At 55.3% G+C, this 230686-nt stretch carries 182 protein-coding genes, 2 tRNA genes, 1 pseudogene and 1 riboswitch (2 of these 186 only partly in view); of the genes and pseudogenes, 119 read left to right on the plus strand and 66 right to left on the minus strand.

Annotated elements, in window-relative coordinates:
* Together TMES_RS02360 and thpR are read left to right on the plus strand one after the other, a co-directional pair.
* Nucleotides 1-652: the 3' portion of a pirin family protein gene (locus tag TMES_RS02360; protein WP_085579046.1), read on the plus strand. It extends 236 nt beyond the left edge of the window; only the last 652 of its 888 coding nucleotides appear in the window; its start codon lies beyond the left edge, outside the window; it ends in the stop codon at nucleotides 650-652.
* An 81-nt stretch (nucleotides 653-733) separates the two neighbouring features.
* The gene (gene thpR, locus TMES_RS02365) at nucleotides 734-1369 is read left to right on the plus strand and encodes an RNA 2',3'-cyclic phosphodiesterase (RefSeq protein ID WP_085579048.1); all 636 of its coding nucleotides are present in this window, start codon (nucleotides 734-736) and stop codon (nucleotides 1367-1369) included.
* A gap of 85 nt (nucleotides 1370-1454) precedes the next feature.
* Here the strand turns inward: thpR and TMES_RS02370 are convergent, their stop codons facing one another.
* Complete coding sequence (locus tag TMES_RS02370) at nucleotides 1455-2015, minus strand: type 1 glutamine amidotransferase domain-containing protein (RefSeq protein ID WP_085579049.1); 561 nt, start codon at nucleotides 2013-2015, stop codon at nucleotides 1455-1457.
* A 325-nt stretch (nucleotides 2016-2340) separates the two neighbouring features.
* On the opposite strand from TMES_RS02370, the gene TMES_RS02375 reads away from it, so the two are divergent.
* Nucleotides 2341-3294 (plus strand): TQO small subunit DoxD, encoded by a 954-nt coding sequence (locus TMES_RS02375; RefSeq protein WP_158091174.1) that lies wholly within the window; start codon nucleotides 2341-2343, stop codon nucleotides 3292-3294.
* A 420-nt stretch (nucleotides 3295-3714) separates the two neighbouring features.
* Here TMES_RS02375 and TMES_RS02380 read toward each other — a convergent pair.
* Nucleotides 3715-3804 (minus strand) — tRNA-Ser (locus tag TMES_RS02380).
* Between the two features lie 320 nt (nucleotides 3805-4124).
* On the opposite strand from TMES_RS02380, the gene TMES_RS02385 reads away from it, so the two are divergent.
* The 3 genes from TMES_RS02385 to TMES_RS02395 all read left to right on the plus strand — a co-directional run bounded on the left by TMES_RS02385 (nucleotide 4125) and on the right by TMES_RS02395 (nucleotide 7050).
* Entirely contained in the window at nucleotides 4125-4430 is a 306-nt protein-coding gene (locus tag TMES_RS02385) for a hypothetical protein (protein WP_085579806.1), read from the plus strand.
* A gap of 97 nt (nucleotides 4431-4527) precedes the next feature.
* Complete coding sequence (locus TMES_RS02390; RefSeq protein WP_245835172.1) at nucleotides 4528-5526, plus strand: NADPH:quinone oxidoreductase family protein; 999 nt, start codon at nucleotides 4528-4530, stop codon at nucleotides 5524-5526.
* Nucleotides 5527-5751: 225 nt separating this feature from the next.
* Nucleotides 5752-7050: a class I SAM-dependent methyltransferase gene (locus TMES_RS02395; RefSeq protein WP_085579053.1), complete on the plus strand. Its 1299-nt coding sequence runs from the start codon at nucleotides 5752-5754 to the stop codon at nucleotides 7048-7050.
* 296 nt (nucleotides 7051-7346) lie between these two features.
* Here TMES_RS02395 and TMES_RS02400 read toward each other — a convergent pair whose 3' ends face one another.
* Complete coding sequence (locus TMES_RS02400; RefSeq protein ID WP_085579055.1) at nucleotides 7347-7562, minus strand: DUF1127 domain-containing protein; 216 nt, start codon at nucleotides 7560-7562, stop codon at nucleotides 7347-7349.
* Nucleotides 7563-7713: 151 nt separating this feature from the next.
* On the opposite strand from TMES_RS02400, the gene TMES_RS02405 reads away from it, so the two are divergent.
* The 7 genes from TMES_RS02405 (at nucleotide 7714) to TMES_RS02435 (ending at nucleotide 16081) form a co-directional block, all read left to right on the plus strand.
* On the plus strand, nucleotides 7714-8631 hold the full coding sequence (locus tag TMES_RS02405) for a LysR substrate-binding domain-containing protein (protein ID WP_085579057.1): 918 nt from the start codon (nucleotides 7714-7716) through the stop codon (nucleotides 8629-8631).
* Nucleotides 8632-8745: 114 nt separating this feature from the next.
* Entirely contained in the window at nucleotides 8746-10683 is a 1938-nt protein-coding gene (locus tag TMES_RS02410) for an extracellular solute-binding protein (RefSeq protein WP_245835173.1), read from the plus strand.
* Between the two features lie 3 nt (nucleotides 10684-10686).
* The gene (locus TMES_RS02415; protein WP_085579059.1) at nucleotides 10687-11790 is read left to right on the plus strand and encodes a microcin C ABC transporter permease YejB; all 1104 of its coding nucleotides are present in this window, start codon (nucleotides 10687-10689) and stop codon (nucleotides 11788-11790) included.
* A 4-nt stretch (nucleotides 11791-11794) separates the two neighbouring features.
* Complete coding sequence (locus TMES_RS02420; RefSeq protein WP_085579061.1) at nucleotides 11795-12829, plus strand: ABC transporter permease; 1035 nt, start codon at nucleotides 11795-11797, stop codon at nucleotides 12827-12829.
* Nucleotides 12830-12838: 9 nt separating this feature from the next.
* Nucleotides 12839-14473 carry an ABC transporter ATP-binding protein gene (locus tag TMES_RS02425; RefSeq protein WP_085579063.1) on the plus strand — a complete coding sequence of 545 codons (1635 nt, stop codon included), beginning with the start codon at nucleotides 12839-12841 and terminating at the stop codon, nucleotides 14471-14473.
* A gap of 40 nt (nucleotides 14474-14513) precedes the next feature.
* Complete coding sequence (locus tag TMES_RS02430; RefSeq protein WP_085579065.1) at nucleotides 14514-15179, plus strand: hypothetical protein; 666 nt, start codon at nucleotides 14514-14516, stop codon at nucleotides 15177-15179.
* 233 nt (nucleotides 15180-15412) lie between these two features.
* Entirely contained in the window at nucleotides 15413-16081 is a 669-nt protein-coding gene (locus tag TMES_RS02435; RefSeq protein ID WP_085579067.1) for a LysE family translocator, read from the plus strand.
* Nucleotides 16082-16725: 644 nt separating this feature from the next.
* Here TMES_RS02435 and TMES_RS02440 read toward each other — a convergent pair.
* Both TMES_RS02440 and TMES_RS02445 read right to left on the minus strand, forming a co-directional pair.
* The gene (locus tag TMES_RS02440; RefSeq protein WP_085579069.1) at nucleotides 16726-17073 is read right to left on the minus strand and encodes a MarR family transcriptional regulator; all 348 of its coding nucleotides are present in this window, start codon (nucleotides 17071-17073) and stop codon (nucleotides 16726-16728) included.
* Between the two features lie 86 nt (nucleotides 17074-17159).
* Complete coding sequence (locus TMES_RS02445) at nucleotides 17160-18560, minus strand: leucyl aminopeptidase family protein (protein ID WP_085579071.1); 1401 nt, start codon at nucleotides 18558-18560, stop codon at nucleotides 17160-17162.
* Between the two features lie 300 nt (nucleotides 18561-18860).
* Between TMES_RS02445 and TMES_RS02450 the strand changes: the two genes are divergently transcribed.
* The 3 genes from TMES_RS02450 (at nucleotide 18861) to TMES_RS02460 (ending at nucleotide 20613) form a co-directional block, all read left to right on the plus strand.
* A complete protein-coding gene (locus TMES_RS02450; RefSeq protein ID WP_085579073.1) occupies nucleotides 18861-19529 on the plus strand; it encodes a glutathione S-transferase family protein in 669 nt (222 codons plus the stop codon).
* A gap of 55 nt (nucleotides 19530-19584) precedes the next feature.
* On the plus strand, nucleotides 19585-20223 hold the full coding sequence (locus TMES_RS02455) for a uracil-DNA glycosylase family protein (RefSeq protein ID WP_425444035.1): 639 nt from the start codon (nucleotides 19585-19587) through the stop codon (nucleotides 20221-20223).
* A gap of 105 nt (nucleotides 20224-20328) precedes the next feature.
* Nucleotides 20329-20613 (plus strand): 4a-hydroxytetrahydrobiopterin dehydratase, encoded by a 285-nt coding sequence (locus TMES_RS02460; protein ID WP_085579077.1) that lies wholly within the window; start codon nucleotides 20329-20331, stop codon nucleotides 20611-20613.
* Nucleotides 20614-20703: 90 nt separating this feature from the next.
* On the opposite strand, the gene TMES_RS02465 is transcribed toward TMES_RS02460, so the two are convergent.
* Together TMES_RS02465 and TMES_RS02470 are read right to left on the minus strand one after the other, a co-directional pair.
* Nucleotides 20704-21465: an SDR family NAD(P)-dependent oxidoreductase gene (locus tag TMES_RS02465; RefSeq protein ID WP_085579079.1), complete on the minus strand. Its 762-nt coding sequence runs from the start codon at nucleotides 21463-21465 to the stop codon at nucleotides 20704-20706.
* A 231-nt stretch (nucleotides 21466-21696) separates the two neighbouring features.
* Nucleotides 21697-22788, minus strand: coding sequence for a DMT family transporter (locus TMES_RS02470; RefSeq protein ID WP_085579081.1), 1092 nt, complete (start codon nucleotides 22786-22788; stop codon nucleotides 21697-21699).
* A gap of 404 nt (nucleotides 22789-23192) precedes the next feature.
* Between TMES_RS02470 and TMES_RS02475 the strand changes: the two genes are divergently transcribed.
* Both TMES_RS02475 and TMES_RS02480 read left to right on the plus strand, forming a co-directional pair.
* Nucleotides 23193-23657, plus strand: coding sequence for an Lrp/AsnC family transcriptional regulator (locus tag TMES_RS02475; RefSeq protein WP_085579083.1), 465 nt, complete (start codon nucleotides 23193-23195; stop codon nucleotides 23655-23657).
* 203 nt (nucleotides 23658-23860) lie between these two features.
* Nucleotides 23861-26053, plus strand: coding sequence for a potassium/proton antiporter (locus tag TMES_RS02480; RefSeq protein WP_245835174.1), 2193 nt, complete (start codon nucleotides 23861-23863; stop codon nucleotides 26051-26053).
* A 72-nt stretch (nucleotides 26054-26125) separates the two neighbouring features.
* On the opposite strand, the gene TMES_RS02485 is transcribed toward TMES_RS02480, so the two are convergent.
* A complete protein-coding gene (locus TMES_RS02485) occupies nucleotides 26126-27031 on the minus strand; it encodes a LysR substrate-binding domain-containing protein (RefSeq protein ID WP_085579085.1) in 906 nt (301 codons plus the stop codon).
* Between the two features lie 249 nt (nucleotides 27032-27280).
* On the opposite strand from TMES_RS02485, the gene TMES_RS02490 reads away from it, so the two are divergent.
* The 5 genes from TMES_RS02490 to TMES_RS02510 all read left to right on the plus strand — a co-directional run bounded on the left by TMES_RS02490 (nucleotide 27281) and on the right by TMES_RS02510 (nucleotide 31148).
* Nucleotides 27281-27685: a (R)-mandelonitrile lyase gene (locus TMES_RS02490; RefSeq protein WP_085579086.1), complete on the plus strand. Its 405-nt coding sequence runs from the start codon at nucleotides 27281-27283 to the stop codon at nucleotides 27683-27685.
* A 67-nt stretch (nucleotides 27686-27752) separates the two neighbouring features.
* Nucleotides 27753-28742: an aldo/keto reductase gene (locus TMES_RS02495; protein ID WP_085579088.1), complete on the plus strand. Its 990-nt coding sequence runs from the start codon at nucleotides 27753-27755 to the stop codon at nucleotides 28740-28742.
* A 117-nt stretch (nucleotides 28743-28859) separates the two neighbouring features.
* Nucleotides 28860-29885 carry a DMT family transporter gene (locus tag TMES_RS02500; RefSeq protein ID WP_245835175.1) on the plus strand — a complete coding sequence of 342 codons (1026 nt, stop codon included), beginning with the start codon at nucleotides 28860-28862 and terminating at the stop codon, nucleotides 29883-29885.
* A 31-nt stretch (nucleotides 29886-29916) separates the two neighbouring features.
* Nucleotides 29917-30423 (plus strand): DinB family protein, encoded by a 507-nt coding sequence (locus TMES_RS02505; protein ID WP_085579090.1) that lies wholly within the window; start codon nucleotides 29917-29919, stop codon nucleotides 30421-30423.
* Entirely contained in the window at nucleotides 30420-31148 is a 729-nt protein-coding gene (locus TMES_RS02510) for a LysE family translocator (protein ID WP_245835176.1), read from the plus strand. Before TMES_RS02505 ends, TMES_RS02510 begins: the two co-directional genes overlap by 4 nt.
* Before the next feature lie 165 nt (nucleotides 31149-31313).
* Here the strand turns inward: TMES_RS02510 and TMES_RS02515 are convergent, their stop codons facing one another.
* The 3 genes from TMES_RS02515 to TMES_RS02525 all read right to left on the minus strand — a co-directional run bounded on the left by TMES_RS02515 (nucleotide 31314) and on the right by TMES_RS02525 (nucleotide 34229).
* Nucleotides 31314-32540: a cation:proton antiporter gene (locus TMES_RS02515; protein ID WP_085579092.1), complete on the minus strand. Its 1227-nt coding sequence runs from the start codon at nucleotides 32538-32540 to the stop codon at nucleotides 31314-31316.
* 18 nt (nucleotides 32541-32558) lie between these two features.
* Nucleotides 32559-33341 carry a histidinol-phosphatase gene (gene hisN / locus TMES_RS02520; protein WP_085579094.1) on the minus strand — a complete coding sequence of 261 codons (783 nt, stop codon included), beginning with the start codon at nucleotides 33339-33341 and terminating at the stop codon, nucleotides 32559-32561.
* Nucleotides 33342-33443: 102 nt separating this feature from the next.
* Nucleotides 33444-34229 carry a c-type cytochrome gene (locus TMES_RS02525; protein WP_085579096.1) on the minus strand — a complete coding sequence of 262 codons (786 nt, stop codon included), beginning with the start codon at nucleotides 34227-34229 and terminating at the stop codon, nucleotides 33444-33446.
* A 343-nt stretch (nucleotides 34230-34572) separates the two neighbouring features.
* On the opposite strand from TMES_RS02525, the gene TMES_RS02530 reads away from it, so the two are divergent.
* Nucleotides 34573-35319 carry a 3-deoxy-manno-octulosonate cytidylyltransferase gene (locus tag TMES_RS02530; RefSeq protein WP_085579098.1) on the plus strand — a complete coding sequence of 249 codons (747 nt, stop codon included), beginning with the start codon at nucleotides 34573-34575 and terminating at the stop codon, nucleotides 35317-35319.
* 274 nt (nucleotides 35320-35593) lie between these two features.
* Entirely contained in the window at nucleotides 35594-36454 is an 861-nt protein-coding gene (locus tag TMES_RS02540) for a prephenate dehydratase (RefSeq protein ID WP_085579102.1), read from the plus strand.
* Nucleotides 36455-36572: 118 nt separating this feature from the next.
* On the opposite strand, the gene TMES_RS02545 is transcribed toward TMES_RS02540, so the two are convergent.
* Entirely contained in the window at nucleotides 36573-38243 is a 1671-nt protein-coding gene (locus TMES_RS02545; protein WP_085579104.1) for a methyl-accepting chemotaxis protein, read from the minus strand.
* A 379-nt stretch (nucleotides 38244-38622) separates the two neighbouring features.
* On the opposite strand from TMES_RS02545, the gene TMES_RS23385 reads away from it, so the two are divergent.
* The 10 genes from TMES_RS23385 (at nucleotide 38623) to TMES_RS02595 (ending at nucleotide 50508) form a co-directional block, all read left to right on the plus strand.
* Nucleotides 38623-40503: a DEAD/DEAH box helicase gene (locus TMES_RS23385; RefSeq protein WP_085579106.1), complete on the plus strand. Its 1881-nt coding sequence runs from the start codon at nucleotides 38623-38625 to the stop codon at nucleotides 40501-40503.
* A 659-nt stretch (nucleotides 40504-41162) separates the two neighbouring features.
* Entirely contained in the window at nucleotides 41163-42008 is an 846-nt protein-coding gene (locus tag TMES_RS02555; protein ID WP_085579108.1) for a substrate-binding periplasmic protein, read from the plus strand.
* A gap of 337 nt (nucleotides 42009-42345) precedes the next feature.
* The gene (locus TMES_RS02560) at nucleotides 42346-43368 is read left to right on the plus strand and encodes a DctP family TRAP transporter solute-binding subunit (RefSeq protein ID WP_085579110.1); all 1023 of its coding nucleotides are present in this window, start codon (nucleotides 42346-42348) and stop codon (nucleotides 43366-43368) included.
* Nucleotides 43369-43494: 126 nt separating this feature from the next.
* Nucleotides 43495-44073, plus strand: coding sequence for a TRAP transporter small permease (locus TMES_RS02565; protein WP_245835177.1), 579 nt, complete (start codon nucleotides 43495-43497; stop codon nucleotides 44071-44073).
* Nucleotides 44070-45365, plus strand: a complete 1296-nt coding sequence (locus tag TMES_RS02570) for a TRAP transporter large permease (protein WP_085579112.1) — start codon at nucleotides 44070-44072, stop codon at nucleotides 45363-45365. The genes TMES_RS02565 and TMES_RS02570 overlap by 4 nt, the downstream gene beginning before the upstream one ends.
* Before the next feature lie 215 nt (nucleotides 45366-45580).
* Entirely contained in the window at nucleotides 45581-46045 is a 465-nt protein-coding gene (locus TMES_RS02575; RefSeq protein ID WP_085579113.1) for a PaaI family thioesterase, read from the plus strand.
* A gap of 108 nt (nucleotides 46046-46153) precedes the next feature.
* Nucleotides 46154-47326: an isovaleryl-CoA dehydrogenase gene (locus TMES_RS02580; protein ID WP_085579115.1), complete on the plus strand. Its 1173-nt coding sequence runs from the start codon at nucleotides 46154-46156 to the stop codon at nucleotides 47324-47326.
* A gap of 54 nt (nucleotides 47327-47380) precedes the next feature.
* The gene (locus tag TMES_RS02585; RefSeq protein WP_085579117.1) at nucleotides 47381-48565 is read left to right on the plus strand and encodes an acetyl-CoA C-acyltransferase; all 1185 of its coding nucleotides are present in this window, start codon (nucleotides 47381-47383) and stop codon (nucleotides 48563-48565) included.
* Nucleotides 48566-48679: 114 nt separating this feature from the next.
* Nucleotides 48680-49303, plus strand: a complete 624-nt coding sequence (locus TMES_RS02590) for a carbonic anhydrase (protein WP_085579817.1) — start codon at nucleotides 48680-48682, stop codon at nucleotides 49301-49303.
* A 71-nt stretch (nucleotides 49304-49374) separates the two neighbouring features.
* On the plus strand, nucleotides 49375-50508 hold the full coding sequence (locus TMES_RS02595; RefSeq protein ID WP_085579819.1) for an acyl-CoA dehydrogenase: 1134 nt from the start codon (nucleotides 49375-49377) through the stop codon (nucleotides 50506-50508).
* 31 nt (nucleotides 50509-50539) lie between these two features.
* Here the strand turns inward: TMES_RS02595 and TMES_RS02600 are convergent, their stop codons facing one another.
* Genes TMES_RS02600 through pspF form a run of 3 tightly spaced genes read right to left on the minus strand, consistent with a single transcriptional unit; the run spans nucleotide 50540 to nucleotide 53231 of the window.
* The gene (locus tag TMES_RS02600; RefSeq protein WP_085579119.1) at nucleotides 50540-51685 is read right to left on the minus strand and encodes a 2-methylaconitate cis-trans isomerase PrpF family protein; all 1146 of its coding nucleotides are present in this window, start codon (nucleotides 51683-51685) and stop codon (nucleotides 50540-50542) included.
* Nucleotides 51678-52166: a hypothetical protein gene (locus tag TMES_RS02605; protein WP_085579120.1), complete on the minus strand. Its 489-nt coding sequence runs from the start codon at nucleotides 52164-52166 to the stop codon at nucleotides 51678-51680. The genes TMES_RS02600 and TMES_RS02605 overlap by 8 nt, the downstream gene beginning before the upstream one ends.
* 6 nt (nucleotides 52167-52172) lie before the next feature.
* Entirely contained in the window at nucleotides 52173-53231 is a 1059-nt protein-coding gene (pspF, locus tag TMES_RS02610; RefSeq protein WP_085579821.1) for a phage shock protein operon transcriptional activator, read from the minus strand.
* Between the two features lie 164 nt (nucleotides 53232-53395).
* On the opposite strand from pspF, the gene pspA reads away from it, so the two are divergent.
* The 12 genes from pspA to TMES_RS02670 all read left to right on the plus strand — a co-directional run bounded on the left by pspA (nucleotide 53396) and on the right by TMES_RS02670 (nucleotide 63277).
* Entirely contained in the window at nucleotides 53396-54061 is a 666-nt protein-coding gene (gene pspA, locus TMES_RS02615; protein ID WP_085579122.1) for a phage shock protein PspA, read from the plus strand.
* A gap of 87 nt (nucleotides 54062-54148) precedes the next feature.
* Nucleotides 54149-54397: an envelope stress response membrane protein PspB gene (pspB, locus tag TMES_RS02620; RefSeq protein ID WP_085579124.1), complete on the plus strand. Its 249-nt coding sequence runs from the start codon at nucleotides 54149-54151 to the stop codon at nucleotides 54395-54397.
* Nucleotides 54394-55050, plus strand: a complete 657-nt coding sequence (locus tag TMES_RS02625; protein WP_143589506.1) for a hypothetical protein — start codon at nucleotides 54394-54396, stop codon at nucleotides 55048-55050. The genes pspB and TMES_RS02625 overlap by 4 nt, the downstream gene beginning before the upstream one ends.
* A gap of 15 nt (nucleotides 55051-55065) precedes the next feature.
* Nucleotides 55066-55344, plus strand: a complete 279-nt coding sequence (locus tag TMES_RS02630; RefSeq protein ID WP_143589507.1) for a hypothetical protein — start codon at nucleotides 55066-55068, stop codon at nucleotides 55342-55344.
* Between the two features lie 75 nt (nucleotides 55345-55419).
* Complete coding sequence (locus TMES_RS02635) at nucleotides 55420-56796, plus strand: ATP-binding protein (protein WP_085579128.1); 1377 nt, start codon at nucleotides 55420-55422, stop codon at nucleotides 56794-56796.
* Between the two features lie 70 nt (nucleotides 56797-56866).
* Nucleotides 56867-57472, plus strand: a complete 606-nt coding sequence (locus TMES_RS02640; protein WP_085579130.1) for an EndoU domain-containing protein — start codon at nucleotides 56867-56869, stop codon at nucleotides 57470-57472.
* 116 nt (nucleotides 57473-57588) lie between these two features.
* On the plus strand, nucleotides 57589-57948 hold the full coding sequence (locus TMES_RS02645; RefSeq protein WP_085579132.1) for a hypothetical protein: 360 nt from the start codon (nucleotides 57589-57591) through the stop codon (nucleotides 57946-57948).
* A gap of 108 nt (nucleotides 57949-58056) precedes the next feature.
* Entirely contained in the window at nucleotides 58057-59220 is a 1164-nt protein-coding gene (locus tag TMES_RS02650) for a serine hydrolase domain-containing protein (RefSeq protein WP_245835178.1), read from the plus strand.
* Nucleotides 59221-59441: 221 nt separating this feature from the next.
* On the plus strand, nucleotides 59442-59918 hold the full coding sequence (locus tag TMES_RS02655) for a MarR family winged helix-turn-helix transcriptional regulator (protein ID WP_085579134.1): 477 nt from the start codon (nucleotides 59442-59444) through the stop codon (nucleotides 59916-59918).
* An 8-nt stretch (nucleotides 59919-59926) separates the two neighbouring features.
* Nucleotides 59927-62137, plus strand: coding sequence for an FUSC family protein (locus tag TMES_RS02660; protein WP_085579136.1), 2211 nt, complete (start codon nucleotides 59927-59929; stop codon nucleotides 62135-62137).
* Complete coding sequence (locus TMES_RS02665) at nucleotides 62134-62346, plus strand: DUF1656 domain-containing protein (RefSeq protein ID WP_245835179.1); 213 nt, start codon at nucleotides 62134-62136, stop codon at nucleotides 62344-62346. Before TMES_RS02660 ends, TMES_RS02665 begins: the two co-directional genes overlap by 4 nt.
* A 7-nt stretch (nucleotides 62347-62353) precedes the next feature.
* Nucleotides 62354-63277 carry an efflux RND transporter periplasmic adaptor subunit gene (locus TMES_RS02670; RefSeq protein WP_085579138.1) on the plus strand — a complete coding sequence of 308 codons (924 nt, stop codon included), beginning with the start codon at nucleotides 62354-62356 and terminating at the stop codon, nucleotides 63275-63277.
* Between the two features lie 111 nt (nucleotides 63278-63388).
* Here the strand turns inward: TMES_RS02670 and TMES_RS02675 are convergent, their stop codons facing one another.
* The 3 genes from TMES_RS02675 to TMES_RS02685 are packed head-to-tail and all read right to left on the minus strand — an operon-like array spanning nucleotide 63389 to nucleotide 67450.
* Nucleotides 63389-64246, minus strand: a complete 858-nt coding sequence (locus tag TMES_RS02675) for a hypothetical protein (RefSeq protein ID WP_085579140.1) — start codon at nucleotides 64244-64246, stop codon at nucleotides 63389-63391.
* Nucleotides 64247-64271: 25 nt separating this feature from the next.
* On the minus strand, nucleotides 64272-65858 hold the full coding sequence (locus TMES_RS02680; protein ID WP_085579142.1) for a hypothetical protein: 1587 nt from the start codon (nucleotides 65856-65858) through the stop codon (nucleotides 64272-64274).
* Between the two features lie 26 nt (nucleotides 65859-65884).
* On the minus strand, nucleotides 65885-67450 hold the full coding sequence (locus TMES_RS02685) for an OmpA family protein (RefSeq protein ID WP_158091175.1): 1566 nt from the start codon (nucleotides 67448-67450) through the stop codon (nucleotides 65885-65887).
* A gap of 316 nt (nucleotides 67451-67766) precedes the next feature.
* On the opposite strand from TMES_RS02685, the gene TMES_RS02690 reads away from it, so the two are divergent.
* The 6 genes from TMES_RS02690 to TMES_RS02715 all read left to right on the plus strand — a co-directional run bounded on the left by TMES_RS02690 (nucleotide 67767) and on the right by TMES_RS02715 (nucleotide 73441).
* Complete coding sequence (locus tag TMES_RS02690; RefSeq protein ID WP_085579146.1) at nucleotides 67767-68645, plus strand: HpcH/HpaI aldolase/citrate lyase family protein; 879 nt, start codon at nucleotides 67767-67769, stop codon at nucleotides 68643-68645.
* A 99-nt stretch (nucleotides 68646-68744) separates the two neighbouring features.
* Complete coding sequence (locus tag TMES_RS02695) at nucleotides 68745-69812, plus strand: MaoC family dehydratase (protein WP_211275860.1); 1068 nt, start codon at nucleotides 68745-68747, stop codon at nucleotides 69810-69812.
* Between the two features lie 230 nt (nucleotides 69813-70042).
* A complete protein-coding gene (gene sdhC, locus TMES_RS02700) occupies nucleotides 70043-70423 on the plus strand; it encodes a succinate dehydrogenase, cytochrome b556 subunit (RefSeq protein ID WP_085579150.1) in 381 nt (126 codons plus the stop codon).
* A gap of 26 nt (nucleotides 70424-70449) precedes the next feature.
* Nucleotides 70450-70833: a succinate dehydrogenase, hydrophobic membrane anchor protein gene (gene sdhD / locus TMES_RS02705; RefSeq protein WP_085579152.1), complete on the plus strand. Its 384-nt coding sequence runs from the start codon at nucleotides 70450-70452 to the stop codon at nucleotides 70831-70833.
* 3 nt (nucleotides 70834-70836) lie between these two features.
* Nucleotides 70837-72633, plus strand: coding sequence for a succinate dehydrogenase flavoprotein subunit (gene sdhA, locus TMES_RS02710; RefSeq protein ID WP_085579153.1), 1797 nt, complete (start codon nucleotides 70837-70839; stop codon nucleotides 72631-72633).
* 25 nt (nucleotides 72634-72658) lie between these two features.
* Entirely contained in the window at nucleotides 72659-73441 is a 783-nt protein-coding gene (locus TMES_RS02715) for a succinate dehydrogenase iron-sulfur subunit (protein ID WP_085579155.1), read from the plus strand.
* Between the two features lie 127 nt (nucleotides 73442-73568).
* Here TMES_RS02715 and TMES_RS02720 read toward each other — a convergent pair whose 3' ends face one another.
* Nucleotides 73569-74120 (minus strand): NADPH-dependent FMN reductase, encoded by a 552-nt coding sequence (locus TMES_RS02720; protein ID WP_085579157.1) that lies wholly within the window; start codon nucleotides 74118-74120, stop codon nucleotides 73569-73571.
* A gap of 407 nt (nucleotides 74121-74527) precedes the next feature.
* On the minus strand, nucleotides 74528-76033 hold the full coding sequence (locus TMES_RS02725) for a jacalin-like lectin (protein ID WP_085579159.1): 1506 nt from the start codon (nucleotides 76031-76033) through the stop codon (nucleotides 74528-74530).
* Nucleotides 76034-76452: 419 nt separating this feature from the next.
* Between TMES_RS02725 and TMES_RS02730 the strand changes: the two genes are divergently transcribed.
* Complete coding sequence (locus tag TMES_RS02730) at nucleotides 76453-77223, plus strand: tetratricopeptide repeat protein (protein WP_085579830.1); 771 nt, start codon at nucleotides 76453-76455, stop codon at nucleotides 77221-77223.
* A gap of 94 nt (nucleotides 77224-77317) precedes the next feature.
* Here TMES_RS02730 and TMES_RS02735 read toward each other — a convergent pair whose 3' ends face one another.
* The 4 genes from TMES_RS02735 to puuE form a co-directional block, all read right to left on the minus strand.
* A complete protein-coding gene (locus tag TMES_RS02735; RefSeq protein ID WP_085579161.1) occupies nucleotides 77318-77839 on the minus strand; it encodes an ureidoglycolate lyase in 522 nt (173 codons plus the stop codon).
* Nucleotides 77840-78021: 182 nt separating this feature from the next.
* A complete protein-coding gene (gene alc / locus TMES_RS02740) occupies nucleotides 78022-79041 on the minus strand; it encodes an allantoicase (protein WP_085579163.1) in 1020 nt (339 codons plus the stop codon).
* 37 nt (nucleotides 79042-79078) lie between these two features.
* A complete protein-coding gene (gene uraD, locus TMES_RS02745) occupies nucleotides 79079-79636 on the minus strand; it encodes a 2-oxo-4-hydroxy-4-carboxy-5-ureidoimidazoline decarboxylase (RefSeq protein ID WP_085579165.1) in 558 nt (185 codons plus the stop codon).
* A 56-nt stretch (nucleotides 79637-79692) separates the two neighbouring features.
* Nucleotides 79693-80607: an allantoinase PuuE gene (gene puuE / locus TMES_RS02750; protein WP_085579167.1), complete on the minus strand. Its 915-nt coding sequence runs from the start codon at nucleotides 80605-80607 to the stop codon at nucleotides 79693-79695.
* A 402-nt stretch (nucleotides 80608-81009) separates the two neighbouring features.
* On the opposite strand from puuE, the gene uraH reads away from it, so the two are divergent.
* From uraH to TMES_RS02795, 9 genes are all read left to right on the plus strand, one after another.
* Nucleotides 81010-81363 carry a hydroxyisourate hydrolase gene (gene uraH, locus TMES_RS02755; RefSeq protein ID WP_085579169.1) on the plus strand — a complete coding sequence of 118 codons (354 nt, stop codon included), beginning with the start codon at nucleotides 81010-81012 and terminating at the stop codon, nucleotides 81361-81363.
* A gap of 8 nt (nucleotides 81364-81371) precedes the next feature.
* Nucleotides 81372-82859, plus strand: coding sequence for a xanthine dehydrogenase small subunit (gene xdhA / locus TMES_RS02760; protein WP_342746301.1), 1488 nt, complete (start codon nucleotides 81372-81374; stop codon nucleotides 82857-82859).
* Nucleotides 82852-85293 (plus strand): xanthine dehydrogenase molybdopterin binding subunit, encoded by a 2442-nt coding sequence (gene xdhB / locus TMES_RS02765; protein WP_085579173.1) that lies wholly within the window; start codon nucleotides 82852-82854, stop codon nucleotides 85291-85293. The genes xdhA and xdhB overlap by 8 nt, the downstream gene beginning before the upstream one ends.
* A 5-nt stretch (nucleotides 85294-85298) precedes the next feature.
* On the plus strand, nucleotides 85299-86432 hold the full coding sequence (xdhC, locus tag TMES_RS02770) for a xanthine dehydrogenase accessory protein XdhC (RefSeq protein WP_085579174.1): 1134 nt from the start codon (nucleotides 85299-85301) through the stop codon (nucleotides 86430-86432).
* Nucleotides 86433-86532: 100 nt separating this feature from the next.
* Complete coding sequence (locus tag TMES_RS02775; RefSeq protein ID WP_245835180.1) at nucleotides 86533-87012, plus strand: nucleoside deaminase; 480 nt, start codon at nucleotides 86533-86535, stop codon at nucleotides 87010-87012.
* A gap of 131 nt (nucleotides 87013-87143) precedes the next feature.
* Nucleotides 87144-88736 (plus strand): ABC transporter ATP-binding protein, encoded by a 1593-nt coding sequence (locus TMES_RS02780; protein WP_085579176.1) that lies wholly within the window; start codon nucleotides 87144-87146, stop codon nucleotides 88734-88736.
* A complete protein-coding gene (locus TMES_RS02785) occupies nucleotides 88733-89812 on the plus strand; it encodes an ABC transporter permease (protein ID WP_085579178.1) in 1080 nt (359 codons plus the stop codon). The genes TMES_RS02780 and TMES_RS02785 overlap by 4 nt, the downstream gene beginning before the upstream one ends.
* On the plus strand, nucleotides 89812-90732 hold the full coding sequence (locus TMES_RS02790; protein ID WP_085579180.1) for an ABC transporter permease: 921 nt from the start codon (nucleotides 89812-89814) through the stop codon (nucleotides 90730-90732). The genes TMES_RS02785 and TMES_RS02790 overlap by 1 nt, the downstream gene beginning before the upstream one ends.
* Before the next feature lie 122 nt (nucleotides 90733-90854).
* Nucleotides 90855-91925 carry a BMP family ABC transporter substrate-binding protein gene (locus TMES_RS02795; protein WP_085579834.1) on the plus strand — a complete coding sequence of 357 codons (1071 nt, stop codon included), beginning with the start codon at nucleotides 90855-90857 and terminating at the stop codon, nucleotides 91923-91925.
* Nucleotides 91926-92013: 88 nt separating this feature from the next.
* On the opposite strand, the gene TMES_RS22915 is transcribed toward TMES_RS02795, so the two are convergent.
* On the minus strand, nucleotides 92014-92520 hold the full coding sequence (locus TMES_RS22915) for a hypothetical protein (protein WP_211275855.1): 507 nt from the start codon (nucleotides 92518-92520) through the stop codon (nucleotides 92014-92016).
* 174 nt (nucleotides 92521-92694) lie between these two features.
* On the opposite strand from TMES_RS22915, the gene TMES_RS02805 reads away from it, so the two are divergent.
* Complete coding sequence (locus TMES_RS02805) at nucleotides 92695-93858, plus strand: helix-turn-helix transcriptional regulator (RefSeq protein ID WP_158091176.1); 1164 nt, start codon at nucleotides 92695-92697, stop codon at nucleotides 93856-93858.
* An 88-nt stretch (nucleotides 93859-93946) separates the two neighbouring features.
* Here TMES_RS02805 and TMES_RS02810 read toward each other — a convergent pair whose 3' ends face one another.
* Nucleotides 93947-94558, minus strand: coding sequence for a membrane lipoprotein lipid attachment site-containing protein (locus tag TMES_RS02810; protein WP_085579184.1), 612 nt, complete (start codon nucleotides 94556-94558; stop codon nucleotides 93947-93949).
* Nucleotides 94559-94903: 345 nt separating this feature from the next.
* Between TMES_RS02810 and TMES_RS02820 the strand changes: the two genes are divergently transcribed.
* From TMES_RS02820 to TMES_RS02830, 3 genes are all read left to right on the plus strand, one after another.
* The gene (locus TMES_RS02820) at nucleotides 94904-95437 is read left to right on the plus strand and encodes a PAS domain-containing protein (RefSeq protein ID WP_085579188.1); all 534 of its coding nucleotides are present in this window, start codon (nucleotides 94904-94906) and stop codon (nucleotides 95435-95437) included.
* A 24-nt stretch (nucleotides 95438-95461) separates the two neighbouring features.
* Nucleotides 95462-96640, plus strand: a complete 1179-nt coding sequence (locus TMES_RS02825) for a methyl-accepting chemotaxis protein (protein ID WP_085579190.1) — start codon at nucleotides 95462-95464, stop codon at nucleotides 96638-96640.
* Between the two features lie 69 nt (nucleotides 96641-96709).
* Nucleotides 96710-97855 (plus strand): histone deacetylase family protein, encoded by a 1146-nt coding sequence (locus TMES_RS02830; RefSeq protein ID WP_143589508.1) that lies wholly within the window; start codon nucleotides 96710-96712, stop codon nucleotides 97853-97855.
* 76 nt (nucleotides 97856-97931) lie between these two features.
* Here TMES_RS02830 and TMES_RS02835 read toward each other — a convergent pair whose 3' ends face one another.
* On the minus strand, nucleotides 97932-98846 hold the full coding sequence (locus TMES_RS02835) for a LysR family transcriptional regulator (protein ID WP_085579192.1): 915 nt from the start codon (nucleotides 98844-98846) through the stop codon (nucleotides 97932-97934).
* A gap of 317 nt (nucleotides 98847-99163) precedes the next feature.
* On the opposite strand from TMES_RS02835, the gene TMES_RS02840 reads away from it, so the two are divergent.
* The 16 genes from TMES_RS02840 (at nucleotide 99164) to TMES_RS02915 (ending at nucleotide 114394) form a co-directional block, all read left to right on the plus strand.
* The gene (locus TMES_RS02840) at nucleotides 99164-100354 is read left to right on the plus strand and encodes a urate hydroxylase PuuD (RefSeq protein WP_085579194.1); all 1191 of its coding nucleotides are present in this window, start codon (nucleotides 99164-99166) and stop codon (nucleotides 100352-100354) included.
* 455 nt (nucleotides 100355-100809) lie between these two features.
* Nucleotides 100810-102087, plus strand: a complete 1278-nt coding sequence (urtA, locus tag TMES_RS02845; protein WP_085579195.1) for an urea ABC transporter substrate-binding protein — start codon at nucleotides 100810-100812, stop codon at nucleotides 102085-102087.
* A gap of 129 nt (nucleotides 102088-102216) precedes the next feature.
* Nucleotides 102217-103911 carry an urea ABC transporter permease subunit UrtB gene (gene urtB / locus TMES_RS02850; RefSeq protein ID WP_245835181.1) on the plus strand — a complete coding sequence of 565 codons (1695 nt, stop codon included), beginning with the start codon at nucleotides 102217-102219 and terminating at the stop codon, nucleotides 103909-103911.
* 3 nt (nucleotides 103912-103914) lie between these two features.
* On the plus strand, nucleotides 103915-105105 hold the full coding sequence (gene urtC / locus TMES_RS02855) for an urea ABC transporter permease subunit UrtC (protein ID WP_211275856.1): 1191 nt from the start codon (nucleotides 103915-103917) through the stop codon (nucleotides 105103-105105).
* Nucleotides 105106-105140: 35 nt separating this feature from the next.
* Nucleotides 105141-105896 carry an urea ABC transporter ATP-binding protein UrtD gene (urtD, locus tag TMES_RS02860; RefSeq protein ID WP_085579841.1) on the plus strand — a complete coding sequence of 252 codons (756 nt, stop codon included), beginning with the start codon at nucleotides 105141-105143 and terminating at the stop codon, nucleotides 105894-105896.
* Nucleotides 105897-105898: 2 nt separating this feature from the next.
* Nucleotides 105899-106594, plus strand: a complete 696-nt coding sequence (gene urtE, locus TMES_RS02865) for an urea ABC transporter ATP-binding subunit UrtE (protein WP_085579196.1) — start codon at nucleotides 105899-105901, stop codon at nucleotides 106592-106594.
* 170 nt (nucleotides 106595-106764) lie between these two features.
* Nucleotides 106765-107715, plus strand: a complete 951-nt coding sequence (locus TMES_RS02870) for an urease accessory protein UreD (protein WP_085579843.1) — start codon at nucleotides 106765-106767, stop codon at nucleotides 107713-107715.
* A gap of 38 nt (nucleotides 107716-107753) precedes the next feature.
* Nucleotides 107754-108056 (plus strand): urease subunit gamma, encoded by a 303-nt coding sequence (locus TMES_RS02875; protein ID WP_085579198.1) that lies wholly within the window; start codon nucleotides 107754-107756, stop codon nucleotides 108054-108056.
* Between the two features lie 15 nt (nucleotides 108057-108071).
* Complete coding sequence (locus TMES_RS02880) at nucleotides 108072-108383, plus strand: urease subunit beta (protein ID WP_085579200.1); 312 nt, start codon at nucleotides 108072-108074, stop codon at nucleotides 108381-108383.
* A 2-nt stretch (nucleotides 108384-108385) separates the two neighbouring features.
* Entirely contained in the window at nucleotides 108386-110095 is a 1710-nt protein-coding gene (gene ureC, locus TMES_RS02885; protein ID WP_085579202.1) for an urease subunit alpha, read from the plus strand.
* Nucleotides 110096-110106: 11 nt separating this feature from the next.
* The gene (locus TMES_RS02890) at nucleotides 110107-110751 is read left to right on the plus strand and encodes an urease accessory protein UreE (RefSeq protein ID WP_085579204.1); all 645 of its coding nucleotides are present in this window, start codon (nucleotides 110107-110109) and stop codon (nucleotides 110749-110751) included.
* Nucleotides 110741-111460 carry an urease accessory protein UreF gene (locus tag TMES_RS02895; RefSeq protein WP_085579206.1) on the plus strand — a complete coding sequence of 240 codons (720 nt, stop codon included), beginning with the start codon at nucleotides 110741-110743 and terminating at the stop codon, nucleotides 111458-111460. Before TMES_RS02890 ends, TMES_RS02895 begins: the two co-directional genes overlap by 11 nt.
* On the plus strand, nucleotides 111457-112074 hold the full coding sequence (ureG, locus tag TMES_RS02900) for an urease accessory protein UreG (RefSeq protein WP_085579208.1): 618 nt from the start codon (nucleotides 111457-111459) through the stop codon (nucleotides 112072-112074). Before TMES_RS02895 ends, ureG begins: the two co-directional genes overlap by 4 nt.
* Before the next feature lie 405 nt (nucleotides 112075-112479).
* Nucleotides 112480-113025 (plus strand): biotin transporter BioY, encoded by a 546-nt coding sequence (locus tag TMES_RS02905; RefSeq protein WP_085579210.1) that lies wholly within the window; start codon nucleotides 112480-112482, stop codon nucleotides 113023-113025.
* Between the two features lie 80 nt (nucleotides 113026-113105).
* On the plus strand, nucleotides 113106-113780 hold the full coding sequence (locus TMES_RS02910; RefSeq protein WP_085579212.1) for an energy-coupling factor ABC transporter ATP-binding protein: 675 nt from the start codon (nucleotides 113106-113108) through the stop codon (nucleotides 113778-113780).
* On the plus strand, nucleotides 113777-114394 hold the full coding sequence (locus tag TMES_RS02915) for an energy-coupling factor transporter transmembrane component T family protein (RefSeq protein ID WP_085579214.1): 618 nt from the start codon (nucleotides 113777-113779) through the stop codon (nucleotides 114392-114394). The genes TMES_RS02910 and TMES_RS02915 overlap by 4 nt, the downstream gene beginning before the upstream one ends.
* Nucleotides 114395-114451: 57 nt before the next feature.
* Here TMES_RS02915 and fghA read toward each other — a convergent pair whose 3' ends face one another.
* Nucleotides 114452-115303: an S-formylglutathione hydrolase gene (gene fghA / locus TMES_RS02920; protein ID WP_085579216.1), complete on the minus strand. Its 852-nt coding sequence runs from the start codon at nucleotides 115301-115303 to the stop codon at nucleotides 114452-114454.
* 62 nt (nucleotides 115304-115365) lie between these two features.
* Complete coding sequence (locus TMES_RS02925) at nucleotides 115366-116490, minus strand: S-(hydroxymethyl)glutathione dehydrogenase/class III alcohol dehydrogenase (protein WP_211275861.1); 1125 nt, start codon at nucleotides 116488-116490, stop codon at nucleotides 115366-115368.
* Nucleotides 116491-116629: 139 nt separating this feature from the next.
* On the opposite strand from TMES_RS02925, the gene TMES_RS02930 reads away from it, so the two are divergent.
* Nucleotides 116630-117505 carry a LysR family transcriptional regulator gene (locus TMES_RS02930; protein WP_085579220.1) on the plus strand — a complete coding sequence of 292 codons (876 nt, stop codon included), beginning with the start codon at nucleotides 116630-116632 and terminating at the stop codon, nucleotides 117503-117505.
* A gap of 68 nt (nucleotides 117506-117573) precedes the next feature.
* Here TMES_RS02930 and TMES_RS02935 read toward each other — a convergent pair whose 3' ends face one another.
* The 4 genes from TMES_RS02935 to TMES_RS02950 all read right to left on the minus strand — a co-directional run bounded on the left by TMES_RS02935 (nucleotide 117574) and on the right by TMES_RS02950 (nucleotide 121881).
* On the minus strand, nucleotides 117574-118875 hold the full coding sequence (locus tag TMES_RS02935; RefSeq protein WP_085579222.1) for a type II toxin-antitoxin system HipA family toxin: 1302 nt from the start codon (nucleotides 118873-118875) through the stop codon (nucleotides 117574-117576).
* 1 nt (nucleotide 118876) lies between these two features.
* Complete coding sequence (locus TMES_RS02940; protein WP_085579224.1) at nucleotides 118877-119161, minus strand: helix-turn-helix transcriptional regulator; 285 nt, start codon at nucleotides 119159-119161, stop codon at nucleotides 118877-118879.
* Nucleotides 119162-119270: 109 nt separating this feature from the next.
* Nucleotides 119271-120053, minus strand: a complete 783-nt coding sequence (locus TMES_RS02945) for a 3-hydroxybutyrate dehydrogenase (protein WP_085579226.1) — start codon at nucleotides 120051-120053, stop codon at nucleotides 119271-119273.
* A gap of 154 nt (nucleotides 120054-120207) precedes the next feature.
* Nucleotides 120208-121881 (minus strand): sigma 54-interacting transcriptional regulator, encoded by a 1674-nt coding sequence (locus tag TMES_RS02950; protein ID WP_085579228.1) that lies wholly within the window; start codon nucleotides 121879-121881, stop codon nucleotides 120208-120210.
* Nucleotides 121882-122104: 223 nt separating this feature from the next.
* Between TMES_RS02950 and TMES_RS02955 the strand changes: the two genes are divergently transcribed.
* Entirely contained in the window at nucleotides 122105-123334 is a 1230-nt protein-coding gene (locus TMES_RS02955) for a methionine gamma-lyase (protein ID WP_085579230.1), read from the plus strand.
* A gap of 30 nt (nucleotides 123335-123364) precedes the next feature.
* Here TMES_RS02955 and TMES_RS02960 read toward each other — a convergent pair whose 3' ends face one another.
* The gene (locus TMES_RS02960) at nucleotides 123365-124369 is read right to left on the minus strand and encodes a hypothetical protein (protein ID WP_143589509.1); all 1005 of its coding nucleotides are present in this window, start codon (nucleotides 124367-124369) and stop codon (nucleotides 123365-123367) included.
* A gap of 494 nt (nucleotides 124370-124863) precedes the next feature.
* Between TMES_RS02960 and TMES_RS02970 the strand changes: the two genes are divergently transcribed.
* Entirely contained in the window at nucleotides 124864-127242 is a 2379-nt protein-coding gene (locus TMES_RS02970; RefSeq protein ID WP_425444041.1) for a transketolase, read from the plus strand.
* Nucleotides 127243-127590: 348 nt separating this feature from the next.
* Nucleotides 127591-127860: pseudogene (locus TMES_RS23450) on the plus strand (type II toxin-antitoxin system RelE/ParE family toxin); the annotation flags it as partial.
* A 15-nt stretch (nucleotides 127861-127875) separates the two neighbouring features.
* On the opposite strand, the gene TMES_RS02985 reads toward TMES_RS23450, so the two are convergent.
* The 3 genes from TMES_RS02985 to TMES_RS02995 form a co-directional block, all read right to left on the minus strand.
* Nucleotides 127876-128688: a MarC family protein gene (locus TMES_RS02985; RefSeq protein ID WP_245835182.1), complete on the minus strand. Its 813-nt coding sequence runs from the start codon at nucleotides 128686-128688 to the stop codon at nucleotides 127876-127878.
* Between the two features lie 221 nt (nucleotides 128689-128909).
* Nucleotides 128910-129782, minus strand: a complete 873-nt coding sequence (locus TMES_RS02990; protein ID WP_085579239.1) for a M48 family metalloprotease — start codon at nucleotides 129780-129782, stop codon at nucleotides 128910-128912.
* Between the two features lie 187 nt (nucleotides 129783-129969).
* Nucleotides 129970-130188, minus strand: a complete 219-nt coding sequence (locus tag TMES_RS02995) for a hypothetical protein (RefSeq protein ID WP_085579241.1) — start codon at nucleotides 130186-130188, stop codon at nucleotides 129970-129972.
* Between the two features lie 232 nt (nucleotides 130189-130420).
* Here TMES_RS02995 and TMES_RS03000 point away from each other — a divergent pair, with 232 nt between their 5' ends.
* From TMES_RS03000 to TMES_RS23245, 3 genes are all read left to right on the plus strand, one after another.
* Complete coding sequence (locus TMES_RS03000) at nucleotides 130421-132751, plus strand: type I secretion system permease/ATPase (protein ID WP_085579243.1); 2331 nt, start codon at nucleotides 130421-130423, stop codon at nucleotides 132749-132751.
* Complete coding sequence (locus TMES_RS03005) at nucleotides 132748-134052, plus strand: HlyD family type I secretion periplasmic adaptor subunit (protein ID WP_085579244.1); 1305 nt, start codon at nucleotides 132748-132750, stop codon at nucleotides 134050-134052. Before TMES_RS03000 ends, TMES_RS03005 begins: the two co-directional genes overlap by 4 nt.
* Nucleotides 134053-134290: 238 nt before the next feature.
* Complete coding sequence (locus TMES_RS23245; protein WP_085579246.1) at nucleotides 134291-160573, plus strand: hypothetical protein; 26283 nt, start codon at nucleotides 134291-134293, stop codon at nucleotides 160571-160573.
* Between the two features lie 241 nt (nucleotides 160574-160814).
* Here TMES_RS23245 and TMES_RS03015 read toward each other — a convergent pair whose 3' ends face one another.
* Together TMES_RS03015 and TMES_RS23455 are read right to left on the minus strand one after the other, a co-directional pair.
* Nucleotides 160815-161813: a tRNA dihydrouridine synthase gene (locus tag TMES_RS03015; protein WP_085579248.1), complete on the minus strand. Its 999-nt coding sequence runs from the start codon at nucleotides 161811-161813 to the stop codon at nucleotides 160815-160817.
* A gap of 172 nt (nucleotides 161814-161985) precedes the next feature.
* Nucleotides 161986-162207, minus strand: a complete 222-nt coding sequence (locus TMES_RS23455) for a VOC family protein (protein ID WP_425444036.1) — start codon at nucleotides 162205-162207, stop codon at nucleotides 161986-161988.
* 130 nt (nucleotides 162208-162337) lie between these two features.
* Between TMES_RS23455 and TMES_RS22740 the strand changes: the two genes are divergently transcribed.
* The gene (locus TMES_RS22740; protein WP_158091177.1) at nucleotides 162338-162490 is read left to right on the plus strand and encodes a hypothetical protein; all 153 of its coding nucleotides are present in this window, start codon (nucleotides 162338-162340) and stop codon (nucleotides 162488-162490) included.
* 18 nt (nucleotides 162491-162508) lie between these two features.
* On the opposite strand, the gene meaB is transcribed toward TMES_RS22740, so the two are convergent.
* The 4 genes from meaB to TMES_RS03040 form a co-directional block, all read right to left on the minus strand.
* Nucleotides 162509-163594, minus strand: a complete 1086-nt coding sequence (gene meaB, locus TMES_RS03025) for a methylmalonyl Co-A mutase-associated GTPase MeaB (RefSeq protein ID WP_085579250.1) — start codon at nucleotides 163592-163594, stop codon at nucleotides 162509-162511.
* A 114-nt stretch (nucleotides 163595-163708) separates the two neighbouring features.
* Nucleotides 163709-165865, minus strand: coding sequence for a methylmalonyl-CoA mutase (scpA, locus tag TMES_RS03030; RefSeq protein ID WP_085579252.1), 2157 nt, complete (start codon nucleotides 165863-165865; stop codon nucleotides 163709-163711).
* A gap of 2 nt (nucleotides 165866-165867) precedes the next feature.
* Nucleotides 165868-167958, minus strand: a complete 2091-nt coding sequence (locus tag TMES_RS03035; RefSeq protein ID WP_085579254.1) for a methylmalonyl-CoA mutase family protein — start codon at nucleotides 167956-167958, stop codon at nucleotides 165868-165870.
* A gap of 89 nt (nucleotides 167959-168047) precedes the next feature.
* Nucleotides 168048-168220, minus strand: a riboswitch (cobalamin riboswitch).
* Between the two features lie 309 nt (nucleotides 168221-168529).
* Nucleotides 168530-169399, minus strand: coding sequence for an NmrA family NAD(P)-binding protein (locus TMES_RS03040; protein WP_085579256.1), 870 nt, complete (start codon nucleotides 169397-169399; stop codon nucleotides 168530-168532).
* A gap of 106 nt (nucleotides 169400-169505) precedes the next feature.
* On the opposite strand from TMES_RS03040, the gene TMES_RS03045 reads away from it, so the two are divergent.
* Together TMES_RS03045 and TMES_RS03050 are read left to right on the plus strand one after the other, a co-directional pair.
* Nucleotides 169506-170420, plus strand: a complete 915-nt coding sequence (locus tag TMES_RS03045; RefSeq protein ID WP_085579258.1) for a LysR family transcriptional regulator — start codon at nucleotides 169506-169508, stop codon at nucleotides 170418-170420.
* A gap of 85 nt (nucleotides 170421-170505) precedes the next feature.
* Complete coding sequence (locus TMES_RS03050) at nucleotides 170506-170925, plus strand: response regulator (protein ID WP_085579260.1); 420 nt, start codon at nucleotides 170506-170508, stop codon at nucleotides 170923-170925.
* Nucleotides 170926-171059: 134 nt separating this feature from the next.
* On the opposite strand, the gene phhA is transcribed toward TMES_RS03050, so the two are convergent.
* Nucleotides 171060-172016: a phenylalanine 4-monooxygenase gene (phhA, locus tag TMES_RS03055; protein WP_085579262.1), complete on the minus strand. Its 957-nt coding sequence runs from the start codon at nucleotides 172014-172016 to the stop codon at nucleotides 171060-171062.
* 165 nt (nucleotides 172017-172181) lie between these two features.
* Here phhA and TMES_RS03060 point away from each other — a divergent pair, with 165 nt between their 5' ends.
* Nucleotides 172182-172673: an Lrp/AsnC family transcriptional regulator gene (locus tag TMES_RS03060; RefSeq protein ID WP_085579264.1), complete on the plus strand. Its 492-nt coding sequence runs from the start codon at nucleotides 172182-172184 to the stop codon at nucleotides 172671-172673.
* A 97-nt stretch (nucleotides 172674-172770) separates the two neighbouring features.
* On the opposite strand, the gene TMES_RS03065 is transcribed toward TMES_RS03060, so the two are convergent.
* A complete protein-coding gene (locus tag TMES_RS03065) occupies nucleotides 172771-173625 on the minus strand; it encodes a hypothetical protein (protein WP_085579266.1) in 855 nt (284 codons plus the stop codon).
* 240 nt (nucleotides 173626-173865) lie between these two features.
* On the opposite strand from TMES_RS03065, the gene TMES_RS03070 reads away from it, so the two are divergent.
* On the plus strand, nucleotides 173866-174870 hold the full coding sequence (locus tag TMES_RS03070; RefSeq protein ID WP_085579268.1) for an asparaginase: 1005 nt from the start codon (nucleotides 173866-173868) through the stop codon (nucleotides 174868-174870).
* Between the two features lie 43 nt (nucleotides 174871-174913).
* Nucleotides 174914-175231, plus strand: a complete 318-nt coding sequence (locus TMES_RS03075) for a YnfA family protein (RefSeq protein ID WP_085579269.1) — start codon at nucleotides 174914-174916, stop codon at nucleotides 175229-175231.
* A gap of 277 nt (nucleotides 175232-175508) precedes the next feature.
* Here the strand turns inward: TMES_RS03075 and TMES_RS03080 are convergent, their stop codons facing one another.
* The 3 genes from TMES_RS03080 to TMES_RS03090 are packed head-to-tail and all read right to left on the minus strand — an operon-like array spanning nucleotide 175509 to nucleotide 179466.
* On the minus strand, nucleotides 175509-176927 hold the full coding sequence (locus tag TMES_RS03080) for a two-component system sensor histidine kinase NtrB (protein WP_085579271.1): 1419 nt from the start codon (nucleotides 176925-176927) through the stop codon (nucleotides 175509-175511).
* A 16-nt stretch (nucleotides 176928-176943) separates the two neighbouring features.
* Nucleotides 176944-178227: an HD domain-containing phosphohydrolase gene (locus TMES_RS03085; RefSeq protein ID WP_085579273.1), complete on the minus strand. Its 1284-nt coding sequence runs from the start codon at nucleotides 178225-178227 to the stop codon at nucleotides 176944-176946.
* Nucleotides 178228-178245: 18 nt separating this feature from the next.
* On the minus strand, nucleotides 178246-179466 hold the full coding sequence (locus TMES_RS03090) for a response regulator (RefSeq protein WP_085579275.1): 1221 nt from the start codon (nucleotides 179464-179466) through the stop codon (nucleotides 178246-178248).
* Between the two features lie 428 nt (nucleotides 179467-179894).
* Between TMES_RS03090 and TMES_RS03095 the strand changes: the two genes are divergently transcribed.
* Entirely contained in the window at nucleotides 179895-181166 is a 1272-nt protein-coding gene (locus tag TMES_RS03095) for a pentapeptide repeat-containing protein (RefSeq protein ID WP_085579277.1), read from the plus strand.
* Nucleotides 181167-181341: 175 nt separating this feature from the next.
* Here TMES_RS03095 and argJ read toward each other — a convergent pair whose 3' ends face one another.
* From argJ to TMES_RS03120, 4 genes are all read right to left on the minus strand, one after another.
* Nucleotides 181342-182571 carry a bifunctional glutamate N-acetyltransferase/amino-acid acetyltransferase ArgJ gene (gene argJ / locus TMES_RS03100; protein ID WP_085579279.1) on the minus strand — a complete coding sequence of 410 codons (1230 nt, stop codon included), beginning with the start codon at nucleotides 182569-182571 and terminating at the stop codon, nucleotides 181342-181344.
* 161 nt (nucleotides 182572-182732) lie between these two features.
* Complete coding sequence (locus TMES_RS03105; RefSeq protein ID WP_085579281.1) at nucleotides 182733-183572, minus strand: peptidylprolyl isomerase; 840 nt, start codon at nucleotides 183570-183572, stop codon at nucleotides 182733-182735.
* 498 nt (nucleotides 183573-184070) lie between these two features.
* Nucleotides 184071-185198 (minus strand): hypothetical protein, encoded by a 1128-nt coding sequence (locus tag TMES_RS03115; RefSeq protein WP_085579285.1) that lies wholly within the window; start codon nucleotides 185196-185198, stop codon nucleotides 184071-184073.
* A 40-nt stretch (nucleotides 185199-185238) separates the two neighbouring features.
* Nucleotides 185239-186369: a hypothetical protein gene (locus TMES_RS03120; RefSeq protein WP_085579287.1), complete on the minus strand. Its 1131-nt coding sequence runs from the start codon at nucleotides 186367-186369 to the stop codon at nucleotides 185239-185241.
* 303 nt (nucleotides 186370-186672) lie between these two features.
* Here TMES_RS03120 and secA point away from each other — a divergent pair, with 303 nt between their 5' ends.
* Nucleotides 186673-189381 carry a preprotein translocase subunit SecA gene (secA, locus tag TMES_RS03125; protein WP_085579847.1) on the plus strand — a complete coding sequence of 903 codons (2709 nt, stop codon included), beginning with the start codon at nucleotides 186673-186675 and terminating at the stop codon, nucleotides 189379-189381.
* Nucleotides 189382-189498: 117 nt separating this feature from the next.
* Here secA and TMES_RS03130 read toward each other — a convergent pair whose 3' ends face one another.
* Nucleotides 189499-190401: an alpha/beta hydrolase gene (locus TMES_RS03130; protein ID WP_085579289.1), complete on the minus strand. Its 903-nt coding sequence runs from the start codon at nucleotides 190399-190401 to the stop codon at nucleotides 189499-189501.
* A gap of 134 nt (nucleotides 190402-190535) precedes the next feature.
* Here TMES_RS03130 and mutT point away from each other — a divergent pair, with 134 nt between their 5' ends.
* The 3 genes from mutT (at nucleotide 190536) to TMES_RS03145 (ending at nucleotide 192299) form a co-directional block, all read left to right on the plus strand.
* Complete coding sequence (gene mutT / locus TMES_RS03135) at nucleotides 190536-190967, plus strand: 8-oxo-dGTP diphosphatase MutT (protein ID WP_085579291.1); 432 nt, start codon at nucleotides 190536-190538, stop codon at nucleotides 190965-190967.
* A gap of 185 nt (nucleotides 190968-191152) precedes the next feature.
* Complete coding sequence (locus TMES_RS03140; RefSeq protein WP_085579293.1) at nucleotides 191153-191914, plus strand: competence/damage-inducible protein A; 762 nt, start codon at nucleotides 191153-191155, stop codon at nucleotides 191912-191914.
* A gap of 49 nt (nucleotides 191915-191963) precedes the next feature.
* Nucleotides 191964-192299 (plus strand): hypothetical protein, encoded by a 336-nt coding sequence (locus TMES_RS03145; protein WP_143589511.1) that lies wholly within the window; start codon nucleotides 191964-191966, stop codon nucleotides 192297-192299.
* A 39-nt stretch (nucleotides 192300-192338) separates the two neighbouring features.
* Here the strand turns inward: TMES_RS03145 and TMES_RS03150 are convergent, their stop codons facing one another.
* From TMES_RS03150 to TMES_RS03160, 3 genes are all read right to left on the minus strand, one after another.
* Nucleotides 192339-192587, minus strand: a complete 249-nt coding sequence (locus tag TMES_RS03150) for a hypothetical protein (RefSeq protein WP_085579295.1) — start codon at nucleotides 192585-192587, stop codon at nucleotides 192339-192341.
* Nucleotides 192588-192636: 49 nt separating this feature from the next.
* On the minus strand, nucleotides 192637-193347 hold the full coding sequence (gene bluB / locus TMES_RS03155) for a 5,6-dimethylbenzimidazole synthase (RefSeq protein WP_085579297.1): 711 nt from the start codon (nucleotides 193345-193347) through the stop codon (nucleotides 192637-192639).
* A 198-nt stretch (nucleotides 193348-193545) separates the two neighbouring features.
* Entirely contained in the window at nucleotides 193546-194937 is a 1392-nt protein-coding gene (locus TMES_RS03160) for an autotransporter domain-containing protein (RefSeq protein WP_085579299.1), read from the minus strand.
* 261 nt (nucleotides 194938-195198) lie between these two features.
* Between TMES_RS03160 and TMES_RS03165 the strand changes: the two genes are divergently transcribed.
* From TMES_RS03165 to TMES_RS03175, 3 genes are all read left to right on the plus strand, one after another.
* Nucleotides 195199-195287, plus strand: a tRNA-Leu gene (locus TMES_RS03165).
* Nucleotides 195288-195875: 588 nt separating this feature from the next.
* Complete coding sequence (locus TMES_RS03170; RefSeq protein ID WP_085579301.1) at nucleotides 195876-196268, plus strand: hypothetical protein; 393 nt, start codon at nucleotides 195876-195878, stop codon at nucleotides 196266-196268.
* A gap of 6 nt (nucleotides 196269-196274) precedes the next feature.
* Entirely contained in the window at nucleotides 196275-196553 is a 279-nt protein-coding gene (locus tag TMES_RS03175; RefSeq protein WP_245835183.1) for a DUF3572 domain-containing protein, read from the plus strand.
* Nucleotides 196554-196650: 97 nt separating this feature from the next.
* Here TMES_RS03175 and TMES_RS23460 read toward each other — a convergent pair whose 3' ends face one another.
* Together TMES_RS23460 and TMES_RS03185 are read right to left on the minus strand one after the other, a co-directional pair.
* Nucleotides 196651-196824, minus strand: coding sequence for an ATP-dependent Clp protease proteolytic subunit (locus TMES_RS23460; RefSeq protein ID WP_211275857.1), 174 nt, complete (start codon nucleotides 196822-196824; stop codon nucleotides 196651-196653).
* A 60-nt stretch (nucleotides 196825-196884) separates the two neighbouring features.
* The gene (locus tag TMES_RS03185; protein WP_085579303.1) at nucleotides 196885-197715 is read right to left on the minus strand and encodes an undecaprenyl-diphosphate phosphatase; all 831 of its coding nucleotides are present in this window, start codon (nucleotides 197713-197715) and stop codon (nucleotides 196885-196887) included.
* A 265-nt stretch (nucleotides 197716-197980) separates the two neighbouring features.
* On the opposite strand from TMES_RS03185, the gene TMES_RS03190 reads away from it, so the two are divergent.
* The gene (locus TMES_RS03190) at nucleotides 197981-199411 is read left to right on the plus strand and encodes an NAD(P)-dependent oxidoreductase (RefSeq protein WP_085579850.1); all 1431 of its coding nucleotides are present in this window, start codon (nucleotides 197981-197983) and stop codon (nucleotides 199409-199411) included.
* Between the two features lie 30 nt (nucleotides 199412-199441).
* Nucleotides 199442-203992 (plus strand): glutamate synthase large subunit, encoded by a 4551-nt coding sequence (gene gltB, locus TMES_RS03195; RefSeq protein WP_085579305.1) that lies wholly within the window; start codon nucleotides 199442-199444, stop codon nucleotides 203990-203992.
* Between the two features lie 251 nt (nucleotides 203993-204243).
* On the opposite strand, the gene TMES_RS03200 is transcribed toward gltB, so the two are convergent.
* From TMES_RS03200 to TMES_RS03215, 4 genes are all read right to left on the minus strand, one after another.
* Nucleotides 204244-204477 (minus strand): hypothetical protein, encoded by a 234-nt coding sequence (locus TMES_RS03200; RefSeq protein ID WP_085579307.1) that lies wholly within the window; start codon nucleotides 204475-204477, stop codon nucleotides 204244-204246.
* Between the two features lie 192 nt (nucleotides 204478-204669).
* Complete coding sequence (locus tag TMES_RS03205; RefSeq protein ID WP_085579309.1) at nucleotides 204670-204885, minus strand: hypothetical protein; 216 nt, start codon at nucleotides 204883-204885, stop codon at nucleotides 204670-204672.
* Nucleotides 204886-205164: 279 nt separating this feature from the next.
* Nucleotides 205165-207522 carry an ATP-binding protein gene (locus tag TMES_RS03210; protein ID WP_085579311.1) on the minus strand — a complete coding sequence of 786 codons (2358 nt, stop codon included), beginning with the start codon at nucleotides 207520-207522 and terminating at the stop codon, nucleotides 205165-205167.
* A gap of 46 nt (nucleotides 207523-207568) precedes the next feature.
* Nucleotides 207569-209311 carry an ABC transporter substrate-binding protein gene (locus TMES_RS03215; protein WP_245835184.1) on the minus strand — a complete coding sequence of 581 codons (1743 nt, stop codon included), beginning with the start codon at nucleotides 209309-209311 and terminating at the stop codon, nucleotides 207569-207571.
* Between the two features lie 533 nt (nucleotides 209312-209844).
* Between TMES_RS03215 and TMES_RS03220 the strand changes: the two genes are divergently transcribed.
* The 3 genes from TMES_RS03220 to TMES_RS03230 all read left to right on the plus strand — a co-directional run bounded on the left by TMES_RS03220 (nucleotide 209845) and on the right by TMES_RS03230 (nucleotide 212685).
* The gene (locus tag TMES_RS03220) at nucleotides 209845-210948 is read left to right on the plus strand and encodes a hypothetical protein (protein WP_245835185.1); all 1104 of its coding nucleotides are present in this window, start codon (nucleotides 209845-209847) and stop codon (nucleotides 210946-210948) included.
* A 150-nt stretch (nucleotides 210949-211098) separates the two neighbouring features.
* Nucleotides 211099-211401 carry a hypothetical protein gene (locus TMES_RS03225; RefSeq protein ID WP_143589512.1) on the plus strand — a complete coding sequence of 101 codons (303 nt, stop codon included), beginning with the start codon at nucleotides 211099-211101 and terminating at the stop codon, nucleotides 211399-211401.
* 597 nt (nucleotides 211402-211998) lie between these two features.
* Nucleotides 211999-212685 (plus strand): hypothetical protein, encoded by a 687-nt coding sequence (locus TMES_RS03230; protein WP_143589513.1) that lies wholly within the window; start codon nucleotides 211999-212001, stop codon nucleotides 212683-212685.
* Nucleotides 212686-212775: 90 nt separating this feature from the next.
* On the opposite strand, the gene TMES_RS03235 is transcribed toward TMES_RS03230, so the two are convergent.
* The 3 genes from TMES_RS03235 to TMES_RS03245 all read right to left on the minus strand — a co-directional run bounded on the left by TMES_RS03235 (nucleotide 212776) and on the right by TMES_RS03245 (nucleotide 215873).
* Nucleotides 212776-213498 carry a Crp/Fnr family transcriptional regulator gene (locus TMES_RS03235; RefSeq protein WP_245835186.1) on the minus strand — a complete coding sequence of 241 codons (723 nt, stop codon included), beginning with the start codon at nucleotides 213496-213498 and terminating at the stop codon, nucleotides 212776-212778.
* 176 nt (nucleotides 213499-213674) lie between these two features.
* Nucleotides 213675-214349, minus strand: coding sequence for a response regulator transcription factor (locus tag TMES_RS03240; RefSeq protein WP_085579319.1), 675 nt, complete (start codon nucleotides 214347-214349; stop codon nucleotides 213675-213677).
* 120 nt (nucleotides 214350-214469) lie between these two features.
* Nucleotides 214470-215873, minus strand: a complete 1404-nt coding sequence (locus TMES_RS03245) for a cache domain-containing protein (protein ID WP_085579320.1) — start codon at nucleotides 215871-215873, stop codon at nucleotides 214470-214472.
* A gap of 456 nt (nucleotides 215874-216329) precedes the next feature.
* On the opposite strand from TMES_RS03245, the gene TMES_RS03250 reads away from it, so the two are divergent.
* From TMES_RS03250 to TMES_RS23250, 4 genes are all read left to right on the plus strand, one after another.
* A complete protein-coding gene (locus TMES_RS03250; RefSeq protein ID WP_085579322.1) occupies nucleotides 216330-219797 on the plus strand; it encodes a pyruvate carboxylase in 3468 nt (1155 codons plus the stop codon).
* A 13-nt stretch (nucleotides 219798-219810) separates the two neighbouring features.
* Entirely contained in the window at nucleotides 219811-221295 is a 1485-nt protein-coding gene (locus tag TMES_RS03255; protein ID WP_085579856.1) for an FAD-linked oxidase C-terminal domain-containing protein, read from the plus strand.
* A gap of 94 nt (nucleotides 221296-221389) precedes the next feature.
* Nucleotides 221390-222700, plus strand: a complete 1311-nt coding sequence (locus tag TMES_RS03260; protein WP_085579324.1) for an FAD-binding protein — start codon at nucleotides 221390-221392, stop codon at nucleotides 222698-222700.
* Nucleotides 222701-224191, plus strand: coding sequence for a heterodisulfide reductase-related iron-sulfur binding cluster (locus TMES_RS23250; RefSeq protein WP_085579325.1), 1491 nt, complete (start codon nucleotides 222701-222703; stop codon nucleotides 224189-224191). It abuts the gene before it with no gap.
* Between the two features lie 62 nt (nucleotides 224192-224253).
* Here TMES_RS23250 and TMES_RS03270 read toward each other — a convergent pair whose 3' ends face one another.
* A complete protein-coding gene (locus tag TMES_RS03270) occupies nucleotides 224254-224550 on the minus strand; it encodes a hypothetical protein (RefSeq protein ID WP_085579858.1) in 297 nt (98 codons plus the stop codon).
* A gap of 594 nt (nucleotides 224551-225144) precedes the next feature.
* Here TMES_RS03270 and TMES_RS03275 point away from each other — a divergent pair.
* The 6 genes from TMES_RS03275 to phoB form a co-directional block, all read left to right on the plus strand.
* On the plus strand, nucleotides 225145-226176 hold the full coding sequence (locus TMES_RS03275) for a PstS family phosphate ABC transporter substrate-binding protein (RefSeq protein WP_085579860.1): 1032 nt from the start codon (nucleotides 225145-225147) through the stop codon (nucleotides 226174-226176).
* 141 nt (nucleotides 226177-226317) lie between these two features.
* Nucleotides 226318-227697 (plus strand): phosphate ABC transporter permease subunit PstC, encoded by a 1380-nt coding sequence (gene pstC / locus TMES_RS03280; protein WP_085579327.1) that lies wholly within the window; start codon nucleotides 226318-226320, stop codon nucleotides 227695-227697.
* The gene (gene pstA, locus TMES_RS03285; RefSeq protein WP_085579329.1) at nucleotides 227690-229039 is read left to right on the plus strand and encodes a phosphate ABC transporter permease PstA; all 1350 of its coding nucleotides are present in this window, start codon (nucleotides 227690-227692) and stop codon (nucleotides 229037-229039) included. The genes pstC and pstA overlap by 8 nt, the downstream gene beginning before the upstream one ends.
* Nucleotide 229040: 1 nt before the next feature.
* Entirely contained in the window at nucleotides 229041-229847 is an 807-nt protein-coding gene (gene pstB, locus TMES_RS03290) for a phosphate ABC transporter ATP-binding protein PstB (RefSeq protein WP_211275858.1), read from the plus strand.
* Nucleotides 229848-229866: 19 nt separating this feature from the next.
* Nucleotides 229867-230598, plus strand: a complete 732-nt coding sequence (gene phoU, locus TMES_RS03295) for a phosphate signaling complex protein PhoU (RefSeq protein ID WP_085579331.1) — start codon at nucleotides 229867-229869, stop codon at nucleotides 230596-230598.
* A gap of 4 nt (nucleotides 230599-230602) precedes the next feature.
* Nucleotides 230603-230686 carry the beginning of a phosphate regulon transcriptional regulator PhoB gene (phoB, locus tag TMES_RS03300; RefSeq protein WP_085579332.1) on the plus strand. The gene runs 615 nt beyond the window's last position, so the window shows 84 of its 699 coding nt (coding positions 1-84); its start codon is at nucleotides 230603-230605; its stop codon lies beyond the right edge, outside the window.

Raw genomic sequence — 230686 nt, forward strand, 5'->3', positions numbered from 1 at the left:
TCTGGAGATCACACCGGGTGATTTGAACTGGATGACAGCCGGGCGCGGCATTGTGCATTCGGAACGTGAAACATCGGATTTACGCCATTCAGACCATAATTTGCACGGTTTGCAATTATGGGTCGCCTTGCCCGAGGCAGACGAGGACTGCCCGCCTGATTTTACCCATGTCCGCAAGGACGATTTACCGGTCATTCATGACTCCGGTCTGCATATGCGCCTGATCGCGGGCGAAGCGTTTGGCCAAACCGCGCCGGTGCCGGTGAAATCAAAGCTGTTTTACCTTGATGTGCATATGGATGGCGGGGCGCAATTGTTACTGCCCGGTGAAAACCAGCAGGCAGCACTTTATATTATCGATGGGGCGTTGCGGGTGGACGGGGTGCGTTATGAAGCCTTTAGCTTCATTTATATCGCGCCAGAGGAAATCCCCGATATTGTGGCGGAAAACCATTGTCGGGTGATGTTGCTAGGCGGGTTGCCGCTGGGTCATCGCCATATCTGGTGGAATTTCGTTGCCACCAGCAAGGATAAAATCGAACAGGCCAAATCGGACTGGCGTGAGGGCCGGTTTGTCCCGGTGCCCGGCGAAAATGACTTGGTGCCGCTGCCGGGGACATCGAAAAAGGTTAATCCGCCGCCAGCATCCTGATCCTGTGAACGGTGGGCTTGCCCGGCTTCATGGCCTTGCCGGGCGGGCGATAATTCCCCAATCTGTTATGCGAGACTGAAAATGCGCTTGTTTGTCGGTATTCCCATCCCGGCCGATATCGCCGAAGACCTGTATCCTATTGCCCGCGCCATGCGCGGGCTGGATGCCCAAACCCCAAAAAACATGCACTTAACCCTTAAATTCATTGGCAATGTGGATAACGGGTTAACTGCCGCTGTCATTGATGATGTGTTACACCATACCCGCTTTACCCCGTTCGATTTGCAAATTGCCGGGTTGGGTATGTTTGGTACAGCTCGCAAAGCCCGCATTTTGTGGGCCGGGGTGCAGCCCCAACCCTTGTTAACCCAATTGGCGCACCGGGTGGAAGCGGCCCTGTTTCGCTGTGATGATATTTCAAACCAGCTCGACCGGCGTAAATTTGCCCCGCATATCACATTGGGCCGCAATCGCTCGGCCAGCCGGGCCGCCGTCGGGCAGGCGGTGGTGGACCATGCCGGTCTGCCAAGCCGGTCGTTCCGGGTGGAGACGTTTTGTCTCTATCAGTCCATTTCAACGGGCGAGGGTCCGGTTTATCAGGTGATGGCGCATTATGGCGCGGGCATCACGCGGCGGCCTGCCGCATCGGAAAAACCCTCTGTCTCAGATGTCGATGCCTTTGCTGATATCGATTTTACCGTTGGGTCGGAACGCTAACAAAAAGGCCCCGGCCTTGCTAAAACGCGCAGGACCGGGGCCTTGAATTTTTTTTATAAATCCCGGGCTTTGTTCGCCAAGCTGATCAGGCGGCGCGACGGCTATGTTTACCTTCGCTGACTTCCTCGACAATCTTGCTGACAAACGCGTCCAGATCATTGGGGGTGCGCGAGGTAATAATCGCCTGGTCACACACCACTTCCTTGTCCTGCCATGTGGCACCGGCATTTAGCAGGTCGGTTTTAATCGACGGATAGGAAGTTGCCTTGCGACCGCGCAGGGCATCGGCCTCGACCAGCAACCATGGGCCATGGCAAACAGCGGCCACCGGCTTGCCCGATGCGACAAATTCACGCACCAGCGATACTGCACCTTCGTTATTGCGCAACAGGTCGGGGTTGATCTGGCCGCCGGGAATAACCAGCGCATCATAATCCTTGATGTCGACATCCTTGACTTCAAGGTCGACATCAACGCTGTCACCCCAGTCGCTTTCATCCCAGCTTTTGATGCTGCCACTTTTCAGCGAGGCGATTTTAACGTCCGCCCCGTGTGTGGACAATTTGTCACGTGGCACCATCAGTTCAGACCGTTCATAACCGTCGGTGGCCAAAATCAAAATCTTTGCGGTATCAATAGCAGGCATAACGTCTCTCCTTTCATGTGATGTTCGAGCGTTACATCAGGGTAACGATCACGCGAAAGAAACGTTCCAGACTTTTTTGGTTAATGGCGCGTCTGTAGTTAACACGCGCCAACGAAATTTCCCCACACGAAAATTTCCATCTCATACGTCTTATTTCACATTTTTTTCTTGTATTTGATTCGTGTCAACGTTTCGCGGCCTTGAAGTTTCTATGCCCAATCTCAGCGACAGCATCGCGTCTTTTCTGCGGTCTCCTCCCCTGTCGGATTCCCGTCATCTCATTGGAAAATTGCTCGACCAGCGAGCGTTTACAAGGAATTACGAAATGTCACACGACCTAAGCCCGGAAAACCCGGATACATTGGACGGTGTTAAGGATATTGCCCTGCGCGCATCCGCGATTTCCATGGGATTTGTTTTCCTGATGGGAGGATGGCGGCGCTTTTATAACGTCCCGGCCAAACATGACATTACCAGCCCGGGCCACCTGGCCAACAAGCTGGTCGAAGCCGCCCCGGGCTCGCCGGTGGAAGGGGCCATTCATTGGGTTCTCTACAATCCGTTTATTGCGGAATGGTCGGTCTATTTGATGTCGACAGTTGAAGTTCTGGTCGGGTTGGCCCTGATTTTCGGCCTGCTAACCCGCTTGGCGGCAACGGGGTCGGCTTTGATTAATGTCGCGCTGATGCTGATTTTTGGCTGGATGGGTTTTGAATGCCTTGATGAATGGACCATGGCCGCCCTTGGTTTTGCGATTTCGGTCAGCGTTATCATGTTCGGGCCCGGCAGCTTCTCGCTTGACCAGCGTTTTGGTCTCGACATTTTTGCACGTTATATCACCCGGCCGGTGGCGATCAGCCTGACTGCCTTCTCCATTCTGATGACGGGCGGGTTCTATTCGTACTATTTCGGGATTTTCGATTTCCACAAATTGACCAGCACCGGGGCCTATAATATTGTCGCTAATGAAGTACCCGGTCATCCCGATCAGACGACGCTTTATGTTAATGCCGGGGGCTCATCAACGGCTGCTTATGTCAAATCCATCACATTTACGCTGCAAAACGGCGCAAAATTTACACAGAAAGCGGCAGAAATAAACGTTATTCACAGCCACTTTGCGCCATGGTCCCACTCGGGAAAAGTTGTGGATGGTGTTTTGAAACTGCGCCTTGGCTCGCAAACCGATATTCAATTGCCGACGGGCGCACAATCGGCCGTCATTGATCTGATCGATAACAAAGATCCGGTTGTTCATTTCGCGCCGACCACAAACTAACCTCACAGGCTGTGTCGCAAGCGCCATCTTTGCGCCAGGTTTTGGCCTTCACCATAAAGGTAATCCGTTCCTCCGGCCTTGAATGCGGTGTATTTTTGGGCAGCATTGCCTGAAAATCCCGCCTCAAGCGGGGGAATGTAGCGGGTATCGTTTGACCGGGTTTTTGACCCCGCCAAAGAACGTGGAAACGTTCGTTGCGAGGATGGCATATCGTGAAAGGCATGTTTCCAGCGATAGGGGTCACAACAGAAATAACCAGAGGCTCAACTGCAATTATGTTGTGGGATTACAGTCGGCGATGATCGTTTGTCGTTTGCGAAGACGATGGGGATTGGATGGTTTGGGCTGCTGCCTTGGTCAATTGGTATCGTTTTGTTACGTGTATTCTTATGAATAATACCAATATCCGGGCAGGGCTTGTGGCAGAGAGAAGGGGATTCGAACCCCTGAGGGGCTTACACCCCAACACGCTTTCCAGGCGTGCGCCTTAAACCACTCGGCCATCTCTCCACATGCGATTTATATATCGCGAAAGCGGGCGGACATTAGCCGACAGGGTCCGGGATGACAAGGCCAAATTCAGCGCTGTGTGACTATTTTTGTTCGCCGGGCATTTAAGCGCCCGACAGGGCGAGAAAACAGGCTGATATGGTTAATTGCTAACACTTTTGGTCTATCCTGTTCCCCGTAATCAAATGTTTGCCGTATTTTTATGCGATGGGAAACATTCGGTTTTGTACGGACCCTTTACGACGGGGGTCAAAAACCGTTACGGTATCGGAAATTATATCGAAACCGAAAAGTTTGAAGCCGAAAAGGCGGAGAAGAGTATGTGGTTTTTCAGGGTGCTGGGCTGGCTGCTGTTATTTGCCTGTCTGGCCGTACTGGTTGGGGATGGGGTTAGCGCGCTGCAAACAGGAAGCCTTCGGTTCGTTGCTGGCGGCGAGCTGTGGTACCGGCTGGATGCGGGAAGCCTGAACTTGTTGCAGGCCCTGATCGAACGGTATGTCTCGCCCTGGCTGTGGGACAAGGTGTTTGTGCCCGGGTTGCTGTTGCCCGCGTTTTTATTGCTGCTGGCCCCCGGTTTGCTGTTGAGCTTTCTTGCCCGGCGCAAACGGCGGCAAAAGTTTTTCTGAGTGTTAAGCTGGCGCACCTTTCGGGCTTTTTGCCCGTTTGTCTGGCATCAGCCCTGCTGGCGATGACAGACCTTACCCAACCAACCGGCGGAGAACCATGATGCGGGCCATGATGTGTGAAAAGCTTGGTTCAGAGCCGGTCATGCGCACAGTTGATGATCCAGTTGCCGGTCCCGATCAGGTGGTGATCGACATTTATGCCTGTGGCGTTAATTTTGCCGATACCCTGATCATTGCGGGTAAATATCAGCATCGCCCTGATGTGCCGTTTATTCCCGGTTTTGAAATTGCCGGTATTGTGTGTGCCGTTGGCGACGGTGTTGACCCGGCAATAATCGGCCAACGGGTGATGGCGATGGCGGCTCACGGCGGCTTTGCCGAAAAAATAGCCCTGCCTGCGGATCGTATTATTCCCATACCCGATGGCGTAAGTTTTGCCGATGCGGCGGCATTTCAAATCACCTATGGCACATCGTGGTTCGCCTTGAAATATCGCGCCGCCGTGCGGGCGGGCGAGGTTGTGCTGGTGCATGGGGCAGCCGGGGGCGTTGGGGTAACGGCGGTTGAATGTGCCAAGGTGTTAGGCGCCAGCGTTATTGCCACGGCAGGCGGCCCGGAAAAATGCGAAATCGCCCGTCAACATGGGGCCGATTTTGTGATTGATTATAAAGCCGAAAATATCGCCGATGCAGTGCGCGATATTTGCCAGCGTCACGATTGGCACGCCGGGGTGGATGTGGTTTATGACCCGGTGGGCGGCGATGTGTTTAACCAGTCCCTGCGCTGTGTTGCGCCCGGCGCGCGCTTGCTGGTGATTGGTTTTGCCAGTGGTGATATCCCGCAAATACCGGCCAATATTTTGCTGGTGAAAAACATTTCGGTGCTGGGGTTTTATTTTGGCGCCTATCTGGACCAGAACCCGGAAACCGCGCGCGATGGCATGGCCGATCTGTTGCATAATCTGGCGATGGGGCATATCACTCCGTCGGTATCGCGCCGGTTTGATCTGGCCGATGTACCACAGGCCTTTGCCGCCCTGCGCAACCGTAGTGCGACAAACAAAATGGTTGTGATGTGCCGTGACGCGGCGGATTAACACTGCTTGCCAGGATCGCGGGTGTGGTGCGGGGCGCGCAAAGCGAAGATGCGGGCAGGCGATAAATGCCGCAAAGGCTTGCCAGGATTATAAAAACCGTGGAATTTACCGGCTGGGCTGCAAATAACATGGTGCCTGCAACGCTTTGCCCGGTTAACCGCAAAGACGGGTGCAGGCCATATTTGTGGCCTTTAATATGATGGCAGCCTCTAAGAAAGCATATGCATGAGCCGGTCGAAACCCCGCAAGCCCATCCTCAGCCGTACGCGCGAGCAGTATGAAACATTTCCCTATCCCGCGCGCCGGGCCGAGGAAGAGGATCAACGCCTGATCACCGGTTCGCCCGGCGATTGGGGCGAAGTGGTGCATTATGTTTTTGGCGGACGTGACCCCGGGGCCAAAGATGCGCCTTTGCGCATTCTGGTGGCAGGCGGTGGCACGGGCGATGCGGTGGTGATGCTGGCCCAGCAAGCCCATGATCGCGGCGCAAATGCCGAAATTGTGTATATCGATCTGTCGGCGGCCTCGCGCGAAATTGCCGAAGGCCGGATCAGGCGACGCGGGCTTGAAAATGTTACCTTTGTCACCGGCTCGTTTGTTGATCTGGCGGCGCAATATGGCCCGTATGACTATATTGATTGTTGCGGTGTGCTGCATCATTTACCCGACCCCGATGCCGGGTTGCGCGCCCTGGCGGGCAGTTTGAAACCGGGCGGCGGCATGGGATTAATGGTTTATGCCACCATTGGCCGAACTGGCGTTTATCATATGCAGGAAATGATGCAGCGCCTGTCGGCCGAGGCGGAAGGGCGTGCGCGGCTTGAAACCGGCAAGGCATTGTTCGCGGGTCTGCCGCCGACCAACTGGCTTAAACGTAATCCGTTTGTGAATGATCATATTTCGGGCGGTGATGCCGGGTTTTATGATTTGCTGTTGCATCAGCAAGACCGCGCGTATCGCGTTGACGAAGTATATGATTTTGTCGAACAGGCGGGGTTGCGGCTGCAAAATTTTGTTGAACCGTTGCGTTATGACCCGGCGATTTACACCACCAGTGACGATATCGGGGCAAAGCTGGCGGTTTTGCCGCCGCGTCAACGCCATGCCATGGCCGAGTTGCTGGCGGGCAATATTACCAAGCATATTTTTTATGTTGTAAAGACCGACAATAAAACGCGCCCGGTCGAGATTGCACAACCGGCCAAGGCTGGCATGCCGCGTGTTGGCGGACAGGATATTGGTGCGATGGTGCCGTATCTGGGCCGGGTGGATGGGGCAAAACTGGCGGCATCGGTTGCCAAATCGGCGCAAATCAAAATCAATTTCAGCGGATTTGCGCTGATCCGCAAATTGCCCCCGGCCAGTGCGGCCATTTTGGCGCGGGTCGATGGGCAGAGAAGCCTGGAAAATATTCGCCAATCATTTGATCCCGTGCCGGAATCCTGGCCGTTTTACGCGCAGGTTGCGGCCCTTTTTGCCGTGTTATCGGCGGCAAACCTGCTGTTTTTGCGCCATCCAGCCTGAGGGGGCGCGGGTGCCGGCGGTGTGTTGGCCCGCGCGATGCTTGCTTGAGGCAAAAGAAAAGCCGGACATCCTGCGATGACCGGCCAAGTCAGCAACACGTCAGTTACGAACGTGTGGCTGTGTTTGGGAGAATGCACGAAGAAGGGCATCAAGCACCTGCAGGGGGAATGAAAGGCGTCCCTGCAAGCTGAAAAATCGGGGAGACATAATGAATATCCGGGTTGGGCAGTGTAACGGACCGGAATGCGACCCGGCCCGGTCGGCGGCAAAATATTTTGCCGCTACAGGCGGGCCGATCAGGCCTGCCAGAAATGTTTGCCAGCTTCGATCCGCGCATCGTAAACGTCCCAGCCAATATCGCGCAGCAAATGTGCGTCCATGTCGGCAAGGCGGTTGCGCAGGGTAAAGCGAGCGGCCCATTGGCGCGGCAGAGCAAGCAGACGATCAACTGTGTCGGTGTTGGCTGTGCGCGGGGCGGTGAATGCGGCGGTGTTCCTGGTGATCGCGACCATAATTGTATTCCTTCAATTTGCTGGCGGCTCTCTCAAGGGATGCGGCCATGAATTTCGTTTCGTTAAACCCAGAGTTACGCTGTTTTTTACTTGCTCTCAAACCATATTTTAGCATCATACTATGAGATAAACTCATGCAAAAAGGCCTGCTATGAAACGTCGCCCCTTGCCGTTGAATGCTTTGCGGGCCTTTGAGGTCGCAGGCCGTCTTGAAAGTTTTACCAAAGCGTCACAAGAACTTAACGTTACCCAGGGGGCTGTCAGTCGTCAGGTTCAGCATCTGGAGGACGTGTTGGGACGGCGGCTTTTTGAGCGCCATCACAGGCGACTAAAACTCACGCGGCCGGGGCGTATTTTGCTTATGTCGTTGAGCGACGCGTTTGATGCGATAGAATCTGCGGTCGGGCGAATCGAGGATCGGCCCGATGATACGCAATTGCGCGTCATTGCCCCGTTGACCTTTGCCATGCGCTGGATCGTGCCGCGACTGGGCCGGTTTCAGTCGGAATACCCTGATTTGCAGGTGCAACTTGGCACCTTTAATGACGATAGCCTGCCGGTTGATTTTTCCGAAACCGACATTGCCATTCGCTTTGCCGATACTCCGGGCGATCAGCTGGTCCATGAATTTTTAACCGGCGAACGGTTGTTGCCGGTGTGCCATCCCAGTCTGGTCGCGCAATTGTCCTGCCCCGAAGATCTGGCAAAGGTGCCGTTGTTGCATTGTTCGGCCCAGCGCGAAGACTGGCGCATCTGGCTTAACGGTACCGGTATAAAAGGGGTGGATCCCGACCGGGGCCCGGTTTTTGCCACCCTTGATATGGCCATGGAGGCGGCTGCCAGCGGTTTTGGCGTGGTTATTTCCGATCCCGCGATGATTGGCGAATATGTGGTCACCAACCGTTTGACCGTGCCGTTTGATTTGCCGGTCGATAGCCCCTACGCCTATTCGCTGTGTTATCCTGAAGGGCGATTGGAGCGGCGCAAGGTGCGGTCTTTTCGCGATTGGTTGATGAGTGAAATCACCCTTGAAACCACAAAGCGCAAATCGGTTCAAAAACAGGTGTAATGCTTTATGATGCCTTGAAATTGAACCACTTTGTTCCCCATTATGAATATGCAGACAAAGGGCGTATCAGCCTTGCATCACCAACCGCGATCATTGGAAAAGACGGCTATTTTGATGAATATGAGTACAGGTGGGGTGGTTCGGTTGGGTCGTATGCGGCGTAAAACGCGTATGATCGGGGCATGGGTCGCAGGCTGCATGGCGCTGGCATGGCCGATGATCAGTCAGGCCGAGGAAGCCAAACCCAACATTACGCCTGCCCCGACCGTCGCGGTCAGCGAGGAACCCCTTGCCAGTCTGGCGCGGCCCGAATACGCGATATCGCTATATGGCGATTTAAAATACGGGCCGGAATTTACCCATTTTGACTATGTTAACCCCGATGCGCCCAAGGGCGGCACCTTGCTTGACAGCTCTACCGGGTCGTTTGATACGTTAAATCCCTTTATTTTAAAGGGGGACGCGGCGATTGGCTTGGGCCTGATGTATGACACGCTGCTGGTTCAAAGTATGGACGAGCCCTTTTCCGAATACGGGCTGGTCGCGCAAAAGGTTGAAGTGCCGCAAGACCGGTCCTATGCGACGTTTTTTATCAATCCTGCCGCCCGTTTTTCAGACGATACCCGGATCACGGCTGATGACGTTATTTTCTCGTTCAACACACTGATTGAAAAAGGAAACCCAACCTATCGGCAATATTATGCCTCGGTCGATCATTTGGAAAAACTCGATGATTTGACGGTCAAGTTTGTGTTCAAGCCCGGTGATAATCTGGAATTGCCGCTGATTTTGGGCGATATTCCGGTTCTGCCGGCGCATTATTGGAAAGATAAGGATTTTTCCAAAACCACCTTTGATATCCCGGTCGGCAGCGGACCTTATATGATCAAGGATTTTGAACCGGGCCGCCATATTACCTATGTACGGAACAAAAATTATTGGGCGAAAGACGTGCCGTCGGTAAAGGGCATGTATAATTTTGATACCATTCGTTATGACTATTACCGCGACCTTGATGTGGAACGACAGGCGTTTTTTGCCGGTGAATATTATTATCGCGGCGAATTTTCATCGCGTGAATGGGCCACCGGATATGACAAACCCCCGGTGCGCAACGGCAACATCAAAAAGGATCTGATCCCCAATCATCAGCCGCGCGGCATGCAGGGCTTTATCATGAATGCGCGCCGCCCGCTTTTTGCCGATCATCGGGTGCGCCGGGCCTTGCAATATGCAATGGATTTTCAGTGGCTGAACCGGGCGATGTTTTATGGCGCCTATCAGCGTACCGACAGTTATTTTGTCAATTCCGAACTGGCCGCAACCGGCCTGCCCCATGGCGAGGAACTCGACATCCTCAACAAGTTTCGCGACAAGCTGCCGCCCGACCTGTTTACCAAACCCTATAGCCTGCCCGATTACGATCAGGAAAATGGTCGCCGCAAGGCGCTGCGCGAAGCCATGACATTGTTAAACGATGCCGGATGGGAATTGCGCGATCAGAAACTGGTCAACAAAAAAACCGGCGAACCGTTTCGCTTTAGCCTGATGTTGCGCCAGCCCGGGTTCGAGAAAATCGCCCTGATGATGCAAACCCGCCTGCGCCAGTTGGGCATTGAAATGGATTTTCGCCTGATCGATAGCGGCCAGTGGATCAACCGGTTGCAATCATATGATTTTGATATGACCAGCTTCTGGTGGCAGCAAAGCCTGTCGCCCGGCAATGAACAGCGGTTTTACTGGTCCTCGGCTGCGGCCGACCAGCCCGGCAGTCGCAATTTTGCCGGGATCAAGGACCCGGTGGTCGATCAGATCATTGATCTGGTGATCTCGGCCAGCAACCGTGACAGCCTGGTGCAGCGGACGCGTGCGCTGGACCGTGTTTTGTTGTGGGGCGATTATACCATTCCGCAATGGTATCAACCCGCTGACCGGCTTGCTTATTGGAACATTTTTGGTCGTCCATCGGTGGTGCCCACCAAAGGCAATTCAATGATGACATGGTGGATCGATCCGGATAAATCGAAAAAACTGGGCAAGGGGGGGTATTAAGCCATGCTGAATTATATTCTGCGGCGTATTTTGCTGATCCCGGTAACCCTGTTTGGCATCATGGTTTTAAACTTTGCCATTGTGCAGTTTGCCCCCGGCGGCCCGGTAGAACAGATGGTCGCCCAGCTTCAGGGTGCCGATGTTTCGACCACGGCCCGCATTTCCAACACCGGTGCCGATAGCGGCGGTGGTGCCAAGGCAGGCAACAATTTCTCTACCGATTCCAGCTATCGTGGCGCGCAGGGGTTAGACCCCGAAGTGATCGCCCAGCTTGAAAAGCAATTCGGGTTTGATAAACCGGCCTATGAACGGTTCTGGATGATGATGAAAAATTATCTGACCTTCGATTTTGGCCAAAGCTATTTTCAGGACCGCGATGTCGTCGATATCGTGATCGACAAATTGCCGGTGTCGATCTCGCTGGGTCTATGGTCCACGCTGATTATTTATCTGATTTCGGTGCCACTGGGGGTGGCCAAGGCCGTGCGCGATGGCAGCAACTTTGATGTCTGGACATCGGTTGCGATTATTACCGGTTATGCGATACCGGGTTTTTTGTTTGCCGTGCTGCTGATTGTGTTGTTCGCGGGCGGGACTTATTTCGATATTTTTCCGCTACGCGGTCTGACCTCGCCGGGGTGGAGCGAGATGTCGCTTTTGGGGAAAGTTGGCGATTATTTCTGGCATTTAACCCTGCCGATTATCGCGCTGACCATTGGCGGTTTCACCACGCTGACCATGCTGACCAAAAATTCGTTTCTGGATGAAATTAACAAACAATATGTGGTGACGGCAAAGGCCAAGGGCCTAAGCGAAAAACAGGTGTTGTACGGGCATGTGTTTCGCAATGCCATGCTGCTGGTAATTGCCGGTTTCCCCAGTGCATTGATCGGCTTGCTGTTTACCGGCTCGGTCCTGATCGAGGTGATTTTCTCGCTCGACGGGGTCGGGCTTTTGGGGTTTGAATCGGTCATGCGGCGCGATTACCCGGTGATGTTTGCCACCCTTTATATGTTCACACTGGCCGGGCTGGTTTTAAACCTGATCAGCGATCTGACCTATCATTTCGTCGATCCGCGCATCGACTTTGACGCGCGGAAGGATTGATAACATGGCAAATTCATTGCATCTTTCCCCGCTTAATCAACGCCGCATCGAAAGTTTTCGCGCCAACCGCCGTGGGTATTGGTCGCTGATGATTTTTGCGGTGCTGTTTTTGGTCTGTCTGGTGGCCGAAGGCATTGCCAACGACCGGCCCATGGTCGTGAAATATGATGGCAACTGGTATTTCCCCATCGTCAAGGATTACCCCGAAACCACTTTTGGCGGCGATTTTGATGTCGCGACCGATTTTTATGATCCGTATTTGTTAGGTAAAATCCAGAATAACGGCTTTGCCGTCTGGCCGATCATTCCGTTTTCGTACGACACTATCGATTTTAACATGCGCGCCCCCTTGCCCGCGGCCCCGTCGGCCCGGCACTGGCTGGGCACCGATGACCTGGGCCGCGATGTGCTGGCCCGGCTGATTTACGGCTTTCGTATTTCGGTGCTGTTTGGCATAGCGTTGACCCTGATCAGCTCGGTGATTGGTATCGGGGCGGGGGCGGTGCAGGGCTATTTTGGTGGCTGGGTTGATCTGACGTTTCAGCGGGTGATTGAAATCTGGGGCGGGTTGCCGCAGCTTTTTATCCTGATCATTCTGGCCAGCCTGTTTGCACCGGGTTTTTGGACATTGCTGTTCATTATGGTGCTGTTTAGCTGGATGAGCCTGACCGGCCTTGTCCGTGCCGAATTTTTGCGTGCCCGTAATTTTGAATATGTTCGAGCCGCCAAGGCGCTGGGTGTTGGCGATTTTCGCATTATGGCGCGCCATGTGTTGCCCAATGCGATGGTCGCCACCATTACGTTTTTGCCCTTTGTGTTAAACGGTTCCATCGTCGCCCTGACGTCGCTTGATTTTCTTGGGCTGGGCATGCCGCCCGGTTCACCGTCGCTGGGTGAATTGCTGTCGCAGGGGAAAAATAACCTTCAGGCACCGTGGCTGGGGATTACCGCCTTTTTCGCCATCGCCATCATGCTGAGCTTGCTGATTTTTATTGGCGAAGCCGTGCGCGATGCCTTTGATCCGCGCAAGACGTTCTAGGAAAATGTGATGTCAGAACAGGGCAACGACGAATATCTTTTGGATGTCAGCAATCTTGCTGTGCGCTTTGGCAATGTCGATGCGGTGCGCGGCGTGTCGTTTCGCATGCAGCGCGGCGAAACGCTGGCGCTGGTGGGCGAAAGCGGGTCGGGCAAATCGGTGACGGCAATGTCGATTTTGCAATTGCTGCCTTATCCGCGTGCCGCGCATCCGTCCGGGTCGATCCTGTTTGACGGACAGGAAATGGTTGGTGCGCCCGAACGCACCTTGCGCCAAATTCGCGGCAATCGCATTGCGATGATTTTTCAGGAACCGATGACCTCGCTTAACCCGCTGCATAATGTGGAAAAGCAGGTCGGCGAGGTTTTACTGCTTCATAAAGGCCTGCGCGGGGCCAAGGCGCGCGAACGGGTGATCGAACTTCTGGAGCTTGTCGGCATTCCCGACCCCAAGTCACGTTTGCGTTCATTGCCGCACGAACTTTCAGGCGGGCAACGCCAACGTGTGATGATCGCGATGGCCCTTGCCAATGACCCGGAACTGTTAATTGCCGACGAACCGACAACTGCGCTCGATGTGACCATTCAGGCGCAGATATTGCAGTTATTGCGCGATTTGCAAAACCGGCTGGGCATGGCGTTGCTGCTGATTACCCATGACTTGCAAATCGTTAAAAAAATGGCCGATCAGGTTTGTGTGATGAAAGACGGCGAAATTGTTGAATTTGGTGACAATGTCCGCCTGTTCGAACAACCCCGCCATCCTTATACCAAACGCTTGCTAGATGCTGTGCCATCGGGGCAGGCGCGGCCGTTGCCCGATGATGCCTGCCAGCTTTTGCAAACCGGCGAAATTCATGTCCGTTTTCCGATTGGTAAAAAAGGTATACTGGGCCGCCCGGAATATTATCTCGATGCGGTAGATGGTGTTTCGATTGCAGTGCGGCAGGGCGAAACGCTGGGCATTGTCGGCGAAAGTGGTTCGGGCAAGACGACACTGGCGCTGGCAATTTTGCGGCTGTTGCAGTCAACCGGTGCGATCACTTTTGACGGGGTCGATGTGCGTGCGCGTGATGGCGCACAAATGCGCGCCCTGCGCCGCGACATGCAGGTGGTGTTTCAGGACCCGTTCGGCTCGCTTAGCCCGCGGATGTCGGTGGCGCAGATTGTTGGCGAAGGGCTTGAAATTCATCAGCCCGAACTGAGCCGGGCCGAGCGCGAAGAACGCATCGCCGAGGCCCTGGTCGAGGTCGATTTACCCGAAAGTGCCCTGCATCGGTATCCGCACGAATTTTCCGGCGGGCAACGCCAGCGTATCTCGATTGCGCGCGCTCTGGTGCTAAAACCGCGTTTCATGGTCCTTGACGAACCGACATCGGCACTCGATATGTCCGTACAGGCGCAGATCGTGGAATTGCTGCGTGATTTGCAGGCGCGTCATAACATGGCGTATCTGTTTATCAGTCACGATTTGAAAGTGGTTCGTGCCCTGTCGCACCGTGTGATGGTGATGAAGGGCGGAAAAATGGTCGAAAGCGGCAGCGCTGACGAGATTTTTGACCACCCGCAGCACGCCTATACCAAAGAGCTTCTGGCGGCGGCACTTGACATGAATGCTCCCCGTGGGCCTGTTGATGCGCTATAGCGTAAAAAGAAGCGTATAAAAGGATAGTAGGTTGGAAATAATGGGTAAACCCCGGAAGACAGCACAGGCAAAACCTGTGTCGCTGGCGGCCCGTATATGTGTGTTTTTTGGCATTGCTGTTTTTGCCCTGATGGCATTTTCTGTTTCAGGTGCGTTTGCATCATCGGGCGAAGGCAAGGAAGCCGGGGCTGAAGGGCAATCAGCCGGTGTGGCATTGCCTGGCAATGTGTTTGAACTTGAAAAAGTCGTCACCACAATCGTGCTGCCACGGCAGGGCATGATCCGTCAGTTCGCAGCGGGAATTTGGCTGGAGCTTTCATCGGTCGAGCATCGTGCGCTTGTGACGCGGATACAGCCAAAACTGTTGAATGCCTTTATGACCGATATTCAGCGTTATTTTTACCGCGATACCAAATACCGCGCGGAAAAAGTGGCAAAGGGCAAACGCGGCTACCATTATCAGGCTCCGGCATTGCTGTTGCCGCCCAAACCGAAACTTGACGAAGACGGCAAGGAAATTCACGAAGAACCCGCCGAAAATGATGCGCCAAAGGCACATTTTTCGCCCTTTAAACCGACGACGGACCCGATCATTGTTGGCTTGCAGCGGCGTTTTCTGGCGACCTGTAACAAGGTGCTGGGCCCCGATGTTGTGACATCGGTGCAGGTGCGTGGCCTGTTCGATCAATGGCCAAACGAACGTTAGGGTTTTCGGCGCGGGTTGTGGTGGCAAGGATAAGACATTTTGCCGCTAGTCGACGATGTGATATCGGACCATAGCCTGCTTGCGGGCGGATACGAAGGCAGTCCGTTGAGCGGGCTGTCTTTTTGTTTTCAGCGCTCATTGGCGCAGGCATGGTTGCTCTGCCCTGAATGCACTTGTTGTGGCGAAAGGGTGTGGTACATCCCGATCATTATTGCTGTCGTTCGGGGTGTTAGATGTCGTTGCATATATGGATCAGTTTTTGTGCGCTGGTGGCTTTGATGGTGTCAACGCCGGGGCCAAGTGTGCTGATCGGCATGTCGCATTCCATGCGTTACGGGCCGGTGCCCACCTTGCTAACCGCGTTGGGCGATGTTACCGCCAATATGATCCAGATGATAATTGCCGCCGTGGGCCTTGGGGCTATTCTGGCAACATCGGCAACTGCGTTTCAGGCGGTTAAATGGGTGGGTGTTGCGTTTTTGCTTGCGATGGGGCTGGTTGCATTTTTTCGCAAGCCCGCAGCAGGTAATCCTAAAAACGATATCGAAACAAATAAAGTTGCCGGTCGTGAACCTGCGCGCCCGTTTAAAATGTTCAGCCAGGGCTTTTTGGTCGCCGCAGGTAACCCCAAGGCAATTGCCTTTTTCGGGGCGCTGTTTCCCCAGTTTATTGATGCGACCCACCCCCTGATGCCGCAGCTTGTGGTGTTGGGTGTAACCTTTGTGATTTTTGATTACACTGCCGTAATGGTCTATGCTGCGGCGGCGTCGCGCATCACCCCGTGGGTCACCCGCCATGGCGGCAACCGCGCCATTGGCCGTTTTAGTGGCGGCGTGTTGATCATTGCCGCAATGTTGCTGTCGCTGATCGATGCGCCGGGCAGCTTTGCCGGTGAAAAATAACCAATCCTTTTTGGCTAATGCAGCGCCGCAAGGATGATGTTTTGCCAAATATGCTGTCTGGTTCCCCCTAAGGCATTTTCGCCCGGGGGCACCTTTCATGTTTTGGCATTTGCATGATGACATCGGGGCTTTCATTTCCCCGGAATCAGACCTGGCGGGGCGCAGGCCGTGTGATGTGACGGCGAATTCTATCCGCTTGCATTCTGATGAGCGACAGCAAGGGTTAAATTCGGCCTTGTGGGTGCAAGACTGGTCGTGCGGGCCTTTTCCGCATATGCACGTCATGCAGCGTCACCCACCCGAAAACTGGCGTGAAGCCCGTGTTTCCACTGTATTGCGCGGCGAGGGGGGCGGCAGGGCCAATGTGGATGGCGTATATTTGTTTTCGTGGCACGGCCAAGCGGCATTGCATACCAACCAGTCGGTATGCAATGCGTGTCGGTATGCACATCATACCGTTTGGTCGGTAGCAGAGATGCGGCAGGGAAAAGGCGGGGATCAGATTGGTGAATTTGTGCTGCAATCGCAATCAATGCCATGGGCGCAGCGGTATCTGGTGTCTTTTATCCCCGGTGGTCTGCCATTTTATGACATGTCAGCGGATGTGAAAAAGCGAGAAACAAGCGCTTCGGGCCGGCCGCAAATTACTGGGTGGTTTTGCCTGCACTGCCAACAATGTCCCCAAATTCGCGCAAAAAGACCGAGCCTTTAACCGTTCGCTGGATCAAAACAGACCGGCGGTCATCCTCGTCGACCTTGCGTTTCACCATGCCAAGCGAACTTAGCCGGTCAAGCGCGCGGGTAATGGCGGGTTTGGAAATGTTCAGGGCTTCGGCAAGGCCACGAACCGTATGAGGGGCCGGGGTCAGATAAACAGTAAGGACAAGGGCCATCTGCCGGGCGGATAAATCGGGGGAATCCCGACGTACACTTTCGACAGTCGCGATACGCCAAAGGTCAAGCGCTTGTGACGGTTTGATCTCGATGGGCATATTTATGTCCAACAGCCTGTTTGTTACGAATACGTAATCTGTTTACCTGACCCCTGACGTTAAGTCAAAGGTTGATTTGTCTTAATTTACTTACCGTAACGATCACTAATCACCTTGAACGCCGCGCGGATACCCTGGGCTTCGCCGCCTTCGGGGCGACCAGGTGTTCCTGCCGGGTTCCATGCCATCAAATCGATATGCGCCCATGCTTTGGCACCTTTGGCGAAACGGTCCAAAAACAGGGCCGCAATAATCGCCCCGCCAAATGGCCCGGACGAGATATTGTTGGTATCGGCGATCTTGCTTTCAAGCATCGGGCGGTAATCGTCCCACAGTGGCAAGCGCCACATCGGGTCGCCCATTTCGATGCCGGTATTTTGCAAGGCGTTTGCCAGATCATCATTGTTGGAAAACAAAGCCGGCAAACCAAGGCCAAGGGCAACACGGGCCGCCCCGGTCAGGGTTGCGAAATCAAGCAGGATTTCCGGGTCTTCGCTGGCCGCTTCGGTTAAGGCATCAGACAGCACCAAACGCCCTTCGGCATCGGTATTGCCCACTTCCACCGTCACGCCCTTGCGGGTGTTGATAATGTCGCTGGGGCGAAAGGCATTGCCCGATACCATGTTTTCCACAGCCGGGATCAGCACGCGCAACCGCACCGGCAATTGTGCCGCCATAATCATGCGTGCCAGACCCAGCACCTGGGCCGCACCGCCCATGTCTTTTTTCATTAAAAGCATGTTGCTGGCCGGTTTTAAATCATAGCCGCCGGTATCAAAACACACACCCTTGCCAACCAGTGTGACACGCGGCGCATTTTCATCGCCCCAATGCATGTCAATCAGGCGCGGTGCGCGGTCGCTGCCTTTGCCCACGGCATAAATGGACGGATAATTTTGCGTTTCCAGATCATCGCCGACAATGGTTGTTATCGTGGCGGAAAACTCATCGGCCAATGTTTGGGCCGCTGCGGCCAGTTCGACCGGGCCCATGTCATTGGCGGGCACGTTGATCAGATCGCGGGTCAGGGCAATGCCGCGCGCGGTGTTTTCGGCACGGTCAGCGGCTTTATTGGCCGGGCGCACAAAGGATGCTTGCGGTGCATCAATTTTGCGATAACGATCAAACCGGTACCCGCCAAGGTAAAGACCCAGCATGGCGCGTTCGCACAGCTCATCATCGCTGGTTACGGTTGCGTCAAACTGATAGGTGCCTTTGGGCAGGGCGCTGACAAGGGCGGCAAAATCCCACACCGATTTGGCATCGTTTTCAAACCCCAAAACCACCGATGCGGCTTTGCCATCGTTAGATGGCAACAAAAGACTGGTGCCGCGTTTGCCTTCAAAGCGGTTGGCCTCAATCCATGATTTATGGATGTCAGACTGGCTTTCCAGCCATTTGCCAAATCCCGCCGGGGTGACGGCGTGAATTGTCAGGGCCGTTTGGGCATCGGCCGTGGTGGTTGTGGGGATAATATGGTCGAACAATTGATCCGTCCTTGTTTGTTTTGGGTGGCGCAACCCGCATGGATAAAGCCGGTGCGGGCTGTGGCATGCACATGATGATGGGTGACATGGCATCATGTTTCGCATTGTTATGGTCATTATGCGGCGATTGACACAAAAACAACAAGGGGATTGGCGCGCAAAATGCGGGCTGGCAGATGCGGTTTAGGGTATGGTTGGCATTACGGGTTTCAGGGGCGGGTTGCGGGTTGTAAAAAACGGCACATGTGTGTCGTTACAGGTAGCGCGTCACGCTCTTATTAATGATGGTGCAGTGGTAAAATGGAAAATCTTCCGGTTCTTTATATTGGCAATAAAAACTATTCGTCCTGGTCGTTGCGTGCGTGGCTGGGGTTAAGGGCGACCGGCGTTGAATTTGAGGAAAAGCTGGTTTCGCTTTACACCGACGAATGGTTTGCCAAGGCCCCGGTCATTTCGCCTACTGGCAAAGTCCCGGCTTATTTTGATGGCACAAAAACCATTTGGGAGGCCTTGGGGATATTAGAATATATCGCCGATACCCGGCCCGATACCCTGTTATGGCCGCTTGATATGGATGTGCGCGCCATTGCGCGGTCGGTCGCGCTGGAAATGCATGGCGGCTTTGTTGCCCTGCGCACCAATATGCCAATGAATTTGCGCAAGGATTATAGCGGTCGGGGCCGCCAACCCGGTGTGGAAAAAGACATCGAACGGATTGGCGACATTTTCAACATGTGCCGCAGCCGCTATGGTCAAAGCGGTGATTTTCTGTTTGGCCACTTCACCATAGCCGATGCCATGTTTGCCCCCGTGATCACGCGGTTTAAAACCTATGGCGTCACGCTTGATCCGGTCGGCGAGGCCTATAAAAATGCCGTGCTTGCCTTGCCTGCCATGCGCGAATGGTACCGCGATGCTTTAAATGAAAACTGGGTGATTGAAGGTGCGGAATTGCCCGATCAGGGATAATCCGCGGCCAAACCCTTGTTAAAACCACATGGTCAAAAATCCGCCAGAGGCTTCCTTGCCCGTTTTGCCATCTTATGTGCCCGAAGTTGATCCCCCCGGCCAAGACCCGGCCCTTGACCGGATTTTGGCCGATGTGCGGGCCTGCCGCCTGTGCGCGGCCCATTTGCCATTGGGCCCGCGCCCGGTGGTGCGCATGGCGGTGTCGGCCCCGGTTTTGGTGATCGGGCAGGCACCGGGAACAAAGGTGCATCAAACCGGCTTGCCGTGGAACGATGCCTCGGGTGATCGTTTGCGCGACTGGTTGCAAATGTCACACGCCGAATTTTATGACCCTGCCAAACTGGCGATTATGCCAATGGGGTTTTGTTACCCTGGCCGGTTTGCGCGCGGCGGCGATTTGCCACCCCGGCCCGAATGCGCGCCAACATGGCATGATGTATTATTGCGCCATTTGCCCCATGTGCGGTTAACCTTGCTGATCGGCCAATATGCGCAGGCGCGTTATCTGGGCATTCAACGTGCCAAAACCATGACCGAAACTGTGCATCGGTTTGAGCAGTTCCTGGCCGATGGTTTGCTGCCCATGCCCCATCCCAGTTGGCGCAACACAGCATGGATTCGTAAAAATCCGTGGTTTGAAAGCGAGTTACTGCCGGTTTTGCGCGACAGGGTCAAAGACGCGCTGGCAGGATGAAAACACGGTGCTTTCAAATTCCTGACATGTTTTCATGGCTTTATATGACGATCATTTCAAAACGATAAGTTGAACCTGATTTTGAACCGGCTACAGGAGGCTGAGATGAGCAAACTTTCCCCCGCCGAAATTGACGTGGCCTTAAAAGAAGTTAGCGGCTGGACCCTGGCGGATGATGGCCTGTCTATTCAGAAAACCTTCAAATTCAAGGATTTCAACCAAGCGTTCGGCTTTATGACCCGTATCGCGCTTAAGGCCGACAAAATGGACCATCATCCTGAATGGTTTAATGTTTATAACAAGGTCGAAATCGCCCTGACGACCCATGATGTCGGCGGTGTGTCGCAAAAGGATATCAAGTTGGCCGCCTTTGCCGATGATGTAGCTTAGGACGCCTTGCTGGTTTGGAATATTTAAAAGCCGGTGGCGCAATGTGCGCCCACCGGCTTTTGTGGTTGAAAGGTGAATCTGGCGCGATTATTATTTTGGTTCCAGCCTTACAGCACCGTCAAGGCGAATCGTTTCGCCGTTCATCATTTCATTTTCGCAAATATGCAGGGCGAGGCGGCCATATTCCTCGGGCCAGCCCAAGCGTTTGGGAAAGGGGGTGTTGGCCGCAAGGCTGTCTTGCACTTCATCAGGCAGGTTTGACAGCATCGGTGTGCCAAACAGGCCCGGCGCAATTGACATGACCCGAATGCCGTGGCGGGCCAGTTCGCGCGCCGCAGGCAGGGTTAATGAATGCACAGCCCCCTTGGACGCGGCATAGGCCGCCTGGCCGATTTGCCCTTCAAAGGCGGCAATCGATGCGGTGTTAATAATAATGCCGCGCTCGCCGCTTTCCACCGGTTCGGTCTTGCTCATGGCATCGGCAACAACGCGCATCATGTTAAACGTGCCGATCAGGTTCACATTGATCACGCGGCTAAAGGCATCAAGGCTGGCCGGGCCATCGCGGCCAACAATGCGTTCCCCATGTACAATCCCGGCACAACTGACCAGAATGCGCGGTGCGCCTAAATCGGCAATAACGCGGGCAACCGCGTCTTCAACGCTTTGCGCATTGGTGACATCAACGCCATATCCTTTGCCGCCCAGTTTTTCTGCCGTGGCATCGGCCCCGTCACCATTTAAATCAAAAGTGGCAACCTTCGCCCCGGCAGCCGCCAGGACCCGCGCTGTTGCGGCACCCAACCCGGACGCCGCCCCGGTTACAATGGCAACTTTTCCTGAAACCTGCATCGGGTTCTCCTGATTTGAAATATAATAGGTATTTCTATACCAAATTATTGGTTTTTGAGGCAAGCAAAACGCGCGAGAGCCGGTTTACCCGCAAAAGTCGCAGTATTTTTACAAAATAGCGGGTGGAAATACGACCAATCATAGCTGACATAAACCAGAGAGCTTATTCAGATTTGGATGTGCGCAACAGTGCCGCCCGCATTGCAGCGGGCAGGTTTTGCCAGGCTGGCGTCATTTTGGCGCAGGCTTGCTGTCCTGATTTTTCGCGCCGTCTGTTGTGTCGCGATCATTGTTGGTTTTGCCCTGATCGCCATCTTTGGTCTCGACCGGTTTTTGCACATCAAACGCCATGCTGGCGCTGGGCCGTGTATCGGGTGCAGGGCGCTGGCGGGGCGGCGGGTCCAGGTCGGTTGCGGGGGATGAATGTTCGCGGTCAAACCGTTTGGCCTCGCGCGCCAGAATGGCTTCGCGCCGGGCAATGTAAATGGCCGAACCGACGATTAATCCGGCACCGGGTAACAGCCAGATTTCGGGGATTTCCCCAAACATCACCAGCGCCACGACGACGACAAACGGCAGGCGTAAATAGTTGAAACCAATGACAAAGCTGTAATCAAACAGGCGAAAGGCGCTGGTATTGCAAAGCTGGGTAATGTTGGCCATGGTGGTGCCAATCAGCAAAATCATGATCACGTGCCAACTGGGTGTTTCCCACACAAACAGGGCTGGAATCAGCGTCATTGGTGTCATCAGCAGCATGGTGTATAGCACCACATTGGGGCTGCTGTCTGTTCGCGCCAGTGACTTGATCGTCATGCCGGCACTGGCCATACACACGGCGGCGACCACCGGTAAAATGCTGGCAAGCTGCATGGTGTCGCTGCCGGGGCGAATGATAATGGCAACCCCGGCGAACCCGGCCACCAGGGCAATGATGCGATGATGGCGGATTTGTTCTTTCAGGAAAATCGCGGCCAGCACGGTGCCAAACAGGGGCACCGTGAAATTAAGGGTCGTTGCCTCGGCCAGGGGTAAATAGGCCAGGGCTGAAAACCAGAAGCTCATCGCGCCCATTGAAAAAATGGCACGCAGAAAAAACATGCGCCAGCGTGTGGTGTGGATTGATGATATGCCCGCGCGTAAAGATACTGGCACAATCAGCAAAAAACCAAACAGGTTGCGGAAGAAAACAACTTCAAGCGGGGGCAATTCCTGTGTTGCCAAACGCACAGTGACCGAAAATCCGGCGGCGGTGATGGCGGCAATGGTGGCAAAAATCGCTGCCTGAACATAATTTGGAAGTTGTTGAAACCATTGCTTCATTTTTATGGCAGCCTGTCGTTGTGGGGCGTCAAATGTTGGTCAGCTCGGGTGACCTTGCGCGTGGTGGGCGCGGTATTGTTTGTTGTGGCAATTGGTTATCAAAGGTGTGCAAGGACACCTAAAGTGTGATGGCAATCAGGGAATGTTGTGGCCCTGTAATATCGTTGGCGCGTTTCGGACCATTGAAAAAGCCATGCCCGAAAGGTGCCAGATGTGAGCATAAAACTCAAAAAACTGAATGTTATCAAAATGAATATACCGGATTTTATAAAAAATCCAGTATCGCGACTTCGGGTTGCAGGGGCAAAGGGGGCATTGTTTTTATTAAAACGGTGTTTCTTCGCAACTGGCTGATTTTCGTGTATTATTGCCCCTTGGCCAAGTCTTGGGACCGGGGGAAGATTATGGATGCCATCGACGCAAAGTTGCTAGATATTTTACAAGAAGATGCTTCGCAATCCTATGCAGTGCTGGGGGGCAAGGTAGGGTTGTCGGTTTCAGCGGTGAATGACCGGGTGCGCAAATTGCGTGATCAGGGGATTATTCGCGCTTACCGGATTGAAATTGATCCGCTGGCGGTGGGGCGCGCGCTGATGGCGATGGTGTGGTTGCGTAGTGATCCGGGTAAGAGCAGTCGCAAAATGATCAAGTCACTGATCAAGGCCGATGAAGTGATGGAATGCCATCACATGACCGGGCGATTTGATTTTTTGTTGAAATTGCGTTTGCGCGATACCGCCCATCTCGAAAGCTTTGTCACCGACGTGATCAAGGAACTTCCCGGCATTTTGGAAGTTTTGCCGGAAATTGCCTTGTCGACAGCAAAAGAAACAGCTTTTATTCCCGCGCAGGTCCCCGAGGCAGGTTAAGTTTAATCTTATGACGTTATGGCAAATGCGCCATGGCGGTACCATATGCTGTAAAAATATTGGATCGACGATATTTTCGCCGCAATTTTGTGGTCGATATGTGCCGTATTATAGATAGATACGCGACTGTCCCGGCTGTGATGTGATGTCACACTGGTTGGGGCTGTATGTAAGGCTGGGTCACAAAAACAGGGAGAACGCCCATGATTGAATCGATGAATCTGGTTATCCTGATTGCATCGATTTTGGTTGTGGTTGCCGTTTTCACCAGCCTGATCAGCTTTCGTGTTGGCGCCCCCTTGCTGCTGGTGTTTTTGTTTGTCGGCCTTGCTGCGGGCGAAGATGGCATTGGCGGCATTCATTTTGATAATGCCCCGCTGGCCTATTTTATTGGCAGCATTGCGCTGGCCCTTATCTTGTTTGACAGCGGCTTTGAAACCCCGACACGGGCGTTGCGCATTGCATCGGCCCCCGCCCTTACCTTGGCGACCTTTGGCGTTTTAATGACCACGGGCGTGGTCGGCGTGGCGGCGCATTTTTTGCTGGGCGTTCCGTGGCTGGTCGGTTTTTTGTTTGGCGCTATTGTCAGTTCGACCGATGCGGCGGCAGTGTTTTTCCTGTTGCGGGTTGGTGGCATTAACCTGCGTGATCGAACACGATCAACGCTGGAGGTCGAGTCGGGAAGCAACGACCCGATGGCGGTGTTTTTAACCATTACGCTGGTTGAACTGATCGTGCAGGGCACGGGCGACAACCTGGCGCTGGAACTGGCCGAACGGTTTGTTTTCCAAATTGGCCTTGGGGCGGTTCTGGGGTTTGTGGGCGGCGTTTTGATTGTTCAGGGCATGAACCGGATCAAGCTGGAACCGGGGCTGGTGCCCATTGTGGTTCTGGCCTGCGCGCTGACATTGTTTGGGGCCACCAGCATTGTTGGCGGCAGCGGCTTTTTGGCGGTTTATGTTGCCGGGCTTTATGCCGGTAACAGCAAAATGCGCATGAGTGCCAGTGTCCGCCGGTTTCAGCATGTCATAACCTGGCTGGCGCAAATTGCCATGTTTGTTACCCTTGGCTTGCTGGCAACCCCGTCGGAATTTGGCGATGTGTTGATCCCGGGCTTTTTGCTGGCGTTAATTTTGGTGTTTGTGGCCCGGCCGATTGCGATCTGGCTGTGCCTGATGTTTTTCAATTTTTCACGTAATGATACCGCCTTTATTTCGTGGGTCGGCTTGCGCGGTGCGGTCTCGATTTTGCTGGCGATTGTGCCAATGGTCGAGGGGGTCGAGCAGGGCCAGTTGCTGTTTAATACCGCCTTTATTGTCGTGATAACGTCGCTGTTGCTACAAGGCTGGACCATCAAACCGATTGCCCGCTGGCTGGGCATTATTGTGCCCGCACGACGTGGCCCGGTTGACAGGATCGATCTGGAATTGCCCGGCAACGCCAATCAGGAAGTGGTGGTTTACCGCGTCCATCCCGATAGTGCGGTGGCAACCGGGCATCGTATTCCGCGTTGGGCGCGCCCGTCGCTTATTTTGCGCGATGGTAAATCGCTGCGTCCGCACAATGCCGGGCGGCTTTTGGGCGATGACCAGATCTATATTTTCACCCCGCCACAATATGTCGAACTGCTTGACCAGCTTTTCGCCGGTCCCGCCGAAGGGGCCAATGACCGCGATATGTTTGGTGATTTCAGCTTCCCGCCCGATACCGGCATTTTGGATGTGGGTCGATTATATGGTTTTCCGGTTGCGCCGGGCGATGGTGATTTGACACTGGCGGAATTGCTGGAACGGGAATTGTCGGGCGATATCGAACCCGCCGACCGCATTGCCTATGGCCCGGTCGAGCTGATTGTGCGGCGTATTGATGATGGCCATGGCATTCGCGAAGTCGGCATGTCGGTTGAGCTTAACCCCGAAAACCGGCGTCATTTGCCCCTTTTCCATTCCCGCAGCGAATTGCTGGCCTTGTGGCGGTTAAACCGTCGCAAAAGACTGCGGCGTAAATTGCGTACCAGGCTGACCAACCGGCGCAAGAAAATGTCGGCACTGGCTCCGGCGGATTTGGACGTGGCGGCGGATGTGGCCGCGCAAACCGACGCGATTGCCCTTTCCAGTGCGGACCCGTTACCGGTAACCGAAGCTGATTTGGCATCAACCGCCCCGACAGATGAAAGTGCGCCGGAGGACAGGTCGTCTGGTGATAACGGGGTCAAGGAAGGCGGGCCCGACCGCAAGCCCGATCCCTTTTCGAGGGCGCAAGAATTATCTGAACCTGATGCCGATACTGAAACCGAAGTCGTACCTGAAGCTAAAACTGATGCTGATGTTGACGCCATACAGAATGTTGCTCCCCATCAGGTAACGGACACCGGTGAAGACAAACCGGTTCGTTAGCCATGGGCGACGGGGGATATGGTTTGGCGGTGACGTCCCCATGATGACCGTGATTTCACCCCTTAGGGCGGGCTATGCACCTGTTTTGGGCGGATAACGCAGGGCTTCCATCACAACCTTGAACGCCGGGGAATGTTGCCGACGACTGGGGTAATATAAATGATACCCGGGAAAAGGCGGGCACCAGTCGAGCAACACGCGCTGTAACCGGCCTTGTTTGACATGCTCGAGAATCTGGTCTTCGGGGATACAAGCCAGACCATGGCCGTTGATCGTGGCCTCAACCATGATCGCGGCATCGTTAAAGACCAGGCGGCCTTCGATACGGGCGTTCAACGGGCGGCCGTCTTTTTCAAATTCCCAGATATAAAGTCCGCCCAGGGTTGGCAATCGCAAATTTATGCAATCATGTTGCAACAAATCATGCGGTGTTCGGGGGATGGCGCGGGTTTGGAAATAAGCCGGGGCGCCCACAACCGCCATTCTGATATCGGGGCCAATGCGGGTGGCAATCATGTCTTTGTCAACCTGTTCGCCCAGCCGCACCCCGGCGTCATATCGTTCGGCGACAATGTCGGTCAGTTTCTGATCGATATTGAGTTCAACATTCAAGTCCGGATAGACGGGCAGCAATTTTTCAATAGCCGGCCAGATAATGCTGCGCGCGGCATATGCGCTGGTGGAAATACGCACGGTACCGGCAGGTTTGTCGCGAAATTCGCTTAAGGCGGCGATCTGGTCGCTAATCGTGCCAAATGCCGGGCGCAAGGTTTGGGCAAGGCGGTCGCCTGCGTCGGTGGGTTCTACCCGCCGTGTGGTCCGGGTTAACAAGCGTAAACCCAGCCGTTCTTCCAGCCGCCGAACCGTGTGGCTTAACGCCGATTGCGATGTGCCAAGCCGCGCTGCCGCCCGGGTAAAGCTGCGTTCTTCAACCACGGATAAAAAGGCGGCAAGGTCGCCAAGCTCTTCGCGCTTCATTCATGAATCCTCAATATGAGTTCATGCAAGATTTAGCGTCTAATTAAAATAAAACAAGTCTGTATGGTGAAAGCCACATCTCTTGATAAGGGTATGTCATGGGACGGCGGAATTGGCGCGACGGGTTGATATCTGTGTCACCCCCTTTGCCTTGTTTGGGCAGCTAAATTCGTGTGCTAATTGCCCGTCAATCTGTCCCTGGCGGCATCTTTATCATCTCATTTTTCGTACAAATCGGAGGTTTCCCAGATGAATATCGTGCGCAATGCCAGCAAAGGCTCGGTTGCGGGGTCTGCTGATTATTTTACCGGAACGGTTCGGATCGACAGCCCGTTTCAAACCTCCGAGCCGGCCCGTGTGGGCGGGGCCATTGTAACGTTTGAACCCGGTGCGCGTACAGCGTGGCACACCCATCCGTTGGGGCAAACCCTGATTGTCACAAGCGGTCTGGGCTGGGTGCAACGCGAAGGTGAGCTAAAACAGGAAATTAGCCCCGGTGATATTGTGTGGTTTGAGCCCGGTGAACGCCATTGGCACGGGGCAACGAATGCCTCGGCCATGACCCACATTGCCATTGCCGAGGCGGTTAACGGCTCACCCGTTAACTGGCTCGAAAAGGTCGAAGACGCCGATTATCTTTCCAGCCTGGCATAACACTGCCATTGCACAACCAAACCGGACCAAACGTGACCGTGCCGGGTGCCAACAAGGAATATCCATCATGCAGAAACGTTTTCTGGGAAATAGCGGACTTGAGGTTTCGGCAATCGGTTTTGGCTGCATGGGCATTAACTTTGCCTATGGCCAGCCGATGGATACGGAAAATGCCGTGACCCTTTTGCGCAAGGCGCACGAGATTGGCATTACCTTTTTCGATACCGCCGAGGCCTATGGCCCGTTTACCAATGAAAAAATTGTTGGCGAAGCATTGGCCCCGGTGCGTGACGACGTTGTTATCGCCACCAAATTCGGCTTTAAAATAGACGATAATGGCGGCCAGTCGGGCATGGATAGCCGCCCCCAAAATATTCGCGCCGTGGCCGAAGCATCGCTTAAACGGCTGGGCACGGACCGGATTGATCTGTTGTATCAACACCGCGTTGATCCCGATGTGCCGATTGAAGAAGTTGCCGGGACGGTGGGCCGCCTGATTGCCGAAGGCAAAGTTAAACACTTTGGCTTGTCCGAAGCAGGTGCCGAGACCATTCGCCGTGCCCATGCCGAGTACCCGGTGGCCGCCGTGCAAAGCGAATATTCACTTTGGTGGCGCGAACCCGAAGACGATATTTTGCCGGTTCTTGAAGAACTGGGCATTGGTTTTGTGCCGTTTAGCCCGCTGGGCAAAGGGTTTTTAACCGGTGCCATCGATGATCAGACCCAATTTGACGACGGTGATTTTCGCAATATCGTGCCGCGGTTTAGCGCCGATGCTCGCAAGGCCAATCAGGGGCTTGTTACGTTGCTGGGTAAAATTGCCGGTCAGAAAGAAGCAACACCGGCCCAAATCGCCCTGGCGTGGCTTCTGGCGCAAAAACCGTGGATCGTGCCCATTCCCGGCACCACGAAATTGCATCGACTGGCAGAAAATACCAAAGCCGACGATATCGATTTAAGTGCCAGTGACCTTGGCGAAATTGCCGATGCCCTGTCCGAGATCAAGGTGGTTGGCGACCGGTATCCGGCCCATTTGCAGCAGCGCATCAATCGTTAAGGGATATCCAAGGTGGCGTTAAAAGGCATTTGGCATTAGGACACCTAATGATTTGATCAAATTTGATGGTTTGAGAATTCCTCAGGAATGATCATAAATTCGCCAGATCATACCAGCATGGGAGTCTGTCGCGTGGGGCCGTTAGGATTATATGCCGCTGTTGTTTTGATCTGGGGCAGCACCTGGATCGCGATCAAATATCAGTTAACGGTCTCGCCGGAGCTGGCTGTGGCTTATCGCTTTGTTTTAGCAGCGGTAATCCTGATGGTTTATTGCAAAATTCGTAAATTGCCGATGCGCTATTCCCGCCGCGACCATGCCTTTATGGCGCTGATGGGGCTGTGCCTGTTTTCGTTAAATTACGTCATGGTCTATATGGCCGAAATCTGGCTGACATCGGGTTTGCTGGCCGTCGTGTTTTCGGCCATCGTCATCATGAACATGGTTAATGGCGCGATTTTTTTTAAACGCCGCCCCGAAACCCGCACCATCATTGGGGCGGTTATTGGCCTTGGCGGTATTTGCGTTATTTTTGCCCCCGATCTGGCCCGGTTTGACCTTGCCGCAGGCGGCAGCTTCGGGCTGATCATCGCCCTTGTGTCGTGCTATGTTGCGTCCCTGGGCAATATGGCCTCGGCGCGTAATCAGGCCAGCGGTATTCCGGTTATGCAGGCCAATGCCTATGGCATGATGTATGGGTCGATCATGCTGGTGGCTTATATTCTGGTCTCGGGCCAGCCGATTATTTTTGATACCAGCCCGTCGTTTCTGATTGCGCTGGTTTATTTGTCGGTTCTTGGCTCGGTGCTGGCATTCGGGTTTTATCTCACCCTGTTAGGGCGGATCGGGCCAGACCGCGCGGCCTATAGCTCGGTTATGTTCCCGGTGGTGGCCTTGGCCATTTCAACCTTTGCCGAGGGGTTCGTCTGGCATGCCAATATCATTTTGGGGGTCGGTTTAACGCTGGTGGGCAATGTGGTGATTTTATCGCGGCGAAAACGCATCGCCACAGTCGCGATCACGCCGGTAATGCCGGTTGGTACAGCATCGACAGCATCACGCCCGCCACGTAACATCGATATGCCAACAAACCCGCCAGCGGCGATGGTTGGTGCCTTGCCTTGCAAGGGTGATGTGTCCTAAGGGCGATAAACGGTTTTTAAAGCGGGGGAAGATGATGAACGCCGAATATTTTCAAATGTTTGCACGTTATAACCAATGGGCGAACAACCATGTTATTGCGGCATGCGAAACGCTTGATCAGGTTGATCTGGATGCCCCGCGCGAGGCGTTTTTTCCATCAATCATGAAAACCCTGAACCATCTTCTGGTCGCCGATACTTTGTGGATGGCGCGCCTGCGCGGCGAGATTTTAAAAATGGGGCTGGGCGATGTGCCGTGGCCCGAATTTGCCGATTATAAAGCCACGCGTACGCAGTACGACGCCGCCCTGATTGAGTATGTCGACCGGCTGGACGATGCCGCTCTGGCGGGAATTTTATCTTATAAAAATGTTGCCGGGGTAGCCTATGCCACACCGCGCAATATTGTTATTGGCCATGTTTTCAACCACCAGACCCATCATCGCGGGCAGCTTCACAGCCAGTTACTTTCGGCGGGCTGCCCGTCGCTGGAAATCGATATGATTTATTTTGCCCGCCTCAAAGGCTATTCGCAGTGATCGACTTTCTGGCAACGCACCTGGTCTCATACGGCCCGTTTTTACTCGCCGCTTTGGTGCTTAACATTGCACCTGGGCCTGATCTGACCTTTGTTTTGGCTCAGGCGGCAACGCATGGTCGTAAAATCGGCCTCATGTCCAGTGTCGGGGTGTGTTCGGGGGCGTTTGTGCATGTGATTTTTGCCGCTCTGGGCCTTTCGGCCATTCTGATGACATCGGCGCTGGCCTTTGCCGTGGTGAAATGGGTGGGGGTTCTTTATCTGGCGTGGCTGGGAGCAAGTGCCATTTACGCAACCTTCAAGCAGCCTGCGGCGGGCAAAAATACCGTGCGAAATGTCACGCGAAATACCATGCATACGGGCGATGGTTTTGCACCTGATATGCCTGCAAAAACAGCCCCGGCGGCGTTTCGCGCCTGGCGGCAGGGTGTGTTGATTGATGTGTTTAACCCCAAGGTGGCGCTGTTTTTCATGGCGTTTTTGCCGCAATTTGTGAGCCCGGCTTTGGGCCATCCATCGGTACAGTTTTTTATCCTCGGAACCGTCGTTAACATGATCGGGTTTATTGTTGAAACCGTTGTTGTGCTGGCGGTTGTCGCGGCAGCCACCCGCTTTGAGCGGTATTTTTCCGGGCAGGTAATGTTGGGCAAATGGCTGCAACGGGCTTTGGGTGCCGTGTTTCTGGCATTGGGAGTTCGGCTGGCGCTAAGCGACCGGGGTATGTGACACACCGCCATGATATTCCTGATCATGCAGGGCGAAACAAACCGGTTTTCACCACGTATGTTCGGGTAAAGCGGGCCCCTTTCAGGTGGGGTTCTGTTGCCATATGGGATGTTGCCCCGCCAGATCGTGCTGGTTGGGGATGACCGATATGGATATGCGCCCGGCTTAGGCCGGGCGTTTCTTTTTGCTGTAATTTGCAAGGGCGGTGGTAAGCGGGGTGGCGCTAATGCCATGGGTGATCACGCTGATGGTCACAATTAACGCAACACACGCCACCAGCGCCTCATAGCCCGAAATGCCCAGCATGGTGACCATGATCAAAAGATAAATGATGGATGCAATGCCGCGTGGCCCAAACCAGCCGATAAACAGCTTTTCCGCCAGGTTATAGGGCGATCCGAGCATGCATATCCAGACACAGGCCGGCCGCAGGATCAGCAGACTGACCACAGAAAACAGCAACATTTCCCCGGTCCAAAGTTCGTAAACCGAGGGTAAAATCAGCAACCCGAAAACAAAAAACGTCAGCATGGTTAAAAGTTCGGCTTCGGCTTCTCCAAAACTTTCAATCACATCGGCGACCTTGGAACTGGCAATGTTCAGGGCAAGGCCGCCCGCAAAGGCGGCGACAAAACCATTGCCCCCGGCCTTTTCTGCCAGCAGAAAAATCAGCAACGCCGATAACACGCCAAACAGCCGTTCAAAGCGGTCGATCATAAGGTTGCGGGCCACAGCATGGTTAACCAGCATGCCCAAAATTGCCCCGCAGGCCACGCCAACCCCGGCACCAATCGCAATTTCCAAAATGGCTTCGCTGATCCAGCCATTGGCATTTTGCCCGGTCAGGGCCGCTTCAATTGCAAGGGCGGTGGTAAAAACCGGCAAAACCAGCCCGTCATTCAGCCCGCTTTCAATATTAATGCCCTGGCGCACCGGCGATGAAATAAGCCGGTTTTCCAGAACCGGGCGGCTAAGGGCGGCATCGGTTGGCGATACCATCAACGCAATCAGCAAGGCCGGGACAATGCCTATGCCCGGCGCGATGCCATAATATGCCGCCACCCACGTCACCACGACGGTTAAGGGCAGGCCAACCATCAATAACCGGGTCGCCAGCCGCAGGGCAGGGCGTTCCTTGCGGTAATCCAATATGGCAGCATCAAGAAACAGAATAATCGCCAGTGTCAGTTCGGAAAATACCCGCGCGAAATGGAAATTATCCTTAAGCGGCTCCAGCGGCGGCTGCGCCCATAACCCCAGCGGAATGGCGACAATGCCCCCGGCCAGCACCATCATCATCGGCGATGAGATGTTGAATTTTTGCATCCTGCGCGACCACAGGCCGTAAACCAGCCCCGATGCGACAAATAAAATCGCGATCCATTCCAGCATGACACCGGCCCTTGTGCGTTAAGGCATTGCTGCTTTGGTAATTGTCAGAACCTGTTCATGACATTGCCGGTCGCCGGTCGCAACCAAACAGCCATCGCTGTGGAGGGTCAAAGGGTTGCCTTGCCAATCGCTCATTTTGCCACCGGCCCCTTCCACAACAGGAACAAGGGCGCAAAAATCATAGGCCTGTGTGTTGGCTTCGACCACCACATCGGCCAGCCCCAGTGCGGTGAGGCCAAAGGCATAGGCATCCACCCCGTACATCGGCTGGCGGCAGCGGTTGCGAATTGTCTCATAGGCCAGAATTTGCGGCCCGCGAAACAGTTCGGGGGCGGTGGTAAAAAATATCGCCTGATCAAGGGCGGGGCAGGGCCGGGTTGCAATTGGGCTGCCGTTAAAGGTTGTTTGCTGGCCGGTAACGCCGACCCAGCGTTCGTCGGTGATGGCCTGATCAATAATGCCCAATACCGGCGTGCCGTTGTGGCACAGCGCGATCAGGGTGGCAAAGCTGGGCTTGCCGACAATAAACGATTTGGTGCCGTCGATCGGGTCTAGAACCCAGACATATTCGGCATCAATGTTTTGGCGGCCATGTTCTTCCCCTAAAATACCGTGGTCGGGGCATTCCTCGGCCAGAATGGCACGCATTACGGTTTCAACCTCGCGGTCCGCAATGGTGACCGGGCTGGCATCGGCCTTAACATCCACCGCCACAGCGGTACGGTAATATTTGCGAACCACCGGGCGGGCGGCATCGGCAAGGCGATGGGCGATTTTTACAAATTGATCATACGGGTCCAAGGCGGGCTCCTGTGCGCAAGGGAGAACTGCTTTATGCCATAAAAAAGCAGGGGACGGAAAACCGTCCCCTGCAAAATATGCGTTTTATTGTTTTGGTCCGGTTTACTGACCGGCAGCCGGCGCTTCTTCGGTGGCGGGTTTGCCATTATCATTGGCAGCATCGCCGTCCTTGGCCGGGCCTTCTTCGGGCATGGCAATATCACCGGCGGCATTATCCGTTGCTTCGGCATTGCCGTTGCTTTCGTCACTACCTTCGGGTTTTGCCGCACCGTCTTCGGCCGGGGTTTCACCGGTTTCCGCAGCGGCCTTGTCGCCACCTTCTTCGGCGGCAATTTCATCCGCACCTGGTGCGGGCAACGGATTGTCCGACATGCTGTTAAGAAACGCAATGACATTGGCACGGTCCGATGCCTTTTTCAGACCGGCAAACGTCATTTTGGTGCCCGGGATGTAATCCTTGGGCGAATACAGGAAATGGTTCAACTGGGTATATCCCCAATTGCCGCCATGGTTGGCGACAGCATCGGAATAGCTGAAATCATCCTTGTGGGCGACCACATTGCCAACGATACCATACAGGTTCGGACCCACTTTATTGGGGCCGCCATTGGTATTGTCATGGCAGGTGCCACATTTTTTAAAGACCTTTTCGCCCGCAGCAACATCGGCATCGGCCAGCATTGCCAGGATCGGTTCAGGTCCTGCAGGTTTCTCAGGTGCGGCAGCAGGTTTGTTTGCTGCAGCCATCAGGTCATCCGAAAACGGATAAACTGCTTCTTCCAGTTCCTTGGGGTGTACAAGCGCACCCCCGATTTTGCCGACCACGACCACCAAAAGTACGGCAACGATAATTCCGGCGACGATCTTGTTGATTTCCATCGTTTTCATGACGGGATCCCGTAACAGCCAATATAACTCTCAGGTTTTATTCTTTTGACGCGGCTGACCCATGCGTCCCTGACGCCCCCACGCAAATACGCATGCGACAACAGGCCAGACTGCTGATCGGAAACTATACGTTTCATAGTTTTTCATCAACCTTTCTTCACAGTTATGGGAAAACTTGCCAAAAATCGGCTGTTATGGTCGGATTCGTGCTTTTGCCTCGGGGCCGAAACCGGTTATTGTCGCGTCGTTTCAACTTCTTCCCGGCAAAAAGTCATCGCGTTTACGTTGATGAATGCTTCGCCGGGCGGACCGCATACTGTTTTCGGATCGGAGACCCACACCCATGTCCGCCCCCCGCAATCCTGTTGTTGTTATTCCGGCCCGTATGGCATCCACCCGATTGCCCAACAAGCCGCTGGCCGAGATTCACGGCGAAGCGATGATTGTGCATGTCTGGCGTCGCGCGGTCGAAGCCGAGATTGGCCCCGTGATTGTGGCCTGTGCTGAACAGGAAATTGCCGATGCCATCACCCATGCCGGTGGTATCGCCGTTTTAACCGATCCCGACCTGCCCAGCGGCTCAGACCGGGTGCATCAGGCGCTTGGCAGTTTTGATCCGCTTAAAAAGCATGACGCGGTGGTAAATGTGCAGGGCGATTTGCCCACCATCAGTGCGGATGATATTCGGGCTGTTTTTAACCCGCTGTCTGATCCTGCTGTCGATATTGCCACCCTGGCGGCGGTTATTCGCCGCGACGAAGAACGCAATAATCCCAACGTGGTCAAGGCTGTGGCGGCATTCGGCAATTTACGGGTGGCGCGCGCGCTTTATTTCACCCGCGCAACCGCACCGCATGGCGATGGGCCGCTTTATCACCATATCGGGCTGTACACCTATCGCCGTGCCGCGCTGGACCGCTTTGTCAGCCTGCCGCCCGCCGAACTGGAAATGCGCGAACGGCTGGAACAGTTACGGGCCCTTGAAAACGGTATGGTGATTGCGGTGGCACTGGTCGATGGTGTGCCGTTAGGCGTTGATACCCCCGAAGATCTGGAACGGGCGCGTGAAATTCTGGCAAAGCGCACCTGATTGCAACGCCGGGCAAACCCGTAAATGAACACACGGGCAGGGCAATGTTTTGCCTGTGGGTGTTACGTGGTTGTTAATTGGCATCTTGGCGGGGTCTGGTGTTGATAAGAAAAAGCGGCTCGGGCGGGCAAAAAAAATCGATGGTTTTATCCCGGTGCCAATTGTCGCTATAACAAAATGGCTTGTCGTTATGGGCAGGATGGCCCTGCCACGGGGCGTTATACTTAATTCTATGTGTTAAGGGCTGCGGCCCTGATTGAACGGGAATGATCCAATGACCGACCAAATGCGAATTGCTTTTCAGGGGATGCACGGTGCCTATTCCGATCAGGCGGCACGGCGGGCGTTTCCGGGCGCGGTAACCGTACCTTGCCCGACCTTTGAAGGCGCATTTGGGGCGTTGCGGGACGGCGAAGTCGATCTGGCGGTTATTCCGATTGATAATACTTTGGCGGGCCGGGTCGCCGATGTGCATCACCTGTTGCCCGATTCGGGCGTGCATATCATTGGTGAAACCTTTCTGCGCATCAATCATGCGCTTTTGGGCGTCAAAGGTACGCAAATTTCCGATATTCGCGAAATTCGCAGCCATGTTCACGCGCTTGGCCAATGTCGCAAAATTCGCAAGGAACTGGGTGTTCCCGCTGTTGTCGGCTCTGATACCGCGGGCTGTGCCAAGGAAGTTGCCGATCTGGGTGATAAATCCATCGCCGCCATTGCCCCGGTGCTGGCGGCCGAAATTTACGGGCTGGATGTGTTGCGCACCGATGTCGAAGACGCGGCCCATAACACCACCCGGTTCATTATTTTATCGCGCGAAGCCAAAACCGCACCCGATAACGGCAGCCCGGTTGTGACCAGCTTTGTGTTCCGGGTGCGCAACGTGGCCGCCGCCCTTTACAAGGCGCTGGGCGGCTTTGCCACCAACGGCATTAACATGACCAAGCTCGAAAGCTATATGGTTGAAGGGCATTTCACCGCGACCCAGTTTTTCGCCGAGGTGGAAGCCCATCCCGACCAGCTTGGCCTGCGTCATGCGCTGGAAGAATTGCAGTTCTTTTCGCACGAGGTTCTGATTTTGGGGGTTTACCCCGCCCATCCGTTTCGCCGCGACAATGTTTTGCCCGCTGAATAAATATCTGCCAGATCAAAAAAACGGGCCGTCACATTAATTTGTGACGGCCCGTTTTGCGTCGTGGTTTTAGTTCTGGTTCGGATCTGCGTTTGCCAGTCTGGCGCGCAGAACCCGAAAATCAGGCGTCGGCCTGTTTGCCGAGATCCTTGGCAAAGCGGCCAATAATCTGGTTTAGTTCGGCGGATCGTTGGGAAAGTTCCTGTGCGGCTGCCTTGATCTGTTCTGCATCACCGGTTGTTCCCTGGGCGTCGCGCATGGTCTGATCCGACGTGTCGGAAATCTGTTTGACGCCGCTGGCACTGCGGTGCGCATTCCCGGCAATTTCGCGGGTGGCGGCACCTTGTTCTTCGATGGCGCTGGCGATGGTGGTGGAAACCTCGCGCAGGATACCGATGGTGTCAGATACCCGGCTGATGCCGCTGACCGCGCGGTTGGTGCCATCGACAACCGAATTGATCTGGTTGGCAATTTCCTCGGTGGCACGCGCGGTTTGGGTGGCCAGGTTTTTAACCTCGCTGGCGACCACGGCAAAGCCTTTGCCTGCATCTCCGGCACGGGCGGCTTCGATGGTGGCGTTCAGGGCCAAAAGGTTGGTCTGACCGGCAATATCGTTAATCAGGTTGACGATTTCCTGAATTTTATCCACCGATTGCGACAGCCCGCCGACATCGTTGCGCGCATTGTTGCTTTCATCGGTCGCCTGAATCACGGTTTGCGCCATCTGGTCGATCTGGCCGCTGATTTCATGGATCGACGATGAAAGTTCTTCGGTGGCGGCGGCAACAGCATCGACATTGGCCGATACGTCCCCGGCGGTGGCCGCAACTTCCCGGCTATGAACCAGAATGCCACTGGCATTACGGGCCATATTTTCCGAAAGTTTAAGCGATTTGCCAGCCGAACCATCAACCGCATGGGCGATTGAGCCAACTTCGCTTTCCAGTTTGACGGCAATATCGCGAATGTGACTGCGTCGTGCCTGTTCGGCCTGCTGTTTCTGGTTCAGGGCGTCGGTTTCAAGTTTTTTGGCCGATGCCGACGAATCGCGCAACGCCAGAACGCCTTCTGCCATATCGGCAATTTCAACGAATCGCGAGTCGGTATCGACATCGGCATCATAATTGCCATCGGCAATGGTGCTGATATTGCGGCTCAAACCAACGATGCTGCGCGCAATCTGCTTGCTGACAATCCATGAAAGAGTGCCGGCAACAATAATTGCAGCCAGCGATATCAAGCCGAGCTGCCACAAGACCGACTGGAACTGTTTGGCAACGTCATCCATATAAACACCGGTGCCAAGTGCCCATTTCCATTGGGGAATCGGGCGTACATAGGCGGCCTTTTCAATCAGGCGGTCGCCTTCGCCAGGCTTTTTGGTGTCATAGGTGATCACCCCGCCGCCCGATTTCGCTGTGCTGACAATCATTTTGCGCACGCTGCTGTCGGGTTTGCATTGCCCTTCATCTTCCGGGCTAAGCGGGTCAAGCACCATGCAATGGCTGAAATCTGAGATATAAACGTAATTGCCCGACGCAAAGCGATATTCACGCAACAAAGCCAAAACCTGTGCCTTGGCCGTTGCTTCGTCAAGATCGCCTGCTTTGACCTTATTGACATACTGATCAATGATTTTGACAGCGCCTTCGGTCAGGTGGCTGATTTCGTTATATTTTTCCGTGCGGATACTGTTTTGATAACTAAAGGCAACCGTGGTGACGATGGCAATTAGTGTAATCAGGCATATCGCCGGAATGGCGAAAATACCGGTCATGACGCGAAAGCGCATGGCATTTGCCCCCTGCAAATGAAATAGGCTTACTGGAATAATTCAAAAGGAGAAGTTCGTCCATTATAGATCGTCGCAGGGTTGTTCATGTGCTTTTGCCGCATGGCTGCCCGGCGTCCAGATAATTTGACAACCCTCCAACATATCTGTATCAACCGGGTCATTCCTTCGCTTGTAGGGCAGATAGTGCTGTCAGGAACTGTGTAGATAGGCGGGGGCAGGCATGACGTGATGACGTCATCGCCTCATCATTGCCTTCTCATGCAGGGTCCGTGGCTGCGGTATATCGCCGAGCACCGGGAAGCTTGCGTTCGGGCAGGCTTGTTTTTTTTCAGGCGTGAACATGACGCCACCGGTGTTTTGAAGGACTTTACCTTTTATGACGAATTTTGAAGGGCTCAACCTTATTGAGCCTCTGCTGCGCAATGTCGAAGCTTCAGGTTATACTGCCCCGACGGAAATCCAGTCCGCAACCATTCCGGCTTTGCTGGAAGGTAAGGATCTGATGGGTATTTCCCAGACGGGTGGCGGTAAAACCGCAGCATTCTGCTTGCCCCTTATTCAGCGTTTGGCTGAAAATCCGAAACGTCCTGCCCCTGGTCAGCCGCGTGCCCTTATTCTGGCACCGACCCGCGAACTGGCAAACCAGATCGGCCAGTGCCTGCGCGATTTCAAAAAAGGCATTCGCCTGTTTTCAACTGTTGTCTACGGTGGTTCACCGATGGGCCCGCAGATTCAGGAACTGCGTCGTGGTTGTGATATTCTTGTCGCAACGCCGGGCCGCCTGCTTGACCATATGTCACGCAACACGGTTCGTTTTGACGATGTTGAAGTCTTCGTTCTTGATGAAGCCGACCGTATGCTTGATATGGGCTTCTCCGAAGATGTTCTGACTGTTGCTGAATTGCTGCCTTACAAACATCAGACCGTTATGTTTTCGGCAACCATGCCTGATGCCGTCCGTCATTTGACCGACCGTCTGTTGCGCGATCCGATCAAGGTTCAGACAGCACCGCAGGCCAGTGTGACCGAACGTGTGACCCAGCGTGGCATGTTTGTGACCCGCCAGAACAAAACCGCTTTGCTGTTGCAGCTTCTCAAGCGCGAAGGCAGCGACCGGGTTCTGGTTTTCACCAAAACCAAACTTGATGCCGACGAACTGGCTTTCCAGCTTCAGGATGCCGGTGTGCAGTCTGACGCCATTCATGGCGACAAACAGCAGCGCATCCGTCAGAAGATCCTGCGCAATTTCCGCGATGGCCGTTTCCCGGTTCTGGTTGCAACCGACGTTGCTGCCCGTGGTATCGACGTTCCCGGTATTTCGCATGTCGTAAACTACGACCTGCCGACCGACCCGGAAAACTATGTCCACCGTATCGGCCGTACCGGTCGTGGTGGTGCAGATGGCATTGCGATTTCGTTCTGCGAACCGCGTGATGTCCGTCATCTTCGCAATATCGAACGCACCATCCGTCAGGATGTCACCATCGATGAAGATCACGAATTCCACGTTTCACCCCCGGCAGCACGCCGTGGCGGTGCCGCTGGTGGCCGTGAAGATCGTAATGGCGGCGGCGCAGGTCGTGGTCGTGGCGGTTATGCCGGTCGTGGCGGTAATGGTGGCGGCGCTGGCGCCGGTGCTGGTCGCGGCGGTTATGCCGGTCGTGGTGGTAATGGCGGCGGCGGTGGCTTTGGCGGCCGCAGCGAAGGCGAAGGTGGCCGTCGTTTTGCCCGTGGCAATGATCAGGGTGGCGGTTTCGCACGCCGTGATGAAGGTGCAGTTGCCAATGACCGTGGTGGCGATTTCGCCGCACGCAAGCCGCGTTTTGAAGGTGAAGATCGTGGTGGCAACCGCGGTGGTTTTGCCGGTCGTCCGAACCGTGACCGTTTTGCCCCCCGTGGTGGCGAACGTGATGGTGGTTATGCACCGCGTGGTGATCGCGCTGAACGTGGCGAACGCCCGGTTCAGGCTGATCGTCCCGCACGCAGTGATCGTTCGGATCGTGGTGATCGCAATGATCGTCCGTCTTCGTTCCGGGGCCGTGATGATCGTAACGACCGTGGTTCAGACCGCAATGACCGCGCCCCGCGTGAAGATCGTGCAGCAGCCGGTGCTGGTACTGGCGAGCGTCGTTTTGCTGGCAAGCCGCGTGACGCAGGTCGTACCGAAGGCTTTAAATTCCGCGAAGGCGGCGATCGTCCGCGCAGTCAGGGCGGTGCCCGCACGGGTCAGGCTGGCCTGAAGCGTCGTTCGGCTTAATTGCCAACCGATTGATTTGACTTTGCTAAACAGGCGGCGAACCCTCACAGGTTCGCCGCCTGTTGCTTTTCCGGCTGCCAATATACCAGTCGTCAAGGCGTTCCATCATTAACCGTGCCCTCAAGACTGCAAGGCATCACGCCAGCACCATTCGCCTGCGATGGTAATATGCCCGAATACCGGTTGGTCTGGCCGGGAACGTCGGCATTTCAAAGTGGGTAATTCAATTAAAACACGGCGCAACATTCCGGCCCCCATTTATTTTGAATGGCCTTTTTCTGTTGTTTGATGGCGCCTTGTTGAAGACCATGAATTTTCTGGTTTTCCTTGTTGTGCCTTGTCTTAACAAAATTCGTATTCAGCTGTTGAAAATTTCAAAGATGCTTGCTCAATATTTGAATTTGTACATAAGAGTTAAATAATGTTTGGTTTTATTTGTGGATAGGGTCTGTTTGACTCCGCTTAAAACACCCTCCCAAACATCGTCTTGGGACTCCATTTGATTTGTGGTAATGTTCTTGCGGGTCAGACTGCGAATTTTCTGGCGACCATATGAAAGATGACCAGTGCCGTACGGGCAAATTGCCTGCTGGTCTTTGTCTGTTTTGGGTGTTTCTTTTAAAAGCAGTCTGGCATTTTACAGGAGCGGGGGATCGAACATGGTCTCAAGCCTTTATTTGGCGGCGTTCGAACGGGTCAGTCCCTGTATGGCGGGGACTTGTGCCCTGTTATTGCTATTATTAACCGGATCAGCCACGTCTTTGCACGCGGCGGATGCTGATGCCACTTGTCAGCGATTGCTGGTATCGGGAAACCCCGATTATCCTCCGTATTTATGGCCCAATCCCGATAATCCGGCAGAACTGATCGGGGCAAATGCGCAATTTATCATCGAGGTTGGCAAGGAAGCCGGCATTGCCATTTCGGTGGTCAATGATGGTCCATGGGGGCGGGTACAGGAAGAAATGCGGCGCGGTCATCTCGACCTTATCGCCGGGGCATTTTTTACCCCGCAACGCACCCTTTATATGGATTATTTGCAGCCGGCCTTTCAGGGCACGCGCACCAAGGTGTGGACGCGCAATAATTTCCCGCGCGATATTACCCGTTGGCAGGATCTGATCGGGCTGGAGGGGGTGACAGTTATCAATAACAGCTTTGGTACGAAATTTGACAGCTTCGCCCAGGATAAACTCACCCTGCGCGAAAGCCCGACTTTGGCGCAAAGCTTGCGTCTGGTTGAATTGGGGCGGGCGGATTATCTGGTCTATGAAGATTTTCCTGCCGCGGCCTTTATTGCCAAAAACAATTTAAGCGAAATTGTTGCCAGCCCGGTCGATATCAGTTCCGAAGACCTGTTTATTACCATGTCACGCAGTTCGCCCTGTAACACCGAAACCCTGCGTGTGCGCCTGTCCGCCGCCATTCGCAAACTGGTCGATGATGGCTTGATGAAAAAATTGCTGGCCAGCAATATCGAGCAATGGGGCCGGTTAACCAACTGAGACCCGAATTTTCACCTTTTGTGTGCAGGCGGCTTTTACGGGCCGCCTTTTTTATGATGCAGTAATGCTTGGGCGTTGGGGCGCGCGCGAATGTTTGGTGGGCATTGCGCATTTGTGATGCGCAAGTGGCGCGGAACCGTCATGGCCATTGAAATTATTATGAGCAGGATGCCTGCGGGGAAATACGTAGGTCATCAATCGGCCTGGCGGGCCTCGCGGTGCGAAAGGGGCGAATTTGTGCCTTTGCAGTTGTTTTTACGACACATTCCATATTAACTTCGGCCCTTAACAAAATTAAGTTACCAAAAACACACCCGTTCTGGGAGGAACGAACATCATGAACTTTCTCAAAAGCCTGCCCGCGCTGGTTGTTGGCGCGGCTCTGGCCCTGAGTGCCAGTGCCCATGCCGCCGATTACAAAGGCGAATACAAGGTGTCGACCGTTCTGGGCAAACCGTTCCCGTGGGGGGAAGCTGCCGAAAAATGGGCGGCACTGGTGTCCGAGCGCACCGATGGCCGCATTAACATGAAGGTCTATCCCAATGCGCAGCTGGTGGCTGGCGATCAGACCAAAGAATTCACCGCCATGCGCCAGGGCATTATCGATATGGCCGTTGGCTCGACCATTAACTGGTCGCCACAGGTCAAGGAACTTAACCTGTTTTCGCTGCCGTTTCTGATGCCTGATTTCGCCTCGATGGATGCCCTGACTCAGGGCCCGGTTGGCGAGAAAATTTTTGATGCGATCCGCAAACAGGGGATCGAGCCGATTGGCTGGGCCGAAAACGGTTTCCGTGAAGTCACCAACTCCAAACATCCGATCACCTCACCGGCCGATCTTGATGGTTTGAAAATGCGTGTTGTCGGATCCCCGCTTTATAACGATATTTTCACAGCCCTTGGCGCCAACCCGACGCAAATGAGCTGGGCCGATGCCAAACCGGCCCTGACCACCGGTGCGGTTGACGGGCAGGAAAACCCGCTGACGGTTTATGACGTGGCGCAAATGGAAACCGCCGGGCAAACCTATGTCACCTTGTGGCATTATGTGGCTGACCCGCTGATTTTTGCTGTGAACAAACGTGTTTGGGGCTCGTTTAGCGACGACGACAAAGCGATTGTTAAAAAGGCCGCCGATGATGCCGGTGCCTATGGCATTGGTCTTGCGCGCAAGGGCATGACCGAGGATGACCAGTCCCTGATCAAGGCACTGGAAGCACGCGGTGCCAAAATCACCACCCTGACCGACGAACAGCGTCAAAAATTTGTTGATGCCACCCGCGATGTTTACAACAAGTGGAAAGACCGCATCGGTGCCGATCTGGTCGATATGGCTGAAAAATCGATTTCTGAGCGTTAAAATTGTCGTGCCTGCAAAATATTGATCTCACGGCCTTCACAGCGGCAAATTGCCAATGTGGGGGCCGGTTTTCCGTCTTCTGCTTATTCCCGTAAAATTATGCGCTATGTTTGAAAGGTCTCGACCGTGTCGGATCGTGACGGAATCCCTATTGAATTTGATGCCGAACCCCATGGCACTGCGCCCTCTAAAACAGAGGGCAGCGACGCCGGTGGCCCGTGGCTGAAAATTGAAGAAGCCATTGCAGCTCTGGCCATGGGGCTGATCTGTCTGATCAGCCTTGCCAATGTGGTGGTGCGCTATCTGACCGACATTTCCTTTGCCTTCACCGAAGAATTTTCGGTGTTTTTGCTGGTTGTGATGACCCTGGTGGGGGCATCGATTGCCTTTGCACGCAACGAACATATTCGTATTACCTTTTTCCTCGAACGCTTTCCGCGTCCGGTGCGTTTGATTGTCGAATTGCTGATTTTGGCCATCACGACCATGCTGTTTGCCATGATCATGTATTACGGGGCGACCTTTGCCCTTGATCAGTACGAATATGGCGAGGTTTCGGCCGGTCTGGGCTATCCCAGCTGGATCTATTCGGTGTGGTTGCCGTTGCTGTCGCTGGTTATTTTGTTTCGCGTTGTCGAACATGCCTGGCGGCTGGCACGCGCGCGCCGTAATGCTGGTAACGGTCGCGATGGAGGGGTAAAATGACCCCCAGTCTCGCCCTTCTTGCTTCTTTTGCCGTGCTGCTCGTCATGGGGGCGCCCATTGCGGTGGCGCTTGGTTTTGCCGGGGTTGTCGGCATTTATTTCGGCCTTGATGTTTATGCATTGGCGACCGTGGGCACCAATACCTATAATGGCCTCGCCAAATATCCGCTGATCGCGATTCCCCTGTTTATTTTAACTGGCATGATTTTCGAGCGATCCGGGGTCGCTCGGGGGCTGGTTGAATTTGCCGGGGCCATTGTGGGGCCGCGTCGCGGCGGGTTGGCCGTGGTTGCGGTGCTGGTCTGTATGATGATGGGCGGCATGTCGGGGTCCGGCCCGGCCGATGCGGCGGCGGTTGCCATGGTGATGATCCCCTCGATGATGCGTGCGGGGTATCCGCGCGAATTTTCCGCCAGCGTGATTGCGGCCGGGGCCTCAACCGCCATTCTTATCCCGCCATCGGTCGCGTTGATTATTTATTCCATCATCGTGCCGGGCGTTGACCTGCGCGCTTTGTTCGCCGGTGGCATTATCCCCGGTATTCTGGCCGGTGCGGCGATTATCATTCCCGTGCTGTTGCTGTCGCGCAAACATGACTTTGGCGCCCTGGAAACCCGCAGCCAGTCGGCCCTTTTGCCCGCCTTCATGCATGCTCTGCCGGGTCTTTTGGCCCCGGTTATCATTCTGGGTGGCTTGCGCTCCGGCCTGTTCACCCCGACCGAGGCTGCCGTGGTGGCCGTGGCCTATGGTTTGGTGATTGGCATGTTTGTTTATCGCACCATTCGCCTGCGCGATCTGTATCGCCTGTTTGTCGATTCCGCCGTTACCTCGGGCGTGATCATGTTGATCATTACGCTGGCGGGCATTTTTGCCTGGGCCGGGGCCACATTAGGCACGTTCGATCTGGCCGCCAACGCCATTTTGGGCCTGTCGGGCAACGAACATGTGGTGCTGGCCCTGATCATGGTGGTGTTGCTACTGGCCGGTATGGTGCTTGATGGCGTGTCGATCTATCTGATCATGCTGCCTATTTTAATGCCGATCATGCAGGAATTTGGCTGGAGCCCAGTCTGGTTCGGCGTGGTGATGGCCATGAACATCGCCATTGGCCAGTTCACGCCCCCCGTTGCTGTGAACCTGATGGTCACCACCCGCATCGCCGGTATTCCGCTGGAAAAATCGGTGGGATGGAGCCTGTGGCTGGTGCTTTCAATGGCCATCGCCATGACGCTGGTAATTGCCTTTCCGTCACTGGTGACCTGGCTGCCGGAATTGCTGGGCTACCGGACGTAATGATTTAACCGACATGCGTGTCCTGTTTCTGGCCGCATAAACTGGTTTTAAGGCGGTATCCTGCGAAGGGTGCCGCCTTTTTCATTTTGTCGGGCCGGGCATGATGCCGGGTAAGCTATTAATTCGGTAGTCTCTTGCCGATTTAATTTGACGTTAACGTAAACGTTAACTACAAGGGAATTCTCTTTTCCGACTTTCAGGATGGCCCGCCCGTCATGACCGCATTTGAACCACAAAACCCCGACTATGAAGCGGAAGTGCGCCGCCGTTTTGCCCAGCAGCCTTACAATCTGGCGCTGGGTGCGCGGGTGGAGAAGGTGACGCCGGGCCGGGTGGAACTGGTGATGCCAGCGCGGGCGGATCTGGTGCAGCATAACGGCTATTTCCACGGCGGGGCGATTGCCGGGCTGGCCGATATTGCCGGTGGTTTTGCCGGATGGAGCCTTGTCGCCGCCGATCAGGGTATGCTGACGGTGGAATATAAACTTAACATCGTTGCGCCGGGGCTGGGTGAGCAGTTGCGTGCCGTGGGCGAGGTTATATCGCGCGGGCGCTCTATCATTGTTACCCGAATAGACATTTTTGGCCATGACGGCACGCGCGACGTTTTATGCACAACCGCCCTGCAAACCCTGAAAATCATGCGCCTGCCGCCCGAATTGCTGGTCGGGGCGGCGTGATGTGGTGATGCAGGCGGGTTAAGGGCGTTCGCATTTTAAATACAGGGTGTCGCGATAAGGACACCGGATTTTCGTTTATAACAGTCGATCTAGGGCAGGAATTATCCCATGGCATTTGTTGATTTTCCCGGTTTGAAATTTGATCTTGGCGAAACCGCCGAAGCCATCCGCGACAGCGTTTCGTCCTTTGCCGCGGCCGAAATCGCCCCGCGTGCGGCCGAGATCGACGCCAAAAACGAATTCCCCAATGATTTATGGCGCAAATTCGGCGATCTGGGCCTGTTGGGCATTACCGTGCCCGAGGAAGATGGTGGCACTGGCCTTGGCTATCTCGAACATGTGGTGGCGATGGAAGAAATCAGCCGGGCTTCGGCCTCGGTTGCGCTATCCTATGGCGCGCATTCCAATTTATGCGTCAACCAGTTGAAGCGGAATGGCACGGCGGAGCAAAAGGCCCGTTACCTGCCCAAGCTGCTGAGCGGTGAACATATTGGCGCATTGGCCATGAGCGAACCCGGTGCCGGGTCTGACGTGGTGTCGATGAAATTGCGGGCCGAGAAAAAGGGCGATCGCTACATCCTTAATGGCAATAAAATGTGGATCACCAATGGCCCCGATGCCAGCACTCTGGTGGTTTATGCCAAAACCGATGCCAGTGCAGGGGCCAAGGGCATTACCGCCTTTATCATTGAAAAAGGCTTCAAGGGCTTTTCAACGGCGCAAAAGCTCGACAAGTTGGGCATGCGCGGGTCCAACACCTGCGAACTGGTGTTTCAGGATTGCGAAGTACCCGAGGAAAACGTACTGGGCACCCTGCATGGCGGCGTGCGCGTGCTGATGAGTGGCCTTGACTACGAACGTGCTGTTCTGGCCGCTGGGCCCACCGGTATTATGCGGGCCTGCATGGATGTGGTGGTGCCCTATATTCATGAACGCAAACAGTTTGGTCAGGCGATTGGCGAATTTCAGCTGATGCAGGGCAAAATGGCCGACATGTACACCACCATGAACGCGTGCCGTGCTTATGTGTATGAAGTTGCCAAGGCCTGTGATCGCGGCGAAACATCGCGCAAGGACGCTGCTGGCGTCATTTTATATGCCGCCGAAAAGGCAACATGGATGGCGCTGGAAGCGATTCAGACCTTGGGTGGCAATGGCTATATCAACGAATATCCCACCGGTCGCTTGCTGCGCGATGCCAAGCTTTATGAAATTGGCGCGGGGACCAGCGAAATCCGCCGGATGCTGATTGGGCGTGAATTGTTTGGTGAAACGGCATAAAAGCCCGTATTTTTCCGATCTGAATGTTATTTTCCCACAAAAAGGGGATGCGTTATGAATAATGATCCTGTTGTAATTGTTGCCTGTGCCCGCACCCCGATGGGTGGATTTCAGGGCGATCTGGCCCCGTTAACCGCATCCGAACTGGGCGGTGCCGCGATTAAGGCGGCACTGGAACGTGCCGGGGTTTCGGCCGATGACGTTGAAGAAGTCATCATGGGCAATGTGCTTCCTGCCGGTCAAGGGCAGGCACCGGCCCGGCAGGCGGCGTGGCATGCCGGTATTCCGTGGGCGGCGGGGGCGACAACGGTTAATAAAATGTGCGGCTCGGCCATGAAAGCGGCCATGTTCGGCAATGACCTTATTTTGGCGGGCAGTGCCGGTGTGGTGGTGGCCGGGGGCATGGAAAGCATGACCAACGCACCCTATTTGCTGCCCAAGGTGCGCGAGGGGCTGCGTTTGGGGCATGGCGAGGTCAAGGACCATATGTTTCTTGATGGTCTGGAAGATGCCTATGACAAGGGCCGCCTGATGGGCACCTTTGCCGAGGATACCGCGGCAAAATACGGCTTCACCCGCGAAGATCAGGATGCCTATGCCATTGAATCCCTGAAGCGAGCCAATGATGCTGCTTCAAGCGGCAATTTTGATGCCGAAATTACCCCGCTTACCATCACGTCTCGCAAGGGTGAGGTGACGGTGAGCGCCGATGAACAGCCGCCCAAAGCCCGGCCCGAGAAAATACCCGGTCTGCGCCCGGCCTTTCGCAAGGATGGCACGGTCACAGCGGCCAATTCATCGTCGATTTCTGATGGCGGGGCGGCCTTGGTGCTGATGCGCCAGTCCGAAGCCCAAAAACGGGGCTTGAAACCGGTTGCCAAAATTGTCGGCCATGCCACCCATGCGCAAGAACCATGCTGGTTTACCACCGCCCCGATTGGTTCGATTGAAAAGCTTCTGGCAAAAACCGGCTGGGACAAGGAAAGCGTTGATTTATGGGAAATCAACGAGGCCTTTGCCGTGGTCGCCATGGCCGCCATTCACGACCTGAAACTGGACCCGGCCCGGGTTAATGTTCATGGCGGGGCCTGTGCCCTGGGCCATCCCATTGGGGCCACGGGCGCACGGTTGCTGGTCACATTGATCCATGCGCTTAAAACGCATGGCGGGAAAAAGGGTGTGGCATCACTGTGTATTGGGGGGGGCGAGGCAACCGCAATGGCGGTGGAATTGCTGTAATTCGGGGCGGGGCAGGGGTTCTGCGCATGAAATTGCATTCAGGGACTACCAAGTTGGGCCTTTTGCCCCTATTTTGATGCGACCAAATTGCGACAAAACAGGGGAATGCACCTGATGACGATGCGTACGATTGACAGGATGAAGGCAGGGTTTCGCAGTTTTAAGGCGGCCTATTATGATCAGCGGCCCGAACGGGTTGCCCATCTGGTGGAATCTGGCCAGGAACCCGAAGTGCTGCTGATCGCCTGTTCCGATTCCCGTGCCGATCCGGCCATTTTGATGAATGCCGAACCCGGCGACATGTTCATTGTTCGAAACGTCGCCAATCTGATCCCGCCCTATCAGCCCGATGACCAGTATCACGGTACATCGGCGGCTTTGGAATATGGTGTGCGCGATCTTAAAGTTCGCGACGTTGTTATTTTGGGCCATTCGGGCTGCGGCGGTATTCAGGCGCTGGTGCAAGGGGCCATTGGCGGTGTGACAGCCCCGGATCGTGAATTTATCGGCCCGTGGATGGAAATTGCTTCGTGCTGTTCTGGGCATGGGCCCGATGTGGACGCGGTTTCGCGCCAGTCGGTGCGCAATTCCCTGACAAACCTTTTGACCTTTCCGTTTGTAAAGTCCGGGGTGGAATCAGGTTATTTGCAAATCCATGGCTGGTGGTTTGACATGAAAGAAGGTGCCCTGTGGCGCTATGTCGAAGAAAACGACAGGTTTGAAAAAGTCGAAGGATAATATCGGGCAAAACGTGTTGTGTGCCGATATGCTTCCTTTGATAACGCGATAAAAAAGGAGGCCGGCACATGATGCGGCTCGAAGATCATCAGGAAATGGTGCGCGATACCGCGCGTGAATTTGCCGAAAACGAATTAAAACCCCACGCGGCAAAATGGGACGCGCACCATATTTTCCCCGCCGAAGCGATTAACGGCCTTGGCGAACTTGGCTTTTTAGGCATGCTGGTTCCCGAACAATATGGTGGGGCGGGCATGGACCATGTGTCCTATGCGCTGGCGTTAGAAGAAATTGCGGCGGGCGACGGGGCGACCTCGACGATTATGTCGGTCCATAATTCGGTTGGCTGTATGCCGATTTTAAAATTCGGCACCGAGGCCCAGAAACAGGAATTTCTGGTCCCCATGGCGCTGGGCGAGAAAATTGGCGTTTTTTGCCTGACCGAACCACAGGCGGGATCTGATGCCAGTGCCCTTAAAACCCGGGCTGTGCGCGATGGCGATCATTGGGTGATTGACGGGGACAAACAGTTCATCACCTCGGGCCGCGAAGGCGATATCGCCATTGTGTTTGCCGTGACCGACCCGTCCGCTGGTAAACGCGGCATTTCGGCCTTTATCGTGCCGACCGATACACCGGGCTATGTTGTGTCGCGGACCGAGGAAAAACTGGGCCAAAACGCATCGGACACCTGCCAGATCACCTTTGTTGAATGCCGGGTGCCCGCCGAAAATATGCTGGGTGCCGAAGGGCAGGGTTATAAAATTGCCCTTGCCAACCTGGAAGGTGGCCGCATTGGCATTGCCGCGCAATCGGTGGGCATGGCGCGTGCTGCCTTTGATGCGGCGCGCGATTACGCCAATGAACGCGAAACATTCGGCAAAAAGATTATCGAACATCAGGCGGTTGCCTTTCGCCTCGCCGATATGGCGACCAAAATCGATGCCGCCCGCCTTTTGGTGCATCGCGCTGCCCAATTGCGCGATGATGGCAAACCCTGCCTGACCGAGGCCTGCATGGCAAAGCTGTTTGCATCCGAAATGGCCGAGGAAGTCTGCTCCAAAGCCATCCAGATCCACGGCGGGTATGGCTACCTTAAAGACTTTCCGGTTGAACGCATTTACCGCGATGTGCGGGTTTGCCAGATTTACGAAGGCACATCCGACATTCAGCGCATGGTGATTGCACGGTCGTTGGCGGATTAGGCGTTGCGCGGTGGATGCCTGCACCGTCCCGTTAAATGCGGTGGGCGGGCACCAAAACCTCGCCCTGCATCAGGCGCCGCGCACTGCGATAAACCGTGACCGATGGAATGTTAAGCTCCGGTTTCGTGATAAGGGTCGCATCCACCGTTAGGGTGCCCGATGGATGGCAAATGTTAAGCGGCAGGGCCGGGTCGGCGGGCAATTTGGCCGTTTGATGGGCGATGGTGCCGGGAATGCGCATTGCACTTGCCAGGCACATGCCACCCGTAAGTGGTGTTGCCAAATGGGCCTGCCCGGCGGAAATCATGCGGACTGTTATATGCGCGTTACCGCCTGGTGGCGGGGGCGAAACAATGGCGATTTGCGGCAGGTTGCGTAATGTGGTGCGGGCTTCCTCTGCGCAGCACAGGCCCATTTTAACTGCGGCGGCAACGCGAACAGTTTCGATCCGGTCCAGAAGGTTGGGGGCGTTACTTAACTCAACGGGGCTTTCGTGGCCGCTCAGGCCAAGGTCGCTGGCCCGGATACAGACGACAGGGTTGCTAACATCGATTAGTGAAACATCAATTATGCCAAATCCATCTGTTTCAAGCCGATCATGCACATTGCCGGTGGGCAGGACATGACCGGTCGATGACCCGCCGGGATTTAAAAAATCCAGGGCGATCGGGTTTGCGGTACCCGCCACGCCATCTAGCACGAAATCGCCCGTAATCGCAGCTTTGCCATTTTGCAGGGCAAAGCGGGCGACAATGATTTTGCCGGTATTGGTATTGTGAATGCGCACATGTGCCTGTGTGGTGCTGGCTGGTTTAACAAGCCCTTCATCCACGGAAAATGGTCCGACAGCCGATGAAATATTGCCGCAATTTCCCTTGTAGCTGATAACGGCGGCATCAATTGCGACCTGGCCAAATGTGTAATCAATATCGGCATCGGCATGGGTGGACGGGCCAATAATGGCAATTTTCGACAACGATGAAATGCCGCCGCCCATACCATCGAGTTGGCGTTTATGCGGGTCGGGGCTGCCCATTGCGGCCAGTATCATGTTATCGCGGGCGGTGCCTGCTGCTGGCAGGTCGTTTTCATGGAAAAACAAGGCCCGGCTGGTGCCGCCGCGCATGTAAACCGCACGCAGGGCGATTTGCGGTGGTGTCTTGTGCAAATCAGGCATTATTGGTCCCTTCTTTGGGGCGATATGGGGGCGATGTAAAACTGTTTAAAAATTGCCGGGCGCGCGGCAAGGCATCGTGCAGGAACTGGTTCGGTGCGCGCAGCCATAAGCCGTCAATTTCGCGCGATTTTTCTTCGGATATCAGTATTTCCGGGGGCAATGAAACAAGTGTGGCATTCCAGCCCGGCCAGCGTTGCTGTGCGCGTTTAAGTGTGTGGTTCAGGTAATCAGACCGCCGACTATAGCCGTGATAGTCAAATATCCAGTCATCGCCTGCAATGACAATATGGTTGCCGGTAAATCCGCTGTCCGGTTTGATCCATAAAGGGGTGAACAGGGCTGCGTTGGTATCGCCATGCCGTTCGACAAAGGCATATGCCAATATATGGCAAGCCCCGCAGGCGAAGAATACCCGGTCGGGCAATTGCCAGCGTTTTATGGCATCGCGTTTTGAATATCCGGGCGTGCGTGGCTGATACATGGTGCCTTACTTTGCAGGCAGTAAATCGTATTTTTCCAGCAGCCGCCGTAATTGATGATAGTTCAGTTTCAGCATGTCTGCGGCTTCGGTCTGGTTGTTGCGTGTGGTGCGCAGGGCATTTTTCAGCAATGTTATTTCATAGTCGCGGGTGGCAGCTTTAAAATCAACTGGCTGGTTATTGGTGCCTTGAACATCATCATCTTCGCCCGTTGCGGCCAAATGTGTAGCCGGCCAGGTAGCGTGACCGTTGGCGGGGGCGGTGGTGCAGGCTTTGATGTCTGTTTCGCTCCAGATCCCGGCAAACGGGTCCAGCACGATATGGGAAACCGGTATGTCCGCGTCTTCTGTCATATAAAGGCTGCGTTCAACCGCGTTGCGCAATTCGCGCACATTTCCCGGCCAGTCATAATTTTGCAACTGCCTGATGGCCTGGCTGGAAAAGCCTGCAAATACCTGGCGCGATAAACGTTTGGTCATTTCCAGGGCAAATTGTTCGGCCAGCGGTAAAATATCGTCCGGGCGTTCGCGCAAGGGCGGCACGGCAATCACGTCAAATGCCAGTCGGTCCAGCAAATCGGCGCGGAATTTTCCCTGTGCGGCCAGATGTTTGAGGTTTTCGTTGGTGACGCCAATCACGCGTACATCCACCTCTATCACTTCACTGCCGCCCACCCGTTCAATTTCGCCATATTCAACAACGCGCAGTAATTTTTCCTGCACCATCGGGCTGGCGGTGGCAATTTCATCTAAAATAATGGTGCCGCCATCGGCCCGTTCAAACCGGCCGGTGTGGCGTTTGGCGGCCCCGGTAAAGGCCCCGGCTTCGTGGCCGAAAAGTTCGGTATCAAGCAAGGTTTCGCTAAGGGCGGCGCAATTGACCTTTACCAGCGGCCCGCCCCAGCGGGTGGATAGATAATGCAGGCGTGCGGCAATCAGTTCCTTACCGGACCCGCGTTCGCCAATCACAAGGCACGGGCGGTTAATCGGCGCCAGGCGCGAAACATGCTCCAGGGCGGCTAAAAAACGGGGGTCTTCGCCCAATATGGGTTGTGATCTGTTATCCATTTCGCGAAAAACGATATCGAAAATCACTAATTATGTCGCGATAAATTTCATAAATGGAAAGCGGGTTTTGTCTAAGTATTTGAATTTTCAGCAAACTTAAAACTGGCACGCCGCCTGCAATACAAGGGCAGAAGTATTTACATCCCCCAACAGGAGATCGAGCAATGGGCGTGTTCTCGCGTTTGTCCGATATCGTTAATGCCAATATCAATTCGCTGCTGGACCGGGCCGAAGACCCGGAAAAGATGGTGCGCCTGATGATTCAGGAAATGGAAGATACCCTGGTTGAAGTCCGTTCCGCCGCCGTTAAGGCGATTGCGGATAAAAAGGAAGTCGAACGCAAGCTGAAAAAGCTGCATGACGGCCAGAATGAATGGGAAGAAAAAGCCGAATTTGCCGTTTCCAAGGGCCGTGATGACCTGGCCAAGGGGGCGCTGATGGCGCGCCGTCGTTTGGCCGAGCAATCGGTGGTTCTAGAGCGCGAACTTGAAGTGATCGAAGAAACACTGGGCAAGTTTGACGAAGATCTGAGCAAATTGCACAACAAGCTGAATGAAGCCAAGGGCAAGCAGCGTGCAGTGGAAATTCGGATGAAAACAGCAGAAAAACGGGTCAAAATGCGCGAAAAACTGCATAATGGCCAGATTGACGACGCCTTGCTGCGCTATGAAGCGATGGAACGCAAGATTGACGAACTTGAAGCCAGTGCAGATTCCTATGATCTGGGCCGGGCCAAGTCGCTAGATGAACAGTTTGGCGATCTTGAAGTTGAACTTGGGATCGAAGATGATCTCAAGGCCTTGAAAGAACGGGTCAATAAAGACACCTGATTCAGTGTGCGGGCATTTGGGTGTTCGCAGCCGGCGATCATGGCCAATATCGGCATGATCGAACCCTTGTCAGATTAAAGGGCGCTTATGTGGGTTTTTGCCGTTCCATTGATTGTGTTTATTTCTATCGTCGGGCCGATCTGGGTGGTTTTTCATTACATTACCGTATGGAAACGTATGAAAGCCGACCGCCAGCCCGCCCCGACGGCGGAAAGCCAGCAACACAAGGAAACAATGGCCCGTCTGAAATTGCAGGCGGAGCGCCTTGAGGGTCGGGTTGCGACACTGGAAAGTCTTCTGGATGCAGAGGTTGCCGAATGGAGGAACAGGATATGACTGCCGAGCAAGCTGCTGCCGGTGCACGATATTACAACAGGCGTCACAATCACCGCGAAGGCGGGTGCCGTTTTCGCCGCAATCAGGACCAGGATCAAAGCCGGGGCGGATGTGGCCATCATAATGGCCCGCATCGGTCCGGGCCGATCAAAAGCACGATTACCGGTATTTCCGAAAAATTTGGCATTCCGCGCAAGGGCGTTTTGATTGCCTGGATCGCGACGCTGGTTTTCAGCTTCCCCGTCGGTGTGTTTTTGTTTCTTGCTGCGTGGTCTTATGTTCACCATCCGGAATGGTTCGGTTTTCTTGGTCGTCATTCCCGCCGGTCCTCTGGTGGCGCGGCAGCAGGGCGGCGTGGGTCGGCGGCAAACAATGATGCCACGTCAGAAAAGGTGGAGCATCCGACCTTCGGGGTGGACTACGAAGAACCCTGGATGGACGAATTGCGCGCCCAGTTTGACGATCTTGAACGGCGCACTGGCCATATGGAGGGTTATGTTGCCTCGGGCGATTATAACTTGTCCTCGGAGCTGGAGCGGATGCGTAAGGCCGATGGCGATAAAACCGCCCGTAAACCCGACGATGAAATCCCTGATCAGAACGACATTACCGGGAATGGAAATGATAACCCAAAGCCCAGGCCCGGCAAATAATCAGCCGCTCGGTTCATGCTGAATGACCAGCACAACACCCCCTTTTGCATCGGCTGGCAAGCTTCCCCCGCCCGCCTGGCCGATGTGAAACGGACCGTGATGCAACTGGCGCTCCCGTTATTGGGTCAGTCTCCCTCGCGTCTTCCCCAAGACCAGTGCTCCCCCGCACTGCAGAACGGTCCATCGGATCGCTTGCTTTCCCGGCAGGCGATCCGTTTTTTGTGCGAGGCGGGCAAAAGAATCGCCGCCGGGCAAGTATTTGTAAAAAAATCTTCGAATAAGGTTTATGACTAATCCTAATTTGGGTGTTGTGGTGGGCGTTATTTTGTCGCTACGATAGCTGTCATCAACAAACTGTGGGGGCGGTTTATGGCGACTTTTGTGGAGCATCCCGGCGAACAGGATTTTTTGCGTCGTTTGATGCTCGATAATCCATGGTGGGATGGCATCACCGACGATGTGGTCCATAACCTGCCGGAACGGGCCTTTTTCAAACGGTTCTGGAATGCGATTGAACGGGGCGATGGCAGCAAGGCCGTTTTGCTAACCGGGCCACGCGGTGTTGGCAAAACCGTGATGTTGCGCCAGGCGGTGTCGCAATTGCTTGATGGCGATACCCCGCGCCGTCATGTTTGTTACGTGTCGCTGGAACATCCCCTGTTTCTGGAACTCGATATTTCGCGCCTGCCCAAGTTGCTGCGCGCCACACGGGGCATTTCGGCGGACCATCCGTTATGGCTGTTTATCGACGAAGTTTCCTATCAGCGCGACTGGGAAGCCCAACTGGCCAAACTGTTAAAAGCAGACCCGATGTTGCGCGTGGTTGCGGTCAGTGCGCTGGCACCAAATGCCGAAAACCGTGCCCATTTAACCATGTTGTTTTTGCCCCCCTTCAGCTTTGCCGAATATTTGGGGCAACGGGGCATTAAACCCGCCGATGTCCTGCCAGAACCCCCAAATTCCGGGCGTTTTACAACCGATGTGCCTGATGGCCTGATCGCGTTGAATGGCCTGTTTGAAGATTACATCAATGAAGGCGGGTTTCACGACCGTAACGGCGAAGCCCGGGCCATTCATCGCACCCTTCATTCCGATTTGCCCGGTTTGCACGGCATTTCCAGCCCGTCGGACCTGCATCGTTTGTTTGTGTTGCTGGCTTATAATACCGGCGCTGAGTTTTCGATTGAAACGCTGGCCCGCGAGCTTGATCTGGCGAAAAATACCCTGCGCCGCTATCTGGAATATCTCGAAAGTGCGTGGCTGGTGCGTCGGCTGGAGCGAATTGATCAGGATGCCAAACCGTTTCAGCGCGCTGTTGCCTTCAAGGTGCATTTGATTCACCCCGGTTTACGAAGCGGGCTGATCGGCGGGCGCGCCGAGGGCGAAGATACCATTAACCGGCTGGTCGAAACCGCGATTCAAACCCAGTTTCTGGCATCGAGTACCGGCATGGAAAGCCTGTTTTATGCCCGTTGGGGCCATTACGAAGTGCCATTTGTGTTTTTGGACCGGCGCAGTGGCACCCCGTTATTTGCCTATCATTGTATGTGGCGCGACGATGCCATTCGCAAACCCAAGGAAGTCCGTGCACTGGTAAACTTTAAAACCAGCCACGATTTGCCATTGGGGGCGTTTGTGCTGACAAAGGCGCAATGGCACGGCGGCAAGCTGGGCGGGGAGCCGATGCGGTTTGAACCCGCCAGCGTGCTGGCCCTGCGCATCGGGCTGGAATTTTCACAGTTGTAAGGTGACAGCGTCGTTGGATGTGGCCGGTCGTCGACCGGCACGTATTTTTAACACATGACGGGGGCGTCAAATGTTTATCACATCAACGACAGGCCGACTTTTGCTCGGGGCTGCCATCGTAATGACAATGCTGCTGGCCGGGGCTTGGCAAAAAGCCCAGGCACAGGTTGCCTGCCCGGGGCAGGGGCATAGCGCCGGGGCCTATGCCATTAATCTGGAACATGTTTTTTGTGGCGAAGTGAATGCCAAAAACCGTTTCGTCGGTTTTCATTCGCGTCCGGGCGGGCTTAACCCGGCCACCATTTCTACCGTTACCGTGACGGCGGGTTCAGAAAATGGCAACGGCATTTACGATGCGACGGTGTTCTGGAATACGGCCCGTCCCGGCGCTGCCAAGCCATCCAATCCGTCCAAATTTTCAACCCTGTTTCCCGATGATTGCGATCAGGACCAGATTGAACAATCGATAACCTATGCGGCCGATCATCTTGAGGCTGCGTGTCCGGCCGGCTCGCCGACATGGACCAAATGCGGCTATAACCGGCCCGATCCCCTTCCGACGGGGGATGCCGGTAAATATTGCGTGGGCAAGGATGCCTCCCGGCGCTTTTCCGTGGCAATGGCGATTGCAGGCACAACAATCAACACCGCTTTCCCGATTAATGTTGCACCCTGAAATCTGATAACGGCAGTTCCTGCCAGCGGGTAAAAAAATGCCTGTTGCGGGAGCTGTCTTTTTTATTTTTTCAGGACTAAACTGTGTGTGTGTTGTTGCCTCAAAAGGAGGTTGGGATGGGTGAATCGCTGGGCGGGCCATATTCTGCTGTGCCAGATTGGCCCGGACGGGATGCAAGTGATATTGGCCATGCGCGTATAACGGCTTTTCTGGTGCTTGATATTCAGCAATCCCGGGAAAAGGCCGAATATGTGCGCAACCGTATTATCAGCCAGGTCGCAACGGCGGACCCGGTTTTGCCAGAAGATGACATCGTCATGAACGCCTATAGCGTTTCGATTGGCCCTGTAACCTCGGTGATTGAGCCAACCATCGACGATACCGGCGAAGCACCGGTTGCGGTTCATACCGCCGATTTGCTGGCAGCGGTGGAACGCCGTATTGCCGATATTGGCACGGTCTGGAGCGGGCGATAGGTTGCAAATCATCGCCGCGCGAACCGATTGTCGTTGAGTTTTTATTTGATTGCAGGCAAATGCTGTCCATAGTGCAAGGGCTGTTATTTCAGTCGGGGGACAGAAACGGTGCAGGATCGGTGGTGGTGGCGTGAAATGACGGGTGCCGGGACAATGGTTTTGGCCCGGATCGCGGTTATGGTCACAATGGCGGTTGTTGCCTGTGGCGATGCGGCTTTTGCCCAAAATCAAAAATCAGGCGACCCGTTACAAACCTTTTTGCAAGCTTATGTCACGCAGGCCGGTTTGCCCGGCGGGGTTGTCGGCATTGCTTATCAGGATGGCAGCAGCCGGTTTGCTGCAACCGGTTTATCCAATGCCGCGCCAACCCGCAACATGCGCGCAACGGAGCGGTTCTATATCGGCTCGCTGACCAAAATGATGACTTCGGTTGTAATTTTGCAACTGGCCGCCGAACAGCGGTTAAAGCTGTCAGACCATCCGGCGCGCTGGTTGCCACCCGAATATGCCCAATCTATTGCGAATGCCAAACAGGCGACCCTGATCGACCTTTTGCATAACAGTTCGGGCATTCCAGATTATCTGGATGGTGATTTTTTCTTTGAACTGGTGGGCCGCGAACCACAGCATGGCTGGCGAAATGCCGAGATTTTGCCCCTGATTGCGGACCGCGACGCCGTGTTTTCGCCCGGCACCCAATATGCCAATTCCAACAGCAATTATATCTTGCTGGGCTATATCATCGAACAAATCGAACAGGCCGCGATCGAGGATGTCTTTGCAAAGCGCATTTTTGCGCCGCTGGAAATGGATGCCACCAGTTTTGGCAGTTTCCCCCGTGATGCTGATCTGGCGCACGGATATGACGATGGCGACGGCGATGGCAACCTTGAAGACGTGACAGGGTTTGACGTGGGCGATCATTTGGCCGATGGCGGTGTTGTTTCCACCGCGCGCGATATGCTGGCTTTCATGCGTGGGTTGTTTGGCGATGAGGGCACTTTGCTTGGCCCTAAAGCCATCGCGCGTATGACCACCGATACCATGTTTGCCGGAAACGGGTCTTATGGGTATGGCATCATGGTTGGTGCCAGCGATTGGGGGCCGGTTTGGGGGCATGATGGTAATTATTTTGGCTATAGTGCTGAAATATCGTGGTTCCCCAAACAACAAACGGCCGTGGTTTTTCTCACCAATGGTCGCGCGCTCAACGAAGTGCCGCCTTTCACGCAGCAAATTCTGCCAGCCATTCTGGGCAATCCGCTTAAGTAACTTTGCGGTTCGTTTTCCATTTATTTTCCATATTTCGGTTGTTTATTGCCCGGTTCCAGGCCGGGGAACGGCATTGTTATGGGCGTTTGACGCTGTCAAGGCCGTAAGATCCCACCCTGTACGCTGTGCTCTATACTCCCCGCGCTGCCATGCATTGGCGGCATATCTGATTGGAATTAAAATAGATAGGATTCAAACTAATTTAATGCTACCTTTTTCGCATGACAGATTTTGACCCCTTTTCCCAGCATTTAACCATCGGCAGCGCCCTGATTAACACAGCGCGCAAATGGCGCCGCGAGATTGACCATGCGCTGCACGCGCATGGTCTGTCGCAAAGCACGGCCTTGCCGTTAATTGTGTTGCACAGGCGCGGCGGCACGGTGCGCCAGGGGGCGATTGCCGAGGAAATCGGCGTTGAGGGACCGTCGCTGGTGCGTGTGATTGATGCGCTTGAAGCAGATGACATGGTCCGCCGCGTGGCAGACCCGTCGGACCGGCGGGCGAAAATGGTGTCGTTAACACAGCAAGGGGCCGCCAAAGCGACCGAGATCGAACAAATTCTGGCCCGTGTTCGCGATCGCGTGACGGCCGATATTGATGACGGCGACCTTGAAACGACCCTGAAAGTTCTAAAGCAACTATTGGCTAAATTAACCTGTTGCGAAGACAAAGACCCGGAACACACCAAAGGTTAGGGGATGTGATGTTAAAAAATATTCTCGCCTCCCGACCAAACCTTGGCGACTGGATTTTTTCGGCCAAAACCTTTGTTGCCGGTATGCTAGCCCTGTTTATTGCGCTGGCGTTTGATCTTGACCGCCCGGTCTGGGCGATGGCGACGGTCTATATTATCGCCAACCCGTTAACCGGTGTTTTGGCCTCCAAGGCGGTTTACCGGGTGGTTGGCACCATGATCGGGGCGGTTTTTGCCGTGGCACTGGTGCCCAACCTTGTCGATGCACCGGTTTTGCTGTCGCTGGCGATGGCGGGCTGGGTTGGTTTGTGCCTGTATTTGTCGCGGCTGGATCGCACGCCGCGCAGTTATCTGTTCATGCTGGCAGGCTATACCGCCGCCATTATCGGTTTTCCCTGTGTTACCGACCCCGGTACAGTGTTTGATGTTGCCGTTGCCCGTGTGCAGGAAATCAGTCTGGGTATCATTTGTGCAACCGTCGTCAGTCACGTTGTCTTCCCGCGCCATTTGGGGCCGGTTCTGGCGGCGCGCATTGATCGTGCCTTGCAAGATGTGCGCGACCTGGCGGCATTAAGTTTTGCAGGCGATAGTGATGATGAAAAACTGCATGGCGACCGCATCAAACTGATTGCCGATATTGGTGAAATACATGGCCTTGCGGTGCATGTGGGGTATGAACGTTCATCCCTGAACGGCATGACGCGCCCGTTACAGGCCCTGCAAAATGCCATGGCGGCCTTGCTGCCTTCGCTTTACAGCCTGCATGACCGGATTAATGCGTTGGCGGCAACCGGCCCTGGCATCCCCGAAAATGTTGCCACTCTTTTGCAATGCATTGACGGCTGGATGCAGGATGGCGATGCCGACCCGTTTGATCGCAACCGCATAAACCAGTTACACAGCGACATTGCCGCACTGGCCCGCCAATACGAGGTTAACCGCAACTGGCACGACCTTTTGGTGATTAACCTGTGTGTGCGCCTGCACCGCCTGATCGGCTTTTACGATGATTGTCAGTTATTGTGGGCCGGTATCCGCGAAGGACGGGTTCCCAACACGGTTGTGGATCGCTGGCGCGACCGGGGCGACAAACCGTCTCTTCATGTGGATTATGGTCTTGCCTTGCGGTCCGGGTTGACGGCCACCATTGCCACGCTGGTTGTGTGTCTGATCTGGGTGGAAACCGGCTGGCCCAATGGGGCATCGGCAGCCATGATGGCCGCAGTGGCCACCAGTATTTTGTCGTTTCTTGACGACCCGGTACCGGCCCAAAAAGGCTTTATCACCTATACCCTGTTTTCGGTGGTGGTGACGCTGTTTTATGGATATGCGGTGTTGCCCGCAATTGACGGTTTTCCGTTGCTTGCCGCCGTGTTTGCGCCCTACCTGTTGCTGATCGGCTTGCTGATCCCGTCGCCGAAAACCTTTATCTTTGCCTTGCCCATGGCGGTTAACACGGTGATGTTGCTGAATATCTCCACCCGCTATAGCGGCAATTTTGCCAGTTCGATTGACGGGGCGGTGGCGATGGTGGCGGGCTTTGCTGTGGCGGCGGTGGTAACCGCGATGATGCGCTCTATGACACCTGATCATAGTATTCGTCGTCTGTTACAGGCCAATTGGCGCGACCTTGCCAATCTGGCCCGGTTTGATCGTGTTGCCCCGCGCATGACGGTGTTGCGGCGGTTGCTTGACCGGCAGGGTTTGATCCTGCCCAAACTGGCCCTGGCACCGGATCATCGCACCCGTTTGATGCGCGCCATGCCCGAAGTGTCAATTGCAGCCAATTTGCTTGATTTGCGTCGGGTGCGCAAAGGGCTGAACGGTACAATTGCGACAGGGCTGGATCGTTTTCTGGCTGTGATGGCGACCCATTTTGATTTGCGAACTCGCGATTTTGACCGCCCGCCTGATGCGGAGCTTTTGTCGATGCTTGACGAAATTTTGATGCTGGCAACGGCGAATTTCGGCCCGCAGGGTTTGTCGTGCGGTGTCGGGGATGCCACCGGGCTTGTCGCGCCGCGTGATATGCAAATTGGAGCAAAGCCGGTGGTGATGGATCCTGTTTTTAAACGCCGACTGGTGGTGTCGCTTGTGGCGATGCGCCGGGTTCTGGCCCGCGATAGCGAACCGGATTTCGGACGCCGTTTTCAATGTATTGCGCAGTCCTTGTCGTGTGCGAACGATCTGGCACCTGCAAGTCTGGAGGGACGGGCATGACGGGTATGATTGGCTCGATGGTGGATTTATATGGTGTTTTTTTACCGGGCTTTCTGGTGTGCGCCATTGTTGCATGGTGCAGCCTGATTGTGCTGCGCAAAGTTCTGGTGCGGGTTGGTTTTTACCGCGCCACATTTCATCCGGCCCTGATCGATCTGGCGCTGTTTGTATTGCTGCTGGCCGGGATCACGGCGGTTTTTGTTGGGTAGGTGAATTATGAAAAAATGGTTTTCATGGATCGGGCGGTTTGTGCTGTCCGGGGTGCTGGTTGTGGCGGCGGTGGTCGCAGGGATGCAATTGTGGGATTACTACATGAACGATCCCTGGACCCGTGACGGGCGCATCAGTGCCGATGTGGTCGCCATTGCGCCCGATGTGTCGGGGCTGGTCAGCAAAGTAAATGTTGGTGATAACCAGCAGGTCAAGGCAGGCGATTTATTGTTTGAAATCGATACCGCCCGTTTCAAGGTTGCCGTCGGTCAGGCGCAGGCCCGGCTTGACAGTGCCGTTGCCAGCAAGGAACAGGCGGAACGCGAAGTTCAACGCTATCGCAACCTTAGCAGTGACGCGGTTTCGCGCCAGAAACAGGAACAGGTACGCACGACATTGGCAACCGCCAATGCGGCGGTTGAATTGGCCAAGGCCGACCTTGAACTGGTGGAACTGAACCTCGAACGCACCAAGGTACGCGCACCGGTGGATGGTACCCTGACCAACTTTTCCCTGCGGCCGGGTAATTATGTGGGGGCAGGCAGTGCGATTGCCGCCTTGATCGATGCCAATTCCTATTATGTTGCCGGGTATTTCGAAGAAACCAAATTGCCCCGCATTGCCATTGGCGACCGGGTTGAAGTGCAATTGATGGGTGAAAAACAGCCGATTTACGGCCATGTCGCCAGCATTTCAGCCGGTATTCAAGATAGCGAACGCACCGGTGCCATCGGCAGCCTCGCCAATGTTAAACCGACATTTAGCTGGGTCCGTCTGGCGCAACGTGTGCCGGTACGTGTGGCCCTTGATGATGTCCCTGCCAATGTGCGGCTGGTGGCAGGGCGTAGTGCAACGGTGCGGGTGGTCGAACAGGGGGCCGATGCCAGTAAATCCGATGATAGATTTGGCGGTCTTGGCAAGTTCTTTTAGGGCCGATACCTGAACGCTGAAAGCCAAACGGCCCTGACAAAAATGCAGGGCCGTTTGTATGTGCGTAACGGGGTAGCCGATGGATCAGCCTCTTGGGTCTATCCCCTGGGTCTAGCCGCCGATATTGCCCAAAAGAGACGGCGTGCCAAATTCCATCATTCTGGCATTCGCGCGTTCAAAATAGCTGGTCCAGAAATCGCGCAGGATTTTAAGCTGGGCGGATGACCAGTAACTGCCATCGGGCGCATATCCGCCGCCAATGACATAAACCTTGGCCTGTTGCCAATCGCCAATGGCACCGGCCTGAGCATAGTTTTCAAAATGGGCATCGGTATTGGCTTTTTCCAGATTTCCGGCCTTATAGAAAGACAGAAGGTCGGAATTTTCGATCATATCTGAAATCACGACCAGATATTTGTCGTTAATGTCTGACGCCCCGGTGAGATTGCGCGAAATATTGGCAAGGTTCCCCATCAGTTCGGTGTGGGGAAGTTCGGTGCTGGCACCGCCAAATGCCTTTAATAACGCCTGCCCTAAGGCCTTTTTGGCCAGTAAGGCCTGTTTTTGTTGGCAGGCATCAAGCTGGACCAGCATTTTTTTGGAAATGTCATAGCGGGTGTCATTATCGAGCGGTGTATCGACCTGCGCATTAATCAGAACCGATGCATAACGGCCTGCCGCATTGGCCGAAAATGTCACCACATGATAGGCGGTGCCGGGCGTGACAAAATCCTGCAATTTGCGATAGGCATCTTCTTGCAGGTTTTTATCAAAGATCAGGGTCTGGTCGACCACAATATACAGATCGCGCGACAGCTTTGGCGTTGCGATATCACTGATCCGCACCTGGTCATAACAACTGCCAATTTTTGCACTTTCGGCTTGTGCCGGGCTGCTTGGGGCAAACGATGCCACCGCGGCGAGAACTGCCATCCCGGCTTGGGTGAAACGGGTTAACTGCCTGTTCATTCTGTTTTCCCTTCCTGCGTTGGCATTAGTCTTCCAGGCCTTCTTCACGGCGCATTCGGGCATACATTTCTTCTTCGCTTTCAGCAGGTTTGGCCTGTTTTTCTGCTTCTTCGCGGGCTTTCTTTTCGGCTATTTCCTGTTTGATTTTGGCGCGCAGGCGCTGCTCCATCTGCTCGGTTGTTTCTGCCGGCTGCGACAGTGCTTCTGGTTCGGGCGTGGCAACAGGTGCCGGTGCGGGCCCTGATGCTGCTGCGCTTGCCGCAACGGCCGCGTCACGATGTTGCATTTCCATATTGCGGGTAACAGCTTCGCTGGCCTGACGTGCGCGATAGCTTTTATCTTCGCTCTGGTAATAATGCTCCATAAAGTTGCGGTCTGCGGAATATTGCAAAATGTCACGATGGGCCTTGTCAACGCCGGTGGTGGCGGCATGGTCGGTCAGGCGCGATTGCAGGTTGGTCAGGTGTTTTTGGGCAATCCTGGCAATGGCATCGCGTTTGCGCTCAAACCAGCTTTCATAGCCCGCCCGGCTTGAAAACTTGCCAATGATACGGCGGGCTTCGCTGCTTTCCTTGCCGGCAAACCCGGTTTTAAAACCAATGCCAATCCCCATGATCTGGATCAGAATAAACAGGGCTGCCAAAATGGCATAGGTCGAAAGGTTTGCCGCATCGCGGGCACCTTCGCGTTCTTTTGATGCCTTTGCATCGGCACTTTGCTGGGGCTGGGCCAGCAAATCGGGCAGGGCGTCATCGTTGGACATAAGGTCGCCCAGCGAAAAACTGTTATCGGGCGCCGGTGCGCCGGTGGTTTCGGCGGTTTTTTCCTGCTTGTAGGTTTCGTAACGCACATAGGTTGCCGTGCAGGCAACGCCGATGATGGCAATCACTGCAACAATCGTCCAGATCGGGGTGCCCTTGGTGACCGTTGCGTTGGTATCAAGACGATGCAGGATTTGCAGATAGGCCGGATCATGATCATCAAGATCATCGTTTTCCAGCGTTGTCTTGTTGGTGCGGCCCATCAGGTTGGGGCGGTCGGGGTTGCTGTCGTGATTCCACCATGTGCGGATTTTGCCAATCAGCCCGCGCTTGTGCAGTTCGTGACCGGCCTGATGGGTGAAAAATACCAGCACGCAGGAAATCAGAAAGGCAATGCCAAACGCGCCTTGCACCTGCAGCTTTTCGCTGGCCCCCGGAAGCGTATAGCCCGACAGCACATAGGCAAAACCAAGGGCCTCGATAAAGACCATGGCAATCAGCAACAGCCGCATGGCAATGCCCAGTTCGGTGCGGCCCAGTTCCTGGACCTTGCCAAGATAGCTTTTGGCCTTGTCATACATGTCCGGGTCGGCCGCAATTTTGCGAATATCGCCAGCAAAATCTTCGCACAGGGTCCGTTCCGAGGCGAACCAGCCGTCACGCCGGACATTCAGATCCTTGGACAGGCGGCGGGTTTTGCCAATAAGCGGCATGCTGTAAAATGTGCTTTTGGCAAACAGTTTCACCTCGTCCCACCAGTTTAAAAGCAAAATAACCAGCAAGATTGTCAGAACCACAATCGACACAAGTTCGCGATAGGCCATCACAAAGGCGTAAATTTCGTCAAGCATCGATCAATTCCCCCAATTCCCCAAAATCATTTTGCTTTTTCAAGGCTGATGTCACGGCCATAAACATGCCCGTCCCGGTCATAATAAATGCGTCCTTCTGCGGTGCCGAACGGGTCTTTACGTGAAAACAGCACATCCATGCAGCGCACAGGCCAGGCATCGGCATCCATAAACACTCGATACATCACGCCATCTGTCCCAAGATAGGACCGGGCATGGCCACTGGTTTTGATGGCCGGTTTCTGGTCGCCCTTTTTGTAGTTTTCAAATACGAAAACATCCGGGTCGCCATCAGTAGAACCGCCATTTTGCAAAACGGCAACCTTGGTCAGCCCCACCAGATGATGGTTAACCGTGTCGTGCCAACTGGTCGAATACAGCCCGGGTAAATAGTCGGCTGTTTCGTGAACCGGGCGGTCATTGGCAAGCGACATCACCGCCCCGACCGGGCGATAGGTGTCTTCTATGCAGGCAATATTAGTGGGAAGTGTTGTTTCCGATGCCTTGGCTGTCCCTAACGGCCAAAGCGATGACAGCATGCCTTCGTCTTCCTTATCTGGCAAACCGGCCTTGCCCGATAATGTGTTGGGCATATTTTCCGCAGGTTGGCCGCCAAAATCAATGCCATGGCCCGATTTCGCAACCAGATAGCCAGGTTTGGTCATGGCTTCCTGTGTGGTGGGGGCACTGGTATTGGCATTGCCCGTCGCTTTAGGCGCGGCTTTTGCGGGAGGGGCGGGTGTGGTGACTGGTTCGTCGGCGTCTGCAGGGGCCTGGTTGGCTTTTACGCGTTCGGGCAATGTCGGGTCGGTTTCGGTCTGGCTGGCAAAGGCCATGATGGCTTCGCGGGTTTCAAGCTCGATAATTTGCACGCGGCGATTTTGCGCTTTGCCTTTGTCGGTGGCGTTGCTGGCAATCGGTTGGTCTTCTCCGGCCCCCTTATAGAAAATGCGGCTTTTATCGACACCTTCCTGCTCGAAAATGCGGCCAACAGTGCGGGCGCGGCGCTGTGACAGGTCAAGGTTCAGTGCCCGGCTGCCGGTGCTGTCGGTGTGGCCAACAATCAGGATATTGCGGTCCGTTCCCCGGAAGGTGCCGGCAATTTTGTGCATATCGCTGTTGGCCGCCGTCGAAAGGCTGTCGTCGCCGCTGGCAAACATGCCACTGTTATCTAGCGTCACCAGCAAACCTTCTTCGGTTTTACTGGTGCTGGCATCGGGGTTGGCCCAGGTCGAGCCTGTCGGAACATTCACCCGCGCAATCCCCATTTTGGTTTCGCGCAGCTCCTTTTGCACCGCGGCAAGTTTCTCGCAGCGATTCATAAGGTAAGATTGCAGGCCTTTGCCTGCCAGCGCACCCAGGGCACCGCCGGCAACAAGAGTCTTGCCGCGGTTTTTACCGCCGACCAAAAGCCCCAGTCCCGCGCCAAGCAATGCGCCACCAATCACGTATCCGGCCTCGTTAAACTGGCAGGCCCCGTTTTGATCTGGTTGCACATTTAAAAAGGATGGTGTCTGCTGGCTGGCACATCCGGCCAGCAAGCTTGTTGTGCACAGTGCGGCAATTGTATTGCGAACGTGGTTCTTGCGCATGGGGTCCCCTGTTTCCGATGCCGGTCTGGCGGTGTCGGATATCATCATGATATCTTTTTACGAAGGCATTCCGGTCTTCGCAAGCTATGCAAAAGGCGATTGGGAAAATAAATACCCCGTTGAGGGGAAATCACTTTTTCAAACATAAGTAAAATTTGGTACGGCAGAGAGATTATACCATGCGCAATGCCTCTGCGCGTATGCCTTGTGGCGATATTATAAAAATACAACTTGCCGCGATGCAGCAATATTTGGTAATTTTGTTAAAGTTTGATCGTCTTATTTTATACTAAAGTTACAAATCAGAGGCTTTTAGATGGCTGTTTCATCGCGTCCGCGTCGATCCGTTTTATATATGCCCGGTTCCAATGCGCGGGCGCTGGAAAAGGGACGCACCCTTTTGGCCGACGGGCTGATTTTCGACATGGAAGATGCTGTTGCGCCCGACTCCAAAAAACTGGCGCGCGATCAGATCATTGCTGCCCTGGATGCGGGCGGGTTTGGCCCGCGTGAAATTCAGGTGCGGGTCAATGGCCTGAACACCCCGTGGGGATATGACGACATTGTTGCCACGGCGCGCAGCAAGGCCGATGCCATTTTGCTGCCCAAGGTCGAAAGCCCGGAAACCATTCAGCAGGTGGCTGCAATCATGCAGGCCGAAGGGGCGCACGAAAACATGCGCATCTGGTGCATGATGGAAACGCCGCTGGCGATGCTAAACGCCCGCGAAATTGCCGGCGCGCATCCGCTTTTGGGCGGATTTGTGATGGGCACATCCGATTTGGCCAAGGATTTGAACTGTGCCCACACAAGAGACCGCCTGCCGATGATCACAAGCCTTGGCCTGTGTATGCTGGCCGCGCGTGCCTATGATCTGGCCATTCTGGATGGTGTTCATTTGGATCTGTCTGACGATGAGGGTTTTGATGCATCCTGTGTGCAGGGCCGCGAACTGGGCTTTGATGGTAAAACCCTGATCCATCCCAAAACCATTGCTGCCGCCAATAAAGCCTTTGCGCCAAGCGAGACCGAGGTCGCCTGGGCGCGTAAAATTATTGCCGCGCACAAGGATGCCAGTGCCAAGGGGCAGGGGGTTGTGCTGGTTGATGGCAAGTTGATTGAAAACCTGCATGTGGTGAGTGCGCAGCGCCTGGTCGCCCTTGCCGATCAGATTGCCGCAATGGCAACGGCCTGAACTGTGTGGGCGCTTGCCCTGTAATGCAGGTGCCAAAATGGGGCGGGTTGGCCCAATGCGCTTGTGTATTGTGCCGCGAACAAGGAATTTTCCGTGATGATGTCCAAAAACAACCCCGGTAATTATTTCGAGGATTTCCGCCTGGGGCAGGTGTTGCGCCATGCCACTCCGCGCACCATAACCGCGGGCGACGTCGCGCTTTATACCGGGTTATATGGTCCGCGTTTTGCCGTTCAGTCATCGGCGGAATTTGCCAGCGCCATTGGGTTTCGCGGCGCCCCGGTTGATGATTTGCTGGTGTTTCACATGGTGTTTGGCAAAACCGTACCCGATGTGTCGTTAAATGCGGTGGCCAATCTGGGCTATGCCGGGGGCGTGTTTGGGGCGCCGGTTTATACCGGCGATACCGTTAGCACCGTTTCGCGCGTGATCGGCCTAAAGCAAAATTCAAACGGCAAAACCGGGGTGGTGTACGTTAATTCGGTCGGCTGTAACCAGCATGGCGAAATGGTGGTCGATTATAACCGCTGGGTCATGGTGCGCAAAAACAACCCTGATGCCCCAGCCCCTGACGCCATTGTGCCAGATCTGCCCGCAACGGTGGATGCCACCAGCTTTCGGGTGCCCGTCGGGCTTGATCTGACCGATTATGATGGTGAACTAGCCGGGTCGCCGCATTACTGGGATGATTATGCGATTGGTGAAAAGATTGACCATGTCGATGGCATGACGATTGAAGAAGCCGAACATCAGATCGCCACGCGGCTATATCAAAATACCGCCAAAGTCCATTTTGACCAGATCGCGGCCAATCAGGGCCGGTTTGGCAAACGCCTGATTTACGGTGGTCATGTCATGTCGCTGGCCCGGGCCTTGTCATTTAACGGGTTGGGCAATGCGTTTAAAATTGTGGCGATCAATGGCGGCAGCCACGCCAACCCGGCCTTTGCCGGTGATACGGTGTTTGCCTGGTCGGAAATTATCGACAAAATCAGCCTTGCCGGGCGTGATGATGTGGGCGCATTGCGCGTAAGGCTTGTTGCGATGCGCAACCACGGCGCGACGGATTTTTCACTGCGCGATGAGGCCGGAAAATATGACTCCGCCGTGTTGCTCGATTTTGACCATACTGTTTTGATCCCAAAGCGCAGTTTGTCCGTAAAATAACAAATTTCGCCGTTGTCCCTGTTTTGGGGCGTTCGCACATCATATATCTCCGACTAAGGGGGATATTGCCTTGCGTTCAACTATATGAAACAAAACTAAAGCAACAGTAGAAATGGCGTTAATTCGCAGATTTCTATGGTTTTCAAGGGCGTTGAGATTGACTTGCCCCCTCGGCGTGGGTAAATAATCCCTGCTTTCCCGCCAGCTATTTGAGAAGAGGCAATTCCGTTATGAGCAAAGCCAATCGGCCGCTGTCTCCCCACCTTCAGGTGTACAGGCTCCCGCTGACGGCCATAATGTCCATTTCGTTCCGCTTTATGGGCATTGGCCTTGCCATTGGTTTCGTATTCCTGGCGTCGTGGCTTATCGCTGCTGGCGCCGGTCGGGATACGTTCGAGGGCTATCAGGCATTTTTCACCTCGTGGTTTGGTCTGTTGCTGCTGTTCGGCTGGACAGTGGCGTTTTTCTATCACGCCTGCAACGGTGTCCGGCACCTCGTCTGGGATACCGGTCGCGGCCTGTCGAATGAAGGGGCGGCGAAGTCCAACCCGATCGTTCTTGGCGCGGCAGTCGTGCTGACCATCATCACCTGGATTATCGGTCTGGTTTGAGCCAGGCAAATGGGGACAAGGTTGTTATGAAGATGCAATCCGATCTGGGCCGTGTACGCGGCCTCGGTTCCGCTAAAAGCGGCTCTTCGCACTGGTGGGCGCAGCGCGTCACCGCTGCGGCGAACCTGCCGCTGGGACTTTGGTTTATCTATTCGATCCTTGCGGGCCACACTGCGTCATTTGATGCGGTTCACGCCTGGCTGAGCAGCTATTTCCATGCAACCATGATGGTCCTTCTGATCATTTCCGTTGCCTGGCATTTCGTTCTCGGCCTGCAAGTTGTAATCGAAGACTATGTGCATAACCGTAAAGCAGAAGTCGTTTCGATGTTGCTGATCCGTGCGCTGACGGCCTTTATGACCGTTGCGGCGATTATTTCGGTACTGCGAATCGTTTTTGCCGGAGCCTGAGCAATGACAGAATCCTACAAAATTATCGACCATAACTATGACGTCATCGTTATGGGTGCCGGTGGTGCCGGTTTGCGCGCCACACTGGGCACGGTCGAAGCCGGTTTGAAAACCGCCTGCATCACCAAGGTCTTCCCGACCCGCTCACACACTGTTGCCGCCCAGGGCGGTATTGGTGCCTCGCTGGGCAATATGTCGGAAGATCACTGGCAGTGGCACATGTATGACACCGTCAAGGGGTCAGACTGGCTGGGCGATCAGGATGCCATCGAATATATGTGCCGCAATGCGGTGCCCGCTGTTCATGAACTTGAACATTACGGCATGCCGTTTTCGCGTACCGCCGAAGGCAAAATTTACCAGCGCCCGTTTGGCGGTCACACCCGCGACCACGGCAAGGCCCCGGTAGAACGTGCCTGTGCGGCGGCTGACCGTACCGGTCACGCCATGTTGCATACCCTGTATCAACAGTGCCTGAAGCACAAAGCCGAGTTCTTTGTTGAATATGTCGCCCTCGACCTGATCATGGACGAAGACGGCACCTGCCGCGGTTTGATGGCATGGGATCTTGATACCGGCATCATGCACCGCTTTAACGCCAAGATGACCATTCTGGCATCGGGTGGTTATGGCCGTGCGTTCTTTAGCTGCACTTCGGCCCATACCTGCACCGGCGACGGCCATGGCATGGTGGCCCGTGCGGGCCTTGGCCTTCAGGATATGGAATTTGTTCAGTTCCACCCGACCGGCATTTATGGGTCGGGCTGCCTGATCACCGAAGGTGCGCGCGGCGAAGGCGGCTATCTGACCAACTCCGAAGGCGAACGTTTCATGGAACGTTATGCACCGACCGTGAAAGACCTGGCATCGCGTGACGTTGTTTCGCGCGGCATGGCCCAGGAAATTCGCGATGGTCGCGGTGTGGGTGAACATGGCGAATATATCCATTTGCATCTTGAGCATCTGGGCTCGGAAGTTTTGTGGGAACGCCTGCCGGGCATTACCGAAACAGCCAAGATTTTCGCCGGTGTTGATGCAACCAAAGAACCGATCCCGGTTCTGCCGACGGTCCATTATAACATGGGCGGCATTCCGACCAACTATAAGGGCGAAGTCCTTAACCCGACGGCTGATGACCCCAACCGTACGGTGCCGGGCCTGATGGCAGCGGGCGAAGCCGCCTGCGTGTCGGTTCATGGTGCCAACCGTCTGGGGACGAACTCGCTGCTCGATCTGGTGGTGTTTGGCCGCGCATGTGGCATGCATGCCGCCGAGGTTGTTGACCCGAAATCATCCTTCAAGGAAATCAAAGCCAGCGATGGCCAGATCGCCCTTGATCGCTTTGATCGTCTGCGCTGGGCCAAGGGTGCCCGTCCGACGGCGGAAATCCGCCTTGAAATGCAGAAGGTCATGCAGGGCAATTGCGGCGTGTTCCGTACCGCCGAAATCCTGGGGGAAGGCGTTGAAAAACTCTCCAAAACAGCAGCAACCCTGTCGGATGTTTCTGTTTCGGACCGTTCACTGATCTGGAACTCGGATCTGGTAGAAACCATGGAGCTGGAAAACCTGATGGTTTGCGCAGCATCGACCATGAATTCTGCCGAGGCGCGCCATGAATCCCGCGGGGCGCACGCGCACGAAGATTATCCCAAGCGCGATGACGAAGTCTGGATGAAGCATACGATTGCCAAGGTTGCCTGGGACAACAACTATGGCGTTGATCTCACCTATCGGCCGGTTAACAGCTTCACCCTTACCGACGAAGTTGAGTATATCGAGCCGAAGGAACGCGTGTATTAAGGCGCGGACAAAGAGGATTTGAGAGATGGCTGAATTCAAGCTTCCCGCCAATTCGGTCGTGCAGGACGGTAAATCGTTTTCTGCACCGGCGAATGCGAAGAATACCCGGAAATTCAAGATCTATCGTTATGATCCTGATTCCGGCGATAACCCGCGTACCGACACCTATGAACTTGACCTTGACGCCTGCGGACCGATGGTTCTCGACGCGCTGATCAAGATCAAGAACGAAGTTGATGCGACCCTGACATTCCGTCGTTCCTGCCGCGAAGGTATTTGCGGTTCGTGCGCGATGAATATTGATGGTCGCAATACGCTGGCATGCCTGAAACCGATCGGCGACATTAGCGGTGATGTCAAAATCTATCCGTTGCCGCATATGCCGGTCGTCAAGGATCTGGTGCCCGATCTGTCGCATCCCTATGCCCAGCTCGCCTCGATCGAGCCATGGTTAAAGGCCGACAGCCCGCCGCCGCCAGATGGCGAACGGTTGCAGTCGCGCGAAGAACGTCACAAACTTGACGGTCTGTGGGAATGCATCCTGTGCTTCTCGTGTTCGACCGCGTGCCCGTCTTACTGGTGGAACCCGGAACGTTATCTTGGCCCGGCCGTTCTGTTGCAGGCCTATCGCTGGCTTGCAGACTCGCGTGATGAATATACCGGCGAACGTCTTGATATGCTGGAAGATCCGTTCCGTCTGTATCGTTGCCACACGATCATGAACTGCACCAATACCTGCCCCAAGGGCCTGAACCCGGCCCTGGCGATTACCGAAATCAAAAAGATGATTGCGGAACGCGGCGCGTAAGCAAGGCAGAGCAAAAATTATCGCAAGTCATATTGCGCAAATTAAAAGCCGCCGGAAATTTTCCGGCGGCTTTTGTGTTTTGTTGGTCTCTTATTGCTCATCCCCAAAGAGAGCAAGGATGTGCAACTCAGGCTGACAGTTTTTCGGCAACATTAATAAAATTATCGATATAGGCCTGCAAGAACGCCCGGGTATCGTCAATGGCAATGCTGCCATCATCGGAAATCAGGTCGGGTTTGAACGCGATATAGGCTTCACCGCCCATCACCAGCCCGCCGAGAATGCCCATAATCTGGCGCAAATGCTGTTGGCCCACAGCGGTGCCAATGGCACCTGGCGACGTGCCGGTAATGGCGGTGGCTTTACCCTTCCAGACATTTTTGTCCATCGGCTTGGAACCCCAGTCGATGGCGTTTTTCAAAACAGCCGGGATCGATCTGTTATGTTCCGGGGTGACCAGCAATACCGCGTCGCATGCCGCAACTTCGGCGGTAAAACGGTTCACCGCATCGGGGCGGTTGCCTTCAAGGTCCATATTATACATCGGCAAATCATCGATCTTAACCAGCGACACCTCTACGCGATCCCCCGCCAGTTTGACCAGTGCATTGGCCAGCTTGCGATTGATTGAATCCTTGCGGTTGCTGCCAACGACGACAGCCAGCTTGATTGAAGCCATGTTTTTTCCTTTTGGGTTTCAGCCACAAACGCCGCATCGGTTTGCGGTGCGGCAAAATGAACGCAGGTCATTGTTTGTAATCTGTATATATCGGCAAATTGTATTTCCTCAAGGCGGTGCGCGCGTGTTTTTTGCTGTTCCCTGCACCGGTTTGCTTGCGGATCTCTCAATTGGTTTCGCGGGTAAGAATTTTACGACCTGCATCGCGTATTGGCGGTATTTCCAGTCGGATGCGGGTCTTAACTTTGCGCAATCTGAAACGTGCGCGGGCGGGGTACGCGTTGGAAACCCCGCCCGGCGCCGGAGTGAGGAGCCTTGGTGAACGGCTCCGGTCACCGAGGCTTGGTATGATATGGCCGCATTGAACGTTGCCGCGTTATCACCGGCAATTTCCTGTGCCAGATGGTTTAGCTATTTGACCATTTTGCCGTTTTGAAACCGCCAAACACAGCCCCTATCGCGTCAAGCTCCGATCCTGACCTTCCGGTAAAGCCAACAAGAAACATGCCGTCGGGAAATACGAAATCAAAGGCGCCACCCCCGCCGCCGCCGCCATCAAGTTTGGTGCCATTGGCCGCGGCAAAGGTCAGGTGATCGGTTTTTGACCCGGCACGCCCGGAAATGGCGGTTACCGGTACGGCAGCAGAAAGCTCCAGTGGGCCAACGGGGCTGCCGCCACCGCCGCCATGCACCTTTTGCCATTCATGGCCGGAGGCATCGGCGTAAGTAACCTTTAAGGCGTCAACCCGTTTCCCTGCTCGCAATTCAATCGCGGTAATGTGCGTGTGGTTGCTGATGCCGTTGATCGTGTCGACATCGTCAAAGGGGCTGCCGCCGCCGCCACCTTCGGTCTGGCTGTAGGAATAATAGGTCACCAGTTGCGGTGTACCCTGATCGAGTGCGGGCAGGGCCGGTTTTTCATAAGGTGTGACTGGATCGGTCAGATAGGCTTCCATCTGGGCTGCTATTTTGTCAAGGTCATCGCCGGTTTGAACATCTATATTGGCCAGTTTGGTGTCAAAATCCTGCCAGTCGAAATCGATGCCGCGATAAAACTCGTAGGTATCAATGATGCGGTCGGTCTGGTCTTGCAAATCGGAAAGGGCGGTTGCACTTGAGGTCAGGCCAACGGTGAATTCATCGCCGGTAAAATACAGCCGGTTGCGTTCAATTGCGTCATAGGCCTGATCAATAACCTTGGTGTAGCTCCAGATATCAAAGCTGTTAATCACCGGTGCATCAAGTGTCAGGGACGGAAAGGCAAGGGCATAGGCCACAAAATTGTCCTGTGTCGGCAGCGACGGGTTGCTGATGCCGGTCAGAACCTGTTTGAAGCTGTAACTGACCGTGGTGGAGTGGGTGAAACTGTCGAGCGACGTTTGCAGGCTGGCACTGGCGCTAACCCCGTCATAAATACCCGATGCCGACAATTCGGTATTAAGTGATTCCTGTTCTTCGCGCGACTGGCAATAAAAAACATAGGTGCCGTAATATTCACCGCCGGTATTGATGTTTTGTAAAAAGCAGTCGCCATAGGATTTAAAAAATTTGGTTGCTTCGGCATCATTGGTGGGGGTGGCAACGCTATCAAGCATTCTTAAATTGGATGTAATGCTTTCCGAGCTCAGCGTTTTAGATGCCGAAACCATGATAACGGTGCTGTAAGTGGTGATTTCCTGGCTGTGATAATAGTCCACCTTGGTCGATCCAGAAGCAACGGGACCATAACTTGCGGTAAGGGATGCCTGGATTTCCATGCTGGTTGCAACTTTTTCGGCACTGCTGGTCACAATGACATCAACCGAAGACCGCGCACCCGATTTGGTGGTGTCGCCTGTCACCGCCTGTAAATATGTTTTACCTGAAACGGTGCTGTAGCCCTGAAAAAGTGTCGATGGATTATTACTGGCCATTCAAGCCTCCTGAATTAATACGAATTTAATCGTATTCCAGTTGTTTGTTTTAGACACGTTATAATTTTAAGTTGCCGGTTTTGGCGTTATATTTTTAAAACCTGTTATTAAATGACATTAATGTTTTCATGGGGGAGGTGCCCTTAAATGATCGCAACCGGGCGCTGTGTTGGTTGTGGCGCAGCGATGACAAAGGGCGCGATCTGTATGTGAACGATGGTGACGTTGATAATGATATAATCAGCGGGTTAAAACAGGGGGATTTCAAACCGGAGGTTCCGGCATATTCCGACTTGTCGGTGGGGGATTGCTTTGGGGGCAAACCCGTTAATGCATTACGCCTTGTTTTTGCTATGATCAGGAACCGGCCCGGCATCGGGGTATGGCACCAGAATGTTCCAAAGGGGAGATTGCAGACCATGACGATTATTTTCCGACATGTCATTGTCAGTATGGCGTTTCTGGGGCTTGTCGCCTGCGGCGATACGGCACCGAAATGGGAACCCCAGGACATGATGGGCGGCCCCGCCGAACAGACAAGCCTGGATACGGCCTACGCCCGGATGGTCGATTTCAAGGCCACGGCAACCGATGACAGCGGCAAGGCATTTTACGCTGGGCCCAACGCCACGGTGGTTGGGGCCGGGCAACAGGCACTGGCCCTGTGCCAAAACGGCGGCGGGGCGAATTGCAAGGTATCGCGGCTGGGTCTGACCTCGATTGAGGGGCTGAACTCGCAAGGTGTGGCCGATGTGATTAAATCTTACAGCGACACCCTGACGGCAGAAGCCGCACAGGCCGCCAAAGCCGGAAATATCGAAGCCGCGAACTGGCTGGCCTATCATTATGCCACACGGGGTGAAAACCTGGCGGAGGCCGAAAGGCTGATTAAAATGGCCATGCAGGTGCAGCCCGAAAACCCGTCAATACAGGATACCTATGGTCTGATCCTGTATAAACAGGGCGATTACGCTGCCGCCGAAGAAGCCCTGATCAAGGCCAATAAAGCCGCCCCGATTGCCGAACATCTGGCCCATTTTGCCGATAATGCCGTGGCAATGGGCAAACGCGATATGGCACGGGTGGCCTATCAGCGTGCCATGAATGCCAATCCCGATCCCGTTTTGTCACAGCATATTCAAAAGCAGCTTTTAGCCCTTGATATGGGGGCAGGTGCCGCACAGCAATAAGCGGGCCCTGCAAAACAACCGGTGCTGTTAAGCGGCCATGTCGGCTGGGGGGATTTGCGCAAATCTGCCTTGGTGGGGGCGCCGCATCCTTCGTTTAGGCTGTTTTGCGGCGCGGCCAGTCCAGGCTGATCGGCACACCGTCAATATCACCCATTTTCACTTCGTTCAGGTTATTGCCGGGGCCCGCGCGATCAATAATCAGAAATTCGCTGTCAGGTTCCAGCACCAGAAGCGGGTGGTGCCAAACGCCTTTGTCATAGGTAATCCCCTGTTTGCCATTGGTGACAAAGGCGCGCAAATCGCCTGCCTTGGGCAGGTCGCTGGCCGGGGCCACGACAATTAAAAACTTTTGCCCCTGCATGGGCACAAACGCCTGTGACCCCAACGGGTGGCGTTCCATCATGGCTATGCGGATTGGCAGGGGGCGCGGATTGCCCTGAAATATGCTGATAATTGGACGTCCGCCTTCCTCGCTGGCATCGATACCGGAAATATCGTGATAGCGCGTGGTCGTCCCCTGATTAATCCCAAAGGATTCGCGTGCGGTTTCCGTGCTGATCACGTCACCAAAATCGGTAAAAGCTTCCGGCGTAAGCGGTTCGACAGTCAATTTCATTTTTACCCCCTGTGGTTCGGCGCTGTTGTTCCAAATCTGGTTGATCAAAGCCGATCAACCAGATCCTTAATCGGCGGGCGGGCTCATCAAGCCCTTGCCAATTACGGCATAAGCCGCGCGACGCGGTCACGCCGTACCCGGTCTTCATCGGCCGCTTTGGGAAGACCGGGTATTGATGAAAATCAGGGCCGGGCTGGTTTTCCAAGAATACGAATGCGGCTGATGCCGCCATCCGGGATTGAATTGATGCGCAAATGCGACACAGGCCCGCGCACGGTAATGGCAGCCCCGCCAAATTCGTGAATGCGGTCAGCCTGCATTTTTTGTTCCGGCAACACGGTTTGCCAGAACATCGAGCGCGCAATAATCGACTTGTCCTTTTCGCCCTCCACATAGGCCCCCTGAATGGAAACACGGTCGGGGAAATTGCCTTTGAAATGGCAGGTATCAATGACGATTTTGTCGATCTCGCCGGGATGGCCCAGTTCGATAATCAGCCATTCATTGCCCGGTTCGCGCCGGCGGCTGGTTTCCCAGCCATCGCCCATATTAATGCCGCGCCCCGGTGCCATTACTACATTGGGGTTGCCATAATGCGCGTCAGACCATGCAACGGCGATGCCGCCATTGATCATGGCTGCTAAATCCACCTGTTCGCCCTGCTGGGCCATCTGGCTCCAGTCGCGGTCGGGGCGGCCATAAACGCGCAGCCGCGCAATGCCGCCATCGGGGTAAATATGTAAACGCACATGGGTAAATACCCCGTCATTATGGGCATCGGCGTAATGATGCGCACTGGCTCCTAAGCCTTGCGGGGCGACAATTTCGCTCCAGGTTGCGGTGTCATCGGGGTCGCCGTCGGGGCAAAAACAGGCCTCAAGCGATGCGGCAGGCGGGAAATTGCCAGTGAAATGGCTGGTGTCGATATCGACACCATAAATCTTGCACGATGTTGCCAGTCGCACGACGGCGTAATCGTGCCCTTCCACCCGTTTGCGGCGGCTTTCCCAGCCATCCATCCATTTGCCGTTATCGTCGTATTTGTCGGGGTAAAAAACCGCCGGGGCCGATTGCAACATGCGTTGTTTGTCGGCGAAAAAATCGTCGGTGGCAAAAACGGCAACCGCGCCAAGGCGCGCGTCGGCCATATTGACAAAACGACGGGTAAATTCGGGGGCGGTATCGTTGCTGGAATGGCTCATTGGTTTGCGTCCTGCTGATAAGGGTGCTGTGCCACGCTTACAGGGCCTGCAAGCGCAATAATGCGATGCGGTGAACCTGTTGCAGGGCTTCGTTAAATTCGGTGTCGATATCGTTTTTCACCCGGCGCTCAAACGCGGCCAGAATGTCGGTACGATGAAACCCTGTTACCGCAAAAATAAACGGAAAACCGAACTTGCCCTTATAGACATCATTAAGGGTGGAAAATCGCACAAGTTCATCTTCGCTGCATTGATCTAACCCCGCGCCTTGCTGTTCACCCCGCGATGATGCGGTTAAATCGGCCAGGGCGAGTTTACCGGCAAGGTCGGGATGGGCACGCAACAGCGCCATTTTTTCATCGCGTGTGGCGCGTTCCACAATAACCTGCATCGCACTTGCCAGTTTTTCCGGGCTATCAAGGGCCGGGCTGATGCCGTCGTCCACCAGCCGTTCGGCAATCCAGGGCGAATGTTCGTAAACACCGCCATATAAATTAACAAACGACTTTGCCGCCAGCGTGCTGGGCGGGGTTGTGACAAACAGCGATGTTTTTTCATCCGGCCCGGTGGCCGTGGAAACGGTGTTTTCAGTCATCTCGAACGTTCCTGTAAATCAGGTAAAGGCGCGCTTTGCGATTGGCACCTTGTTGTTTAACCCGCAAACGGGTGGTGTTCACGCCAGTGGCGGGCAATGTCGATGCGCCGTGCAAACCACACATCATCATGGCTGCGCACATAATCGACAAAGCGTTTCAGGGCGGCAAAGCGCCCCGGGCGGCCGACAAGGCGGCAATGCAAACCGACGGACAGCATTTTGGGGGTATGGACGCCTTCTTCATACAAGGTGTCGAAACTGTCTTTTAAATACTGGTAATATTGCTCGCCGGAATTAAAGCCCTGCATGGCGGCAAAGCGCATATCGTTGACATCAAGCGTATAGGGCACAATCAGGTGCGGGCTTTCGGTCTGGGTGCTCCAGAACGGCAATTCGTCGCTGTAATCATCGGCGTCATACAGGAAGCCGCCTTCTTCGGCGACAAGGCGACGAGTATTGGGGCTGGTGCGGCCCGTATACCAGCCCAGCGGGCGTTCCCCGGTGACATTTTTGATAATATCAATCGCCTGATGCAAATGATCACGTTCAACATTTTCATCCACATACTGGTAATCGATCCAGCGCAGGCCATGCGAACAAATTTCGTGCCCGTCTTTCATCGCAATTTCGCCAACCTGGGGCTGGCGGGCAAGGGCCATGGCCACGGCAAACAGGGTGATGGGAATTTCACGTTCACGAAACAGGCTCAATATTCGCCACACCCCGACGCGCGATCCGTATTCATAGATCGATTCCATGCTCATATGGCGCACGCCGTGGCGCGCATCGGCCCCGACCATTTCGGACAAAAAGGCTTCCGATGCGGCGTCCCCGTGCAGGATGCAGTTTTCCCCGCCTTCCTCGTAATTCAGCACAAACTGCACCGCAATGCGGGCCTTGTTCGGCCAGTTGGCATGGGGCGGGTTTGCGCCATAACCGATCAGGTCGCGCGCATAGGGGGTATCGGTCATCTTTGCCTCCAGATCGTTTAATCCCGGTTTGGTTCGTCGGGTTATTTGGTGTAGCATTAACCATTGGCTGCGGTGCAGCAAGGAAATCCGGCACGTGTCTGGCGGGAAACTTTCAAGCGGGTCTTAAAAATATTACCCCCGGCCGATGGCTTGAAGATAGGCCAAAGACGCGGCCATCAAGGTGTTTTCGGTGCTTTGTGCCGGTGTCTCGGTATTCTTTTTCAAAGAATTATTGATATAGTTTCACGTTATCGCCTCTTTCCTGAATGCCTGTTGCAGTGCGACCTTTTTAAAAACGTCATAAAGAAACCGGCTTAACCCTTAAAAACACAAACAGGCCGGATCAGAGAGGCAGGCGGGCAACCGCTAAAATTATCGATTCAGTGACATAGGAGGCCCGTCATGGGGCGCTTGACGACACATGTGCTCGATACGGCACGCGGCTGCCCGGCTGGCGGTATTCGCATTGAATTGCACCGCTTTGACGGCGGGCATGATGACCGTGTCGCCATGGCGGTGACAAATGCCGATGGCCGCACCGATGCACCGTTGCTTGAAGGTAAAACCTTTCGTCCGGGTAAATATGAACTGGTGTTTTGTGCCGGTGATTATTTCGATGCGGCTGGCTATGATTTGCCAGACCCGAAATTCCTTGATCAGGTGGTAATCCGCTTTGGAATTTCAGAGTCGGACGCGCATTATCATGTGCCGCTTTTGTTATCGCCGTTTGGCTATTCCACCTATCGCGGCAGTTAAGAAAGACGATGACAGATATGCGAAGCGATATCCGCTTTTTGCTGGGCAATGAAGACCGCCGGATCGGCAATATTGATCCGCAAACCACTGTGTTGAATTATCTGCGCCTGAACGAGCATAAATTCGGCACCAAAGAAGGCTGTGCCGAGGGCGATTGTGGTGCGTGTACCATTGTGCTGGGCGAGGTCGATGAGGCGGCAGCGGGCGGCATGTCGTATCGCACAGTTAATGCCTGCATTCAGTTCGTGCCGACACTGGATGGCAAACAGCTTTTAACTGTCGAACATTTAAAATCAGCCGATGGCAGTTTGCATCCGGTCCAGCAGGCAATGGTGGATAACCACGGGTCGCAATGCGGCTTTTGCACGCCGGGCTTTGTCATGAGCCTGTATAAAATCTGGCTGGATGGCGGCGAGGAGGAACGGGGCGCAATTAATGACGCGCTGGCGGGCAATCTGTGCCGCTGTACCGGCTATGGGCCGATTATCGAGGCTGCTCGCCAATCTGGCGGTGCTGCAATAAATGATACCATTGAACAATCACGCCGTTGGGATGTTGCGAGCCGCCTTAAAGGCTTGATCGGTGACGATGGCGGGTTAAGCCTGAGCCACGAAAGCGGGCGTTATTTTGCCCCGCGCAGCAGTGATGAACTGGCGCAGCTTCTGATCACCCATCCCGACGCCGTTATTTTGGCAGGTGGCACCGATGTGGGCCTGTGGGTGACCAAACATCTGATGCGCCTTGACCCGATTATTTATATAGGCGATGTCGCCGACCTGAAACAGGTTGAACAGATTGGCAGTGACCTCCATATCGGGGCTGGTGCCACCTATAGCGCCGCGCACGATGCGTTGGGTGCCGTTGCCGCTGATATTGGCGAGTTAATCCGCCGTATCGGCTCGCGGCAAATTCGCAATGCGGGGACCGTGGGTGGCAATATCGCTAATGGATCGCCGATTGGCGATACCCCGCCCGCCCTTATTGCGCTGGGCGCACGCATTGTGCTGCGTATGGGCGATGTGCGGCGCGACATTGCGCTGGAAGACTTTTTCATCACCTATGGCAAGCAGGACCGTGCCAAGGGTGAGTTTGTGGAAAAAATTATTGTGCCGCAGCCGGGCGCACAAACGCAGTTCAAGGCATGGAAAATTTCCAAACGGTTTGATCAGGATATTACCGCTGTTTTGGGGGCCTTTGCCATCACACTGGAAAACGGCGTGATCCGCGATATCCGCGTGGCCTTTGGTGGCATGGCTGGCACCCCGATGCGAGCCAAAAAATGCGAAGCTGCTTTGATGGGGCAGCCATGGAATGATGCAACATTGAATGCCGCGCGGCGGGCACTGGCAGATGATTTTAAACCGATGACGGACATGCGGGCATCGGGCGAATATCGCATGTTGGTGGCGCAAAACCTGCTGAGCAAACTGTTTATCGAAACCACACAACCCGGCGTGGCCACCCGCCTTGTCGGGAAGGCAGCAGCACATGCTTGATAAAGCTGAAACTACCGATCTGATTGCGCCAACACCGGGCCTGACTGGCGGTGTTCGATCTGCCAGCAAGCACGATAGCGGCCCCAAACACGTTACCGGCGAAGCCGTTTATATCGACGATATTGTCGAACCTTATGGCACGCTTCATTTGGCCCCGGGGGCTGCCACCATTGCGCATGGCAAAATCATTAAAATGGATTTGTCCAAGGTACGTTCGGCACCGGGGGTGGTTTGTGTGCTAACGGCGGATGATATTCCCGGAACCAATGACGTTTCCCCGGCGCATACCCATGACGAGCCGGTGTTGCCCGATGGCATTGTACAGTTTTATGGCCAGCCGATATTTTGTGTGGCGGCCGAAACGCGCGAACAGGCACGGGCAGCCACCAAACTGGCCGACATTGAATATGAAGAACTGCCCGCCATTCTGTCTATTGACGATGCGATGGCACAAAAATCCTATGTTGCCGAACCCCATGTGATGAAACGGGGCGATAGTGCAAGCGCGCTTGCGTCTGCCCCGCACCGCCATGCGTCGCGCATGGTGATTGGCGGGCAGGACCATTTTTACCTTGAAGGGCATATTTCCTTCGCTATTCCGCAGGAAGATGGCGACGTTTTTATTCATTGCTCCACCCAGCATCCGTCCGAGGTGCAGCACAATATTGCCAATGTGCTGGGCCGCCCGGCCAATGCGGTGACGGTGGAGGTGCGGCGTATGGGCGGCGGCTTTGGCGGCAAGGAAACCCAGTCCATGCAATGGGCCGCCCTGGCATCCATCGTGGCGGTAAAAACCGGTCGCCCCGCCAAAATGCGGCTGGACCGCGATGACGACATGATCATGACCGGAAAACGGCATGACTTTATTGTCGATTACGATGTTGGCTTTGACGATAGCGGGCGCATCTGTGGCGCAGATATTCAATATGCAGCCAATTGCGGTTTTAGTGCTGATTTGTCATCTGCGATTGCGGATCGTGCCATGTTCCACACCGATAATGCCTATTATCTGGGCGATGTCGAAATCCGGTCCTATCGGTGTAAAACCAACCTTGTGTCCAACACCGCCTTTCGCGGCTTTGGCGGGCCGCAGGGCATGGTGGTGATTGAGCGCATTATCGATGAAATCGCGATGACGCTGGGTTTAGACCCGCTGGATGTGCGCATTGCCAATTATTATGGCGACGAAGGGCGCAATATGACGCCCTATTACATGCCGGTCGAAGATAACGTCCTGCCTGAACTTACCCGCGATTTGCTGGCAAGTTCCGATTATCGTAAGCGCCGGGCCGAAATAGATGCCTTTAATGCCCAAAGCCCGGTGATCAAGCGCGGTATTGCCATGACCCCGGTTAAATTCGGCATTTCCTTTACCACCACCTTTCTTAATCAGGCCGGGGCTTTGGTCCATGTCTATCAGGATGGATCGGTGCATCTCAACCATGGTGGCACTGAAATGGGCCAGGGCCTGTTTATCAAGGTTGCCCAGGTCGTGGCCGAGGAATTCCAGATCGACCTTGAACACATCAAAATCACTGCCACCAATACCGGCAAGGTGCCCAATACATCGGCCACGGCGGCATCATCGGGGGCGGATATGAACGGCATGGCGGCGCGCAATGCCGCGCGGACCATCAAGGACCGGTTAATTGTGTTTGCGGCGGCGCATTACAAGGTTGCTGCTGCCGAAATTCGTTTTGTACCGGGCCGCGTCATTGTCGGGGATGTTGCTGATATCAGCTTTGCCGAACTGGTCAAACTGGCCTATCTGGGCCGAGTATCCCTGTCGGCAACCGGTTATTATGCCACCCCGAAAATCCATTATGACCGCGAAACAGCATCGGGTCGCCCGTTTTTCTATTTTGCCTATGGCATGGCGTGCAGCGAAGTCATGATCGATACCCTGACCGGCGAAAACAAGGTCACACGGGTTGATATTTTGCACGATGTTGGCCAGTCGCTAAACCCGGCGATTGACCGGGGACAGATTGAAGGCGGCTTTATTCAAGGCATGGGGTGGCTAACCGCCGAGGAATTATGGTGGGATGATGCCGGGCGTATTCGTACCCACGCGCCCTCAACCTATAAAATCCCCGCCTGTTCAGACCGCCCCGAAGATTTCCGCATGGAACTGTGGTCATCCGGACGCAATGTTGAAAAATCCATCCATCGTTCAAAGGCGGTGGGCGAACCGCCTTTGATGCTGGCAATTTCGGTGCATCGTGCCCTTGCCCATGCCGTGGCATCGGTGGCGCAGGGTAAAATCGTTCCGGCCCTGAACACCCCGGCAACACCCGAAGCCATTTTACGGGCGGTGTTGCGCTTTGCCGATGACACCGTGCATATCGCCCGATCTGATAGCAATGACCGGCAGCCAAAGGGCGCGCGTAGTGCCGCGATGGCCGGGGTTAGCGCGCCACAGGCGGGGGCATAACCGACATGGATGCGTCTTCCACCCGCCCTTCCGCCTCGTGCCTGGCTGTGTCGCTGGACCCGTCATCATGGATCGGTTTGTTGCAAACAAACGCCCCGATGATGATGGTTAGCATTGCCGATATTGCTGGGTCCACCCCGCGCGAAGCCGGGGCGTTTATGGTTATTTCAGCCGCCGATGTGATGGGCACGGTGGGCGGTGGTAACCTTGAACATCAACTGACCCGCAAGGCGCGCGACTGGCTGGCGCAAGATGCCGTGCCAATGGCGCAATTCATGCGCTTTCCGCTGGGGCCGTCGCTGGGGCAATGCTGCGGCGGGTCGGTTCAGGTGGCATTTCATGCGCTAACCGCACAGCGCAGGGCGTCTCTGTTGCAAGGCATTATGGCCTTGCATGGCGGGCAGGGCGGGCCAGGGCAGGGCGTAGCGCCGGTCTGGTTGTTGCTGCCTTCGGATCAAAATCCCGATGGTGATTTTAGTGTTGTGTCTGGCGATAATGCGCCGTTTCTGGCAGCACAGTTTGGCAATTTGCGCGGCGGGATGCTGGCAAATAACGGCGTATCTGCCGGGTTGGCAGGTGTTTCACATCCTTCTGGGGCCTTGGCGGTGCGCCTTGATGACGGGGCAACACCGCTATGGTTGTTTGGGGCCGGGCATGTCGGGGCGGCGATTGCGCGCGCGCTTGCGCCCTTGCCGTTCAACCTTCACTGGGTCGATTCGCGGGCCGATTATATCGACCATCTTGAAACATCGCACCTGCACCCGATACACAGCCCCAACCCGTGGGAGGAAATCGCCGATTTGCCCGCCGGGGCACTGGTGCTGATTTTAACCCATTCCCACGCCGAGGATTTTGAAATTTGCCGGGCGGCCTTGTTGCGCGCCGATCTTGGCTTTGTTGGCATGATCGGCAGTGCCACCAAACGCGCGCGTTTTGTCGCACGGATGCGGGCGCGCGCTGTGCCCGATGCAGCCCTGGCGCGCCTGAGCTGCCCGATTGGCGTTGCCGGTATCACCGGCAAGCATCCCGCAGTGATTGCGGCATCGGTAGCCGCCCAGCTGGTGGGATTGCGCGAAAACATGCAGGTTCAAAGTGGAACGCAGCCAGAAAACAAGACCCGCCAGTTTGGCAGGAATTAACAACCATATAAAATACCCGTCGTGCTGAAAAGCAGTCGCGCAGGGTGGCATAAATAACATCCCGGTCCGCCGGGCAGGGCTTTAACAAGGAGAATAGGCTGTGTGTGACGACGCCCGGCATAAACATATGCGCCACGCGGTTGAATTATCGCGCCGAAAAATGGAAGAAGGCTGTGGCGGGCCGTTTGGTGCCGTGATTGTCCGTGATGGTAATGTCATTGCCGAGGGCTGGAACAAGGTTACATCGAGCATGGATCCGACCGCCCATGCCGAAGTTTCGGCCATTCGTGCAGCATGCGAGGCCTTGGGCGATTTTAATCTGGCGGGTTGTGAAATTTACACCAGTTGCGAACCCTGCCCGATGTGTCTGTCGGCAATATACTGGGCGCGGATCGATCATATCTATTACGCCAATGGCCGCGAAGACGCCGCCGCGATTGGCTTTGATGACCAGTTTTTATATGACGAGGTTGCCAAACCGATATCGCAGCGCGAATTGCCGTGCGACCATATTAAAATGGAAGAAGCCGCCGAGGTGTTTGCCCAGTGGGCAGCCAAGGACGATAAAATCGCTTACTAAAAAAGCGGATATAAAAAACGCCTATCTAAAAAAACGCATCGAGACAGTTTGATTACCGGGCCGGGCAGGGGTAAAACGCCACAGGCGTATGTAATCGGATCGCAATCAGGGGGTGGCAGACAGTGACCGCGATGACCGGCAATACCACCGGGGCCATCGAACAACGAACGGGATCAGGGCCGGCGCAGCTTGAAATATGCGGCGTGACCAAGGCTTTTCCCGGTTGTTTGGCCAACGACAATATCAGTTTTCGGATCGAGCCGGGCGAAATCCACGCTCTGCTGGGCGAAAACGGTGCCGGTAAAAGCACGTTGGTCAAAATGATCTATGGCGTGATGCAGGCTGATTCTGGTGATTTGTTGTGGGAAGGAAATCCCGTCACTATTGCCAGTCCGCATGACGCCCGCGAAATGGGCATCGGGTTGGTGTTTCAGCATTTCTCGCTGTTTGAAACCATGACGGTGCTGGAAAACATCGCCCTTGCCATGAACGATGTGCGCGATATGGCGGTTTTACGCCAGCAAGTGGCCGAGGTTGAAAAAACCTATGGTTTGCCGCTGGATGCGGATCGCCATGTTTACACCCTGTCGGTCGGTGAACGTCAGCGCATCGAAATTGTGCGCTGCCTTTTGCAAAACCCCAAACTGCTGATCCTTGACGAACCGACATCGGTTTTGACGCCGCAAGAAGTGGACAAGCTGTTTGAAACCCTGCGTCGTTTGGCCAATGAAGGCTGCGCGATCCTTTATATCAGCCACAAGCTGCACGAGGTTAAGGCGCTGTGCGAACATGCAACGGTGTTGCGGGGCGGCAAGGTGGTTGCCACGTGTGACCCGCGTGCTGAAACCGCCAAATCGATGGCTGAAATGATGATCGGCCAAAAACTGGTGGCACCGGACCGGGGTGTTCGGCCTGCACCGGGCGATGCCCGGTTGGCGGTAAAAAACCTGTCGCTGGTCAGTGATCAGCAATTTGGTACCGATCTTAAAGATATCTCGTTTTCGGTGCGTGGCGGGCAAATTCTGGGTGTTGCAGGTGTGGCGGGCAACGGCCAGAACGAGCTGTTTCAGGCCCTTGCCGGTGAAACCGAAATTCATGGCACGCCCGATTGCATTATTTTGGATAAACAGCCGGTCGCCGATTTTGGCCCGCGCCGTCGCCGTCGTTTGGGGGCTGCCTTTGTGCCCGAAGAACGCAACGGGCATGGCGCGGTACCCGACATGAGCCTGGCTGAAAACGGGTTTTTGACCGCGTTTCGCCGCATGGCCTTGTCGGCACGCGGCCTGATCCGCGAGGTGCCAACCCGCATTTTTGCCGATAGCATTATCAAAACATTCGATGTCCGCACCACCGGTAACAGTGCCGAGGCCGGAAGTCTCTCGGGTGGCAATTTGCAAAAATTCATCGTTGGTCGCGAAATTATGCAAGACCCCGGCGTTCTGGTTATTTCGCAACCCACCTGGGGTGTCGATGCCGGGGCGGCCAGTGCCATTCATCAGGCCTTGCTGGATCTGGCGGCCAAGGGCACGGCGGTTTTGGTGATTTCACAGGATCTTGACGAAATTTACGCCATTTGCGACCAGGTGGTGGTGATGGCAGCGGGTAAAATGTCGGCCGCGCGCAATATGGCTGATGCCAGTATCGACGAAATCGGCCTTCTTATGGGCGGGCTTCATGATCTGGGTGGGGAAACGGCCCCCGAATTGAACGGAGGCCCGAAATGATCCGGCTTGAACCACGGCGTCATCATTCACAAAAAATGGTTTACCTGTCGCCGCTGCTGGCGATTGTCCTAACCCTGATCAGCGGTGCGATTATTTTTGCCTTTATGGGCAAAGACCCGATCGAAGCGCTTTATACCTTCTTTATCATGCCGATTAACAATGCCTATGGCATTGGCGAATTGTTCGTCAAGGGCACCCCGCTTGTCATCATTGCCATCGGTCTGGCGATGGGTTTTCGCGCCAATGTCTGGAACATCGGTGCCGAAGGCCAGCTGACCATGGGCGCAATTTTTGGCGGCGCGCTGGCACTGGCTTTTTATGACAGCACCAGCGTGTTTTTGCTGCCCGGCATGTTCGTCATGGCCGCCATTGGCGGGGCATTTTGGGGTGCAATCCCGGCATGGTTGCGCACGCGCTTTAACGCCAACGAAATCCTGACCAGCCTGATGCTAACCTATGTGGCGACCCTGTTTCTCAGCTATCTGGTCTATGGTCCGTGGCGCAACCCCGAAGGTTTCAACTTTCCCGAATCCCGTGCTTTCCCCAATGCCGCCTTGCTGCCGATTATTTATGATGGCACGCGGGTGCATCTGGGGGCGGTTTTTGCCTTGCTGATTGTTGCGGGTGGCTGGGTTTTGCTGACCAAATCGGTGGTTGGTTTTCAGTTGCGCGTGGTCGGCCAGGCCCCACAGGCGGCCCGCCATGTTGGTTTTCGGCAAAAACGCATGGTGTGGTTTACCCTGCTTTTGTCGGGCGGGCTTTCGGGCCTTGCCGGTATGTTCGAGGTCGCCGGTCCCATTGGCCAGCTTCAACCCTCGATCTCGCCGGGTTATGGCTTTACCGCCATTATTGTTGCCTTTCTGGGCCGGTTACATCCGATTGGCATTTTGTTTGCCGGTTTGGTGATTTCGCTCACCTATCTGGGTGGGGAACTGGCGCAAATCAGTTTGGGCCTGCCCAGTGCTGTGACCGGGCTGTTTCAGGGGATCTTGCTGTTTTTCCTGTTGGGCTGTGATGTTTTGACCAAATACCGTATCCGTTTCGGATCGGCGAGCAAATCCGGGGAGCCTGCATAATGGACTGGATTGTCCCTTTAATCCTTACCGTGATCACGGCTTCAACTCCGCTTTTGCTTTCGGCAACGGGCGAGTTGATTACCGAAAAATCAGGTGTTTTGAACCTTGGCGTCGAAGGCATGATGCTGATCGGGGCCATCACCGGATTTGCGGTAACGGTATCAACCGGGTCGGCCATTATTGGCATTATTGCTGCCGCCATTGCGGGCATGGCGATTGCGCTGATTTTTGCCTTTTTAACGCTCACCCTGATGGCAAATCAGGTGGCCACCGGTTTGGCGCTGACCATTTTCGGGGTCGGTTTTTCCGCCCTTGTCGGGTCGGGCTTTGTTGGTTTTGCCATCGAGCCGCTGCCGTCCCTGCATATCCCGTTTATTTCCGACATTCCTGTGATCGGCCCGATCCTGTTTGGGCAGGATTTTCTGGTTTATCTGTCTATTTTTATGGTGATCGCCTCGGGCTGGTTTTTAACCAAAACCCGTGCGGGCCTGATTTTAAAGGCGGTTGGCGATTCGCATGAGTCCGCCCACGCCATTGGCTATAATGTTATTGGCATCCGTTACATGGCAACGCTGTTTGGCGGGGCGATGTCGGGGTTGGCCGGGGCCTATCTGTCGCTGGTTTACACCCCGATGTGGGCGGAAAACATGACAGCAGGGCGCGGCTGGATTGCGCTGGCTTTGGTGGTTTTTGCCACATGGCGGCCGGGGCGGTTACTCGCCGGGGCTTATATGTTTGGCTGTATTTCGGTGTTGCAGTTGCATGCGCAAAGTGCCGGCATCAATGTGCCGTCGCAATTCATGTCGATGTTGCCCTATCTGGCAACGGTGATTGTGCTGGTGATTATTTCCAGCGACCAGACCAAAATTCGTCTTAATGCGCCTGCCTGCATCGGCAAGGCGTTCCGACCGGCGCAATAACGCCGGCGCAAAATGGGAGGTGCGTCATAGCAATTCTGACGCGCATTGTTGATTGCACGCAATAACAGGTATAAATCCTGTGCAGAGGTTTTAAGGGAGACATTCTTATGAAGGCACGTTTTATGAAGCGCACGGCAGCCGCATTGGCAACCGTGGGCGCAATGGCACTGGGCATGGGGGCGGCACAGGCAGCTGATCCGTTAAAGGTCGGTTTTGTTTATGTTGGTCCGGTGGGTGACTTTGGTTATTCCTACCAGCATGATCAGGGCCGCAAGGCTGTTGAAGAAAAATTTGGCGACAAGGTCAAAACCACGTTTGTTGAAAATGTGCCTGAAGGTGCAGACGCCGAACGCGTGATCCGCCAGTTGGCCCAGACCGGCAACGAGTTGATTTTCACCACCTCGTTTGGTTTCATGAACCCGACGCTGAAGGTGGCAAAGCAGTTCCCGAATGTAAAATTCGAACATGCAACCGGTTACAAACGCGCTGATAACGTTGCAACCTATGCCGCACGTTTTTACGAAGGCCGTTATGTTGCCGGCGTGATTGCCGGTAAAACCACCAAAAGCAACATCATCGGTTATGTCGGTTCCTTCCCGATCCCCGAAGTTGTGCGTGGCATTAACTCGTTCATGCGCGGTGCATGGTCGGTTAACCCCGATGTGAAGGTCAAAATCGTTTGGGTTAACAGCTGGTATGATCCGGGCAAGGAAGGCGACGCTGCCAAGGCCCTGATCGATCAGGGTGCCGATATCATGGTTCAGCACACCGACAGCCCGGCACCGCTTCAGGTTGCTGAAAACCGTGGCATCAAGGGTTTTGGTCAGGCATCCGACATGATCAAATTTGCGCCCAAAGCCCAGCTTAGCGCGATTGTTGACCATTGGGATGACTATTACATCGACCGCGTTCAGGCTGTTATGGACGGTACCTGGAAAGCAGACGACACCTGGCATGGCCTGAAAGAAGGCATGGTCCATATGGCACCGTTCACCAATATGCCCGACGATGTTGCCGCCCTTGCCAAGGAAACCGAAGAAAAAATTGCTTCGGGCGACATCAAGATCTTTGCAGGCCCGATCTATGATCAGGCTGGCGAATTGCGCGTCAAGGAAGGCGAAGTCGCCCCGGACGGCATGCTGCTGGGCATGGACTGGTATGTTAAAGGCATCGACGCCGAACTGCCGAAATAAACCTGCGTCATCATCTTGCCAGGTGAACATAACCCCGGCTTGAAAAATGCTTGCAAAACAGCCCCGTCGGTCATCCGGCGGGGCTTTTTTATGTGTGTTCCGGCGGTTTTGACGGCTGTACGGTTTCTTTGGCAGGCGTTCGACGGGGGTTATCTAGCGCGGCCGCGGCGGCATCGATTGCAGCGTCGAGTTTTTCGGCGTCTGCTTTTGCTTGTTCGTTCGCCTTTTCCTGGGCGCGCGCCATGGCGTTACGGTCTGCATTCGGGTCGGGCAGGGTTTCGTAAAACACCATCTCGGATTGCGGGTGGATCAGCGCGAACAGGGCCGCGCGGATAAACTTTAACTTCACCCGGCGCTGGCGGCTTTGTCCGGCCCATTTTTCGCGAAACAGTTCCATGTCATCGCTGCGTGCAAAATGGATCACCATATCGACAAACGGCGCGCTTTGCCCGGACCGGGGCAGTTCGATATTGCGAATGCCCATGGTCCAGCGGTCATGACGGATATTGCGGTCCAGCCAGTCCATGATCGGCTGGGCCGACTGCCGTTCGTGAATGACAATCCGAAATGGAAAATTCTGAAGATTTTTTTGCATCTGTCCCCCAACGCCCGCTTTGGCCGGTGGGCAATCATACATGAAGCCACTTTAAAAAATGTATAAATCCTTTGCCTTTGAATTCAAACGGTTTATCTGTTTTTAATTTTAACTGGCGGTAGGGGGATTTTCGGGGAAATGATCGGTGAAAGGGAATTTGGCGTTCTGAATTCGATGATTCCTGCATTATACGAGGCAGCGATTTCGCCCGATTTGTGGAAAGAACGCCTTGACTGGTTAACAGGGGTGTTGCGAAGCAAGAACGTTGTTCTGGTGCGCATCGAAAAGATCCGGCCAGAAATTTCGGATTATTCTTTTCATGCCAACAGCTGGATTACCCCGGAAATGACCGGTGAATATCTGCGACTTGGTTTGAATAATAATGACGGGTCGGCCTATTTCCATCAGCTTGATGTGTATGAATTTTCAATTGGCGACGAAATGCGTCACCGCAACGGTGATCTGTCGCCGTCGCGGTTTTACCCATGGCTGGAAAAAAGTACCGGGTGTAATCAGGCGGCGGGGATGTGCCTGTCAAATGAGCCTTCCGGATACGACATTTTAACCACCCATTATCGTGATGACGGGCCTTTTGTACCCCGGGAAGCCGCCGATATGCTGCGGATCATCGGCCCCCATTTGACCAAGGTTCTGGAAATGAACCGGCCGGTCAATCTGTTGCGGCATCGTTATGGGGCATTTCTTGATGTGTTAGACCGTTTGCGGGTCGGGGTGGCAATTGTCACGGCGGGATCGGAACTTGTTATTGCCAACGAAGAATTCACTCGCATCGTTTCGACCGGCGACAGTCTTGCGCTGGGGGCAGGTGCCAGCCTTTCGGCGCGCGATGATCATGACGCACGCCGTTTGCGCGATGCGGTTCTAAAACTCAGTCGCAAGGACAGTTTGGTTGCGACCTCGATAAGTTTACGCCTGAGCAGCCAGATTAATGAGAACAGCGCCTATTTGCTTGACCTGTCGCCATTGCGTGAAAACCGGGGGACGTTTGGCGGGCAATTTTCCGGTGTGCTGGTTACGGTGGTGGATCCGTTCTGGTATACGGATTTAAATGTTGGCCTGATGCGCGATCATTACAATTTGACGAAGGCCGAAATCGACATTTTCGATGCTGTTCTTCGTGGTTTAAGCAATAGTGATATCGCCGATCATTTGGGCAAGGGACGCGAAACCGTGAAATCCCAGCTTGCGAGCATATTTCGTAAAACCGGTGCCAATGACCGGCTGGAACTTGTGCGCCTTGCGGTTCAGTTGATCATTCCGCTCAACGGTGATGGCGATGCTCCAAAGCCGGGGATCGGACGGGCGTTACAAGATTAGCAGGCAGGTTAAGGCCCGGTCGGCGGGCTGAGTGTTTGACCGACCGGGTGTTTTGTCGTGTCTGTTTATGCTGTGTCTTTAATTATGCTTAGCTGGCACCCTGTCCAAGGTCTATGACATAATCTTCGACAAGGCCGCGTTTTTTGTGAACTTTGGTGAATTTGATCGGCCATTTGTTGTCGGGGGAATAAAACCAGCTGCGTGTGTTTGATGCATCTTTGCAAATGACTTCATAGGTCGGGATGGTTTTGGTGCCAACTGTGACCATTGCGGTCCCGGCAACGATGCAATCGCGTGTTGCTGACCATGTTTCTTTGCCGTCTGTGCCTTCAATCTCAAAGGATTCCATCGCACCAGGTTTTAACGGCCAGATATTGCCTTTCCGGATAACGCTTTGCGTGCCGTTTGACCCGGCGCAATTGGTCCATTTGGTATCGGGGCTTATGAAATCTGCCCCCTCTGATGTGCAACCTTTATTGGGGCCTTCGGTGATTTCAAACATCAAACCATCGGCATTTTTGTCGGTAACGGTCAGTGTTTCTTTGTTGCCATTGCGGTAATAGGCATAGGTATCACCAACGGCGATTTCCGGCTTGGCTAGCGACAGCAGGCTGACCTGGCTGTTGCGAACGACGTTGCTGTTTGTCTGGCAGGCCGCAAGGCCAAGTAGCGCGACAAAAGGAATGATCAGTTTCTTCATCAAAGTCTCCCAGGCGTGTAAGACACGGTGTGCAATTTCCCCCGCGCAGATCGTGTCGGGTGTGTTCGATGGTATTCAATGCGATTTTGAAGGGTCGCAAATCCCCCGCATGGGGGATATCGATCGGGTTTTGATGAAGAAAATTGCCAACCTGATGCGCCCTGGCATCATTTTTGGATATTTTTAATCAGATTATTCTAATTTTCAGGGATCTGTTTAGTCTATGTGGTACATGGATATTTTACATTTATACTTCGCGGATATATCGTTACATGATACTTGAGCGAACAAAACTGCCGTCAATTGAAACGGTGGGTAATCGGATAAAAAATCGGGGTAGGATACGTGACTGAAACGCGATCACATGTGCAGCCGACGGGCAAGGAACGGCACTTTGGTGCGGACGAGCTGATTGTCAGCAAGACCGATCTCAAGGGGCGTATTACCTATGCCAATGACACGTTTCTTGACATAGCAGACTACACCGAAGACGAAGTTCTTGGTCAGCCCCATTCGGTTATTCGCCACCCCGATATGCCGCGCTGTGTTTTTCACCTACTTTGGTCCGAGATCGAAGCCGGGCGCGAAATTTTTGCCTATGTCGTTAATATGGCAAAAAACGGCGATCATTACTGGGTTTATGCCCACATCACCCCCAGCTTTGACCAGCATGGTAAAGTCACGGGTTACCATTCCAACCGTCGGGTACCCGAGGCGGGGGTCGTTGAAAAATCGATCAAACCCCTTTATGCCGAACTGCGCAAGATTGAAGAAAGCCAGCCCAGTCGCAAGGAAGGCATGCTGATGGCCGGGCGCGCCATGGCGCAAAAGGTCAAGGATCTTGGGCTTGAATATGATCAGTTCGTCCAAAGCCTGTAAAAACTCTAACGCCGAGGTTTGAATATGTCCCTGTTTGGCGGGTCTACGAAGTCGGGAATTCAAAAGGCGCTGGAGGTTGTCGATGCGGCAGCAAATGGCGACTATGAAGCCCGGATTACCCATATTGACAGTCACCCGCAGATGCGTGACCTGTTTAATGCCATCAACCGCCTGATCGACCGCAATGATGCGTTTCTGCGCGAAAGTGCGGCATCCATGGCGGCCGTTGCCGAAAACCGTTATTACCGCCGCATTGTCGAAACCGGCCTTGTCGGTGCTTATTTAACATCGGCGCGCGAAATTAACGCTGCCACCGGCATGATCGAAAAAAAGCTGGGCGGTTTTCAAAAAGTTGTCGATGAATTTCGCAGCGGATCGTTCGATGCGGTGGACCGCATTGCCCAGGCATCGGTCGCCCTTGAAGGCGCATCGGATGATGCCAGCCGCATCGCCCACGAAACCAGTACGCGTTCGACCAATGTTGCCGCCGCTGCCCGCCAGACGGCCGATAACGTGACCGGTGTTTCTGCCGCGTCCGAGGAACTGAACCATTCGATCCGCGAAGTCCGCGAGCAGGCCCGGGAATCGGTTGATATTGCGCACCGCGCCAATGGTCTGGCGCGTGAAACCGATGGCCGGATCGGCCAGCTTGAAACTGCTGCGGTCGAGATTGTTGAAGTTGTCAGCTTTATTCGCGATATTGCCGCGCAGACTAACCTTTTGGCCCTGAATGCCACCATCGAGGCGGCGCGCGCAGGCGAAGCCGGCAAAGGCTTCGCCGTGGTCGCCAACGAGGTCAAAGGTCTTGCCAACCAGACCAGCAAGGCGACCGAAAGCATCGAGGAAAAAGTTCAGGACATTCAAAATGCGATTGAATTGTCGGTCGGATCGATCCGCGAAATTGCCGGGGTGATTGATGATCTGGCTGCCCGGTCTGATCTGATTTCCACCAATGTTGAAACCCAGACCTCGCTTTCGTCAGACATGACGCACAATGTTGAACAGGCATCGGGCGGGGCGCGCGAAGTGACCGATAACATCACGGCGGTTTCAGATATGACCAGCCAAACCGGGCAGGCAGCACAAACCACGCGCGAAATGGCGGCTGATTTATCCCGCCAGGCCGAGAACCTGCGCACCCAGCTAGGCGGTTTTCTCGATAATATTACGCAATTGCTGTATACTTCGGCCCGCAAGAAATAATCTGCAGGCCATATACCGGCGCTATTCTTGAACCGGTCGGACCTCGCGGACCGGTTCAGGGATATGATAATGCGTGTGTTTTTCAATGCCCGTCATGATGCCCATGACGTGAAATCTGAATTTTATCACGGCCAAACCATTTCCGCCCTCGACGATCCCCGTCGCATGGGCATTATCCGCGATGCGTTGGCCCATAAAATCGCAGCCCGGCTTGTCGATCCGGTCGATCATGGCATGGCGGCGATCCGGGCGGTTCATGATGCCCGTTATCTGGCTTTTCTGACCCACGCCTGGCAGGAATGGGTCGCTGCCGGGTTTGATGGTGCCGCTGTTCCCGGTGCGTGGCGTGCCACCACGTCTTATGCCGATGATACCAAATTGTATCAGGGTGATAAATCGTCCGGTATCACCCGCCCTGCGGCCACTCCGGCCCCGGCCACAGTAACCGCCACCACCGCCACCACCGACCCCGCCCATGATCACAGCCACATCCTTAAAAAGCTGGGCCAATATGCCTATGCCACCGACACCCCGATTGGCGATGGCAGTTGGCAGGCGGCCTATTGGGGGGCGCAAACCGCCATTTCGGCGGCCAATGCGGTGATGAAAGATGGCGAAGCATCCTTTTGCCTGGGAAGGCCACCGGGGCACCATGCGCACCGTGCCCGTTATGGCGGTTATTGTTTGTTAAATAACGCCGCCATCGCGGCCCAGCATATGCGCGCCCTGGGGGCAGAGCGGGTGGCGATCCTTGATATTGATCAGGATCACGGCGATGGCACGCAGGATATTTTTTATCAGCGCGGCGATGTATTAACCGTTTCCATCCATGCCGAGCCCGATCACCATTTCCCCTTTTTCACTGGCTATGCCAGCGAAACCGGAGCTGGTGACGGGGCGGGTACCAACATGAATATACCCTTGGCCGCAAACGCCGGTTTTGCCGGGTTTTCAGCCGCACTTGATCAGGCACACCAAAAAATTACCGGGTTTGACGCTGACATGCTGGTGGTATCGTTGGGCGTAAATGCCCACGAGGTCGAACCGCTTGGCACCCTTGGCCTGGCAACGCCGGATTACAGCGCGATTGGCCAACAGATTGGCAGCCTTGGCTTGCGCACCCTGTTTGTAATGGAAGGCGGTTATGCCCATGATGTGATCGGCCAAAATGTCGCGGCGGTATTGGCAGGTTATTTGGGCACTATCGGCGGCTGACCCGGTTGGGTAACGGGCCGAATATTATAATCGGGCTGTTACGTGCCGTGTTCGTTTGCTTGTCTGGTGCTTGAAATTAGCCGCGTTCCCACGGCGGGGTGCCGCCAAATTCACCGACCAGAAAATCAACAAAGGCGCGCACCCGTGTCGGCAAATAACGGTTTTCCGGGTAAAGGGTGTAGACCGCATGGGCGGGCGGGGTGCAGTCAGGCAGAACCACCTTTAATGCGCCCGATGCGATGAGGGGGCCAACCTCCCACATGGATTTAAGGGCAATGCCGTGCCCGTCCACACACCAGCGGGTTAACACCTCGCCATTATCGGAATCCATCGACCCTGAAACCGATAAGGTGATTGGGGTCTCTTCGCCGTCGCGCAGCAACGTCCATTGATATTGCCGCGAGCCGGGAAAACGCAGCAGCAAACAATTATGGTTCATAAGGTCAGCCGGTGCACGCGGTGTGCCATGGCGTTTTAAATAGGCCGGGCTTGCCACCAGAACCCGTTTATTTGCCGCCAGCTTGCGCACGATCAGCGAGCTTTCCTTAAGCTCGGCAATGCGAATGGCAAGGTCGACCTTGTCTTGCAATAAATCCAGTAATCGGTCCGACAAATGCAAGCGGATTTGCACATCGGGGTTTTTTTCAACAAATTTGGGAATAACCGGGGCGACGAACATGTTGCCAAAGGCCACAGGGCAGGTAACGGTAACCGGGCCACGGCTGTTGTTTTTCTGGTTGGCAATGGCGTTTTCGGCTTCTTCCATTTCGGCCAGAATGCGCTGGCAATGGCGATAATAAATATCGCCTTCGGTCGTCAGGCCAACCCGGCGCGTGGTGCGGTTTAACAGGCGCACACCCAACCGTTCTTCCAGCCTTGCAATGCGGTTTGACACCACGGCGGCCGAATGGCGCAATTCACGCCCGGCAGCCGAAAGATTGCCCAGTTCGGCAACGCGCACAAAAATCTGGATGTCCTCGAAATCGGACATGGGGCTTTGCTTTCACTCTTGTTGGTTTACGCCCGGTTCTATCGGGGCGCTGTTACGGTCGGGCTTTTGTTTTGCTGCGGGGGCGAAGCCGTTATCGCAATTTCACTGTGCCATTTTAAAAAATGTCTTGAAAGTCATTTCGATTATGCCCGCTTCCTAAATAATAGAGCCGCCGCCAACCCTGTGTTAGGAAAATAGGGATTGTAAGAATTCTGAAAATTCGCGTCATAATATGCTGCAAGGCAAAATCAGGGACGGGGACCGGGGCCGCGATTATCATCGCCACGCCAACCCGGTAAGAGAGAGGAACCAAACAGGTGGATATTCTGTTTCAGGACTGGATCAATCTGATCCTGCGCTGGGCGCATGTGATTACCGGGATCGCGTGGATTGGATCGTCGTTTTATTTTGTCTGGCTGGATTTGTCGCTGCGCAAGCGCCCGGGCATGGATGATGGCATTTACGGCGAAGCCTGGATGGTGCATGGCGGTGGTTTTTACCACGTTAATAAATGGATGGTCGCGCCCACCACCATGCCCGACGATTTGCACTGGTTTAAATACGAAGCCTATTTTACCTGGCTGACTGGTTTTGCCCTGCTGGTGACGATGTATTACTGGAGTGCGGAATCCTACCTGATTGATCCATCGGTGATGCCAATGAGCAAATGGGATGCGATCCTGACCGGGTTGATCAGCCTGATCGCCGGATGGTTCATTTATGATCTGATTTGCAAAAGCCCGATTGGCCGGAAAACCGGCACCCTGGCCGTGGCCCTGTTTATCCAGATCATGGCATTCGCCTGGATGTATACCCATGTCTTTAGCGGACGTGGCGCGTTTATTCATGTCGGCGCGCTGATTGGCACCATGATGGCCGCCAACGTGTTTCGCATTATTATCCCCAACCAGAAAAAGGTTGTGGCATCGCTTATGGCGGGTGAAAAGCCCGACCCCGCACTGGGCCTGCAAGCCAAACAACGTTCCACCCACAATAATTACCTGACGCTGCCGGTGCTGGCGATGATGATCAGCAACCATTACCCCATGACCTATGCCCATGATCAGGCGTGGGTGGTGATTGGTTTGATCCTGATTGTCGGCGGGCTGGTGCGGCATTTTTTCAATACCCGCAATTCGGGCGGGACCGGCAAGGCGATTGCCTGGCAATTGCCCGCCGCAGCGGTGTTTATGGCCATACTGGTGGTGTTTGTATCATACGACCCCAGCGCCCCGCGTGATGGCGACATTATTTCGTCAAACGAAGCGATGGGTATTGTTCAAACCCGCTGTGCGGTTTGCCATTCCGCCCACCCGACCGAGGATGGTTTCGACGCCGCCCCGGCCGGGGTGATGTTTGATACTCTCGACCAGGTGCATACCAATGCGCAGCGCATGATGGCGCAGGCGGTGATTGGCAAATCCATGCCGCTGGGAAACCTTACCGAAATGACCGACGAAGAACGGGCAAAGCTGGGCCAGTGGATCCGGGCGAAAATGCCGGAATGATGTGCTGCCCGTGATGAGTGTCCCTGTCGTGTGGGGCAAGCGGAGTTTTGGCAATACCGGGCGGCTGTGATGGCCGCCTTTTTCGCGCCACCTGCTGCGTTTTGGGGCGGGCATAATATGAATGCACCCCGCCAGGGCAAACTGACGGGGTGCGAGGTATTGTGGTGCAATAACCCCGGTGGAGGCCGAAACCTCCGGGCGGTGGGATACCCCCGTTGACGGGGCCGGTCAAGCATCTTTAGGTTGATTAAAAAACAGTCAAAAAAACACATTTGAACGAAAAACAGTCACCAAAAGGGCTGTTGACGCAATAATTTTCTACCAAATGGCGATGTACTATCGATAAATTGCGTTGAGACTCTGCGATTTTTTAGATTTTGTTTAATATTTCAAAATTTGGCATGATTTTGGCTAGTACCGCTGCGGTGCAATAAACTCGCAGTGGAGGCTACAAAATGAATAAGACGCTTCAGACGATCGTTGGCGCGGGGGCGCTGGCGTGGTCAGCAATGGCCATGACGCCGGCGCAAGCCGCCGACGATACGATCAAAATTGGCGTTCTGCACTCTCTCTCGGGAACGATGGCGATTTCGGAAACCACGCTAAAGGACACGGTCCTGATGCTGGTGGATGACATCAACAAAAAAGGCGGCCTTCTGGGCAAAAAGGTCGAAGCTGTGGTGGTTGACCCGGCTTCGGATTGGCCGCTTTTTGCCGAAAAGGCGCGTGAACTTCTGGAAAAAGACAAGGTTGCGGCGGTTTTTGGTTGCTGGACCTCGGTTTCGCGCAAATCGGTCCTGCCGGTATTTGAAGAAGATAACGGCCTGTTGTTCTATCCGGTGCAGTTTGAAGGCGAAGAAAGCTCGCGCAACGTGTTTTATACCGGGGCTGCCCCCAACCAGCAGGCAATCCCCGCAGTTGACTATTTGATGAGCGAAGACGGCGGCAGTGCAAAACGTTTTGCCCTGCTTGGTACCGACTATGTTTATCCGCGTACCACCAACAAGGTTCTGCGTGCGTATCTGCACAGCAAGGGCGTTGCCGATGAAGACATTATGGAAAACTACACGCCATTTGGTCATTCCGACTGGCAGTCCATTGTTGCTGACGTAAAAACCTTTGCATCGGCGGGTAAAAAAACCGCTGTTGTTTCGACCATCAATGGCGATGCCAACGTGCCGTTCTATAAGGAACTGGCAAATCAAGGCATCAAGGCGGAAGACATTCCCGTTGTTGCCTTCTCGGTTGGTGAAGAAGAACTGGCCGGTCTTGATACCACGCCGCTGGTCGGCCATCTTGCCGCCTGGAACTATTTTGAAAGTGTCGACACCGAAGCCAATGCTGCCTTTATCAAAAAATGGCATGCTTATATCGGTGATGACAAACGCGTAACCAATGACCCGATGGAAGCCACCTATATCGGTTTTACCATGTGGGCCCATGCGGTTGAGCAGGCCGGCACCACCGATGTGGATGCCGTTCGCCAGGCCATGTATGGCCAGAAAGTACCGAACCTGACCGGTGGTGTTGCCGTCATGAACACCAACCATTACCTGTCCAAGCCGGTTTTGATTGGCGAAGTGCAGGATGATGGCCAGTTTGATACCGTTTGGAAAACCGACGGCGTTGTTGTTGGCGATTCCTGGTCAGATTACATCCCCGAAAGTGCCAAGCTGACGGCGGACTGGACCTATCCCTGGGTCTGCGGTAACTGCGAAAAACCGAAATATTAATCATGACAACCGGGCCGGGTGCAACATGCATTCCGGCCCGTTTTGCTGGTGCGCGGCAAGGCACGATGTTTTGCCGCTGCCCTTTGAATTTGCCGATATATTTGAATGCGCGATGCGAAGGCTTTGATCATGCGTCAAGATTTTTCCCCGCCTGCGCCGGGCCGGATGCCCCATCATTCTTTCCGCCGTTTTTTCCTGCCCCTGTTTGCCATTATGGTCCTGATGCTGGTGGCACTGGCCCCGCAACAGGCATCTGCGTTTAGCGATGAACAGCTGCGGCAAAATGCGGAACAGTTAAACGCCAAAAGTTCGACCAAAAAGCTTGATGTCATTGAAAAAATGGCCGCCGATGGCGACCCGCGCGTGGCCGCAATCCTTGAAGCGATGCTCGATGGCGATCTTTATGCCAGCAAGGCCGATGACAAGGTTGTTATTGGCAAAAAGCAGGGCAAAGTCTGGCAGCATATTGATGTTGTCAGCGGTGCGGTAACGGGCGAAAGCGGATCGGCCGATCTTGATAAAATACGGATTAATAACCGTCTGCGCGGGGCGCTTCGCGATGCGCTGGCGACCCTGAATTTATTCAGCCCCGACCTGGCAATCCGCCGGGCGGCGGTGGAAACCGTGATGGACACGCGCGACCCGGCCATGGCGCCGTTGTTGCAGCGTGCGATTGAGCGCGAAAGCAACCCCGACTTATTGGCCCGCATGGAACTTGCCAAGGCCACCATGGCGCTGGCAGCGGGCGAAACATCGCAAGAACGGCTTGATGCCATTGATATTCTGGCAAGCCAGACCACACCGCAAATTCGTGCGGTTCTGTTGCAGTTTGTTAATGCTGCCGAAGCCGAAAACTATGACCCCAAAGTGGTTGCTGCGGCCAAGGATGCGGTGGCGTCGGTCGAAAGCCGGTTAAAGATGTGGCAGACCGGCGGTGACGTTTATCGGGGCATCAGCCTGGGGTCGGTTTTGTTGCTGGCCGCGGTGGGGCTGGCGATTACATTCGGGGTGATGGGCGTCATTAACATGGCGCACGGCGAAATGATCATGATTGGTGCCTACACCACCTATGCGGTGCAGCAGGCATTTCTGGTGTTTTGGCCTGCTGGTATTGGCTGGTCGCTGGCAGTGGCAGTGCCCGTGGCATTTCTGGTCTCGGGCGGCGTTGGCGTGGTGGTTGAACGCCTGATCATCCGGTTTTTGTATGGCCGGCCGCTGGAAACCTTGCTGGCAACCTGGGGGCTTAGCCTGTTTTTGCAGCAGGCCATTCGCAGCATTTTTGGCGCAAGCAACCGCCAGGTCGTCGCACCCGATTTCATGAGCGGCGCCATCGAATTTTCGACCGGGCTGGTTCTGACCTATAACCGGCTGTGGATTATTTTGTTTAGCCTGATCGTGGTGGGCGGCATTGCCGCTGTGCTGCGCTATACCGCCTTTGGCCTGCAAATGCGCGCCGTAACCCAGAACCGCCGCATGGCGGGGTCGGTGGGTATTCGTACCGGCTATGTCGATGCGCTGACCTTTGGTCTGGGTTCGGGCATTGCCGGGATTGCCGGTGTCGCGCTCAGCCAGATCGACAATGTCAGCCCTAATCTGGGGCAGGGCTATATCATCGACAGTTTTATGGTAGTGGTGTTTGGCGGCGTGGGCAACTTGTGGGGCACGGTTTTAGGCGCGTTCAGTTTGGGGATTGTGAACAAGTTTCTGGAACCGGTTGCCGGGGCGGTGTTGGCAAAAATCTTTGTTCTGGTTGCCCTTATCCTGTTTATCCAGAAACGTCCCAAAGGGTTGTTTGCCCTTAAGGGCCGCGCGGTGGAGGCCTGATCCATGACCGACTATCGCCAAAAATATAAAATGACGCCGGTGCTGGGCTGGTTGTTGCAGGACCGTGGCGGCATGATTTTGCTGGGCATTCTTTTGGCCGGTAGCATCCTGATCCCGATTGGCAATTTGATGTTTCCCGAAGGATCGGCTTTTCATGTGCCAACCTGGGTGTTGGGGCTTTTGGGCAAATATCTGTGTTATGCCCTGCTGGCCCTTAGTGTTGATTTGATCTGGGGTTTTTGCGGCATTTTAAGCTTGGGCCACGGGGCATTTTTTGCGCTTGGCGGCTATGCCATGGGCATGTATCTGATGCGCCAGATCGGTGATCGCGGCGTTTACGGCGACCCGGTATTGCCCGATTTTATGGTGTTCCTGAACTGGAAGGAACTGCCATGGTACTGGTACGGGTTTGATCATTTCAGTTTCGCCATCCTTATGGCAATGCTGGTTCCCGGTGTGCTGGCCTTTGTGTTCGGGTTTCTTGCCTTTCGATCGCGCGTCACCGGGGTTTATCTGTCGATCATTACCCAGGCCATGACCTATGCCTTGTTGCTGGCATTTTTCCGCAACGATATGGGCTTTGGTGGCAACAATGGCCTGACCGATTTTAAGGATATTCTGGGTTTTGATCTGCAATCGGATCAAACACGCTGCGTTTTGGTGGTCGCCTCGGCCCTGATGCTGGCGATCTGTTATCTGGTGTCGCGCGGGATAACCCAATCGCGGTTGGGCAAGGTTTTAATTGCCATTCGCGATGCCGAAAGCCGGGTGCGCTTTACCGGTTACCGGGTTGAATATTACAAGCTGTTTGTTTTTACCGTATCGGCTGTGATGGCCGGGATTGCGGGCGCGCTTTATGTGCCGCAAATCGGTATTATCAACCCCGGTGAATTTGCCCCGGCAGCCAGCATCGAGGTTGTGATCTGGGTGGCGGTTGGCGGGCGTGGCACGCTTTATGGCGCGGTGTTAGGCGCGTTTATTGTGAATTACGCCAAAACGTTCTTTACCGGTGTGATGCCCGATTTCTGGCTGTTTTTCCTGGGCGGGCTGTTTATTGCCGTGACCCTGTTTTTGCCCAAGGGCGTTATCGGCGCGATCCCGGCATTTGGGGCCGCTAACGGCGGACCGGGCGCACCTGGCAACTGGCGGGACCGGCTGGCATCGTGGCGTGCCAATCAGGGGGGCAAGGCATGAGCACGGCAGAAGAACTGTTATCGGAAGAAAGCCGGATGATCCAAAGCGAAAAAGCCGCGACGATTTTATATGTCGATGGCGTTTCGGTGACGTTTGATGGTTTTCGTGCGCTCAATAACCTCAGCTTCTATGTGGAACCGGGCGAGCTTCGCGCCATTATCGGCCCTAATGGCGCGGGTAAAACCACGATGATGGATATTATCACCGGCAAAACCCGGCCCGATAGCGGCGATGTGCTGTTTAAAAGCGAAGTTGATTTAACCAAACTTGACGAAGCCGATATTGCCAATCTGGGCATTGGCCGCAAGTTTCAAAAACCCACCGTGTTTGAAAGCCATACGGTTTTTGACAATCTGTTACTGGCCTGTTCGGGCGGGCGCGGGGTATTTCAGGCACTGTTTCACCGGCTTGGCAACCGTGAAAAACAGCGGATTGAGGAAACTCTGGCCACCATTCGCCTTGGCGATGCGCGTGAGACGCTGGCGGCCAATTTATCGCACGGGCAAAAGCAATGGCTGGAAATTGGCATGTTGCTGATGCAGGAACCGCAATTGTTGCTGGTTGATGAACCTGTGGCGGGCATGACCGATTCTGAAACCGAACAGACCGCGATTTTACTGCGCGAAATCGCCAAAACCCGGTCGGTTGTGGTGGTGGAACACGATATGGAGTTTGTTCGCGATCTTGATTGCAAGGTGACGGTGTTGCACGAGGGATCGGTTCTGGCCGAAGGGCGGTTAGACAGCGTGCAAAAAGACCCGCGTGTTATTGAAGTTTATCTGGGGCGCTGATCATGCTGAGTGTTGAAAACATCGATCTTTATTATGGGGCGTCCCATGCGCTGCGCTCGGTTTCGCTGACGGCGGAAACGGGTAAGGTAACGGCAGTTCTGGGCCGCAATGGTGTCGGTAAAACATCCTTGATGCGCGCTGTTGTTGGCCAGCATCCGATTGCCAGCGGTGATATTGTCTGGGAAGGCAAAAAAATATCGCGCGATCCGTCATGGAAGCGGTCTGCCGCCGGAATTGCCATTGTGCCGCAAGGGCGCGAGGTTTTTCCGCTTTTGACCGTGAAGGAAAACCTGGAAACCGGATTTGCGGCGTTGCCCCGGCCCCTGCGCCATATCCCCGACGAGATTTTTGATCTGTTTCCGGTTCTGCGCGACATGCTGGGGCGGCGCGGCGGCGATTTGTCGGGCGGGCAGCAACAACAGCTTGCGATTGGCCGCGCCCTGGTGACGCGCCCCCGTTTGTTGGTGCTAGATGAGCCAACCGAGGGGATCCAGCCTTCAATCATCAAGGATATCCAGCGGGTGATTAAACAATTGGCAGATCGCGGTGACATGGCGATCTTGCTGGTCGAGCAATATTTTGATTTTGCACATGAATTGGCAGATGAAATCATTGTGCTGGAACGTGGTGAAGTGGTGCTGGCGGGGGCGAAAAACGATTTGGACCGCGAAAATGTCCGCACCTATCTGACCGTTTGATCAGCATTTGCCTAATTTTCGCGCATGAAAATTGGCTGTGCTTGTGTGCCTGTGCGACCAAAACCGCCGGTTTCTGGTGATGTTGGCGTGTTTCTGTTTCTGGCCCGCATTTTGCTAATACAGGCCCTGCTGCTGTTGGTAGCAAAGTTGAATTAGCGTTGGGTGGGCCTGTGCAATTAGGCAAGATTGAAAGTTCCGCGCTTGACGACGCTGTGTTTTCGCCAGCGGTGCAGCCTGATGTTCGGGCTGTTAACGCGCAATCGGTTCGCGCATCGCGCCCGATTGTGACCAACGGGCGCGCGGATGTTTCGTTTAAGGCCGTACACCGCCCCGGTCAGCCGTCGGCACTGGACCATTTATTTTACCGCGACCCGATGAAAATACTGTTTCCGCGTGCCCAGCCCGGCGATATCAGCCAGGCGGTTTTGCTGACAACATCGGGCGGTATGGTTGGTGGTGACCAACTGGCATTTTCGGGCCGGGCGGGCGAAAATACGCAGTTGCAACTGACCGCGCAGGCGGCAGAAAAAGTTTATCGTTCCCTGGGGCCGGATGGCAAAATGACGGTTGATCTGGCCGCCGAAAATGGTGCGTGGCTGGAATGGTTGCCCCAGGAAACGATATTGTTTGATGGTGCGCGTTTGCGCCGCACAACATCGGTTTCTGTTGCGGGGTCGGGCCGGGTTCTGGCCGGGGAAATCATGGTTTTTGGCCGCTTGGCGCGGGGCGAGGTTTTTTCGCACGGTCTGGCGCGCGATGCCTGGGAAGTTTCGGTCGATGGTCGCCCGGTCTGGCGCGATGCGCTGCATCTTGAGGACGATATTTTGCGCATACTGGACCACCCGGCAAGTTTTAACGGGGCGCGGGCAAGTGCCACGGCGATTTTCACAGCTCAAGGGGCCGAAAATCAGCTTGATGTCGCCCGCGAATGCCTGCAAGGCGCTGTGTCGCAGGGTGATGCCGTTTTGGCAGCCGCAACCGCAATGACAAATATAGTTATTGTGCGGTGGCTGGCCGCCGAACCGATGCGGTTGCGCCGCGCCTATGGCGCGTGGTGGGCGATGTTTCGCCATAAGGTCAATCATCTGCCCGCGCGCCTGCCGCGCATGTGGGAGATTTAAGTAATGCAGTACGGCTTGCACGAAAAAGGGAGGGCGCCATGAACCTGATGCCACGCGAAAAAGACAAATTGCTGGTGGCAATGGCCGCAATGGTCGCCCGCCGACGGTTGGAACGTGGGGTAAAGCTGAATTACCCCGAAGCCATCGCCCTGATTACCGATTTTGTGGTTGAAGGTGCGCGCGACGGGGTTTCGGTGGCCGAACTGATGTGCGACGGGGCCACGGTTTTGACCCGCGATCAGGTCATGGAGGGCATTGCCGAAATGATCCATGACATTCAGGTCGAAGCCACCTTCCCCGACGGGGTCAAGCTGGTCACCGTTCATGAACCCATTCGCTAGGCAAGGAGTGCGATTATGATTCCCGGTGAAATTATCACGGCTCCTGGCACCTTGATCCTGAATGAAGGTCGCGAAACCCTGACCATCACGGTGTCAAACACCGGCGACCGCCCGGTGCAGGTGGGCTCGCATTATCATTTTTACGAAACCAACCCCGGCCTTGATTTTGACCGCGAAGCCGCGCGTGGCTATCGCCTTGATGTGCCTGCGGGCAGTGCGGTGCGGTTTGAACCGGGCCAGACCCGCGAAGTCAACCTGGTCAAATATGCAGGCAAGCGTGTGGTTTACGGCTTTAATGGCAAAATTAACGGCGCATTGGGGGACTGAACATGGCCTATGAAATTGATCGCCCGTCCTATGCTGCCATGTTTGGCCCGACCGTGGGCGACAAGGTGCGCCTTGCCGATACCGACCTGATCATTGAAGTTGAAAAAGACTTCACCACTTACGGCGAAGAAGTCAAATTTGGCGGTGGCAAGGTGATTCGCGATGGTATGGGCCAGTCGCAGGCGTCGCGCGCCGAGGGGGCCGTTGATACCGTTATCACCAATGCGCTGATTTTGGATTACTGGGGCATTGTAAAAGCCGATATTGGCCTGCGCGATGGCCGCATTGCCGCGATTGGCAAGGCAGGCAACCCCGACATTCAGCCCAATGTCGATATTATTATCGGCCCCGGCACCGAAGTGATTGCCGGTGAAGGAAATATTATCACCGCAGGCGGGGTTGACGCCCACATTCACTGGATTTGCCCGCAACAGGCGGACGAAGCCCTGTATTCTGGCGTAACCACCATGTTGGGTGGCGGCACTGGCCCGGCGGCAGGTACCAACGCCACCACCTGCACGCCCGGCCCGTGGCACATTGCCCGAATGTTGCAGGCGGCCGACGGGTTACCGGTTAATGTCGGTTATTTTGGCAAGGGCAATGCCACCCTGCCAGCCGCGCTGATTGAACAGGTTAAAGCAGGTGTATGCGGCCTTAAACTGCATGAAGACTGGGGCACGACCCCGGCCACGATTGATGCCTGCCTGTCGGTTGCCGATGACCTTGACGTGCAGGTGATGATCCATACCGATACGCTTAATGAAAGTGGCTTTGTCGAACATAGCCGGGCGGCGTTTAAGGGGCGCACTATTCATACCTTTCATACCGAAGGGGCGGGGGGTGGCCATGCACCCGATATTATCAAGCTGTGCGGCGAAGCCAATGTTTTGCCCAGCTCCACCAACCCGACCCGGCCCTTTACGGTTAATACCATCGACGAACATTTGGACATGTTGATGGTTTGCCATCATCTGGATCCGAAAATTCCCGAAGATGTCGCCTTTGCCGAAAGCCGTATTCGCCGCGAAACCATTGCGGCTGAAGACATTTTGCATGATCTGGGCGCGTTTTCGATTATTTCGTCGGACAGCCAGGCCATGGGCCGGGTGGGCGAGGTGATTTGCCGGACCTGGCAAACGGCCGATAAAATGAAAAAACAGCGCGGTAATTTGCCCGAAGACGGGGCAGGAAACGATAATTTCCGCGCCAAACGCTATATCGCCAAATACACCATTAATCCTGCGATTGCCCAGGGCATTGCCAGCCATGTGGGATCGATCGAGGTGGGTAAAATCGCCGATCTGGTGGTGTGGAAGCCGATGTTTTTTGGCGTGAAACCCGATATGATTTTGAAGGGCGGCATGATCATGGGGGCGGCGATGGGTGACCCGAATGCCTCTATCCCCACCCCGCAGCCGGTACATTACCGGCCCATGTTCGGTGCCTTTGGCGGGGCGCTGACCAAGTCATGCTTTACCTTTGTTTCCCAGGCCGGGATTGATGCCGGGATTGCCAGCGAATTTGGCCTGCAACGTCAGCTTCTGGCAGTGTCAAATACGCGCAATATCGGCAAAAAGGACATGAAACTAAACAATACCTTGCCGAAAATAGAGGTCGATCCGGAAACCTATCAGGTTCATGCCGATGGCGTGCATTTAACCTGCCAACCCGCCACCGAAGTGCCAATGGCACAGCGTTATTTCCTGTTTTAAGGGGCATAGTGATGCGGCGCGCCATTGAACATATTCCCGTTGGGCAAAGCCATGCCGCCGAAATGCGCGGCACGGTGACGATGGCCTTTGCCGACCGGCACCGGCGGCGCATTCGCCTGTATGATGACGTGGGCGATGCCTTTTTGCTGGATCTGCCCCATGCTGTGCGTTTGGGCGATGGCGACCATTTGAAACTGGCCGATGGCGGGGTGATTGTGGTGCGCGCTGCCGATGAGCCGGTTTTGACCATTACCTGTGCCGGGCCAATTGCGGCGGCGCGGATGGCATGGCACATTGGCAATCGCCATACGCCGATGCAGGTGCTTAAAGACGGGCGTTTGCGCATTGTTGATGACCATGTTTTGCGCGACATGATTGTCGGCCTTGGCGGCGTTGTTGATGCCGAAATCGCCCCGTTTGACCCCGAACGCGGGGCCTATCACGCGCTGGGCGGCAATGCCCATGAAAACGGCCACCATCACGGCCACGACCACGATTTTTTTGCCGATGCCGATCAGGGTGATGCGGGCAATGAGGGAAAAGTGACTGCCGCTGTTCATTCTCACAGTGTGCATTCCCATGCTCATGCTGATGCTGACGCGCACAGTCACGCGCATAGCCATCACCACACCGCCGGGGGTGATCATGACCATTGATCGCGCACAGGCGTCAAACTTGAATCCCGCTGGATTAATGCGCTTGATGACATGGCTGGGGCCGTCTTTTCCGGTTGGGGCCTATAGCTATTCGCACGGGGTTGAATTTGCAATCGAGGATGGCCGGGTTAAAAAATGCGACAGTGTCATTACCTGGGTTGAAGGCGTGTTGGCCTTTGGTGCCGGGCGCATTGACGGGGTGTTGTTTTGTCAGGCCTATGAAGCTGCACGCAACCGTGATCTTGAGGGGCTGATCGCGATTGGTATTGATGCCGATTGCCGCCGGGGCACTGCTGAAATGGCGCTGGAGGCGACAGCACAGGGGCGGGCATTTGTTTCGACCTTAACCCAGGTTTGGGATGATGCGTTATTGGCAAGCTGGGCGGCTTCTATGCGCGATGATGACCGGCTACCGTCGTATTCGGTCGCAGTGGCGATTGCGGCGGCGGGGGCAGATATTGATTTACGTAGTGCGTTAACCGCGTTTTTCCATGCGATGGGGGCCAATCTGGTATCTGCTGCCGTGCGATTGGTGCCGCTGGGCCAAACCGATGGCATTCGCGCCATTGCTGCCCTTGAGGGGGCGGTGGAGTTGGCGGTTATAAAGGCGATGGAAACCGACCCGGACGATATTGGCGCCTGTGCCCCGCTGATCGACTGGACATCGATGAAACACGAAACCCAATATACAAGGTTGTTCCGATCATGACGTCACCGCTTCGTATTGGTATTGGCGGGCCTGTTGGCTCTGGTAAAACCGCATTGCTGGAACGGTTGTGCAAGGCGATGCGCGATGAATTTAACATCGCCGCGATCACCAACGATATTTACACCCGCGAAGATGCCGAGTTCATGACCCGGTCCGGTGCCCTTGCGGCAGACCGCATTGCCGGGGTGGAAACCGGGGGCTGCCCGCATACCGCCATTCGCGAAGATGCCTCAATTAATTTAGCCGCGGTCGAAGACATGACGGCGAAACATCCGGGGCTTGAGGCGATTTTTATTGAATCGGGTGGCGATAACCTGTCGGCGACGTTTTCGCCCGAACTGGCCGATATTACGATTTACGTAATTGATGTGTCGGCGGGCGATAAAATTCCGCGTAAGGGCGGCCCGGGTATTACCCGGTCCGACCTTTTGATCATTAATAAAACCGATCTTGCCCCTTTGGTGGGCGCGGATCTGGGGGTTATGGACCGCGATGCGCGCAAAATGCGAGGCGAACGGCCCTTTGTTTTCACCAATCTCAAGGCGATGGAAGGCCTTGAAGAAGTGAAAAACTTTATCATCGAATCAGGGGGGCTCCGTCAATCTGCTGCGTGACATACAAAAATACAAATCGCAGATGATGGGAGTTCAGCAACACCCGGCCAGCAATGGCCGGGTGTTTGTTTTGTCGATCGTGCATGCCAAATCCCGGTGACCGGAACCGGTGATTGGGCCGGATTATATTTGGCAAAAATATCAAGTGATTGTCCGTTAAAAAGCGGGCACCCGTGCCAGCAGCATATGCCAGAATAAAACGGCGATACGTCGAAATGCGGCGATGTTCACTGTTGTTGTCTGAGGGTTGGCCGTGTCAATTTTTCTTGGAACCAGTGGGGTTTGCGGCTATCCCTTGCGCTCTTGCGGGCCCCGAACGAACATGGAAGGGTGCATGTTTCGCATTGGAGCGGCCCAAAATGCCGTCGGGAATATTGCGGTGAAAACCGGATCAGAGGGACCAGAATGAACACCAAAGATATTGTTTATGTTGCCTTGTTTGCAGCCCTGATGGCGGTTTTGGGGCTGTTCCCGCCCTTTACCCTGCCAATCACAGGGGTTCCGATTACAGCGCAGTCATTGGCCCCCATGTTGGCCGGTGCCATTTTGGGCGCGCGCCGTGGCGCACTTTCTGTTGTGCTGTTTTTGGTGCTGGTTGCGCTTGGTTTGCCGCTTTTGGCCGGGGGGCGTGGCGGATTTGGCGTATTTCTGGGGCCGACCGGCGGGTTCATGATCGGCTGGGCGATTTCGGCTTTTATCATTGGTTTCCTGATCGAAAAATTCTGGAACCGGTTAAATGTGGTTAACACCGCTGCCATCATCGCCTTTGGCGGTATTGTGGTGCTTTATGGGCTGGGTAATGCCTGGGTCGCGGTGGCGGTGGATATTTCCTATTGGAAGGCCACAGTGGGCTCGCTCCCGTTTTTGGTCGGTGATGCGTTGAAGGTTTTTGTTGCAACCGGGGCTGCCCTTGCGGTGCGCCGGGCTTATCCGTTGGTTTCGCACGCCTGATTTGCATGATCTAATAGGGGCCGCCTGCATGATATGACGCAGGCGGTTTTTTGCTGCGCGGGACATAACGGTTGTGAACGATGATTGAATTGCAAAATGTCAGCGTGCGTTTTGGGACGCGCTGCGTGCTGGATGATATTTCCCTGTCGCTGACCCAGCGCCGGATAGGCATTGTTGGTGCCAATGGATCGGGCAAAAGCACGCTGGCGCGCCTGTTAAACGGGTTATTGTTGCCAACATCGGGCCGCGTAACCGTTGACGGGTTTGATACCGCGAAAGACGGTCGCCAGGTGCGTGCGCGTATCGGCTTTGTGTTTCAAAACCCCGATAACCAGATTGTTTTTCCCGTGGTCGAGGAAGATCTGGCCTTTGGGCTTAAACCCCTGAAACTGCCCAAGGCCGAAATTGATGCCCGCATTGATGCGGTGTTAGCGCGCTATGACATGGGTGATTATCGCACGCATCCCAGCCATCAGCTCAGCGGCGGGCAAAAGCAGCTTTTGGCGATTTCGGGCGTGCTGATCATGGAGCCGCGCTGCGTTGTGTTTGACGAGCCGACAACCTTGCTTGATTTGCGTAACCGTAACCGTGTTGCCAAGGCAATTGAGGCGCTGGACCAACAAGTAATTACTGTGTCGCATGATCTGGATTTACTGGCTGGCTATGACCGCATTCTGGTGGTGGATCAAGGCAAAATCGCCATAGACGACACACCGCAAAACGCTTTGCCACGCTATGTGGATTTAATGACATGAGCCTTGCCAACGGGCTTTATCAGGATCGTTCTTCGCCGCTTCACCGTGTGCCTGCGGGGGTGAAGGTGCTGGCATTGGTGATTGTCGGGACGGTGGTTTTCCTGATCAATGACTGGCGGATATTGTTGGCGGTTTTGGCCGGGGTGACGGCCCTTTATGGCATCGCGCGTTTTTCACCACGTGTTTTATGGGCGCAAATCAAACCGCTGCTTTGGTTGCTGGCGGCGTTTTTTGCTGTGCAATTATGGCTAAACGACTGGCAGGCGGGGCTGGTGGTGGTGACGCGACTGGCATCGGTGGTGCTGTTTGCCGGGCTGGTTACACTCACCACCCGTGTGTCGGTAATGCTGGCAGCATTGGAACGCGCTATGACGCCGCTGCGAGTGGTGGGCGTGAACCCGGAAAAGGTTGGTTTGGCTTTTTCGCTGGTGTTGCGGTTTATTCCGGTGATTGCATCGGTCGCCAGCGAAGTGCGTGAAGCGCAAAAGGCCCGCGGGCTGGACCGTAATATGATCGCACTTTCGGTGCCGCTGATCATTCACACCCTGAAAATGGCGGATGACGTGGCCGACGCGATTGAAGCGCGAAGTTACGACCCGATAGAGAAGGCGTAAAAAAGCCGGGCAGCACATGGCCGCCCGGCCTTAACGGATCAGCGTTGGTGTAAAGGCTTACAGCCCCAGATGCTTCGCATGAAACCGCATATGATCTTCGATGAAGCTGGCGATGAAATAATAGCTGTGATCATAGCCTTCCTGCATCCGCAGCGTTAGCGGATAGCCGGTGTTTTTGGCCGCTTGTTCCAGCGTTTCGGGTTTGAGCTGGTCTTTGAGGAAGCCATCGGCATCGCCTTGGTCGACCAAAGCCGGGGTGAAGCCGGTAGGCTGGGCGGCACTCATCAGGATCGCGCTGTCATAATCTGCCCAGTCGGCCTGTTTGGGGCCCAGATAATTTTCAAACGCCTTTTGCCCCCATGGTGCATTGACCGGATTGCATATCGGCGAAAAGGCGGTGACGGAGCGGAACTTTCCGGGGTTGCGCAGCGCCATCATCAGCGCACCATGCCCCCCCATCGAATGGCCGGAAATAACGGCGTTGTCATTAACCGGGAAATGTTCGCCGATCAGGGCGGGAAGCTCGGCCAGGATATAATCATACATGCGGTAGTTTTGCCGCCACGGTTCCTGGGTGGCGTTAACGTAAAAACCGGCTCCTTTGCCAAAATCATAGGCTTCGTTTTCGTCATCGGGCACATGGTCGCCGCGCGGGCTGGTGTCGGGGGCGACAATAGCAATGCCCAGTTCGGCGGCAAGGCGGTGGGCGCCCGCCTTTTGCATGAAGTTTTCGTCGCTGCAGGTCAGACCCGAAAGCCAGTACATCACCGGCACGGTGGTGCCATTGCCCGCCTGGGGCGGCAGGTAAATGGCAAAGCGCATATCGCAGCCCAGAACCGAAGACCGGTGGCTGTATTGTTTGTGCCAGCCGCCGAAACTTTTGGCGCTGGAAATGTTTTCGATGCTCATATCATCCTCCTGTCATGCGTTCGGGCCGGAAAAATGCTTCCGGCCCGGAATATTGCGGCAGGTTATTTGGCTGCCGGTGCATAATGGATGACGCTGCGAATGCTTTCGCCTTCATGCATCAGATGGAAGGCATGGTTGATGTCTTCCAGCGGCATGGTGTGGGTGATGAAGTCTGACAGTTTAAATTCACCCGCCAGATAACGTTCGACATAGTTCGGCAGTTCGGACCGGCCTTTAACCCCGCCAAACGCCGTGCCACGCCAGACGCGACCGGTGACCAGCTGGAACGGGCGGGTGGAAATTTCCTGCCCGGCCCCGGCAACGCCAATGATCACGGATTCACCCCAGCCCTTGTGGCAGCATTCCAGCGCTGAACGCATGATGTTGACATTGCCAATACATTCAAAGCTGTAATCAACCCCGCCATCGGTCATATCGACAATCACTTGCTGGATCGGTTTGTCGAAGTTTTTGGGGTTGATGCAATCGGTGGCACCGAGCTGTTTGGCAAGGTCGAACTTCTTTTCGTTAATGTCGATGGCAAGGATGCGTTCTGCACCGGCCATCTGGCAGCCAATGATGGCCGACAGGCCAATGCCGCCCAGACCAAAGATGGCAACGGTATCGCCCTTTTTTACTTTGGCGGCATTGGTGGCCGCCCCCATGCCGGTGGTGACACCGCAACCCAGCAGGCAAACTTCCTCCAGCGGGGCCGATTTGTTAACCTTGGCGACCGAAATTTCCGGCAAAACGGTGTATTCAGAAAAGGTCGAGCAACCCATATAATGGAAAATCGGCTTGCCATTTTGCGAAAAGCGGGTGGTGCCATCGGGCATCAGGCCCTTGCCCTGGGTTTCGCGGATTTTGCTGCACAGGTTGGTTTTGCCCGATTTGCAAAATTTGCATTCGCCGCATTCCGGCGTGTAAAGCGGAATAACATGGTCGCCGACCATGACGCTGGTCACACCTTCACCAATCGATTCAACAACGCCGCCGCCTTCATGGCCGAGAATGGCGGGGAAAATCCCTTCGGGATCATCGCCCGAAAGGGTGAAGGCATCGGTGTGGCAAACGCCGGTCGCGGTCAGTTTGATGCGCACTTCGCCTGCTTTGGGCGGGGCAACCTGAACTTCCTCAACCGATAACGGTTTGCCGGCTTCCCAGGCAATGGCGGCTTTGCAGGTGATGGTTTGTGCAGTCATGACAGATCCTTTTCAGACGAACGAGAATGCATGGATGGATGCAAAGATATGAAGGAAAGTTTATTTGTTTCTGATAATTTGATAATCCGGTAATTATGCAAATTACTTTTACAGTGTGGTAATAATGAATGCGTGGGACGGGATCAGCGAATGTATTGCGGTGGCGGAATGCCAAAGTTTTACCGGGGCGGCAACGCAGCTTGGCGTTTCAATCGCCCATGTCAGCCGCCAGATAACGGCGCTTGAAACCCGCCTGGGCAGCAAACTGTTTTATCGTACCACGCGCAAGGTGACCCTGACCGAAGCCGGGCGGATTTATTACCAGCACTGCCGCCAGATGCGCGACGGGCTGGACGATGCCGAGCGCGCGATCAGCACCTTGCAAGATACCCCGCGCGGTAAATTGAAGCTGACAGCGCCAACCACCTACGGCGAAACGGTGATTGCGCCACTGATCAATGATTTTGTTGCCCGCTATCCTGATCTTGAAGTGCAATGCCGTTTTACCAACCAGAAACTGGATCTGATTCTGGAAGGGTTTGATCTGTCGATCCGCCTTGGTCGGCTGGACGGCACGCCGAGTGCGATTATGAGCCAGCGTTTGTCGTCGCGCAGGCTTTATGTCTGTGCCGCACCGGACTATCTGGCAAAGCGCGGCGAACCGCACAGCCTGTCGGAGCTTTCACGCCACAACTGCCTGCCCGGCACGCTGGATTACTGGCGGTTCGAGGAAGAAGGCCGCGAACGCACCATTCGCATTCATGGCAGCATCACCGCCAATAGCGGACAGGCCTTGCTAGATGCGGCACGCAAGGGGATCGGCATTGTGCAATTGCCCGATTTTTACGTGGATCCGCATATTACCAGCGGTGAGCTGGTGCCGATTTTAACCCGCTATCAACCCTCGGACGAAGGCATTTGGGCGCTATACCCCGCCAACCGGCATTTATCGTCCAAGGTTAGAATGCTGGTGGAGCATTTGGGGCGGCATTTGGGATAATGATACTGAAGGGTTACATTAAATACTGTAAGCTGGAAATGAAACCGAACGGTGTCGTTTGCGCCTGATTAACAGCGACTGTGAATATCTTGCAGGGCAAGGTCCAGTAGCGGGGTATCGGCAAGGCTGTGTGCCAACTGGTTACGAACGGCTTGGGCCGTGTTGCGCATTTTGGCACGCATGGTGTGTAATTCGCCAAGCACAAGTTCGGGGCTGACAGCGACATCTTTGCCAAATTGCACCCAATGTTTTTCGGTTAGCTGTTCCGGATTGCGTTCGCCGCCAATGGCCATTGCCAGCTTGATGCGTTGTTCTTTGTAAAAGGCGCTAAAGGCCTTGGCATTGTTGACATCGTAAAGCGGGGCCAGCCTTACGGCGTTATCCTGCCACAGCAGACTGTAATTTTTGGCATGTGCATCGGGGTTGCCGACGAGATATTGAAAGATCGCGCGCCGTAAAAGTTCCAGCCGGTCATTTGCCGGGTTGCTACTGTAACGTAACGTCGAGAACAGGGTTTGCCAGCCGGGACCGCCATCACGTTCATATTTCTGGTCGGGGAAATGGCCGGTTGCCTGACAAAAATCTTCCTGGTGAATGCGGGTTAAATAACGGTTGCCAGATTTTTCGTGTAAGGCACGGTCATAACGGGCCAATAACATGAAGGTCTGGTCTTCGGCCTGTAAAATGCGCGACCTGGGTGTAACAAGGCCGATTGAGCGGGCGACTTCCAGGCAGAAATGTTCGACCCGGATTGAGTCTGGTAACCCGCGAATATCGGGCTTTAAAATGTGCGAACTGGGTGTGCGTCCGTGGGGCAGGGCAATGTCGTTACCCACCCGAATGACCACGGCTTTGTCATGGACGCCCGCCAATGAAATGCGGACTTCACCGTCGTCATCGACAAAAAGCGGGCGAATGGGCAGTTCGCGAATATGCTGTGCCAGTTCGGCTTCGGACAAAATGCGATATTGCGGATGAAAGGGATCATAATCATCGGGGTTGTTATCCGGCGCGACCAGCGAAATGGCACCGGGGCAATCGCGGCCGAGTGCAAACAGCATCCCGAACTCATCATTTACATCAAGCGGGGTATCGTTGCCGATAATTTGCGCCAGGCGGCGGCGGGTTTGTTTGTTATCAGGCAGCAAACCCGCAAAAAACGGGCCGCATTGGCTGTCGTTAAACCAGAATTTCTCATCATATGTGGCGGGGATGGGCAGAGAGAGCGACAGGGAATGGCAATTAGGCACTGCTGCCTGATGCCGGGCAATGAAATCGGCACAATAGCGAAATTTCAGGCGACCATCGGTTTCGGCGGCAAGGTCGCCAATAATGGCATCATGCAAAAGGACCGTCGCAACACGCGCCATGTTACAGCCCCTCGTCTATATCAAGAAGATCAGGGGCCGGGATGGATGTTTCAGTCCGGTTTGATGTGCCATTCTCGCCCGGTAGTGCAACCTGCATCGGTGCGCCCAGCAAAATCAGAAGGTCAATCACCATATCGACAGGGGGCTGGCTGGCCCCGGTTTCGAGCGACGATAGCCATTTACGGCTATGGCCGATCAACTGGGCCGCTTCGGTCTGACTAAGGCCGTGCTGCTTGCGCAGGGTGCGCACGGCATGTCGCAAATCATCTGCTGTTCGGATGATCATGGCGCCACCGATCTGTTACATAAACCCAAACGTGATCATATGTAACAGATCGGTGGCATTCAAGGGAAATTACGTGATGTGAAACCAATCGGTGTCATCACCGGCAAATTTACTGTGCCGTCCAGCCGCCATCCACCGACAGGCTGGTGCCTGTCATCTGGTCTGCCGCAGGCGAACACAGGAAAACCGCCGTCTGGCCGATTTGTTCGGGGGTGACGAAGGTTTTAGACGGGTGTTTGTCCGATACCAGGTCTTTGGCGGCTTCTTCGACCGAAATATTGTTTTCCTCGGCACGGGCCTTGATCTGTTTTTCCACCAGTTCGGTGCGGACCCAGCCCGGGCAGATTGAATTGGCGGTAATGCCGGTTTCGGCGGTTTCAAGGGCGACAACCTTGGTAAAGCCGACAATGCCGTGCTTGGCGGCAACATAGGCGGCCTTTTGCGGCGATGCGACAAGGCCATGGGCCGACGCGGTATTGATCACCCGGCCCCAGTTTTGCTTTTTCATATGCGGCAGGGCCAGCCGGGTGGTGTGATAGGCCGAGGACAGGTTAATCGCAATAATCGCATCCCATTTTTCAACCGGGAAATCTTCGACCAGGGCGGTGTATTGAATGCCGGCATTGTTGATTAAAATATCCACACCACCAAAATCGCTGGCGGCCATTTTCATCATTTCTTCAATCTGGTCGGGCTTGGAAAGGTCCGCACCGCTATAAAGCACCTTAACGCCAAATTCGCTTTCAAGGCCCAGGCGGATCTGCTCAATCTCGTCCGCATCGCCAAACCCGTTCAGCATGACATTGGCACCCTGCCCGGCAAGGGCCTTTGCCATCGCAAGGCCGATCCCGCTGGTCGAGCCGGTTACAAGTGCATGTTTGCCTTTAAGCATGGTGGTTCTCCATTGTCCGATGAGGGGGGCGTTTGGTGGGATTGCCCTTATGAGTTAGGCTGATCATGCCGCAGCGCAATCGTTCAGGCAAGGAATCACGTTGGGGTTGAGCGCGGTGTGGTGAAACTTCACCTTGTTATGGTCTGGCGCGGGTTTAGGCGCCAATACCATATTTGCGCAGCTTGTTGGCCACCGCCGTGTGCGACAGGCCCAGCCGCGCGGCGAGTTTGCGCGAACTTGGGTAATCGGGGTAAAGCCGTTCAAGCAGGTTTTTTTCCAGCATATCCATCGCTATGCCGTGATTTCCACATAATAACGCCTGATCAATAAGCGTATTTTCGAACCCGGGTTGCGCAACATTGGCAGATGATGGCGCGGTGTTTGCGAGTTGTGGCGGTGAAGGTTCGGGCGCGGTCCCGGTTTGCGCCGCGCGCGATGCAGAATGCGGGCCATAGGCCGATTGCAGGTCGGAGGCGGCCAAAACATCGCCATCTAGCAGGGCAACGGCGCGAAACAGGGTGTTTTCAAGCTCGCGGACATTGCCTTTCCAGTCGCGGGTGACAAGCCATTGCAGGGCATCGCGGGCGATTTTGGGGCAGGGGCGTTCGGTTTGGCGGGCGGCGCGGGCGACAAAATAATCGGCGAGGGCATCGATATCTTCGCGCCGTTCGCGCAAGGGCGGCAAGGTGATGGAAAGAACGTTCAGGCGGAAATATAAATCTTCGCGAAAGCTGCCGGTTTGTGACATGGCTTCAAGGTCGCGGTTGGTGGCACTGATGATGCGAACATCAACCGAAATTTCGTCGGTTCCGCCGACGCGGCGAAAGCGGCCGTCTTGCAAAACGCGCAGCAATTTTGCCTGTAAATAGGGCGATAGTTCGCCAATTTCGTCTAAAAACAGGCTGCCACCATCGGCCAGTTCCAAAAGCCCCGGTTTGCCGCCACGCCGCGCACTGGTAAAGGCGCCAGCGGCATAGCCAAACAGTTCGCTTTCGGCCAGTCCCTCGGGCAGGGCAGCACAGTTAAGGGCCAAAAACGGTTGGTCGTGGCGTTTGCTGGCCCGGTGGCAGGCGCGTGCAAACAGTTCCTTGCCGGTGCCGGTTTCGCCCAGAATAAGCAGGGGTGCGTCGACAATCGCCAGACGTTGCGCCTGGGTTTTAACCCGCGCCAGCGCGCGGCTGTCGCCGATAATGTCAGCAAATTCGGTCTGGTTATGATCCTGAAGGGCGGTAATGACCCGGCCCAATCGCGCCGCACGATGAAAAATTAAAACCCCGCCCCACGGGGCATCATCCTCGCGGGGGCCGGTATCATGCACCGGGCTGCCATCCTCGACCCGGCCAATCGGTTCGACCTGCAACAGATAGGTTTGCCCGCCCAGCGTAACCTCGCGTTCGCTTTGTGAAAATCCGGCGTGGCGCAGGGTTGCGATATCGGGTTCGGTTAAAATGCTGGCAAGGGGCAAATCACGCAGCGGCTGTTTGGATGTACCGGCGATTTTTTGCGCAGCAGGGTTGACCTGTGCAATCAGGCCATTGGCATTTACCGCAATTACCGGGTCGCCCATGGCGGCCAATGTGGCATGAAGCTGGGCGCGGCGGCGTTCGGTGGGTAAATGGTCAATTGGCTGGGCATTGCGAATGCCGGGAACCCGCATCAGGCAGCGTGCCAGTTCGGCAAAATCATCGGGGCCAATGGCGGGGATATCGGCATAGATATGATGCGGGGTGACCTCAAACGCCCGAATATCGAGCCCGCGTGATGTCAAGGCATCCACAACATCGCGGGTTATGCCAAGCCGATTTTCGCCGGTGATTTCAAAACGCATGTGGACACTTTAATTTACAGTGTAAAGAATTTAATACACATATAAGGCGCTGTTTTTGCAAAAGACAAGTGTTTCTGCGATATCGGGTCGCCGATGTGTAAACTTTTCGATACACATGGTTTTCGACCAATATTCATAAGACATTGAATTTAAACAAAACCCGAAACTGGCACGGCAGTTGCGATGATGAATGCATAACAGTTTAAAAAACGGGAGTGCCCTTATGTCTTCGTCAAACCATGCCAGTCATGCTGCCAAAGCCGGTTTTGCCACCCGCGCCATTCATCATGGCTATAACCCCGCCAGCCATAACGGCGCGTTGAATCAGCCGGTTTATATGAGCTCGACCTTCGCCTTTGAAACCGCCGAGCAGGGCGGTCGCCGGTTTGCAGGCGACGAAGGCGGGTATATTTATTCGCGTATCGGCAACCCGACGCTGAGTTTGCTGGAAGATCGCCTTGCCATCCTTGAAGGCGGCGAAACCGCGATTGCCACGGCATCGGGCATGGGGGCGATTACCTCGGTTTTCTGGACGTTGATTTCGCCGGGCGACGAAGTGATTGTGGACCGCACATTATATGGTTGCACCTTTGCCTATTTCCGCCACGGGCTGGAACGGTTTGGGGTTAAACACACCCATGTCGATTTGTCGGACCCGAAAAACCTTGAAGCGGTGATTTCTGATAATACCAAGGTGGTTTATTTTGAAACCCCGGCCAACCCCAATATGCGCTTGGTGGATGTGCAGGCAATTGCCGATATTGCCCATAAACACGGGGCCAAAGTGGTGGTCGATAACACCTATTGCACCCCGTATTTGCAGCGCCCGCTGGAAATGGGGGCCGATATTGTGGTGCATTCGGCAACCAAATATTTAGGTGGGCACGGTGATTTAATGGCCGGTGCCATTATTGGCGCGGCCGAAGATTTAAAAGACATTCGCCTGATCGGGCTAAAGGACATGACCGGGGCGGTTTTGTCGCCGCAAGATGCCAATCTGGTGTTGCGCGGGTTAAAAACGCTGGAATTGCGCATGGAACGCCATTGCGACAATGCCGAAAAAATTGCTGCGTTTCTTGACGCACACCCGCAGATCGAAACGGTTTATTACCCCGGGCTTGCCAGCTTTCCCCAGCATGATTTGGCCAAAAAACAAATGGCCCGTTTTGGCGGCATGATCGCGTTTGAACTTAAAGGCGGGATCGAGGCTGGCCGTAAAATGATGAACAGCCTGCAAATGATCGCGCGTGCCGTCAGCCTTGGCGATGCCGAAACCCTGATCCAGCATCCCGCCTCGATGACGCATTCCACCTATAGCCCCGAAGAACGGGCGAAATACCAGATTGCCGATGGCTTGATCCGCATTTCTGCCGGGCTGGAATGTGTTGATGATATTCTGGCTGATCTGGAAAATGCGCTGGATGGTACGGCTGTGAAGATGGCTGCCGAATAAATTTGAGCCGCCGCCATTCTGGAAAATTGTTCAGGATGGCGGCTGGTTTTTGCGACTGGCAGGGGCTGGTTTGGTGGTGAAATTGCTGCCGTCAACCAGCCCGTATTTTTGCATTGCATCGTCGGTTTCTGTGGTTTGTTCGATTTTTGGTAAATGGATCAAATGCAGGCTGGTCGGGTCTATATTGCGAAAGGACGGGCCGGTTTCGCGGTTTTTGCGCAACAGGGCCATAACCGCCCCGTCTTTCCACGCGCGTTTCAGCCCGATCAAAATCGCATCATGCAATTGCGCTTGGTCGGGGCTGACAAAAAAGTAAATCGGTTGCGGGTAATAAAGCGCAACCCGGTTATTGATCACAAGCGAGGGTTCGGCGGTGTGCATCCAGTCATATTCATTGCGGATTTGCCAATAGGCGCGTGGATACAGGTCAAACCGGCCCCGGGCGAGCATGGCATGCAGGGTCAGGTATCGTCCATCCACAACCGTCAGGCCGTTTTCTTGCAAGATGGCGCCATCGGGCCAGCCAAGTCCTTGGCCAAAACTGAATTGGCGCAAATCTTCCAGCGAGGAAATTTGGTTAAGGCGCGAAGAAACATCAGGCAGGGTCATAAACAGGCGCAGGCCGGTTGTGCCCAGAAAAATGGGAAAATGCACTGCACGCAACTGGTGTTCGCGCTCGGGTGTGGTGCCGAAAAAAACGATATTGGTTTCATCGCCCGCTTGTAGCAGGGCGATGCGACGTTTTTCTGTCGGGTAATCCATGCAGACCGGTTTTATGACGATGCCGCTATTGCTGTAAGTCAGCGCAAGACGCAGCAATTCAACATGATATTCGGAAAACTCTTCCCATGTCTGGCGGCCCTGGCAGAAGTCCGAATTGATATCAACCGGCAAGCGCGCAGAGATAGCTTGCCCATCAGGTTGCTGGCGGGGCTGATGTGTTTGTTGGGCCTGCGAACGGGTTGCCGCCATGCCCGCCACCACAATGGCAAGATAAACAGCAGCGCAAAACACAGTCAGGGCAGGGCGTTTCATTTTTATCATTCATGCCAGTAGAGGAACCCTATCCATTCGCATAGATAGGCGGTGAAATCAATTGATTGCGTTTATGCCCCGATGTGGCGGCCAGATTTTAAGAACGGCAATGGTGGGCATAATGTTGTGCGGGCAAGTTTGGCGGGCATGTCTGGCGAACTCCGGCCATACCGGGCAAAAACAGGCAAGCAGGGCGGGGCGGGCAGTAACAGAGCGGACGTTACGGATATAAGGCGCGAATCGCTTTTAACGGCACAGGCAAGGGCATTTTCGCAAAATTGCCGTGCGATAAAATTGGCAAATCTTGCGCGGGATGACCGAAGAATTTTCAAAACTGTCGCTGGTTCTGCGAAATTTGCCAAAATCGCTTGCCTGTCGCGCCCGGGTTTTAGAAATACGTATTCAAGTACCAAAATATAGGCGGTCACCGAAAGCCGGATGAGCCGTGATGATGCAGCGGGAGAATGAAATTGGCAGCAGACAGCGACACCACCATGAACGGCGAGATTATTGAAGCCACGGCAGGCACTTGCGTTTCGGCAAAAGAGCTGAAAATGCTGGGCGAGGTGGAAAAAAAAGTGCGCTGGCTGTCAAGTTGGACCATTCACCATGCCAACCATATTCGTCCCAAGCGTGACGGCATCAAGGTGGGCGGGCATCAGGCCAGTTGTGCATCACTTAGCACCCTTATGACCGCCCTTTATTTCAATGTATTGCGCCCGCAAGACCGCATCGCGGTAAAGCCGCACGCATCGCCGGTATTTCATGCGATTAATTATATGTTTGGTCGCCAGTCGCGCGAAAAGCTGGAAAATTTCCGGGCCTTTGGCGGGGCACAGTCTTATCCGTCACGGACCAAAGATGGCGATGTGGTGGATTTTTCAACCGGGTCGGTCGGGCTCGGCGCAGCGGTAACCAACTTTGCCGCCTTAACCCAGGATTATTTGCGTTATAAAAACATGCTGCCCAAGGGGCAAAAACCGGGCCGGATGGTCGCCCTGGTCGGTGATGCCGAGCTTGATGAAGGCAATATTTACGAGGCCCTGCTTGATACCTGGAAGCATGACATTCGCAATGTCTGGTGGGTGATCGATTATAATCGCCAAAGCCTTGATGGCATGATCGATGCCCATCTGTTTCGGGTGATTGGCCGGTTTTTCCGTGCGGTTGGCTGGAACGTGATTACGATTAAATATGGTCGTAAACTGCACGAGGCCTTTGCCCGGCCCGGTGGAAAATCGCTTAAAAAGTGGCTTAATGAATCGCCCAATGATGTTTATTCCGCCCTGACCTTTCAGGGCGGTGCCGCCTGGCGTAAACAGATTTTGGCCGATATGCCAGGTGATAACGCCCTTGCCAGCTTGCTGGCCGATTATGACGATGATGCCCTGCATGATTTAATGACCAATCTGGGCGGGCATTGCATGGAGGCGATTTTAAACGCCTTTGAAAATGTGCCCAACGATAAACCGACCGTGTTTATTGCCTATACCGTCAAGGGCTATGGTCTGCCGCTTCAAGGCCACAAGGACAACCATGCAGGCCTGATGAATATTCCGCAAATGGAAGGTTTCCGAGCGGCCAATAACATTGCCGAGGGTGATGAATGGGACATGACGGCGGGGCTGGAATGTGCCGCCGATGATTTGCGTGCCTTTGTTGACGCCGCCCCGTTTAACGACCGCCAGCCGCGCCAGAAGTTTGCCGAAATTATTACCGTGCCTGAAATGCCCTATCAGCGGACAGCGACCAGCAGCACCCAGGAAGTGTTTGGCAAGATCCTGAATGAACTGGCGAAATCCAAAAACAGCGCCTTTGCCGACCGCATTGTCACCACCTCCCCCGATGTGACGGTATCGACCAACCTTGGCGGGTTTGTTAACCAGCGCGGTCTTTTTGCCCGCGAAAATCTGGCCGATGAATTTCGTGATCGCAAAGTGCCCTCGGCGCAAAAATGGATCCGCACGCCAAAAGGCCAGCATGTGGAACTGGGCATTGCCGAAAACAATCTGTTCCTTAATCTGGCCGCCCTTGGCCTGTCGCACAGCCTGTTTGGCCAGCGCCTGTTTCCCATTGGCACATTATATGACCCGTTCATTGCCCGTGGCCTCGATGCACTAAATTACGCCTGTTATCAGGATGCGCGCTTTATGGTGGTGGCCACACCTAGCGGCATTACGCTGGCCCCCGAAGGTGGCGCGCATCAATCGATTGGCACGCCGATGATTGGCATGGGCCAGCCGGGCCTGACCAGTTTCGAGCCCAGTTTTGGCGATGAAGTGGCCGCTGTGATGGGCTGGTCGTTTAACCATATGCAGGATAAGGACGGCGGATCGGTTTATTTGCGCCTGTCGACCAAACCTGTAAACCAGCCCGACCGCGAGCTGGATGACGCCACCAAAGCCGACATTGTGCGCGGCGGATACTGGATGCGCGAACCGGGTGAAAATTGCAAAATGGTGCTGGCCTATTGCGGGGCGATGGCACCCGAAGCCATTGCCGCGTGGGAACAGCTTAAAGACGACCATCCGGGACTGGGCCTTTTGGTCGTGACTTCCACTGATCGTTTATATAACGAATGGCAGGACATGGAACGTGCCCGGCTGGAAGGCAAAACGGGCAAAAACGCCAGCAATAACGACGATATGGCCCATATTGAAAACCTGCTCAAACCATTGGCTCGAGATGCCCGCATGGTCACCGTGATCGACGGCCACCCGGCGGCCCTTGCGTGGCTGGGCTCGGTGCGCGGCCATGCGGTCGCCCCATTGGGAATAAATGCGTTTGGTCAATGCGGCGACAGCATCGATCTGTATAACCATTACCAGATCGACACCGCAGCCATCCTGCGCGCGGCCAAGCGGTGGGACTGATCACCCGGTAAAACGGGACGACAAAAGGGAGGGCTTTGGCTCTCCCTTTTTGTTGGGGCGTGGCGGCGGCTTGGTATCTAAAATTGAAGCGGTTACAGTAGAGCTGATTTTGGATCGGAACGACCTTGACGGTCCGTACAGTAATACCCGTGACTATGTTCAGGATCTGATAAAAAAGGATCAGAACGGCGAAATGCCATTACGCTCCTGCAATCTGCAATTACAGAGGGCGTTCAAAGCGGAGATCCGCAAGAGTTCGACGCCACTTCGTTCAAATTAAAAATGCGGGAGCGTCATCTCGTCCGTTAGGCCGACAGACTATCATCTGGTCCCTAAAAGGCTCTCGATGACCTTGATGAGGTTTGGCGCGATACGGCAGAGGCCTGGGCAGTTCACCAAGCCGACAGTTATATTGACGATCTGACACATGCGTTTCAGTCAATCGTCACCGCTCCGACAATCAGTCAGGAACGCACGGAATTCACGCCACCGGTTCGCCTCCATCGTCATAAAAGTCATGTGATCATTTATATTGTCAGGGATGATGCCGTTGTTATCCTTCGTAACCTTGGCGGACGCCAAAACGGGCAAGTTATTATCGAGGCAATCGGTTCCTGAATTCAAACAGGCACTTTAGAAAAATGCCTGCTTGATGCCATCAATAATGAACTGGATGGCGAGGGCGGCAAGGATCATGCCGAGCAGGCGCGAGATGACGGTAGCGACTGTGGGGCTGAGGCGTTTGGCGACTAGACCCGATAGCATGAACATGGTGAGCGCGCAGACCATGACCAGGGCGACAACGCCGATCAGGCCGGTCTGCATCACGATATTATCCTGATATTTCCCCATCAAAAGCATGACCGTCGCAATTGAGCCGGGACCGGATAAAAACGGGATCGACATCGGGAAGATTGAAATATCTTCGTGCTCGTCATCATGCTCGAGGGGGCTTTGGCCCGCTTTGTTTGCTGTGGCTTTGCCCGTTGTGCGCGCATTGGTGCCTGCCGCGGTCATTGCGGGCGCGTGTGTTGGTGCGCCAGCAGGGGCGGCATTGCTTTGGGCTTCACTGTGGCTTTCGGGTTCATCGGCGTTTTCGTCGTGTTCAAGTTCCTGATGGACCTGTTCAGCACGCTCGTTGCGTTTTTTGCCGCGCCGTTCAAACAGCATTTCAAGGGCGATTAAAAACAGCAAGGTGCCGCCGGAAATGCGAAAGGCGGGCATATGGATGCCAAAAATGCCCAGCAATTTTTCGCCCAGCAGGGCAAACGCGGTGAGGATCAGAAACGACGTGATGCAGGCCCGGATCGCCATGCGACGGCGATGTGCCGCACTGGTATCTTGTGTCAGCACCAGAAAAACCGGTACCAGCCCCACCGGATCGACAATCACGAACAGGGTGACAAAGGCGGCGATCAGTTCGCTGAGCATACTGATATCGGGCATGAAATATCCTTTTTCGCGTGAGGGCGCGGGTTTTTGCGCAGCCTTGCCGTAATTGTCGCCCGAAACGGGCTGGTTTCAGGGGGGCTTGCCCCAAGAAAGCCCGATAAAACCGGGAAAGCCAGCCTTGATTTACGTGTTTGAACGTAAAAGGTAAATGCCCGGTTCCCGTTTTCGCCCGGTAGATATAAGGCAAGCGCGGGCCATGGCGGCGATTATACGCATTACGGGCGCGGTTGACTGAAAAAACCGCCGGCAAAGGGGGGCGGTAAATTACGCAGGGCTTCAATCCGGGTGGTGACGGAGGGATGGGTATCGAGCAAGGCTGGTGGTTCGGTGCTGCGATAGGGGATCAGGCGCAAGGTGCGGCGGTTGATTTGTTCGATATGGCCCAGCGCATCAATCAAATCATCCGGGCCGCCCAAAAGGTCGCTGGCCCCGTGATCGGCGGCAAATTCACGGTCGCGGATGACTGCACGTTGTAGCAAAAAGCTGATGGTGGGGGCGGTTGCCAGCACAATTACCAGCCATATCGGCGGGCTTCCGGCCTCGAATATAAAGACAAACATCGCAAACATCGCCAGCGTCCATGTGGCGCGATAGAGGATATCGGTCATCATCAGGATCTGGGTGTCGTTATGCCAGGCATGGGCGATTTCGTGGGCCAGAACTGCGCGCAATTGCCGGGGCGACAGGCTGTTGATGGCATCTTGCGACAGGGCAATGATGGTGGTGTCTTCCTTGCCGGTGGTAATGGCATTGACCCCTTTGCCGGGCAACAAATACAGGCGCGGCACAAAGGACAAACCGGCCCGCTTGGCCAACAGCACAGCCATTTCATGCAAGACGGGATAGTTTTGCCCCGATACGGGCGTTGCGCGCAGAAGTTTCATGACCATGTCAGATGACACCATCGGACCGAGCAGCACCAGCAAGGTAATGGCCAAAAATGCCCACGCCGTCATCATGGGTCCGCCAAAAAGCCAGGCGCACACCACCAGTACCCCGGCCATGCAGGCCAAAAGCCCGCTGGTGTGGGCAACGCCGCCGGCCCGCAAGGCCAAAAACCGTTGAACAGAAATGGGAAGTTCCGGCATGTGATGATCCCTTTGTTGCGCAGGCGTGTTGGCAATTTCCCCATAATACGTCTCAGGGCATGTCTGTGTATGGGGCTTGATCAAGGCCGACGAAAAAAATGCAGGCGCAGGGTGGTCGGCGAATATGGCTGCCCGCACCATTTTTTAAGGGTGGCGGGCAGCAAAAGCAGCGCGGGCTAACGCGGGGTTAAAATACCATTTGGCTGAACCAGTAGCCAATATATCCCAGTGCCATGACGGCCATCACTGTTAACAACGTGGTTTTGAACGGATTGGATTTTGCTTTTGCAGCAGGGGACGGGCTCGCGGCATTTTGGGAAGCAACCATCAGGGACTCGCAGTTCGTTATGGAATTGAAAGAATGAAAATTGGCCAGATTAAGGGGCGTTGCAAGGGTTTTAACCATGCCGTCACCGGAAATGGTGTGCCATGTCACAAAAGAACGGCGTTAAATTCAAGCAGATGATGAAGCATTGGCCCAAAACCAATGATTTCGTTAACGCATCTTTATAAGTTTGACTAGAATAGTCGTAGATGACTAATGCAAGTGGATAGTGCGTCCTGTCGCCCCTGGCGACGGGATCTGTGCTTTTGGGGACAGGCCGCAGGCACGCGGCCAGGATATTTACGGGATCAGGATGGCCCTGCCGAAAAAAGCCCGCTCCGGCATTTTGCCCGGACGCAACCGCGAAGGTGACCGCACCCCGCTAGAACGGATGTTCTGGCGGTCGATCGGTATTGTGGGCGGATTCAGCATGGTGATCAATTTGCTCAATATGGTGATCCCGCTTTATTCGATGCAGGTTTTTGACCGCGTCCTTTCCTCGCGCAGTTTCGATACCCTGTTTTTGCTGACCATGGGCATTGCCATTGTGCTGGTGTTTATCGCCGCGATGGAGCAATTGCGCTCCCGCGTGCTGATCCGGGTGGGTACCGGGCTTGACCTTGGCTTGGGCGGCGATTTGTTTGCCCATGTGGTCGAACAGGCATCGCGTGGTGCGCCCAACCGCCAGCGACCTTTGCGCGACCTTTATGGTTTGCGCGGTTTTTTAACCGGGTCTGGCCCGTTTGCCCTGATCGATTTCATGTGGGCGCCGGTTTATATCGGCGTGGTCTTTGTTTTTGATATCCGGCTGGGCATGGTGGCCCTTGGCGGCGCGGTGATCCTGATCCTGATTGCGGTCGCCAACGAAGCGGCAGCGCGCATTTCGGTCGATCGGTCCGAACAATCGCAAAACCGGGGCATTGCCCAGGAAGAAACCTATGTTCGCAATGCCGAGGCGATGGAAGCCATGGGCATGACACCAGCAGCGCAGGCGCGCTGGCAGGCAGACCAGTCTGATGCGCTGTACTGGGAAGGGCAGACCAGCCGCCGGGTCGGCACCTCAACCACATTGTCGCATTTTATCCGCCTGTCGATGCAGGTGATGTTTATTGGTACCGGGGCCTATCTGGTGCTGAGCGAAAGCATCACCATTGGCATTATGGTGGCCTCGATGATTTTGGGCATGCGCGGTCTGGCCCCGTTTGACGGGGCGGTGGCGGCGTGGCGGTCCTGGACATCGGCGCGCAATTCGTTTGAACGGCTTAACCGTATTTTGCTGGAGCGCAAACCGCGCCTGCATGCGCCCGCCCCCAAGGCCAAGGGCATGGCGGTGTCGGTTGACCGGCTGGTATTTGCCCCGCCGGGCAGCCGCAATGTGTTGTTCAAGGGGTTTTCGTTCAAGGTGGGTGCGGGGCAGGTTGTCAGCATTGCCGGGTTTAACGGGGTGGGCAAAACCGCCTTGTTGAAATTGTTGATGGGCATCTGGTCGCCTGCATCAGGCTCGATCAAGCTTGACGATATCGAGGCATCACGGCTGGATCGTGCGCAAATTGGCCCGCAAATTGGCTATCTGGCGCAAAACCCGTTTTTGTTTCCCGGCACCATTGCCGAAAACATTGCCCGGCTGGGAAGTGCTGACCCGCGCGATATTGTGCAGGCCGCCGAACTGGCCGGGGCGCATAAATTCATTCTTGATTTGCCTGATGGTTATGACACCAAGCTTGATCGTGGCGGCAGCAACCTTTCGGGCGGGCAGCGCCAGCTTATTGCGCTGGCCGCCGCCCTGTATGGCAAGCCGCGCCTGTTAATGCTTGATGAACCAACCACCGCCCTTGATGAAGGGCGGATGGAATATGTCACCAACCTGATTGATATTGTGCGCCGGGCCGGGATTACCGCCTTTATCGTCAGTCACGAACGCGAAGTGCTCAAGCGGGCCGATGCGATTATTGCCATGTCTGGCGGGCAAATTCGTGTGGTGCCGGTTAATATTCCGCGCATGCAAACCCCGCCGCCGCCTGCTGCTGTTCCCGTGGCGATGGCCCCCCCATCAGCCGGGGTACAAACGGGTAATAACGATGCGCAGGCCGGAGACGGACAAATGCGGATCCGCCCGCAAAAACGGGCGGTCCCCAACCCCGAGGCCGCCGCGCGCCGCAACCCTGATCATGGCATGTCCGATGACGGCAGCCGCCGGGTGGTTGCAAGCGAAACTGCTGATGCCCGACCCTCCACAGCCCGCCAAAACCCGGAACAACAAGCCGTTCGGACAACGCCGGGTGGCACCATGAAGGTGATGCGCCCCGGCCCGCCGCCGGTGCGCAAGGATGACGGGCTGGATCGCGGCGAAGGGCCGGGCGATGTGGCGCGCCGCCAGCAGATGGCGGCAAAACGTGCGCGCGCACAAAAACAGCAACAACGCGACCGCGCCCTTGCACTTAGCAAGGAAAAAACTGCCCGCGAGGCCACCCGTGAACCGGTCGCTCCGGCCTCGGCCCCGGCTCCAACTTCGTCAGCAGCAATACCGGCTTCTGGCGCGCCTGATGCCGCGGCCGCACGCCGGGTGAAACCGCGCGGGGATGGTCGGCCGCAATTGCGCGTGGTTGAAGGATCGGCTGGCCGACGCCAGGGGGGCGGCCGATGAACGGGGTTCATCTTCCCACGGTTCGCGCCCTTGATACCGATGTCAAACCCCTGATCCGGATTGGCCTGGTGATTTTGATTCTGGGCTTTGGGTCGGTGTTTTTCTGGGCTGCCACCGCGCGCATTAATTCGGCGGCCATTGCCAGCGGGGTGGTGGCACCTTTTTCCGGGCGACAAACGGTGCAGCATCTTGAAGGCGGGATTATCCGGTCGATTCTGGTGCGTGATGGCGCACGGGTGGTGGCGGGGCAAACCCTGATCGAGCTGGACGATACCCGGGCGCGCGCCAGTTATGACCTGCTCTACAAGCGGTATTTAAATGCGGTGGCAACGCAGGCGCGCCTTAATACCGAGCGCAAGGGAAACGACCATGTTTCCTGGCCAGCAACGTTAAAGCCCGACTTGAACAAAGACCTTGTTCTGGCCCAGCAGGACCTGTTTGACAGCCGGACCAGTGCCTTTCGCGGCGAAGTGCAGCTTTATGACGAGCGCATCAAGGAATTGCGCCACGAAATTTCAGCCACCAACGAACAGAAAATTGCCGCCCAGCAGCAAGTCGGGATCGTCAAGGAAGAACTGGCGATGGTGAAGCCGATGGTGGAAAAGGGCTATGCCCGGCGTACCCGGTTGTTGCAACTTGAAAGCCGGCTGGTCGACAGCCTTGGCAATATTGGCCGTTATTCGGCGGATATCGCCCGAATCGAGCAGCAAATACAGCAGGTGCGCGCCAGTCAGGCGCAGCTGAGCCGCGATCATTTGCAAACGGTCAATACCGAATTGCGCGATGTGCAGGCTGATTTGTCTGATCTGACCGAAAGATTGCGCTCGGCCGAGGATATTCTGACACGATCCAAAATTGTCGCCCCCACCGAAGGCACGGTAACCAGCCTGAAATTTACCACGGTGGGCGGGGTGATACCGCCAGGCGCACCGATACTGGAAATTGTACCCCATAATGACCGGCTGGTGATTGAAGGGCGCATTTCGCCCAACGACATTGACGTGGTGTCGCCGGGGCTTCTGGTTAATATTCGGGTGACGGCGTTTAGCCAGCGCTGGTTTGCCCCGGTTAAGGGCAAGATCGTTGATGTGTCGCCCGACCGGTTAACCGACGGCGAGGGACGCCCCTATTTCCGGGCAATGGTCGAAATAGACGCCGATAGCCTGGTCGAGCATGAAGGCATGATCCTCTCACCGGGTATGGCTGCGCAACTTGAGATTGTGACGGGCGCGCGCACAGTTCTGGCTTATCTGTTTGCACCAATCACGGATAGTTTCGACCGGGCTTTCCACGAAGAATAGCCCGAGTCGTAATTTCGCTGCGGTAAAAACGGCCTTCAAAACCCTGAATCCTGACATAATCTGACAAAATTTCCACTCTGATGGCCCGTCATCGGGACGTCGGGTGAAAAAGGCCGAAACTTGCGGTTTTCGGGCGTTTATGCGGTTGCCGTCGGGCCGTTGCTGAAATATACTGTTGTATATGGGAAGTTGTGAGTATTTGCTGGCAGGGGTGCCGGTTGGTCCCATGTAGGGAGTTATGGAATTGACAGCGGCAGCCAATCAGGATGATGGCGCGGGTCTAAATGATCCCAGCTTGGAAGATGTACTTGATACGCGCAGTGAAAACGGCTCTGCGCCCGGTGCAGGTAGCACCGATGCGTCGTCTTCCAAAAATGCGGGCGCGCCTGCGCTCGCGCCGCAATCCATTGCGACCCAGGTTTTCACCAATATTCAAAATGTTATCGGCAGCGCCTATAACGATGTGCTGGTCGGTGACAAATCCACGCTGAGCCTGTATGGCGGCGCGGGCGATGATACCCTTGTTGCCGGTGAAGGCCACGACCATTTGACCGGCGGACAGGGCCGCGACCTGTTTGTGTTGCAGCAGGGTTTTGGTCAAACCACCATCACCGATTTTGACCCGACGCAGGATTCACTTTCGCTCAACGGCACCGGTGTGGATACCGTGCAGGATCTTCTCAGCCTCGCGCATGAGGATGCCGGAAATGTCGTGATCACGTTTGGCAATGGCGACACCCTTGTCTTGCAAAACCTGACGCTGAGCGATTTGCAGTCGGTTTCCATTGTTGATGCCGGTGAAACCGTTAGCCTGGCCGATGGCAGTGCGGTTGCGCTGCCCGATCTTTCATCCATCAATTATATCGAAGGGTCTGCCGGTGATGACGTGATCGCCGGAACATCGGGCGATGATGCGATCAGCGGCGGCGGTGGCAATGACGTGATTGATGGCGGTGCGGGCAATGACAGCCTGTCCTATTGGGGGCAGATGCAAGGTGCTGATGTTGACCTGGGGGCGGGAACCGCCAGCAATGCCAGCGGCAGCGATACCATTTCATTTTCCAATATCGCCAATGTTGCCGGGTCCAACGCCAGCGACATTTTGCGCGGCGATGCCAATGACAACATCCTGTATGGCGCGGGCGGGGACGATACCTTTTCGCCTGGGGGCGGCAATGACCAGATCATTGGCGGGGATGGCACCAATACCCTTGATTACAGCGATGCCAGCGGCGGCGTTGTTGTCGATGTGCGCTCCGGTCAGGGCGAAATAACCGACAATACCAGCACCGGCACGAATAACAGCCCGGATACGAATACCGATACAAACGAAGGTTTCGGCAGCAACACCGGTTCATCTGATGGCGCCGGGGACATGTCGGGCGACACAGCAACCGAGACCGAAACCGGCGCAGGATCGACCGATGACAGCACCGATGGTGCTGGCAATGGCGAAACCACAAGCGGCGACAGCAGCGGGAACACCAGCGGATCATCGGGGGATGATTCTGTTGGCGGTGATAGTGGCACGGATGAAACCGGAACCGGTCAGGCCGGGGCTGGTGACAGCGAAACTGGCACGACGGATGGATCGGGGGATACATCTGGCGACATCGAAACGGGCGACGGACCGACTGATGCTGGCACCGATGGTGTTGGCAATGGCGAAACCACAAGCGGCGACAGCAGCGAGAACACCAGCGGATCATCGCAGGATGATTCTATTGGTGGCAATAGCGGCACGGATGAAACCGGAAACGGTCAGGCCGGGGCCGGTGACAGCGAAACCGACACCAATACAGATACGAATGACGGATCGACTGACGTTGGCACCGATGGTGCTGGCAATGGTGAAACCTCAACCGGCGACAGCAGCGAGGACACCAGCGGATCATCGGGGGATGGTTCTGTTGGTGGCAATAGCGGCACGGATGAAACCGGAACCGGTCAGGCCGGGACTGGTGACAGCGAAACCGGCACCAATACAGATACGAATGACGGATCCGGGAACGAACCCGGCACGACAGATGGATCGGGGGATACATCTGGCGACACCGAAACGGGAGATGGATCGACTGACGACGGCACCGATGGTGCTGGTAATGGTGAGACTTCAAACGGCGACGGCAGCGGCGATACCAGTGGATCATCGGGGGATGATTCTGTCGGCGGTAATAGTGGCGCGGATGAAACCGGAAGCGGTCAGGCCGGTGCTGGTGACAGCGAAACCGGTAGCGACACGAATACAGATACGAATGACGGATCCGGGGGCGGAACCGGCACGACGGATGGATCCGGGGATACATCTGGCGAGACCGAAGCGGGCGACGGATCGACCGACGCTGGCACCGATGGTGCGGGTAATGGCGAGACCTCAAGCGGCGATGGCAGTGACGATACCAGCGGATCATCGGGGGATGATTCTATTGGTGGTAACAGCGGTACGGATGAAACCGGAAGCGGTCAGGCCGGTGCTGGTGACAGCGAAACCGGTACCGATTCCAATACCAATACAGATGTAAATGACGGGTCCGGGGACGAAGCCGGTTCGACGGATGGGTCGGGGGACACATCTGGCGATACTGAAACGGGCGATGGATCGACCGACGCTGGCACCGATGGTGCAGGCAATGGCGAGACCTCAAGCGGTGACGGCAGTGACGATACCAGCGGATCATTGGGGGATGATTCTATTGGTGGTAACAGCGGTACGGATGAAACCGGAAGCGGTCAGGCCGGCACTGGTGACAACGAAACCGGTACGGACACTAACACCAATACAGACACAAATGACGGGTCCGGGGACGAAACCGGTACGACGGATGGATCGGGGGACACATCTGGCGACACCGAAACGGGTGACGGGTCGACCGGCGATGGCGGCGGGGATACGGGCGCAGGCGATGGCACGACCGACGGCGAAAGCACAAGCGACAATGTGCCGACACCTGACAATGACATTGTGCATGGCACGACCGGGGCGGATACGCTGGCGGGCGAAAATGGCGACGATACCCTGCAGGGCGGCGATGGCGACGACGTGCTCGATGGTGGTAATGGTGCCGATATTTTGCAAGGCGGTGCTGGTAATGATGCGCTGAGCGGCGGTTCCGGCAATGATGTGTTGCAGGGCGGCGATGGCGATGACCTGCTTGATGGTGGCTATGGCAATGACATTGTCCAGGGTGGTTCGGGCAATGACAGCCTGATTGGCGGTACTGGCGACGACGTTGTGCAGGGCGGTGCTGGCGATGATTATTTGCGCGGTGGTCTTGGCGATGACCAGTTGCAGGGCGGTGAAGGTACCGATATTGCCGATTACAGCGATGCTGTTTCGGGCGTTCGGGTGGACCTGGGCAACGAAACAGCCACTGGCGGGGCCGGTAATGACATTGTCCAGATGGTGGAAAATGTTGACGGGTCGTCGTTTGACGACCATTTGACCGGCGATGACGGCAATAACGTTTTGTCGGGTGGTGCGGGCATTGACACCCTGACGGGTGGTGCGGGCGACGATACCCTGACCGGCGGGGCCGGGGTTGACGATATTCAACTGACCGAAGGTTTTGGCAACGATACCGTTACCGATTTTGAAACCGGTGCCGACATTATTGATTTGTCGCGCCTGGCCGTGCCCGATTTTGCCACCCTTCAGGGCATGATGAGCGACGATGGTAACGGCAATACCGTTATTGATTTTGGCGCTGACGGATCATTGACGCTGCAAAATGTCGATGCTTCATCGATTTCACAGGATAATTTCCGGGGATTTGGCCGGATATTTGCCGACAATGCTGATGATACGGTGGCGGGAACCGGTGGCGATGATGCCATTTATGGCTTTGACGGCGATGACACGCTGCAGGGCGGGCAGGGCAATGACGTTCTGTCGGGTGGCGATGGCAACGATGTTTTAAGCGGTGGCGTGGGCGATGATACCCTGCGCGGCGAAGAAGGCATTGATACCGTTGACTATTCCGATGCCAATGGCAGCGTGAATGTTGACCTGGCGGCGGGAACGGCGACCGGTGCGGCAGGCAATGATGTGCTGGACCGGATTGAAAATGTTATCGGATCGGATTTTGACGATACGATTTCGGGCGATGGCGGTGCCAATAACCTGCAGGGTGGTGCGGGCGACGACCTGATTACAGGCGGCGCTGGCAATGACGTGCTTGATGGCGGTGGGGGCAATGACAGCTTTGTCGGCGAAGCGGGCAACGACACCTATATTGGCGGCAGTGGCACCGATACGCTGGACCTTGGCGCGCGCGATACCGCGCAAAATGTGAACCTGGCGAGCGGAACGGCAACTGATGCCGTTAGTGGCGAACGAGACCAGGTCAGCAGCATTGAAAACATCATTACCGGCAGTGGCAATGATATTGTTAAGGGCGATGCGGGCAATAACCTTCTGCAAACTGGCGCGGGCGACGATATTCTTGCGGGTGGCGGCGGGGATGACGTGCTGGACGGCGGCGAGGGTAACGATGCCGTCACCTATGTGAGCGATGGTGCCGTTGTGGTAGACCTTGCCGCCGGTCATGCCGAGCTTGCCTCGGGCAGCCAGAGCCTTTCCAACATTGAAAATGTTACCGGTTCAGCCGCAGATGACCATATTTCGGGCGATGACGGCGCGAATATTCTAAATGGTGGTAGCGGTAATGACGTGCTGGTTGGTGCGGGTGGCGATGATACGCTCATCGGTGGGGCTGGTACCGACACAGCGGATTATTCCGCCAGCGACAGTGCATTGTCGATCAACCTTGCCACGGGCACCGCGACCGGGGACGGCAATGATACGCTGCAATCGGTTGAAAATGTTGTTACCGGTGCTGGCGATGACATTATTCATGGCAATGGCAGCGACAACAATATCGATGCCGGTGCTGGTAATGACACGGTTTATGCCAGCCGTGGATCCGACGTGCTTGAGGGCGGCAGCGGAACCGATACCCTGTCGTTTGCCGATACCAGCGGCGGCGTAACCCTTGATATTGGCAATGGTACAGCCAGCATTGGCAATGCCACCACCTGCTTTGACGGGTTTGAAAATTTCGAAGGGTCCAACGGCGACGATATTTTGCGCGGCGGCGATAGCGCCGATACCATGAGCGCCGGGGCAGGCGATGATATTATTGATGGCGGTGCGGGCGATGATGTGCTGGCCGGTGGGGCCGGAGCCGACAGCTTTGTTGTGACCGCGGCCAGCGGCAATGACCTGATTACCGATTTTGACCCGGCCAATGACAGCCTGGATATTCAGGGCATTGACGGGTTGGAGCTGTTTTCCGATGTTGCCCCGCTGATTGGCGAAAATGCCGATGGCTTTGCGACAATTACGGTGGGTGACAGCGTTATTACGCTGGAAAATGTAAGCCCGGATGATCTGACATATCGTAATTTTTCGGGCGTTCGCTCGCTTGAAGGCACACCCGATGCAGATGTTTTGCAAGGAACCAATCGCAGTGATGTGATCGACGGCCTGGCCGGAAACGACACCATTGACGGTTTTGGCGGCAATGACAGCCTGAGCGGTGGCGAAGGCAACGATATTATTTCTGGCGGTGCCGGGGATGATATCATTGATGGTGGTGCCGGGGCCGACCGGCTGATCGGGAATGAAGGCGACGATACCCTTGCCGGAGGCGAGGGCGATGACACGATTGCGGGCGGCGACGGTGCCGATAGTGTTGATGGCGGCCTTGGCAACGATACGCTTTCGGGCGGTGCCGGGGCTGATACCATAACCGCCGGGCAAGGCGATGATTCCCTTTCGGGCGGTGCCGGGGATGACGTGCTTGACGGCGGCGACGGGGTTGATACCGCAGGCTATCGCGATGCAAGTGCGGGCGTAAATGCCGATCTGACTGCGGGAACCGCCACCGGTGGTGCGGGCAATGACAGCCTGAATTCGATTGAAAACCTTGACGGGTCTAATTTCGACGATGTGTTGTCGGGCGATGCCGGGAATAATACGCTTACGGGCAATGGCGGCAATGACCTGCTTCACGGCGGTGCCGGTGACGATTTGCTGCAAGGCGGCAGCGGCATTGATACCGCTGATTACAGCGATGCCAGCGGCACGATAACGGTTGATTTGGCGGCAGGCACGGCCGAAGGCGCAGCCGGTAACGACATTTTGCAAGGCATTGAAAATGTTACGGGCGGCGCGGGTGACGACACCCTGCTGGGTAACGACAGTAACAATGTTTTGTCGGGCGGTGCTGGAAATGACGTTTTGTCGGGGGCCGGTGGCACCGATACCCTGCAAGGTGGTGCTGGCGACGATATTTTAAATGGCGGGGCTGGCAATGATGTGCTGACCGGTGGGGCCGGGGCCGACCAGTTTGTGTTTGAAGCCGATCAGGGCAACGACACGATTACCGATTTTGACCCGTCAGCCGATCTTATTGATTTGTCCGGGTTTGGTATTCCCAACTGGGAAGCATTGCGCCTTGCCATTAGCACCAACGATGCCGGGGATGCAGTTATTCGCCTTAACGGGCAGGAACTGACATTAACCGGGGTTGACCCCGACGCGCTTGGCGCGGGTAATTTTAACGACCTTGCGTCGCTGGGTGCGACCGAAAATGCCGATCAGATTACCGGGACTGATTTTGCCGAAATGATTGACGGCCTGGCGGGCGACGACGTGATTTCCGGCGGTGGCGGCAATGATGTGATTTTGGCCGGGGCCGGGAATGACACGTTAATTGGCGGGGCCGGGGATGACAGCCTGGATGGCGGCGCCGGGCGCGATATGGCCGATTATTCGGCTGCCAAAGGCGTTGTGGTGGACCTTGAAAATGGCACCGCGACCCAGCCGGGTCTTGAAACTGACCAACTGACATCGATTGAAGACATTAACGGGTCGGATTTTGCCGACCAAATGACCGGTGATGGCGCCGATAACAGACTGGTTGGCAATGGCGGCAACGATGTGCTGTCGGGCGGCGATGGCAACGATATTCTTGATGGCGGTGCCGATAATGACACTCTATCGGGCGGGGCGGGTGACGATGTGGTTGCCGGGGGTGATGGCGACGATGTGCTGCGCGGCGGTGCCGGGAACGACACCCTTGATGGCGGTACCGGCAATGACACGGTTTCGTTTGATGATGCCACAGGGGGCGTTAGCGCAAACCTGACCACCGGGCAGGCCAGCAGTGCGAACGGGGTTGACAGCCTTGCCAATATTGAAAACCTGAGCGGGTCGGATTTTGACGATGTGCTGGCGGGCGATGGCCAGAACAACATCCTGCAAGGCGGGGCCGGAAACGATGTTTTATCGGGTCTTGGCGGCGATGATACCTTGGCCGGTGGCCTTGGCGACGATACAATTTCGGGTGGTGATGGCACCGATACCGTAAGCTATGAAAATGCCGGTACAGACGGTGTGTCGGTTGACCTTCTGGCGCGAACAGCCAGCGGGGCGGCGGGAAATGATACCCTTGACAGCATTGAAAACATTACCGGTTCGGACGGGAACGATGTTTTAACCGGCGACGATGGCGTTAACCGGATTTCGGGCGGCTTGGGCGACGATACCCTGCGCGGCGGGGTGGGTGATGATACCCTGTCGGGCGGCGACGGGTCTGATCTTTATAAAATGGCGGCGGGCGACGGCCACGATGTGGTTACCGATTTTAATGTCGGTAGCGACCGCATTGATGTTGGCGAACTTGATGTCGATACCTATGGCCGCCTGCGCGAAAACATGACGGTCGATGGTGACGGCAACCTGGTGATTGATCTGGGTGACGGCACCAGCATGACCTTGCAGGGTGTTGGCCTGAACGATATTTCGGCGGCCAATTTTGTTGGTATTCACGATATTTCCGGAACGTCGGGCGACGATATTCTGGTGGGTACGTCAGCTGACGACACCATGTCGGGGCTGGAAGGCAATGATACAATTACCGGCCTTGCGGGGAACGACTATCTGCTGGGCGGCGATGGCGATGACCAGCTGACCGGCGGTACCGGCAATGATTTTATTGATGGTGGTGCCGGGGTTGATACTCTGCATTACAATGATGCCACAGCCACCGTCAGCGTTGATTTGAACGATGGTACCGCCACCGGTGCCGAGGGCAGCGATACCCTTGCCAATATTGAAAATGTTGTTGGCGGGTCGGGCAATGATAACTTGCGCGGCGATGGTGCCAATAACATCCTTGATGGGGGGGCGGGCAACGATACCCTTACCGGGGGTATGGGCGACGATACCCTGTTTGGTGGCAGCGGTACCGATACTGCCGATTACAGCACCGCCAGTGGCGCGGTTAATGTTGACCTGCAACATTTAACGGCTACCGGGGCGGCGGGCAATGACAGCCTGATCGATATTGAAAATGTCAATGGTAGCCAGTTTGCTGATACTTTGTCGGGCAATTCGGTTGCCAACGTTCTTTCTGGCGGTGCCGGAAATGACATCTTTATCGGCAGTGAAGGCAATGACACGCTGCGCGGCGATGCCGGTGTTGATACCGTAAGCTATAATACCGCCAGCGGTGCGATGACCATTAATCTGGCGCAGGGATCGGCGACGGGTATGGGTACCGATCGTCTTGATGCCATTGAAAATGCCAGCGGATCGCAATTTGGCGATACCATCACCGGCAGCAGCCTGAGCAACGTTCTAAGCGGCCTTGCGGGCAATGATACCATTTCCGGTGCAGGCGGCGACGATAGCATCCTGGGCGGTGCCGGGAATGATGTGCTTGATGGCGGCAGCGGATCAGACGTGATTGATGGTGGCGACGGGGTTGATACCGTCAGCTATGTCAGCGAACGGGGCAACGGGGTGTCGGTTAATCTGGCAACCGGTGTTGGCACAACAACAAGTGGCACCGACAGCCTTGCCAATATTGAAAATGTGATCGGTTCGGCCGCCGACGATATTATTGGCGGCAATGACGCCATCAACACCCTGATCGGGGCCTCGGGCAATGACACATTGCTGGGCAGTGCCGGCGATGACGTACTGCAGGGCGGGGTTGGCTCGGACACGGTTGATTTCAGCAACATCAATTCTGCGGTCAATGTTGACCTCGCCGATGGGACCGCGACCAGCGATTTGGGCAATCAGACCCTTGAGAGCATTGAAAACGTTACCGGTAGCGGCTTTGACGACCAGCTATCGGGCACAAGTGGTGCCAATGTCATGCGCGGCGGGGCTGGCAACGACACCATTAATGCCCTTGGCGGCAATGACAGTGTGTTTGGTGGTGCCGGTAATGACGTGATTGACGCCGGTGCCGGTGACGACGTGGTTAGCGGTGGCGCCGGGGACGATATTTTGGCCGGGGGGGCCGGCACCGATACGCTTGATTATCGCGATACCGCCGGTGGTGTGACGGTGGATCTGGCACAGGGTGTTACCAGCGGCGCCGATGGCAATGATACCGTTTCGGGTTTTGAAAATGTAACCGGGTCGGCATTTGACGATGCACTGACGGGCGATGGTGCCGATAACTCGCTGTCTGGCGGCGATGGCAACGACGTTTTAACCGGCGGTGCGGGTAATGACGTGCTTGATGGCGGTGCCGGGAATGACCGTTTCCTGGGCGAAGCCGGCGACGATCTTTATATCGGCGGCGATGGCCATGATGTGCTTGATTACAGTGGTGCCAATGGCGGCCTCAACATCAACCTTGCCACCACAACGGCCAGCGGCGGCGACATCGGGCAGGACCGTTTTTCGGGCGTCGAGGAAGTTATCGGGTCGGACTATGCCGATACTTTAACCGGCAGTGTGGATGCCGATACCCTTCATGCCGGGGCCGGGGACGATACGCTTCTGGGCGGTTCGGGCAATGATGTGCTGTTTGGCGATGCTGGCGACGATTATGTGCGCGGTGGCGCCGGGGCCGACACGATTGATGGTGGGGATGGCATTGATACTGTTGACTATGATGGTGCCACATCGGGTGTAAATGCCAATTTGGCCACCGGAACGGTCAGTGGCGGTGACACAGATACCCTGCGCAATGTTGAAAATATTACTGGTTCATCTTTTGACGATGTTTTGACCGGCGATGGCGGCAACAATATTTTGACCGGTGCGGCAGGTAACGATGTGTTGTCGGGCGGGGCGGGCAATGATGTGCTGCTGGGCGGTACGGGTGCCGATACGCTTTCGGGCGGGGCGGGTGTTGATACCCTTGATGGCGGTGCCGGTATTGATACCGTCGATACATCGGTGCAGGGTGGCGACCAGATTGTCGATCTGGCGGCAGGAACCGTTACCATTAATGGTGAAACCGATAGCCTGACCAACATTGAAAATATCACGACCGGGGCCGGAAACGACATTATTACCGGTGATGCCGGGGCCAATGTCATTATGGCCGGTGCGGGCAATGACCAGATTGATGGCGGGGCGGGCATTGATACCGCGTCTTATCGCAATGTGGGCGGGGCCATCACGGCCGATATGTCGGCCGGAACGGTCAGCGGCAGCGTTGCCGGAACTGATACGCTTGACAATGTCGAAGTTGTTGAAGGCACGGACTTTGCCGACAGTTTCATTGGCAGCACCGGCAGCGATACCTTTATCGGCGGTGCGGGAGATGACTGGTTTGACGGGGGCAGCGGCAATGACCGCCTGACACTGGGCGCGGGCGATGACACGGTTGTGTTTAACCCCGGTGACGGCAACGACACCATTACCGATTTCGACGCCAGCGGCGATGTGATCGACCTGACATCCTTTAATATTGGCGGGTTTGATGCCCTGAAATCGCTGTTTGGTACCGACGCCAATGGCAATTTGACCATCAGCCTGAACGGCACCGACCACATTACCCTGTTAAATGTTGACCCCGCGAATTTGAGCGCAGCCAATTTCAAGGGTGTGGATGTTCAACTGGGCACCGAAAATGCCGATGACCTGACCGGGACCGGCGGCGACGATATTATCAATGCTCTGGGCGGCGATGACAGCGTTGCGGGTGGGCTGGGCAATGACCGTATTATTGGCGGCGCAGGCAACGACATGCTGGATGGCGGGGCGGGGGATGACACCCTTGCCGGGGGCCAGGGCAACGACGATTTGCGCGGTGGTGATGGCATCGATACCGCTGATTATTCTAACGAAAGCAGCGGCATTTCGGCCGACCTTGCGCAAGACACCGTTACCGGTGGCGATGGGGCCGATACCCTTGACGGCATTGAAAATGTCACCGGCACCCTGTTTGACGACGTTTTGCGGGGCGATGCCGGAAATAACGTTCTGACCGGTCTTTCGGGCGATGATGTGCTGGAAGGCGGGGCGGGCGACGACACCCTTTTGGGCGGCGATGGCAGCGACACGGTGGATTATTCGTCCGCCACCACTGGCACGCATATCGACCTTGATCGCGGCGAAGCAACCGGGCAGGGCACCGATAGCCTTGACAGCATTGAAAACGTCATCGGTTCCGATTTCAACGACGTGATCACAGGAACCGAGGCCGACAATACGATAAATGCGGGCGGCGGTAACGACGCCATTGATACCGGCGACGGCAACGATTTGATTGATGCCGGAAGCGGGGCGGATGAAATTAATGCCGGTGCCGGGAATGACACCATTCTGGGTGGTTCAGGCGACGACGCCATTGATGCCGGTGATGGCAACGACGTTTTGCGCGGCGGCGAAGGCGACGACGTTCTTCAGGGCAATGACGGGCAAGACTGGATTTACGGCGATGCGGGCGACGACATCCTTGACGGGGGTGATGGCAACCAGGACGTTGCCGATTATTCCGAAGTCGATGGAGCGGTTGTTGTTGACCTGATTAATCAATATGCCAGCGGGGCGGCGGGCAACGATATTGTGCGCAATATCGAACATGTTATTGGCACCGACTATGCCGACACCCTGATTGGCAGTGATGGTGTCACCACGCTGGATGGCGGTGCGGGCAACGATACCCTGATGGGTGGGGCGTCTGATGACGTGATCATTACCGGTGATGGCGATGACATGGTTGTTGTCGCGCCGGGGGGTGGCAGCGACAATGTGACCGATTTTGACCCCGAGCATGACAAGATTGATCTCTCCGCTTACGGCATTGAAACCTATGACGATTTGGCTGATCGCATGTTTGGCGATGCCTCGGGCAATGTGGTTATTTCGCTGGCGCCGGGGGAAAGCCTGACGCTGGAAGGCGTTGATATCAGCGACCTTGGACCGGGCAATTTCTATGGCTATGTCACTATCGAAGGTACGGAAAACGACGATATCCTGAATGGCAGCCAGCTTGACGACGAGATTAATGCGCTGGATGGCAACGATATTATCGATGGTAAAAACGGCGATGACGTTATTAATGCCGGTGCCGGAGATGACACCCTGATCGGTGGCACGGGCGATGACACCCTGCGCGGCGGCGACGGCAATGATACCGCCGATTATGGCGATACCAATAATGGTGTTTCGGTTGATTTGGGCGCGGGTACCGCGACCGGGGCCGCAGGCAATGATGTGCTCGACAGCATTGAAAATGCCACTGGTGGTAACGGCAATGACGTTCTGATCGGCGATGGTAACGCCAATATCCTTGATGGCGGCGCGGGTGACGATACCGTTCTGGGTGCTGGTGGCGACGATACCCTGATGGGTGGCATTGGCAACGATACCCTGTCTTATGACGGGGCCGACGGCGGTGTTGATGTTGATCTGAGTACAGGCACAGCAGGTGGTGCGGCAGGCAGTGATGTTATTTCCGGGTTTGAAAATGTTGGTGGTTCCGCCTTTAACGACACCATAACCGGCAACGCACAGGACAATATCATTTCGGGCGGTGCCGGGGATGATGTGTTGGCCGGTGGTGCGGGCAATGACACGGTTTTGGGTGGCGATGGTAACGACACGCTCAGTGCCGGTGCCGGGAACGACACCCTGGCCGGTGGTGCTGGCCAGGACATGGCCGATTATAGCGACCGCGCTGGCCCGGTGGTGGTTGACCTTGCCGATGGCACGGCGCAAAGCGCGCAGGGTAATGACAGCCTTAGCGACATTGAAGGGGCAACCGGCGGTGCGGGCGACGATACGCTGGCCGGTTCGGATGGCGACAATATTCTGGTTGGCGGCGCGGGCGATGACAGCCTGTTGGGCCGTGATGGCAACGATACGCTGGCAGGTGGGCTGGGTTCTGACCTGATCGACGGCGGTGCCGGTGATGACGTTCTGCATTTTGAAACCGATAGTGTTGGCGATGCCAGTGACACCACCGATAATGTTGGTAGCCCGACCAGTGTTGGAACCGGCGAAATAGCCGATATTTCCGGCAAAAATCTGTCATCGGACAGCTTTGTTGGGGGTGATGGCGTTGACACGCTGGTGGCGGGCGATGGCGATGACGCCATCATTCTCGATCAGGACCACGCCATTGGCGGCGCGGATCAGCCCTCGCTTGTCGATATTGAAAATATTCAGGCCGGTGGCGGCGACGACGTTGTTGATCTGACCAGCGAAAAATTCAGCTATGGCGATGTCACCATTGATGGTGGCGATGGCAACGACACCCTGTGGGCCAATGACGGCAACGATGTTATTTCCGGCGGTGCCGGCGATGATAATATTCGCGGTGGTGCAGGCGACGACACCATTGATGGCGGCGCTGGCAATGACACCATCAGCGGTGGCGAGGGTGCCGACACGTTGCAGGGCGGTGCCGGTGACGACAGCCTTTCCGGTGGTGCCGATGCCGACACGCTTTCGGGCGGTGCGGGCAATGATGTGCTGGATGGTGGCGCTGGCGATGATGTGATCGACGGCGGCGACGGCCTTGATACGTTACTGGGCGGTGCGGGTGATGACAGCCTTTCCGGTGGTGCTGATGCCGATACGCTTTCGGGCGATGTTGGCAATGACGTGCTGGATGGTGGCGCTGGTGACGATGTAATCGACGGCGGCGATGGCGTTGATACGTTACTGGGCGGTGCAGGTGATGACAGCCTTTCCGGTGGAGCCGATGCCGACACGCTTTCGGGCGATGTTGGCAATGACGTGCTGGATGGCGGCGCTGGCGATGATGTGATCGACGGCGGCGATGGTGCCGATACCTTGCTGGGCGGTGCGGGTGATGACAGCCTTTCCGGTGGTGCCGATGCCGATACGCTTTCGGGCGATGTTGGCAATGACGTGCTGGATGGTGGCGCTGGTGACGATGTAATCGACGGCGGCGATGGCGTTGATACGTTACTGGGCGGTGCAGGTGATGACAGCCTTTCCGGTGGAGCCGATGCCGACACGCTTTCGGGCGATGTTGGCAATGACGTGCTGGATGGCGGCGCTGGCGATGATGTGATCGACGGCGGCGATGGTGCCGATACCTTGCTGGGCGGTGCGGGTGATGACAGCCTTTCCGGTGGTGCCGATGCCGATACGCTTTCGGGCGATGTTGGCAATGACGTGCTGGATGGTGGCGCTGGCGATGATGTGATCGACGGCGGCGATGGTGCCGATACCTTGCTGGGCGGTGCGGGTGATGACAGCCTTTCCGGTGGTGCCGATGCCGATACGCTTTCGGGCGATGTTGGCAATGACGTGCTGGATGGTGGTGCTGGGGACGATGTGATCGACGGCGGCGACGGCGTTGATACCTTGCTGGGCGGTGCGGGTGACGACAGCCTTTCAGGCGGTGCCGATGCCGATACGCTTTCGGGTGGTGATGGCAATGACGTGCTCGATGGTGGCGCTGGTAACGACGTGATCGACGGCGGGACCGGCGATGACGTGGTGCGTGCCGGTGCGGGCGATGATGTATTGTCGGGTGGTGCGGGGACCGATACCCTTGATATGTCTGGTGCCAATGGGGCTCAGATTGATCTGGCAAATGGCACGGCAACATCCGATGCGACCGGAACCGACAGCATTGACGGTTTTGAAAACGTTACCGCAACCGAGGGCGACGACACCGTTATTGGCAATGATGACGCCAACCTGATCGATGCCGGTGCGGGCAACGATACCATTTCAGCCGGTGCCGGCGATGACAACGTCATTGCCGGAAGCGGCGATGACACCGTGGCAATTGACGCCGGGAACGATACCCTTGAGGGCGGCGATGGCACTGATACCCTTGATCTTTCCGGCACCGAGGGCGGTGTTACTGTTGACCTTGCGGCGGGCACGGCGAGCGGGGATCAGACCGGATCGGACAGCGTTAGCGGCTTTGAAAACATTACGGGTTCCAATGCTAACGATCAACTGGCTGGCGATGCCGGGGCCAACACCATTGATGGTGGTGCGGGCAACGACATGATTGCCGGTGGGGCTGGCGATGATGTGCTGGCGGGCGGTGCCGGTGACGACACGATTGACGCCGGAAGCGGTAATGACGTGGTGTCGGGCGGTGCGGGCAATGACACATTTGTCTTTGCCGATGGCACCGACCACGATGTTGTCAGTGACTTCACCCCGGGGCAGGATGTTATTTCCCTGCCCGACAGCAACATTACCACCTGGACAGATTTGCAGCCGCTTTTGGGCAGCAACGATGCCGGGGATGCGATTATTAACCTGCCGCAGGGCGGCACGGTGACTTTGCAGGGCGTTTCGCTGGAACAGCTTGGCCCCGACCAGTTCGACGGTGTGCAAAATGTGGGTACGCCGGGCGACGACACCCTGACCGGCACCGATGGCGACGACAGTTTTGAAACCATTGGCGGGAACGACACGGTTAGTGCGGGTGCAGGCAACGATACCGTGGCTGGCGGCAGCGGCGATGACACCCTTGATGGTGGCAGCGGCGACGATGTGCTTGATGGCGGCGACGATGCCGACCACCTGAGCGGCGGCACCGGGACCGATACCCTTTCGGGCGGTGCGGGCGATGATGTGTTGCAGTTTGGTGCTGACACACAGGGCCAGACGGGCGATCAGACCGACCACGCCGGAAGCCCGGGATTGCCGGGAACCGGCGCGATTGCCGATCTTGATGGTAAAGGCCTCAGTGACGACAGTTTTGATGGCGGCAGCGGCAGCGATACCCTGTTGGGTACCTCGGGCGATGACGCGATTATTCTTGATGGTGACCATGCCGGGGGGGGCGATGCCCCGGCCCTAAGTGATATTGAAGTGATTGATGCTGGTGATGGCAACGACGTTGTTGACCTGACCAGCGGGCAATATGCCTATGGCGACACCACGATTGATGGCGGTGCGGGCGACGATACCTTGTGGGGCAATGCGGGCAACGACACCCTTTGGGGGGGTGCCGGTAATGACGCGCTAAATGGTGGTGCAGGCAATGACGTGGTTGACGGCGGTGCCGGAAACGACACGCTGGTTGCCAGTGCTGGCGATGATACCCTTGCGGGCGGCGATGGCACCGATACGCTTGATATGGCGGCGGCCAACGGGGCGACGGTCAACCTGGCAACAGGCACCGCGTCTTCGGGGGCGACTGGCAATGATCAGCTTTCCGGGATTGAAAATGTTAGCGGGTCTGCCGGTAACGACGCCCTGACCGGCAATGACGGGGCCAACAGCCTTGCCGGGCTGGCGGGCGATGACGTGATGGATGGCGGTGCGGGCAACGACGTGATCGATGCCGGTGCAGGCGATGATACGGTTGTCGCCGGTGCTGGTGATGATCAGTTAATTGGCGGGGATGGTTCCGATACCCTTGATATGACCGGTGCCGGTCAGGCCAATGTTGATTTGGCTGCCGGAACCGCCACGGGCGATGCCAGCGGTACAGATACCCTTTCGGGCTTTGAGAACGTAATTGGCTCTGCCGGGGATGATATCATCGCCGGGGCGGATGGCGATAACGTTATTGATGCCGGTGCAGGCAATGACAGCGTTGTTGCCGGGGCCGGAAACGATACGGTTGATGGCGGTACGGGCAACGATATTATTGATGGTGGCACTGGCGACGATCTTTTGTCCGGTGGCGCTGGCAATGATAGCCTGCTGGGTGGTTTGGGCGATGATACCCTTGCCGGGGACGCCGGAAATGATGTTCTTGATGGCGGCGCAGGCAATGACCAGCTTTCGGGCGGTGACGGCGTTGACACTCTGCTGGGTGGGGCCGGTAATGACAGCCTTTCGGGTGGAAATGATGCCGACACGCTTTCGGGCGGTGCTGGTAACGATATTCTCGATGGTGGCGCAGGCAACGACCAGCTTTCGGGCGGCGACGGCGTTGATACCCTGTCGGGTGGTGCCGGGGATGACGTGCTTGACGGTGGCGCAGGCAACGACCTGATCAGCGGCGGCGACGGTGCCGATACCTTGTTGGGTGGGGCTGGCGACGACAGCCTTTCGGGTGGTGCCGGTAATGATGTGATTAACGCCGGTGCGGGCAACGACATTGTTGATGGCGGGGCCGGGGCCGATACGCTGGTCGTTACTGATGGCACAGATCACGATGTGGTAAACGGCTTTAGCGTTGGCGAAGACGTTATTTCCCTGCCTGATGTCAATGTTTCAAGCTGGACCTTGTTGCAGCCCTATCTGGGTGAGAACGACAATGGCGATGCGGTTATTACTTTGCCGCAAGGCGGTACGATTACCCTGACCGGTGTAGCCCTTGCCGATTTGAATGCCGATGCCTTTGACGGTGTGGAAAATGTTGCCACCGATGGTGACGATACTCTTGGCGGTGGTGATGGCGACGACACGATTGATGCCGGTGCCGGTAACGACACCCTGACCGGTGGCGATGGCAACGACACGCTGGGCGGTGGTGCCGGAGACGACAGCCTTGATGGCGGTGCGGGAGACGACAGCCTTGGCGGCGGTGATGGTGCCGATACGCTGGGCGGTGGTGATGGCGATGACACCATCGATGGCGGCAGCGGCGACGATGTGATTTCGGGCGGCGATGGCGAGGACACACTGGGCGGCGGCGAAGGCCGCGATACCGTACTGGGCGGTGCCGGTGATGATACATTGCATTTTGAAGCTGACCAGACTGGCACGACCACAGACAGTACCAACAATGTTGGCAGCCCCGGCGTTGCCGGTACTGGCGATGTGGCATCGCTGAATGGTGCCGGGCTTAGCGACGATGTGTTTGATGGCGGCGATGGCATTGATACCCTGCAAGGGACCAATGGCAAGGACGCCGTTATTCTTGATGATAATCATGCCAGTACCAGCACTGGTACGCCGGGTATTGTTGACGTTGAGGTTATCAATACCGGTGCAGGCGACGACGTTGTCGATTTAACATCAACCCGGTTTGGTTATGGCGATGTTACGGTTGATGGCGGCAGCGGCGACGATACCCTTTGGACCAATCAGGGCGACGACACCATTATCGCCGGGGATGGCAATGATGCCGCGCATGGCGGTGCCGGGAACGACGTTATTTCGGGTGGTGCGGGGAATGACCGCCTTGATGGCGGCACTGGCGACGACATCATTGATGGCGGCATCGGCAACGATAGCCTTGCCGGTGGCGATGGCAATGACAGCCTGAGCGGCGGCGAAGGCAACGACACCCTAGACGGTGGTGCGGGAAATGATCGTCTTTCGGGCGGTGCCGGAAATGACGTGATTGCCGATGGCGCGGGCAATGACACGGTTTCGGCCGGTGATGGCAACGATACGTTGCTGGCCGGTGCGGGCGATGACGTGCTGGCGGGCGATGGCGGGTTTGACACCCTTGATATGTCGCAGGCGCAATCGGGGGCGACGGTTAACCTGCAAGATGGCACGGCGGTTTCAGCGCAAACTGGTAGCGATACCCTAAGCGGAATTGAAAACGTAACCGGTGGTGCCGGGCGCGATTACATTACCGGTAACGATGTTGGCAACCGTCTGGATGGCGGGGCCGGACATGACGTGATAACCGGTGGTACCGGGGCCGACCATTTGATCGGTGGCAGCGGCAATGACGTGCTTGATGGTGCCGCAGGCAATGACAGCATTGATGCCGGAACTGGCGATGACTGGGTTTATGCCGGTGCAGGCGACGATATTCTAAACGGCGATGCCGGGATCGATACGCTGGATATGAGCCGGGCCATTGGCGCTGTCACGGTTGATCTGGCCGCAGGCACAGCAAACAGCGGTTCTACTGGCAATGATGCGGTTTCCGGGTTTGAAAATGTAGTTGGCGGGGCGGGCAACGATACCCTGCTTGGCAGCAATGGCGACAATTCGCTGGCTGGTGGCGCGGGTAATGACCTGCTGGATGGTGGCCTTGGCAACGATACATTAACCGGTGGTGCCGGTAACGATGTGTTCCGTTTTGCCGACGGCGTTAATAACGATGTGGTCACCGATTTCACCCACGGTCAGGATACCATTTCCCTGCCCGACAGTGGCTATATCAGCTGGACGCAATTGCGCGAACAGATGGTCGATGACGGGCATGGTAACACCATTATCAGCCTGCCTGCCGGTGGTACGGTGACGCTTCAGGGTGTGGCGCTTGGCACGCTGGGCGCGGATGATTTTGTCGGTGTTGCCGATGGTGGCACCGCCTATGACGACAACCTTGCCGGTGGCGAGGGCGACGATGTTATCGACGGGCTGGACGGCAACGACACCATTGCAGGCGGTGCCGGTGACGATACCCTGTCGGGCGATGGCGGCAATGATACGTTATCGGGTGGTACAGGCGACGACACCCTTGCCGGTGGCGATGGCAATGACAGCCTTGGCGGCGATGCCGGTAACGACAGCCTTGCCGGTGGTGCAGGCGACGACAGCCTTGCCGGTGGCACAGGGGATGACAGCCTGAGCGGTGGCGAAGGCAACGACACGCTGGGCGGCGGCGATGGCACCGATCAGGTTGATGGTGGTGCCGGTGATGACGTGCTGCAATTTAATGCCGATGATCAGGCCGCAACGGGCACAACCACGCAAAACGATGGCAGCCCGGGTGTCAGTGGCACTGGTGATGTCGCCGATATTGGCAACCATGCCATTTCGGCTGACAGCTTTATCGGTGGCGATGGCAACGATACCCTGCAATTATCTGACGGCAATGACGCACTGGTGCTGGATGGTGCCAAACTGGGGCTGGGCGGCGAAGGTGCCACCGAAACCCGCAGCTTTGGCCTGACCGACCAGTCTACCCCCGATCACGTACAATCGGCATGGTCGGGTGCGGGGCTTTATGCCTATGATTTTGGCGTGCCGGTGACCGATGAAAACGGCAAGCTGAACCTGACGGCGGGTACTGATACCATTTCTTATGACGGCAACGGCATTGGCAATAATGGCGGCAGCCCGGCGGGCAGCCAGATCAACCACAACGGTCAGACCGGCCAAAGCGAAAGCATCGTTGTTGATCTGGGCGCGGATTCTGTTCGTGCCACCATTCAGGTTTCCAACATGCTTAAAGGGGAATCCGGTGGTGAAACCGGTAGCTGGCAGGCATTTGATGCCGATGGCAACCTGGTTGCCACGGGGGATCTGAACGCCGATACCATCGATTATACCAGCGGCGATGTTGGCACGGCCGAAATTTCCGTGCTTGATGCCAGCGGCAACCCGGTTTCCTTCCGTTACCTGTCCTTTGCTGCCGAACCTTATGGCGATGGCAGCCAGGGCAGCGACAGCAGCGATTATTTCCTGCGCTCCATCAGCTTTGATGCCGTAACCGAAGCCCCGGCAGGTGCGCAGATTGACGGCATTGAAACCATTGCCGCAGGTAATGGCAATGACGTGGTCGATTTGACCAGCGACCATTTGACCTATGGCGATGTCGTGATCGATGGCGGCAATGGCAATGATACCCTGTGGGCCAATGCCGGGGACGACACCCTTCTGGGCGGCAACGGCAATGACGACCTTTATGGTGGTGCGGGCAACGATACGCTTGATGGCGGGTCGGGCACCGATATGCTCGATGGCGCATCGGGCAATGATTACCTGATTGGCGGCGTGGGGGCCGATACCCTGCGCGGTGGTTTGGGCGACGATACCATCTATGGCGGCGGCGATGTTGATACCGTGCTGTTTGACGATGCTATTTCGGGCGTAAATGTTGACCTGTCGGCCAATACCGCCACCGGCGGGGCGGGCAACGACATATTGCAATATGTTGAAAACGTTGTCGGCTCTGATTTCAACGATACGATTACCGGTAATGCCTCGGCCAATATCCTGACCGGCGGTGCAGGCGATGATACCCTTTCGGGCGGGGCTGGCAATGACAGCCTGATTGGTGGCGAAGGCCGCGATACAGCCGATTACAGCACATCGACCAGCCCTGTTGTGGTTAGCCTTGCCACGGGCACAGCCCAGATCGGCAGCAATGAAACCGACCGTCTGTCCTCGATCGAGGATGTCATTGGCTCGGCCAAGGACGATGTTATCGCCGGGAATGCGGGCGATAACCTGCTCGATGGCGGGGTGGGCAATGACCAGCTAAGCGGCGGCGACGGCGCCGATACCTTGCTCGGTGGGGCAGGCAACGACACCCTGAAAGGCGGCGACGGTGCCGACATTCTTTCGGGGGGCGATGGCTCCGATACCCTTGCCGGAGGTGCGGGTAACGATACGCTTTCGGGCGATGCCGGGAACGACGTGATCGACGGTGGCGATGGCAACGATACGTTGCTGGGCGGCGAGGGTGCCGATACCCTGATAGCCGGTGCCGGTGATGACATTGTTGATGGCGGGGCCGGGGCCGATACCCTGATATTTGCCGATGGCACGGACCATGACGTGGTGCGGGGCTTTGATATCAGCGAAGACCACATTTCCCTGACCGACCTTGATGTGGGTAGCTGGTCAGAACTTAAGGGCATGCTCGCCGACGATGCGAATGGCAATGCGGTGATTACCCTGCCGCAAGGGGGCACGATTACCCTTGAAGGCATTTCGCTATCACAGCTGGGCGCGGATCAGTTTGACGGCATTGAAAACATTGCCACTGACCTTGACGATACCCTGACCGGGACAGATGGCAATGACGTGATTGACGCCCTTGGCGGTGATGACAGCGTTATGGCCGGTGCGGGCGACGATACCCTTCTGGGCAATAGCGGCAACGATGTGCTTGATGGTGGTGCCGGGAACGACACCCTTGCAGGCGGCAGCGGCACCGACACGCTGATTGGTGGCGCAGGCGATGATGTGTTGCAGTTTGCGAGCGATCATACCGGATCGGCCCTTGATGATACCGACCATGCGGGCAGCCCGAATGTTGATGGTACCGGTGTTGGTGTATCGCTTAATGGCATGGCGCTGTCAGACGATGTTTTTGCCGGTGGTGATGGCATGGATACCCTGACCGGCACAGATGGCAACGATGCCATTATTCTCGATGCGGACCATGCCGGGGGCACAGCACAGGCCGGTATTTCGGGCATTGAAGTGATCAATGCCGGTGCTGGCGACGATGTGGTTGACCTGACCAGTTCGCAATATGGTTATGGCGATGTTGTGGTTGATGGCGGCAGCGGCAACGACGTTTTGTGGACCAATGCGGGCAACGACACCATTTTGGGCGGTGCTGGCAACGACATTACCCACGATGGTGCCGGTAATGACGTGGTAGATGCCGGTGCGGGCGACGATACCCTGATGGGCAGTGCTGGTGCCGACACCCTGATCGGTGGCGATGGCATTGATACCGTGGATTACAGCCAGTCGGCCCAGGGTGTGGAAGCCTATCTTGGCGGCACCGATGGCAATGCACGCACCCCGTTAGCGGCGAATGAAGGCCTTAGCGGCGATGCCGCAGGCGATGTTTTGTCGGGCATTGAACGGGTTATTGCCTCGGCCCATGACGATTACATTTATGGCAACAGCCAGAACAACGTGGTTGATCTGGGCGATGGCAACGATGTGTTTGATAATATCGAGGCCGACGCCAGCACCGATACCATCGATGGCGGGCTTGGCAACGACACCATCTGGGTGGGCGATGGCGGCGACACCGTTCATGGCGGGGCCGGGAACGATACCCTGTATGGCGAACTGGGCGACGACACCCTGTATGGCGATGCCGGCCGCGATGTTCTTAATGGTGGCGGCGGCAATGACAGCCTTGATGGCGGCGTTGGCGACGACACGATGCAAACCGGTTCCGGTGCCGACCATGTTGTTGTGACCAGTACCGATGGCCACAAGCTGGTAACCGATTTTAATACCAGCGAAGACAAGGTGTCGCTGGCGGGCGTTGGCATTACCCAATGGTCCGATCTGGCACCGCGCCTGTCCGAGGTCAATGGCAACCTTGTCATTGATCTGGGTGAAAATGGCTCGCTCACCCTTCAGGGTGTGCATCTGCGCGATATTGGTGCCGATACATTTGAAGATGTTGACGGCTTTGTTGGGGCCACCCCGTATGACGATGTTTTGTCGGGTACAACCGCAGGCGATTATATTGATGCGCTGGCCGGGGACGATGTTGTTGAAGGCGGTGCCGGTGACGACACCCTGATCGGCAATGACGGCAATGACCAGATTTCGGGTGGTTCTGGCGACGATACCATTCTGGGCGGTAATCAGGACGACGTGCTCGATGGCGGGTCAGGCGATGACTGGATCGACGGTCAAGACGGCGAAGATGTTATTTCCGGCGGCGATGGCAACGATTCGCTGTTTGGCGGTGCCGGCGATGACGTGATCGACGGTGAAGGCGGGCAGGATTACCTTGATGGTAAAGAAGGCAACGACCATTTGATGGGCGGGGCCGAAATTGACACCATTTTCGGTTCTGGCGGCAATGACTGGATCGAAGCTGGCGATGGCGACGATGTGGTGTCGGGCGGCGACAATGAAGATTTGGTCTTTGGCGGGGCCGGAAACGATACCCTGTCGGGCGATAGCGGCAATGACACCATTGAAGGCGGGGCTGGCAACGACATTATCACCGGCGGTGATGGCAATGACCTGCTGGCGGGTGACTGGAACAATGGTGGCGGGGATGACACCCTTTCAGGCGGGAATGGCGACGATACCCTGTGGGGCGGCGATGGCAACGACACCTTGAGCGGTGATGCCGGAAATGATTATTTGCTGGGTGCCGATGGCAATGACACGCTGGATGGCGGTGCAGGCAACGACACCTTTACCGGCGGCGCTGGCGACGACACCATCCTTGTTTCGGACAATGCCGGGAACAAGGTCGTTACCGATTTCGCCATTGGCCACGATAAAATCTCGCTTGCCGCAATGGGCATTACCGACTGGTCAGATCTTGCCAGCCACATGTCGCAGGTTGGCAACGATGTTGTGATTAACCTCAACGGCGAAGGCACCTTGACCCTGCAAGACGTTGCCCTTGGCAATTTGTCGGCCGATGCTTTTGTCGGTGTAAGCGCCAGCAGCGGGCCAACCGAATATCGCGATGTTCTGTATGGCACCAGCAACAACGATTCAATTGCCGCCCTTGCCGGTGACGATACCGTTGTTGGCCTTGGTGGGCAGGACACCCTGCGCGGGATGGACGGCAATGATTCGCTTTATGGCGATGATGGCGACGACCGCCTGTATGGCGACCTTGGTAATGACCACCTTGAAGGCGGCAGCGGCCAGGATCGCCTTGAAGGCGGCGATGGCAATGATGTGCTGTTGGGCAATGATGGCGATGACAGCCTGATGGGGGGCACTGGCAACGATACGCTGGATGGCGGACAGGGCCAGGACCGCTTGTTTGGCGACGATGGCGACGACACCATACTGGGCGGGTCGGGCGATGATTCGATCAAGGGTGGTACCGGCCACGACGTTCTGAACGGGCAGGATAATAACGACCGCATCTGGGGTGAAGACGGCAACGATACCCTGTTTGGCGAAAACGGCGATGACTCGCTTTATGGCGGTACCGGCAACGACGTGATTGACGGCGGTGCCAACAATGACCGCTTGTGGGGCAACGATGGCAACGACACCCTGTATGGTCAAAGCGGCGATGACAGCCTGAACGGTGATAACGGCGACGACATCCTTGATGGCGGCGATGGCAATGACCGCCTGTGGGGCGGCAATGGCACCGACACGCTGAGCGGTGGCGCCGGGAATGACAGCCTTGATGGCGGGTCGGGCCGCGATACCGCAAGTTATGCCAATGCAAGTGCCGCTGTGGCCGCCGACCTTTCGGTGCATACCGCATCGGGCGGGGCCGGGCAGGATTTCCTGACCTCGATCGAAGATCTGATCGGCTCGAACTTTGCTGACGCCTTGTTTGGCGATGACGGGGCCAATTTGCTATCGGGCCTGAACGGCGATGATTTGCTGTCGGGCGGGGCGGGCGATGACGACCTTCTGGGTGCTGGCGGCAACGACACCCTGTGGGGTGGCAACGGCAATGATGCCCTTGTTGGTGGCGATGGCAATGACACCCTGTGGGGTGGGGCCGGGCAGGACCAGCTTGACGGTGGAGCCGGTGATGACGTGTTGCAATATAACGACGATGCCAACTGGACCGCAGCCCACGCCGTACGCGATATGGGCGATCCGGGGGCAGATGGCAGCAATGTCGATGTCAATCTGAACGGCTATCACCAGTCGAACGACATTTTCAACGGCGGCGAAGGCCACGATACCCTTGTGATGTCGTCGGGCAATGATGCGCTGGTGTTACAGGACGATTATTCGGCCCCTGCCATATCACCGCGCCTTTCCGGTATTGAGGTGATTGATGCGGGCAATGGCAACGACATTGTTGATCTGACCAGCTCGACCCAAAGCTATGGCGATGTCACCATTGATGGCGGCAGCGGCAACGATATTTTGTGGTCCAATGCGGGCGACGATGTGCTGATTGGTGGCACCGGGGATGACACCCTGCATGGTGGCAGCGGCAACGATGTGTTGTCGGGCGGCGATGGTCAGGATGTGCTCGATGGCGGTGCAGGCAATGATGTGCTGCAATATAATGCCGACGATCATTGGGGCAACAAATGGTATGCGCTTAATGACGGCGCGCCAAGCGATGACAGCCATCATAATAATGGCTGGGGCTGGGGCTGGGGATGGGGCCATGACGATGGTGGCGATAGCGGCACCGGCGACACAGTCAATCTTGATGGCTATAACCAGTCCAATGATGTTTTCAATGGCGGCGAAGGTGTTGATACCCTGCAACTGACCAGCGGCAACGATGCCCTGTTCCTGGATGATACCGCCAGCGACCCGGGCACATCGCCGCGCATTTCCGGGGTTGAAGTGATCAATGCTGGCGATGGCGACGATATTGTTGATCTGACCAGCCAGAACCACAGTTACGGCGATGTCACGATTAATGGTGGCAATGGCAATGACGTGATCTGGTCAAATGCCGGGGATGATGTGCTGGCCGGCGGGGCAGGCAACGACACACTTTATGGCGGCCTTGGCGATGATACGTTGTCGGGCGGTGCGGGCTGGGATCAGTTCGTGGTGGGTGATGTGGCCGGGCATGATGTGATTACCGACTTCACCGAAGGCGAAGACATCATTGATCTGAGCGAATGGAATTATAATGATTTCAATCAGATTGAAGCCGACATGCATCTTGATGCCAGCGGCCAGAATCTGGTGATTGATCTGGGCCATGATGCGTCGATCACGCTCATGGGCGTTGACCACACCCTGGCAGACAAAGATTTCAATTTCCATGGCTAGAGTAATGACAACCTGAACCGACAAAACAAACCCGCAGATGCCTGGCATTTGCGGGTTTTGTGATTTGGCGCGGGTGCGCGTGATGTGGTGGCTGGGCAGGGAATGGAGCTGCATCGCCGCCGGAATGGCGGGCCGCTTATTGCCATCGCATGTTGGGAGCTTGTCTTGCAGGTCGCGCTGCGTGCGCGATCAGCCGTGTGCCGGATCAACCCGCGTCACTGCGATATTCGTTAGGGCCGTTTTATTCAGCGGCAATGGGGTCTTCTGTGCGTTGGTATGCGGGGTTATCGCGATCTTGTTGCAATTTTTCCTGCAATTCGGAAACTGCGCGAATGCGTTTGATATCGTCAAAACATTGTGCTGCCGGGGCATGGCCCTTGCGCATCAGGGCAACCCATTGTTTGATCCGCCCGGCCTGATGGTTTTCGGTGGTGCCATCCTGTGCCAGAAGGTCGATATAGGTTAGCAAAAGCCCCAACACATCGGACCAGCTTTGTTTGACCGGCTCTTGCCCGGCTTCAAACGCCTTGATGCGCGCAGCAAGGTCGGGGCAGGCAATGGCACCGCGCCCCAGCATGAAAGATGTGCAGCCGGAAATATCGCGGCAACGTCTATAATCCTCAACCGTCCAGATTTCGCCATTCGCCGTCATGGGTATGGAAATGGCCTCGCGGATGCGGGCCAGATATTCCCAATGTGCGGGCGGCTTATAGCCTTCCATTTTGGTCCGTGCATGAACGGTTAAATGCTGTGCCCCGCCCTCTTCAACCGCACGGGCATTTTCCAGAAACAATTCCTTATCAGCATAGCCCAGACGGATTTTGGCGCTAACCGGAATATGGTCTGGCACGGCGGCACGCACCGCCTTGACGATGTGATAAAGGTTTTCCGGGCATTTTAGCAACGATGCCCCGGCTTCGCGCTTGTTCACGGTTTTCGACGGGCAGCCAAAATTGATATCAATGCCCGGCGCCCCCAGTTCTACCGCAAAGGCGGCATTTTCACCCAGCAGTTCCGGGTCATGCCCCATAAGCTGAACCAGAACCGGCAGGCCGCTGGCGGTTTTGCAGCCCTGATGCAGTTCCGGGCAATAACGATAAAAGACATGGGCCGGGAACAGGGTTTGTGACACCCGGATAAATTCGGTAACGCAGTGGTCAAAGCCGCCAACAGCACTTAGCAATTGCCGAACGCGCCAGTCCACAAGCCCTTCCATTGGTGCCAGCACCAATTGCGTCATCGTTTTGGGTGTCCTTATAACGGATTGCTGATTTCGATCAGGTTTTCATCCGGATCGTAAATATAAACCGATCGAAGGGGGCTAGTGGCACCTGTTCGCTCAATCGGGCCTTCAATAATTTTCTGTCCGTGCTTGTGCAGATGTTCAATTCCGGCGTCAAGCGGAGTTTGGGTTAAAAACACGAATCGGCGGAACCGGACAGGGGGTGTCGAACGTTATCATCAGGAATGGCGTTTGAAGGGTGGAGATTGCGCTTTTGAGCGCCGAAATGAAAGGCCACGCGGCCCTTGCCAAAGTCTTTGCGCGCCATGCATAAAGCGGTCTGATAGAATTCAACGCTGCTTTCAATGCTTTTAACGGTCAAAACCAGGTGATCAAGGCTGGTTATTTTCATTGCAAAACCTTATTTATCTGGTAGCCCCGAAAGGATAGAAAGGCACCTGCGCCCCGCTGTCATTAAGGTGCGCAGACAATTGGTTTGATTATTAAATACATCATAAACGACGATTTGGAGGATCCCAACGATGCTGTATATTGTGCAAAAGGCATTGGACGAGCTTGAAGCCATGCCGCGTGACAAGCGTGAAAGCTATTCCCATGTGGATCGCGAGATTTCCGAAGCGGTCGCAAAGCTGCAAATCCTTAAAGACAAACTGGCAGCTGACGAAAAGAAATAAGTCGGGATTATTTGGCGTTTAAAGGGCTGCGGTGTCGCGGCCCTTTTGTTTTTTGGCTTGCTTTTGCGCCATCATCGCCAAAAGTTCCTCGACCGCCTGTGTCGGGTTGATGGTGCCCGAAAGCACGTTTTGTTCCAGACCGGGCAGGGCAGCCCGTACATCATCTCGCCGGGTAAAGGTTTCCAGCAATCGGTCGCGCAGCATGGTCCACATCCAGTCATGTTGCTGGCGTGCGCGTTTGGCGGCAAATTCACCTTCGCTTTCCATAATCTGGCGGTGCTGTTTGATCAAATCCCACGCCTCATCCAGCCCGTCGCGGGTTAGCGATGACACCATCATCGATTGCGGACGCCAATGGCGGCTGGTGGGTTGTAAAATGCGCAATGCCGACGAATAGGCGCGTTTGGCTTCGCGGGCTTTGGCCGGGTCGGCGTCGCATTTGTTAACCGCAATCAGATCGGCAATTTCCAAAACACCCTTTTTAATGCCCTGCAATTCATCACCCGCCCCGGGCAGCATCAGGACTAGAAAAAAATCGGTCATTTGCGCGACCATGGTTTCGCTTTGCCCGGCACCCACGGTTTCCACCAGCACCACATCAAACCCGGCGGCTTCGCACAGCAAAATGGTTTCCCGCGTCATGCGGTTAACGCCGCCCAAATACCCGCTGCTTGGTGATGGCCTAATATAGGCATTGGGGTCAATCGACAGGTCGTTCATCCGGGTTTTATCGCCCAGAATAGACCCGCCAGAGCGCGTACTGGTCGGGTCGACCGCCAAAACCGCTACTTTGTGCCCCGATTTGGTCAGTTTGGTGCCGAAAACCTCGATAAAAGTCGATTTTCCAACGCCGGGCACCCCGGTAATGCCAATGCGGTGCGACCCGCCGGTATGGGGCATTAACTGTTCCAGCACCTGTTGCGCCTGAATAAAATGGTCGGGTTTGCGGCTTTCAACCAGTGTGATGGCACGCGATAAAATGGTGCGGTTGCCTGCCAGAACACCGTCAACAATTTCGGCTGTTTCCAGCACTCGACGTTGCACCCGCGGGCGGGGATTGGTGGTGGCGTTTTTGCCCGGTATGGTGCGCAGGGTTTCCTTCACCAGATATCCTTTGTCGTGCCGTCAGGTTTCAGACGATGCAATCATACCGTCAGTATTGCCATGCGGGCAAGATCGGTACAGGCGGATTTTGTTTACCTTAACCATCACCGGTTTTTACGCCGCGTTTGATGTTTCGCCTTCCAGCAGTTTTTCCAGCAATTCGCTGGCGGCTTCGGCAATGACGGTGCCCGGTGGGAAAATGGCTTCGGCCCCGGCGGCAAACAGTTTGTCAAAATCCTGCGGCGGAATAACCCCGCCTGCCACAATCATAATGTCGTCGCGACCCAGTTTATCCAGTTCCGTGCGCAGTTGCGGCACCAGCGTTAAATGCCCGGCGGCAAGTGAACTGGCCCCCACAATATGCACATCGTTTTCGGCGGCCTGGCGGGCGGCTTCTTCGGGGGTTTGAAACAGTGGGCCAATATCCACATCAAAACCCAAATCGGCAAAGGCGGTGGCAATCACCTTTTGGCCGCGATCGTGCCCGTCCTGGCCCATTTTGGCAATCAGGATGCGCGGGCGGCGGCCCTCGGCCTCGGCAAAGGCATCGACCAGGCGGCCCACTTTTTCAAGCGCAGCGTTATCGGCCCCGACTTCGGTTTTATACACCCCGGCGATGGAACGGATAACGGCCTGATGGCGGCCATAAACCTTTTCCAGCGCATCGGAAATTTCGCCAACTGTGCATTTGGCCCGCGCCGCCTGCACAGCAAGCTCAAGCAAATTCCCCGATTTGGCACTGGCGGCATTGGTAAGCGTATTAAGGGCGGCTTCAACCGTTTGGTCATCGCGTTCGGCGCGCAAACGGTCCAGCTTGGCGATTTGCTGGCGGCGAACCTCGGCATTATCCACCTGCAACACATCCACCGGGCGGTCATCGGTGACGCGGTATTTGTTCACCCCCACCAATGTCTGGCGGCCACTGTCAATCCGGGCCTGGGTGCGGGCGGCTGCTTCTTCGATCCGCATTTTGGGAATGCCGGCTTCAATCGCCTTGGCCATGCCGCCCTGTTCTTCGACCTCGGCAATATGGGCCCAGGCTTTTTCGGCCAGATCGCGGGTCAGGCGTTCGACATAATAACTGCCGCCCCATGGGTCGATCACGTTGGTGGTGCCGCTTTCCTGCTGCAAAAACAGTTGGGTATTCCGCGCAATGCGGGCAGAAAAATCGGTCGGCAGGGCCAGGGCTTCGTCCAGTGCATTGGTATGGAGCGACTGGGTATGGCCCTGTGTTGATGCCATGGCCTCCACACAGGTGCGGATCACGTTGTTAAACACATCCTGCGCGGTCAGCGACCAGCCCGATGTCTGGCTATGCGTGCGCAGCGACAGCGATTTGTTGCTTTGCGGGTCAAACTGTTTGATCAGCTTGGCCCAGATCATGCGCGCGGCGCGCATTTTGGCAATTTCCATAAAGAAATTCATGCCCGTGGCCCAGAAAAACGACAGGCGCGGGGCGAATTTATCAATATCCAGCCCGGCTTCCATCCCTGCACGGGCATATTCCACCCCGTCGGCCAGGGTATAGGCCAGTTCAAGGTCGGCGGTCGCCCCGGCTTCCTGCATGTGATAGCCGGAAATGGAAATTGAATTGAATTTCGGCATATTTTGCGAGGTAAAGGCAAAAATATCGGAAATGATCCGCATCGACGGTTTGGGCGGGTAAATATAGGTGTTGCGCACCATAAATTCTTTAAGGATGTCGTTCTGGATGGTGCCGGAAAGCTGGGCGTGTTTAACCCCTTGTTCCTCGGCGGCGGCGATATAAAGCGCCATCACCGGCAGAACTGCCCCGTTCATGGTCATGGAAACCGACATTTGATCCAGCGGAATGCCATCAAACAGGGTGCGCATGTCATAGATGCTGTCAATCGCCACACCGGCCATGCCGACATCGCCTGCCACCCGGGGATGGTCGCTGTCATAGCCGCGATGGGTGGCAAGGTCGAAGGCAATCGACAGGCCCTTTTGCCCGGCGGCAAGGTTGCGGCGGTAAAAGGCGTTTGATTCCTCGGCAGTGGAAAAACCGGCATATTGGCGCACGGTCCAGGGCCGTTGCACATACATGGTGGGGTAGGGGCCGCGCAAAAATGGCGGCATACCGGGCATGGTGTGCAAATGGTCCAGCCCGGCAATATCACTCACCCCGTAAACCGGTTTGACATCAATGCCTTCGGGGGTGGTCCAGGGCACGCTTGATGACGGGGCCTTGTCGGCAGCGGGTGTTGCATCAAACAATGGCAGATCGGAAAAATCAGGGATCCGGGTCATGGTTATTTCACTCCCAGATGGTCAAGGACGGCGGTGGTTATGGCAACCACATCCGATCCGACAAAAATAAAATCATTGATACCGGCAGCTTCAAACGCCGCCCGGTTATCGCCCGGGTGCCCGGCAAGGAATATCTTGCTTGCCCCCGCCGCGTTTAGCGATTTTGCCATTTCAGCGGCATGTTCGGCATATTGCGTATCTGATCCGCAAATAATGGCAATTTTTGCCCCGCTTTGGCGAAAGGCATTGGCCGCGTCGTGGCCGCTGCTAAAACCGTTATTGCCAATGGCATCAATACCACCTGCACCAAAAAAATTACGGGCAAACATGGCGCGTGCCGTATGGTCGGCAACCTTGCCTATGTTGCACAGGAAAATTTTCGGTGGCTGACCTGTTTCGTGCTGATGTGCCGATGCCCGGCGACGGTTGGCTTCAAACGCCTCGGACAAACGGTGCATCGGCAATGGGGCCATGCGCGTTGCCGATGCACCGTCGCCATAAAGGGCATTAAATAATTGTTTGATGCTTGCACCCTTTGCCGCTGCGGTAATCAGATCGTCAAAATCGGTGCCGATGGTGGTGTCTGGTGTGCCAGGGCGGTTTTGTACGGCGGCGCGCAAGGCCGCAATATCGGGCTGGTTGCAGGTGACGGCGGCCTCTACAAGATTGGGAAACTCGGAAACCCCGGTCAGCGGATCGCGCCGGGTGGCAAGGCGGCTGGCGCGGTTAGTCCATGACGTGGCAATTTCGTCGGCCAATGTGCCGTTTTCAATGGCCGCAATAATGCCACCGTCGCCCTCAATCGCCTGAAATTTTTGCCACGCATGTTGTGCCAGATCGCGGGTCAGGTTTTCAATAAACCATGCCCCGCCCGCCGGGTCGATGACGCGGTGAACGTTGCTTTCTTCTTGCAAAATCAGTTGCGTGTTGCGGGCAATGCGGCGTGAAAAACCATCGGGCAGGCCAATGGCGTGGTCATAGGGCAGGCAAACAACACTGTCCGCCCCACCCAGCCCGGCGGCAAAACTGGTAACGGTGGTGCGCAGCATATTTACCCATGGGTCCACCTTGCTAATGATTTGCGCGGCCGATATGGCATTGATGGTAATGACACAACCTTCAATGCCTGATGCCTGCAAAATGCGCCGCCACATCAGGCGCAGGGCACGTAATTTGGCAATACCGGCAAAAAAATCGGTGCCAATGGCGGTGGTAAAGGTGATGCTGGTGGCGGCCTTTGCGCCATCCATCCCGGCATCGACCATGGCGCGGAAATAGGCAAGGCCGGTTGCCAGCGAAATGGCAAGTTCCATGCTGTCGGTCGCCCCGGCATTATACCATGGCGTGCTGTTAACCGTGATCGCCGTGCCATGGGGGAATTTTGTGCTGATGGTTCTGGCAAAGCCGCCTGCCTGTTTTAGGGCCGTTGCCAGGTCGGTCGGGCAAAAACCCTCGGCCACATAAGTGCCCAGCGGATCAAGATTAAAGGCCGGTGTTGCATCGGAAACGTCGTCTTCGCGGGCCATGCGGGCGGCGAGTAAGGCCGCACAGGGAATGGTCGCGGCCCCGGCATCCAGTGCGATCGGTGCCAGATTGGTATAAACGCCGTTTAGCGTATGGTTGAGGTCATCGAGATTATAAATCATGACGCCGCCCAGCCCGGCATCATTACCATGCGGGCCATCTGGCCCGTGGCCAAATCGTGCGGCATGGTCAAGGCGCAACAAAACCGAGGTAACACCGCTTTCCAGGTCTTCGAGAATGGCATCATTGACGGTTTTGGGGGCGGGGTGGGCATGAAGCTGGCGAATGTCCCAGCCGGTGGCGGCAACAGTCGTATTAGTGTTTCCATCCGGGCCAGCATCGGCAGCAAGCTGGCTGTAGGTGGCGATCAGGGACGGGTGAATTTGGGCAATGTCCCCATCAAGATCGTCGGCTGTATAAATGGGCTGAACATCAAAACCGTCGCGCAGATGTGTGACCAGTTTTTTGTCAAACGGCGCGCCGTTTAAGGCGGCTTCGGCCAGTTTGCGCCATGCTGCATAATCGGCAGGCGGAAATTCAGATGCCAGTTTCAAGCTCTGATCGGTCATGGTTGCTCCCGGTCGCGGTCGATACGAAGCACCGCGCACAGGCGTGGCACCATTGGTCCCCGTCGCCCGGTACACCCCGCCCGGCCACAATCAGAGAGCGAAACAATCCCGGTAATCTGACTTGTCCCCAATGTCGCAGGTCATATTGGCAACCTTGACGTTACGGAACCAACAGTTGCGGGGGCAGTTTCGGATTTGGCAGGTGCCGCACCGAATTCCCGGAAAATGTTCCATGCCCCCTTGCGGGGACGGCCCTGTTTATAGCACCCCCGCTCAATTCAGTAAATAGGCATGGAAATACCTATTTATCCGTATGTCAAAAGCCGACGACGATGATGATTGGCGAAAAACAGTGCAAATTCAATTGGTAATGGCAATGGCGCATGTGTTTAACGGCGGTGCAACGGCAGTTTTTCTGTGCTGCACTGTCAGACTTTGGTGGTATGGCGAATAACAGGGCAATCCGGAACGGCGGGTGCTGTGCCAATTTATGACGCTGCGGCGGGCAATGTCGCCTTAAACCGGGACGGCACCCGGACCGTCGGAACGTGTTTTTAATTGCGGTGGGCTGTTACATGCCTACGCGCAGAATCAGGTCAGGCAAAATATCGGCAAAGCGGGTGTTGCCTTTGATACGGGTGTTTTCAGCGTTTTCAAATTCGATCCAGCCTTGGTTAAAACCGTCAAGCATTTGTGCGCGCGGTGTCGGGTTGGTCATGCCCTGCGCGCGAAAAATCTGTTCCCATTGATCACGCGGGACGATTTTGGCACGTACCGGCTTGCCCAAGCTACGCGCGAAGTCCGCTGCAATCTGGTTGGGGGTGATGCGGGCCGGACCCTCCAGCTCGACAATTTTGGCCGGTGTTTCGGGCTGGGTCAAAAGGGCGGCGGCAAGGGCTGCAATGTCGCGGGTGGCAACCATCGGCACGGGTTTGTCCAGCGGTTGCAAAAACGACGGGATCACGCCGGTATCGCGGGCCGGGGCAATATCCCACAGCGCGTTTTCCATAAACCATGCGGCGCGCAAAAATGTGACATCAAGGTCCAGTTTGCTTAGTGCCTGTTCCATCAAGCCCAGTTGGGCCAGCAAATTGGGCTGGCTGGCCTGCGCGCCGATGGTCGACAGGCAAATGATCCGTTCAGGTTTGCTGTCCGCCAATGCCTGGCACAGACTGGCGATGATCGCCTTGCTTTCGCGAAAATCGGGCGAGGGATCAAAATTGGGCGGTAACAATATAAATACCCCCTTGGCACCGCCAAGGGCGCGGGTCAGGGCGGGGGTGTCATTCATGTCGGCCAGGGCCATTTCACAGCCCAAATCGGCCCAGGTCTGGCCTTTGACCGCATCGCGAACAACGGCGCGCACCTTGTGGCCTTGCGATAAAAGCTGGCGGGCAAGGTTGCTGCCGACCTGCCCTGTAATTCCGGTAATGGCGTACATTTTTGTCTCCTGCACATAAAATCGGGTGGGGTGCGGGAATATGTCGCCCTTCGGTACATTTCGCGATAGCATGAGTATCATTTTATAAATGACGAAATGGCATTAAATGGCTTTTGATGAACGCATGTTAAACGGCATTGGCGTGTTATCGGCGATTGTCGATACCGGGTCATTTGTGCGCGCGGGCGACATGTTGAATATGTCGCAATCGGGCATTAGCCGGGCCGTGGCGCGGCTTGAAAGCCGGTTGGGCATTCGCCTTTTGGATCGAACCACCCGTTCGGTAACGCTAACCGATGAAGGCCGTTTGTTTTATGAACAGGTGATGCCGCTTCTGGCCGGGCTGGAGGACGCGGCGGCATCGGTATCGGGGGCAGCGCACAAGGTGCGGGGCCGGTTGCGGGTGAATATTGACCCGTATTTTTCCCGGTTGATTTTGGGCCCGCGTCTGGGCGAGTTTCTCGATGCCCATCCGGATTTGCATCTGGAGCTGATCACGCGCGACAGTTTGGGTGATCTGGTTGGCGACGGGATTGATCTGGCGGTGCGTTTCGGTGAACTTCAGCCATCGGCCCTGATTGCGCGCAAACTGTTTGATACGCGAATTTTAACCGTGGCCGCCCCGTCCTATCTGGCGCGATACGGCACGCCCGTTCACCCGTCGCAACTGGCAACAGACGGCCATGTGTGTATCGAATTTCGCGATTCGGCAACCGGCCGTGCCTTTGACTGGGAATTTCACCGCGATGGCGAAATCCTGACGGTGCCTACCGGCGGGCGGTTGCTGCTCAATGATGCCGGAACGCTTTATAGCACCTGCATTGCGGGCTATGGCATTGCCCAGGTGATGGAAATTGGCAGCCGCCATTTCATGGCCGACAATGCGTTAACCGAATTGTTCCCCGAGTGGGACGAAGAAACATTTCCCGCCTATGCCTATCATCCGTCGCGCCATCATCCACCGGCAAAAACCCGCGCATTTCTGGCGTTTGTCGCATCATTGCGGGAGGAAGCCGTTTAAATGCGGCAAAATTTCGACATTTAACCAATTCGACATTTTCAGCCTCTATGTTCGGGCTGTCCTGAAATTCGGAGAGAAGCCATTCATGAACGCGCTAAGCGCCGCGCCACTTTATCCCAGCCTGTCTGGTTTGGTGGCCTTTGCCGACGACAGCCCCAGTGCCAAAGCCGCCCTTGAAACGGTTCTGCGGCGTGCGGGTTATGCTGTTGCAGGGTTTGATTGCGCCGATGATTTGATCGATTCACTAGATGGCATGGCACCGCGCGCCATTATTCTGGATCTGGAAATGCCCGGCATGAGCGGCTTTGAAGCTTTTTGTGAAATTCGTCGCCGGTTTCCCAGTTCAAACGATGTCCCGGTTCTGTTTTTCTCCGCCCATTACGACGCCGATACACGCGCCCAGGCCGAAGCCCTTGGGGCGGCTGATTTTATCAGCAAGGATTCCAGCCCGATGGTTGTTATCGCGCAATTAAACCGTGTTCTGGAAAACGTTCTTAGCCATTAATTCATCGATATTTGCCACTCATCCGCATTAAACCGCGATTGCCGCGCCGTGCGGCGACGGGGGCTGGCGGCAAAATAAAACCCGCCGGTCGCATCGCAACCGGCGGGCAAGCTCCCTTGTCCCGGCACCCGGTGTTAACCAGCGCCATCGAAGGCGTATCCTTCGTTACCGAAGTGATACACGCGGTCTGATTCCAGAACGCCTGTTGAAGGTATAACGGGCAGGCTGGCAAGACGCGCATAGAGATTTTCAAAATCCTGTAACGTCGCCTCGAACAGCTGTTGATAGCTTTCAAGGACGAAGTAGGTTTTTTGAAAATCGTCGATCTTGTAGTCTGTTCGCATCACGCGTTCCAGTGCAAATCCTATCCGATTTGGCCGTGGGTCGCTAAGGCAATATAAAGTCTCGCTTTTTGACGATAACATTCCTGCGCCATAGGCCCGTAAACCGTCTGTAGTTTTGATCAGACCAAATTCCACCATGTACCAGTACAGCCGCGCGAGCTGCTTTAACGATCCGTGTTTGATGGCTTCCTCGCCCTTGGCACCATAGGCCGCCAGATAATCGGCAAAGACCGGGTCAAACAGCATCGGCACATGGCCGAAAAAATCGTGGAAAATATCGGGTTCAACCAGATAATCAATTTCCTCGGGTTTGCGCAGCCATACCGTGACGGGAAAACGCCGATTGGCCAGATGGTTAAAAAACGCATCATCGGGTACAAGGCCGGGCACGGCCACCAGCCGCCAGCCAGTGGCGGCAAAAAGCTGTTCGCTGATTTTATCAAATTGCGGAATGCCGCCTGCGGCATCCATGCGCGCCAGATTGGCAATAAAATCCTCTGCCGCCAAGCCGGGCAGGATCGCACTTTGGCGCTGATACAGCTCGCGCCACAGGGCATGTTCGGCGGGGCTGTATTTTTCCCAATCCTGATCGACGGTGTAATCATCACGGGTGTGGCCGTAATCGCCGCGCAAATTGGGCGCCGGGGCTTGTGGCGTATCCTGGCGATCAGGTTGGGCAACCCGACGCGATTGCGGGTCGGTGAATGCTGTTGTTGGTGATGGGTTTGGGGCCTGAAACGTATTCATGACGTCCTCACTGACGGATATGTGCCCGGCATTCTTTTGGCCGGTTTTGGTATCTGTGAAGCCTCTATTTTACATCAAAAATACCGTCATTTCCGGGCGATGTAGGTGCGTTAAGGCGTCATATATGGCATTATATGACCGTTAATATCGATCAGGAGGTAAAAAATGACCGGGATTGACGTGTCGCCAGCAGATGTAAAAATTCTGAATGCCCTGCAAAAGGATGCCAGTATCAGCAATGTTGCGCTGGCGGAAATTGTTGGCATGTCGCCATCGCCGTGCCTACGCCGGGTCAAGCAGCTTGAAGCATCGGGCATGATCCGCAAAACCGTGGCTTTGCTGGATCGTAAAAAGGCCGGGTTGGGGGTGTTGGCAACCGTGCAGGTGCGTTTGCAACGCCACACCGAAGCCGGGGCCGAGGATTTTGGTCGGGCGATGAATGACCTGCCTGAAATATTGTCTTGCTGGGCAATGACCGGGCGGCAGGATTTTTTATTAATGGCGCTGGCCCATGACATTGAAAGTTTTGGCGATTTCATCACCCATAAACTGCTGTCGATGCCCAATGTGCGCGATGTGCAGTCCAGTCTGGTGCTGAAAGAATATAAAAACGAAACCGCTATTCCTGTGGTGCCGGGCCTGCCCGCACGCCTATAGACGAGGCCCAAGGCGCTGGTCGTTAATCGTTGGGGTCAACGCGCGGCGGGTACTGGCAAGGAAGGGCATTTAACCTGCTTCCCTGCCAGAGTGCATATTACTGTGTGGCTTGTTGTTGTTGCGCAATGTTGAAAAAGGGATCGCAACAGGTGCCATCAGGCGTGCAGCCATATGCCGGGGTCGGGTCTGGGGTAAAATCGGCCTGTTTCCATTGTTTGTAATGGGCGGGCGTAAAATAGATCAGGTTATTGACGTAATCATAAACGATGCGCCCGTCAGCGGCAGCAAAGGCGTATTGATCGTCCCACTGATCTTCCATCTGGGTAAATTCGACATAACCGGTTAGCGGAATGTCGTCTTGCCCCACCTTGGAAAACCGTGCGGCGTAATAGTTCCAGCGCTGGCTGTTGGTCATGCCGCCGGTTGTATTTAGCGTATCCATAACTTCGGCGCGATTTTGGGTTTTTAGCACCTCGGTCATATGAATTTCGTTGTCAAACCCTGAAATATCAAGGACAGGCAAATGATCCAGCGCATTGCCGTGCGGGGACCGTGCCGCATTTTGCCAATAGGCAGGGTTAAGGGCAAAGGGGCCGTCAATATCGGCAGGGGGATAAAAATGTCCGGCGGCGATCTCGCCCAGATCATAAGCCAGCAGGGATTTGGCCATTTGTTGCAGGCCATTGGTCAGCACTGCGCGGTTAACATCAACAGTGGGAATAACCAGCCCCGACAGGGTGTTGGTTGACGCCGCCTGAATGTTGGCGGGTAAAGCACCCCACTGATTACATTGATCAACCGGCCATTCTTTTCCCTGCCCGACAGGGGACCGGCCCGACCATAGCTGGGATATCGCATCCTGGGGACTAAGCCATTTATCCTCGGCGATGGCGGGCGACGCGACGCTTTGCAGCATGATAATGCCGCAAAGGACGAACAGGGGTCGTTTCATAACTTGATACTCCCGATATTGGTGAAAGGGCTGATCGCAATACACCCTGTTATCGGGATGCCGGAAGGATGGGGGAACGGGACCGATTCCCCTGTAAGGTGTTGGAAGGGCAAATCGCCGCCGCATTAATGCTGCGGGGCATCCGTGAACGGTTCTTGCCTTTTACCGGTTATTTCAGGCATAGGAGAGGGCAGTATTCTGTGCCAGATATAACCCGTCCCCCCATCAGCGGAGCCCGTCATGACCGATATCGCCAACCCGATCCTTGTTGAAGCCACCCGTGGCACCATGGTCGAAAGTTTTCATCGCGGGCGCTATGTGGTGATGAAGGCCGATGGCACGGTGATCGAACAAGGTGGCGATATTGATGCGCTGATGTATCCGCGCTCCGCCATCAAGCCCTTGCTGGCAATTCCAATGGTTGAAAGCGGTGCGGCAGACGCGTTTGAACTGGAAGACCAGCATATTGCGCTGGCCTGTTCGTCGCATAATGGCGAGGAACGCCATGCGCATACCGTGGCGGCGTGGCTGGAAAAACTGGGTTTATCGGTTGATACGCTGGAATGCGCGCCGCATTATTCGTTGCGCCTGGCATCGGCGATTGAACAGGCGGTGGACCATGTGCAATTGACCAAGGCGCATAACAACTGTTCGGGCAAACATTCGGGCTTTTTGACAACGGCAGTGCATCTGGGGGAAGACCCGACAGGCTATATCAACGAAGCCCACCCGGTGCAGCAACGTTTGATCCGTATTTTGGAAGAAATGGGCGATTGTGATTTGTCATCCGCGCCGCGCGGTATCGATGGTTGCGGTATCCCCGTTATTGGCATGCGCTTGCGCGATTTGGGCCTGGCCATGGCCCGCATGGCAGATACCAGCGGGCTGGCCCCGGCGCGCGCGCAAGCAATTGCCCGCATTCGCAAGGGCTGTGCCGCCGATCCGTTTATGGTGGCGGGCACCGGGCGTTTTTGCACCAAGGTGATGGAAGTGTGTGGCACCGATGCCCTGGTCAAGGTTGGGGCCGAAGGCGTTTATTGCGCAGCATTTCCGCAACAAGGGTTGGGCGTGGCCCTGAAAATTGACGATGGCGCACAGCGCGGTGCCGAGGTGGCAATGGGGGCCTTGTTGCGCCGCCATGGCGTGATTGACGATGCCCGTGCCGAAATTTTAAAAGACAGCCTGACCCCGGTTTTAACCAACTGGGCAGGCAAATATGCCGGTGACATGCGCCCGGCCTTTTAAGGCCGGGTAAAAGTGTGCTGCTAAAAAGACAAGGGGCACCAACATGTCATTGTTGTTTTATGGTATCGCGGCCATCGCCGAAATTGCCGGGTGTTTTGCCTTCTGGATGGGGCTGCGCGCGGGCAAACCGCTGTGGTGGATTGCCCCGGGAATTATTGCGCTGGTGATTTTTGCCAGCGTGCTGACCCGGGTTGATGCCGCCTTTGCCGGGCGGGCGTTTGCCGCCTATGGCGGGGTTTATATTGCCGCGTCCCTGGTGTGGTTATGGGTGATAGAGGGCATACGCCCGGACCGTTGGGATATGGTCGGGGCGGCAATGTGCGTGGCCGGGGCGATGGTTATTTTGTTCGCCCCGCGCTAAAGTATCCGTTTTAATCAAGACTGTTTTATAGTCCATTTTGTTTGTTTTTGGCGTGTCATTTGGCAAGGCACAGCGCGCTGCGCGATGCGGCGCATCGGGCGAGCGGTGTAACGCCGCCAAACACCGCCAAAAACAAACCCTGCGGGCCGGTGCAGCCTACCGCCTGGCCGCGTCGAAATCCTTGTCCGTAAACCCATTACGCTCTGCGGACTTCTCCTTGCCAGGCGGTAGACTGCATCGGCAAAATGGATCTTATTAAAACGGATACTTTAGCGGCCTATTTTTTGGTTTTGGTGCCGCTTCTGTCTTCGCCGGGCAGCAACACATGAAACGTGGTGCCTTTGCCGGTTTGCGTTTCAAACCAGATGCGCCCGCCATGTTTGATTTGCACAATATCATGGGTAATCGCCAATCCCTGACCGGTCCCTTTGCCAACTTCCTTGGTGGTGAAAAACGGATTAAAGATCTTTGATCGGCTTTCCTTGGCGATGCCGGAACCATTGTCGGTGATGCTCACCAGAATTTGGTCATCAAGGGCCGTGGTTTTGATGTGAATATGGCCTTCCTCGGGGCTGCGGCCCGCTGTTTCAATAGCTTGGGCGGCATTGACAATCAGGTTGAGAAACACCTGGTTTATTTCGTTTATGAAACACGGAATATGCGGCAATTCCGGGTCGAATTCCTCGGTCAGGCGGGCACTGTGTTTCCATTCGTTGCGCGAAATCACAATGACGTTGGACAAGATGCGGTTGATGTCGGTGGCGGTTTTTTCGCTGCTGCCGGGGTGGGAAAATTCCTTCATCGACAACACAATGCGGGCCACCTGGTTAATCCCGTCCAGCGATTGCTGGGTGGCGTGGGGAATTTCATCAAGCAGAAATTCCAGATCAGCATCGCGCATTTGTTTGGAAAATTCGTGAAAGGTGCCATCGGGCAGGCTATCGCGATGTTTCCACAAGGTTTGCAGGGCGGACCCCAACAAGCGCGATAGTGATCCATAACTGTCATTAAGGAATTTCAGATTATCGCGAATATACTGGCTGGGTGTGTTGATTTCATGGGCAATGCCGCCAGCCAAGTGGCCAATGGCCTCAAGTTTCTGGGCTTCGCGCAATTCCCCTTCCAGTTTTTTGTGCGATTCCTCGGCTTTTTTGCGTCGGGTAATATCGCGGAAAATATACAAAAAGCTGGTTTCGCCCATGAAATGCGCCGGGCTGACGATCACCTCCATCGGGAAGCTGTCGCCATCGCGGCGCTGGCCCATGGTTTCGGTGTAATCATAGCGCAAAACACCGCTGCTGATATTGATACAGCGGTTTAACAGGCGATGGCGGACGGTGTTTTTGCGGTCGATAAACATTTCGTCGGCACCGGTTTGCGACAGATGTTGGCGCGATGCCCGCAACAGGTCGCACGCCGATTTGTTGCAATCCTGAATGCGCCCGACGCCATCAACAATCAGAATGCCTTCTACAACGCTGTCCAGAATGGTTTGTAACCGCTGTTCCGATTCCCGGTGGCGTTTTTTCTGGGCTTCGATCAGCATTTCAACACGCGCCGCCTGATCGGTTGGCAAGCCAAGCTCGCGCACCGCCGCAATCAGATCAAAATCCGCTTTGTCGGCGGGCGTCAGAATGTCTTTTTGGTCGGGTGGCGTTACAAAGGCACTGTTGGTCTGCACCGTCGAAGCACTCATGTTTCAGACCTTTGGTTTACGTGGTGGCCGCAGGCGTTGCGGGCCGTGTGGTTTTTTTAACATCATCTGCCGGTGCGTCGCTTGCGTTTTCCGGGGTGGGTTTGGCCACATCGGTGCCGCGTTTGGTCGATTTGCCACCCCGGCGAATTTCAATGGGTTCGCGAAATTTGTGCAGCCGCTCGAAGGTGCGCAGGCGTTGCAACTGAACCTCGGAAATGAAATTGCCGTGGGTGAGCAAAACACGGTTTTCGGTGGTTTCGATGTCGGTTAAAAGAAAGTCATTAACCCGTATTTCTTTGATGTTGACGGTTATTTCCTGCCCGTCGGGATAAATGCTTTCGTCATAAACCGTATCAATTACAGCAAGGCTTGTGCGCAGGCGCGCCAGCAAATCGGGATCATAACGATCTTTATGATACAGCAATTCGTCAAAATCCTGCGGCAAGGGAAGCTCCCCGCGCACGCGTTCGGCCAACTGGTTTAAAATGCGCAATACCCGCGCGCCAAGCGGAATATCGGTGCCATGCGGCCCTTTTTCAGGAAATCCGGTGCCATCGAAATTACGGTTCTGCATGCGGATAATGTTGGCGACAGGCTCCAGACGCGGAATATTGGCAACCAGTTTGGCCGCAACCTCGGGGGTGCGTTTGACAATGTCGCGTTCAAGCGGTTGCAACGGTTTGTCGCTGGACAGACGGCTAAGAAGATCTGGCGGTAGCGATACCATTCCGATCGGGCACAGTAATGCAGCCAGCCCCAATTCCCAGGGCTGGGGATATTCGATGTCGGCGGCGACCTGGTCGCACCATGTTTTAACCCGCATGGCCCGGCCAAAAATGGTCGGGTTCAACTGGGCCAGAACATCGGTCAGAACTTTGATGCTGCCTGCCAGCGATTGCTCGATCAGGTTGCGTTCAGAAGTGATCAACTGATGCTGGCGCAGGGCGGCACGAATGCCGGATTCCAGCATTTCATCATCGCAGGGTTTGTTGAAAAACCGGAAAATACTGCCACGGTTAATGGCATCAATTGCCGTGGCCTGATCGGCATTGCCGGTCAACATCATGCCAACAGTTTCGGGATATTTTTTGGCGATGGTTTCAAGCAATTGTACGCCGCTCATGCCGGGCATGCGCATGTCGGCGATGCACACAGCAAAGGGGCCTTCCTCGGCTAACACCTTCAGGGCCTGTTCACCGCCCACGGCGACTGACAAATCGAACTTGCCACGCATGTTGCGCTGTACGCCGCGCAGCAAGTTTTGGTCGTCGTCGACAAAAAGAATCTTGTTCGTTTCCATGGCACCCTCCTTTTCTGATTATCTGGTCAGGGTCTTGTATTGATTATTTACCTTGGTGGCGATTTCGCGCCAGGTTTCAAGCCTGCCGGTTTTGCCGATGGCCTCAAGATAGGCCATGTCGATCTGGTCGGGATATTGCGACGCCTGCGTCGGATTGTTAATATCGCGACACAGCATCTGGGCAAAATACAGGGCCGAAAGCGGGGTCATGGTGCGTTCTGGCACATCGGCCGGGCGATGATGAAAGGCCACGGCCTGCACCACGGGGCCGGGAAACCCCCATAACCCCAAAAGATAAGCCCCGATTTCGGGATGGGCTGCGCCAAAGACTTCTTCTTCGGCGGTAATGATCGACACATTGTCGCGTTCGACATGTGCCATTACCTGTTCCATTTCCTGTGTGCGGTTCATCAACAGCACCAGACTGCCAATATGGCTGAGCATGCCTGCCGAAGGCACCATCATCGACATTTGTTTGCCCAATCCTTCGGCCTCGGCGATCAGGGCGGCGGTCACCCCGATTTGCTGGCTGCGATGGCACAAAAGGTTCAGGCGCCGGGTGATGTGCCCCGGCCCCTTGAAACCTTGAAAAAGACCGACAAACAGGGCCAGCGATTTCAGGGTATCCATGCCGATCATACGCACGGCATGCGAGACCGAGCTTATTTTTTGCGTAATGGCAAAATAGGCGGAATTGGTCAGTTTCAGGACTTCTGCCGTTAAGGCAATATCAGCCGAAACAATCGATGTGATGCGGTCATTCCCGGCCATCGGGTCTTCAAGGGTTTTGACCAGTCGCATATAGGTGTCGGGTGGCGAGGCAAGGGCATCTATCCCTGATATCAGGGCGCGCAAGCCGGGGCGCTGCAACATGCCTTTTAATTCCAGCGCATGTTCGATGGTTTCAATCAGCAATCCCTCGTCGCAGGGTTTGGCCAGATACTGGTGCGCCGGGCCAACCGTGCGCAGGATGGCTTCGTCCTCGGCAAATCCTGACAGGATGATGCGGGTGGCCTCGGGATGGCTAATACGGATTTTTTCGAGCAAGGTCGAGCCATCCATGCCCGGCATACGCATATCACTGACCACAACATCGATGCTGTTTTGGGCGCACATCTCCAGCGCCATTTTGCCGCTGAGGGCAAAATGGGTTTTCCAGCCGGGCCGCTTTGCATGCAACCTGCGCCGTAATCCGTTTAAAATGTTTTCTTCGTCATCGACGAATAGGACCTGGTTCATCAAAAATTCCTGCGAAACAGAACAACGCGCTGCCTGTCATATCTGGGGTGTGGTCGCCCCGAAAAAAAGGTAACGCGCCGTTAAATGCTTTTTCCCTGTTATAAGCCGGGATTCGCGTTTGTCGTGTGTTTTCGAGGGCGCTAATACGCCATGGTTGATCTTATCGGTTTAAATCAACGGCATGATCCATCCCTAAATGAGGATATTTTTTGGCCAACCTCCTGTTTCCATGATCATTAGGCTTTTTTCAATCGGAACCTATCCTTAGGGGGTGGTTTAAAATTGTAAAAAACCTGTTCTATTGTTTAATCTCCACCATGCAAAAAAAACCGCTTTGCGGGAAAAAAGGATGTTGGAACGCAGACCGGGCCAAGCAATGGCGTATAAAAACAAAAACCGGTTTCTTATGTTGCGGGGGGAAGGAAAAGGTGAGCGCACGCGAAGAACTTTACGAAGCCATTCGCCTTCATCAGGCATTTATCGCGCGCAAGCCCGGCGGAAAACGGTTGCAATTGCGCAACGCCAATTTGTCGCGGTTAAAGGCGCGACGGTTAAGCTTTGCCAATGCCGTTATTCCGGGGACCAATTTTATTCAGGCCATCCTGCATGATGTGCGGTTTGATTTTGCCGATCTGTTTGCGTGTAACTTTGTCGAGGCCGATCTGGAAGGATCGTTTTTTAACCGCGCCGATATGCGCGGGGTTAATATGGCGCGCAGCCGGTTATGTGATACCGATTTTACCGAGGCCGACCTGCGGGCAGGCTCCATTATCATTCTGGAATCGGGGCAGGAAAAACAGATTAACCGGCGCAGCGACCTGAGCGGTGCCGATTTGTCCGGGGCGCGGATGTGGGGCACCAACCTTGCCAATGCCAATATGACCGCGACCAAATTGCACAATGTCGATATGAGCGAAGCCAACATGTTTGCCGTTAATCTTGAAGGGGCCGATCTGAGCGGCTGCAAGATGAACGGGGCCAAGCTGAAAAACGCCAATCTGAAGGGGGCCCGGTTAAAATTTGTTGATCTGACCGGGGCTGACTTGAGCGGGGTTAACTTGCGCAATGTTGATTTGTCCGAGGTCGATTTAACCCGCTGTAACACCAATGGTGCCATCGGGGTTAAACGCGGCCCCAAACTGCCTGATTCCATTCAGGAACGGATCGACCAGCATGCCGACTGGATCAGCAGCAACGGCCAAAACGGAAACCCCCTGAACGTCGCGGGCGAGGACCTGTCGGGGGTTGATTTTTCGGGCAGCGACCTGACCGGGGCGTGCTTTGATGAGTGCAATTTACGCGATACCAAATTTATGGATGCCGTGCTGATGCTGACATCGTTTCGCAATGCCAATATGGAGGGGGCGAAACTGACGGGCGCCCATTGCGCGGGCGTGCGCATGACCGGGGCCAAACTGGACCGGGCGGTGTTGCTTGGCGCGCAGTTTGATGTTGTCGCCCAGCGCGATGCCAGCGGAAAGGCCACCGGCGAAAGCTGGAAAGCCGATTTAAGCAATGCCAGCCTGTTGCAGTGTGATGTGCGCAATGTTCGCTTTGTGGAAACCCGGTTGGGCAATGTGCAGTTTCGCGGGGCCAATGTATCGGGGGCCAGCTTTAAAAATTGCGATATCGAGGGGGCCGATTTTGAAGGCTGCAACCTGCATGCGGCCCTGACCCCGATTGGCCCCAAACCAATGTAACAGGGCATGGGGTGCTGGCCGTTGACCCGGCGCGCTGTGTGTGGCCGCAACATTTGCGCAACGGGCCGTCACGGGCAAGAAAAAGGCGACACAGGGTATGTGAGCGCCTTTGTCGTTTGATGCCGGGATTATGCGGCGGGTTCGTCGCCGCTGCTTTTTAAAAATGCCGGGCGGCTTAGCTGCGGTAATCGGCGTTGATGGAAATATATCCATGCGTTAAATCGCAGGTCCAGACGGTGGCGCTGCCATTGCCAAAACCCAGATCAACATCAATGTCGATATACTGGCCCTTGATATGGGCGGTGACCGGGGCTTCATCAAAATCGGCAACCCGTTCGCCCTTGTGCGCCAACGGAATGCCGCCGATCGACACCGTTAATTTGTTCGGGTCGGCCATCACACCGCATTTACCGACCGCCATCACAATCCGGCCCCAGTTGGCATCTTCGCCGGCAATTGCGGTTTTAACCAGCGGGGAATTGGCAATCGCCTTGGCCGCTGTTTTGGCTTCGGCGTCATTTAGCGCGCTGGTGACATTGATGGTGATAAACTTGCTGGCCCCTTCGCCATCGCGCACGATCTGATGGGCAAGATCAACCAGAACGGTTTCAAGGGCGGTTTTAAACCCGGCCAGATCAGCCCCGTTGGCATCGTCAAATTCGGCATTCCCGGCGGCACCCGTGGCGGCACACAGCAAGGTATCGGATGTGGATGTATCGCTATCAACCGTGATGGCGTTAAAGCTGCGGCCATTACAGTCGGCCAGCATGGCCTGCAAGGTGGCATGGGGAATTTTGGCATCGGTAAAAACAAATGCCAGCATGGTTGCCATGTTGGGTTCGATCATGCCCGACCCCTTGGCGATCCCGGCAAGTTTCACCGGTGTCCCGCCAATGTCGGCGGTGGCGGTGGCACCCTTGGCAAAGGTATCGGTGGTCATGATCGCGCGGGCGGCATCCATCCAGGATGCCTTGTCTTCCATCATGGCGGGCAGGGCATCGGTAATGCGGTTTGCAGTGGCCGGTTCGCCAATTACGCCGGTCGATGCGGTGAAAACCTCGTTTTTTTCGCACGACAAAAGCTTGCAGGTGGCGGTTACTTCGTCGGCGACAAACTGTTCGCCCGCCTTGCCGGTAAAGGCAATGGAATTGCCGGCATTAACCAGAAACGCCCGTCCCGTTCCGCCGCGCAGGGCTTCGCGGCCCCAGCGCACAGCAGCCGATGCGGTGGTTGATGTGGTGAAAACAGCGGCAACACTGGTGCCGGTGGCCAGTTCGGCCAGTAACACATCCGGCCGCCCCTTATAGCGAATGCCAAGGGTTGCAGTATGCAGCGTCACGCCGCCAATTTCTGGCAATTGGGGAAAAGCAGCCGGGGCAAGCGGCGAAACGGTATGTGCAGCCATGTGTTTAATGTCCCTTGTCTGGCCGGGCGAAACCGGGAAGGTAAAATATGGTATGGCGATGCCGGGCATCGTCATAAAAAACGGGGCAGGCCGTTTGGCCAACCCCGTCTGGTCATTTGGCAATCAAGCCCGATAAAACGCCACTTGGCGGTACCGGGTGCTTAGTTGCTTTTTTTGGTGTCCGGGGTTTCCAGGGTGTTGTCGACATCTGCTTTTTCGCGCAAATCGGCAACCAGCTTTTTGTAGGTTTCCTGGGTCATTTCCGCGGCCAGCTCGGTATGTTTTTCTTCAAATGTCGGCTGTTCGCCTTTTTTGGTTTCTTCAACCTTGATCACGTGCCAGCCAAACTGGGTTTTAACCGGTTCCTTGCTGTAGCTGCCCGGCTCCATGTTGAACGCGGCTTCGGCAAATTCGGGGACCATCTGGTCGTGGCTGAAAAAGCCGAGATCACCACCGGTCGGGCCGGACGGGCCGGTTGATTTTTCTTTGGCCAGGGCGGCAAAATCCGCACCGTCATCAAGTTCCTTGATCACGGCTTTGGCGTCTTCTTCGGTTTTCAGCAAGATGTGACGGGCATGAACCTGCATTTCCGGTTCGTTGGTTTTAATGAACGCGTCATAGCGTTCTTTAACCGCTTCATCGGTCACAACCTTGGCAATTTCGCGGTCAAGGTAGGTTTCGGCAACAATGCGGCGTTTCATCGCAGCAACGCGGTCTTTAACTTCGGCATCGTCGCCAAGGCCGGCTTTTTCGCCCGCCATGGTCATCAGGCGCTGGCTGATTTCGCGGTCCAGCAACATCGGCTTTAACGCTTCGAACGGATACTGGCGATACTGTGCCGGAAGACCCTGCTGCGTGGCGCGCACTTCGGATTCCATAATTTTTTCGCCGTTAACGGTCGCCAGAACCTTGTCTTCGGCCGGGGCAGAATCCTGCGCCATGGCCGGGGATGCAAAAAGGACCGTGGCCAGCGAAGCAGCGAGAAGGGTTTTACGCAGCATGTTGTCTCCAGATTTATTTATTAAGGGCCGGTTGACCCTGTTCCTGTTATCTTACGGGTAAATCATATCCTTTATCACGGCACAAGAGGCAGCCCGCCAATGTCACGGTTTTTTCCCGGTTGGCTGGCGCAAAAGTGATAATGAACTGATTTCTGCCCACCCGATAACCCCGTAATACGGCAATTTAAGGGACGCGCCGTGCCAATGACGTGCCAAAAAGGGCAGTCGCGGCATTTTCGGGCAGGCAAGGCAGGGGATCCCATGGCGGCCAAACGATGCAAGAGACACCGTGTCGGAGGCGCATGGCGGCAGGGGTTCCTGCCAGAATGGGGTGGGTGCCTGAATAACAGAACCGGCCATATAACAGAACCGGCCATTGTTGCCGCCTGGTCCGACCCGCTATGCCATGACAACGAAGGTCGTCCCGGCCCGATATTCAAGCGGTGTTCCGCCAGATAGCAGACCGGAATGTGCTGGTTTGGGGTGGGGGCGACGGGCTTATGCTTCGGTGTCGAGCAATACTTCGCCAACTTTTCCCACACCGCCATCATCGCGCACAAACTGCCCTTCGGCGGCCAGTGTGCCACCAACAAGGCGTTGCGATAACGGGGTTATGGCCGACAGGCGAATGCTGGCGATGCCTTCGTCTTGCAGGCTGGACTGCGAGCCATCGGCATGCAGCAAAATCAGCGATGAAAAAACCTTGTCCTGCGCATCGATTTTGCCGTCGCTGTTGTCGTCATAGGTGGCCAGTTCGGCAAAGCCGTCGGCGGCACCGTTCTGGTCGCCAAAAAGTTCGCGGCCATCATCGATTTTGCCGTTGTTGTTTTTATCAAGTGCCAGCAACGCATCATTGCCGGTTACCCAGGCGGCCTGACTGGCGGTACCATCGCCGTCCAGATCAAATATTGCGCCATCGCGCAGGGCGGTAATATCGATGCCGTTGCCATCCAGATCCAGTATCAGCGGGTCTTGCTGGGTGACATTGCTCACTTCCATGCGGATCTGGCTGACGCGCACCTGTAAATCATTGATCGATATCCGGGTGCTGCTGCCATTGCTGGTGCTGCTGGCTTGTAAATTGGTTTGGCTAAATTGCAGCTCCACGTTGCTCGCCACCAGTGAAAACCCGCTTGCTGCCTGCCCCGATTGTGCCATCGACGCTGCAAAATTGCCGCCTGTGCCAATAGCTTTGCCAATACCGTCGGCATTGGCCGCCCCGGTAAGCTGATCGGCCATTTCGCGGGCCTTGGCCGGGGGAATGCCCAGCATCGCCAGCACGATCAAGGCGTCGCGGTTCATCCGGCGCGAGGCATCGTTAATCGCCTCACCGCCGCCCGTCGTAAGATGCAGCATTTTCGACATTTGCGACGACACCGCCTCCCCGACCGAACGGGTTGATGTGGCGGTGTTGCCTGTGGTTGCGGCATTGCTGTTTCCGGCATTAACTGACGATTGTGTTAAACGTGCCGCCATCGATTGTGCATTAACCGAAATGGCACTGGCCGCCGAACGGCTTTTTGATGCCGCGATATTAAGCACGCTTGCGGTTTGGCCGGTCTGCTGTAATGAAACCAGGCTGCTGGCCCGGCCTTGCGCGGAATTGTTAAGATTAAGCGAAACCATCGGCTGTCTCCATGATGACAGCGTTTCAGAAACAGGCGGTTCAGGCCGTTACACTGCTCGTATCATCATTGGCCGCAATCGACAGCTTGTTGCCATCGGGCATCTGGAAGGTTGGCGTATTGCCATCATTCCCAGCCCGTCCTAACGGTAACAGCAATTCGATTCCCAGTTTGGTAACCGGTTTATCGACGCCGTTTTCGTCGGGTTGCATCAATTGCTGAACATCGCGCACAATCACGGCGGCCTGCTTCATCAACTGTGCATGAAGGTCGCTTGCGTGTTTTATGGCCAGATCGGCGGCACTGGGGCCTGCCGGGGTGGCTGCGGTACCGGTCCCGGTATCTGTGCCAGAGGCCGCGGCTGCATCCTTGTCGCTGGTGGCATTGGCGGCACTGGAATCACCCGTGGTGCGTTCGAGAAGGTCTTTGATAAAATCGGCCACGCCCGACCCGTTAATATCAAACAGCAACCCGCCATCGCCCGCCCCGGCCGACTGGCCCAGGCTGTTAACAAGGCTTCCCGCTCCCAAACCATTCAGGGCAGTGCCAAGCGCGCCCATGGCGGCCCCGGCACTGTTGCCAATGGCGGAAACCGCAACCCGCGAAACTTCAAGTTTGCTGGTGTTGTAGCTAAAGGAAAAGTCGCCGGTGGTGTTGTCTATGCTGATATCAAGCGACTGGGCGGCAAACATGGCAGACTCGGCAAAGCCGGTGGCCGATGCATTGCCGTTGCTATAGGCGATATCGCTGCGCGAATGGCTGGCGACGGCCTGCTTGAAAGAAAAATCAAAATTATCCGTGCCCGATGCCATGTCCTTGATGTCATCAAACAGGGCCTGTGTGGCGGCGGCGGCGTCACTGTCGCTCATGCCAGACAGGGCAAACATTTCCGTTACACTGTCTTTGATCAGGTCGAGCGACGATGAAAGCGCATCCTTGCCCAGCCCGTCGGCGGAAACCAGCGGATTGGCGGTGGTTGCAGCGGGCTTATCGCTGCTTTGTGTCGCACTGATGGCCTGGGGCGAGAGCGATAACCGGTCAACCGCCTGTGACGCAGGGCGACCAAGGCGCGATCCCGTGTCAGAATCGGTGCCGTGGCCCAGGGTTAACCGGGCATCTGTCGTGGGAATTGATCCGCCACGCAGCGGGCCAAACGCGGATATGTCCGCCATTGCATCCTCCTCCTGAGGCACAATACCGCACGATCAAGCGCAAAATTTGCTGTGTCGGGCGATATGTTCGGGCTACTTGCCCGGTTTTAAAAACTTAAGGTTTCATCATAATGTGTTTTTACGCCTATCTCAAGGACCAAAAACCGCCAGATCTATACGTAATGATAAGAATGCGTGCATTCCATATGCATCTTAGTGGTTCGTTCCGTTGACAGATCAAAGTCAGGGTTCTATCTGTGATCGGGCCGGTGTATGTACCGTGACCCGTCTTTTGTTATTTTCATTTTATCCAGGAACGTTTTAATGCTCGGCGTCATTGCCCGGAAAATTTTCGGTTCAGCTAACGATCGTGAAATCAAAGCCCTTCGGGCCACGGTCGAGCAAATCAACGCCTTGGAACCCGAGGTCGAAAAACTGTCTGACGAGGATCTGCGCGCCCGGACCGACTGGCTGCGCGATCGTCTGAATAACGGTGAGACCCCAGAACAGGTTCTGCCCGATGCCTATGCCACGGTGCGCGAAGCCGCGAAACGTGTGCGGGGCGAACGCCATTACGATGTGCAGCTAACGGGCGGTATTGTTCTTAACAACAGCAAAATCGCCGAAATGAAAACCGGCGAAGGTAAAACGCTGGTGTCGACCTTGCCGGTTTATCTTAATGCGCTGTCGGGCAAGGGCGTTCACGTTGTGACGGTCAACGACTATCTGGCCCGTCGCGATGCGGAATGGATGGGGCAGGTTTACGGATTCCTTGGTATGTCGGTTGGCGTGATCATGCACGGCATGACCGATGACCAGCGCCGGGCCGCCTATCGTTGTGACATCACCTATGCCACCAACAACGAACTTGGCTTTGATTATCTGCGCGACAACATGAAATTCCGTCTGGAAGACATGGTTCAGCGCGAATTCAATTATGCCATCGTCGATGAAGTCGACTCGATCCTGGTCGATGAAGCCCGGACCCCGCTGATTATTTCCGGCCCCGCCGAAGATGGCTCTGCCATGTATCTGGCGGTCGATCAGCTGATTCCAAAGCTGGTCGAAGCCGATTACGAAAAAGACGAAAAGGCCCGTGCGGTTACCCTGACCGAAGAAGGCACCGAACATGCCGAACAGCTTTTGGGCGAAATGGGCATCCTGACCGAAGGCACCCTGTACGACATCGCCAACGTTCATCTGGTGCACCACACCAACCAGGCGCTGCGGGCCCACAAACTGTTCCAGCGCGATACCGATTACATCGTCAAGGACGGCAAGGTTGTCATTATTGATGAATTTACTGGTCGCATGATGGAAGGCCGCCGTTATTCGGACGGGCTGCATCAGGCACTTGAAGCCAAGGAACGGGTTGACGTTCAAAACGAAAACCAGACTTTGGCCTCGATCACGTTCCAGAATTATTTCCGTCTCTATCCCAAGCTGGCCGGTATGACCGGTACGGCGATGACTGAAGCCGAAGAATTTGAAGAAATTTACGGCCTCAGCGTGGTGGAAATTCCCACCCATCGCCCGATTGCCCGTAAGGATTACGACGACGAAATTTACCGGACTGCGGAAGAAAAATGGGATGCCATTGCTGATTTGCTGGTCGAATGCCATGCCCGCCAGCAACCGTCGCTGGTCGGAACGGTGTCGATTGAAAAATCGGAAATGCTTAGCGCGCTTTTGAAAAAGCGGAATATTCCGCACGAAATTTTGAACGCCAAGCAGCACGAACGCGAAGCCTATATCGTGGCCCAGGCGGGTGCGCCCGGTGTCATTACGATCGCCACCAACATGGCCGGTCGCGGCACCGACATCAAGCTGGGCGGCAACGTGGAAATGCGGGCCGAACTGGAACTGGTCGATGTGCCCGATGCCGAACGTGAAGCTGGTATCGAACGCATTCGACTGGAAGTGATCGAAGATCAGAAAAAGGTTCTGGCCGCCGGTGGCCTGTTTGTGATTGCAACCGAACGCCACGAATCGCGCCGGATTGATAACCAGCTGCGCGGTCGTTCCGGTCGCCAGGGCGACCCGGGGGCATCGAAATTCTTCCTGTCACTGGAAGATGACCTGATGCGTATTTTCGGGTCCGAGCGCATGGACAGCATGTTGCAAAAACTGGGTCTGGAAAAGGGCGAGGCGATCTACCATCCGTGGATCAACAAGGCACTTGAAAAGGCCCAGCAGAAAGTTGAAGGCCGTAACTTCGACATTCGTAAAAACCTTTTGAAATTTGACGACGTGATGAATGACCAGCGTAAGGTCATTTATGAACAGCGCCGCGATTTGATGCAGGCCAAGGACGTTGCCGAAGACGTTGCCGAAATGCGGGCCGAAGTGATTGAAGGCATTGTTGCCCGCCATTGCCCGGAAAAGATTTACCCGGAACAGTGGGAAGCAACCTCGCTGCATGAAGAATGCCTGCGCCTGTTTGGTCTGGACCTGCCGGTGATCGACTGGATCAAGGAAGAAGGCATTGATCCGACCGTGGTGCATGAACGCATTGCCAAGGCGGTCGATTCGAAAATGGCCGCCAAGGTTGCTAATTATGGCAGTGACATTATCCGTCAGGTCGAAAAAAGCCTGCTTTTGCAGTTACTTGACCAGTCGTGGAAAGATCACCTTCTGGCACTGGACCATTTGCGTCAGGGCATTGGTCTGCGCGCCTATGGCCAGCGTGACCCGCTTAACGAGTTCAAGCGTGAAGCCTTTAACCTGTTTGAAGAAATGCTGGGTATGTTGCGTGAACGTGTGACACAGATGCTGTCGCATGTTGAATTGCAGTCCACCCCGCGCCCCGAAGACCTGGAACCGCGCCGCCAGCAGCAAATGCAGGAAAACCATCCTGCACCTGAAGGCGATTCAGCGGCCGCCACGGCCGCCGAGGAACGCCAGCAGCGTCAGGGCAGTGGCGTCGCCGTTGATGCCAACGACCCCTCGACCTGGGGCCGGGTGTCGCGCAATGCCCCATGCCCGTGTGGTTCGGGCAAAAAATACAAACATTGCCACGGCCAGCTTGCCTGATTGGCGGCAATGACCTGATTTTAAAAAAACGCGCTGTGTCAAAACAGCGCGTTTTTTTGTTGCTTATGCTGACGTCGCGTAAGGCGGGATGGGGCCAAAATTGGGGCCTGCATGGGCTTAACGCGTTCGTGCTGCGGATGTTGTTATGGTTGATGATGCGTTTACTGGTGCAACCCGTGCCAAAAAATGCCCGATGGGTGCGGTAATACGCGTATCACCAGTTAAAAACGTGCCCAGCCCCACCACGGTGCCGACATGCCCGGTGCCGGGGATTGTTACCAGCTTTGCATCCGGGGCCAAGGCGGCCAGCCGGATTGAATTGCGCGGGAAAACCGTGTGGTCATCCTCGCCGGTTATCAGCAATAGCGGCGGCATGTCATGCAGGTCCTGATTAACCGGTTGGCTGTCGTCGGCCCCGGTGGTGCCAAAGGCAATTTTGGTGGCGCTGACATCATAGGGGTAAAAGTCATACGGGCCGGAAAGGCCGATAATCCCGGCAATATCGGCGCGTTTCATGCCAACATCGCGCAAAAAATCGCGGTTGGCCACCAGTTGCACGGCGTTATAGGCCCCGGCACTGTGCCCGGCCAAAACCAGTTCGGTGCGGCTGATATTTTCCGGGTGGCTGGCGGCGTATGTGTGGGCAAAGGCAACGGCCATTGCGCCATCGGTAATAAAGGCCGGGTAATGCACAGCGGGCACCAGCCGGTAATCGGGAATGGCAACAGCATAGCCCATATCGACAAACCGTTTGGCAACAAAGGCGTATTTGCGTTTATCGCCCGAATCCCACGATCCGCCATAAAACCATACAATCAACGGGGCGGGGCGTTGATGTGCCGGTGGCAGGTAAATATCGATTTTTTGCCGGGCATCGGGGCCATAGGGCAGGTCGGCCCGGTCCGGCGTCAGGTTGCCGGCTTGCAGGCTGTTAAACGCCCCTAGTTTGTCGCATCCCGCCAAAAGCAGGGTGGCAAGCAGGGCATTGGTGGCGATTATAAACAGTTTTGGGCGGGGCATGGCACCGGGACATTGTTATGGATATGTTTGACTATACGTAAAAAAACGCCAAAAGGATCGCATCCCCTCTTGGCGGAAAATCGCTGGCGCGATAAAAAAGCCGTATGACAGTTCAAAAACCAGATAGCGGCTGCATGTCGGTCGATTTACGCAAAGGCCGTGTGCCCGAACGTACCGTATTTGTCAGTGCCGTCGCACTGGTCGATGTCGATCATCGCGTGTTAATCGCACAGCGCCCCGAAGGCAAATCGATGGCCGGGCTGTGGGAATTTCCCGGTGGCAAGGTCGAGGTCGGGGAAACGCCGGAAATGGCCCTGGTACGCGAGCTGAAAGAAGAGCTTGATATCGACATTACCGAAAGCTGTCTGGCACCGTTCACCTTTGCATCGTTCACCTATGACGATTTTCATTTGATGATGCCGCTTTATTTGTGCCGGGTCTGGAAGGGTGAAATTCGCCCGATGGAAGGGCAGGCGGTAAAATGGGTGCGGCCCCTTCGGTTAAGTGATTATCCTATGCCTCCGGCCGATGTGCCGCTGGTGGCAATGCTGCGCGACTTTTTATAATCGTTTCCGTCATTTGGTGTGGTCGGCGCATTTGGGGACGGGGAACACTTGACCGGCCGGTTTTTATGGCAGGGCGGTGCCATTTGCGGCATTGGTACGGCTGGCAAAAACGCTGGTAGGTGCCTATTTGAATTTTCAGGCGTGCCGGTCCCGGCGTGCGGTTCCTTACAAAATACGAGGGTGTTATGTCCAAAACTGTTCGCGCCTGCCTGTTGATTATTGGTAACGAAATTCTTTCGGGCCGCACCCACGATAAAAACCTGCCTTATCTGGCCGAACAGCTAAACGAGCTTGGTGTGCGTCTGGCTGAAACCCGCGTGATCCCCGATATTACCCAAACGATTATCGACACCGTTAATGAATGCCGGGCAAAGTTTGATTATGTCTTTACCACCGGCGGCATTGGCCCGACCCATGATGATATAACATCGGATTGCATTGCCGCAGCCTTTGGCGTGCCGCTGGATTTAAACGACGAAGCGGTAAAAATGCTGCGCAGCAATTATGCCAACCCCGATGTGGATTTGAACGAAGCCCGCCTGCGCATGGCGCGCATTCCGCGCGGGGCCGAACTGGTGGAAAACCCGGTCAGCAAGGCACCGGGATACCGGATGGAAAATGTCTATGTCATGGCCGGTGTGCCCATGATCATGCAGGCGATGTTTCAGGGCATCAAACATCAGCTGGTGGGGGGCAAACCCATGCTGTCAGGCTCGGTCGGCGGGTATATCCCCGAGGGCATGATTGCCGAGGTTTTGGGGAAAATTCAGGATGAATTCAAAAATACTGATATAGGGTCCTATCCGTTCTTGCGCGAAGGGAAACTAGGGACCACATTGGTGGTGCGCGGCGAAGAACAGGCCGATGTGGACGCTGCAGTTTCGCGTATTACCGATGCCATTATCGGTTTTGGTCGCGAAGTTGTGGCCGACGAACCCGCATCGTAAATTTTCCCTGCGCAAACCGGCCCGTCTGTGACCAGAAAGGTTTTCGGTGATGCATCAACAGGTAAAGCCCGGCCAAATTCCGCCGCACAAACCCGGCGACGAATTGAAAATCATCAAATTTATGCTAACGCACATGATGTATGGCGGGGTTGGCTCGGTCGTGTTCGGGGTTTTGGTGCTGTATTTTGATATTGGCGGCATCTGGACGCTGGCATCGGCGTCGCGCGATATGCCGGTTTTTATCTTTTTGCTGTTTTTTGGCGTGTTCATCACCTTTGGCGGCATCAGCATGGGGGCCGGGGTGATGTTGCTGGGCAGTTTTTCCGATAATGACGAATATGATGATGAACGCCGTCATCACAAAAACGACGATGGCGCGAATTAACGCGCCATCAAAAACATGGTACCGGCTGGTTCGTGCCGTTCAGGGGCGGTCTGCCTTGCTTTTCTTGCGCACAAAATGCGCAATCACCATGCCGACAATCCAGCAGCCCAGCGGCACGGAAAAGATATAATCAAACATTGGGTCGCTGGTGTTGCCCTTGGTGATCATGACGATATAGCCGACCCAGCACGCGGTCAGCAAATAGCCCATGATTTTGAAATAATGGCCGTTTGACAGTTTCTTTTCTTGTGCTTCAGGCTGTTTTTGCCCGGCCGGTTCACCCGTCATTGTGATATTCCCTGATATTTTATTTTACGAAATGTGAGGATGTCGAGCGCTACCGTTCCAGTGTCAGGTCTTGCGGGTCTATCCGGTCCTGCCAGCCATGGCGCACCAGTTCGGGCACCACATGGTCTTCCTCGGGATAGCCAATACATAAATAAGCAATCAGCCGCCAATGTTCTGGCACTTCAAGGGCTTGTTGCACGGTTTTGGGCTCTAAAATGCTGACCCAGCCAACCCCGATGCCCTTAACCCGGGCGGCCAGCCATAAAAGCTGCACGGCGGCCACGGCAGAATAATCAAGCATTTCGGGCATGGTTTTACGGCCCAGCCCCATGCCGGCTTCGGTTTCTTCATCGGCAAAAACGGCAAGTTGCACCGGGGCCTGGTCCATTCCCTGCAATTTCAGCGAGGCATAAAGCCGGGCGCGTTCGCCGTGATAATCGTCCAGGGCCTGCTGATTGGCGCGCTCGAAACTGTCGCGGATCGCCTTGCGCCGTTCGGGCGCGTTAACCTTCACAAACCGCCATGGCTGGCAATTCCCCACCGACGGGGCCAGGCAGGCCTCGGCGATCAGCCCGTCAATATCGGCTTTGGGCAGCGGGTCGGTGCGAAACCGGCGCACATCACGGCGCCATAACAGCAAATCAATGAATTGCTGTTGAAAGGCATGGTCAAACACCGGTGGCGTCAGGTTTTCGCTGCCTTTTGGGGTATGCGAATTGCTGGTGGTTGCCGGGGAAATGGTGTCGTCAGTCTGGGTCATGCTTGGGGCCTGGCGCGCTAAAATAAATCTATTCGCACCCTAGGGGCTTTTGCCGCCAAATAGAAGCAATCAGTTCATATTTGTCGCTCGCGTATTGCCCGATAGCGGGCGGGTGGCCGGGCCGGGACGGTTGATTTTGCGGGCCGGGGGCCGCATCATAACATGGTGGCACGGCCAGATATGTGACCGGCCCATAATTTACATATTAAAGCTGATTGTTAACAGACCCGAAAGCGGGTCTTTGTCGGTTTGATCAAACGTCACGGTCTGGTTTATTTCCAGGCCGACATGGCCCGAAAGCTCGGTCCAGTAATGATCAATGCCACCGCCCAGTTTGACCGCATCACTGTCGCGTTCGGTGTTAACAAACGGTTGCAGGGTGCCATAATCGCGCGGGAGGATGGTTGAAAAGCGCAATTCGCCTTTTACCCCTTCATAGGGCTGGTCGCCAGGTGTGAAATCGCGAAACGCTTCTAGCGATGCATTAAGACCAAGCGGCGTATAATTATAGTCGGTCCCGGTAAAATAACGCCGGGACTGGTCGCGGCCATACCCCTCGTTCAAGACCGACATGGTTTGGTTCTCGCCAAGAAAGGGCGTCAGGATATGATCGCCCATTTCAATGCGATACCGCGCCTCGGCTTCGGAATCAAACAAGGTGGATGACGCAATATGGCCCGAAACAATTTCGCCGTTGGGGGTGAAATGTTTGCCGTAAGACTCGCGCGCCGTAATCAGGTTGCCGCTTAAGCGCAGGCTCAGCGGCGTTTGCCCCAGATTTTGCTCGGCATCAAACCCGACAGAGCCTGAATAGGTCATGCTGGAACTGGTATTTTCATAGCTGCTTGCCATACCGGTGCGCGTAATGTCGCTGCTGCCAATGCCAAGGCTGCCATTCAGTTTGAGCCAGTCGGTCATGCGAGACAGGAAATAAGGCGAAAAGGTAACGTTATTTTCCCGATACAGGGTCTGGCGGGCGGCAATGTCGCTTGCTGTGCTGCCCCAGCCAATGGCAATGCCGACAATGGTGGATGTATCAATGCGGTAATCCACCCCGGTATCAACCGCAATGACATCGCCATCAAGGCCGGGGTTAAAGCCATCATGGGTAATCCGGTTATCAATGCTTTGGCGCGTCCCATGCACCCAGATGCTCATGGCGCGTTCGGTGGCACGGTCCTGGGTTGGAAAAGACCCGTTCGCACTGTCAAAATCAATCCGTTCGGCAAGTGATCCCAGCGCGTCCCGCCCGCTATAGCTTTCGATTTGCGATGCCACATCGGTGCCCAGTGCCAGGGCGTCGTCGGGCTGGTCCTGGGGGGCGATGCTGCCATCAAGAAACAGCGGTTGCAGGGTATCGGCGACGAAATTTCCGTCTAGCCGGTCAGACAGCCGGTCAAGGTGGCCCAGCCGGTTTTTGGTGCGAGTCATGGTTTCGGTACGCAAGATCGGCGATTCGGTTGTGCGCAGGTATTTATCCTGGGCGGCAAGGGCAGGCGTAATCCACGGCGGAACACCCCGGCCAGATGGCAGGGTGGAAACGGCAACGCAGGCTGTGCTAATGGCTATGATGCTCCAGCGCAGTTTCATTGTCTGGTGTTTCTCATGTCGCGGTTTTGCGGCAAAATGCCGCCCTTATTGTTCGCCGCCGGTGGTTTGTAACCGGCAAAAATTGCGTATTTTGCGAGGAAGATCGTCCCTGTAATTCATTGGTTCCCCTTTTGGTGATAGCGCAGGGGAGTTACCGAATTATAAATCCCTGCAATAGAATGTTGCGTCTCGGGCAAAGCCGCGCTAGAAACCTGACCTGTCTTTGGGGTGATTAACCCCGGACGTTTCTGCCAAGTTCTTGCGGGCGTGGCGAAATTGGTATACGCAGCGGACTTAAAATCCGCCGGTCCTAACAGACCTTGCCGGTTCAAGTCCGGCCGCCCGCACCATCTTCCTTTGCGCAAATTGCTGTTTTGTCCTCCTCGTCTTGCGGTTTTTGTTGCGCCGCAATGTCGATTCGCAGCGCGTCCCGTCAGGATAATTGTGCGGGAATTGCGCGATACCTGCGCGCAAGTTGCCGCGATCACTCCCAAACGTGTTGTCTTGCATCGGTCGAAATGCCGGTTTCAGTGCCCGATAGACACACAAAACCCGCCTCTGGCGGTTGTTCAAACCCGCCAACGCGGCCGTTTCTTCCCTGAAAATCCTGTCATATATTATTTTTTGCCATGCAAAATGGCACTTTCACCGGTCGGGTAACCCCGACATCTTCCGGTTGACAGGTAATAGTGGCGGGGCGATTGATCGTGATGTTTCCCAAACCACTTCCCGTAATTCCCAAGCGATCAATAAGCGATCCTTAAAGGATAATTGCGGGGCAAGTCGGATATATCTGGCTGCTGACCCGAAATTAACAGATATGCAGGGATGCTAAAAGCTGCAATTGCCGGTTTGGGAATTGCGGCAGGTTTACCGGATGTAAATGCGTTTCCGGTCACTGTGCGGCATTGTTTGGGGATGATCACAGGGTTATTGACGTGAGTGCGACGGAAAACGACGACGATCAGCCGCGTAAAAAGGAACGGTTTGGCAAATATGTTGTCCCGGAAGAGCGCGCCAATAATATTGTGCGCCAGCTCGACGAATTTTTGCGCAAAGGGCCCAAAAGCGGTTTGAAATATAACCGCTGGCAGCAATTGGCATGGTACGAGGTTGTCGACGAAATCAAACGGGCCGAAGCCGCACAAAAAAGCCAGGACAGCCTGGCCAAAGCGGCCTTTTTAAGCCTGGCAATCGGGTTTGGCACCATCGGTTTCTGGGGGTTGGTATTGCTGGCCGGAACCCGCTTGGGCTTTGTTGCTGCCGGAATTATACTGGTGGCCGGGCTGGTGGTGTGGCGGGCTATGTCAAAGGCGAACTGGCTGAAATAGGCGGATATGATGAATAACGATGCTGCTGAAACCCTGGCCATTCAGGCCATCGCCTTTGTTGCGGGCGATGACGAGTTGCTGGAAGGCTTATTGATGCAAACCGGCATGGATCTTAATGATTTGCGCGCAGGCATTGGCAATGCCGATGTGCAGCGCGGGGTGCTTGAATTTTTATTGTCGCACGAACCGTTTTTAATGCGTCTGGTCGAGGCGATTGATTGCCCGCCAGATATGCCCGCCAAGGCCCATATCATTCTGTCAGGCGGGCCGATCTGGCAGGATTAAGGGCCATCGGCGATGCCGGGCGATGGGACAGTATCTGATCAATCCGGCCCCAATCCTGTGCTTGTTCTGCGGTCATGAAGCGGTTGCGATCAAGGGTTTATTCAACTTGGTCATCGCGGCACCCGCAATGCGCGGCATAAAGCGTGATCATACGATGTTTGGTCTTACGCATTTCTTCGGCATGGAACAAAATATCGGATGCCCGGCCTTGAAGGCCACCAGGCGGCTGGTGTGCCGGGCCGCCGCGTGTCAGATGGAAAAAAGGCGCCAATCCATCGGGATTCGCGCCTTTTTAAAGCTACTTAAAATCAACGACCGGGCGGGATGTTTGTTAAAACAATGTTCCCAGCGGGGCGGTATCATAACCGTAAACCCACACCAGAAGCGCAATGCCCAGAATGATCCGGTAAATGGCAAAGGGTGTGAAGCTGGCCCGTTTTAACCACGACATCAGCACCGCAATCGTGATCAGGGCGGTGAAGAAGGAAAAAACGATTGCCAGCAGGACTTCGCGGTTAAGTTCCATATTCCCGGCTTTGTGCAGGTCCAGCCCGGCGAGAAGCCCGGCTCCCATAATAACGGGAATAGACATCAGCATTGAAAACTGCGCCGCATCCGAGCGTTCATAGCTCATCAATCGCGCTGCCGTCATGGTGATGCCCGACCGGCTGACACCGGGGATAAGAGCAATGACCTGTGCCAGACCAATAAAAATCGATCCGGCCCACCCCATATGTTCGATCCTGTTAATGGTCATGCCAACCTTGTCGGCAAACCACAGGATGATCCCGAAGACAAGCGTGGTCCAGGCGATGATCTCGACCGAGCGCATCTGTTCTTCGATGCCCGATTGTTTCAGGTAATAACCAACAGCAACCACCGGAATGGTGGCCACTATAATATGCAGGGCCATGCGGGCGCCTGGTGTCATTCGGCCGGTAAACAGGCGGAAAAACCCGACGATCATCGCTAGCACGTCGCGCCAGAAATAGATCAACACAGCCAGAAGTGTTCCGACATGAACCGAAACATCCAGCAGCAAGCCTTGGTCGGCGGCGCCGGTAATTGCGGGTGTCAGAACAAGATGACCGGAAGAACTGATGGGCAGGAATTCAGTGATACCCTGAACGACTGCAAGAAGAATTATGTGCTGAAGTGTCACACCTGCCTCGGTGCTGATTTTTGAAGGGAAATTTGCTTATAGCAGCTTGTTTTCTTTAGGCGAATAACTGAATTAGTACCATTTCGGTACTAATTAGACTTTGGCAACGCCCGAAAATTGCCGTAAAACCCTAGGCTTCGTCAGGGCTTTTTGTTATATTGGTCAGTGTTGCTGACCTATGATGTATTTTGTGCTGGATTCTCGTTTCGGGCGCAGGTATATAAAAGGCCACTCCCGCAACAAAACAGCCTTTTTGGGGGCCTCAATGACAGAAAAGATGCTCAAGTTTGTTCATCTTGAACAAAAATATCCGCAAAAGCGTGAAGCCGCTGAGCGTCGGACAGACTTCGACGAAATTTATGCCGACTTCGAACCCGAAGCCGCCGCCGATCAGTCGGCGCGGTGTTCGCAGTGCGGTGTTCCGTTCTGTCAGGCCCACTGCCCGCTTTATAATAATATTCCCGACTGGTTGCGTCTGACGACGGAAGGCCGGATGGAAGAGGCTTATGCCATTTCCTCGGCCACCAACAACCTTCCCGAAATTACCGGCCGTATTTGCCCGCAGGACCGCCTGTGTGAAGGCAATTGCGTGATCGAACAATCCACCCATGGTGCCGTTACCATCGGGTCGGTCGAAAAATACATTACCGACACGGCCTTTAAAAACGGTTGGGTAAAAGCCCCGGTGCCGGGCCAGGAAAATGGCTTGTCTGTTGGCATTATCGGTGGTGGTCCTGCCGGTATGGCCGCGGCTGAACAACTGCGCCTTAAAGGCTATGAAGTTCATATCTATGACCGTTACGACCGCATGGGCGGCTTGCTGGTTTATGGTATTCCAAGCTTCAAGCTGGAAAAGCACATTGTCGAACGCCGCATCAAGCTGCTTGAAGAAGCTGGCATTGTGATGCACACCAATTTTGAAGTCGGGCGTGATGCCTCGCTTGAACAATTGCGCCGCAAACATGACAGCGTGCTGATCGCCACCGGTGTTTACAAGGCCCGTGGCATCAAGGTGCCCGGCGTTGGTTTGAAAAACATCTATCCGGCCCTGGAATATCTGACCACCTCGAACCGTCAGGGGCTGGGCGATGCCGTTCCGGCCTATGACGATGGTACGCTGAATGCCAAAGACAAACATGTGGTTGTCGTTGGCGGCGGTGATACCGCGATGGATTGTGTGCGCACAGCGGTTCGCCAGGGTGCGAAATCGGTTAAATGTCTGTATCGCCGTGACCGCGCCAATATGCCCGGTTCCCAGCGCGAAGTTGCCAATGCCGAGGAAGAAGGCGTTGAATTTGTCTGGTTGACCAACCCCGAAGCCTTTGTGGGCGATGACACCATAAATGGTGTGCGTGCGGTCAAGATGCGCCTTGGTGCACCCGATGCCGGTGGCCGCCAAAGCCCGGAAGTGATCGAGGGTTCCAGCTATACAATGGAAGCCGACATGGCGATCCTTGCCCTTGGTTTTGAGCCCGAAGATTTGCCGACCCTGTTTGAAGCCCCGGAACTTGGTGTTTCACGCTGGGGTACCGTGAAAATTGATTTCCGTTCGATGATGACCAATCTGGATGGCGTTTTTGCCGCCGGTGACATCGCACGGGGTGCGTCTTTGGTGGTTTGGGCGATCCGTGATGGTCGCGATGCCGCTGATCGCATTGACGAATATTTGCTGGCGCGGAAAGAAGCAGCCGCTTAAACCCGCCGCCGCATTTTGGAGAACAAAGCCATGAATGAAATTATCAAGGGTCACGGTGCCGAGGAAATTGCCCGGTTCGAGCGTAATGCCGAACATTTAACGGCAACTGGCATGTATGATGTTGACGACGAACACAGCAGCTGTGGCGTCGGCCTGATTGGCGCAATCGACGGCAAGCCGCGCCGCGAAGTTGTCGAAGCCGGGATTGAAGCCCTCAAGGCAATCTGGCATCGCGGTGCTGTTGATGCCGATGGCAAAACCGGCGACGGTGCCGGTATTCACCTTCAGGTGCCGCAGGACTTTTTCAAGGCGCATTTGAAACTGATCAATCAGGAAGCACCGGATTCCATGATTGCGGTGGGTCAGGTGTTTTTGCCGCGTATCGACATGGCGGCACAGGAACGCTGCCGCGCGATTGTCGAAACCGAAATCCTGAAAATGGGCTATTCAATTCTGGGTTGGCGCCAGGTGCCGGTTAATGTGTCGGTGATTGGTGAAAAAGCCAATGCAACCCGCCCGGAAATTGAACAGGTTCTGGTGGGTGGTCTGGCGACCATCGATGAAGAACAGTTCGAGGTTGATCTTTACGTTATTCGCCGCCGTATCGAAAAAGCGGTGATGACGGAATCGATCAAGGATTTTTACATCTGCTCGCTGTCATGCCGCTCGATCATTTACAAGGGCATGTTCCTGGCCGAACAGATCGACATTTTTTATCCTGACCTGCGCGACGAACGCTTTACGTCAAACTTCTGCGTCTATCACCAGCGCTATTCGACCAACACCTTCCCCAGCTGGCCGTTGGCACAGCCGTTTCGTGTTTTGGCCCATAACGGCGAAATCAACACGTTGCGCGGTAACGTCAACTGGATGAAAAGCCACGAAGCCCGCATGGGCAACGAGGCCTTTTCTGACACCATCGAAGACGTCAAACCGGTTATTCAGCCCGGGTCATCAGACTCGGCTGCTTTGGATGCCGTGTTTGAACTGATGGTGCGTGCCGGTCGTGACCTGCCGATGGTGAAAACCATGATGGTGCCCGAAGCATGGTCGAAAAAAGCAACCACGCCAGACAGCTATAAAAACCTTTATGCCTATTGCAACGCAGTGATGGAACCGTGGGATGGCCCCGCCGCCCTTGCGGCCTATGGCGGCAAATGGCTTTTGGGTGGTACGGACCGTAACGGGCTGCGTCCGCTGCGCTATGCGGTTACCGGCAATGGTCTTTTAATCGCCGGTTCTGAAACCGGGATGGTCCATATCGACGAGGAAACCTGCGTTGAGAAAGGCCGCCTCGGGCCGGGCCAGATGATTGCGGTCAACCTTGAAGAAGGCAAGCTGTACCACGATACCGAACTGAAAGATAAGCTGGCACATCGTCGTGACTGGTCGAAATGGGTGGGGCGGACCAAGGTTCTCGATGACCTGGTATCGCCGGAAAAATCCGAACCGGCCAATTTCAGCAAGGAACACCTTTTGCGGATGCAAAAGGCAATGGGCCTGTCGCATGAAGACCTGGAACTGATCCTGCATCCGATGGCCGAAGACGCCAAGGAAGCGATTGGCTCGATGGGCGATGATACCCCGCTTGCGATCCTGTCGGACCGTTATCGCGGGATGCACCATTTCTTCCGTCAAAACTTTGCCCAGGTCACCAACCCGCCGATCGACAGTTTGCGCGAAGCCCGCGTCATGAGCCTGAAAACGCGCCTTGGCAACCTTGGCAACATTCTGGAAGAAGACGAAAGCCAGTGTGATCTTCTGCAGCTCGACAGCCCGGTTCTGACCACCGGCGAATATGACGCCATGCGCGATTATATGGGTGACAGTGCAGTCGAAATTGACACCACATTTGATATTGCAGCCGGGCCGACGGCCCTGCGCGATGCCATTACCCGCATTCAAAAAGAAGCCGAAGAAGCCGTTCGCGGCGGTGCCCTGCACGTTATTTTGACCGACGAGCATATTGACGCCACCCATGCCGCCATTCCGATGGTGCTGGCTGTTGGTGGTGTTCACAGCTTTTTGGTTAAAAACTCGCTGCGCACCTATATTTCGCTAACCGTGCGCTCGGCTGAATGCATGGATGTGCATTATTTTGCTGTGTTGATCGGTGTTGGCGCCACCACGGTGAACGCCTATCTGGCCCAGGAAGGCCTGTTAGACCGTTATGCCCGTGGCCTGTTCCCGACCATTCACAGCACCGCCGAAATCATGCAGCGCTTTAAAACGGCAATTGATCAGGGTCTGTTGAAAATCATGTCCAAGATGGGCATTTCAATCATCAGTTCCTATCGCGGTGGGTATAACTTTGAAAGTATCGGGCTGTCGCGTTCGCTCGTGGCCGAGTTTTTCCCCGGGATGCCGTCGCGTATTTCGGGCATTGGTTTGCAGGGGATTCAGCGCCGCACGATTGCCCAGCACAAGGATGCCTTTGCCGGTAATGTTGTCAGCCTGCCGGTTGGTGGTCTGTATAAATACCGCCGCAGTGGCGAACGCCATGTCTGGACCGGCCCGCTGATCCATACCTTGCAGTCTTCTGTTACGACGGGCAGCTATAATACCTTCCGTAAATTCAGCGAAGGCCTGCGCCAGCGCGAACCGTTGCATCTGCGTGACCTGCTTGATTTTCGCAGTGACCGCAAACCGGTGCGCCAGGAAGAAGTTGAAAGCATCACCGAAATCCGCAAGCGGTTCGTAACGCCGGGTATGTCGCACGGGGCGCTTTCAACCGAAGCCCACGAATCGCTGGCGATTGCCATGAACCGCATCGGGGCGAAGTCCAACTCTGGTGAAGGCGGGGAATCACGCGAACGTTTCCGTCCGCGTTCCAACGGGGATAATGCGCGTTCCTCGATCAAGCAGGTGGCATCTGGCCGCTTTGGCGTGACGGCGGAATATCTTAATAACTGTGAAGAAATTCAGATCAAGGTCGCCCAGGGGGCAAAACCGGGCGAAGGCGGTCAGCTTCCGGGCTTTAAGGTGACGGTGGAAATCGCCCAGCTGCGTAATGCAACACCGGGTGTGACCCTTATTTCGCCGCCGCCGCATCACGATATTTACTCGATCGAAGATCTGGCACAGCTGATTTACGACCTCAAGCAGATCAATCCGCGCTGTCGCGTGTGCGTGAAGCTGGTGTCGCGTTCGGGTGTGGGGACCATTGCCGCAGGTGTTGCCAAGGCCAAGGCCGATGTGATCCTGATTTCCGGTTATGACGGGGGCACGGGTGCCAGCCCGCAAACCTCGATCAAATATGCCGGTATTCCTTGGGAAATGGGCCTGTCCGAAGTGAACCAGGTTCTGACCCTTAACAACTTGCGTCACCGGATCAAGCTGCGGGTTGATGGCGGGTTTAAAACCGGCCGCGACGTGGTGATTGGGGCCATGCTGGGCGCCGAGGAATTTGGTATTGGCACCGCATCCCTGATCGCCCTTGGCTGTATTATGGTGCGTCAGTGCCATTCCAACACCTGCCCGGTGGGTGTTTGTACCCAGGACCCGGCCTTGCGGGCCAAGTTTAACGGCACGGCCGATAAGCTGGTTAACCTGTTCACTTTCATGGCCGAAGAGGTCAAGGATGTGCTGGCAGAACTGGGCTATGACAACTTGCAAGACGTGATCGGGCGTTCCGATTTGCTGCAGCAGGTTCACCGCGGCGCAAAAGACCTTGTTGACCTTGATTTGAACCCGCTTCTGGCACAGGCCGATGCTGGCGGGCACCCGCGTTATTGCACGATAGTTGGCCGTAACGAAGTGCCCGATACCCTTGATGCGCAAATGATCAAGGATGCCCGTCCGTTGCTTGATGACGGCGAAAAAATGCAGTTGCAGTATAATATTCAAAATACGCAGCGTGCCATTGGCACCCGCATTTCCAGCCTGATTACGCAAAAATACGGCATGTTTGGCCTTAAACCCGGCCATTTGCATGTGCGGTTGCGCGGTTCTGCCGGGCAGTCACTGGGGGCATTTGCGGTGCAGGGCCTTAAAATTGAAGTCCACGGCGATGCCAACGACTATGTTGCCAAGGGCCTTTCTGGCGGCACCATTGTTCTGCGTCCGCGCCCGTCAAGCTCGCTTAAAACCAATGAAAACACCATTATTGGCAACACCGTACTTTATGGTGCGTCCGCAGGTAAACTGTTTGCAGCCGGTCAGGCAGGGGAACGTTTCTGCGTTCGTAACTCCGGTGCGATTGTGGTGGTCGAAGGCTGTGGTTCGAACGGTTGTGAATACATGACCGGCGGGACCGCAGTTATTCTGGGCGATGTTGGCGAAAACTTTGGCGCGGGCATGACCGGTGGCATGGCCTTTATTTATGACCGTAACAATCACTTTGGCGATGTCGTCAATGACAGTTCGGTTTTGTATCAACGTATTGAAACCCCGCACTGGGACGATCTGTGCCGCAGCCTGATCGAGGAACATGTTGCTGAAACCGATAGTGGTTTTGCGCGCAACCTCCTTGATAACTGGGACCGCGAGCGCGGGCACTTCTGGCAGGTTGTGCCAAAGGAAATCGTCGACAAGCTGGAACACCCCATTCGCTCGCAGAGCGAAGACCAGGCAACTGCGTGATTTCGGTCACGCAGCTTGCGTAAGCTCCCTTGTCCAAACACCCGGACAAACCAACTTACCCCGCATCTCGGTGCGGGGTATCTTTTTTTGGGCTGTATTTTTGCGGGAGCAAGATTGTCGACCACGCATAACCATTACGCGATTGTGGTGGCAAAAGCCGTTGCGGTAAATCGGGCAGGTATGCGGGGTGTGGGCGATATTGACGGGCAAGGTGCGCCAATGTCGCCTCCAAAATTATCGCCGTTGCCGTCTTACAGCAATAAATCCAGATAGGTGCCACGCCGGGCGGAATGGTCGATCTGGTCGGCGGCAATCAGGTTTCGAAGGCGGGCAAGCTGGCTTAGGATATCAAGTTCACTCGACGGGCGATCAGGCGATATTTTGCGATTGCGCACAACACTGGTTTGTCCCGGACCATTGCGGCCTGGGGCTTCGGTAATATCGCCGGTACCGGTACGTAAACTGCCAAGTGGTGGTAGTGCCATTATGCTTCCCTTGTGATCGGATCGCTATTCTAAAGGGTTTTCACCAAAACCTGAACCGTTCAGTTGCACATTTGCCGTTCAAGGGCATTTTGCAAGGTGTTGCAACAGCTTTCGCGATCAAAACCGGCAAAAGAAAAGGGACAGCGCGAGTGCTGTCCCAGTCGAAGTCAACAAGGAGGGAGGAGAGAAAATTCAGGTAACGATATTGACGCGGGTGCCACGCGGGCCGCTGGTTTGAAGTGGCTGATAATCGGTTACGATGGAGGCAATGCTTTCCATCAGTCCTTCGGCTTTTTTAAACGATGCGCCAGCCGTGCTTAACGGGGCACCATCGGCACGCTGTGGCGTGACTTTATCCGACAATGCCTGCTGTGCTGCATTCAAGCCCGAACCAATTGAACCAACCATAGAAATACCTCGTCATTCTTGCCCGGTTTACGCCTGTAATCTCAACAGGGCGTTTGCGGGTAATGTCACCGTATTATTCAAATATAAGCAGCTAAAACGAAATTTGAAGTGATGGCCGTCACAAAGATGATTAAAAAGTTAAAATCGTAGATCTTCTGCACAGAACGCCCCCTCCCGTAACCCCGGCCTTTAAGCACAATAATGCAACACCGCAGCGACGTGGGATACTGGGAACGGTGGACGTGCCGCCGCGACGTGTGGGAACGCCAATGGCCCGGGTTATTGGTTCCGGCGGCGTTCTGCACGCTGTACCAGCGCCTCGTGAATGGCCTTTTGCAATTGTGCCGGGCGAAAGGGCTTTTTGACGAAAATATATTCACCCAGCATCTTTTCCATTTCCTGACGGGTGCGCGCCGGATAACCCGACATGAAGACAATGCAAAGATGCGGATACTGGCGCAAGGCTTCGATGCCCAGTTGCGGCCCGCTAAGCCCGCTCATGACGACATCGCTCAAAATCACGTCAATCCGGGTTTCATCGGTTGCAGCAGCCAGAATTTTCAGCGCCTCGTCAGCATTCTGGGCGCAAATGGCTTCAAATCCGGCATCTTCCAGAATGATTTTTGCGGTGGTGCGCAGTGATGGCTCGTCATCGACAATCAAAACCCGTTCACCATTGCCCGGATGATAGCTGATGGTGTCCTTGGGCGTGATGGTGATCGTGCCGGCTTCGCAGCGCGGCAGATAAACGGAAAAGGTGGTGCCTTCGCCTTCAACGGTTTGCACATCAATGCACCCGTTTGCCTCCTCGACCCAGCTATGGACAATCGACAGCCCAAGACCCGTGCCCTTGCCCGGTTCCTTGGTCGAATAAAACGGCTCGAAAATATGGTCCATAATATCGTCAGGAATACCGGTGCCGGTATCTTGCACCGTAATCACCGCATAGTCGCCCGGGGCGCAATCGGGATAGATTATTTCATCTGACGGGTCGCGCTGGTCTTCGGGCGGGATGGTTTCCGGCGCGCAATTGATTTGCAAATTACCGCCATTTGGCATGGCATCACGGGCATTAAGGGCCAGATTAAGAATGCAGGCCGAAAGCTGGGTGGGGTCAACCCGGGTATAAAGCGGGGTTTCACAGGTCCAGATATCAAGTTCGATCCGGTGTTCAAGCAAGGTTAGCAGCAGCTTTTCCATATCAAGAACAGCATCATTGACCTGAACGATTGTCGGCTGTTCAACCTTGCGGCGCGAAAACATTAATAACTGGTCGGCAACGCTGGTGGCGCGCTCGCCCAGCGAAATGATATGGCCGATATATTCCTCGACCCGGGCGTGGTCGTCGATGCGGGCTCGGGCAACTTCGGCAAAGCTGAGGATGCCTGCCAGGCAGTTGTTAAATTCATGGGCAACGCCACCTGCCATCTGGCCAACCGCTTCAAGCTTTTGCGATGTGGCAAGCTGGCGTTGCAGGGCGTGTTGTTCTTCGGTCGCCTGATGCTGGGCGGTGACATCGCTGCCAGTGCCGCGATAGCCCTTGAAAACACCATCGAGATCAAACACCGGCACACCGTTGATGCGGCCAAAATGAACGTCGCGGTCTTTGCCTTGCCATGAAAATTCGAAATTCTGAAACGCAAGGTGGCTTTCAAGGCGGCTCATCAGCACGCCCCAGCTTTCGTGGTCGCGTGCGGTCAGGCCCAGCGTGTCAAACCGCTGTCCCTGCGGAGAGCCGTGCAATTCCTCGATCAACTGATAGAATTTATAAGATGCAAAGGTAATGCGTAAATCCGGGCCCATTTCCCAGTACCAGTCGGCCGAGGACAGGGTAAAATCACGGAAACGTTCTTCGCTGTCGCGCAAGGCATCCTGGGCGATCTGGTGTTGGCTGGTGCGCCGTTCAAGGCTTTCGGCCATGGCGTTCAAGCCGCGCTCAAGCGAGCCGATTTCATCGCGGCTGGCCGGGCGCAAGCGCACGCCGATTTTACCAAACTGAATATCGCTGACAAATTGTGCCATGCTGGTCATGCGGCGCAAAACCGCCTGTTGCATCAGCATAAAGATCAGGCCCGATGTCAGGAACAGACACATGACAGAGCCGATCAGCAACACCGATTGCATGCGGTTCTGGCTTTCTTCAAGGCCCGCTGTCGAGACCTTGAAATAAACAAACATGAAAGGCTGGGTGGCGTTGAGGCTGAAAAGCGGGGTGACACTGACCATCTGTCGGCCGCTGGTGTCATTGACGGTAAAAAGTTGCGGTTCAACAATTTCCGGTCCGACCCAGCGGGCGGGAAAATTGTTGATATCGGCAATGTTTGTGCCAATCAGGGCCGGGTTCATCGAATGATAGATGGTGCCGTCAAAACCGATGGCCATGGCATCAATCACGTGGGGGCCTAACAGGCGGCGCAACTGGGCAGGGTCGCTGATAATCGAGATTTTAAGCTGTTCTTCCTGAATCAGTCGGCCAGGCGCACTGATTTGCTCCGCCGTGCGACGGTCAATCTCTGCCCCGAAATACTGGATGTAATATCCACCAAACAGCCCAAGAAAAATGGTTTCCACAATAAAAATTGCCAAACCGATCTTGAACGCCAGACTGCGAAACAGTCGGTCGAACAGTTTTTTCAAGCTACCCTCTACGCCCTGATCCGGGCGACCCCGGCTTTTCTATCGTTTACTTGTCCTCAATATAATACTGCGCCGGATTTGTCGGTGCCGGTGTGGCAAAGCTCCAGGCTGCGGGTATTACTTTAGGGACATTTTTAAAGTTTTTAGCCACGATCCCTTTGCGATTAGGCGGCAGCGCAACACCCATAACGTAAAACTGATCCGCACTGATGTCGAGTATCGCCCGCATCAGGTCGTTTTGTTCGGCGCTTTCCGCCGTTGATTTCAGTTTGTCATAAAGTGCCAGCTGCGTTTGCACCATTCGCGGGGGCACCGTTGCCGATTCACTATCCCGGTCAAGGTACCATGCTGCCCATGATGGCGCGAACCATGAATCTTTTGAAATCGGTAAATAATTGATTGGAATCAGCATGGCATCAAGGCCGCCATCGCCCCCCCAGGCGGTGGCGTCAAAGTCGTCGTCGCGGCGCTGCTCATAAAACTGGTCACGGGCAACATCGCGCGCGGTTACGTTAATGCCCAGTTTGCGCCAGTACGCGGTTACAGCTTCAAGCATCTGAAAGCGGCTGGTGCCGACGGTATCAATATTAAACGTGACCCGTTTGCCGTTGGGCAACTGCAAAAACCCCTGGCTGTCCCGGCTGGTCAACCCGGCCCTGGCAAAATAATCCAGTGCCAGGTCGGGGTCATAGGTGATGAACTGGCGCGCCAGAACCGAATGGAAAAGCGGGCTTTCCGGGCGTGGTGCGGCCTGATGGGGCAGGGCATTGGGAATGAACTGGTCGATAATGGCATCGCGGTCAAAGGCGTGCGACAGGCCAATGCGAAAGTTTTTGTCCTGAAACAGGCTGCGCAATACCGGGTCGCGATGGTTCAGGTTCAGCGACAGGGTCAGCTTGTTCATGTCGCTTTCGATCAGGGTGAAAGACGACATGTCCTTGCGGCGCGCCAGAATTTCGTCGGTGCTGCTGCTGATGTGACGTTCCTGCATATCAATGCCGCCATCCATCGCCAGTTTCACGGCTTCGGGTTTATCGGCCACCAGTTTGAACGACACCTTGTCGATATAGGGTAATTGACGACCGGTGGGGTCGATTTTCCAGTAATACGGATTACGTTTTGCAATCAACGGGTCCTGTTTGCCATAAACCCCGGTCAGGATCCACGCATTGAGGGTCGGCACCTCGGGATGTTGCCAGCGCGTCGGGTCATCGATGGTGCCGGGCTGGCCAAAAACTGCAACAAAGCGGTCCTGCCAGCTGGCATAGCCCAGCTTTTTTGCGTCTGTCTGGGCCGCAGGGTTATATTTGGGCAGAAATTTTTTCAAATAATGCGCCGGGTAGGAAACCGGTTCGACCCCTTCGGGTTGGGCCAGAAACGTTGAAAACAGGCCATAAGGGGCCGCAAAATGGAAGATAACCGTATAATCGTCGACTTTTTCAACCTCGACAGGTTGATTGGCACAGGTAAGCCAGTCCGGAACGGTTGTGGTCAGGTCCGGGTTGTTTAATATATCCTGGTACCAGAACAAAATATCGTCGGCACTGAACGGTTCACCATCAGACCAGCGCATGCCAGGGCGCAGACGAAAGGTGAAATCGGTGGCGGTTCCATTGGTCTGAAAGGATAGGGCGACATTGGGCACGGTGCCGGTCCATTGCGGGGTCCAGCGCAGCAGCGGTTCATAGCCGATGGTACGAATAAACAGGGCATAATCGCGTTCGGCCATCTGTGCCATATGCCAGGTGCCGCCGTAGTTTCCCAGATTGTCGACGGGCGAAACAATCATGGGGGTCCGGGGTAATCGGTCCTCTACCGGCGGTAATTGGTGGCTATTGACGTCTGAATCAAATATGGGAGCCTGTCCAAACTCGGCGCCATAGGCGTTGGACGCGAAAATTGCCGAAGCAATGACGACTGCCTTGAACAGGGTGCAGGTCTGGAAAATATTCCGGCGCACACAGGGCTCCACTGATTTATGCTTTTCTATCAACGAAAGATATTGGTATCGGTACGACTATCCATAAGTGGTGAGTAAAGAAAAAACACTCACAGGTAAAGTTTTGATGGCATTTATTTGATTGTAATCGGGAAAAAAAATATCCGGTCCGCCACCGGTGCGGGCACCCTCATTTGTTTTGTTCACGATGCTGAAAAGGTATCGTCAGTATGGGATATGTATAGATGATAGATTACAATGGTATGATAAATAAGCAATTTTGCGCATTTGACACAAATTATATTTCACAACAGAAAAAATTTGCCAGCCGCATGTCTCCGTTGGAAGACCGCCTTTCTGCCCTTCAGGAACAGGGGCATAGCATGGCGGCATCAGACCAAAGGATGATAGAGTGCAAATGGCTTTTGCAATACACGGCGGACTGGAATGCCCTGCAAGCTGCGGTTGCCCTTCTTTCCGAGTCGCTTAAAGACACCAATCAGGAGTGGGCCGAAGTGCAATCATCGGTCGATGGCTCGTGGGGGCCGTGTTACAGCCAGTGGTTTCTAAAAGTTGATGCCATGATTGATGCGGTCAACGAACTTGCCGATCAGGGTGAAGCCCCGCAATATCCGTTTGATTTTCTGGCACCGATTGCCACCATCGATGGCATGAAAGCCTGGTTGAACGACCATCGCACGTCAAAAATCCTGGCCGACGGCATTGACCGCCGTGATGCCCTGGGGGCTGTGACCGCCGTATTGTCGGAAATGTGCTTTAAAAGCGAAATCCGCGATTATTTTCGGCAATATGTCAAAGGCTTCGATCTTGGCGACGATTATATCGCCGCCTATAAAGCGTGGCTTGACGAATGGCAGGACCCGGAAACCGGCTATTGGGGCGCGTGGTTCGAGCAGGAAGACGGTTCGCTTGTGAAAACCACCGACCTTAGCCTCAGCTTCCACAATATTTCCTATCAGCATGGCAAGGTTGCCTATTGGCCCGAAGTCTTTGCCACCACATTATCGCTGCGCGATGGCACATATCCGTATGGGTGGAAGCATAATGGCGATTTCAACAACCACAATAATTACGATGTCGCCAAAATTTTTGCCGAAGGCTGGTCCAGTGTCGATGATGCCACCCATCAACAAGCCAGCGAAGATCTCTCGACCCTGCTTGACTGGTGCCTGAATGTGTCGATGACGCAGGACGGGGGCTTTATTGATGATGACAGCTTCTATAATTCCGTCGGTGCGGCTTATTATTACGGTGTTTCGTTCCTCGACGAGATTGGCTATTTCGACCCGTCCAAATGTTTCTGGACCGACGAAACCTTCCCCGAAGGCCCGGCTTTGTGCGGCAAAATCCAGAAAAACATGAAATCCCATGATCTGGACGATGACGAAGCCGATGCCGCAATGGAAAAGCTGGTCGATGCCTGTGGTGATTGCAGCAAAAGCAACAAACGCCGCACGGTGCATTAAGGCCAGGAGGATTGCGATGACATGGCAGGGCAGGGGGATCATTGTGTTTCCCTGCCCGCGTGGCAAAATAACGAGCAGCGAAGTATGGCCGCTTGCCTTGGCGGCCAAGAATTAACTTGTCTGGCACCCTTATCGGTACAACACTTTGGCATGGATCGAAAAGACACCGACTTACCCGCCATGCCAATGGCAAGCAAACCTGCGCCGCCCTTGCCGCGCCAGTTGCCTGGTCGTGCGCCACAATTAACGCACCATCAGGGGGCTGGCGGCCCGATTTCACCGCCAAATGCAAACGGTGCGGGCAATGTGGCGCAAAATGATGTGACACTGGCATTAGACGGTATTGATGGGCGGATTGCACAAAACCTGATGCACCGTGCCAGTGCGCTGGTCGATCGCGAACCGGACCGGGCGGTGGCCGTGCTGCGGCGCTGGTTGCACGAAACGTTGTAAATTGCCCTAAGCCCCTCTGGTGTCTCGCCGGGCTAAAGCATATTTCTTTTAATAAGACCCATTTTGTTTGTTTTTGGCGTGTCGTTTGGCAAGGCACAGCGCGCTGCACGATGCGGCGCATCGGGCGAGCGGTGTAACGCCGCCAAACACCGCCAAAAACAAACCCAGCGGGCCGGTGCAGTCTACCGCCTGGCCGCGTCGAAATCCTTGTCCGTAAACCCATTACGCTCTGCGGACTTCTCCTTGCCAGGCGGTAGACTGCATCGGCAAAATGGATCTTATTAAAAGAAACATGCTTTAGATACAGATTCCGCGGTCTGCCTGTTTTTGTGCGGGCATTGTACCTTATATGCCTTACATATTCGGGCTATGGTCCCATATAAACCCCGTTGCCGTCGCATATAGGTGGGGCAGGTTTAATCTGACGGGGGTTTTGTGCCGGTTTTGCCACTATGTTACGGGTTTTGCCGCAGTAATGCGGATTATGCGTATTGTCGAAATATCAGCGAAAACAGCGGGCGCGCTGTCGCCCGTCGGCCGGGTTTTTGGGCAGGGTTTTGTCGCCATATTCCCCGTGTCTTATCGGTTTTTCTTGCCGTGATAGGCCTGCTGGCGATCAGTGGCGCCCTGCCTGCAAACCGCGCGCAGGCGGCGGTTTGCCCCGCCATTGCGCCGCCGGAAATAACGTTCGATTTTATCCCCAAATCCCCGCAGCTGGACCGAAACCGCTCGGTTAAGTGGCTTAATCGCAAGGCGGCATCGCATAACCCTGCCTGGTTTGTTACCGGGCTTACCAGTTATGCCATGCAGGCAAAGTTTGAAATGCGGATCGAACCGGTTGCCCTGGGCGACGGGCGTTATTGTTTATTGCCTGCCCGCATTCATCCCACCGTCACGGTCAGCGAACATCTGGTTTACATTGCCAGCGAATTGCCAAGGGGGAGTTGCGAATATAACGTGGTGTATGCCCACGAAGGCCAGCATGTGGCGATTAATCAGCATATGGAACTTGATATTCGCGACGCTTTGCCAAAGTTTATCGAACAGGTCACCAATGATTTTTCGCAAATGCAGCCCTTGCCAGCCCGCATTGCGGCACCGCGCATTCAAAACCTGTTGTCCAAATACGGGCGCGATTTTAAATCCCTGCTGGCAAAAATAGACCGCAACCGCCAGCGTGATCATGGCAAGATCGATACCGCCACCGAATATGACCGGTTATCCCATGCCTGTGGCCCCAATTCGGCCTTTCAAACCACCTTGCCCGCCGCGATGCGGCGCTAAAGCATGGATCTTATTAAAAGAAACATACTTTAGTGGGACCGGGCACGGCAGGAAGGGAAAGGGTGTCCAAACACATCGAAAACCGGGTTGTCAGGCCGCGCAATCCTCGATCCCGGCGAGCAAACGCATGCTGTCGACATTCATGGAAAATTCGCGCCGGGAATGGGTGGTCAGCAAGCCCTGACGGCGAAAATCGGCAATAACCCGGCTGGCGGTTTCGGTGGTAATGCCCAGCATGGCGCCAATGTCTTCGCGGCCCGGCAAATGGCACGCCACCATGTCGCTATCATCATCGGCCAAAAACAGGCACAGGCGGGCGACCCGTTCGCGGGCCGAACCGGTACACATCTGGGTTAACCAGTAATCGGCATCCATCACGGTCTGATGCCAGCGGGTTAGAATCTGTTTGTGCAAACGCGGGCTTTCACGGTCCAGCGTTTCAACCACCGACACCGGAATACGGCATAAAACGCTGTCTTGCAGGGCCTCGGCATTGTGGGCAAAACTACCCGAAACCAGGGCTTCAAGGCCCATGGTGCCGCCCGGCCGCACCAGGCGCACGACCCGTTGCGAGCCATCAACCAGATAATGCGTCATTTTTATCAGGCCGGAACGCAGGGTATAGAGGCAATTGGCTCGATCGCCAGTGTGATATAACACCTTGCCCTTGGCCAGTTTAATTTCATCAACCGGTTGATGGACCAGTTTGAAATCATCGTCGGTCATGTCTGTAAACAAGGCAAGTTGACGCACGCCGCAATTTTTGCACCGCACCATGTCAGGTTTGGGTTTGGTAAACGCGGTTAATGACACAGACACCCCCTTTTATGAAGATCGGGTTTCAGGCTCGGTCCCACAGCTTCATAAGGCTTGAATTCGAATTACTACAATCTGCTGTATAATTTAGCATTAGAAAAAACAAATTCAATTGCCCGTTTTTAAAAACTGTTTCATCGCGCACGGGTTATGCACAAAGACCGATTGTCACATTACCCGGCGGCACTGTCGAGCGTGACCAGCCCTTTTTCAATGGCATAGCGCACCAGACCGGCCGAACTGTCGATGCCCAGTTTGCGTTTGATATTGCGGCGGTGGGTTTCAACCGTTCGCACGCTGATATCAAGCTCGCGTGCGACATGCTTGTTGCTGGCCCCGCGCGCCAAAAGGCGCAATACCGTGCGTTCACGCGTGGTAAGCGGCATGCCGTCATCGCTTGAATTTTCGCTGGTGTCGATTTTATCGAATGACGGGCTATAGGCCTCGCCGCCACTGGCAATGGCTTCAAGGGCGCGCACCATGTCGTTCGATGACACGTCTTTGAGGATAAAACCGCGCACGCCCGCCTGTTTGGCCGTGCGCAAATATTCCGGGTTTTCATGCATGCTAAGCATGATCACCTTGATGTCGGGCAGGGTTTCGCGGAATTTTTCTGCCGCTTCAAGGCCGTTCATCACCGGCATCGAAATGTCCATCAACACAATGTCGGGTTTTAATTCTCCGGCCAGATCAAGCGCTTGTTGCCCGTTGGAGGCCTCGCCCACAATGGCAATATGGGCATAACATTCCAGCCGAGACCGAATGCCATCCATCACAAGGGCATGATCATCGCACAGCAGGATACGGATCGGGCGATCCGAAGAAAAAACAATAGCGTCACTTGTCATGTTTGTCGTCGATCCCTGTCGGTATGATCTGGCAGCTTTGTGGAGCAAAAGCCGCCGGGAAATGGCGAAGCGGGGCGCAAAGGGCTGGTGGCACAGCGCGAAGATATCGCATGTCCGCTATCATGCTTTTAACGCCGGTGGCAGGGGCGGTGTGCCCGGTGTAACGGGCACATAGGCGGTAATGGTGGTGCCGTCATCGCGTTCGGATGTCACGCTTAACCCGCCGCCATGAAACTCCATACGTTCACGCATATTGCGCAACCCGATCCCGGCGCGCGGGTCGCGGTTGCGAATATAGCTTTTGGTCTCAAATCCTACGCCATTATCGGCAACTGTCATCACCACACTGGCCCCGTCGCGGCGAATGCGCACGCTGACATGGGTGGCATCGGCGTGGCGTTCAATGTTGGTCAGGCTTTCTTGTAATACGCGATAAAGCGTAGTTTTCTTGGCCGGCGTCAGGGCATTTTCAATCGGGTCACATTTTACCGCAATCTGAATGCCCGACCGGTCCTGTAATTCGGCGCACATGCTTTCGATGGCGGGTTTAAGGCCCAGATCATCAAGCACGGCAGGGCGCAGGTCGCGCGAAATACGCCGCACTTCCTGTATCGCATCCTGTAACCGTTTGGCGGCTTTTTCAATCGGAATGGCGGCATCTGTCATATTTTGCCGCATTCGGTCGCTGGCCAGTTCAACGGAATATTTCACCGATACCAGAATCTGGCTTATGCCATCATGCAATTCGCGCGATACCCGCAGGCGTTCTTCTTCCTGCACATCGACCACCCGGTGGGCCAGTTCCTTTAGCTTGGAATCGGCCAGCTTGCGTTCCGAAAGGGTGACAACCGTGCCCGAAATACCCACCAGCAATACCGCCAGCACGGTAATACCAATGATGGAAATGGTGGTTTCGCGAATGTGGGCGGCAACCTCGGTTTCAATTTCGGTCACCTGCTGGGAAATATCATCAATGTAAATCCCGGTGCCGATCATCCAGCCCCATTTATCAAGCATCAGCGAATAGCCGATTTTTTCGGCGGGTTCCCCGGTCGAGGGCTTGTCCCAGATAAAACGTAAAAAACCGCCGCCATCCTGGGCATTTTTGATCAATGCCTGAATAACCGAGTTACCGTTCAGATCGCGCAGGTTCCAGTATGTTTTGCCCACGCGCCACGGTTCAGGCGGATCAACCAGAGCGGTGCCATCGCTGTCATAAATGAAAAAATATCCATCCTTGCCATAGGACAAATCATTAATGATCGCCTTGACCCGTTCTTTTGAGACCGCATCAAGCGGACTTGCCACCGAATAGATATGGTTGATCGACGCCATCGCCAGTTGAAGATAGCTTTTCAGCTCGTCCTTGCGGGCTTCGACAATGTTTTGCTCAAAGGTGCGCGTTTCCGCCTTTGCCAGCCGTTCCGCCTGGGCAAAAACCAGCCCGGAAATCGCGCTTGCAGCCAGCAGAAGCGGCAATATCGACAGCAATAGAAATTTCAGGCGCAAATTCAGTTTGGGCATGGTCCGGTGGTCTTTAACTTAACGAAAAGGGTTGGCTCCCCAAAAGCGGGCCGACAATAACATAAAACAAGCGACTGTCTGCGTTTGATCGTCAAAAAACGTAACGGAATGATCGTATATTTGCCAGTTTTGGAAGAAAGTTGTTTTCACATCGTGGAAAGATTGTAGCGAGCTTTGGTTGAAATTGGTATTACCAGTTGAAATAACTGTTTTGACAGGGGCCGGGCATTGAGCCTATATCAAAAGCGTCGCCTGCCCACCGGGCGCCAGGAACTTCGGGTATGTCATGCGCGTTTAACGCGTATCCATATCTGCATTCGCCACACAGGATACGGTGTTGCCGGTTTTCCGCACCGCAACACGATACAGGACCGTATTGTGGCGTTTCTCTTGGCTTTTGGCAGGGGCGTTCAGGGCCGCTTTTGCCATTCATATCTGGTAGGAGTCCGGTCGTAAATGTCACGTCCAGCGCCCAAGAAAATCCGTAAACTTCTGGTTGCCAATCGCGGTGAAATCGCGATTCGCGTTTTACGTGCTGCCAACGAGCTTGGCATTCGCACAGTCGCGATTTTTTCTGATGAAGACCGTTTTGCCCTGCATCGGTTCAAGGCCGATGAATCCTACGGGGTTGGCAAGGGTAACAAGCCCATTCGCGCCTATCTTGATATCGAGGATATCTTGCGCGTCGCGCGTGATGCCGGGGTTGATGCCATTCATCCCGGTTATGGCTTTTTATCCGAAAACCCCGATTTTGCCGATGCCTGTGCCGATGCCGGCATCACCTTTATCGGCCCCGATTCCGATGTGATGCGGTCGCTGGGCAACAAGGTTTCGGCGCGTAACATGGCCGAGGCGGCCGGGGTGCCGGTTATGCCCGCATCGGCCGCCTTGCCCGATGACATGGACGAAGTTGCCAAAATTGCCCGGCAGGTCGGTTTTCCGATTATGCTGAAGGCAAGCTGGGGCGGCGGTGGCCGTGGCATGCGGGTGATCGAAAATGGCAAGGACCTGGCCAAACAGGTGGTTGCCGCCAAACGCGAAGCCGAGGCCGCCTTTGGCAATGGTGAAATTTATTTTGAAAAACTGATCCGCCGGGCGCGTCATGTTGAAGTCCAGATACTGGGCGACACCCACGGCACACTGGTGCATTTGTTCGAACGTGATTGTTCGGTGCAGCGCCGCAACCAGAAAGTGGTTGAACGCGCCCCCGCCCCTTATCTGGACGAAGACCAGCGCAGCGAGCTTTGCGAAGCGGCCCTGCGGTTGGGCAAGGCAGCAAATTACGTTAATGCGGGTACAGTCGAGTTTTTGATGGATGTTGATACATCCAAATTTTACTTTATCGAGGTCAATCCCCGCATTCAGGTTGAACATACGGTGACCGAATGCGTGACCGGGCTGGATCTGGTCAAGGCGCAAATCCTGATTGCGCAGGGCGGGCGCATTGGTTTTCCATCCGAAACAGGCATTCCGCGGCAGGAAAAAATCAAGCTGCGCGACCATGCCCTGCAATGCCGCATTACCACCGAAAACCCCGAAAACAACTTTGTTCCCGATTATGGACGGATCAAGGTTTATCGCGGGGCCAACGGTTTTGGCATTCGCCTTGATGGCGGCACCGCCTATTCCGGGGCGGTGATTACCCCGTTTTACGACTCGATGCTGGAAAAGGTCACCGCCTGGGGCAGTTCCCCGCGTGAAGCGGTGGACCGCATGGATCGGGCGCTGCGTGAATTTCGTATTCGCGGGGTCACCACCAATCTGGCTTTCCTTGAAAACCTGATAAACCATCCCAAATTCCGCGCCGGGGAATATACCACCCGCTTTATCGACGAAACGCCGGAGCTGTTTAAATTTGCCCGCCGCCGCGACCGTGCCACGCGTTTGCTGCGTTTCATTGGCGAGGTAAGTGTAAATGGCAACCCCGAGGTTGCGGGCCGGGCCGAACCGGCCAATTTTAACCCGCCGGTCATGCCAAAATCGATTGACCTCAAGGAAATACGTCCCGGCACCAAACAAAAACTGGACCAGTTGGGACCAGAAGGTTTTTCGCGCTGGATGAAAGACCAAAAGCGCATATTGATGACCGACACCACCATGCGCGATGCCCATCAGTCGCTGATCGCAACCCGGATGCGTACCTTTGATATGTTGCAGGTGGCACCTTATTATGCGCACGGCCTGTCGGACCTGTTTTCGGTCGAATGCTGGGGCGGGGCCACGTTTGACGTCGCGATGCGGTTTTTGAAAGAAGACCCGTGGGACCGGCTGGTGAAACTGCGCGAAGCAGTGCCCAATATTCTGACCCAGATGTTGCTGCGTGCGTCAAACGCGGTGGGTTACACCAACTATCCCGATAACGCGGTGGATTATTTTGTTAAGCAAGCCGCCGAACATGGCATGGACCTGTTTCGGGTGTTCGATTCCCTTAACTGGGTTGAAAATATGAAGGTGGCAATGGATTCCGTCCTGCGTACCGGCAAGCTGTGCGAAGGGGCGATTTGTTATACCGGCGATATTTTCGACAAGGACCGGTCGAAATATAACCTGGATTATTATGTTGAAATGGCCCGCGAGCTGGAAAAATCCGGCGCGCATATTCTGGGTCTGAAAGACATGGCCGGTTTGTTGCGCCCGGCGGCGGCAAACACCCTGTTTAAGGCGTTAAAAGACACGGTCAATATTCCGATCCATTTCCATACCCACGATACCAGCGGCATTTCAGCCGCCACCGTAATGGCAGCGATTGATGCCGGGGTGGATGCGGTGGATGGCGCGCTTGATTCAATGTCGGGGTTAACATCCCAGCCCAACCTTGGCTCCATCGCACAGGCTTATCGCGGCATGGAACGCGACCCGGGGCTGGACCCCGAAGCCCTGCGCGAAGTTTCGACATACTGGGAACAGGTGCGGCGTTATTACACCGGCTTTGAAAGCGACATTCGCAGTGGCACGTCGGACGTTTATGTTCACGAAATGCCGGGCGGCCAATATACCAATTTACGCCATCAGGCCCGCGCCGTCGGGCTGGAGGAACGCTGGCCCGAAGTCTCCAAGGCTTATGCCCAGGTTAATAAAATGTTCGGCGATATCGTCAAAGTAACGCCGAGTTCCAAGGTGGTGGGCGATATGGCCCTGATGATGGTGACATCGGGCTTAACCGAGCAAGATGTGCTGGACCCGAAAAAGGACATTGCCTTTCCCGACAGTGTGATTTCGTTCTTCCGCGGTGAAATTGGCCAGCCGGTGGGTGGGTTCCCGCCAGCCTTGCAGCGCAAGGTGCTTAAAGGCGGCGAAGCGTTAAGCGATCGTCCCGGCAAGCATATGAAGCCGATTGATTTTGCCGCCACCAAGGCCGAGATCGAAAAGAAAACCCATCGCAATACCAGCGATGCCGAGGTCGCATCCTATGTGATGTATCCCAAGGTGTTTCTGGAATATGCCGAACATCGCAGCCACAATGCCGATGTTTCAATTTTGCCAACCCCGGTCTTTTTCTATGGCATGGGCCAGGGCGAGGAAATTTCGGTGGATATCGAAAAGGGCAAAACCCTGGTTATTCGCTATCTCGCAACGTCGGAATTTGGCGATGACGAAGGCCAGCGCACAGTGTTTTTCGAACTGAACGGCCAGCCCCGCACCGTAAAGGTTGCCGATAACAAGCTGGCAGTTTCGCGCAAATCGCGGCCCAAGGCCGAAGATGGCAACCCGATGCATGTGGCCGCCCCGATGCCGGGCCTTGTGGTTGAGGTTTCGGTGGTTGAAGGCCAGAAAATCAAGGCGGGCGATGTAATTTGCGCGCTTGAAGCGATGAAAATGGAAACAGCGGTGCATGCGGAAAAAGACGGGACGGTGGCCAAAATCCACGCCCCGGCAGGCACCCAGGTAGACAGCAAGGATTTGCTGGTAGAACTGACGGAGTAATCTGATGTTAAAAATGCCTGAGCCGGACAGCTCTGTTCTTGCCCGGCGCACGGACATCATCGCAGCGATGCGGGCCATAGTGCCCGCATCGGGTGCGGTCATTGCCGAGGAAGATGCGCTCAGGCCTTATGAATGCGACGGGCTTATGGCCTATCGCCAATTGCCGATGATTGTGGTGTTGCCCGAAAATACCGCGCAAATTGCCGCGATTTTAAAATATTGCCACCAAAACAAAATCCGCGTGGTGCCGCGCGGGGCGGGCACCGGCCTTTCGGGCGGGGCCCTGCCCATGGCCGATGCCATTACCATCAGCATGATGAAATTTAACCGCGTGCTCGATATCGACTGGGACAATCGCGCGTGTGTGGTGCAGCCCGGTGTGACAAATCTGGGCATTACCCGTGCGGTCGAACATCGCGATTTTTATTATGCACCGGACCCGTCCAGCCAGATCGCCTGTTCAATTGGCGGTAACATCGCCGAAAATTCCGGCGGGGTGCATTGCCTTAAATATGGCCTGACCACCAACAATGTGCTGGGCCTGGAAATGGTCACCATCGAAGGCGATATCTTGCGCATCGGCGGCAAGGCCCTTGATAGTGCCGGTTACGACCTGATGGGCATTATCACCGGGTCCGAAGGGCTTTTGGGGATTGTTACCGAAATAACGGTGCGGATTTTGCGCAAACCCGAAACCGCCCGCGCCATGTTGCTGGGTTTTCCCGATAATCAGGCAGGCGGCGATTGTGTGGCCAAAATTATTGCTAATGGCATTATCCCCGGCGGGTTGGAAATGATGGACGCGCCCGCCATTCGCGCGACCGAGGATTTTGTCCATGCCGGTTACCCGCTAGATGTTGAATCTTTGTTGCTGGTCGAACTTGATGGCCCGGCGATTGAGGTGGACCATTTAATTGAACGGGTTGGCGATATTGCCCACCAATGCGGGGCGGTTTATTCGCGCATTTCCGAAACCGAAGAAGAACGCGCCCTGTTCTGGTCGGGCCGCAAAAACGCCTTTCCCGCCATTGGCCGCATGTCGCCCGACTATATTTGTATGGATGGCACCATTCCGCGCGGGCGCTTGTCCGATGTGCTGACCGGGATGCAGGTGTTTTCGCAACGCCACGGCCTTCGGGTCGCCAATGTGTTTCATGCTGGCGATGGCAATTTGCACCCGCTGATCATGTTTGATGCCAACCAGCCCGGCGAACTTGAGCGGGCCGAGGCCTTTGGCGCCGATATTTTAAAGCTGTGTGTCGAGGTCGGCGGGTGCCTGTCAGGCGAACATGGCATTGGCATTGAAAAACGCGACCTGATGCCGGAAATGTTTAGCGAAGACGACATGAAACATCAGGAACGGTTAAAACTGGCCTTTGACGAAGACCAGTTGTTAAACCCCGGCAAGGTTTTTCCGGTGTTGCATGGCTGTGGAGAGCTAAAAACCCTGCATGCGCGCTCTGTCGCTAACAAATTCCCCGATATACCGCGATTTTAACCGGTAAAAAGCCGGATATTACACCAAAAAGCCAAAAAACGTTATGCCGCGACCCCGCAAAGACCGGCATAACGGAGCAGGAGAGGAAACCGCCATGGCGGAAACAATAACCCCGACCAACCCGGCGCAATTGCGCGATGCCATTTTATGGGCCTTGGGTGATAAGGTGGCGCTGGAAATTATCGGCCATGGCAGCAAACGCGCCTATGGCCATGACGTGCGCGCCGACCATGTGCTGGATTTATCCAAACTGACCGGCATTTTGTTTTATCAGCCCGAAGAACTGGTGATTTCGGCCCATGCGGGTACGCCGCTTGCCGAAATAACCGCCCTTTTGGCGCAAAAACACCAGCAATTCCAGTTTGAACCGGTTGACTTTCCGTTGTTGCTGGGCGGTGGTGATAAGACTGGTTTGGCGGGTGATGGTCCGCTTGGCACGCTGGGTGGGCTGGCGGCAACCAACATTTCCGGCCCGCGCCGGTTAAAATCCGGTGCCGCGCGCGACCATGTTTTGGGGTTCGAGGCCGTTAGTGGCCGGGGCGAAGATTTTAAATCCGGCGGGCGGGTAATGAAAAACGTGACCGGGTTTGATTTATCAAAATTAATGGCCGGGTCGTTTGGCACGCTGGGGGTGATGCACACCCTGACGCTCAAAGCCATGCCCGTGCCCGAAAAAACCCGAACGGTGATCGTGCCTTGTGACGATGTGGTGTTGGCGGTGCAGGCAATGAGTGCCGCCATGGGCAGCGAAAACGAGGTTTCGGGGGCGGCGTGGGTGCCGACTTCAATGTTGGCGGTGATTTCGCCCGATACCGTGTCATTGGACGATGCGAGAACGGCAACTGCGATAATCGTTTTGCGGGTTGAGGGACCGGAACAATCAGTCGATTGGCGGGCAGCAGCCTTGTGCCGGTTGCTGGCCGATATTGGCACGGCATCGGTGGTGCGTGCCGCGCCAAGCCTGGGCATGTGGCAGGCGATTGCCGATGTAAAACCGATGCAGGGGCAGGGGGGTGTTTTATGGCGCCTGTCGGTGCCGCCCGCATCGGGCGGCGGCGTGGTTGGGGCGTTACGTCATATAGATGACAGCGCAGATATCATGCTTGACTGGGCAGGCGGGCTTGTCTGGGCGCAATTTGCGGGTGGGGATGCTAGTCGCCATGTTGAACAGGCACGTAAAATTCGCAAAATCGCGGTGGAGGCCGGCGGGCAGGCTTGGCTGGTGCGGGCTTCGGCGCAATTGCGCCGCGAAATTCCGGTTTTTCAGCCGCTTTCGCCGCAAATTAATCGCATAAATCGCAAAATATCGGAAAATTTTGATCCGCATGGTCTTTTAAACCCGGGCCGCATGGCACCAGAGCATGAACCGGATGTTTTAAACGCCAAGCAGCCGGTGGGGGTATAAATGCAAACAGGTTTTAGTCCCCGTCAGCTTGCCGATCCGGCAATGGCGCAGTCCGAACAGATTTTACGCAAATGCGTGCATTGCGGGTTTTGCACCGCCACCTGCCCCACCTTTGTTACCCTGGGTGACGAGCTTGATAGCCCGCGTGGCCGCATTTACCTGATCAAGGACATGTTGGAAAACGACAAACCGGCGACGGAACGGGTGGTACGCCACCTTGACCGCTGCTTGTCGTGCCTGTCTTGCACCACCACCTGCCCGTCGGGGGTTGATTACATGCATTTGATCGACCATGCCCGTGCCCATATTGAAAAAACATATCAGCGGCCCGCTGCCGATAAATGGTTGCGTAAATTGCTGGCATGGATTGTGCCGCGCCCAACCCTGTTTCGCGTGGCCCTTATGGGGGCAAGGCTGGCATCGCCGCTGGCCGGGCTGATGCCGGGGCGGTTGCGCGGCATGGTTAAAATGGGCGCACGGCCATTGCCGCCCCCCAGTTGGGTGGATCGGCCCCAGGTTATTCCGGCGCAAGGTGCGCGCAAGGGCCGGGTTGCTATTTTAACCGGGTGTGCGCAGCAGGTGCTGGAAACCGAAATTAACGAGGCGACGGTGCGGTTGCTGACCCGGTTGGGTATTGAAATTGTGGTGGCCAAGGGGGCGGGCTGTTGTGGCTCGCTGGTGCATCATATGGGCAAGGAAGACGCATCGCACGCTCAGGCCATTAACAATATTGCCGCGTGGCATACTGAATTATCCGATGCTGGCGGCGAGGGGCTCGATGCGATTGTAATTACCGCCTCGGGCTGTGGCACCACGGTTAAGGATTACGGAAATATGCTGGCCCATGATGCGGTTTGGGCGCAAAAGGCCGCCCGGATTGCCGGTTTGGCCTGCGATATTACCGAATATTTGACCAAAATAGATTTACCAGCCGGGCTGGTGCAGCCGGTTGTTCTGTCACCGGCGGCGGCAAACCAGCACGCCATGCCCACCCCGGCAAGGGACAGTGCGTTTTCGCACTCGGCGGCACCTTCGCCTGCTCCGGCCTCGGTTTCTGATCGGGCGGCGGCCGCCACACACAATGATATGGTGGCGGGCACCGCACCGGGGGGGCGCGCGCCCGTGCCCATCCGCGTGGCCTATCATTCCGCCTGTTCGATGCAGCACGGGCAAAAAATTAACCGCCCCCCTCGCGATTTACTGCGCAAGGCCGGGTTCGAAGTGCTTGAAATTGGCGAAGGCCATTTATGTTGCGGGTCAGCCGGGGTTTATAACCTGTTACAGCCCGAAATTGCCGGGCAGTTAAAAGAACGCAAACAGGCCAATATCCGCCATACCCGGCCCGATCTGGTGGCAACAGGCAATATTGGCTGCATGATCCAGCTTGAAACCGACGATTTGAAAGTGGTTCACACCGTGCAATTGCTTGACTGGGCAACTGGCGGGCCGTGCCCGGCGAAACTGCAAGGCCATGCAGGGGAACGGGCATAGCACAGCACGAATAATAAGGAACAATAAGGAATAAAAGGGCAGAAGCACCCGTTCTGGTGCCGTTATTTCTTGTTTAGAAAGTCGCGGGCGATGCCCTCGGCTGCAGATTCGCCATGTTCCGGCGATGAAAATTCGGCCGTTTTAGCCCGAATCCAGGCGCTGACCGCGTTCTCGTCGATCTCGATATTGGCCAGAATGGCCGAGATAATAGCCTCCATCGCCAAGGTGTGGCTGGCGACATTGTTAACCGCATCATGCAGTTCGTCAAAATGATGGGCTGCCATTTGTGACATTTCACCCAGTTCGCCCGACAGCTTTTCAAGCGTCGTTTTAATGCCGTCGATTTGTGCGTTTGCCATTTCGTTCCCCACTGTCTTCCCCATTTCGCCAGCAATGTGCCGCACGCCCTGTGTCTTGTGCCAGCCGTCATTACTGTTTGGCATTTTGTCGCCGTTTGGGTAAGCGTCGCCTGTTCATAAGGGTTTGTAAAGCGCGACAACCACGTAGGGCGATGATTATTCCAGGTGTGTACAGGCGCGGTGCCTAAAACGCCGTCTGATTGCTGCGCTGGCGGCGTTGGGGTGGCAAAGGGGCGAGGATCCGCGATCAACCGGGCGGTGATAAAGCCAGATCTGGTTGTGCGGATCTGTTTTAACCACAGAGATAACGACTCCCCTGGCGTGATGATCCTGTAGTTGAATGACCGGTTTGTAACATTTGGCGGCAGCGTCTCGGGTTTTGGAAAAAATCGGGCGGAAAAACAAGCGGTGATCGGCAAAACGAAATTTATGCAAGGTATTGAATAATTTGAATTAATTTTTGTGTTTCATCTGATTTGACGACTGTAACATAACCTTAACAAATCTGACGCAATACGGTAAAAGCTTATGGGTAAAGTCCGCCTCGCAGATCGTTGCACCGTTCCTTTGCGGAACACACAAATGGGGATTTACATGAAGAAGACACTCGCTATTGCAGCACTCGCGAGCGTTGCCTTGACCGGCGCCGCACATGCGCGCGATCAGATTCGTATCGTTGGCTCGTCCACCGTGTTTCCGTTCGCAACCGCAGTTGCGGAAGAATTCGGCAAGACCACTTCTTTTAAAACACCGGTTATCGAATCAACCGGTTCCGGCGGCGGCTTGAAGCTGTTTTGTGCTGGTGTTGGCGAACAGAACCCCGACATCACCAATGCTTCGCGCCGCATTAAAAAGTCCGAAGTTGAAACCTGCGCCAAAAACGGCGTTGAAGCCATCACCGAAGTTAAAATCGGTTATGACGGCATCGTTCTTGCCAATTCCAAGGATGCACCGCTGTTCGAACTGACCAAAGAACAGATCTTCCTGGCACTGGCCAAAACCGTTCCGTCCAAAGACGGCAAGGAACTGATCGATAACCCGTATAAAAACTGGAAAGAAATCGATCCGACTCTTCCGGACGAAAAGATTGAAGTTCTCGGACCGCCGCCGACCTCCGGTACGCGCGATGCTTTCACCGAGCTGGTACTTGAAGAAGCCTGCAACGAATTCCCGGCGATTGCTGCCCTTAAAGACAGCGACAAAGCCATGCACAAAGCGGCTTGCGCCGGTGTCCGTGAAGACGGCGCCTATATCGAAGCTGGCGAAAACGACAACCTGATCGTTCAGAAACTTGAAGCCAACCCGATTGCTCTGGGCATCTTCGGCTTCTCGTTCCTTGATCAGAATGGCGACAAGCTGCACGGTTCGAAAATTGGCGGCGTTGCGCCGACTTTTGAAGCCATTTCCGATGGTTCCTACCCGGTTTCACGTTCGCTTTACTTCTATGTCAAGAACGCCCACGTTGGCACCATTCCTGGCATGGAAGAATATGTTGCCCAGTTCACCGCCGACAAAGCCTGGGGTGAAGAAGGCTACCTTGCGGATCGTGGTTTGATCCCGATGGATACCGCCGAGCGTGAACAGGTTCGCGAAGCTGCGAAAAATCTGACTCCGCTGAGCATGTAATCTAATCTGTGATCGGTGGCAGCCTTTGCGGGCTGCCACCGGTTTCTTTGTTTTAATAATTGTTTTTTTTATTATTTTGTCCCACTAGCACTGAACGCTTCGACCGGGTATCTGGTTCATTCAGGCAAATGGAATAACACAATGTCTCTGACTTTTTTGTTGCTGGCGGTTGCGTTGCTTTGTGCGCTCTCTTTCGTTTTTGGACGGCAGAGAGCGATTGCACTTTCAGGCGGACGTTTTAGCAATCTGCATTCCCTGCCGGTTCATTATGGCACCTATACCGCGTTGTGGTGTGGCCTGCCGGCACTGGCATTGCTGATTGTCTGGTATGCGCTGCAAGGCCCGGTGACCAATGCCCTTGTGATCAGTGACCTGCCGGTTGAAATCACATCTGATCCCGGTCAGTTGTCGCTGGCGATGAATGCCATTTCCCTGATCGCAGCCGATCACGGCCAGCATCTTGATGTGGCGCCCGAAGTGGTTGAAGCCGGTAACCGGTTGGCAATTCTTCACACCATTTCCAATACGGCTTTGATTGTTGTGTTGCTGTGTGTGGCGCTGACGGGCTTGTCGCTGTCTTATCGCAAAATTGTTGCCGATATGCGCGCGCGCAACAATGTCGAACGGATCGTGCGTTACCTGATGATTGGCTGTTCGGCCATCGCCATTCTCTCGACCGTTGGCATTGTGTTTTCGTTGCTGTTTGAAGCCCTGCATTTCTTTAGCAAGGTTAATCCGCTTGAGTTTCTGTTTGGTCTGGAATGGAGCCCGCAAACTGCGATCCGTGCCGACCAGGTGGCCTCGGACGGGTCGTTTGGCATGATCCCGCTTTTTGCGGGCACCTTGTTAATCACGCTTATCGCCATGCTGGTCGCCGTGCCGATCGGGTTGTTTTCGGCCATTTACATGGGCGAATATGCCTCGCCAATGTTTCGGGCCTGGGCCAAACCGGCGCTGGAAATTCTCGCGGGCGTGCCAACGGTGGTTTACGGCTTTTTTGCCGCCCTTACCGTGGCCCCGTTCCTGCGCGATACCGGTGCGACACTGGGGTTAAGTGTCAGTTCTGAAAGTGCGCTGGCAGCGGGCCTTGTGATGGGCGTCATGATCATTCCGTTTGTGTCCTCGCTGTCTGATGATGTGATGTCCCAGGTGCCACAATCGCTGCGCGATGGCTCTTACGGGCTGGGGGCAACAAAATCGGAAACCATTCGCCACGTTATTTTCCCCGCCGCCTTGCCCGGTATTGTCGGCGCCATCTTGCTGGCAGTATCGCGCGCCATTGGCGAAACCATGATTGTGGTGATGGCTGCGGGCCTTGCTGCCAACCTTACAGCCAATCCCTTGCAGGCGGTGACAACGGTAACGGTGCAGATTGTGACCTTGCTTGTCGGTGACCAGGAATTTGACAGTGCCAAAACCTTGTCGGCCTTCGCACTTGGTCTGGTTCTTTTCCTTGTGACGCTGGGGCTGAACGTTTTCGCCCTGAAGTTTGTTCAGAAGTATCGCGAGAAATATGACTGATATGGCATCATTAATGGAAGATCGCGCTGCCGCCAATGCGGATGCCAGCGACCAGCGCAAGCCGGTCGACTGGGACAGCGCTGATATGTCACGCAGTATCAAAAAACGCTATGCTGCTGAACGCCGTTTTAAAACCTATGGTTTGACCGCGATCATGCTGGCGCTGGCCGCCCTGGTGTTGCTGGGCTATTCGATTATATCGAAGGGCTATAGCGCCTTTGTGCAGACCTATGTTCAGATCGAATTGACATTCGACCCGGCGGTGATTGACCCCGATGGTACCCGTGACCCGGCCGTTCTCGGGCGGGCCAATTATGACGGGCTGATTAAGGATGCCCTGCGCGCGCGTTTCCCCGATGTCACCTCGCGGTCGGAAAAGCGCAAGCTTTACGGCATCATTTCCAGTGGCGCATCCTATGACCTGCGCGAACAGGTGCTCGACAAGCCCTCGCTGATCGGGCAAACCCGCAAGCTCTGGCTTATTTCCGGCGATGACTTTGATATGCTCAACAAGGGCTATATCAGTGCCGACACGCAGGAAGCCTCGCGACGTCTTGATGACGATGAAATTGGCTGGTTCCAGACATTGCAATCGGCCAATGCCATTGAAAAGCGGTTCCATACCCGGTTTTTCACCAATGGCGATTCGCGTGAGCCTGAACTGGCCGGGATATGGGGCGCTGCTGTTGGCTCGTTCTATACCTTGATTGTCACTTTGCTTTTGTCCTTCCCGATCGGGGTGGCGGCGGCAATTTACCTGGAAGAATTTGCCCCCAAAAACCGTCTGACCCAGATTATCGAAGTCAATATCAACAATCTGGCGGCGGTACCTTCCATCGTGTTTGGCCTTTTGGGGCTGGAGCTTTATCTTAATGTCATGCATTTGCCGCGTTCGGCCCCGGTTGTTGGCGGCTTGACCCTGGCATTGATGACCTTGCCAACCATCATTATTGCGTCGCGTGCCGCGATCAAGGCGGTGCCGCCGTCCATTCGCCAGGCGGCTCTTGGCCTTGGCGCATCGCCGGTGCAAACGGTAAGCCACCATGTGTTGCCCCTTGCCATGCCCGGTATTTTAACCGGTACCATCATTGGCATGGCGCAGGCTTTGGGTGAAACCGCCCCGCTTTTAATGATCGGGATGGTGGCCTTTATTGTTGATATTCCTGGCAGTGCCATGGATGCGGCAACCGTGTTGCCCGTCCAGATCTATCTGTGGGCAGACAGCCCGGAACGCGCCTTTGTCGAAAAAACGTCGGCGGCGATCATGGTGTTGCTGGCCTTCCTGATTTTGATGAACGGGTTGGCTGTGTTCTTGCGCAAGAAATTTGAACGGAAGTGGTAAAATGGCTGTTGTAACTGCAGATGCAATGACAAACGCACCGCACACGCGGGGCAAGTCGAAAATGGCGGCCCGGGACCTTGACCTGTTTTATGGCGACGCGCAGGCTCTTTTTAATGTCGATCTTGATGTGATGGAACGCGAAGTCACCGCGCTGATCGGCCCGTCGGGCTGTGGTAAATCCACGTTTCTGCGCTGCCTGAACCGCATGAACGACACCATCGATGGTGTGACCATCAGTGGCAAGGTCACCCTTGATGACCGCGATATTTACGACAAGATTATTGATGTGGTGCAGCTTCGCGCCCGGATCGGCATGGTGTTTCAAAAACCCAACCCGTTTCCGAAATCGATTTTCGATAACGTGGCCTATGGCCCGCGTATTCATGGTCTGGTTAATTCCCGCGATGAGCTTGACGAAATCGTCATGACCTCGCTGGAAAAAGCCGGCCTGCTTAAAGAAGTCAAAGACCGCCTTGCATCCCCCGCAACCGGTCTTTCCGGCGGACAGCAGCAGCGCCTGTGCATTGCACGGGCCGTTGCGGTCAGCCCCGAAGTTATTTTGATGGATGAACCCTGTTCCGCGCTTGATCCGATTGCGACTGCCAAGGTCGAAGAACTGATCGACGAGCTGCGTTCGAACTACACAATTGTCATCGTCACTCACTCCATGCAGCAGGCCGCGCGTGTATCGCAGCGCACGGCTTTTTTCCACTTGGGCAAGCTTGTGGAAGTCGGCGAAACGGACCAAATCTTTACCAACCCGCGAGACGAACGCACCAAGGGCTATATCACTGGGCGCTTCGGCTAAGCCGGGCAGGAGTAATATGATGAGAAAAGAAGAAAGCCATATCGTCAGTTCATTTGATGATGAACTGACACGGTTAAACAATATCATTTCGCAAATGGGCGGATTGGCTGAAAGCCAGCTGATTTCGGCCATTCGCGCGATTTCAAAACGCGATTCCGAACTGGCCGAACAGGTCATTGTTTCGGATTTACGCATTGATAAGCTCGAACAGGAAGTGCAGGATTTTGCGGTTCGTGTTCTGGCCCTGCGTCAGCCGATGGCCGATGATTTGCGCCAGGTTGTGACAGCATTGAAACTGTCGAACGATCTTGAACGTATTGGCGATCTGGCCAAGAACATTGCCAAACGCGCCCAGGTTCTTAACCAGATGGCGCCGATCCGCCCGGTTCAGGTTATTCCCAACATGGCGCGCCTGGCTCAGGAAATCATCAAGGACGTTCTTGATGCCTATATCGAAAACGACGCCGAAAAGGCCCAGCGCGTGTGGGCGCGGGACCAGGAAGTGGACGATATGTACAATTCGCTGTTCCGCGAATTGCTGACCTACATGATGGAAGATCCGCGCAACATCACCGCATCGACCCATCTTTTGTTCATTGCCAAAAACATTGAACGTATCGGTGACCATGCCACCAACATCGCCGAAACGATCTATTACCGGATCAAAGGCGAAGATTTGCCGGTTGATGGCCGTCCTAAAAATGACGCGGCCAATTTTGCCGTGATTGAACCCAACGAGGCAGGGGAATAACAGGATGGATCCGACGGTTCTTATTGTCGAGGATGAAGCCGCCATCGTAACGATGCTGCGTTATAATCTCGAACGTGAAGGCATGAAT

The sequence above is a fragment of the Thalassospira mesophila genome (assembly GCF_002115755.1).
Lineage (GTDB): Bacteria > Pseudomonadota > Alphaproteobacteria > Rhodospirillales > Thalassospiraceae > Thalassospira > Thalassospira mesophila.

What these genes read in the sequence shown, in the direction of transcription:
- TMES_RS02580 (WP_085579115.1), top strand. Translation starts at nt 46,154, where the DNA reads ATGGCATTTGTTGATTTTCCCGGTTTGAAATTTGATCTTGGCGAAACC.
- ureG (WP_085579208.1), top strand. Translation starts at nt 111,457, where the DNA reads ATGACGTCACCGCTTCGTATTGGTATTGGCGGGCCTGTTGGCTCTGGT.
- TMES_RS02390 (WP_245835172.1), top strand. Translation starts at nt 4,528, where the DNA reads ATGATGCGGGCCATGATGTGTGAAAAGCTTGGTTCAGAGCCGGTCATG.
- TMES_RS02880 (WP_085579200.1), top strand. Translation starts at nt 108,072, where the DNA reads ATGATTCCCGGTGAAATTATCACGGCTCCTGGCACCTTGATCCTGAAT.
- TMES_RS02930 (WP_085579220.1), top strand. Translation starts at nt 116,630, where the DNA reads ATGAATGCGTGGGACGGGATCAGCGAATGTATTGCGGTGGCGGAATGC.
- TMES_RS03245 (WP_085579320.1), bottom strand. Translation starts at nt 215,873, where the DNA reads ATGCCCAAACTGAATTTGCGCCTGAAATTTCTATTGCTGTCGATATTG.
- phhA (WP_085579262.1), bottom strand. Translation starts at nt 172,016, where the DNA reads ATGAATACGTTTCAGGCCCCAAACCCATCACCAACAACAGCATTCACC.
- TMES_RS02530 (WP_085579098.1), top strand. Translation starts at nt 34,573, where the DNA reads ATGTCCGCCCCCCGCAATCCTGTTGTTGTTATTCCGGCCCGTATGGCA.
- TMES_RS03035 (WP_085579254.1), bottom strand. Translation starts at nt 167,958, where the DNA reads ATGACCGATCAGAGCTTGAAACTGGCATCTGAATTTCCGCCTGCCGAT.
- TMES_RS02970 (WP_425444041.1), top strand. Translation starts at nt 124,864, where the DNA reads ATGAACGGCGAGATTATTGAAGCCACGGCAGGCACTTGCGTTTCGGCA.
- TMES_RS02470 (WP_085579081.1), bottom strand. Translation starts at nt 22,788, where the DNA reads ATGAAGCAATGGTTTCAACAACTTCCAAATTATGTTCAGGCAGCGATT.
- TMES_RS02990 (WP_085579239.1), bottom strand. Translation starts at nt 129,782, where the DNA reads ATGCCGGAACTTCCCATTTCTGTTCAACGGTTTTTGGCCTTGCGGGCC.
- TMES_RS02540 (WP_085579102.1), top strand. Translation starts at nt 35,594, where the DNA reads ATGACCGACCAAATGCGAATTGCTTTTCAGGGGATGCACGGTGCCTAT.
- TMES_RS02500 (WP_245835175.1), top strand. Translation starts at nt 28,860, where the DNA reads ATGGGAGTCTGTCGCGTGGGGCCGTTAGGATTATATGCCGCTGTTGTT.
- TMES_RS02655 (WP_085579134.1), top strand. Translation starts at nt 59,442, where the DNA reads ATGACAGATTTTGACCCCTTTTCCCAGCATTTAACCATCGGCAGCGCC.
- TMES_RS02780 (WP_085579176.1), top strand. Translation starts at nt 87,144, where the DNA reads ATGACCGGCAATACCACCGGGGCCATCGAACAACGAACGGGATCAGGG.
- pstB (WP_211275858.1), top strand. Translation starts at nt 229,041, where the DNA reads ATGGCTGTTGTAACTGCAGATGCAATGACAAACGCACCGCACACGCGG.
- thpR (WP_085579048.1), top strand. Translation starts at nt 734, where the DNA reads ATGCGCTTGTTTGTCGGTATTCCCATCCCGGCCGATATCGCCGAAGAC.
- TMES_RS02985 (WP_245835182.1), bottom strand. Translation starts at nt 128,688, where the DNA reads ATGCCCGATATCAGTATGCTCAGCGAACTGATCGCCGCCTTTGTCACC.
- TMES_RS22915 (WP_211275855.1), bottom strand. Translation starts at nt 92,520, where the DNA reads ATGCAAAAAAATCTTCAGAATTTTCCATTTCGGATTGTCATTCACGAA.
- TMES_RS02675 (WP_085579140.1), bottom strand. Translation starts at nt 64,246, where the DNA reads ATGAACAGGCAGTTAACCCGTTTCACCCAAGCCGGGATGGCAGTTCTC.
- TMES_RS02570 (WP_085579112.1), top strand. Translation starts at nt 44,070, where the DNA reads ATGACCCCCAGTCTCGCCCTTCTTGCTTCTTTTGCCGTGCTGCTCGTC.
- gltB (WP_085579305.1), top strand. Translation starts at nt 199,442, where the DNA reads ATGAATGAAATTATCAAGGGTCACGGTGCCGAGGAAATTGCCCGGTTC.
- TMES_RS03040 (WP_085579256.1), bottom strand. Translation starts at nt 169,399, where the DNA reads ATGTACGCCATTACCGGAATTACAGGGCAGGTCGGCAGCAACCTTGCC.
- TMES_RS03190 (WP_085579850.1), top strand. Translation starts at nt 197,981, where the DNA reads ATGACAGAAAAGATGCTCAAGTTTGTTCATCTTGAACAAAAATATCCG.
- TMES_RS03250 (WP_085579322.1), top strand. Translation starts at nt 216,330, where the DNA reads ATGTCACGTCCAGCGCCCAAGAAAATCCGTAAACTTCTGGTTGCCAAT.
- TMES_RS02940 (WP_085579224.1), bottom strand. Translation starts at nt 119,161, where the DNA reads ATGATCATCCGAACAGCAGATGATTTGCGACATGCCGTGCGCACCCTG.
- TMES_RS02835 (WP_085579192.1), bottom strand. Translation starts at nt 98,846, where the DNA reads ATGTCCGATTTCGAGGACATCCAGATTTTTGTGCGCGTTGCCGAACTG.
- TMES_RS02715 (WP_085579155.1), top strand. Translation starts at nt 72,659, where the DNA reads ATGGCTGAATTCAAGCTTCCCGCCAATTCGGTCGTGCAGGACGGTAAA.
- TMES_RS02955 (WP_085579230.1), top strand. Translation starts at nt 122,105, where the DNA reads ATGTCTTCGTCAAACCATGCCAGTCATGCTGCCAAAGCCGGTTTTGCC.
- TMES_RS02405 (WP_085579057.1), top strand. Translation starts at nt 7,714, where the DNA reads ATGAAACGTCGCCCCTTGCCGTTGAATGCTTTGCGGGCCTTTGAGGTC.
- TMES_RS23455 (WP_425444036.1), bottom strand. Translation starts at nt 162,207, where the DNA reads ATGAAAATAACCAGCCTTGATCACCTGGTTTTGACCGTTAAAAGCATT.
- TMES_RS02485 (WP_085579085.1), bottom strand. Translation starts at nt 27,031, where the DNA reads ATGAAGCGCGAAGAGCTTGGCGACCTTGCCGCCTTTTTATCCGTGGTT.
- TMES_RS03130 (WP_085579289.1), bottom strand. Translation starts at nt 190,401, where the DNA reads ATGCCCCGCCCAAAACTGTTTATAATCGCCACCAATGCCCTGCTTGCC.
- TMES_RS02670 (WP_085579138.1), top strand. Translation starts at nt 62,354, where the DNA reads ATGAAAAAATGGTTTTCATGGATCGGGCGGTTTGTGCTGTCCGGGGTG.
- TMES_RS03255 (WP_085579856.1), top strand. Translation starts at nt 219,811, where the DNA reads ATGCCTGAGCCGGACAGCTCTGTTCTTGCCCGGCGCACGGACATCATC.
- TMES_RS02595 (WP_085579819.1), top strand. Translation starts at nt 49,375, where the DNA reads ATGCGGCTCGAAGATCATCAGGAAATGGTGCGCGATACCGCGCGTGAA.
- TMES_RS02635 (WP_085579128.1), top strand. Translation starts at nt 55,420, where the DNA reads ATGGCGACTTTTGTGGAGCATCCCGGCGAACAGGATTTTTTGCGTCGT.
- TMES_RS02915 (WP_085579214.1), top strand. Translation starts at nt 113,777, where the DNA reads ATGAGCCTTGCCAACGGGCTTTATCAGGATCGTTCTTCGCCGCTTCAC.
- TMES_RS02720 (WP_085579157.1), bottom strand. Translation starts at nt 74,120, where the DNA reads ATGGCTTCAATCAAGCTGGCTGTCGTCGTTGGCAGCAACCGCAAGGAT.
- scpA (WP_085579252.1), bottom strand. Translation starts at nt 165,865, where the DNA reads ATGACCCGGATCCCTGATTTTTCCGATCTGCCATTGTTTGATGCAACA.
- TMES_RS03075 (WP_085579269.1), top strand. Translation starts at nt 174,914, where the DNA reads ATGTCATTGTTGTTTTATGGTATCGCGGCCATCGCCGAAATTGCCGGG.
- TMES_RS23385 (WP_085579106.1), top strand. Translation starts at nt 38,623, where the DNA reads ATGACGAATTTTGAAGGGCTCAACCTTATTGAGCCTCTGCTGCGCAAT.
- TMES_RS02830 (WP_143589508.1), top strand. Translation starts at nt 96,710, where the DNA reads ATGCGTGTGTTTTTCAATGCCCGTCATGATGCCCATGACGTGAAATCT.
- TMES_RS03015 (WP_085579248.1), bottom strand. Translation starts at nt 161,813, where the DNA reads ATGACGCAATTGGTGCTGGCACCAATGGAAGGGCTTGTGGACTGGCGC.
- TMES_RS02905 (WP_085579210.1), top strand. Translation starts at nt 112,480, where the DNA reads ATGAACACCAAAGATATTGTTTATGTTGCCTTGTTTGCAGCCCTGATG.
- TMES_RS02950 (WP_085579228.1), bottom strand. Translation starts at nt 121,881, where the DNA reads ATGCGTTTTGAAATCACCGGCGAAAATCGGCTTGGCATAACCCGCGAT.
- pstC (WP_085579327.1), top strand. Translation starts at nt 226,318, where the DNA reads ATGTCTCTGACTTTTTTGTTGCTGGCGGTTGCGTTGCTTTGTGCGCTC.
- urtA (WP_085579195.1), top strand. Translation starts at nt 100,810, where the DNA reads ATGAATAAGACGCTTCAGACGATCGTTGGCGCGGGGGCGCTGGCGTGG.
- sdhD (WP_085579152.1), top strand. Translation starts at nt 70,450, where the DNA reads ATGAAGATGCAATCCGATCTGGGCCGTGTACGCGGCCTCGGTTCCGCT.
- xdhB (WP_085579173.1), top strand. Translation starts at nt 82,852, where the DNA reads ATGCTTGATAAAGCTGAAACTACCGATCTGATTGCGCCAACACCGGGC.
- TMES_RS02640 (WP_085579130.1), top strand. Translation starts at nt 56,867, where the DNA reads ATGTTTATCACATCAACGACAGGCCGACTTTTGCTCGGGGCTGCCATC.
- TMES_RS02555 (WP_085579108.1), top strand. Translation starts at nt 41,163, where the DNA reads ATGGTCTCAAGCCTTTATTTGGCGGCGTTCGAACGGGTCAGTCCCTGT.
- urtE (WP_085579196.1), top strand. Translation starts at nt 105,899, where the DNA reads ATGCTGAGTGTTGAAAACATCGATCTTTATTATGGGGCGTCCCATGCG.
- TMES_RS02680 (WP_085579142.1), bottom strand. Translation starts at nt 65,858, where the DNA reads ATGCTTGACGAAATTTACGCCTTTGTGATGGCCTATCGCGAACTTGTG.
- TMES_RS02490 (WP_085579086.1), top strand. Translation starts at nt 27,281, where the DNA reads ATGAATATCGTGCGCAATGCCAGCAAAGGCTCGGTTGCGGGGTCTGCT.
- TMES_RS02545 (WP_085579104.1), bottom strand. Translation starts at nt 38,243, where the DNA reads ATGCGCTTTCGCGTCATGACCGGTATTTTCGCCATTCCGGCGATATGC.
- TMES_RS02725 (WP_085579159.1), bottom strand. Translation starts at nt 76,033, where the DNA reads ATGGCCAGTAATAATCCATCGACACTTTTTCAGGGCTACAGCACCGTT.
- bluB (WP_085579297.1), bottom strand. Translation starts at nt 193,347, where the DNA reads ATGACCCAGACTGACGACACCATTTCCCCGGCAACCACCAGCAATTCG.
- TMES_RS23245 (WP_085579246.1), top strand. Translation starts at nt 134,291, where the DNA reads ATGGAATTGACAGCGGCAGCCAATCAGGATGATGGCGCGGGTCTAAAT.
- TMES_RS03000 (WP_085579243.1), top strand. Translation starts at nt 130,421, where the DNA reads ATGGCCCTGCCGAAAAAAGCCCGCTCCGGCATTTTGCCCGGACGCAAC.
- TMES_RS02480 (WP_245835174.1), top strand. Translation starts at nt 23,861, where the DNA reads ATGATTGAATCGATGAATCTGGTTATCCTGATTGCATCGATTTTGGTT.
- TMES_RS02730 (WP_085579830.1), top strand. Translation starts at nt 76,453, where the DNA reads ATGACGATTATTTTCCGACATGTCATTGTCAGTATGGCGTTTCTGGGG.
- TMES_RS02795 (WP_085579834.1), top strand. Translation starts at nt 90,855, where the DNA reads ATGAAGCGCACGGCAGCCGCATTGGCAACCGTGGGCGCAATGGCACTG.
- TMES_RS02430 (WP_085579065.1), top strand. Translation starts at nt 14,514, where the DNA reads ATGGGTAAACCCCGGAAGACAGCACAGGCAAAACCTGTGTCGCTGGCG.
- xdhA (WP_342746301.1), top strand. Translation starts at nt 81,372, where the DNA reads ATGACAGATATGCGAAGCGATATCCGCTTTTTGCTGGGCAATGAAGAC.
- mutT (WP_085579291.1), top strand. Translation starts at nt 190,536, where the DNA reads ATGTCGGTCGATTTACGCAAAGGCCGTGTGCCCGAACGTACCGTATTT.
- TMES_RS02785 (WP_085579178.1), top strand. Translation starts at nt 88,733, where the DNA reads ATGATCCGGCTTGAACCACGGCGTCATCATTCACAAAAAATGGTTTAC.
- TMES_RS02590 (WP_085579817.1), top strand. Translation starts at nt 48,680, where the DNA reads ATGACGATGCGTACGATTGACAGGATGAAGGCAGGGTTTCGCAGTTTT.
- TMES_RS02375 (WP_158091174.1), top strand. Translation starts at nt 2,341, where the DNA reads ATGTCACACGACCTAAGCCCGGAAAACCCGGATACATTGGACGGTGTT.
- TMES_RS02660 (WP_085579136.1), top strand. Translation starts at nt 59,927, where the DNA reads ATGTTAAAAAATATTCTCGCCTCCCGACCAAACCTTGGCGACTGGATT.
- TMES_RS02895 (WP_085579206.1), top strand. Translation starts at nt 110,741, where the DNA reads ATGACCATTGATCGCGCACAGGCGTCAAACTTGAATCCCGCTGGATTA.
- TMES_RS02525 (WP_085579096.1), bottom strand. Translation starts at nt 34,229, where the DNA reads ATGAAAACGATGGAAATCAACAAGATCGTCGCCGGAATTATCGTTGCC.
- TMES_RS03115 (WP_085579285.1), bottom strand. Translation starts at nt 185,198, where the DNA reads ATGGTTTCGCTTAATCTTAACAATTCCGCGCAAGGCCGGGCCAGCAGC.
- argJ (WP_085579279.1), bottom strand. Translation starts at nt 182,571, where the DNA reads ATGGCTGCACATACCGTTTCGCCGCTTGCCCCGGCTGCTTTTCCCCAA.
- TMES_RS02690 (WP_085579146.1), top strand. Translation starts at nt 67,767, where the DNA reads ATGGCTGTTTCATCGCGTCCGCGTCGATCCGTTTTATATATGCCCGGT.
- TMES_RS02875 (WP_085579198.1), top strand. Translation starts at nt 107,754, where the DNA reads ATGAACCTGATGCCACGCGAAAAAGACAAATTGCTGGTGGCAATGGCC.
- TMES_RS03045 (WP_085579258.1), top strand. Translation starts at nt 169,506, where the DNA reads ATGGCTTTTGATGAACGCATGTTAAACGGCATTGGCGTGTTATCGGCG.
- TMES_RS02400 (WP_085579055.1), bottom strand. Translation starts at nt 7,562, where the DNA reads ATGGTCGCGATCACCAGGAACACCGCCGCATTCACCGCCCCGCGCACA.
- TMES_RS02735 (WP_085579161.1), bottom strand. Translation starts at nt 77,839, where the DNA reads ATGAAATTGACTGTCGAACCGCTTACGCCGGAAGCTTTTACCGATTTT.
- TMES_RS02790 (WP_085579180.1), top strand. Translation starts at nt 89,812, where the DNA reads ATGGACTGGATTGTCCCTTTAATCCTTACCGTGATCACGGCTTCAACT.
- TMES_RS03260 (WP_085579324.1), top strand. Translation starts at nt 221,390, where the DNA reads ATGGCGGAAACAATAACCCCGACCAACCCGGCGCAATTGCGCGATGCC.
- TMES_RS02460 (WP_085579077.1), top strand. Translation starts at nt 20,329, where the DNA reads ATGAGCAAACTTTCCCCCGCCGAAATTGACGTGGCCTTAAAAGAAGTT.
- urtB (WP_245835181.1), top strand. Translation starts at nt 102,217, where the DNA reads ATGCGTCAAGATTTTTCCCCGCCTGCGCCGGGCCGGATGCCCCATCAT.
- sdhC (WP_085579150.1), top strand. Translation starts at nt 70,043, where the DNA reads ATGAGCAAAGCCAATCGGCCGCTGTCTCCCCACCTTCAGGTGTACAGG.
- TMES_RS02465 (WP_085579079.1), bottom strand. Translation starts at nt 21,465, where the DNA reads ATGCAGGTTTCAGGAAAAGTTGCCATTGTAACCGGGGCGGCGTCCGGG.
- fghA (WP_085579216.1), bottom strand. Translation starts at nt 115,303, where the DNA reads ATGAGCATCGAAAACATTTCCAGCGCCAAAAGTTTCGGCGGCTGGCAC.
- TMES_RS02420 (WP_085579061.1), top strand. Translation starts at nt 11,795, where the DNA reads ATGGCAAATTCATTGCATCTTTCCCCGCTTAATCAACGCCGCATCGAA.
- TMES_RS03090 (WP_085579275.1), bottom strand. Translation starts at nt 179,466, where the DNA reads ATGAACCAGGTCCTATTCGTCGATGACGAAGAAAACATTTTAAACGGA.
- pspB (WP_085579124.1), top strand. Translation starts at nt 54,149, where the DNA reads ATGTGGGTTTTTGCCGTTCCATTGATTGTGTTTATTTCTATCGTCGGG.
- phoU (WP_085579331.1), top strand. Translation starts at nt 229,867, where the DNA reads ATGAGAAAAGAAGAAAGCCATATCGTCAGTTCATTTGATGATGAACTG.
- TMES_RS02600 (WP_085579119.1), bottom strand. Translation starts at nt 51,685, where the DNA reads ATGCCTGATTTGCACAAGACACCACCGCAAATCGCCCTGCGTGCGGTT.
- TMES_RS03120 (WP_085579287.1), bottom strand. Translation starts at nt 186,369, where the DNA reads ATGGCGGACATATCCGCGTTTGGCCCGCTGCGTGGCGGATCAATTCCC.
- TMES_RS02605 (WP_085579120.1), bottom strand. Translation starts at nt 52,166, where the DNA reads ATGTATCAGCCACGCACGCCCGGATATTCAAAACGCGATGCCATAAAA.
- pspF (WP_085579821.1), bottom strand. Translation starts at nt 53,231, where the DNA reads ATGGATAACAGATCACAACCCATATTGGGCGAAGACCCCCGTTTTTTA.
- TMES_RS03140 (WP_085579293.1), top strand. Translation starts at nt 191,153, where the DNA reads ATGTCCAAAACTGTTCGCGCCTGCCTGTTGATTATTGGTAACGAAATT.
- uraD (WP_085579165.1), bottom strand. Translation starts at nt 79,636, where the DNA reads ATGACTGAAAACACCGTTTCCACGGCCACCGGGCCGGATGAAAAAACA.
- ureC (WP_085579202.1), top strand. Translation starts at nt 108,386, where the DNA reads ATGGCCTATGAAATTGATCGCCCGTCCTATGCTGCCATGTTTGGCCCG.
- TMES_RS02495 (WP_085579088.1), top strand. Translation starts at nt 27,753, where the DNA reads ATGCAGAAACGTTTTCTGGGAAATAGCGGACTTGAGGTTTCGGCAATC.
- TMES_RS03205 (WP_085579309.1), bottom strand. Translation starts at nt 204,885, where the DNA reads ATGGTTGGTTCAATTGGTTCGGGCTTGAATGCAGCACAGCAGGCATTG.
- TMES_RS02370 (WP_085579049.1), bottom strand. Translation starts at nt 2,015, where the DNA reads ATGCCTGCTATTGATACCGCAAAGATTTTGATTTTGGCCACCGACGGT.
- pspA (WP_085579122.1), top strand. Translation starts at nt 53,396, where the DNA reads ATGGGCGTGTTCTCGCGTTTGTCCGATATCGTTAATGCCAATATCAAT.
- TMES_RS03085 (WP_085579273.1), bottom strand. Translation starts at nt 178,227, where the DNA reads ATGGAAACGAACAAGATTCTTTTTGTCGACGACGACCAAAACTTGCTG.
- TMES_RS02665 (WP_245835179.1), top strand. Translation starts at nt 62,134, where the DNA reads ATGACGGGTATGATTGGCTCGATGGTGGATTTATATGGTGTTTTTTTA.
- TMES_RS03270 (WP_085579858.1), bottom strand. Translation starts at nt 224,550, where the DNA reads ATGGCAAACGCACAAATCGACGGCATTAAAACGACGCTTGAAAAGCTG.
- TMES_RS02385 (WP_085579806.1), top strand. Translation starts at nt 4,125, where the DNA reads ATGTGGTTTTTCAGGGTGCTGGGCTGGCTGCTGTTATTTGCCTGTCTG.
- TMES_RS03145 (WP_143589511.1), top strand. Translation starts at nt 191,964, where the DNA reads ATGCATCAACAGGTAAAGCCCGGCCAAATTCCGCCGCACAAACCCGGC.
- TMES_RS02515 (WP_085579092.1), bottom strand. Translation starts at nt 32,540, where the DNA reads ATGCTGGAATGGATCGCGATTTTATTTGTCGCATCGGGGCTGGTTTAC.
- TMES_RS03200 (WP_085579307.1), bottom strand. Translation starts at nt 204,477, where the DNA reads ATGGCACTACCACCACTTGGCAGTTTACGTACCGGTACCGGCGATATT.
- TMES_RS03160 (WP_085579299.1), bottom strand. Translation starts at nt 194,937, where the DNA reads ATGAAACTGCGCTGGAGCATCATAGCCATTAGCACAGCCTGCGTTGCC.
- TMES_RS03215 (WP_245835184.1), bottom strand. Translation starts at nt 209,311, where the DNA reads ATGATTGTTTCGCCCGTCGACAATCTGGGAAACTACGGCGGCACCTGG.
- TMES_RS03070 (WP_085579268.1), top strand. Translation starts at nt 173,866, where the DNA reads ATGACCGATATCGCCAACCCGATCCTTGTTGAAGCCACCCGTGGCACC.
- TMES_RS02505 (WP_085579090.1), top strand. Translation starts at nt 29,917, where the DNA reads ATGATGAACGCCGAATATTTTCAAATGTTTGCACGTTATAACCAATGG.
- TMES_RS02685 (WP_158091175.1), bottom strand. Translation starts at nt 67,450, where the DNA reads ATGCGCAAGAACCACGTTCGCAATACAATTGCCGCACTGTGCACAACA.
- TMES_RS02440 (WP_085579069.1), bottom strand. Translation starts at nt 17,073, where the DNA reads ATGCCCATCGAGATCAAACCGTCACAAGCGCTTGACCTTTGGCGTATC.
- TMES_RS02450 (WP_085579073.1), top strand. Translation starts at nt 18,861, where the DNA reads ATGGAAAATCTTCCGGTTCTTTATATTGGCAATAAAAACTATTCGTCC.
- TMES_RS03150 (WP_085579295.1), bottom strand. Translation starts at nt 192,587, where the DNA reads ATGACGGGTGAACCGGCCGGGCAAAAACAGCCTGAAGCACAAGAAAAG.
- TMES_RS02475 (WP_085579083.1), top strand. Translation starts at nt 23,193, where the DNA reads ATGGATGCCATCGACGCAAAGTTGCTAGATATTTTACAAGAAGATGCT.
- urtD (WP_085579841.1), top strand. Translation starts at nt 105,141, where the DNA reads ATGATCCAAAGCGAAAAAGCCGCGACGATTTTATATGTCGATGGCGTT.
- TMES_RS03220 (WP_245835185.1), top strand. Translation starts at nt 209,845, where the DNA reads ATGGCGGCATCAGACCAAAGGATGATAGAGTGCAAATGGCTTTTGCAA.
- TMES_RS02630 (WP_143589507.1), top strand. Translation starts at nt 55,066, where the DNA reads ATGCTGAATGACCAGCACAACACCCCCTTTTGCATCGGCTGGCAAGCT.
- pstA (WP_085579329.1), top strand. Translation starts at nt 227,690, where the DNA reads ATGACTGATATGGCATCATTAATGGAAGATCGCGCTGCCGCCAATGCG.
- TMES_RS02415 (WP_085579059.1), top strand. Translation starts at nt 10,687, where the DNA reads ATGCTGAATTATATTCTGCGGCGTATTTTGCTGATCCCGGTAACCCTG.
- TMES_RS23250 (WP_085579325.1), top strand. Translation starts at nt 222,701, where the DNA reads ATGCAAACAGGTTTTAGTCCCCGTCAGCTTGCCGATCCGGCAATGGCG.
- TMES_RS02435 (WP_085579067.1), top strand. Translation starts at nt 15,413, where the DNA reads ATGTCGTTGCATATATGGATCAGTTTTTGTGCGCTGGTGGCTTTGATG.
- TMES_RS03225 (WP_143589512.1), top strand. Translation starts at nt 211,099, where the DNA reads ATGGATCGAAAAGACACCGACTTACCCGCCATGCCAATGGCAAGCAAA.
- TMES_RS02645 (WP_085579132.1), top strand. Translation starts at nt 57,589, where the DNA reads ATGGGTGAATCGCTGGGCGGGCCATATTCTGCTGTGCCAGATTGGCCC.
- TMES_RS03050 (WP_085579260.1), top strand. Translation starts at nt 170,506, where the DNA reads ATGAACGCGCTAAGCGCCGCGCCACTTTATCCCAGCCTGTCTGGTTTG.
- TMES_RS02810 (WP_085579184.1), bottom strand. Translation starts at nt 94,558, where the DNA reads ATGAAGAAACTGATCATTCCTTTTGTCGCGCTACTTGGCCTTGCGGCC.
- TMES_RS02695 (WP_211275860.1), top strand. Translation starts at nt 68,745, where the DNA reads ATGTCCAAAAACAACCCCGGTAATTATTTCGAGGATTTCCGCCTGGGG.
- TMES_RS03080 (WP_085579271.1), bottom strand. Translation starts at nt 176,927, where the DNA reads ATGAGTGCTTCGACGGTGCAGACCAACAGTGCCTTTGTAACGCCACCC.
- TMES_RS03105 (WP_085579281.1), bottom strand. Translation starts at nt 183,572, where the DNA reads ATGCTGCGTAAAACCCTTCTCGCTGCTTCGCTGGCCACGGTCCTTTTT.
- TMES_RS03240 (WP_085579319.1), bottom strand. Translation starts at nt 214,349, where the DNA reads ATGACAAGTGACGCTATTGTTTTTTCTTCGGATCGCCCGATCCGTATC.
- TMES_RS02805 (WP_158091176.1), top strand. Translation starts at nt 92,695, where the DNA reads ATGATTCCTGCATTATACGAGGCAGCGATTTCGCCCGATTTGTGGAAA.
- urtC (WP_211275856.1), top strand. Translation starts at nt 103,915, where the DNA reads ATGACCGACTATCGCCAAAAATATAAAATGACGCCGGTGCTGGGCTGG.
- TMES_RS22740 (WP_158091177.1), top strand. Translation starts at nt 162,338, where the DNA reads ATGCTGTATATTGTGCAAAAGGCATTGGACGAGCTTGAAGCCATGCCG.
- uraH (WP_085579169.1), top strand. Translation starts at nt 81,010, where the DNA reads ATGGGGCGCTTGACGACACATGTGCTCGATACGGCACGCGGCTGCCCG.
- TMES_RS02825 (WP_085579190.1), top strand. Translation starts at nt 95,462, where the DNA reads ATGTCCCTGTTTGGCGGGTCTACGAAGTCGGGAATTCAAAAGGCGCTG.
- TMES_RS03065 (WP_085579266.1), bottom strand. Translation starts at nt 173,625, where the DNA reads ATGAAACGACCCCTGTTCGTCCTTTGCGGCATTATCATGCTGCAAAGC.
- TMES_RS02935 (WP_085579222.1), bottom strand. Translation starts at nt 118,875, where the DNA reads ATGGCGCGTGTTGCGACGGTCCTTTTGCATGATGCCATTATTGGCGAC.
- TMES_RS02395 (WP_085579053.1), top strand. Translation starts at nt 5,752, where the DNA reads ATGAGCCGGTCGAAACCCCGCAAGCCCATCCTCAGCCGTACGCGCGAG.
- TMES_RS02910 (WP_085579212.1), top strand. Translation starts at nt 113,106, where the DNA reads ATGATTGAATTGCAAAATGTCAGCGTGCGTTTTGGGACGCGCTGCGTG.
- TMES_RS03175 (WP_245835183.1), top strand. Translation starts at nt 196,275, where the DNA reads ATGATGAATAACGATGCTGCTGAAACCCTGGCCATTCAGGCCATCGCC.
- TMES_RS02890 (WP_085579204.1), top strand. Translation starts at nt 110,107, where the DNA reads ATGCGGCGCGCCATTGAACATATTCCCGTTGGGCAAAGCCATGCCGCC.
- xdhC (WP_085579174.1), top strand. Translation starts at nt 85,299, where the DNA reads ATGGATGCGTCTTCCACCCGCCCTTCCGCCTCGTGCCTGGCTGTGTCG.
- TMES_RS02425 (WP_085579063.1), top strand. Translation starts at nt 12,839, where the DNA reads ATGTCAGAACAGGGCAACGACGAATATCTTTTGGATGTCAGCAATCTT.
- secA (WP_085579847.1), top strand. Translation starts at nt 186,673, where the DNA reads ATGCTCGGCGTCATTGCCCGGAAAATTTTCGGTTCAGCTAACGATCGT.
- TMES_RS02410 (WP_245835173.1), top strand. Translation starts at nt 8,746, where the DNA reads ATGAATATGAGTACAGGTGGGGTGGTTCGGTTGGGTCGTATGCGGCGT.
- TMES_RS02995 (WP_085579241.1), bottom strand. Translation starts at nt 130,188, where the DNA reads ATGGTTAAAACCCTTGCAACGCCCCTTAATCTGGCCAATTTTCATTCT.
- TMES_RS02575 (WP_085579113.1), top strand. Translation starts at nt 45,581, where the DNA reads ATGACCGCATTTGAACCACAAAACCCCGACTATGAAGCGGAAGTGCGC.
- TMES_RS02625 (WP_143589506.1), top strand. Translation starts at nt 54,394, where the DNA reads ATGACTGCCGAGCAAGCTGCTGCCGGTGCACGATATTACAACAGGCGT.
- TMES_RS02585 (WP_085579117.1), top strand. Translation starts at nt 47,381, where the DNA reads ATGAATAATGATCCTGTTGTAATTGTTGCCTGTGCCCGCACCCCGATG.
- TMES_RS03005 (WP_085579244.1), top strand. Translation starts at nt 132,748, where the DNA reads ATGAACGGGGTTCATCTTCCCACGGTTCGCGCCCTTGATACCGATGTC.
- puuE (WP_085579167.1), bottom strand. Translation starts at nt 80,607, where the DNA reads ATGACCGATACCCCCTATGCGCGCGACCTGATCGGTTATGGCGCAAAC.
- TMES_RS02560 (WP_085579110.1), top strand. Translation starts at nt 42,346, where the DNA reads ATGAACTTTCTCAAAAGCCTGCCCGCGCTGGTTGTTGGCGCGGCTCTG.
- TMES_RS03060 (WP_085579264.1), top strand. Translation starts at nt 172,182, where the DNA reads ATGACCGGGATTGACGTGTCGCCAGCAGATGTAAAAATTCTGAATGCC.
- TMES_RS03275 (WP_085579860.1), top strand. Translation starts at nt 225,145, where the DNA reads ATGAAGAAGACACTCGCTATTGCAGCACTCGCGAGCGTTGCCTTGACC.
- alc (WP_085579163.1), bottom strand. Translation starts at nt 79,041, where the DNA reads ATGAGCCATTCCAGCAACGATACCGCCCCCGAATTTACCCGTCGTTTT.
- TMES_RS02945 (WP_085579226.1), bottom strand. Translation starts at nt 120,053, where the DNA reads ATGCTTAAAGGCAAACATGCACTTGTAACCGGCTCGACCAGCGGGATC.
- sdhA (WP_085579153.1), top strand. Translation starts at nt 70,837, where the DNA reads ATGACAGAATCCTACAAAATTATCGACCATAACTATGACGTCATCGTT.
- TMES_RS02960 (WP_143589509.1), bottom strand. Translation starts at nt 124,369, where the DNA reads ATGAAACGCCCTGCCCTGACTGTGTTTTGCGCTGCTGTTTATCTTGCC.